Here is a 230,686-nt window from a genome sequence, read left to right as displayed (position 1 = left end):
ATAACTGATTGCAGGGGTGTTCAAATCACCGATCTGCGTGCCATCACAAGTTGTGATAGAGGTCATCGTTGGTGCGGTAACATTTACTACTTGAACAGGAACAGCTACGCGTACCGATTCACAATTGCCAATAACTTGCTGCACATAGTAAGTACCGTTTGATACTTGCGTAGTTCCTGACAATGGAATCATTGATTGTAATGAACTGTACCAGTTTAAACTTGCAGAAGGATCTTTTCCTACTACTAAATCATTTAATGTGCTGTTGCCACATACTGTTTGGGCGGTTGCCGTTGGTGCAGGTACTGCTGCCGCTACCGTTACTTGTACTGCTTGGCGTGGTGATTCACACGTTCCTGTTAACGAACTAATGTAATATGTGCCCGTTGCCAATAATTGACTTGCTGGTAACTGCGAAGTACTTGTTGGGCTGCTGTACCATTTTAATTGGGTGTAATTGAACCCGTCTATGGTCATGTTTTGTACACGGGTGTTGCTACACACATTTAACTGTGTGGTGGTTAACGGGGTTCCTTGGTTCAAAGTGATTTGAACTGCCGTACGTGTACTGCTTTCGCATGTTCCCACGGTTTGTGAAGCATAGTAAGTAGTACCATTTGTTAATACGGTTGTTGCAGGCAACAACATACCTCCTGTTGAAGCACTGTACCATTTGATAGTGCTTCCGGTGATTACAACATCTGCCAATGTTGCATTTTGGCCAATACAGAAACTTTGGTTTACTGCCACTGGAGGGTGAACAAACGCTGGCTCTACGATAGTATATGATTCTGTTTTAGAACATCCGTTCGCGTCGGTAATGGTTACCGTATAAGTTCCTGATGATAAATTACTTAAACTTGTACCACTTTGACCATTTGACCATGAATAGCTATAAGGTGCTACAGCACCACTTGCTGAAACGGTAATCGCTCCATCGTTTTGTCCGAAACAACTGATGTTTGTTGCTGTTCCAGTGATTGCCAATGCTGTTGGTTGTGCGATAGAAACACTTGCGGTTGCTTTACATCCGTTGGCATCGGTGATGCTTACCGTATAATTACCCACGTTTAAGTTGGTTGCCATATTGCTCATCATTCCGTTTGACCATAAGTACGTATATGGTGCGGTTCCCCCGGCTACGCTTACTGTAGCTGTTCCGTCGCTTGCCGCATTACATGTAATGTCGGTTGACTGCGAAATAGTAGCTATTAAAGCGTCAGGCTCGGTGATGGTAAAGTTCTCGGTGATGGTATTTCCTGTGTGGTCGGTTACTAACACACTATACATACCTGCCGAAAGTCCTGTTGCGGTAGCAGCAGTTCCTCCACTTGGTGACCATTGGTACGTGTAAGGTGCATTTCCACCTATTGCTACGATGCTTGCGCTTGCGTCTGATCCACCATTACAACTTACGTTGGTTTGAGAGACAGACTGAGCCATCAATGGGATAGGTTGGGTGATTACAAAATCTTCTGTTGCGGTACAACCATTTGCATCGGTTACTGTTGCAGTGTATGTTCCTGCAGTTAAGTTTGTGATTGCTGCGGTGGTTGCTCCATTGCTCCACATATAAGTATATGGTGCTGTTCCGCCACTTGCCGATACAGTTGCTGAACCGTCATTACCTCCAAACATTGAAACGTCGGTTTGTGCAGCGTTTGTTGCTACCAAAACAGTAGGCTCTGTGATAACAAAATCTTCTGTTGCGGTACAGTTGTTCAGATCGGTAATGGTCAACGTATAGGTACCGGGTGTTAAATTGCTTAAACTGGTTCCGGTATCGCCGGTACTCCATAAATAGGTATATGGGAATGTTCCTCCGGTTGGTGCAATGTCTATCGTTGCATCGTTTAAGCCATTACAACTAATGTTGTTTACAACTGCGTTTGAAACTAAAACATCAGGCTCGGTGATAGTAACTGTCTCGGTAGCCGTGCGGCTTAATCCATCGGTTACTGTTACGGTATAAGTACCTGCAGCCAATCCTGTTAAAGTTGGGGTGGTATCTCCAGTATTCCATAAATAGGTTAAAGGTGCTGCGCCTCCAGTTACTACAACTGATGCCATTCCATTGGTGTCTCCCGGACAAATATTATCACTTTGAGTAGTTGCCAAAGTAGGTGCAGGAATTTCTTCATAATATACATCGTCAATAGAAACTGCAGAGGCTGTTGTCACCCCATTATATGCAAGTCTAAAACCAAAATAATCATCCGTTCCTGCTGGTAATGGTATAATATATTCCTGATAAGTAGATGTAGAAGGGTTTATGGTTGCCAGAACTGTTGCATTAGCCGTAGATGTTGTACTATCCATTGCCAAAATCTCAAGTTGATTTACGTATGTAGTAGTAGAATAAGATCTAGCCGAAAAACGCAACTGCTTTGTTCCATTTCCTAAATTATCTGTTTCTGGTGAAATTAAAACCAACTCTTGCGATGCATTAGATGTTGAATTAGTCCTATACATTCTCACATAATTTGCACCTGATAAAGGACCACCACTTGCTAAATCATAAGTATAAAGGTAACCTGAAGAAACAACATCATCAATAAAGCTCCAACAATTTGGAAGAGATGGAATGGAACTTGAACCTGGTGTAGTTGAATCAAAATTTTCATATAAAACTGTTGATACTCCACAAAGTGTTGCAAAGTCAAAAGAATTTGGATTCCATCTTCCTGCTGAACCAGAACACACACTTCTAATATACACCGTATATGTTGTTGACGGGTTTAAGCCGGTGACATTAGCTGTGGTAGTAGAAGCACCTGTAACAGTTCCTGTTGCTGCTAAGCCCGTTGTTCCAGAACCAGGAGCTCCACTAGAACGTACTTCATACTCATATCCTGTTACGCTTGGATCTATAGAGGCTGTCCATGTAAGAGTTGCTGTTGTTTGGGCAATATTTGTTACTGATAAATTTGTAGCAAAGAAACATGTTTCTAAATTCTCATAATAAACATCGTCTATATAAGTAGTTGGATAATTTGATGTTGTTCCTCCATTATATAATACCCTAAAGGCAAAATAATCATCGGTAGTTGCTGGTAAAGGAACGACAAATTCTTTATAGGCAACATCAGTTAAATCAAAGGTAGCTAATACGGTTGCAGATGTAGTTGCGGCTGCCGGTGATGAAATATCATTCAAGCGTACCACTTGAAGCCTTCCAGGAGTAGAAGCAGAGCTCATTCTTGCATAAAAACGAACTTGTTTCGTTCCATTCCCTAAATTATCAGTAGTTGGCGATATTAAATACAAATACTGATCTGCATTTACAGAATTATTATACATATAGAAACGGAAAGAATTACTTCCTGATCTTGAATATGTAGTAGAATTATAAGTATATCCGTATCCTGTTCCAGTCATATCATCTAAATATGTCCAACAGCTAGGAGGAGAAGGATTTGAAGAAGAACCAGAGGTTGTGGTATCAAAATCTTCATATAAAATAGTTGCTACAGTTTGCGCTACTGAAACCACGTTAGATGTCACAGTATTTGTAGTATATGTACATGTAATCACAAAGCGATAGTCACTTGCCACTGTTTGGTTGGTAACAGTATAAGTAGCACTTGTTGCTCCTGGAATAGGTTGCCATACACCTGTACCTGCATCTGCACGCTCCCATTGATACGTAATACCACCGGCTTTTGTTGCACTAGTAACCGACAAAGTAAAAGGTTCGCTAGAACAATTTCTAGATGTTGCTGATGCTGTACCTACTACTGGCGTACCTGTACAAGGTGCCATTGACGTAATGATAACCGTACCATTTCCTGTAGTATCTGGGTTAGGCACAAAACCTGTATCCCCAAACATAAAAGTAACTCCCGTAGAAACTCCTCCTAAATAAGAAGAACCGCCGCCGCCGCCGCCTTGTGATGATGATGAGTTTCCTGTAGCACCGCCACCGCCGCCATAGTAGCCACCGCCGCCGCCGCCACCGCCGGATTTAGTAGTTGAAGTTCCTCCAGTACCTCCAATACCTAATGCACCGTCAGTTCCTGCTATGTTACCTGTACTTCCGTTTGCAGTTCCTCCAGCAGTCTGTGAACCACCATCTCCATGATAGGTGTTACCACCATCATCACCGGTGATTCCTCCACCGTTACCACCAACGTAAGTAGCAAGATAAACACCACCACCACCACCTCCGGCAACCATTATTCTGTTTGCATAGGTAGTATTTTGTGTTGTTCTAATATCTGTTCCGCCACCACCACCAGCTGCACGATATTGAGCAGCATTTGAATAGTTATTTTGACCAGAGTCACCTCCGCCATTCCAACCTCCTAAATAGACATCACCAACAGAACCATTGCTGGCATCTGTTCCTTTTCCACCCACATAAATATAATAGGTAGTTGGAGTAGTTACAGTAAGAGTACCTTTAGCGTACCCTCCTTTTCCTTCATTGTTTATTTGAGAAGTTTGAAATCCTTTACCCCCATCAGCTCCCCACATTTCAATTTCATAATCACCTGCAGGAAGGGTCACGCTTTGTACCGAACCTGTGTAATTAAAAGTTTGTGAAAAACTAATGGATGTAGAGAAAATTAACCCAAATAAAAAAAGTAAAGAGGTAGTGTTTAGCCACCGTACCTTAAACCATGTTTGTTGTGTAATTTTTTCCATTAATCAAATTTTTAACAATTAATAAATAAGTTAGTTAATCGTAAATATAGAAAAAATAAACAAAAAAACCACTAAAATCCTTCTTTAAATGATTTTTTAACAAAAAAAAGGTTTTTTCGCATTATTAAATACGAATTGTTTATTTTTTATAAAAACAAAAAAGCGGGGAAAAATCCCCGCTTTCTTTGCCTAAAACATAATGTTTTAACTTTTGCTATTATGGTGATAAAATTATCGTTTTACCACTTTTATGAATTGTGATGCTTTTACAGTTTCGACCTTCACTAAATACGTTCCTGAACTTAGGCGCGATAAATCGGTGGTTACTTCAATAGCATTGAACTCATTGCTCATCACTTTTTGCCCAGTTAGGGTAAACACTTCTACCTTGGTAATAGCTTCGTTGTAGCTTATATGCAACGCGCTATCAACCGGGTTTGGATAGTATTTCAAATGGGTTAAGTCTAACTCTTGCGTGCTTACGGTAACTTCTACCGTAACGGCTGTTGGATAACTACCACATCCATTATTACTTACCAAAATTCCGTAGTAAGTAGCCCCTGTTTGCAATAGTGTACTAGGTGATAACTGTCCTACTTGGTCTATCGCATCATCATAGCTTGCAAACCAGCGCACATTTGGTTGATTCATCACTAAATCAGACACTTTGGCTGCAAAAGAGAAACCTTGTGTGGTTTGACCCGTTGGGCTGTTTGGACGTGCGCCTACATTTACAGATACTTGTGTTCTTGCGGAAATACATCCCGAATTTTCTTGGGCAATGTAATATGTTCCTGAGGTAATCACAAAAGTGTCTGCCAAAGGCGTTGTACTTACATTGTCGGTGTACCATAAATAACTGATTGCAGGGGTGTTCAAATCACCGATCTGCGTGCCATCACAAGTTGTGATAGAGGTCATCGTTGGTGCGGTAACATTTACTACTTGAACAGGAACAGCTACGCGTACCGATTCACAATTTCCAATAACTTGCTGTACATAGTAAGTACCGTTTGATACTTGCGTAGTTCCTGACAATGGTATCATTGATTGTAATGAACTGTACCAGTTTAAACTTGCAGAAGGATCTTTTCCTACTACTAAATCATTCAATGTGCGGTTGCCACATACTGTTTGGGCGGTTGCCGTTGGTGCAGGTACTGCTGCCGCTACCGTTACTTGTACTGCTTGGCGTGGGGATTCACACGTTCCTGTTAACGAACTAATGTAATATGTGCCCGTTGCCAATAATTGACTTGCTGGTAACTGCAAAGTACTTGTTGGGCTGCTGTACCATTTTAATTGGGTGTAATTAAACCCGTCTATGGTCATGTTTTGTACACGGGTGTTGCTGCATACATTTAACTGTGTGGTGGTTAACGGGGTTCCTTGGTTCAAAGTGATTTGAACTGCCGTACGTGTACTGCTTTCGCATGTTCCTACGGTTTGTGAGGCATAATAAGTAGTACCATTTGTTAATACGGTTGTTGCAGGCAACAACATACCTCCTGTTGAAGCACTGTACCATTTGATAGTGCTTCCGGTGATTACAACATCTGCCAATGTTGCATTTTGGCCAATACAGAAACTTTGGTTTACTGCCACTGGAGGGTGAACAAACGCTGGCTCTACAATAGTATATGATTCTGTTTTAGAACATCCGTTTGCGTCGGTAATGGTTACCGTATAAGTTCCTGATGATAAATTACTTAAACTTGTACCACTTTGACCATTTGACCATGAATAGCTATAAGGTGCTACAGCACCACTTGCTGAAACGGTAATCGCTCCATCGTTTTGTCCGAAACAACTGATGTTTGTTGCTGTTCCAGTGATTGCCAATGCTGTTGGTTGTGCGATAGAAACACTTGCGGTTGCTTTACATCCGTTGGCATCGGTGATGCTTACCGTATAGTTACCCACGTTTAAGTTGGTTGCCATATTGCTCATCATTCCGTTTGACCATAAGTACGTATATGGTGCGGTTCCCCCGGCTACGCTTACTGTAGCTGTTCCGTCGCTTGCCGCATTACATGTAATGTCGGTTGACTGCGAAATAGTAGCTATTAAAGCGTCAGGCTCGGTGATGGTAAAGTTCTCGGTGATGGTATTTCCTGTGTGGTCGGTTACTAACACACTATACATACCTGCCGAAAGTCCTGTTGCGGTAGCAGCAGTTCCTCCACTTGGTGACCATTGGTACGTGTAAGGTGCATTTCCACCTATTGCTACGATGCTTGCGCTTGCGTCTGATCCGCCATTACAACTTACGTTGGTTTGAGATACAGACTGAGCCATCAATGGGATAGGTTGTGTGATAACAAAATCTTCTGTTGCGGTACAACCATTTGCATCGGTTACTATTGCAGTATATGTTCCTGCGGTTAAGTTTGTGATTGCTGCTGTGGTTGCTCCATTGCTCCACATATAAGTATATGGTGCCGTTCCGCCACTTGCCGCCACAGTTGCTGAACCGTCATTACCTCCAAACATTGAAACGTCGGTTTGTGCAGCGTTTGTTGCTACCAAAACAGTAGGCTCTGTGATAACAAAATCTTCTGTTGCGGTACAGTTGTTCAGATCGGTAATGGTCAACGTATAGGTACCGGGTGTTAAATTGCTTAAACTGGTTCCGGTATCGCCGGTACTCCATAAATAGGTATATGGGAATGTTCCTCCGGTTGGTGCAATGTCTATCGTTGCATCGTTTAAGCCATTACAACTAATGTTGTTTACAACTGCGTTTGAAACTAAAACATCAGGCTCGGTGATAGTAACTGTCTCGGTAGCCGTGCGGCTTAATCCATCGGTTACTGTTACGGTATAAGTACCTGCAGCCAATCCTGTTAAAGTTGGGGTGGTATCTCCAGTATTCCATAAATAGGTTAAAGGTGCTGCGCCACCAGTTACTACAACTGATGCCATTCCCGTAGTTCCACCAAAACAAACATTATTAGATTGTGTGGTAGTAACTGTTGGTGCCGGTATATCTTCATAATAGACATCGTCTATATAAAATTGTGCGTAGCCCGAACCAGAAACTTCTGGAAATGAAAAAGCAAAGTAATCATCTGTTGTAATAGGTAATGGAATTGTAAAAGTTTCCCATCCTGGACTTGCTGATGATAAAGTAATACTCTGTATCAATGTTTTAGTTGCTGTCGAAGTATTTCCATTGATTCTATAAACATCAATTTGTGGGGCATTCGGATAAAAATAATCAAGATAAGCAGAAAAGCGAATCTGTTTTGCACCATTTCCTAAGTTATCCGTTTCAGGAGAAATAATTAAGAAATCACCCGTACCAATATCTCTTGAAATACCGAAACTATTACTACCGGTTTTTGCAATATAAGAACTAGCTCCTGAATACGACCATGTATTTGATATGGTATAAACGCGAGACCAACACTCTGGTAGTGGTCCGGATGTCCAATTGGCAGTTGGCGTTGTTTCAAATCCTTCAAAAAAGTTACCTGTTATTCCGCATAAAGTTCTTGCACGTACTGGCCCATAAAAAGCTGCACTTGGTCCGGTTGCACAAACTTGTTTAATATAAATATCATATTCTGTATTAGCGGTTAAAGTAGATAACGCTTGTGTTAAATTAGTAGTCGTGATAGAAGTTCCTGTTCCTAGAACAAATCCTTTCAATCCATATTCAATTATGTAAGAAGCACCGGTTCCCGTCCACGACAAGTCTATTGCAGTGGAAGATGATGCAACTGCACTAAAATTACACACATAACCACAATTTGCGGTATTAGCTGTAAATCCAAATTGTGCGTTCGGACGGTCCATAGAAGTGCTTGGTCCGGATAAAGAACTACAAACGGTTGTAACATCATCTCTGAAATATCTAACAAATGTTTTTGTGCCAGTCATGCTTGTATAAGTAGATGATGCGTTTCCATTATTTGCCCAATTTGTATTTTGAGCACAAAATTCTACAACGATATTATCACAACCGTTCCACAAGATGGGTGTTGTAAAAGTAAAAGTATTCCAACCAGTTGTTGCCGTATAAGGGCCAAATGTTCCTGAAGCATTTGCTCCATCAAAAAAAGCATCGCTAGACAATGGGTCGGTTTTACTTGTAGTATAAACTTTCACGTTTACATTACTCAAGACAGGTACCGAATTTAAAGCAGTAACATTAAAGGCCACGCTATTTATGTAAGAGTTCGCTGTGGCTCCTGCTGATGAAATTTCAGCTGCCTCATATAAAATTTGAATTTTATTGCCATAATAATAATTGGCAAATACTGCCGGATAACCAGTTGATGAATTGCTACTTGTTCCTGATCCAATTGTCACTGTTTGTGAGTAACCGTTAAAGATCGAAAAAAATATAAGCAATGCAACGAACGCATCCGAAATACGTTTAAAAACGGGCAATAAAGTATTTTTTTGCATTTTTCACATTTTTAAAATTAATAATTATTTTAGGTTCTTAATATTTTGTTAAGAGTAAAAATATGAAAAAAAATTATGAAGAAAATATTTATTTAATGTTTTTTTTCTAAAAAAAATTAAAATTCCCCCTTTCAACTGAAAAAAAGGAGGAACATTCATTTAAAAATTCAAGGTTTTATCTTTTGCGTACTTCACTTCATAACCAAAACGTATCTTTTTTGTTTCGTTGGGTTTTAGGTTAACTTCCCAAGTAAGTTTACCTTTTTCGGCGTCGGTGGTTGCGTTGCCTTTATCGGTAAGGGTAATTTCAATATCGGTATTGCTGCTAATTGGTATTTGGTCTTCTACAACGATACTGATGCTTTCTTTTTTATTGTTTCGAACCGAAATTTCATAAACAAAATCTTGTACTTTACGCGATGACAATGTTTTGGTGCCCGATTTATCGTTGATCAACGTGCGAGTAACCGATATATTTTGATCTTTACCTAAACTCAGTCGCAATTCGTCATCGTTGGCATTTGCGTTTACATAAGTTTTGCCCACATACATTCCTTCAAAAACTACGTTGGCTTCACCTGGCAAAATATTGTAGTCGCCATAGTTTTTCACTTTTGCGATTAAATAGGCATTGGTGTCTAGTTTTGGTGTGGTGATGTAGCTGTAAGTTGCCGGCAACTTGGTGTCTTTTAAAGCTACGCTGTGCTGTTTGCCATTGCTTAAAATAGTGTATGGAATATCAATATCAAACGTGATGTTTAATTGTGATTCGCTGATTTGGGTGTAATCGCTCATTGTAGATTTTCCCACAGCAATATTTAACCCTGGAACTTGCCCTTGTAGGGTTTGAATCATATCTGCATTTGGTCTTCCCTCAATTCTTTTAGAGGTTACTGATGCTACCGAAGCTTCTGACATTTCCTTATTTCGATAAGCATTCGGATAATAATAATCTAAAAACCAAGGTTGCAGTTCGGGTGCAAAGGTGTTTTGATTGGCAGGTCCGCTGGTTAACGATAGTTTTACGTTTTTCCAATCAACGCCTGTGTTTTGTTGCACCTGTGCTTTGTACAGCATTTGTATAGGTTCGTTGATTTTATCAATTCGCATTTCGTAGCTTGGTTGCCACGTGGATTGGTTTGTTAAATACGAAACTTCTAAAGGAATCATACCGGCTGTATTGCTCATTACGTTTATAATGAGCTTGCCCTGACTGGTTTTTTCGGTGGTGGTTTCGTTAAAGGTTAATTTTCCTTTTAAAATATTCAACTCTTCGAACAAGGTTTTTTCTTGATTTTCTAATTTATTGATCGAATTAGCTAGTTCGTTGCGTTTGGTTTTATAAAAGTCTAACAGCTTTGTTAATTCAGCAACCGAAAAATTCTGTGCATTGCTCATTGACTGGTTTTTATCTAACAATTCCACAGATTTTCGCTCGGCAGTTAGTTGATTTTGCAAGGTTTTCAATTCCATTTCTTTCTTGGCAATTTCTTCTTTTACTGGCTTAACTAAGGGCGAATCTTGATTGTTGTCGTATTCTTCAACATAGGCATTGGTAAATTGAACCGACATGACCGTTACATTTTTTGGCACACCAATTTGCACCGTGCTTTCGTTTAGATAGTTGGCTACATTGGTAATTACAATTTCTGATGTACCCGCCGGAATTTGTGCCGATGCCTTATGCTTTAGCTCTGCAGCATTGTTGTAAACACGAGCCGATTGAATTTGCGCTTGTGTAAAAACAGGTTTTTGTGCGCTTGCGGTGATGCTAAAAACAACAGCAACCGGGAATAGGATATTTTTCATAAACAACATTAATTAATTAAAATAATTCTTTTCAAGGATGTTTCCTTTACATATTAAAGAGTATCAAAACACGCAAAAGGTTGGGACAAGGTAGCAAATATTTTTATTTTTTTTAATTGAATAAAAACTTGTATGTAGATAGAACTACAATAATACCTACAAGATTTCTAATTATTTTTTAAGACAAAATGATTTTTAAATTAAAAAATTAAGAGTTTACTAACATTTATAATATCTTTTTTAACAAAAACAGAGCATTTGATTAATTAGTTTCGCATCGAACATTTAAAACAATCTTTTCATGAAAAACTTAAAATTAAAAATGCTTACAGCAGCAATTACATTAACAGCAATTTCTGCTTCGGCACAAGAAGAAAAACCCGAACAAAAAAAATGGAACTTTGGTTTTCATTTAGGAAGCGATCAGTATTTTGCTTCAAAACCTAAGCCAAACCCTCATAATTACAAATTTGAAAATACAAATAGCTATAAACTAGGTGTTTTTACAGAACGCAACCTTAACGAAAAAGAATCTATTTTAATTGGTTTTAACTACAATGTATATTGGTTAAAAAGTTACAGTCAATATAACAATTACTATCCATCTTCTACCAGTAGCATAAATTGGTTTGCCGATTTAGATTTACAGTATAACAGAAACATCGGAAATAATTTTAGATATTTTGCAGGTGCTAATATTTCGTTTCAACGTGGACATAGCAATTATTCGGGTGGCGGATTAGGTAGAGAAGATATATTTAAAACCGAAGGAAAAGCAACCGATTTTAATTTGGGTTTAAACACAGGTATAAAATATGTACTGAACCCAAAGAGTAAATTTAAAATTGAACCTTATGCAATGATTGGTATTAATGCTTTTAAGAAAGACAAAGAAGAATCTATATTTTACCCTAACATTCAGCAAGAAAATTCGTTAAGTAACTTTCAAACCAGATTTGGTATAAACTTTAAATTCTAATAAACAAAAGAGGTCTTTTTTTGACCTCTTTTTCTATTAAAACAATGCCGAAACCAGCTCTTCTATTTTTGACACCAACACTATTTGTATGTTTTTTGATGAATAGGTGATTTTGTTATATTTTGATACAAATATTTTAGCAAAACCTAATTTTTCGGCTTCCTGAATGCGTTGATCTACCCGATTTACCGGACGAATTTCACCTGATAATCCCACTTCGCCCGCAAAACAAATATCTTTTGAAATGGCATCATCTTCGTTTGATGATAAAATCGAAGCTACAACCGCTAAATCAATCGCCGGGTCATCAACCGAAATACCACCGGTAATGTTTAAAAACACGTCTTTCATCCCTAAACGAAAACCCGCCCGCTTTTCCAATACTGCCAAAATCATGTTCAAGCGTTTTAAGTTGTAACCAGTGGCGCTGCGCTGTGGTGTGCCGTAAACCGCAGTGCTTACCAATGCCTGAATTTCAATCATTAACGGACGCATGCCTTCTAAAGTTGATGCAATCGCCGTCCCAGATAATTCTTCTTCTCTGTTCGATAATAATATTTCAGACGGATTGGAAACTTCGCGCAAACCCGACCCCAACATTTCATAAATTCCTAATTCGGCAGTTGATCCAAAACGATTTTTTAAGGCACGTAGAATTCGGTACACATGATTTCTATCGCCCTCAAACTGCAACACGGTATCCACCATGTGTTCTAAAATTTTGGGTCCGGCAATGTTTCCATCTTTTGTGATATGACCAATTAAAATGACTGGTGTTGCTGTTTCTTTTGCAAACTTAATGAGTTCGGCAGTGGTTTCTTTTATCTGAGAGATGCTTCCTGCCGAGGCCTCGATATAATCGGTATGCAAGGTTTGTATCGAATCGATAATCAATACATCGGGAGCAACAGTTTCAACCTGCTTAAAAATTTGTTGGGTGTTGGTTTCGGTTAAAATATAACACGAATTGTTGTTTGGATTGATGCGTTCGGCACGCATTTTTATTTGTTTTTGGCTTTCTTCGCCCGAAACATACAGCACTTTATAAGGCAATTTTAACGACAATTGCAGCAGCAAAGTACTTTTACCAATGCCGGGTTCGCCGCCCAATAAAATCATAGATCCGGGAACAATACCTCCGCCTAAAACTCGGTTTAATTCCTGATCCAACGTGTTTAAACGAATTTCTTGGGTGCTGTCTATTTCATTGATTAACAATGGTTTTGCTGCGCGTTTAATTCCTGCGGAAGATTTGGTTTGCCACGCCACTTTTTCTTCTTTCTGAATTATTTCTTCCACAATAGTATTCCATTGTTTGCAAGCAGTACATTGCCCTAACCATTTAGCGAATTGCGTACCACAAGATGAGCAGAAAAATGCTGTTTTTACTTTTGCCATTTTTTTAGCTTTAAGTTTTAAGCCGTAAGCTATAAGCACTAACTTAAAACTATTAAAAAACGAATTTACAAATTATTTGGGTTTGTTAACGACATATTTTGACATGAAAAATAAGGGAATTTCAAGTAAAAGTATTATTGCACCTTCAGCTGTTCAATATTTTCAAGTGCTTGATATTTCGTTTCTTCGTCACCGTACTTTGCTACTAATTCGTAATATTTAATAGCATTCAATTTTTCACCTTTCATTTTGTAGGCCTGAGCAATATTGTTTAAAACGATATAATCCTGTGGACTGATCTGCTCTGCATTTTTTAGATTATAGATAGCTTTATCATAATTTTTCATCAACAAAAACGCGATGGCTGTAGTTGATAAGATTTCCACATTTTTTGGATAATATTTAAGTGTAGTTTCTCCTATTGTAATCATATTTGGGAGTAAATTATCGTTTTCAGTATCATATAATTGTACTAAATATGATTGCACAGTTTCAAGCAAAACACGTTCTCCGTCTTCATTCTTTAAGTCTTCTGTCCACAACCATTCATTATTATTAATCACTGAATATTCAACGGTCTCAACAATTGTTTTCGTGAAGTTTGCATAGTCTTCTATTTTACCATATGCATAAATTTTACCAAATCTCATATCTAATCTATTGGGAAATTTGCGTATTCCTTCATCAATGGCTACAAATGCTTTGTCTAGCTTTTCTTTATTATACGATACGTTAGAAGTGAGATACCCAGCTACATTTCCTAAACTATCTATTATTTCATAAGAATTTTCATCTACAATATTTTGTTGCAAAGAGACAAATTCATTTTTACTCACAGAAAAGTAGTAATTAAATTCTGACGTATAAAGTTCTGGATCATTAGCATTCGATTTTCGCCAGTCTATCAGTAGTTTTTGTAACTCAATTGTATCATTTTGATTGAAAAGGAGTTTAAACTTATCATATTTATTTTGTCCCAAAGAAATCGAAGAAAAAAGTATTGAAGTAAACAGCATGAAGATGCAACGCATAAGTAATATTTTTATGTTTAAAGTTATCAAACATAGAAAGAAAACAAATAATTAAAAAAATTTGACTACAATTTCCCCTTATTAACAATCGGTAACAATAAAAAAGACAAGCCACCTAACACAATCACCAAAACGGTTTGTGTGGTCCATAAAATCCAGCCGAAAGCGGTTCCGGCGGTTAGTGAGATGCCGTAAAGTGCCAATATTTTTGCAATAAGCAAGGGGAATGCTCCAAAACCACCGTTGGTAAAACTAATGGTTAAACTGCCCACTACAAATGCAACCATTACAATCCCTAACGATATTTCGCTGGTTTCGGGCAAGGCTTTTGTTCCAAAATAAAACGTAAGTACAAAACCAATCCAAATAATGATTGTGTGTAGAAGAAACGGCACACGATGCGGCATTTTAAAAATACTTAAAACACCTTCTGCCAATCCGCTGATTTTTTTTCGGATAAAAACAAAGATTTTCCAGTTGGATGTATAAAGCAAATACAAACCAATAATTGCAACTATTGCAAGAACACCACCAATAACAACCAATTGCTTAACAGGAATTTGCTGTGCAATAAAACCGGTTAGCTGTTTGTATTGCAACAGCAATGCGGTGGCCACAAAAAGCAAGAGAAAAACCAAATCTATGATGCGCTCTGCAATGATGGTTCCAAAACCTTTATCGAACGGAATGTTATCGTATTTCTGCAAAACAGCTGCCCGAGATAGTTCGCCCGAACGAGGAATGGTTAAATTTAAAAGGTATCCAACAGAAATCGCCATGAAATTATTCCAAAAACCCGATTGATAACCCATGTACTGCAAACTATACTTCCACCGATAAGCACGCGATGCATGGCTTATCTTCATAAAAAGCAACGACAAACCAATGTAAAAGTAATCGGCAGCTGCAAAATAGCTTTTCATTTCGGTGATTTGTGCAGGCGTAAATTGGTTATAGGCGTAATAAACCAAAAAAACTCCCAGCAAAAGTGGGAGTGAAATATTTAGTATTTTTTTTAGCGATTTCAAGCGTTTATTTCAGTGAATTATTTTCTTCGTTTGGAAAAATAACCCAAGGTTTAAACGTTTTAGCGTCTTCAAAAGGCATCAAGGCATAGGTGATTACAATAATAATATCGTCTTTTTGTACCCGGCGCGCTGCAGGTCCGTTGAGTGTAATTTCGCCGCTGTTTCTTGGACCAGGAATGGCATAGGTTTCAAAACGTTCGCCATTATTGATGTTCACAATGGTTACTTTTTCACCTTCAATAATATTTGCAGCTTCCATTAAAGCAATATCAATCGTAATACTGCCAATATAATTCAAATCGGCACCTGTTACTTTAACACGGTGGATTTTAGATTTTAAAACTTCTATTTGCATGGCGCAAAGTTATAAATTTTTAATTTAATGCAATGTTATCAATTAACCGAATACCTTCAACGTGCACCACAATAAAAGCGCGGTATTTTGTATGGGCGGTTTTCTGGGTAGCGGTTTTTAGTGAAACTTCATCTGCTATCACAAAATATTCCAAGTCAAAATCAGCTTCGTTGGCAAAAGTTTCTTTTACAAATTGTTCGGCTTGCACAATATCTTTTTCAATAAAGAGGCTTTTTGCAGTGTGGAGTGTTTTATAAATCACCGCCGCTTTTTCTTTGGCTTGGGCAGACAATCGTTCGTTTCTTGAGCTCATTGCCAAACCATTTGCTTCGCGAAAGATGGGGCAACCAATCACGTTGATATTCATCTTATTTTTCTCAACCATTTTGCGGATAATTTGCAACTGCTGAAAATCTTTTTCGCCAAAGTAAGCATTGTTGGGCTGCACAATTTCAAACAATTTCTTCACGATGGTTCCCACGCCGTTAAAATGCCCCGGGCGGTTACTGCCTTCCATTTCATTGTCTAAACCATCATAATCAAAACTTTTGGCTACGGTATTTCCTTCATAAATATCATCAACACTAGGTGCGTAAACAATAATTTTATCCGACAATGTTTCTAAAAGCGCCACATCTCTGTCTAAAGTTCGGGGATATTTTGCCAAATCTTCGGCATTGTTGAATTGGGTGGGATTAACAAAAATACTTACCACTGCCACATCGTTTTCGGACAAAGCTTGTTGCAACAAAGACAAATGCCCATTGTGCAAAGCACCCATTGTGGGAACAAAACCAATTGTTTGCAACGCTTGTTTTAAGGGTTGCAAGTACTGTGATAACTGGCTTTGTGCATGAAATACCTTCATGGTTTAAAAAGTTTAGTGCTTGCAAAATTAGCACATTCCTTAACATCGTAACACATTTTTTCGTAATTTTGCTTTTTAAAAAGCATTTTAAATTTAATTAAAGAAGAATGAAAGACAAGAGGATATTATATGTATCATCTGAAGTAGTGCCTTATTTACCTGAAAATGAAGTTTCACAAGCTTCGTTCGACACTCCAAAAATGATTAATGATTTAGGCGGGCAAATCCGTATTTTTATGCCAAGATACGGTAGCATCAATGAAAGAAGACATCAATTGCACGAAGTGATTAGGCTTTCGGGTATGAATTTGGTTATTAATGACATGGATATGCCTTTAATTATTAAAGTTGCTTCGATACCAAAGGAACGCATTCAGGTTTATTTTATTGATAACGATGATTATTTTAAACGCAAAGGTACTTTTGGCGATGAAGAGGAAACATTGTATGAGGATAACGATGAACGCGCTATTTTCTTTGTGAAAGGTGTTGTTGAAACCATTAAAAAGTTAAATTGGGTACCCGATGTGATACATGTACAAGGGTGGATGGCATCTCTACTGCCGCTTTATATGAAAAAATATTATAACGATGAGGATATCTTCACCGATACAAAAATCATTACATCTGTTTTTTCATCTGGATTTGAAGGTAAATTATCAAAAAACATGTTTGAAAAAGTGGCTTTTGATGAATTTAACAAGAAAGATATTACTGCCTTAAAGGATGCAACTTACACCAATATCATGAAAAATGCTATTGATCACTCTGATGGTATTGTGATTTCTTCGGAAGACATTTCAGAAGATTTAACAAATTATATACAAAGTTCAAATAAACCTTTCTTACCTTTCAACGCAAAAGAAAAAATGAAGGATTTCTATCCCGAATTTTATCTTCAAAAGGTTTAATTTAGTGCATTTATGAGAAGAAAATCGATCGCGCAATTTGTAGTACTTTCGGTACTATCTGTTACGGCAATCTCGTGCGAGCAAGACTTTACCGAAATGGGAGCTGAAGTTATAGACAGCGACCAATTTGGTTTTGAAAAATACCTTGTTCAAAATATTGAAACCACAAACAGCGAAGCAGGTATTGCCAACACCCGCAATTTGCCTTTAAACAATTTAGGCGTTTACACTCACAGTGCATTTGGAAAAACAACAGCACACTTTGTAACGCAAATTGAAATGAAAAACAACAGCGATTTAACATCGTTTGGTGAAAATCCGGTGCTGGATTCGGTGTATGTATATATTCCGTTTACCAGTTCAGTTTCTGCAACCGATTCAGACGGAAATCGTTCGTTCAATGTTTCAGATGTGTATGGCAATGGTAAATTTACATTGAATGTTTACGAAAACGGATACTTTCTGCGAACAACCGACCCGAATAATAATTTTGAAACGCAATTTTATTATGCAGATGAAAAAAATATATTCGACCAAAATAAAAAAGGATTAGCTGGAAGCAATCGTTTGAACAATTCTACCAATACAGCACAAAATACCGAATTTGCTTTTAACAAAAACGAGATTAAACTATATGCTTATAATGCAGACGGAACCCCACAAATGGTTGATGGTAAGCAAAAAGTAAAAGAACGTTTGGCGCCAGGGGTTTGGTTAGATCTAGACAAGAATTATTTTCAAGAAAAATTCTTTGCAAACAATAAATACAAATCCTTATTAAATAACGGACTTTTAAAAGAATATTTCCGTGGGTTGTATTTTGAAGTGGAAGATAATTTCAGCCAAAATGCATTGGCACAATTGAACTTAAGCCGCGGAAAAGTAGTTTTCGTTTATAAACAAGACGGTGAAATAGACGCCAACACCAATCAGCCAAAACGCGAACGCAAAACGTATGAGTTTCGTATTGGTTATGATGATAAACAATCTGCTCCGATAACAGCAACCACCGTGAATTTATTAGAAAACAATTTCGATTTAGATAATAATTCGGTAGGAAATCTGTGGATAAAAGGCGGCGGAAACAGCACATTTGCAACTCTTTCGCTATTTGGAAACGACGCCGATGGCAGCGGAAAAGCAGATGAATTAGAAACTATTATCAACAATAAATGGTTGGTGAATCAGGCATTGCTCACCTTATATGTGGATCATTCTGCAATGGGATTAGATACCATCGCAGTGCCCAAACAACTGTATTTGTATGATTACAAAAACAACAAAGTAATTGCCGATTATTTAAGCGATACATCAACTACCGGAAAACCAATTTTTGGTGGATTCTTAAACAAAACAAACAAATCGGTACACAAATACCAATTTAGAATAACAGATCACATCAACAATTTAATAACAAAAGATTCTACCAATGTACCTTTAGGATTGGTTGTTGCAAGCGACATTTCGTTAACAGCAATGAATCCATTAAAAGCTACAACGAAAACAATACCCTTAACCGCTACTATGAATCCGTTTGGAACAATTATTCACGGGCCAAATGCATCAAACAGCGATTTAAAAATGAGATTGGAAATTTATTACACTAAAGAAAATTAATTATGTGTGGCATTGTAGGTTATATAGGCACAAAAGATGCTTATCCAATAATAATAAAAGGTTTAAAGCGATTGGAATACCGCGGATATGATAGTGCTGGAGTGGCATTGTTTAACGGCGAACAATTCATAGCAAGCAAAACCAAAGGCAAAGTTTCTGATTTGGAAGAAAGAGCCCAAGCAGAAAATACTCTAAAAGGGTCAATGGGAATTGGTCATACACGTTGGGCAACACACGGAGTGCCAAACGATGTAAACTCTCATCCTCACTTTTCAAACTCAGGCGAGTTGGTGATTATTCACAATGGTATCATTGAAAATTACGAGCCATTAAAACAAGAATTAATCAATCGTGGTTATACCTTTAAATCGGATACCGATACCGAAGTTTTGGTGAATCTTATCGAAGATATTCAAAGAAACAAAGGCTTAAAGTTAGGAAAAGCCGTGCAAGTAGCATTGAATCAAGTAATTGGTGCCTATGCAATTTGTGTGATGGATATTAAAAAACCCAATGAAATTGTAGCAGCTCGTTTGGGCAGTCCGTTGGCAATTGGTATTGGCGAAGGTGAATATTTTGTGGCATCTGATGCTTCTCCGTTTATTGAATACACCAACAATGCGATTTATTTGGAAGACGAAGAAATGGCAATTATTCGTTTACACAAACCTATCAAAATCCGAAAAATTAAGTCAGATAGCGAAGTAAGTCCTTATATTCAAGAGTTGCAATTGAACCTAGAGCAAATTGAAAAAGGAGGTTACGATCATTTCATGTTAAAAGAAATTTACGAACAACCACAAGTTATTCGTGACACGTTCCGCGGGCGTTTGCTAAGCGACCAAGGATTGATCAAAATGGCAGGAATTGAAGATAACTTAGCAAAATTCATCAACGCAAAACGCATTATTATTGTGGCTTGCGGCACATCATGGCACGCTGCACAAGTCGCAGAATACATGATTGAAGAATTTGCACGCATCCCTGTGGAAGTGGAATATGCATCAGAATTTAGATACCGAAATCCTATCATCCATACAGACGATGTGGTACTTGCCATTTCACAATCGGGTGAAACGGCTGATACCTTGGCTGCTATAAAATTAGCTAAAGAAAAAGGAGCGTTTGTATTTGGCGTTTGTAACGTAGTTGGATCGTCCATTTCTCGTGAAACACATGCAGGTGCTTACACACACGCCGGTCCTGAAATTGGTGTGGCGTCAACAAAAGCTTTCACTACACAAATTACCGTTTTGGCTTTAATTGCATTGCGTTTGGCAAAAGCAAAAGGAACCATGTCGCAACCCGATTATTTAAGAAACTTAATAGAATTAGAACTGATTCCTGAAAAAGTACAAGAAGCTTTATTGGAAAATGATCGTATTTTGGAAATTGCACATATTTATAAAGATGCAGCCAATTGCTTATTTTTAGGTCGCGGGTTTAATTTCCCCGTAGCTTTAGAAGGTGCTTTAAAATTAAAGGAAATTTCATACATTCATGCAGAAGGGTATCCGGCTGCCGAAATGAAACACGGCCCTATTGCTTTGATCGACGAAAACATGCCGGTTATTGTAATTGCGCCACAGCAAAACCACTATGATAAAGTGGTGAGCAATATACAAGAAATAAAAGCCCGCAGCGGAAAAATTATTGCATTGGTATCAAAAGGAGATCAACAAGTTCGCAATTTAGCAGATCACATCATTGAAATGCCTCATTCAACCGAGGCTTTAACTTCGATTATTGCGACTATACCTTTGCAATTACTATCGTATCACGTAGCTGTTTTACGCGGTACCAACGTAGATCAACCTAGAAATTTAGCCAAATCGGTTACTGTTGAATAAAGTAAAAAAAAACTTGTTTTTTTTAAAAAAACATTTTACCTTTACAAAAGAAGCTTATCTCTTCCCAAAAGAATAAGTTTTTTCATAAGTGTTTTTTTTGGTTAATATTAAGTGGATTTGTCTTTGGCAAATCCACTTTCTTATTTTGTTTGGGTGGGGGAATTTAGGAATTCATTATCTTTTTGCAGATGAAAGTTATAAACACCTTCGTTGACGCATAGCTTCACAACTCTAAATCATCATAGACCCACAAATTCCTAAGCCAATCAATAGGTATAGACCGGCCAAAATAAACAGCACTTTGGCTGCTTTGGCTGATTTGAATTTCACGATCACCCCAATAAGGGCAAGTACAATGGGCGGACCAAACATTACCAGGAATATTATGGCAACAAGTCCATCTAGGTTCACTTCTAAAAAGGTCATCTCTTATAATTTTGTTTCGTTTTGTAATGCTTTTAATCGTTCTATTTTATCATCTCTATAAAAAAGATTCATAGTTTCGAAAGGAATGATGGTATTATCCTTATTTACGATATGTACACATGATTTTTTTATGGCTCTCACATCAAAATTATGGGCGTCTATAAACTGCATAATAATGATTCTAAACAAATTGTCATAGCCAAGGTTGGGTGCTTCTACAAACGGCAAACAACAAAGCAATTGGTGCAACTTATCAGATGCTTTGTCGGTAGAAGTTCCAGTACTAAAAATTTCAAACATTTTTTGATGCAGCGCTTCATCTTGCTCATATACAATCGTGTTTTTACTATTGTCTAGCAAATCGGTTGGGTTGATGTAGCGGGTGAGCGGTAGGTTGTTTCCCTCTAGTTTCAGCACATATCCCATGGCCAAAGCATCTGGATTACACGGGACAGGAATGATATCATCTGGACTGAAAATGGTTGATTGTTCTAATATTTTCCTTCTGACCTCGGTGAGCGTAATTCGGTCGGTTTCATGGTTGAAATTATCCAATCTACCCGCAATTTGTGTGGGTTGAAATGTGACACCTCGCACACATTTTTGCTTTAGAGCATAGTCAATTATTTCGCCCATTTCATCATCGTTCAATCCTTTTTGCAGCGTGACAACCAAGGTGGTAGAAAGGTTGAGCTCATTGAGATGTTCCAAGGCTTTTTCTCGGATTTTCTTTAAATTGGCACCCCGCAATTGATACAAGGCTTCTTCTTTGAATGAGTCAAATTGCAAGTAAATTTCAAAGTCGGGTGCATAGGACTTTAGGCGTTTGGCAAAATCAAAATCTTTGGCAATTAAAAGTCCATTGGTGTTTACCATCAAGTGTTTAATGGGCAAGGATTTAGCATAATCCAAAATTTCAAAAAATTGAGGATGCAGTGTTGGTTCGCCTCCGCTTATTTGCACCACATCTGGCTCTTTTTCATTCGCAACAATGGTGTCTAACATGGTTTTAACTTCCGCTAGGGTTCTATGCCTTCCGTATGTGGGTGAAGAACCTGCATAGCAAGTGGGACAGGTTAAATTGCAACGATCCGTAATTTCAATAATCGTTAGACAAGAGTGCTGCTCATGGTCTGGGCAAAGACCACAATCATATGGGCAACCATAATGCGTTTTGGTATTGAATTTATATGGCGTTTCTGAAGGCTTGTTATAGTTTCTGATGTTTTTATAATAGGGGATATCGTCTGCAATGAGCACGCGCGAATTTCCATGTTCTGGACATCTTTTGAGCATATACACCTTTTCGTCTTCAAACACAATTTTGGCATCAATACGTTTTAAACATTCAGGACACAAACTGATGGTATAATCGTAATAAGTATATTTTCTAGTAGGCATTTTTAATTAATTTTTTTAAGGTTGGTGCATAATAAATCCAGCAAATGACACAAAGCCATTGAATGCTGCTGAGTCCAAATACATAGAACACATTTGGTTTCAGGAATTCAATCCCAAAGCGAAATCCAAAGTAGGCAATCATAAATAATTGGAATAATAATCCGTTTTTTCTTTTCGTAAAATTGGATATTTTTTGAAGGAAAAAGACCAAAAATAGCAAGAAAATAATTTCATACAAAGCAATTGGATGCCGAGACAAACCATCACCTAAATTCATCCCCAAAAAGAAATGAGTTTCTTTGCCATAGGTAAATTCGTTGGTTCCGCTCAAAAAACAACCGATTCGGCCAATGATAATTCCCAAAATGATGGGATAGGTAAATAAATCGCCCGATGATTTTTTTTCATGAATGATTTTCTTTGCCAATTCCACGCCCAAAAGTCCACCAAACAAACCGCCCATAATGGTTTTTGTATTCAGCAATTGCAATAGATTATCGGCACTGACGGCAATCATAGGATTTTCTAAAAACCCGAAAAATCTTGACCCCAAAAAAGCACCAAAAATTGCCCCTAAAATGATAGACAGTCGGTTTTTGCTAGAGATGCTATCCGGTTTGTGTTTGCGCAAATAAACATAAAACCTGAACGCAATAAAAAACGCCAGATACTCCAGGATTAGATGCACATTGAGTTTTATCCCAAAAACGGTGGGTTCAAACGGTAAGGTCAATAGGTTTTATTTGAATTATATTTTACTAAAGTAACATAAAAAATTGAATGGATAGGAAGTTTTTTTAGGCTTTATTTTTACAAAAACTCCATTTAATTTTAAAACAAAAAATCTGGAATACGCTGCTTTAGTAAAGCATTTGATTTTTTAAAAAAAAAGCAAATTAATTATTACTATTCCGAAAAGAGAATATTAGCTGACATATTTTTATAGTTTGGTTTTCTTTCCTTTTCCGTCAAGTTTATATTCAATTCCGTTTTCAATTAGTAATCCTTTTGTTTTTTCGGAGTTCTTTTCTTTTCCGTGTTTTAAATCAATATCAATGATTTTTCCATTAAAATCTTTTGTGATGTCGTCAACTACAGAATGACCGAAAACCATTTTTTTTGCTTGATAAAATGAAAGGATTTTGTCTAATTCGTTTTCCGTTATTTTATCGTAATATTTGTAGTCCATCGCTAATCCACGATACCAAAATATCCCTTCTCGTCCTATTAGAAAATTTGCTTTTTCATCTTTTTCGGGTTTGTTGTATAAATCTTTATCCCAGTTATTTCTTGCAATTTCATTGATTTGAGAAAAAGTAAGGTTAAAATCTAAAATTTTAGGACTTAATCCTGCGTGAACGAAAATATAATCTCCGATTTTCTCAATTCCGTTTTTGGAATGCAACCATTTTCCAAGTTCTGTTTTGTCAGAATACATAAAACTAACTGCATTTTTATTGTTTTCCTTCTCATAAATGAGTTTAGCAACTTTTACATACTTTCTGTCGTTGTATTTATACCTACCTTGAAAATTTAATAATTCGTGGTTTCCTAAAATATAATGAACTTTGCCACCTTGTTTTTCTGCCTGTTCTTCCAATTTGTAAATCAACCAGAGAACCGGAACAACATTGTTCCCTCTATCCACAAAATCGCCAACTAAAACCAAATGTCCATTTCCAAATATCCAATTGAAATTTTTGTCAATAACCTGATTGTTCTGTAGGAAACTTGAAAATCCGTCAAAATTTCCTTCTACATCAGAAATTGCAATTAATTTTTCGGGAGTTTCGTATAGAAACGGATTTCGTGTTATTGTATCTTTTTTGGTAAAATAGAATCTGTCTAAATCGTTATTATTTACTTGAACGAGAATAGAATCTGAATTTTTAAAAGTCTTTTTGATTAAATTATTAGTTGAATCAACCCGATAAATTGATGAGTTGACTAAATAAGGCCCATCTATTCCGTCAAGTTCATATTTTTCTTGTTGGTTAATAAATATTCCAAAATCTCTGTCTTTTTGAAAGAGAGCCCGTAGTCCAGACCAATTGTCATAGGTTCCATCTTGATGTTCCACACGAAAACCAATAATTAGAAGTAAAAGAAAAATTAAACCTATAAAAATTAGTATTCCGCGAAAGATGAATTTTAAAATTTTCTTTATTGACAGTTGTTTCATTAATATCCAAAGGTTTACAAATTGGCTTTTTCTAGAGCATTTGACTAGAAAATTAATCAAGAGTGGTCAGCTGGTTTTTTGGTTATGAGGGCGAAATTTTACTCTTTTGAGTTAAGTATTTCAAAGTCATACAACGCAATTAAGTCTATTTTGTGCGCCCAAATTTCTTGCGTGTCAGTTCCTGGGAAAGCTCCAACAATGCTTGTATTTTCAAATTCATTATTGAAATAATATTTTATATCAGCTTTATACGTTAATGGAATATCTAGGTTATTTCTTATCTTGAGAAGTGTTTTGTAATCACTATCTTCTTTTCCATTATTATAATATGCTCCAACAAACAGAATATCCACTGTATTTTTTTTAGGATTTTCAGAAAAAACTTTGTCATGTTTGTCAAAGGAATACATCTCTTCATAAGGTTCACTACTTATGATTCTATATTCAAATTTATTTTTAGAAGTTTCCTTTAATTCAAGCGTTAATTTAGTCCACAATGGAATGGTGTATGCACCATATTCGGTGGGCAATTCTTGAATTTTATTCTCTGTTTCTTGAGCAAAAACAAATTGAGTAGCCAAAAACAGTAGTAAATACAATTGCGTTTTCATGAGGTATTTTTTTTAACTTAAACTTAATTACAAAAATCTGTTATTTCTAAAAAAAGGGCAGTAACAATTAAAAAGTTAAATATAACGAAAATTTTTTACCCTTAAATTTAAACCAAAGTAACCCATTTGTCGTTATGGATTTCAGCTATGATTTGTATTCGTTCATTTTTTCTTTGAGTAAGTTGAATAGTTTGTTAAAATCTGTTTTTAAGGCGTTTGAGGAAATACTAATGGGCGAATCCGAGGTTTTATAATTCATTTTCATTGCATTTTTTTGGATTGGATTTGAAATCTTTTCCATAAACGCTTCAGGATTTTTAAGGACAATCGATATAAACTTTTGATTCATGACCTGAGTGCTCGAAATTTCTTGAATTTCACTCCATGGAATGAACCCAATTGACAAGCCACTTGTATTGTCAATAATTCCGTCTTGATTAATGATAAGTCCAGCTTTTTTGTCAAACAATTTGCGAAAAATCATTATTCCTATAAAACCAAAAAACACTATAGATAACAATCCAATAACATAAATTACTACTGAATTTCCTAAGATTGGATTGTTCAGCTCTGGTGGGTTTACTAAAAACCAAACACCAAGGATTACAAAAATTATGGAACCAATAAATGTGCGTGTCATTTTGGTTTTGCTAAGCGGAATTTCAATTTGTTGTTGGTTATTCATTGGTAGATTTTTAAAAATAGTTTAAATGATGGTTTTGTAGATAATTAGCAGTGAGGCAACTAGCATCAATGATTTTCATATTCGAGTATCAATTTTTTTAAATTTTTGTCAAAATATTTTTTTTGTTTAACAACGTCTGTTCACCAAGCCAATAAAAATCTCGTAATTGTTTGGAACGAATTTTTTCTTTGTCAGATTCAGAAACACAGCAAGGACAACCTTCAATTGTCGATTTAAAAGGGTAAATCGAAAAAGTAGTGTATAGGTTTTCAATAGCTATTTTCAGTTCTTCTGTCATTTTTTTGGGATCTTTGTTTAAGCTGACCGCTACGCTTTTCGGGCTTTGCTTTCGGGCGGCTAACTAGCACGAAACTGTAAATCTGTACTAAACTATATGAAGCACAAAATTTCATTTAACCACTGAGTCACCACTTTTGAGTAGGCTTTGTTAGCAAGCTTTTTTACTTTAATTTTTTTACAAATCCATAAGTTGGAACAGGCGTTTTTCCGTTTGGAATTTCACTAAATGCCTTGTAAATAACATAGTCCTTGTTCTTTTCAATTCCATTAAAAGCTTTGATAATCTCTGAATGAACTTTTTCATACTCTGCGTTGGTTTTCACCGTATCTTTTAAGTCTAAGTTGGTCACATACTCAATCATCGGGAAATATCCTTCTTCAGTTCCTTTTGGATAAATTGACAAGATTTGTGGTTTTGAGTCAATTGCTTCAAGTGTCATTGGAAATTTATATTTAGAGTTTATTTCTTTCATTACTTTTTCATAAAACCCTTTCATTTCCTCTTCTTTTTGATATTGCCAAAAATTATTGACGGGATTTGCCACTCTTGAGCTTAGAAACATATTGTTCGCAGCATTAATCAAATATCCATTTTCATGTTCCACTTTGGCTTCAGAGTACAATTCAGGGGCAGTTTTGTCATTGACTTTGTATTGTCCGAAATGAAGGATATTGAGCTTCCAACCATCTGGATAATTTCCATAAATGTTGGTAACAATAAATTCGTCAAGACCGCTTTTGGAAATTAAAAGGGAAATGAACATTTCTTCGTTCAAGGCTTGATAATTTACAGTATAGTCATTCAGTCCGCTAACTCCTGACACAATAGTATTTCCAATACCTGTTGTTGAATTCTTTGTATGAAATTGATTTAAAACTTTATAGTCAGTAGTAGTAATCACACTACTTGCTTGTTCAAGCAATTGACCAATGTTATCACCACTTTTTTCTAATAGCTTATCTGACATTATTGATTTCAAAAGTTCAATATTATTTGTAGTAACGGCCTCCAAAACTTTTATGTCCAACGTTTCAATTTCATTTTTTAGACTTTGTTCAATGTTCTCGTCTTTCCAAGTTCCTGTAGTTCCAACATTACAGCTTTGAAGTACAAAGACTGTTAGAATTGTCAAAACAATAGTTTTTATTCTTGTCATTTTGTTCTTTTAAATGGTGGCTAACTGCTTTCGGCTTTGCGATGTTGGGAAATTCAAAATGCAAATACCCAATAGAATTCAAATGCTTAAATTTAGCACTATTTTACAAAACCGCATGCATCTGTTTCATCACTCAAAAATAGAAAAAAAATGGAATCTTGCTTTATACAAGTACGAAAAAAATTCCCTTTCAAAATACTTTTCAAAAAATAAACCTCGCTTAAAAAAGCTTAAACGAGGTTGGATATTCTATTTGTTTTCTGAAAAATGAGAGTTGTGCAAGGTTTGCCGTTGTGGGCGGTATTTTTCAGCGTGTAGTTGTTTTATCGCCCATATTTTTCCTTTAGTTCGAGTTTTTTAATTCGAGAGGTTATTGCTCCTTCTTTTCTTTCGAAAATATGAGCAAGTTCTTTTACTTTTTTACCTTCACAAAATAACAATTCAAGTTTTTCATCATCTTCTTCTGTCCAAGGTTGATAGGCATTTTGGTGTGTTGCTCTAATTTTTTCTATTGAATATTTTTTTTCTTCAGTCTTTGGTTGTTGAAGTTCTTTAAACTTCAATAGTGCATTTCTAAACGTATCCACAAAATCCTTTAAATCTTCTTCAAAAATCATAACTCTATGATGTTCCGAAGTATTGTCAGTTTTTTTCTTCTCTGAAATAGTTAGATACAAATCTCCTTGTTCACTCTTTTTTATGTCAAAAAAGTAGGTTCGATTTCCTTTTACTATTTTATCTGTATGTAATTTATTTTTGTTCATTTTGATAAATCTTCAATACATTGCTCTCTGATTTTCCAAAGCTCATCAAGAGAGTAATTTATGTTGTTATTTTCATTGAGCCAATTTATTAAATAATCTTTATGTATTTGAATTTTGAAATTGTTAATCTCATTTGGCTGGATTTCTGTTTCAAAAAGTAAGTCATTTACGAAGCCTGCTGACGAAGAATTTTGTTTAGTATAATCGAAAATTTCATTTTCGTACTTCAAATAGTTGTGTGCTTCCGGTATATACTTCAGATTATTTTCTAATAAAGTCTTTTGAACTTTTGGCGTATTGTGAGGATTCATCTTGAAAATTCCGAGTATCAGTTGAATGTTTTTAAAATCATTTTCATTGGCTAACTGTTTTAATACAGCGTGTTTGGTGCTACAAGTTCCTTTTTTCTCTATGAAAATGCTTTTTAAATCCTCTTTGTTTGAATTTCTTCCGTAACTCAAATTTTGAATATATTCAGTGGCTCGGTGAAATGTTAAGATATTTTGTCTTAAAAATGCTCTTGAGATTTCCCCGTGTGGTTTTATGTCAAAATTCGGAAGTTTTTTCATAGATGTGTGTTGCTTTAAAATGGCAGTAACGTTTTGCATGTATGTGTAGTTGCGTGGTTTAGCACGTAACTTTGCAAGTACACACCAAACTGAAAATCCTCGCGGATTTTCAGAAGTAGGCGACAAGTAGCAATTACTTATAGCGATTGTTGGGTTATCGTTTTTTTTAACTCTTTTCTGGAAACATAATGTTCAATTCATTAAGTGAACAGGGTTTATTTCCAACATTTTTTCCAACAGCAAAGTTTTCAAATTTCAGTTCCTTACTATCAATAAGTTTCTGTAAATAATCAGTTTCGAAGCCTAGCTGTTGTAATTTGTCTTTTCCTATTTTGACATCCTCAATATTGTCTAAAAAATAGTTAGCATATATTTGTACTCTAATTAGTCTTTCGTTTTCGTAAATGTTCGGACTTTCTGGTAATATTGATTCAGAGAATTCAATAGCTTTCTCAAAATCTCCATTAAACAACAATGTTGAAGCAATATCAGCTTTTAAAATAAATGAATCAGGATAATTCTCTAAAATTCTTTTTTCGGTTTCTAAAGCTCCTTTAAAGTCTCCCATAAACATAAGACCTTGAGATTTTAAATAGAGAGCTTTAAAGTTTAGTGAATCTCTTTTTAAGCATTCTTCAAGAAGATTCATTATTTCAAAAAGATTTGGATTAGAAATGGTTTTGGAGTGAGCTAAACGAAAATATAATTCTGCATTATTTGGATTTTCGTTTATTAAGGTATTCAATAGCTTATTTGCACTTTGAAAGTCATTTAATTCTTGATAATTGGTTACTTCTTTCAATTGAGAATTCACATCCATACCCTGATTTTCATTTCCGTTTTTTCCTTTACAAGAAAAAAGTAAAAAGGTCAGAATTATAATTGTTATTTGTTTTGTCATTCGTTTTCTCAGAATGTCTTACGACGGATTGTGGTTTTGCGATGGTGGGGAAATCGAAGAACCAAACTTTCAACTTATCACCCAAAGTAGCCGAAGCCATTTTTTATTTGCTAATATATATAAAAAGCAAATACAAATGGCGAAGGCGATATAGAATTACCAAAAGTTCAAATATAGCAAAAATTTCATTAGAATTCCTTCAGCCCCGCTTTTGGCAATACCGTGTTAGGCGATTGTGCTATTATTCAGGTTTTATTTTAACAATTTTGTTGTCACGCAAAATAACCAGTTCGCTGTTTTTCATTTTCTTAAATTCTAAAAGTTTTTCATATACTTTTTCAAGTCCTTTTAGTATTTTATTTTTTTCGTCTATATGTTTTTCAGTTGTTGTCATAGTATTTTTTTAAAAGATTAAACTTGTCTATGTTTACAATATTAAGTGAAGTATCAAATTGTTTATCCGCTAAAAGTTCGTGTTTCACTTCCGAGTTATCAAAAATAAATGCTCCGTCAACGATTGGAAGATAGATGTCGAACAAATTTTTAATTCCTCTGATATATCTTCTTTCGATAACTTCTGGCTCGATGTTATGTCCACCTTCCGAAACCCTAATTTTCACACGTTCTTTAGCTAGTTCAATGTTTTGAAGCCAAAAGAATAACAATGTTACTCGATAACCTTTATCTTTTGCTTCGATGATTTTGTTCTTATAACTTTTGGTTGATAAAGTCGTTTCAAATGCGAAATTTTCGTTGTTAGAAAGTAGTTCGTTGATTCTGTTTAGCATTATTCTACCTGCTTCAAACGAAACTTTTTCAGGTTGAAAAGGGGAAAGTCCTTTTGCAATTTCGTCTGCATTCACAAATTCTTTACAATCTAAAATCTCAGGTAAAATCGTAAATGAGGCAGTCGTTTTTCCTGCTCCGTTGCAACCTGCGATTATGTAAAGTTTTTTGTCAGTCATAATCGCAAATTTACAAAATATTATGTTTGATATGGAAGTTTAGATGTGGTATTTTTAACCTACTAACACCAACCTAATTGTGTTTAAAATATATAGTAGAAAAAGTCCTGCTAAAATGTAGAGCGAGGATTTGTTCACTTTTTTAGTTCCGAATTTCTGTACACAAATTCGGTCAATAACAATAATTATCAATGCAGGAATCAATAGCATTGAGGCATACATTCCCGTCATTTGGTCGTTCATACCAGAACTTGACACAAATAAAATCAATCCGATAATACCGATAATAGTCAATACAATTCCAAAGACGTAATATATAGTTAGTTTTTGTGGAAAATTTCTCATTTTAGTGTTTTTGAAAATTTTAAATATTCTCTGATGATGAAAAGCCAAACAGGAAAATATGTTGCTATTGCTATTAGAATGGTTTCAGTGTAGGCTATGTCGTTTTGGAATATAGTTAACCAAAAAAAACTGCTCATCACAATTGGAAGTACTAAAAAGGATAAAGTAATTCTTGTTTTTGATTGGCGGAATTTCCAGTTTAAGTTTAAGAAAATACCAAGAGTCGAAAGCGAAATGAAAAGTGCAGATACAACCGCTAAGATTTCAGTAAAAAACGGCATATAACAATTGCGCATTTCTATTTCAGAGAATTTTGAATTTTGCCAGCTAAAAACCAAAATAAAAGCAAGTAAAAATGTTGTGAAAATGCTGAATATATTAATACGAAGAAATGTTTTCAAAAGTTGGTTTTTCATCTGTTTATATGTCGTTTCGGTTTGTGCAAAGTGTTGGTTTAGCATATCGCCTAACGGTTTTGTGTATGGCTCGTTGCGGGAGATCTGCGAGGATTTTCCGCCGTAACCGAAAGATAGCAAATTGCAATGAATTCCGATTAGGAATTCAGCCGCAATGAGCTATACACGGTGTTGTAGCACGTTTTTATTATTCAACTTTTCTTTTATTTCCACAATTCGCACACATTTTTGCTTTTGGTGTTCTATATGGTTTTCCGCAATTTTCACAATCAGGTCCGACTTGTTCAAGTGAGTGATGCATAATCGCATTCGGTTCAGTTTCTCCAAATCCAGTCAACTTATTATAGTATTCCAATAATTCTTTAAATCTCTCCTTTCTATCCACTTTTGCTATTTTAAATCCTTTTGAGTATAATTTAGAAGCGATAGCAAATTCTTCTTTGTCCAACATTGGAATTTCCATTTTGCATCTCCAGCAATATTTAATTTCCATTTTATTCGATTGTTTGATGTTTTAAAACAAATTCATCGAATAGTATTTGTTCAGTTTGTTTTTCAGTTGACATTTCAGATAGTTTTAAATCACTCATTCCTCTTGGTGAATAAAAAAACGTTTTCCAAATCGGTCTATGTTTAATAAAAACATTTTTTCCTCCAAATTCATCGTGAGTATAGATTCCAACCCAAAATTTTGAGACGATTAAAATTCCTATTGTGAATATTGTAATTCCTATTTTTCTTTTCAATTCGGGAATAGTTTTTTCAAATGTGCTACAACGGTTGGACTATGAACAGTTGGGGATTTTACGCCCTAACTTTTCGGTTTAGCACCGACCTTTGTTTTATGTTTATACTTTCGTTTTATCACTTAAGCCCCAATTACTTATAGCCATTGTTAGCAAACGTTTTATAGTTTTCAAATAGTTTGAGATAAAAATAAGCCATTTCTTTAGAATTAATTTGTCCATAGTTTTGCCGCCCACCTGTAAACATCAATATCTCTTTATTTTTGATGATTTCCTTCCTAAAAACCACATAATCTATTTTGTTTGAATAATCATAGACTTTCTTAATAATTAGTGTATTTTCATCTTTATACTCTAGCTGTACGAAGTTTTCAGCAGAGCGTAAAAAAGCAATTTGCTCAGATAGTTGCGTATCATATTTTTTTTGAAAATCTACTTTTTTATTTTTATCAATATTATTTATTGCGTTCCAGAGTTTTTCTGCTTCATTTCCAATTTTTATTATCGAAACCAAATCCCAATTCCCATCAATTTTTGGCGTGTAAACTTCATCCATACTTATTGTGTCTAAAGAATTTATAATGCCTTTATGTATATTTTTATAAACTTTTTTATCCAGTATAGATAACCCGTTTTTGTAATGATTCCAATCTAATAAGTTCTTATTAAAACTAGTATTATATAGGTTTTTAGCAACCCTTAATTGAGAAATAGCTAAATCTAACAACTCTTGTTCTGACGCATCAAAACCAAGTGTCTCATTTTCCTTATAGAATATAGAAAAGGTACTACTTTTATTGGAATACTTAAAATATAGTGTACATATGGCTCCTCTATTAGATTTGAATATAATACTTTCTTTATCAGAAAAATATATTTTACGGTAAAGTTCTGTATGTTGTTGTATAAATTTTTTGGTTGTTACACTAGAGGAGTCCGTCGTTTTAACAATATGTAACTTACCTTCAAAACCGATATACCCTTTGTATGGAATATTATTTTCAAAGTTATAATGAGAATAGTTTAACGAATCACTATCGATAACCAAATCACACAAATGCCACTTAAAAACATATGTACCATTACTGTAATCAATGGAATAGTTAAATGGTAGTGCTATATCATTATCAATGCCAGTTAGATGATATGGAATATTTGCTTGTGTTTTTCTAACAACACTTATAGAGTCTAAACCAATTGTGTCTTGAATAGGTTGACTTATTTCAATTTCTGCTACTTTATTTTCAATTAAACTTTTGTTTTTACAATTAAATAAAAGTAACAGAGAAAAAATTGCTATTATGGAGTGTTTCATTCAATGTTTGCTAACGGTTCGGGCTTTGCGTTCGGGCGGGTTTCGGAGAACAAAGCTTCAATTTATTACTAAAGTTCAATTGAAAAACTGCCGTTGAATTTTGCACTGCACCCGCCATTTCGCCAAACCGATGTTGTACGTAGTGTTTTTATTCAATTAGTAATTTTTCGGTGTATTCAGTAACGAAACTTCTTAAAAATCCATCTATATCTTTTTGTTTCCAACCATCTTTTTTTAGTTCTTTTTTACGTTCAAGATATTCGTTAGACTTTATGTAAGCTTCAAATTGTTTTTCTTTAAGATTCTCATACTCCTTGAAGTTTAAATCTTTGGACTTTATATATTTACCTTTTTCAATTTCAATTATTATATAATTTTCATAAGTTGAACCATATCCCATATGAACATAATTAATTAATTCTCCATATGGTAAAGTAAGTAGACCATTGAACCAATCAATTTTCCGATCTTCAGTTTTCGGAAAGACTTCATTTATCACACTTTTCCATTCTGTATCATCGGATTTTTCATTCCAAATTTGAATTTTTATGTCTTTTACGTAAAGTTGATTTTCAATTATTTCGAATGTTGCAACATAGCCTCTCCATAAAGCTGTTGACATTACACCACCTTTAGGTCGTTTATCTTCATTCTTTTCAAAATATTTTTCAAGTGGATTTGTGAGTAAAGAATATTCTTTGTTATTAAATACGATTCTGTCAGGATATTGTGCAGTTGCAAATACCTTAGCAAAACTAAAAACAGACAATAATATTACGAGTATAATTTTCACGAGATTTGTTTTAACATTACGTACAACGGTTTGGGTATTGCCGAAGGCGGGGATTTTTGCACCCAAGGTCAATAGAAATACCTCAAGCCAAATATATGCAAAAATTTCTAAATACGCACTTCAGCCCCGCTTTTGGCAATACCTTGTTAGCGGTTCGGGCTTTTGTTGTTATATTTTAAATACTTTTTCAATTATTTCGTCAATTTCTTTAACTGATATTGCACCCCGTATGCTACCGTCTTCAACTACGGTTTGTTTGTCTTCCGTTACTATAAGTGTTCCATTTTTTCCACCACCTTCGTCAAAAGGAAGTATTCCGTTTTCTTTATACCAAGTATATTTTTCTTCCCAACGTTGTTTGTATTCTTTGTCGTGTAACATTCCGCAATGTTCCCAATAATAAACTTCGCCTGTATCATCGTTTTCAATAGTAAAGTCGGGAAGTTTCTCTACTTCTTTAATGAAAAGTTTTTTCTCGTAAAGCGGATTTAGTTTCTTGTCGATTAAACGCTGATAAATCAATAATTCACTTTTAGAGCGTAACATTTTTCCGTCACTTGCTTGGTGAATTAAATTCTTCTCTAAATATTGACCTTCTATGTCAATTAGTTCGGGATTGTTGAATAAATTAGTTATTCTTTTTAGTGCGTCTGATTTTGCTGGCGAAGCAAATCCCTTTATGTCAAATGCATTCCCTTGAATGAGCAAAATTACTTTGTCCTTTTGTCGTGTTAGCGCTGTGTAAAGCATTTCTCTTGACAACAAGAAACAAGGATTAGGAATTACAATAAAAACTTTACCAAATTCACTTCCTTGTGCTTTGTGAACTGTCAACGCATAAGCCAATTCAAGAGGATTATTTGCTTCTTCGGAAAACTCCCAACCTTTAAAAGTGTATTTGTAGCCTTTCTGAGAAGTAAATTCTATCTCTGTGTTTTTGGGTCTTCCTTTAAAAGTCATTTTGGACGTTTTGAATTGTCCAATTACCATCCCGATTTCGCCATTTGCAACGTAATTCAATGAACCGTCTGGCCATACTTCATTTCTACGACTATTAAACAAATTGATGATTTTGTCGCCATATACAATTTCTTCTAACCCAATTGGTGCAGGGATTTTACCGTATTTGTTACGGGCATATTCAACTTTGTCTTTTCTGAATTGCTTATGTATTTTTCTATTTAATGCTCTAACGCCAAAAACTTTTTCTCTAACAGGCGATAAAATCTGCCAATGTTCTGCTGAATTAGCGGCTTCTCTGAAGTTAAAATATCTACCATCAGAAGAACCTAAAGTTTTATTAAAAGTTTCAACGTCTTCAATGGACGACATTCCTAATTCTGAAACTAAAACTTCTTCAAATTTCTTTTCAAATTCCGTTTCGTTTTCCCAATATTCTATTCGTAGATAATTTGAATTAGGTGTTGTAATTATGTGGTTTATGATACTGTCCGCTCCAGGTTCTAAAGATTCTCCGCTAAACCATTCTGCAAGTTGTAAATCTTCTCTTTTTGTTCCGCCTTGTCTGCGTTTTATAGTAAGCTCTGCATAACCTTTACCAATTCTTGGAAACGAAGTTTCAATTCCTTCAGGTTTCAAATAGTGAATTATGTCAAGAAATGGACGACCTGCACCTATTGGCGGTAATTGTCTATGGTCACCAACTAAAATGAAACGTTTTACTCCTTGTAAACAATCTAAGGTAGTGGCTAACATTTCTTCTGTAAGCATTGATGCCTCATCAAGAATAACTGTTGCATATTGGTCGCAATGTTCATTTGAAAAAACATATCGTTGCACTTCTCCGTTGTATCTTCCGTAGCCAGAAAGAAATTGTGCCAATGTTTTTGCGGTAACATTTATGTCTTTAGCAACTTCTTCCATTCGCACTCTTGCTTTACCTGTTGGGGCAAGCAAAAGAACTCCGTTGTCTTCCACTTCTTTTTGTCCTGCTAAAATGGTAAGCAACGTTGTTTTTCCTGTTCCAGCGGGACCAATCAATACAGAAAATCTACTTTCTGCAATTTCTTTCAATGCAGCGGCTTTCTCTTTTCTTGCCTTTAATTCTTGCTCATCGGGTTTACCTTTGGTAAATGCTTTTAAAGCATTATCTAATAAAGAACTCCAATCTGCATTTAATTCAAGTCGTTTTGCACTTACTCGTTGAGTGATTTTTTGGTTGATGATTTCCCTTGTTTCTGAAAAACGTTTTAATTGATACGCCCTTTCTCCGTTTTTCATTTCTTCCAATGTAATTGTGTCCGCGAATACAGTTTCGGCTAAATCAAAATAATCGCTATTAATATCACAAGCTGGCGAAATAGATAAACTTCGAATTTGTTTGATTATTTCTTTACGTGGCAATAAAGTGTGTCCAAGTATAGATGCAAATTCTAATTGTTGTATCGTTAATGCTCTTATGCGATTATTTTCAAAAGGGTCTGAATACAAAATGTCGTTTGGTAACAAATTATCAGTTCCCTTTTTTAAGTATAATCCTAAATCAATTGTTCCTAATGCTATTGGTGTAGCCGTTAATCGCAAATCCTCGTAAATCAAATATGGATTATTGATATATTCTTCGTCTTTTCTGCCAATTCCTAATTCTTCTCTTTCTTCGTGAACAAAAAGAAATTTCGCTTGCTCAATATTCAAGTCAAAACGACTTAGTAAGTGTAGAAACTGAATACGAGTTGGCGTTGCTCTGGTTTTTAATTGTTGATACAGTTTTTTGCTGTTAAATGGAATTAATGCAGCAACCGCATCTGATAAAATACCTTTTGCATTGTCCAATGCTTTTTCAAAAAGAAGCCAAGGATTTTCCTTATCGTCTTTCAGTTGGTTAATGATTTCCGCAGCAACAAAATGACCTTTTTCAATTCCAAAAGCACAAAGTGCTGAACCCATTCCGGGATAAGCACCTCTCAATTTTTCCAACTCGGCAATTTCGTTGTGAATCCATTGAATTTTTAAAGTGTTGTTGTCCCCAATTCCTAATTCTTCCGCTTTTTCTAATGATTTTACACACTCTAATAAGACTCTAATTGCACTATCATTACTTACGTGTTCGGCTGCATACGAAAATTCAAAACGTTTGTCGTTTGGGACAATAACCGCTATTTCTGCAATATCAAAGTCAATATTTTCTTCTTGATATGAAATCGCTTCGTGATAAGGCAGAAGGAAACCATTTTTACCGTCATTTCTAATGGAATGCAAAATCATATGTTCCCAATATGCCGCAGAAAAATTTTTGTTGCTTCCTTCATATGCATCGGAAGGAATGATATTGTTAATTTTTCCAACGCCTACTAAAACTCTTCCCGATTCTTCTACAAACGGAGTTTGTTTAGCGTAGAAAAAAACAAGAGAATGCTTTGGCGATAAATGTTCAAAAAAAGCATTTAGTAATGCTTTCTGATTATTTAGTTCTTGAACCCAATGGTCATTTCCGCTTGTTGCCCAATCAAGTTGTGGTTCTCGGCTTTCGTCAAAATTCAAGTCATATAAACTTGTTTTCTCTTTTGCATTTTCTTTTAGCATCCAATGATAGGGAACTGCTGCTGCTGAAAAAGCTGGGAATTGAATTTTTGTCGGCTTTAAATGTCCGTGTGTTGTTGGCGAACTTTCTGCGTATGGATGTCGCAAGGTTTTGTAAAAAGCGAATGACGACATAAATGTTGCTCGTTCGCCAACACAAACAGGATATTGCTCTTCGTCTAAGTCTTTTAGGAATTTTCCTTTTGTGCTGTCTTCCAACTCGTCATTTCTGTTTAACGCACAGTTTTTTAAAATAAGACAAGCACCATTGGCTTTCGGATTATTGCAAACAGAACCATTCCACGCATTGTCGTGCCAAGGCACACGAATTGAAAGGTGTTTTAAAATGTATCTTGGATTGTGTTTCACGTTTTTGTTAATTGTCTGTAATTTGTTTGTTGTAGGGTCGTTTTAGCCTGACCGCTAACGGTTTCGTATAACCGCAGTTACGGCCAAATTTAGTGAAAAATTTCAAACGAGGCACAAACTTTAGCAATTCCGAGTGGATTCGGACGTAGTCGAATCCGCAGTAATTGCGGTTATACATTGTTGTGTGCCGTTTTTTTTTCATTATTTTTCAATTCTTTTGATAAAAAATATCCGCCAACTATTCCGTGAATTATTCCAAATATTCCATAAATCCAAAGTTGATAAATCGAATATCCAGCAAGCGATTCCAATATTCGTATTCGCTCAAATTCAAACGAACTTATTATTCCGATAACTAATGCTTTAAAGTACAATATTAAAATCCACGAAACAAAAAGAGCAAAAAATGATATTCCGAAATATTTTTGTTTTTCTTTTCCAACATATTTGGTCAAATATTTAAAAGCTAATATTCCGATTAATGGTATCGAAATTATTGTCGTAATCCATTCAATCCAATCTCTTTCAATTGTGTACCAACTTGGGATTTCTCCAATAATAGCATAAAAAACGAAAAGAAAAATCAGTCCGAAAAAGTAATATTTGGTTATTAAAAATTTGATATTTTTCAATTCAGCGTTCAGTTTTTCTTAAATGGCACACAACACAAATATATACGAAAGTTTCTTAATTAACAAAAAATAAAATATGAACCCACAAATAGCTGTTAATAAACCATATAATCGACAACAAACATTTACAATCGACTACAAATGTTTAACAACCGAATAAAATTTGCAAGCTGTCGCAACTTTGTACCAAATCATTATTTAATCATAAATTTTATACGCCATGAGTACATTACGTAACAACGTTCGCTTAATCGGGAGAGTAGGCAACACACCAGAAACCAAAACTTTTGACAATGGTACAAAAGTAACCTTATCGCTTGCAACCAGTGATTATTATTACAACGATAAAAAAGAAAAAGTGGAAACCACCCAATGGCACAACATCGTTGCATGGGGCAAAACCGCTGAACTGATTCAAAAATATGTTGAAAAAGGTAAAGAAATTGCCGTGGAGGGTAAACTTACTTATCGCACCTACGAGGATAAAGAGGGCATCAAGCGCAGCATTACCGAAATTGTAATCAGCGAAGTGCTGTTTTTTTTAAATCAAAATCCGTAGCGCCTTATAGCATTTCCAAAGATGCACAGATGATTACGAATAAATGAGCGCAACTTATAAAGCGATGCATCTTATAGAATACATCGTATTCAAAATCTGTGAAAGTTTCATTGATAGTAACATTCATTTGTAAAACTAGATCAGTATATCTGTGGTAAAATCAAATCACTGCATATCATCGTGTTAAAAGTTATTTAGGTCATACCCTACGGGTAAAAACCAAAAGAAAATCCCTCTCACCGGGATTTTCTTTTTTTATGAAAATTAGCTTTAAACCTGTGATGCTGCTCGCAATCAATGCTTTAATTTATACACCACACTCCTCCCCTTTTTGTGGTGCAGAAATCATACTATTTTCTTGGAAAAACAAAACAAAAATTTCCTTTCAAAAAAAGATTATTTTTATTTGTTTTAAATAAAAACAATGGTACTTTTGCATCAAATTTTTTAAAGATGAAAAGATTACTACTCCTTATTCCTGCAGTTACAGTGGCTTTTGACGGGAATGCACAACAAACCGACTCTATCAAATCTGACAACTTAGAGGAATTAATCATTGAGGCATATATTCAAAAAAATGTTCATTCGGCAAACAAAATGCCTTTGAAAGACATTGAAAATCCACAGGTTTATAATGTAATCAACAAAAATATTTTAAAACAACAAGCGGCTACTACTTTTAGCGATGCTTTGAAAAATGCTACGGGTGTTTCGCGCCTTTGGGAATCTACCGGTCGTGGTACAGATGGTGCAGAGTTTTACACCATGCGTGGTTTTTCTACGCAGCCCCGCTTGCTAAACGGTATGCCGAGTTTTACCAATGGAAGTTTAGACCCCGCAAATGTGGAGAGCATCGAAGTAATCAAAGGTCCATCGGGAACCATGTATGGTGGCAATATTGTATCGTATGGTGGATTGATCAATATCACTACTAAAAAGCCTTACGAAACTTTTGGCGGCGAAATGGGGTATATCAATGGCTCCTACGGATTAAACCGCGTGACTGCTGATATTAACACGCCTTTGAACAAACAAACTTTCTTGCGTTTAAACACTGCGTACCAATACCGCAACTCGTTTCAAGATGCCGGTTTTAGCAAATCGCTGTTCTTTGCTCCATCGTTGAAATTTGTGGCAAATGACCGTTTAACTTTCTTTGTGAATACCGAAATTAAAAGTTCAGAAGCTGCCAATGCACCCATGATTTTTTTAAGCCGATACAGTCCGTTGTCGTTTCAATCGATCGATTTATTCGAACAAAACTATAAAAATTCCTACACCAGCAACGATTTGACCATTAAAAACCCTACGTTTAATTTTCAAGCATACGCGGTGTATCAATTGGCTGAAAACTGGACATCGACTACCATTTTTTCTAAAAATAATGCTAAAACCAGCGGTTACTACCAATATTTGTGGGATGCTGCCAACGGAGACGAATTCACTCGTTTCATAACAAAAGGGGAAGCGCAAACCAACACTACCGGTATTCAACAAAATTTTGTGGGAACTTATACTATTGGTTCGGTTAAAAACAAATTGGTTGCCGGTTTAGATTATTTTCAACGAAAATTCTCTGTAGGCGGTACTGGTTGGGCTTCGTTTGGAACGGTTTCTTTGGTAAATCAAACAGATACAATGATTGATGCCAACGATAATGCGCAACAAACCATGTTGACTACACCGCATGTTGATGCTGCTTTAGTAGGAACATCGGCAGCACTACAATCTGCAGAAACAAAAATTTACAGTGCCTACGCGTCCAACGTCATTGAATTTTTACCAAATTTATCGGCAATGTTGAGTTTACGTGTGGATCATTTTACAGGAAAACCAACTGCTTATTCCACAGATGAAATCGAAGGAAAAACCACCTTATCACCCAAATTAGGAATTGTTTACCAACCTATTAAAGACCAATTATCGGTATTTGGAAACTATATGAACGGTTTTCAATACTTAGATGCTGCTGCGGTTGATATCACAGATAATGAAGGAAATGTAACCGGAAGAGAAGTACGCTTTTTTGACCCAGAACAAGCCAATCAATGGGAAATTGGGGCAAAAGCAAGCTTAATAAAAGACCGTTTATCGGTTACAGCAAGTTACTACGACATTAAAGTAAAAAACAAATTAATGGGCAATGGTATTGATGCCACCCAAGCAGGCGAAGTGCAAAGCAAAGGTTTTGAAGTAAGCGTATTGGGAAGCCCGATTGATGGTTTAAACATCATTGCTGGTTACAGCCACAACAATAACGAAGTGATTAAAGATGCGGAAGATTCGGGTTATTTAGGTTTAAGAACCGAAGAAGCAGGTCCTGAAAATTTATTTAACTTTTGGGCAAACTATACCATTCAGCAAGGTGCCTTACAGCATTTTGGATTAGGTTTTGGTGCTAATTCTGCAAGTGAATTATTAACGCTTAATCGCACAAACATTGGCACATTTGCTTTGCCGGGCTATACGGTTTTCAATGCTGCTTTATCATACAACACTGAAAAATACAGCGCTGTTTTAAAAGTGGACAATCTTACCAATGAAAAATATTTTATAGGTTGGTCAACAATCAACCCACAATTGGCACGTTCTATTTCGTTAGGTTTAAACTATAAATTCTAATGACTAAAAAGAAAGACAAAAAGCCCAAAAGCAAATTCAAGAAATTAATAGGCAAGTTGCACCTTTGGTTCGGCTTGCTTATTGGTGCTATTGTATTTTTTATTTCTATCACTGGTGCATTATATGTTTTTAAAGATGAAATCGAAGGCTTACAACGCAAAGAATATGTACAGCATCATGAACCCAACCATGAAAATAAAGAAAAACTTCCACTAAAGCAATTAGAAAACTTGGTGCAACAACAAGTGCAGGAACAATACCCAATTCACTGGGTAAATATTCCGATAGATCGTGCGCTGTCGTATCAATTTTATTATTTTGAACGAAACGAGCACGCTTGGAACTATTTCGATGAATATCCTGTTTACAAAGTGGCGTATGTAAATCCATACAACGGAAAAGTTTTGCAGGTGTACGATGAAAAAAACAGTTTTTTCAACATTGTGAAAATGTTGCATTGGAGTTTTCTGTTGAATTCTGATTGGGGAAAATGGGTAACGGGAATTCCTGTATTGATTTTTGTTTTTATGCTGATTTCGGGCATCATTCTATGGTGGCCAAAAAACAAATCGGCTCGTAAACAACGCTTCTGGTTCAAATGGAAAAACGTGAAAAGCTGGAAACGAAAAAACTATGACCTGCACAATATTATTGGTTTTTATACTTCGTTTTTTGCGCTTATCTTTTCTATTACCGGCTTGTTTTACGCGTTCTTTTTCATTCAAGCAATGATTTATGTGGTTTTTTCGGGCGGAAAAACACAATATCCCGATTTTTCGCACATTACCACCACAGCACCTGCATCATTGAGAACCGATACCACTTTAGATAAAATCGCCCAAAAGGTAGAAGAACTATACCCCGATGCGTATATGTTTGCTTTAGATTTAGGTCATGAGCACATGGACGATCACGAACATCCCAACTTTGAAGTGTTTGTGCGCCACTTGTCCTATTCCTACCACAAAAACAGTAATTTAATTTTCGATGAAAACTCGGGCGAATTGCTACACACCCGCAACCCCGAAGACAAAGATTTTGGCGAAAAAATGGTAAATGCCAATTATGATATTCACGTAGGATCAATCTTTGGTTGGCCCACAAAAATCATTGCTTTTATTGTGAGTTTGCTTTGTGCCAGCTTGCCTGTTACGGGGTTTATGATTTGGTATGGCCGCAATAAAAAGAAAAACAACACTAAAAAAGTGCACAACAAAACCATCTAACCAAACCCTAATTAATCATTTAAAGCGATTTTTTCATTGTTATGTGAAGAATCGCTTTATTTTTGTAGTTCAATTTTTTGAGCTATGAAAAAAATACAATCTATACTTTTTTTGGTCTTTTTGCTGTTATCAATCCACAGTTTTGCACAAAACATTCAATTGAAAGGAAAGGTTACCAACGAAAAAAAAGAACCAATTACCGATTTAACGGTGTATCTATCCAAAGTAAAAGATTCTACATTAATCCAATATGCCACTACCGATGCTTTGGGCAGTTTTGCTATGGATTTAAAAGCGGTGGAAGAACCCTCTTTCCTCACTTTTTCAATCATTGGTTTTAAGGATAAAATCGAAAAATTTGACCAATTAAATCAATCAAAAGATTTAGGAGAAATCGTAATGACAACCGATTCGGATTTGCTTTCGGAAATTGTGATTGTGACCGATGCTCCGATTCGGGTGAAAAACGATACATTGGAATTCAACGCTTCATCGTTTAAAGTACGCCCGGATGCCAATGTGGAAGCATTGCTGAAAGAATTACCCGGAGTAGAAATTGATGCCAACAAAAAAATAACGGTAAACGGAAAAGAAGTAAGCCAAATTTTGGTAAACGGCAAACCATTTTTTAATACCGACGGAAGCATTGCCTTGCAAAATTTACCTGCCGATTTAATTAAAAAAGTTCAAGTTACCGACTTTAAAACCAAAAGTGAAGAATTTTCGGGCAGAAAAGCAAAAAGCGACAACGCCAGCATTAACCTTACCATAGACGATGATAAAAACAAAGGTTTAATGGCGAAATTAAGTGCAGGTATAGGAAGCATTATTGATGACAGCAACCGATACGAAAGCAGCGGTTTGATTAATTATTTTCAAGGAAATCGGAAAATTTCGGTTTTAGCATCGAGCAACAACATCAATTCTGAAGGTTTTTCTATGGATGAATTGTTTGATAATATGGGCGGCGGTCGCAGTCAGTTTTTAAGTTTCGGAAGTCGCTCAGGCGGTCCATTTGGCTTTGGAAGCGGCACCGGAATTACACGAACCCACATGGCTGGTTTTAACTATTCAGATCAATTTTTTGAAGATTTGGAAACCAATGCCAGTTATTATTTTAAAGATACCCAAAACAAAAACAACAACCGCTCACGCGTTATCAATTTGTTGCCCGATGGCGATTTTATCACCGAATCGGTATCACAACGTTTAAACAACAACACCAACCACAATGCAGATCTTCGGTTAGAATATAAACTAAACCCTAGTACTAAAATATTTGTGAGCCCAGTTATCACGGCAAACACCAATGAATTGGCATCAAACAGCACCTCAGCATCTACCGACGGAGAAGGAAATTTATTGAATGAAAACACCGAAAAATCGTTTTCAACAACCGATAGTTTCACTTTTAAAAACGCAATAGAATTCAACAAAAAGTTTAATGACAAAGGAAAAAACCTCAGCGTAACGCTCGAAAACGACCATTCTAAAACAACCGGCTTGGGCAATACCAACTCTGCAACGCTGTTTTATCAAGACGAACGCCCAAATGATATTCGTAACCAAGAAGAACAATCTAGAAGCACCGATGATATATATACTATCACCACAGAATATTCCCAACCTATTAGCGAAAAAGCGTTTATTGATTTTGGTTACACTTTTGAACACAACAACCAAACAGACCGCCTGAACACTTTTAATTTTAACGAAAGCACCAATACTTTTACCGATTTTAACGACCGATTGTCTAATGAAACCAACACCAATATTGTAACCAATACACCTTATGTGGGCATGAACTTTAATTCAGACAAAATAGATTGGTTTGTGAATTCTGGAGTGAATATCGCCAATTTCAACGCGTCTGCTTTTTATATGAACAACAATTATTCGGTAGATAGAAAATTTGTAGCACCTTACATTCGCAGTAATTTTAGATACAAATTAGACAAAAGCAAAAATTTTAATGTGGGATACAACTACAATGTAAACAACCCCAATGCAACCCAAATATTGCCTTACGAACGCTTAAACGATCCTTTGCAAACCTTTATTGGAAATGAAAATTTAGATCAGGTGCGCTACCACTCGTTGCGTTTAGGTTTTAGAAATTACAATTTTCAATTGCGCTCGGGATGGAGTGTTTTTCTAAACGGAAGTTATTACGACTCACAAATTGTTTCGTTTACGCTTTTCGATGAAAACCGCAAGCGTACCACTACTTATGAAAACGTTGCGGGTGCTTTTAACGCCAATTTGTTTTTTCATTGGAACAAATCGCACAAATTCAATGAACACACCATTCGCTACGGAACAGGCACGCGACTTTCGTTAGACAAACAAAAGGGATTTGCAAACGGCGTGTTGTATGATGCAAATGGTTTCACGTTTACGCCAAACATTTATGGTTCTTGGGACTATGGCGAACTGTTCACCCTAGCTCCTTCTTACAATGTATCGTTTAACAACACCAAATACACCAATTTTCAACTGCAAGAAACAAGTTTTGTGCGCCACAATTTAATGTTGCAAACAACGACCTATTGGCCTGAAAATTTCACTTGGGGAAATGATTTCAGCTACACCTACAACAGCAATATTGCACCAGGTTTTCAAAGAGATTTCTTTTTGTGGAACACCGCCATTTCATATGCCTTCTTAAACAAAGCGTTAACAGCCAAAGTAAAAGTATATGATGTGTTGAATCAAAACATTGGAACTTCCCGCACTATTAGCCCCACAGCAATTATCGACCAAGAAAATACGGTTTTAGAGCGCTATGTGATGTTTTCAGTAACATGGAAGTTTAATAAATTTGCTAATTCTCGAAACAATAAAAACAGAGGAAGTTCGCATATAATGCCAGGCAGAATGCGGGAATTGTAAAACAATCCGTATCTTTAAAAATGTTAAAAGTGTGTGAAAATATTTTGCACACTTTTTTTTACATACTTTTTTTAACACTTTTGCGTTAACTCTACATTTAATTGAAACATTTATGAAACATCTTTTAGCCATTTGCGCCCTCTTGTGCAGTACGTTTTTATATGCACAAAAAATAGAAGTAAAAGGAAAAATCACCACCAGCGAAAAAAAACCCATTGAAGCAGCAACGGTTTACCTATCCACCGTAAAAGATTCCACTTTAATTGATTATACCATTACCGATATTTCGGGCGATTTTTCGATTCCGATAAAAAAAACAAACGAACCTCTTTTCTTAACGGTTTCCTATTTGGGCTACGAAGATTATGCTAAAAAATTAGAAGATTTAAAAGAATCTTTGAATTTAGGAACCATTTCGTTGCAAACCGCCAGCGATGTGTTAGATGAATTGGTAATTACAACCGATGCCGCACCCATTCGGGTAAAAAAAGACACCTTAGAGTTCAATGCTGCTTCATTCAAAGTGCGACCAGATGCTACTGTAAAAGAGCTTTTGGAGCAGTTACCTGGTGTGGAGGTAGATGTGGACGGTAAAATAAAGGTAAACGGCAAGGAAGTGAACAATGTTCTAGTAAACGGAAAACCATTTTTTGGTGCCGATGGAAAAGTAGCTATTGAAAATTTACCGAAAGACATCATTAATAAAGTACAAATTACCGATACCAAAACCAAAGAAGAAAAAATTACAGGCTCTAAAGCCACAAGCGACTCCAAAACCATTAATCTTACCATCGATGAAGACAAAAACAAAGGTCTTTTTGGTAGATTTATTGCCGGATATGGAACAGATGACCGGTACGAATCATCGCTCTTATTCAATTATTTTAAAAATGATTTTAAGATAAGCGTTTTGGGTTCGTCGAACAATATCAATTCTCAAGGTTTTTCAACCAACGAAATCATGGATAATATGTCGGGTGGCAGAAACAGTTACTCTACATGGAGCGACGATGGATCGTTTTCTATCAACGGTTTCGATTTTGGTGGTCAGAGAGGAATCAGCCAAACCGATATGATTGGGGTGAACTACAGCGATAATTGGGGCAAAAAAAATAAAGTGAGCATGAACTATCTTTTTAACGAGGTAGAAAACAACAACGAAAACAAATCACGCATTGAAAATCTGCTTCCTAATAATAAATTTGTTACCGAATCTGCATCCGACCTTAAATCGAAATCGGCCAACCACACCTTCAATTACGATATTGAAATGGAATTGGATTCTCTAACAACACTTACCATTGTTCCTATTTTAAAAAGAGGCATCAGCACCACCCGAACCAATAGCGCAAGCGAAACTAGAAATGAATTGGGTACCCTTTTAAACCAATCAAATAGCAAAGATTTTTTAAACGTGGATACTTACAGTTTTGAAAACGAATTGCTAATTGCACGCCGATTTAAAAGAAAAGGAAGAAGCATTAGTTTAGGTTTAGAAAACAGAAACACGAACAACGAAACCTATCAGTTAAAGAATTCAGCGGCTCTTTTCTTTCAATCACAAGCTGAAGATGATATTCGAAACCAAGAAATACAGTCCACAAAACATACCGATGAATATACCATTAACGCCGTTTACCGAGAGCCTATTAACAACACTCAATCCTTAATATTCAGATATACATCAACTTGGACAAACGAATACCAAGGCAGAGGTACTTTTGATTTTAATAATATGAGCAATGATTTTTCTGTTTTTAACGATTTACTTTCGTTTTCGAATAGCTTAAAAGGCACACGAGTAGCTCCAAGTGTGGGCTATCAAATCAATATGGATAAAGTGTGGTTTAATTTATCGGCAGGAACTACTTTTAACAACTACGATGTATCTTCCTTTTATAACAACGTTCATTATTTAAACAACAGATTTGATATTTTGCCAAAAATCAATGCAAGTACCAGTATCGAAGTTGGAAAATCAAAACGAGTTTATGCCAATTATTCTTACAACGAAAGCAGCCCTTTTTTAAATCAATTGTTAGAATACGAAGATTTATCCAATCCGTTATTTATATCAAAAGGAAACAAAGATTTGCAAACTTCCCAAGAACACAGTATCTATCTTAATTTCAACAACTATGATTGGCAATCCAGATCGGGTTATTATGCATATGCCGGAGGTTCCTTTAACCCACGCTCAACGGGAACTACGCAATCGTTTGATGAAAACTTCGTGGCGAGATCAAGCTTCATAAATGTATATGACACCTATAATTATTGGTCGGGAATTAGTTATAACAAAAGTTATAATTTAACCGATAAAAACAAATTGTCTATAAGTGCGGGGTTCAATGTAGATGGCGATTTGAACAAAGGATCTTTAAACGAAGTGGCTTATACAGCAAATAGAACCAGCTTTGGTCCAAGAGTGAATGTTACTTTAGATTTTGATAAGAAATTAACCATTCAACCCAGCTATACCTATAGCATTGACAAAACCAATTATAAGAATTTCACCATTGATCAAGCCAATTTTTTCAGGCACAAAGCAGGTTTAATGATTACGTCATACATGCCTAAAAATGTTGTTTTTGGAAGCGATGTAATGTACCAATACAACTCTAACCTTTCCAGCGCTTTCAGAAAAGATTTCTTGCTTTGGAATGCCAGTTTAGGTTACAACTTTTTTAACGAACGTTTTTTGGCGAAAGTAAAAGTATATGATATTTTAAATCAAAACCAAAGCATTCGAAGAATTGTTTCACCAACAACTATTTCAGACACGCAAGACACCATTTTAAGACAATATGTAATGTTTTCTTTAACCTATAAATTGGAACGATTTGCAGGAAAAAAGAAAAGCAACCACTTCATGATTGAAGAGTGATAAAGCAAAATTGAAAAAGCCCCAAAGAGTAACTTACTTTTTGGGGCTTTTTTTATATTGTGGCTTCGTTGATTGCTTGTATGGTTTCGTCTAAATCTTCATACGATAACGCATCGGTAATAAACCAAGTTTCATAGCTTGATGGTGCAATATAAATACCGCGCTCTAGCAAATCGTGAAAGAATTTTTTAAACTCAGGTGTATCGGCTTTTGAAGCGTCTTCGTAATTTTCAACATTGTTTTCACAAAAGAAAACCGAAATCATTGACCCTACCCTATTTATAGTGAACGTTTTTTTGTTGGCAGTTAAAACTTTGCGAATACCCGCTTCTAAATACGCTGTTTTTGCTTCTAATCTGTTGAATAATTCGGCATCGTTATTAATTGCCTGCAACATCGCTAAACCAGCCGCCATTGCCAACGGATTTCCCGATAATGTTCCTGCTTGATAAACCGGCCCAACAGGTGCCAAATAATCCATAATTTCTGCGCGGGCAGCAAATGCACCAACAGGCAAACCGCCACCAATTACTTTTCCAAAGCAAACAATATCTGCTTGTACCTTAAACAACTCTTGTGCACCACCTTTTGCCAAGCGAAAACCCGTCATTACTTCATCAAAAATCAACAACGTTCCGTTTTTATCGCAAATCGCTCTTAATTCTTGAAGAAAATTATTCACAGGCGGCACACAGCCCATATTTCCTGCAACCGGTTCAATGATAATCGCTGCGATTTCCTCTTTATTGGCTTCAAACAATTCCTTTACAGAATTCAAATCGTTGAAATTTGCCAACAAAGTGTCTTGTGCAGTTCCTTTGGTAACTCCAGGGCTAGAAGGCACGCCAAATGTTGATAAACCACTGCCTGCCGCTATTAAAAACGAATCGGAATGTCCGTGGTAACAACCGCGAAATTTGATGATTTTTTCTCGTTTGGTATAGCCTCGTGCCAAGCGAACCGCACTCATACACGCTTCGGTTCCCGAGTTTACAAATCGAATTTTATCGATATTCGGCACCATCGAAACAGCCAGTTTTGCAATTTCGGTTTCAATGGCGGTAGGCGTTCCAAACGATGTGCCCAACTTGGTTTTTTCAATCACTGCATCAACAACTGGTTGGTATGCATGACCCAAAATCATTGGCCCCCACGAGTTGATGTAATCTATATAGCGTTTATCGTCTTCATCAAAAAGATACGCGCCAATGGCTTTTTTAATGAAAAGAGGTGTTCCTCCTACCGATTTAAACGCACGAACGGGAGAATTAACTCCTCCCGGTATATATTTTATTGCTTCAACGAACAATTCGCTGCTTCTTTGATAATTCATTATATTTTGTTTCAAGTTTTTTATTTACCAATAGTCAAATCAGCTAAGTAGTTTTCAAGGTCAATAGTTCTTTGTCTAATTAAATCAAGCTTTTTTTGAGCTGAAATAGGAATCCACATTGTTCCTTGCATATCAGAATAAATCTGGATTGAAAATTCAATTTCCTTATCTCTGTATTCAATCCATTCTCTTTGAGAAATTTTTAATTTTTCTTTTTGTTGAACTGTCAAAATGCTCAATAATTTTTTATATTTCATGTTCAATTCAGCATCCCATTTTGTAGTTGCAGAATTTATACAATCTACCATTCCTTTAGTTGTGTAATTTTCCTCTAAATCAAAACAATCTTTTAATTCTTTATCAATTTGATGAATATTGTTTGTCTGTCCATAAATCATTACAGAAAAAACAATCATTAATATTGTAAAGAATTTTTTCATCTCAAAAGCCGATTAATTCACTTTCAAAATCTGTCCAATAGACAGAGCATTGCTTGACAAATTATTGATACGTTTTATTTCATCTACAGACGAGTTGAACTTTTGGCAAATTGCAAACAACGTATCGCCTGCTTGCACAGTGTAAGTTTGTGCCTGACCTCCGAAATTTGTTGCTACAATTTCCTCTGCTTTTTTTACAGCAAACGCGTGGTTTACGCCTAAAACTTTTTGATCAAACTCATACAATTTGTAGCGTTCAATAATATCTATTAATTTTTGTGGATAACGAGGATCGGTTGCGTATCCGGCTTTTTTCAAACCATTTGCCCATGCATGATAGTCGCTTTTATCTAATGTGAACAAATTTTTGTAGTACACTCTATTGGCTAAAAATTCTGAATGGTCGTTGTACGAATCCATTGCCGAGGCATATTTTCTAAAACATTCATTGGCCTTATCGTCAGAGTGTGAAACGGTTTCGCCTGTCCATTCTTCTTTGCACTTAATTCCAAAATGGTTATTGGCAGTTCGGCACAATGTTCCATTTCCTGAACCCGATTCTAAAATACCTTGTGCCAGTTTTATACTTGCAGGAATTCCGTAAATTTTCATACTTTGCATAGCCGCATCGGCATACAAATTAATATAATCTTCGATGGTATTTTTTGAAACATGGGTCTTAGAAGTGGCAACTAATGTTTCGTTTTGCTGTTTCTCAAGTAATGGTTTTGCAGGTTTTGCAGGTTTGGTTTCTGCTATGGGTGCTTGTTCTTTTTTAACCTCTGATCGGGTTTTCACCACCACCTTTTTCTTTTTATCATCACCATTTCCGTATTCTTTGGCAATCTTTTCTCTTACTTTGGTTGAATGTGCTGCGTTGCAACTCATTAAAATCAATCCTGTAAATAGTACAGATAAAACTTTCTTCATATTTCAGCGATATTAGATTGAAGTCCTTGCAAACCTCCCGTATGAATTATTAATATTTTTGAATCAGATTTAAAATAACCTTTTGATATTAAATCGATTACACCAAAAAACACTTTCGATGTATAAACAGGATCCAAAGATATTAAATATTTTTTAAAAAATTGTTTCATAAACTGTTTCAATTCATCATTTATCTTTGCGTAACCTCCAAAATGATAATCAGTTACCAAATTCCACTGGCTGTTTTTGGCGTGTTTTTTTATATCTTCTTGTAAAAAATCACCTTTTAAAGCCGGAAAACCAATGGCTTTTTGATGCGGTTGTAAACTGTTGATGATGCCCGAAATGGTGCCGCCTGTTCCCACGGCACAACAAATAATATCGAACATTTTATCTTCTGAAGTTAAAATTTCTTCGCAGCCTTTTACCGCCAAATCATTGGTTCCGCCTTCGGGAATCAAGTAAAAATCTCCATATTTTTGCTTCAAATCTGCCAAAAAAGGCTCGTTATTTTTATCGCGATATTGTGTTCGGGTTACAAATTGAAACTGCATGCCATTTGTTGATGCCTTTTTCAAGGTGGGATTTTCCAGGTATTTTTCCTGCAATTCTTCACCTCGAATCACGCCAATGGTTTCAAATCCAAAATCACGCCCAGCCGCAGCAACTGCCGCAATATGGTTAGAATACGCGCCGCCAAAAGTCAATAATTTGGTATATCCCAAACGTTTTGCTTCTTCCAAATTATATTTCAGCTTGCGGAATTTATTGCCCGATATTTCAGTGTGCAATACATCTTCTCTTTTCACATATACTTCGATGCCATAACTATTCGGAACAATTATTTTTTGGTTGAAAGATGCTTGTTGTGGTGTAATCATAGGGTTGCGTTGATTACAACAAAAGTACAATAAATTTGAATTAATTAAGTTCCTGTAAGGTTTTCAAACCTTGTAGGTCTGATTAAAACTTAATAGTCGAACAAATTATATTCATAGGTATCGTAAAAAAGCAAAAAAACTTCGTTTGTTGAGGTAGTTCAATTGTTGTTCATTAGCATAAGCCTCGCGTTCAAAAGAAATATTTCTATAGGCTTTTTTTCGATTTTTATATTGAATCAATCTGATAAAAAATTCAAATCCATACCAGATAAAAAAAGGAAGAATCAATAATTCTATCTGCTGGCGCAAATGTATCTTTTCGTGATTTACAAAGGTTTTATGTGTACGAAGATATTTTTCGCGCGCAAAAATAAACGGATAAACAGTGATCCCTGAAAAACCCTTTGGTACCCAAAATTTAGAAATGATTAATCGCATGGAGCAAATTTATCATTTTTTATGAGATGATGCATGTTTGATGAATTGACAAACATAGTTGTTTTAGTTTCAATTGAAAACCGCTTTACTTCTCAACAACCAGACTAATTTATCAATCACCAAACATCCAGTATCAAACACGAAAAACAAAAAAATTCACTAATTTTGTAATCATGAAGAAAGAGTTAATTGAAGGTGAAGATTATTATCTTTCCCCACAAGGGTTTCGCGTGTTCACAGCAAAATATCTCTTAGACCGAGGTTTTTGTTGCATGAGCGGATGCAAGCATTGCCCTTATGGATTCAGCAAATTAATCGATCAAATAAAGAAAAAAACAAAACCAAGAACTATGACGTTTCAAGAAGAAATACTTCAGGGAATTCCGGCAACCTTGCCACCAAAAGCATTATACGACGCTACCATTAATCACGCACCAAAGCGTAAAGAAATATTAACAGCAGAAGAAAAAACATTAGCGTTGCGCAATGCGTTGCGTTATTTTGAGCCGCAACACCACGAGACGCTGATACCCGAATTTAAGGAAGAATTAGAAAATTACGGCCGCATTTACATGTACCGTTTTCGTCCGAAATACCGCATGTATGCGCGCGATATCAACGAATATCCCGGAAAATCGTTGCAGGCAAAAGCCATACAAATGATGATTCAGAACAATCTGGATTATGCCGTGGCACAACATCCGCACGAATTGATTACTTATGGCGGCAACGGAGGTGTTTTCAGCAATTGGGCACAATACCTGTTAACCATGAAATATTTAGCTGAAATGACTGATGAGCAAACCTTAGTGATGTATTCTGGGCATCCAATGGGCTTGTTTCCGTCGCACAAAAATGCGCCAAGGGTTGTTGTAACAAATGGTATGATGATTCCGAATTATTCCAAACCAGACGATTGGGAAAAATTCAACGCTTTGGGTGTAACACAATACGGACAAATGACTGCTGGATCGTACATGTACATTGGTCCTCAAGGAATTGTACACGGAACTACAATTACGGTTTTGAACGGTTTCAGAAAAATTGGTAAAGAACCAAAAGGCAACTTGTTTGTAACATCTGGATTGGGCGGAATGAGCGGTGCACAGCCAAAAGCGGGAACTATTGCCGGCTGTATCACGGTTTGTGCCGAAGTAAACCCAAAAATCACGAAAATTCGCCACAGTCAAGGTTGGATTCATGAAATTATCGAAGATTTAGATCAATTAGTCGATCGTGTTCGCAAAGCACAAGCGGCTAAAGAAGTTGTTTCTATCGCATATTTAGGAAATGTGGTGGATATCTGGGAAAAATTTGATCAAGAAAACATACATATCGATTTGGGATCGGATCAAACTTCATTGCATAATCCTTGGGCGGGTGGCTATTATCCCGTGGGAGTTTCGTTTGAAGAAGCCAATAAAATGATGGCCGAAGAACCTGATTTATTCAAAGGAAAAGTACAAGAAACTTTGCGCCGACACGCAGCAGCCATCAACAAACACACAGCAAAAGGCACCTACTTTTTCGATTACGGAAATGCCTTTTTACTGGAAGCTTCGCGTGCCGGAGCCGATGTGATGAATCCGAACGCAACTTTGGGTCGTGAGTTTAAATATCCATCGTATGTACAAGATATCATGGGTCCCATGTGTTTTGATTATGGTTTTGGCCCATTTCGTTGGGTGTGTGCAAGCAACAATCCCGAAGATTTGAAAAAAACCGACGATATTGCTTGTGAAGTTTTAGAAGAAATGATTAAAACCTCGCCTGCTGAAATCCAACAGCAAATGAAAGACAATATTCAATGGATTCGCGGTGCGCAAGAAAACAAATTGGTGGTGGGTTCGCAAGCACGTATTTTATATGCCGATGCCGAAGGACGTGCCAACATTGCCAAAGCGTTTAACGATGCCATTGCAGCAGGAAAAATAGGTCCGGTTGTGCTGGGTCGCGATCATCATGATGTATCAGGAACCGATTCGCCTTATCGCGAAACATCAAACATTTACGATGGTTCTCGATTTACCGCCGATATGGCAATTCACAACGTAATTGGCGACAGTTTCCGTGGGGCAACTTGGGTTTCTATCCACAACGGTGGCGGTGTTGGCTGGGGCGAAGTAATCAACGGAGGTTTTGGTATGCTTCTTGATGGTACTTTAGAAGCAGAACAACGCCTAAAATCGATGCTTTTCTGGGATGTAAACAACGGAATATCTCGCAGAAGCTGGGCACGCAACGAAGGTGCTGTTTTTGCAATTAAACGTGCAATGGAAGCGGAACCGTTATTAAAAGTTACATTGCCCAATTTAGTTGATGACAACCTATTAAATTAAGATATTATGAAACTATTTAAACTAATACCTTTATTATTGCTGTTTGTTGTGGCATCGTGCAGTTCGGTGCACGTTGCTACTGATTACGACAATACGGTAAATTTCAGTCAGTTTAAAACGTATGCTTTTATGAAAGACGGTGTTGCTAAAATGAATATTTCCGATTTAGACAAGAAGCGTATCTTGAAAGCAATTGATGAAGAAATGACCACCAAAGGATTCACCAAAAGTGAAAATCCCGATTTGCTGATTAATTTGTTTACTGATGCAAAAGAAATTGTAAATGTAAACACTTTTAATGGTGGTTGGGGCTGGAACAACCCTTGGTGGGGTTGGAACCCATGGATGATGGGTCCTGGTTTTCAATCGGTATCTACATCAACCCAAGGAATTTTATATATCGATGTTTTAAAAGCTGACAATAAAGAATTGGTTTGGCAAGGAAAAGGAACTGGTTATCTAACCCATAAACAAAGCAAAAAAGAAGAGCGCATCAAAGAATTTGTGTCAAAAGTTTTAGAAACGTTTCCGAGATAAAACCCATATAAAAAAAGCCTCGAAAAATAAAATTTCAAGGCTTTTTTTATACCGTTTGCTTACATTCCGCCGTCATAAGGAACTTCTTTTTCTTGAAAAATAATTCCAAAGGTTTCTAATTCTTTTAAAACAGGTTCGTAAACTTCTTTTGTAATAGGCATTTGCACACCCGGTGTGGTGATTTCGCCGTTCAATATTTTTAATGTTATGATTCCAACGGGCAAACCTACTGTTTTTGCCATTCCTGTTAATACCGCATCTTCGCCCAAACATACCATGGTAGCATCTATTTGAAGCGTTTCGGCAACATTAGGCATGGTATAGCCAAACTTGTGATACATCACAATCATGTCTTTATCATCGGGTTGCAAGGTCCATTTTTCTGCAAGAATTTTTTCCATAACCTGCGCCGGAGTGGCATTTTTCAAACCTACCTTCTTATCATTATTAAACAAATCCAATGCTACAAACTTGTCCCAAACCGTATCGTCTTGTTCCACATTTAACGTTAAACGAAATTTCACTTCAACCGAATCGGTAGGATGATAGTACAAAAATGAATTGATAAACTCGCGATACGACATGTTTTCTGAATCTTCAATCGTGTAGGTATCATCTGTCACGCCCAACTGCACCAACATATTCCACGCACGCGAAAAACCAACCCTGCGCATGGTTCCTCTATAAATGGTATGTGCTTTTTCTAAACCATAAGCTTCGCGATAACCTAAAGAGTCACGGTTTGCATAGGCTTCAAATCGGCCAAAACCTTCGATTTCTAAAAATTCGGTACGTTTAAAAATACGTTGATAGGGTATATATTTATAAGTGCCTTGTTGCAAAAACTTTGCAGCACCACCTTGTCCGGCAACCACCACATTACGAGGGTTCCACGAAAATTTGTATTTCCATACATTATCATCCGATTCTGGAGCAACCAAACCGCCGCAGAAACTTTCAAAATGTACCGGGTTGCCGCCTTTTTCACGAATCTCGTCTAAAACTTTCATAGCACTCATGTGATCAATCCCGGGATCTAATCCACATTCGTTCATAAAAATCAACCCTTTTGCTTTCACCTCGGCATCCATTTCCTTTAATTCATTTGAAATATAAGAAGCCGTTACCAAATGCTTCCCGTAAGTTAAGCAATCGGCTGCGATGATTGGGTGCAAAAAAGCAGGCATCATAGAAATAACCACGTCGGCTTTTTCGATTAATTTGGTACGTTCTGTATCGTTATTAAGATCTAAAGAAACGGCAAATGCATTGGGGTTGTCTGCAATTTTTGCTTGGATCGATACAATGCTTTGGTCGGCAATATAAAGTTTAAATTGATGGGTTTCTGTGCGTTCTAATAAATATTTAATTAAGGAAGATGTGGATCTACCCGAACCAAATAACAGTACATTTTTCATTTATTATGATTTTTATCGTGCTAAAAGTACTAAAAATATTGGAGTAGATTTATTAAAACAACAAAAACGTGAGATTTAAGTCTCACGTTTTTCTTATAAATGACTATTTTAATTCATTATTTTTTTATAAATTTTATAAACGAAATAGAACAAGATAATCCATAAAATCATTTGAATTATAGGCCATATTGATAAAATAAATTCCATAATTATAAAGTTTTTAATTAACAAGGTAATATAAGTTTATAGGTAGTTGCTTGAGACCATACACCAAAACCAAGTCCGGCAGTAAAAGTTCCGCTGACAAAAAACATTACTACCTCTTTGAGACCAACCACCTTGCCCCCATGAAACACCTAAATGCCAGCCCGATAGTCCACTACTTACACCTGTTACGGCACCGTCTTTGACTGTTATCCAAAAATTTAAACTATAAGTTGGCCCCAATTGAAATAGAAGCTGTATACATTCCATCTCCACAAGGTGTAGAAGATGTGGCTTTTTCGAGATTTATTGGTGTTGCTGAAGATTCGCAAATTCCGGAAATCGTTTGTTCAAATTCATCCAAAGAACTGAAATGATACTCTGCTTCAGGTGTACCTGCTTGATTATAATCAATTGTACCGCAATTATTGTTTATAATTTCAGTAATTTCACTTTCTGTACTACTACTACTTTTAGCTTGTAGCATTGTGTTTGTATCATGCTCTAGCAATAGTTCATTTTCAGCCTCACAAGCTGTAAATACTGTAGCTAAAATTATTGTTCCTAAAAAAGCTACAGAAAATTTCCCAAAATTTTTTAAATTATTTTTTTTCATTTTCTTGAAATTTAATTAGTTAAACAAAATTTGTACAAAATTAAAAAAAAAAAAACGTAATGCTATTCAATCAATTTATGTTAAAATAAGATTAATTTTAACATTAAGGTTTAAATTGTCACTTTAGAGATTGTTTTTGATAAAGTTTTGTACATTTGAAAAAAATACTAAAATGACTAAAAAATTAGTAACCTTAGCTGCTTTTTTTGGATTTGTAGCGATAATATTAGGAGCTTTTGGCGCTCATGGTTTAAAAAAAGTTTTATCGGCAGAACAGTTGGTAAGTTTTGAAACTGGTGTGCGCTACCAAATGTATCACGCTTTATTTTTGCTACTTATTGCACAATTAAACGTGCTAACCGAAAAAAACAAACGCACCATTGGCATTTTTACCACCATTGGCATTTTTTTGTTTTCAGGGTCGATATTTTTACTTGCCACACAGCAGTTATCGGGTATTAATTTTAGCTTTTTAGGTCCTATCACTCCCGTTGGTGGTTTATTTTTAATTGTAAGTTGGTTTCTTACTGCTTTTTATTCAATGAAACAAAAAAGCAATTAATAAAAAAAATTATAAATTTATTAGTAAGTTTGTATGCAAATTAAAACAACACAAGATTTAAACATGAAGGTTTCAAAATCAATCGATTTAGATAAGTACGGAATACAAAATGTAGCAGAAATAATTTACAACCCTTCGTATGACGAATTATTTAAAGCAGAAACAAACCCCAATTTAAAAGGTTTTGAACGCGGGCAGGTATCGGAACTTGGCGCTGTAAACGTAATGACTGGTGATTTTACAGGTCGTTCTCCTAAAGATAAATATATTGTAAAAGATGCGGTGACAGAAAACACTATTTGGTGGACTTCTGACAATGCTAAAAACGACAACAAACCTATTTCGCAAGATACTTGGGAAGCATTAAAACAAAATGCTGTGACTGAGTTATCAGGTAAAAAACTATATGTGGTTGATGCTTTTTGCGGTGCCAACGAAGACACTCGTTTAAAAGTACGTTTCATTATGGAAGTGGCTTGGCAAGCACATTTTGTTAAAAATATGTTTATTCGCCCAACAGAAGCTGAATTAGAAAACTTTGGCGAGCCCGATTTCGTGGTAATCAATGCATCTAAAACTTCGTTTAAAGATTACAAAGCACACAACCTTAATTCAGATGTATATATTGCGTTCAACTTAACCGAAAAAATGCAATTAATTGGTGGTACTTGGTACGGTGGTGAAATGAAAAAAGGTATGTTCTCTATGATGAACTACTACTTGCCATTACAAGGAATTGCTTCCATGCACTGCTCTGCAAACAAAGGAAAAGAGGGAGATGTGGCAGTTTTCTTTGGTTTATCAGGAACAGGAAAAACTACTTTATCAACAGATCCAAAGCGTGAATTGATTGGTGATGACGAGCACGGATGGGATAATGACGGTGTTTTTAACTTTGAAGGCGGATGTTATGCCAAAACAATCGATTTAAGCAAAGAACACGAGCCTGAAATATTTGCAGCAATAAAACGTGATGCATTATTAGAAAATGTAACACTTGATGCAGAAGGAAAAATTGATTTTAAAGACGGATCTGTAACACAAAACACGCGTGTTTCATACCCAATAGATCATATCGAAAATATTGTAAAACCGGTTTCTAAAGCAGGTCATGCTAAAAAAGTAATCTTCTTAACAGCAGATGCTTTTGGAGTGATGCCTCCGGTTTCAAAATTAACTCCCGAACAAACAAAATACTATTTCTTATCAGGGTTTACAGCAAAATTAGCAGGAACAGAGCGCGGTGTTACACAGCCAGAACCTACTTTTTCGGCTTGTTTCGGTAAAGCATTCTTAAGCTTGCACCCAACAAAATACGGTGAAGAATTAGTAAAGAAAATGGAAGAGCACAACGCTACCGCTTATATGGTAAACACTGGTTGGAACGGTACCGGAAAACGTATTTCTATTAAAGATACTCGTGCTATTATCGATCGTATTTTAGATGGATCTATCGAAAAGGCAGAAACTACCGTTGTTCCAATCTTTAATTTAGCAGTTCCAACAGGTTTAGAAGGGGTTGATACCAACATTTTAGACCCTCGAAACACGTATGCAGAAGCTTCTGAATGGGAAACAAAAGCTACCGATTTAGCGAAATTGTTCGTATCAAACTTCGAAAACTACACAGATAACGAAGAAGGAAAATCATTAGTTGCGGCGGGTCCACAATTATAAACTTCATTAAAATATTAAATAAAGCTCAACAACTGTTGGGCTTTTGTTTTTTAGGGTTCTTTTTATATATTTGTTCACACTTTTGAAAGAAAATGAATCAATCAGAAAAAAGCTTATACAATCCCGGATTACACAAACTGCTTACTTTGCAGGTTAAAAACCAAACGCTTTTAACTTCATTGGAAAACTTTCAGGAATTTTCAACAAATCTTATTAAAGATTTTAATCTGGAAATCGTAGGGATATCGCATCATTCCTTTGATTCAAGTGGTTTCACCATGGCTTTTTGCTTGAAAGAATCGCACATATGCATTCATACTTGGCCAGAATTTGAACAATTAACGCTTGATATCTATCTGTGTAATTATTTAAAAGACAACACCCAGAAAGTAGAAGCATTAAGCACTGCCTACAAAAAATTTTTTGATGCCAAAGTGTTAAACGAAACAAATGTGTACCGCTAATGAATGCAAAATATCAATGTGCGAACTGCCACAGTGTTACCGAAATTGCGTACACTAAATTAAAGCCGCAAACTTTTGCATGCCCGGTTTGTTCTTCAATATCACAGATCAACCAAACCACAACGGAATATGCCGGAAAAATAACGGGTTCTTTTAAAGATGTATATGCGTCACTAAACGAAATTGTGACCTACAACGGACGAACATATCACATCGTGGGTATATCAACCAAACAAGAAAAAGGAAGTTATGTTTCGTGGAATGAATATATTTTGGCTGATAAAAACGGTGATTTGATATTTTTATCGCACGGAAGCGATTTCAATTCGTATTTAACAGAAGTGCCACTTACCAAAGAAATGGAAGAGCAGGCAAAATTAGGCGGAACTCTGAAATACAAAGGTTCATCATTCGATTTTGATTTTGCGCAATATGCTGTACCTGTTGCTGCACATGGTGTTTTCTTCAATAATATTTTAGAAGAATCATACAATAGAACATTTCAGCACAGTTATAATCAAAGCCAATTTTTATCGGTTGAAAAATATGGCGATGTCACTGAAATTTTCTTTGGTGAATATTTAAACAAAATAAGTTTTAGAAAACTTTTTGTAAAAGAACGCGAAAGCATCTACAAAAATAATAATGTTTTAAAAAATTTGGTTTTGTTTGCTGCATTGATTGCGTTGGTTATTGGTGGCTTGCATTATGTTTTAAATTATAACAATATAAATTCAATTTCATACATCAATAGTATTGTTAAGACAAATTCCACAAGCAGCCAATTTATAAGTCCGCCATTTGAGGTGAAAGGAGATGACAAAAAGGTAAAGCTTTCATTTATATCAGAAGTTACCGATCCTGATATTACGTTAAATGTTTCATTGGTTAACGAAAAAACAAATGCCACGCATTTAACCGAGACATTTAAACACTTTAATAATTCACAAAACCATGCATCGGGTAACGAAGTTACTTTTTGTGGTATAGATAATGGTTCGTATCATTTGGCATTTCATTATAATTTTTATAAGTATAAAACAGAAAACTCTTACGATATTGACTATAAAATAACGATTGGCGGTGTTAGTCAGGTTTGGTTGTATATTTCTGTTATAATTACTTTCGCATTGGCATTTGCTTACTATTACACTGTGATCAACAGAAACCATGCGAACGAATTGCAAAATTTCAACAATGTTCACAAATATAAAAACTACGAAGTTTTAAAATATGCCGGAATAATTTTAGGATTATACATTTTTGGAAATTATATGTTCATATCAAACTTAACTTGTAATTCATCAAAAGTAAACACCGAATTAGAAAACGCCAATTACACAGGCAACAGAGTACATTATATAGCAAGAACCTATTCATCATCGGGAGCTTCCCACAAATAAACGATTATGCAACAAATTTTAAACGGAATAACCAATTCGGCAATCTACTCTATATTAGGGATAGTGATTTTATTAATTGCTTATTTAATTGTTGAAAAAATAACTCCAGAAAATTCGTGGAAAGAAATAGTAGAAAATAAAAACATTGCGCTTGCTATTGTTTTTGCAGGATTTATCATTGGAATGGCTATGATCATTAGCGCAGCCTTACATGGATAAAAACAAACGTTTTCAACTTTTTCTGCTGGTCGCGGTTTTTATTGTATCAACCTGCGGTTTGGTATATGAATTAGTAGCAGGCGCCTTAGCCAGCTATTTATTGGGCGATTCGGTAAAACAATTTTCTTTTATTATTGGCACCTATTTATTTTCAATGGGTGTTGGATCTTTTTTGGCAAAATACATCAAACGAAATTTAATTGATCGTTTTATAGAAATTGAACTTTTAATTGGCATCATCGGCGGGTTAAGTTCGGTTGTATTGTTTGTGCTTTTCCAAAGAATATCACATTTTCAGTTTATACTGTATTTCAGTGTGTTTTTAACCGGATGTTTGTCCGGAATGGAAATCCCCATTTTAATGAACATTCTAAAAAACCGTGTAACCTTTCGCGAATTGGTTTCAGATGTTTTTACGTTTGATTATATTGGTGCACTGATTGCTTCGGTTCTATTCCCCACTTTATTAATTCCTTATCTGGGTGTTATGGGAACATCATTGGTTTTTGGAATTGTGAATATCTTGGTAGGAATATCGCTTTGTATCTTTCTAAGAAAAGAAATTTTTAATCTGCGAAGCCTGCAAATTAAGGCTTTTTTTAGTTTAGCTTTATTGGTTACTGCTTTTGCTTATTCCAACGATTTATTGAAATATACCGAAAACAATTTGTATCAAAACAATATTATCTATAAACAAAGCACGCCGTACCAACGAATTATTTTAACCGAAAGTTCAGGCGAATATCAGCTGTTTTTAAACAACAATTTGCAGTTTAACACCAAAGATGAATACCGGTATCACGAAGTGTTGGTGCATCCGGCAATGGCTGCAGCTCCGGCAATATCAAACGTTTTGGTGTTGGGCGGTGGCGATGGGTTGGCTGTTCGCGAAATTTTAAAATACAAAAACGTAAAAAAAATAACGCTGATTGATTTAGACGAAGGAATGACCAATTTGTTTAAAACCAACGAAATATTGCGCAAACACAACCACAATTCGCTAAACAACCCAAAAGTTACCGTCTATAATGCCGATGCTTTTATCTGGTTGCAGCAAAACACCGAGAAATACGATGTGGTGATTATCGATTTCCCAGATCCTTCTAATTATAGCTTAGGCAAATTGTACACCACCTATTTCTACAAAACATTACACAAAAGCATGACACCAAACAGCGTGGTAACCGTTCAAACCACTTCACCATACTATGCACCAAAATCGTATTGGTGTGTGCACGAAACAATTGGTTCTGTGTATCCAAATATCAGTGCTTATCACACCTATGTACCTTCTTTTGGTGAATGGGGTTTTGCAATTTTTTCTCCTAATAATTTAGTTCGATTGAACAAGGTTTACCGAAAGTTAGACCATTTAAAGTTTTACAATTATAATCTTGACGAGTTTAGTAAGTTTTCTGAGGATATGAAGGCAGATAATATTGAAATCAACCGTTTAGACAACCAATCTTTAGTTCGATATTTTGATGAAGAGTGGAGCAAAATTTAATTGGACGCGTCGCCATTTTTTAAAGGCTGGCTTATTGGCATTGGTTGCCATTCCATTGGTACAATCGTGTAAAAAATCGATTGAAAAGCTCATTTTTAAAATAACAGGAACCAATCATATTCTAGGGCATCGTTTACGAACGGGAGATTTTCCAAAACCATCCAAAACAATCACTGAAAATATTGTGATTGTTGGCGGTGGAATCTCTGGATTATCTGCTGCACGTTGGCTTTCTAAAAACAATATTACCGATTTTAAACTTATTGAAATGGAAACCGAATTAGGCGGAAATTCATTAGGAAAACAAAATCAATACAGCAAATATCCAATTGCGGCACATTATCTTCCATTACCAAATCATTCCAACAAAAATTTGATCGATTTCTTGTATGAAAGCAACATCATTACTGGTTTTTCAAAAGATGGAATTCCCGTTTACGATGAATCGCAATTGTGTTTTACTCCGCACGATCGTTTGTTTATTCATAATTATTGGCAAGAAGGCATTATTCCAAATTACGGACTTTCTGAAAAAGATCAGCGTGCTTTTGAAATGTTCGATAAAAAAATGCAGTTTTATAAGGCTGCAAAAGGAAAAGATGAGGCATTTGCGTTTGATATTCCGCTGCATTTATCTTCAAAAGACGAAGAATTTACCAAATTAGATCAATTAACATTTAAAGATTGGTTGCTGGCGAACCATTTAAACAATGCGGAACTTTTTACTTATTTGAACTATTGTTGCAAAGACGATTACGGAATTGGTATTGACAAAGTTTCGGCTTGGGCAGGAATCCATTATTTTTGTTCACGAAAAAACGCACAAAACGAAGTATTAACCTGGCCAGAAGGCAACTATTTCATTGCAAAAAAGTTTCTACCTTACACAAAAAGCAAAACGCACAAAAATGTGTTGGTATATTCTGTAAAAAGCGCTGAAAACAAAGTAGAATTGCTTGTTTATGACGGTGAAGCAAAAACATCGACCAAAATCATTGCAAACAAAGTTATTTTGGCAACGCCGCAGTTTGTAAACAAATATATTTTAGAAAACAGAACCGGAATTTCTAAAAAGTTTGAATACGCCGCATGGATCACCGCAACATTGGCCCTAAAGAAATTTCCCATTGGAGAAGGCGCACCACTTTCGTGGGACAACGTAATACACAACGGTTTTGGATTGGGCTATATTTACAACCAGCATCAAATGCTTAACCAATATCAAACGCCTTTTTCAATTACTTATTATGCTGCTTTGTGTGCTGATGATTTAAAAACCGAACGAAAAAAATTACTCACAAACACCGATGATTACTGGAAAAAAGTTGTTTTAAACGATTTGGAAAAAGCACATTACAATATATCTGCCGAAGTAATTTCTTTGGAATTGCATAAAAAAGGGCACGGAATGATTAGTCCGTTTCCAAATTTTATTTTTTCCGAAGAAATAAAACAGGCAGCACAACCCATTGAAAACAAAATCTATTTTGCCCATTCTGATTTAAGTGGAATATCTATTTTTGAAGAAGCTTTTTACCAAGGCATTAAAGCCGCAAAAGAATTAATTAATGATGCAACCATGGATACATAAAAAACAAACCGACATTGTTTTTATTTTACTCCCGCCTTTTTTCATAGCACTAATGGTGTTGCTTTTTAATGAAAAATTGACAGTGATTCAAGATAATTATTCGTTTGTAACATGGTTAATATTTATTGTTTTTATAGATGTTGCGCACGTTTACGCATCGCTTTTTAAAACGTATCTCAACAAAACCGAAGTGTCCAAACACAAAAAGCTTTTTATAGTTGTTCCGTTTATTTGCCTCGTGTTAAGCATAGCTGCTTTTATGGTTAGTAGAGAATTTTTCTGGAGCATTTTGGCATATATCGCCGTATTTCATTTTATAAGGCAGCAATACGGTTTTATGCGATTGTACAGTAGAAACGAACCTAAAAATAGGCTGAAAGTATTGTTTGATAAAATTGTAATTTACAATGCAACCGTTTTTCCTATGCTGTTTTGGTTTTTAAATCCCGATCGAAATTTTAATTGGTTTGTAAGTAATGAATTTTTGCAAAGCAATCAACCGCAACTAACAAAAGTGCTTTTTATCTGTTTTGTGATTATTTTTACCGCTTATTTGGTTTCGGTGATATACGGTTTCGCTAAAACAAAACAATTGAATGTTCCTAAAAACCTACTTATTCTAGGCACTTATATTTCTTGGTATTTAGGAATTGTGCATTACAACAATGAACTTATTTTTACTGCCTTTAACGTGGTTTCGCACGGCATACCCTATATGGCGCTGGTATATTTTAGAGAAATCAAACACCATAAAAAAGGAAGTTTTTACCTGCCAACTTTTCAAACAAAATATTTACTAATTGTATTTCTATTGATTTTATTAGGATTGGCATTTTTAGAAGAATTAATCTGGGAACTAACCGTTTGGGAAGAACATTTTCACTTTCCAGAATTTTACTTATCAGACCATTTGCATGTTATATGGATCCCCCTTTTAACGTTACCACAATTAACCCATTATGTTTTAGATGGATTTATCTGGAAGTCTAAAAAATAATTTCTTAATCTACATTAACGGTTCTCTATATCTATTCATCTACATTTGTTTAAACAAAATTAAAAAGCAGATAATGAAAAAGATAGCCCTATTTTTTGTTGCAACTCTATTTTCGGCAGCATCATTTGCACAAACAAAATATAATGTTGATGCATACCATTCGTTCTTGAATTTTTCGGTTGGTCATTTAGGAATTTCGTTTGTAGATGGCAAAATGGATAAATACCAAGGTTCTTTAGAAATGAAGAATGAAGATATTACTTCTGCAAAATTCAATTTCACAATCGATGCAAGCTCAGTAAACACAGGTGTTGATGCTCGCGACAATCATTTACGTTCGGCAGATTTCTTCAATACCGCAAAATATAACGATATTAAATTTGTATCAACATCGGTTAAAAAAGATGGTAAAAACTACAAATTACACGGAAACTTAACCATTAAAGATGTTACAAAGCCCGTTACTTTCGATTTGGTTTACGGCGGTTTATTGAAAGATGACGGCCAAGGAAATCAAAAAGTAGGTTTTCAAGCAACCACAACTATAGACAGAACGACATTTAACATCAACTATGACCCTACTGGTATGGGTATTGCAAAAGAAGTAAAATTCATTGTTCATTTAGAATTCACAAAAGCAAAATAATTTTTTCATAGTAAGTAAATAAATAAGTAAACAACAAACAACCAGAAAACGCATCAAGCAATTGATGCGTTTTTTATTTGGATATCGTATTATATAATATTATACTTGTTAAAAATTAATTCAATAATCAAAAATATAAAAAATATTTTTAATTATGTGCAGTTTATTACTGTCTAATTTCTTTATTTCTTGTTCCAATGAAGAACAAACAACAAGTGTTGACCAAGCAAAAGTAGCGTTTGTAACGCAGTCAAAAAACAGTGGAGTTACAAAAGCTGCTTATCGATTATTAACCCCAGAAGAAAAGTATTTTATTTGGAATGAAAAGGATGATTATGTTATAACGAATGAACATTTAACAACAGAACAAACTGGTTTTATGAATGAATTGAAAGTTGATCTAAGCAGTAATGTCTTTTTACATAACTCAACAGATAATATTTCATTTAAAAGTAAATATGATAATAGTAAATTAGAAATTTTTCAACCTATACCGGGCTATTACTATTTTGTAACATTAGCTAGTATGGCAGATAATGGAGAATGGTCATCAATATCTGCACGAGGTGCAGCAAGTTTTTATGATAGTTTAGTTTTTCTCTTGGGGATACTAATGATGGAAACTATTGTACATGTAATCTAGGATCAATAGTTAACCCTATGAATGAAGATTTAATTATAAAAAAACATCATCAAATTGCGGTTGTACTTTAATGAATATTAAAGATAGCATAATTAAACTAAATAATAAAACACAGTTAAAAATGAAATTTATTCCAGGTTTAAATAGAAAAGGGAATGTGTCACAAGCAATTGTAGTAGAAACCAATACGGCGGAACCTTTCCATGAAATTATTATTAAAGCTAATGTAGAATGAAACAATTTTCAAAACCTCAATTTATACTATTAAGTATTGTTGTACTAATTGTAATGATTGGTTCAGGGCCTTTTTTAAATACATTGTATAGGTTGTTTTTAACAAGTATATTTTTCTTGTTATCATCGTTTTTTTTATTTACTAAATCGCCTTTTTCAAAAAAAACAACCTCAATAATTATTTTTCTACCTATATTATTGCTATTTACAGGTATGTATATTTATGACTTGTTTTATGACGAAGGTTTTACTGGAAAGCCATTTTTTTGGAATTATTTATTGGTTGCGGTTTTGGTGTATGTAAATAATGTTTATAAGATTTCTAAAACTAAAATAATTGCTTTTTTTATACCTTTCTGTCTAGTTTTAACAGCTTATGTATATTATTCAAGGACAGAAAACGAAAAAAGTAAAATTGAAACTTCACAATTAAAAAGGGTTACTTTTTTAGACGAAAAAGGGAATGAAGTTCCATTAAATTCTTTTCAAGGGAAATTAACTTTATTGGAATTTTGGACTACTTCATGTGCTCAATGCCCTGGCAGTATTGCAAACTTTCAGAATTTGGCAAATCAGTATAAATCAAACAAAAATATTGATTTTAAAGTAGTAAATATCAATTTAGGACAACGTCACAATCAAGATAGATTCAATAAAATAGATTCAACAATATATTTGAATAAATTATATACTGATAAACAAATTTATAAAAAGCTAAATTTTAATGTAGCGCCTACGCTATTAATTATGAATGCTAAAAATGAAGTTGTTTATTTTGGCTATCCCAATTTCACTAGGTTCACTCAAAATTATTTACCTAATATTATTGAAAAAGAGTTAACAAAAATGTAACAAAAAAAGCGCTTTCAAATCCGAAAGCGTTTTTCTATTATATAAGACCTATAAACTAAAAGTTTACAACTTCATTAATAATCTAATTTTAAATGGGGACTTGTTACAATATTTTGCATGTTTCGAATAAAATTCTCTAACTCTTCCATACGCGAAACGGTTTCTTTTACCCCATTTTCGGTAAGCTTATAGTATTTACGAACCCGACCATCTACACGATCCATTTCTACATCTAAAAAACCATCTGCCTCCATCTTGTGCAATGCCGGATATAAAGCGCCCTCGGTGATATTCATTTCACCTTGGGTGATTTCTTTCACCTTTTGAGTGATTTCGTAACCATACATCTTTCCATTTTGCTCTAGAAGTTTCATAATAATGGTGTTTAAACTTCCTTTGTACAATTGTTGTTGCTTTTTCATATACTTATGAATTTTAGGTATAACAAATATACATCATTTTTTTATGCATCCAAATATTAGGTATAATTTTATTTTGAAAATGATAAATATCATTAGTAAGCCATTGTAATTTTGTATTTTTGCAGAAATTCAATCAAAATGTCAAAATTCAATCCTTTAAAGGTTAAAGAAATACGAAGAGAAACACCATTGGCTGTTTCGATTGTTTTTGATGTTCCCGATCATTTAAAAGCAGATTACACATTCAAATCGGGACAATATGTAAACATCAAAACCCTTATAAACGGTGAAGAAGTTCGCAGGTCATACTCTATTAGTTCATCGCCAAAAAGCAACGAATTGCGAGTAGTGGTGAAAGCGGTAGCAAACGGTGTTTTTTCTACCTTTGTTACCACCCAATTGCAAGTGGGCGCTGTTTTAGAGGTGGCGCAACCAGAAGGCAAGTTTATATTAGAAAACCCAAATGCTAAAATAATTGCAGGGATTGCTGCCGGAAGCGGTATCACACCAATTATTTCGTTGGCCAAAGATGTATTAGAAAATGCTGCCGATACTACTTTTATATTGGTTTATGGCAACAAAACAGTAGAAGACACCATCTATTACAACGAAATCGAAGCTTTAAAGAACCACTATTTAGGACGATTCTTTGTACATTACACCTTTACAAAAACGCATCCAGAAGGTGCTTTATTTGGAAGAATTGAACGATCTACCATTAATTTTGTTTTTAAAAATAAGCACAATGAAAAGCATATTGATGAATATTTTTTGTGTGGTCCTGAAGACATGATCCAAAAGGTAACAAGTGTGCTAACCGAAAACGGCGCGCGCGATGAGCAAATTCACTACGAATTATTTACAACCAGCTCCACAAATGGCGAAATACCTGTTTCGGGTGAAGGTATGGTAAAAGTCACTGTTTTGGTTGACGATGTTGAAACAACATTCAACATGCCACGCACCGAAAATATTTTAAACGCTGCTCTCAAACACGGAATCGACGCTCCTTATTCGTGCCAAGGCGGAATTTGCAGTTCATGTATGTGTCGCACAGTGAAAGGATCGGCAGAGATGAAGACCAACCATATTTTAATGGATGATGAGGTGGAAGAAGGTTTGCTTTTAGCTTGCCAGGCTTATGTAACTTCAGACGAAATTTATGTTGATTTTGACGATGTTTAAAACATATTTCAATTAGATAAACCAAAAGCAGGATTTTTTAATCCTGCTTTTTTATTAAAATTTCACCTAACTAATAAATAAACAAATGTTGCTGATGTTGTTAATACAGTCAAGCCAATAAATCCACTTAAGTTTTGCTTTGATAATTGTTCTAAATTATAGTACCTGCTAACAAACGGAAATCTTATAAACGACTCTATAATTTTAATAATTTTACATAGGAAGTTGAAAAACTTATCAAACAATAATTCTTCAAGAACGTTCATCTAAAATTAACTATGTTAGGCTCTACAAATCAAAACCTAAATCGGTTCGATAGTATTTTTTATCAAAGTTTATTTTTTCAACATTTTGGTATGATTGTGCCAAAGCTTCTTTAAAATTATTTCCGTAAGAAGTGATAGCAAGCACACGTCCGCCGTTTGTAACTATATTTCCATCTTTTTCAGCCGTACCGGCATGAAATACAATTGAATTTTCTACCTGATCCAAACCTGTAATTAGTTTTCCTTTTTCATAATCTTCAGGATATCCGCCCGAAACCATCATTACGGTTGTTGCCGTGCGCTCATCGATTTCCAAAACAGCCTGGTCTAAAGTTTGAGAGGCTACAGCCTCAAATAATTCCACCAAATCAGATTTTATTCGGGGGATTACCACTTCCGTTTCTGGATCGCCCATACGCACATTGTATTCAATTACAAAAGGATCATTGCCTACTTTTATCAAGCCAATAAAAACAAAACCTTTGTATGCAATCTCATCGGTTTTTAAACCGCTAATTGTTGGTTTTACAATGCGTTCTTCTACCTTCTGCATAAAAGCATCATCTGCAAATGGAACCGGAGAAACAGCACCCATTCCACCTGTGTTTAAGCCAGTATCACCCTCGCCTATTCGTTTATAATCTTTTGCTGTGGGCAATATTTTGTACGACTTTCCATCGGTTAATACAAAGCAAGAGAGTTCTATTCCGTCTAAAAATTCTTCAATAACCACTTTCGATGATGCGTCACCAAACTTGGCATCTACCAACATATTGCTTAATTCTTGTTGAGCTTCGGTTAAATCGTTTATTATTAAAACACCTTTTCCGGCAGCTAAACCATCGGCCTTCAACACATAAGGTGGTTTTAATGTAGTTAAAAAGTCATGACCCGCATTAACCGTATCTTTTGTAAAAGACTGGTATCTGGCTGTGGGAATATTGTTCTTTACCAAAAATTGTTTTGCAAACTCTTTACTTCCTTCTAATTGTGCGCCCTGTTGTGATGGACCAATTACAGGGATATTTGCTAAATCCGAATCGTTTTTGAAATAATCATAAATACCTTTTACCAACGGATCTTCAGGCCCAACAACTACCATTTCAATAGTATTTGACAAAACAAATTGCTTAACCGCATTAAAATCTGTGGGGTTTATTGCTGCGTTTGTTGCAATTTTACCAATTCCAGCGTTTCCAGGTGCCACAAATAGTTTACTGCATTTTGCACTTTGAGTTATTTTCCAAGCCAAAGCATGTTCTCTACCGCCCGACCCTAATAGTAAGATATTCATAATAATAAAGATGTTTTGTTTTTTGAATTACAAAAATAAGATTTAAAATAGAACTAATATGCCTTTTTCTCGCCTTTCAATGCATTTTTAATGGTGAGATAAATTATTTTCAGGTCCAAAAGCAACGACCAACTTTCCATATAAAAAATATCATATTTAATACGGTTGATGATATCGGTATCGTTTTCAATTTCACCTCGGTAGCCATGAGTCTGTGCCATGCCTGTTATTCCTGGTTTGATAAAATGGCGTGCCTTGAATTTATTTACTTTTACAGCATATTTTTCAGTAAAGTTTAACATGTGCGGACGTGGTCCTACTACCGACATATTCCCAATAAACACATTAAAAAACTGAGGCATTTCGTCTAAACTCGTACGGCGAAGAAATGCTCCAACTTTTGTAATTCTGGGGTCGTTTTTTATAGCTTCTGCAATATCGGCATGATCGTTTACAAACATCGATCTAAATTTATAACAATTAAATTCTTCATAATCTAAACCGTGTCTTTTTTGCTTGAAGAAAATAGGCCCTTTGGATTCTAATCGTATTAAAATAGCGACTAATGGCGTTAACCACGACATGATTCCTATTATTACTAATGAAGAAAAAACAATATCAAAACCACGTTTTATAAAATAATTCAACGGATCATTTAGCGGAGTGGTTCGTGAAGGCATCACCGGAATTACACCGTAATAATCTACTTTTAAATTGGCTGATAGCAAGTCCTTTTTTGAAGGCAAGAACTTTAAAAGTTTTAAATTATTATCCACGTAATCAATAAAATAACCCACTTGTTTGGTTGTTGTTTTTTCTAAACTTAAATAAATTTCGTCTATTTTATTTTCTTCGCAGTAATTTATTATTTCTGATGGATGCGACTGAATCAGTGAAAATTGGCTGCTTAAGGCATATCCGTAATCGGGATTTGTGGTAACAAATTTTACAAAATTGCTTGTTAAATCATCATGACCAACAATTACAATTTTACGGAGATTTCCTTTATAATATTTTCGAAATAATTTTAACAACCAAAAAACCAAGTATTTTGTCGCAACAATAATAAAGCCCGAAAAAAGCAAATAGTAGCCTAAAACGCTGTAAGTTTCTGTTAAAGTAAACAAACCGTTGAGTGCGAATACGTTGAGCGCAAATAAAAAATATTGTTTAATTATCTTCTGCGCGATTTGTATAAGTTTTGTAAAGCGATAAACTTGATAGAATTTAGTGATAACAGCAGTTACAATCCAAGAAAAAGAAAGGTATAAATAGAAAAATACCGTTTGGAAAGAGATCGGCAACAGTAGCAATGCCAATGCAACCAAAACAAACAAATCGAATGTGATGGTAATGGGTCTTAAATACTTAGAATATCTACCTATTTTTCGTTGCACTAATAAATGTATTTAGAAAAATCTTTATGTTCTTCTTTTTTTAATTCTTCTGCCGAAAGCGTTCTAAAATAATCAAAAGTTCTTTGTAATCCTGTTTTTCGGTCTATTTTTGGTTGCCAATTTAATATTTTTTTGGCTAATGAGATATCGGGTTGGCGCTGTAACGGATCATTCTCCGGCAGCGGCTTATAGGAAATTTGCTGCTGTGTACCTGTTAATTGTATGATTTCCTGTGCAAATTCATTGATAGTTATCTCATGGGGGTTTCCAATATTTACGGGCAAATGGTAATCGCTGAGCAACAAGCGATAAATTCCTTCAATTTGATCATCTACATAACAAAATGAACGGGTTTGGTTGCCATCCCCAAAAATAGTTAAATCTTCTCCGCGCAATGCTTGCCCCATAAAAGCAGGTATCACTCTACCATCGTTCAAACGCATTCGGGGTCCATAGGTGTTAAAAATACGCACGATTCGGGTTTCTAAACCATGAAAGTTATGGTATGCCATGGTGAGCGATTCTTGAAACCTCTTAGCTTCGTCATACACGCCACGCGGGCCAATTGTATTAACATTTCCATAATAATCTTCGGTTTGCGGATGAATCAATGGGTCGCCATACACTTCAGAAGTAGATGCGATTAATATACGGGCGTTTTTGGCTTTTGCAAGGCCTAATAAGTTGTGTGTGCCTAACGAGCCTACTTTTAGTGTTTGAATTGGAATTTTTAAATAATCAATTGGACTGGCAGGCGATGCAAAATGCAGAATATAGTCTAAACTTCCGGGTACATGCACAAATTTTGTTACATCGTGATGATAAAACTCAAAATGTTCCTCTTTAAACAAATGCGCAATGTTTTTTAAATCGCCAGTAATTAAGTTATCCATCGCAATAACATGCATGCCTTCATTTAAAAAACGATCGCACAAATGCGAACCCAAAAAACCCGCGGCTCCTGTAATTAATACCCTTTTCATAGTTCAACTATTTTGTGTAAAATTAAACTTTTATGTACGAAAAAAAAATGGTTACACTTTATATATTAAATAGAGCACGCAATCCTTCAACAATTTGTACTCCAAAAAGAAACCGGTTTCTATTAATATTCTAAAAAACAAAAAGTTATCCTAAAAAAACTTGTTTTTTAAAACATTTTGAATACACTATTATTATTTTTTTTACTATAAGATCAATATCTGTTTCTAACTAAATATATTTATTTACAAACCATGATTAATCTACAAATACGTTAAAATGTTCAATAATAAGCAAAAAAAATATGGCAGATATTTTGCTACTGATAAAAGGATACTATTAAAAAAATGTACAGGTAGCGTATAAAATTTAAAAAAAAACGACTTCAAAATAAGGAAGTCGTTTTAATTATTAAAAGTCAAATTCTTCAGGAACACTTTGCGTTGGTGGTGCAAGGCTGTCTCGTTTACTGCTTCCGCCAATAACAGAGTCGGTAGCAGCGCGTTTCCAGCAATCAACCAACACACTTATGTTTGCTGGTCGTTCAAACTCTTCATCTGAAACATAAAGATCTTTATCGGCATAGCATTTCTTCATAAAAATACCCCAAATTGGCAACGCCATGGTGGCACCTTGCCCGTAAACTGTAGATTTAAAATGTGCAGCACGGTCTTCATTGCCCACCCATACACCTGTAACTAAGTTGGGCACCATACCAATAAACCATCCGTCAGAATTGTTTTGTGTGGTACCTGTTTTTCCAGCAATTGGATTTTTAAATGCATACGGATATCCAGTCATGGTGTGGTATCCGGCACCTCCTGATCCTGTATAACGCAATCTACCACCCGAACCACCTTCTGTTACGCCTTCTAATAATTTTATGATGGCATAAGCGATGTCTTTGTTCATTACATCGCGGGTTTCTGCTTTTGACTCGAACAAAACAACGCCGTTTTTATCGGTAATTTTATTCACAAATCGCGGTTTCACATACACACCTTGGTTGGCAAATGTGCTGTATGCAGCTACCATATCGCTCACTGTAATTTCTACCGCACCCAAAGCAATTGCCGGAGAGGCAGGAATATCTGATTTTACACCTAAATCTCGGCATAAATCAATGACCGCTTTCGGACCCACGCGATCCATTAATCGAGCTGTTACTGTATTTAGCGATTGTGCTAAAGCATATTTCATAGTCACTGAACCGTAGTATTTGCCGCCTGAATTTTTAGGCGACCACGGACGCTGAATTCCATAACGACCTTTTGCCATTGTGAAAGGACCGTCGTAAATGTAATCACAAGGGCTCATTCCCAGCTGGTCAATAGCTGTTGCATATACAAACGGCTTAAAAGTGGAACCTACTTGGCGGGCTCCTTGTGCCACGTGGTCATATTGAAAATGCTTATAATCAATTCCGCCCACCCATGCTTTTACGTTTCCGGTGATTGGATCCATTGACATCATTCCAGATTGTAGAAAATGTTTATAATAAACAATCGAATCACGAGGTGTCATGAGCGTGTCCTTTTCTCCTTTCCAAGTAAAGATGGCCATTTTGGTTTTCACGTCAAACGATTTAATGATATCGGCTTCATCTTTCCCTTGTGCGCTCATTTGTCTCCAACGCTCAGAATTGCGCATGGCACGGTCTATAATTCTTTTGGTTTCTGATTGATTAATTTGGATAAACGGAGCGTTTTTGTTACCCTTTTGTTGTTTAAAGAATTCTTTTTGAAGATTTGAAAGATGCATTTCCACCGCCTCTTCAGCATATTCTTGCATACGGGAATCGATAGTTGTATAGATTCGCAAACCATCACGGTAAATATCGTAGGTGGAACCGTCTTTTTTAGGGTTTTCTTTCACCCATTTACGCATATAATCCCGCAAATATTCTCTGAAATAGGTAGCATAACCTTTTGTATGGGTTTCAGGTGTGTATTTAATTTTTAAAGGCTTTGCTTGATATTTTTGCTTTTCGGCTTCGGTTAATTTACCATTTTTTGCCATTTGTGCCAAAACAATATTTCTACGTTTTTCTGCACGTTCTGGATTAAAACGAGGGTTGTATCGAGAAGGCGCTTGAAGCATACCTACTAAAACCGCAGCTTCTTCAACTGTTAGGTTTTTAGGTTCTTTGTTGAAATAAATGTTTGCCGCAGATCGAATTCCATAAGCATTACTTACAAAATCTACGGTATTTAGATAATAGGCGATGATTTCGTTTTTGGTGTATTGACGTTCTAATTTCACGGCAATTATCCATTCTTTTACCTTTTGAATGACACGAAAAAGTTTATTGCTTGATCCAGAGCTGCCATGAAACAAGTTTTTTGCAAGCTGCTGAGTAATGGTACTTGCTCCACCGCTTGATCCTGCAGTGAAAACAGCACGCATGGTTCCTTTGGCATCTATACCCGAGTGGGACCGAAAACGCTCGTCTTCGGTTGAAATTAATGCATCTACCAAATGTTCGGGTAATTCTTCGTATTTTACAGGCACACGGTTTTCTAAGTAGAACTTACCTAAGGTTTTTCCATCTGCAGAAATAATTTCGGTTGCAACGCTTGATTCCGGATTTTCTAACTCATCGAAACTAGGCATTGCCCCAAAAATCCCCCAATTTGCAAAAGCAAAAATTAGCACAATAAAGGCAATTCCTGCTCCAAATAATTTCCAAAATAATCGAAAGTATCTTTTATTGGTTGATATTTCTTTCTTTTTAGGGTCATCTATTTTTTCCATAATATCTTATGCAAATTATTGTAATTGTAAACCAATATCGGTGATTCCGTTTAACACAGCATCTCCTTTCACTTCATTTACTTTTCTAATTGCGTGTTGAATTTCCACTTTATACACGCCTTGTTTTTTAAACGATGTTTTTTCGCGCCAAATTAAACGATGTTCTTTCACATCGGTAAAACCACTTCCTAGCATGCTGCCATCTGCATTTGCCATTTGGTATTGCAAGGTATCAACAATTGCATCGCCTTCGGGAGGTGTGGTTTTTATAATCACATACAAATTGCTGTATGGATATTCGCTGGTGGTGCGAACATTAATATACGCATTTCTCTTAGCAACTGTATCTAATGATTCAAAACTAAATACCACCGGCTCACTTTTTTCCCAACCATTTGGCAACGATCTATATTCGTTAAAAAAATCGGCATTATTGCAACTTGTCACCGCCAAAACAGCTGATAAAGCAACAAATTTAAAGAGGTTTCTTTTATTGTTTATTATCATTGGAATTTCGGTTTTGTTTAGGCGCATTGTTTTTATTGGGTTTTCTATAATTTTTTTTCCTCGGCTGATTTTGATTATTTTTTACGCTTGTTTGATGAGCTGGTTGCTGATCGTTTTTAGTTTTTTCAGTCTGATTGTTTTGTGACGATCGGTTTGGTGCTTTTGAACCATTCGCGTTGCTATTGTTTTTGTTATTGCTATTTCTATTTCTATTATTATTGTTATTGCTATTGCTATTGCTATTGTTATTGTTATTGTTATTATTATTGCTATTGTTATTGTTATTGTTATTGCTATTGCTATTGTTATTGCTATTGCTACGAGTTGGTCTTTTTTGAGGCGCGTTTGAAGCAACTTTGTTATCTGTTTTCTTCTTGTTTCGCTGCGGTCTTTTTTTGCGTTTTGGCTCGTCGAATCGTGATAAACTATCTTCTGCAACAACACTTTGTAAAGATGCTGTAACGGCTTCTTCAAACACATATTCTTCGATGCTTTCAACCGTTTTTCCTTGCTTGTTTAAGGCAATGATTTCTTTTACTTGCTCTACTTCAATTTTGTACCAATTGGCACTGTTTGATGGGTATGCAAACCACATGACTTCCTTAAAAATATCAATTTTTTGACAAATAAGTTCACCGGTCTTAGTTTGAAGACGAGTTTCAGCATCGGGCATCCCTTTTAAAGCATCTAAATAAGTGTCTAATTCATAATTTAAACAACATTTTAGTTTACCACATTGTCCGGCCAACTTTTGCGGGTTAAGCGAAAGTTGTTGGTAACGTGCTGCTGCTGTGTTTACACTTCTAAAATCGGTTAGCCACGTGGAACAACACAATTCGCGCCCACAAGAACCAATTCCTCCTAAACGAGCAGCTTCTTGGCGGAAACCAACTTGCTTCATTTCGATTCGAATACTGAATTCGCGCGCAAATTCTTTGATGAGCTGACGAAAATCAACCCGGTCATTTGCTGTGTAATAAAAAGTAGCTTTTGAAGCATCGCCTTGAAATTCGATATCAGAAATTTTCATTTCTAATTTTAGTTCAATCGCTATTTCGCGTGCACGAACTTTCATAGGTTCTTCGCGTTTGCGAGCATCGCTCCAAATATCAATGTCTTTTTGACTGGCTTTGCGGTATATTTTTAAAGTATCTCCATAGGGATCTACTTTTTTCTTTTTCATTTGCACCTTAACTAGTTCACCTGTTAAAGTTACCACACCGATATCGTGTCCTGGGCTGGCTTCTGTTGCTACAATATCGCCAATTTGTAAGGGTAATTTATCCGTGTTTTTATAAAAATCTTTTCTACCATTTTTAAAACGGACTTCTACTACATCAAAAGGTTCAAAACCTGACGGGTAATGCATATTCGACAACCAATCGAACACGCTTAGTTTATTACAACTATCGGTTCCACAAGAACCATTACTACCACAACCTTTTGGAATGCCTGAATCGTTTGTTTTAGTAGAACAATTTGTACATGCCATATATATTGAGCAACTTTTGTTGCTGATTTTAATTAATAAAAATTTGTGTAAAGATACTAATTTTCGCTGTGTATTATATACTCTTAACGTTTTATAAACGAAACAGCAATCTAAGATATAAAAAAAATGTGATGACGAATGCATACAGAATAAAAAAAGCTGCCTTAAAAAAGACAGCCTATTTGTTTGCTACATTTCTTTTATAATATAAACATATACCGGAAAGTGATCGCTAAAACCTGGTTCTCCACTTAGTTGGTTTCGCAATGGATAACCTTTATACTGCCCCGATTTTTGTACGAGAAAAGGCTTGTTAAAAATTCCTGCTTTCCAATATTGATAGGTTGTATAATCTTTTCTTAATAATGGTTCGGTAAATATAATTTGGTCAAAAATATCCCATGCATCGCGATAAGCAATCGTTCCCTGCCCATCTTTATACATTTGATACATAGGGTTAAAAACCTCGCCTTTTTTCACATCTTCTTTCTTTCCTTTTGCATCTAAAACCTCTTTTACCGATTTGTTATAAGGTCCGTCGTTTAAATCGCCCATTGTAAACACTTTTGCATTTGGATTGATTTTGTATAACGAGTCGATGATTTTTTTGTTCAATGCAGCCGCAGCTTCGCGATTAGGGCTGCTTTTCTTTTCACCTCCTGAACGCGATGGCCAGTGGTTTACGATAAAGTGCATTTCTTCGCCATCAAACAAGCCCGAAACCAACAATTGATCGCGCGTGTATATACGCTTCCCTTTGCCATTGTTGCTGTCTTTGTATTTAGAATCGGTGCTGTCATAAATATATAATGGTATATTTTTAGAGCTTGTGGGTTTAAAATGTTTGGTTTGATACAGAAGTGCCACATCAATACCTCGGCGATCTGGTGAATCGTAATGAATAATGCCATACGAAGCACTCTTTAGTTTTGGCATGTTTACCAAATCTTCTAAAACCTTGCGGTTTTCTAACTCACTTACACCCAAAATGGTAGGCATATTTGGGTTTTCATCAGTCCCGATTTCAGAAATAGCCCTGCTTAGGTTTTCCAGTTTTTCTTGGTATTTTTTAGAACCCCAATTGCGTGTACCGGTTGGTGTCCATTCTTCGTCATAAATTTTTTCATCGCGTATAGTATCAAACAAGTTTTCTAAATTGTAGAAAGCTACCGTATGTACCATGTATGATTTTTGCTGAGCATGAATAAAGCTTGAAGTTCCCAGCAATGTTAATAAAAGTAAAAATCTAAATGTAGTGCCCATATTAAGTTTATATAAAGTTTTCAACAAACGTGCATGCAAAATTAGTTAATATTTATAAAATAACTACATTTGCAGCGTGTTAAGTTTAGTTTAAACTTACAATTTTTTAAATAGTTTATTTTTAGTTTTTTTATGAAAAAATTACTCTTTAGCACTTTTTTAGTGTTAATTACCCTAACAACTTGGGCACAAAGTACAGCGTTACGCGGGGTGGTGGTTGATGCAAAAACACAGCAACCTTTATTCAAAGTAACAGCAAGTTTATTCAACACCAATTTATCTGCCACAACCAATGAGCAAGGTGAATTTGTAATTGCCAACCCAACTCCGGGCAATCAGGTGCTCTACATTGAATTTACTGGTTATGTTCAAAAGCGATTTATTTTGGATATAACAAACGAATCAGACATTGATTTAGGTACCATTTATTTAGAAGAAGATGTAACTTCTGAACAACAATTAAGTTTAATTACCCTTACAGAAAATGATTTGGGCGATGACAACTCAGGTTCAGAAACCACATCGGGTCTTTTGCAAGCTTCGCGCGATCCATTTCAACAAGCAGCCGCTTTTAACTGGGGGCAAGCACGTTTCAGAATCAGAGGTTTAGACAATGAATACGGTAATATCTTTATCAATGGTATTACCATGAACAAGCTTTTTGATGGCCGTCCGCAATTTTCTAACTGGGGCGGATTGAATGACGCTACTCGTAACCAAGAGTTTATCAATGGATCAATGCCAAATGATTACACTTTCGGAGGAATTTTGGGTGTACAAGCAATCAATACCCGTGCGTCTTTTATGCGTCCAGGAGCGCGTGTATCTATTTCCGGTGCCAATACCAACTATAGCGGCCGCGGAATGATTACCTATGGTTCAGGAATGAATAGAAATGGCTGGGCTTATGCAGCATCGGCATCTTACCGTATGGCTAAAGAAGGCTTTTTTGAAGGAACAGATTATGATGCAAAATCATTTTTCTTAGCCATTGAAAAGAAAATTAACAGCAACCATAGTTTAAATTTATCGGCTATTTATGCACAAAACAGCCGTGGTAAAAACGGGCCTAACACACAAGAGGTGGTTGATTTAAAAGGATTCCAATACAATTCTTATTGGGGATGGCAAAACGGGAAAAAACGCAACTCACGCGATAAAGATGTGGAAGAGCCTATTTTTATTTTAAGCCATTACTGGGACATCAACGAAAAAACAAGTTTAAACACCAATGTGTCGTATCAATTTGGAAAGATTTCAAACAGCCGATTAGAAAATAATGGGGCAAACAATCCAGATCCTACATATTACAAAAACTTACCAAGTTATTATTTAAACTTTCACAATACCGATGGAAGCAGCCCAATCTGGACACCCGATTTTGCAAATGCAGAACGCAACAGAATTGATTTCTTAAACAATTCACAAATAAACTGGGATCGTTTATACCTTCAAAATGCTTCAAAAGGATACGCAGTAAATGCTTTGTATGCCGATGTGATGCAAGACAACCAATTTACAGCAAACACCTTGTTCAACACACAAATTTCAAATGCAATAGGGTTCAACGCTGGTTTAACATACCGTAACTTGCGTTCAGAAGGATACCAAGAAATGCTTGATTTGCTAGGTGGTGCTTATTTAATTGATAACGATTTGTTTCTAAAAGAAGAATTTTCGGCTTCTGATTTAAACAATCCAAACCGCAAAGTTTACGAAGGCGATAAATACGGTTACAACTTTATCATGCATGCAAATGTGGTTGATTTATTCACACAATTTAGATTCAACTATGGTAAATTAGGTTTTTATCTAAGTCAAAACGCATCGTACACAGAATACCAACGCGAAGGATTGTACAGAAACGGTTTATATGCAGATTCATCATTTGGAAAAGGTCAAAAAATTTCATTTGAAAACTATGGTTTCAAAGGGGGAGCAACGTATAAATTAACCGGTCAGCATATTTTTAATATCAACGCTAGTTATTACACACAAGCTCCGTCAATTCGCAACAGCTATTCAAATATTCGTATCAGCGATGCAACTGTAAACGGATTAACCAATGAAAAAGTATTTGGATCGGATATTAACTATATTATCCGTACACCAAAATTAAAAGGACGTGTTGGAGCATATTTCAACGAAATTAAAGATGCAACAAGAACTTCATTCTTTTATGCAGATGGTATCGATTTAGAACTAGACGATGAAACAAGTAGCGATTTCGTTGCAGAAATCACGCGTGGCATTGATAGACAAAGTATGGGTATGGAATTGGGAGCAGAATACCAAGCTACAAAAACCATTAAAGTATTAGCAGCTGCAAACTTTAGCCAATCAATCTATTCAGACAATGCAAACGTTTACCTAAATGTAGATGGTCGTCGTGAAAACGGTTTAAGTCCAATTGTGAACTACGGTACAAGTTATATTAAAAACTACCGCGTTGCAGGTACGCCACAGCAAGCTTATTCATTGGGAATTGAGTACCGCGATCCAAAATATTGGTGGATTGGTGCCAACGCAAACTTCCTAACGGATATTTATTTAGATATTTCGCCTTTGCTACGCACAAACAACTTTTTTAGCGAGCCCGGTCAAGGCGGTGCTGCTTTTAATGATGTAGATACCAACGTAGCAAAACGTTTGTTAAAACAAGAAAAATTAGACGATGTTTTCTTGGTAAACCTTCAAGGAGGAAAATCATGGAGAATCGGTGGTAAAACAATTGGTTTCTTTGCAACCATCAACAACGTGTTAGGTTTAGAATACAAAACAGGTGGTTTTGAACAAGCACGTAATGCCAACTACCGCGAATTATTAATGGACCACGCAAGCGGAACACGCACATTTGGACCTAAATATTTTTATGGTTTCGGCAGAACTTATTTCTTAAATTTATACATGAACTTTTAATGAAAAGTGATATGAAAAAAATAAAATTTTTATTCCCAGTAGCTGTAATTGCCTTGGTAAGTGTTTTTGCAGCTTGTTCCCCAGAAGACGAACAGGAATTACCCAAGCTAAACAAAGCTATATATTTTGAAGATTTCGAATGGTTTACTCAAGGAAATTTAGACCAAAACACATGGACCACCAATGTTGTAAAAGGAACAAAACCTTGGAAATTTGAAACTAGAAACAACGATTCCTATTTATTCTTTTCGGCTTTCGAATCTCCGAAAGAAACCGCAAACGACAGCTGGATTGTATCAAAAGACATTAATATTGATAATGCCAATGTGAAGCGACTTACGTTTATATCAACGCAAGGTTTTGTGACAGACAGCACCAATAATAAATTAGAACTTTATGCCATACATAACATAAGCGAAACGAGTGCAGACACCGTAATGCTTAAGTTTAACAAACCAGTTCTTAATCAAGGCAACTTTAAATGGGTAAATTCTGGAAACATAAGTCTTTCCTCTTTTAAAGGTCCTATTAAAATTGCATTTAGAGTTACTGGAAGCGGAACCGATACAAACGCAGATGGTACTTATGAAGTAGATAACATTAAAGTTTTTTAATTTTAAAAAAAGATGAAAGCAATTAAATATACCTTTGCAGCTCTTACAGTTGCTGCATTATTAACAACAGCCGGATGCGCGCACAGCGACGATGTTTCGGCTCCGGAAATAAAATACCACCAAGCTACGCCAACAATTACTTTAGAAGAATTGTATGCTAAAGCAAACACAACTGTGCAACAATATACCGAAAAAGATGTATTAGAAGCCTACGTATCATCAAGCGATGAAGGCGGAACATTCTACAAATCGGTATCATTACAAAATTTGGAAGGCACCAAAGGATTTTCAATTTCGGTGGATATGTACAACATTAGCAACGATATGGCTCCTGGACGTAAAGTATATATCTATTTAGAAGGTATGTATTTTTCAATTGTACACGGATCATTAGTTTTAGGCGATTTGTATGAAGAAACAAGCGTAGGCAGAATGCGCCCACAAGATTTCTACAAAAAAGTATTTCCTTCTGCAGAAGTGGTTGCCGAAGAAGATTTGTTAAAAAGCATTACATTGGCAGATCTTAAAAGCGATAACTATATCAATACCTTAGTAGAAATTGATCAAGTACAGTTTAGCGACGATGCTATTGGAACAACATTTTACGACCCAAGCAATGTGTTGGGTGGTGCAACAAATCATTTGATTGAGGACGCTTCTGGATCAATGATTTTTAGAACCAGCGAGTTCGCAAAATTTGCAAGCAAAGTTGTTCCTGAAAACAATGGAAAAATTCGTGGAGTGCTTACAAAATTCAATAGCGATTATCAATTTATGGCACGCACATTTAATGATATTCAGTTAAATAATCCACGTGTACGACCTGTAACAGCAATTGGCGGTACCAGCATGGTATTTACACCAACGGTTAACGAAACCTTTGAAAGTTTTGAAGTAGCTGCAACTGCCAGCACATTCCCGCAATATGGTAATGATTATGCTTTAGGCGGAAGATATTGGGCGGTGAAATCATTCCAAAATAATAAATACATCCAGTTAACCGCTTTTGGAAACAACGCTTCCACAACAAAAAGTTATTTCATTGTGCCTGTACAATTCAATGGCAATAATAGTTTATCGTTTGATACCAAAGATGGTTACTATAATGGAAATGTTTTAAATGTATATTATGTACCGGCAGCAAACTATACGTATGGCGACTATATAAACACAACAAACTTCACAAACATTACCACGCAGTTCACCTATTCAAGTGGAACAACAAATGGCTATGCAGCGAATTTCACGCCAAGTGGCAGCTACCAATTCCCAAGTTCTGTAACAGGTAATGGTTTCATAGTGTTTGAATATTCAGGTAACACATCGGTAACATCTACTATTCAAATAGATAATATTTTGTTTCAATAAGAAATCTATTCAATTTTTTTAAAACGCCTTCTAAATTCAGAAGGTGTTTTTTTTTATTTCATCCACAATTTTTCATAGCTTTACCACAACACATACATAAAGAAAATGACCATACAGCTTGCACAACCCAAAGATTTAAGCAGCATTATGCAAGTGATTGATGATGCCCGGAAAAATATGCGCGCCAACGGAAACCATACCCAATGGATCAATGGATATCCGTCAGCGGCAGTTATTCTGAATGATATCAACCAAAATATAGGATACATTTGTGTAAACGACACCAAAATGGTGGGTTATTTTTCTTTTTTAAAGGGCGATAATCCGGAACCGACTTACAACGTTATCGACAACGGAAAATGGCTGAATAATGAACCTTATGGGGTGATTCACAGATTGGCATCAAACGGAGTGGCTAAAGGAGTTGCCAAAGCTTGTTTTGATTATTGCTTAGCGCAGATTAACAACATTCGAGTTGACACCAACAACAATAACCTACCGATGCAAAATTTCTTAAAAAAATATGGTTTTGTGTATTGCGGCGTTATTTATGTGGCAGATGGTTCTCCAAGAGATGCTTTTCAGATAATTGTTTAGGGCACTATTTTTATCAAAAGCAAATTATTTAAATTAGATTAAATTCAAACTATGATTTTTTGTAACAATTGTTACAATATCGTTTCATAATTTTCGTTTATTTTACTAAAAATATCAACAAATGAAAAAACTAATTGCCCTATTATTCTTAATCTCTAATTTGGGATGGGCACAAACGAAAGTTTTCAATCAAAAATTAGAAAAAGCCAAAGCCGAACATAAAGAAATATTGCTCTATTTCTCTGGTTCTGATTGGTGTGCTCCTTGTGTAAAGTTTAAAAAATTTATGGTAAATACCGATGAATTTCAAGCTTTTGCCACGAAAAACCTGATACTTTACAATGCTGATTTTCCGAGACAATCTAAAAATAAATTAGCAAAGGATGTGGAAAATGAAAATAATGCATTGGCAGAAAAATACAATCCTAAGGGATTATTTCCTTTGATTTTATTGTTAGATGCAAATGGTAATGTTGTAAAAAAATGGGAAGGCTATCCTAAAGAATCCCTTACAAAATTTATTGAAAACCTAAAGAATTAATGCTTTACAAAAAGAATCTGAAGTTGATGGGAAATCGATTTGAGATTTCGGTGATTGGTCACGACGAAAAAATGGCCGACCACCAAATAGATTTGGCTGTAAGTGAAATTCAGCGTATTGAAAAACTACTCACCACTTTTTCTAACGAGAGTGTTACTTTCGAAATTAATGAAAATGCAGGCATAAAACCGGTAAAAGTGCCGCAAGAGGTATTTGATTTAATCAGCCGTTGCCAAACGATTTCAAAAATTACTCAAGGTGCTTTCGATATTAGTTATGGTGGAATTGATAAACGTTTTTGGAATTTCGACTTAAAAATGACGGAACTGCCCAATGCAAATGATGCAAAAAAAGCGGTATCACTAATTAATTACCAAAACATTTTGCTGAATCCGGCTGATAAAACCGTTTTTTTAAAGCAAAAAGGAATGCGAATTGGTTTTGGCGGAATTGGAAAAGGGTATGCGGCAGAACAAGCAAAAAAAGTACTCATAAAAGCAGGAATTAAAAGTGGTATTGTAAACGCTGCTGGCGACTTAACCACTTGGGGATTTCAGGAAAATGGCGAGCCCTGGACTATTGGCATTGCCGACCCTAATAAAAAAGAAGCGCTTTTTTCATCTTTTAAAATTACAAACACGTCTGTGGCAACTTCGGGTAATTATGAAAAATATGTAGTCATTGCCGGTAAAAGATATTCGCATACCATAAATCCTAAAACAGGTTTTCCGGTTTCGGGCATTAAAAGCGTAACAATTATAGCTGAAAACGCCGAGATTGCTGATGCACTTGCTACACCGGTTACGGTTTTAGGAATTGAAATTGGATTGGATTTTATCAATCAACTACCGAATATTGGCTGTATTATTATCGATGATTTTAACCAAATTTATCATTCAAACAATATTAATCTTTCTTAACAATGAAAAAAATAATAGTGGTATGTACTTTAATTGCTTTTGCCGGATGTGCCGAAGTAAAAGAATACCAAAAGGAAAAAATAAATGATTCAGATATGGAATTGGCTTCTAAAAAATCTGAAAAATTTGAGAATACCTTTATGCTCTATCGCGAAGGCAGTTCGGGAGCAAACGGAGGAAAAACAGGCGGCGGTTGTGGCTGTAATTAATAGTAATTTGCCTACAAAATGAAAAAACGATTAATAGCAGCTGCTTTTGTAACTTTAGTATCGGGAACCACTACTAAAGCACAAGAGCAAACATCCGATAGTACGGTGTATAAAAAAACAAAACTTAAAATAGAAGAGGTAAATTTTATTTCGAGTTATTATTCACAAAATGGCAATAATTCTGCAGTAACCGGAGGATTGGGTACTGAAAAATTAACCGATATTGCCACTACAATTGACGTAAAAGTCTCGAGAACAGATCGCAAAAACCGTAAGCAACTTATCGGTTTTGAATTGGGGGTAGATAGTTATACATCGGCATCGTCTGATAAAATTGATCCCAATACAGTGTCATCAGCTTCCTACCAAGACGTACGCGTATATCCGTCTTTGAATTTCAGTTCTGAAAACGAACAAAAACGTCAAATTATTGCGACTGGTATTTCAGCTTCTACCGAATATGATTATTTTTCGTTAGGTGCCAATGTGGGTTATACCAAATATTCTTCAAACAAAAACACAGAATTTAATGTGAAAGCAATGGCGTTTTTTGATACATGGAAAGTAATTTTACCAATTGAACTTCGGGATAATCCAGACCCTGAATTTAAAAACGGTGATCAAAAACCACGTACTTCATATAATTTAGGATTTACACTTTCGCAAGTAGTGAACCGAAACTTTCAGATGGCTTTTCTGTTAGATTTAGGTTATCAAGAAGGTTTGCTGGCTACGAAATTTAACCGGGTATATTTTAACGATCCTGGTGCAACTGTCAAATCAGAAAACTTGCCCAACACCCGGTTTAAAATTCCTCTGGGTCTTCGCGCCAATTATTTTATGGGTGATCAGTTCGTGCTACGTAGTTTTTATCGATATTATTGGGACAATTGGAATATTCAGTCGCACACTGTAAGTATTGAACCAACCCTGAAACTAACTGCGTTTTCATCGCTTTCTATTCCATACAGATTTTACACTCAAACCGCTGCCGATTATTTCCAACCAATTTATCAGCATCAGTTAGGTGATGAATATTTTACAAGTGATTATGATTTGTCTGCTTTCTCAAGCCACATGATAGGTTTAGGATATAAAATAGTAGATTCCAATAATGGTTTGTTTCATGTTAAACAAATCAATAGTTTAGAGGTTCGTTATGGATATTACAGTCGAAGCAATGGGCTAAATTCGCATATTATCACATTAGCAGTAAAGTTTAAGTAATTTTTAAACCGTTTTAAAAAATAGATTTTGAAACGGTTTTTTTACTTTTTTAAAATCTATTCCTAAAGGAGAAATCACTTACTATTTCGCACTTCAAGCGACCTAATTGGGAATGGAATATTGATGTTATGTTCTTTGAATTTTTTATGAATTAATTTAATGGCCAAACCTTTGAATTGTGCAATTTCGATAGCTCGTCCTGATTTTGATTGAAACCGGACTTCAAAATTTATAGACGAATCGGCAAATTCATAATAAAAAAAGGGCACTTTTGTTCCTGGCACATAACAAGGTAATTCGCTTTTAATGGTGTTTACCACCAAATCTTCCACAAATTGCAAATCTGAGTTGTAATCAATACCACACTGTAAACTAATAATACTGTTTTCGGTAAGCGAATAGTTTTTCAATGTGTTTTCTATTAAAAGTTTATTGGGAATTGTTAATATATTACCATCGGCCAGCAACAAAGTCGTTACTCGAAGGTTTATTTCTTGTACTTCACCGGCATATCCGTTTGTTTCAATCCAGTCGCCTATTTTAATCGTTTTGATAAAGGATAAAACAATGCCTGCAAATGTATTGCTTAAAGTGCTTTGCAAAGCCAAACTGACTGCCAAACCTATTAAACCTGCGGCTCCTAATAAAGCTTTAATGAAATCGCTTAAATTCATTATAGACAACATAAGATACAAACCACCTAAAATAGTTGCAAACGAGGTCATGTTTGCAATCACGTTTCGGGCAGAATGCTTAATATTGCGCTTTAGCAAGATTTTTTCTGTAGCTTTTTTTACTCGGTTTGAAAGATAAAACGACAGCAAACAAACCAATAATGCCAAAATAATATTTGGAGTATATTCAATAATATCCTTTACTAAATCTTCTATGGCAACAGTTGCTCTATTCAAATATTCGTTCACTTCTAAAATTAGTTTTTATAGTTTTATATAGTTTATGCAAGTTGCTTTTTCTGATTGTGCACAGCCATTTGATATGCCGCAATGACTTTATGCTTTTTTAATAATTCAAATATAAAATATCTTAGGGTAATTTTCCTAACTTTTTGTTTATTGGTTTTTTAAAATTATTTATCCACTTCATAGTAGCCAACAAAGGTTAATTCCATTGGCTCAATTGGTAACACTCCATTAATATGTTATATAACTTCCAATAAGGACTTGTTCTGTTTGTTGCACAAAAATTAATTGATTGAAAGGTAATTGCGATTTAAGAACAGTTATTTCCTCATAATATTCCGTTTCATAATCTCTACCAATTATAGAAATAGTAATAGTGTCTTTGATTGAATATTTTGGAATGTTAAGCTTGAATCGTCCTTCACCATCACTTAAAACACCATAACCGCCATCAAAAATTAAAGTTACTGAATAATTCTTCACAGGCTTCATGGTGGTTTTATCAACCACAATACCCCGAATCACATACTGCAAAGTATCACTGAAAAAAGGATCGGTTTGAAACAATTGTTCATATTCAGCAATCGATTTTTGAGGGGGTTTTTGCACCGAACACGAAACCACTAAGCCAGCAACCAACAATCCGTAAAAAGCATTTGAAATTTGTTTGTAATTGAAATGATTAGTGGAAGCAACCAATAATGGTCGGTTTAATTGTGATTGTTTGAACTTCATGCATTTTGGTCGCTCTTTTTGATTCACCAAATTATGTAATTCAGTATCAGAAAGATTTGTTGCATCAAAAACCTTTTCACTGCAAAGTAAGCACAATTGTTCTCTGTTTGAAATAAATTCTGAACTCCACTCCTGCTTTTCACAAGGTTTAGGAATAGTTATTTTAATTGATTTTTTCATAAAATCTATTATTTTTCAACTTCGTAATAACCAATATAAATAGGTTCAGGTTCTTTTAAAACAAAAACTTTATTTAAAGGAAACTCTTCTTTTCTTATCTCAAATGATCCTTCATAATGCTCTTTATAAACAAAAACATAAAATTGATTTCTACGTGCATCTATTTTTAAGTACATAATATCAGAAAGCTTTGATTTAGGTATTACCATTTTAAACCTTCCTAATGAATCTACTTTAGCAAATTGTTCATATTTATTTGTATAAATGGTTACATCAGCATTATCTATAACATCAAGGTATTTGTTATCAATAACGATTCCCCTTATCACATATTTCAACGTATCCTTAAAAAATGGATCTGTTATAAACAATTGTTCACATGCTGAAACAGCATTTTCAGTTCTTTTTTTAACACCGCATGATACTACCAAACCAGCAACCAACAATCCGTAAAAAGCATTTGAAATTTGTTTGTAATTAAAATGATTAGTGGAAGCAACCAATAAAGGTCGGTTTAATTGTGATTGTTTGAACTTCATGCATTTTGGTCGCTCTCTTTGATTCACCAAATTATGTAATTCAGTATCAGAAAGATTTGTTGCATCAAAAACCTTTTCGCTACAAAGTAAGCACAATTGTTCTCTGTTAGAAATAAATTCTGAACTCCACTCCTGCTTTTCACAAGGTTTAGGAATAGTTATTTTAATTGACTTTTTCATAAGCAAGTTATTTTACTCTCCAATTCTAAAATACGCGTAATGAATGGCGTAAAGTATTAAATATAACTCAATTTCTTCATCCGTTATAAAATTTAGAAAAGAAAAACTGATTTCATCTAAATATGATTTCCAAAAAGAGTTTTTTAATGAGTGCCCAATTAACTCATTATCTCTATAAAACTCGATTTTGTAAAAAAATGAAAAAGGCTGCTTTATATAATATGAAGTGATTTAAACTTATTTTGTAAATAATAAAGGGTTGACGAAATTTGTGTTGCAAAACATATTCATTTCAAAATCAACCCTTATGTACAGTGTACTGAACAAAGATATAATAAAAAAAGAAATAGTACCTTATTTGCCATTAGCAAAACGAGGTTTTCAGGCAACAGTTCCTTTGGAAGAAATAGTAAATGCTGTACTTTACAAACTTAAAACAGGAGTTCAATGGCATCAACTTCCAGTTAAGGCATTATTTGAAGAAAATGTATTAAGTTGGGAATCGGTTTATTATCATTATCGAAAATGGTGTAAGGCAGATATTTTAAAAAAAATCTGGACAAGCATTTTAGAAAAAAACAAATCAAAATTAGACCTTTCGAATGTAGATTTTGATGGTAGTCATACCTCTGCAATTAGGGGTGGTGAAGAAGTAGAATATCAAGGTAGAAAGAAACGTAAAACCACTAACTCATTGTATTTAAGTGATAAACAAGGAATTCCATTAGCCATTTCAGAACCTGTAGCTGGTAACCATAACGATCTTTTTAACATAGAAGTTCAGTTTGAAGTGATAACGGGAACTTTAGAGCAAGCAAAAATTCCAGTTGAAGGACTTTTTTTAAATGCTGATGCGGGCTTTGATTCTAAAGAATTTAGGTTGTGTTGTGAGAAAAAAGAAATACATGCAAATATTTGTTTCAATAAAAGAAATGGCGATACAGATAGAGATGAATATTTTGACCAAGAACTTTATAATGAGAGATATAAAATAGAAAGAACAAATGCTTGGATGGATAGTTTTAGATCCATATTAAATAGATTCGACACAACAGTTACAAGTTGGCTAGGCTTTAATTATTTAGCATTCATCGTAATTGCTCTAAGAAAATTTAATAAAATAAAAGTTTAAATCACTTCTATTTATGTCCATTATATATCCAACAAAAACTGTTCTTATTTTGAACAAATTCATAAGAACTTGAAAGGTTGTTTTCTATAAAGACAATTTTACTAAATCCAAAACCATGTTTTAGATAGAAAATCAACTGAGTGTTTCCAAATGCATCGATCAAATGGTAGCTTTCTTTACCCAAAATCCATTTACGAATTATATGGATTTTAAAAACCAATTGATTGGCAATATAAAATGCATTTCTCTTGTTTATAGCGATTGTTTCCATAAAAAAAAACCTTTATCAACTAAGATAAAGGTTTTTTTATTATATGTTAAACATTTTATTCCATATATAAGCGAACTGAGTAATAATACAGAATACAAGCATTACCTCTAATAAATACTTAAAAAGAATTAGTTGATTACGTTCTTTATTTAAATTCATTGCATCAAAAAATCTAGTAATTACCATACCTATACACAAAAATAATATCATAAAAATATCATTTAATTCAAATGTTTCAAGCATTAAACCTAAAACTAATAAACTCACTCCGAGTATAGATAACAAAATTTCATTCTTTTTAGAAAAAACTGTTAACGGCTTTAATCTTGTATACATAAAGTAATCAAGTATAAAAGCAAAAATTAATAATATTAAGAAGCCTATCATTTTAATCAATTTTAATATTTAGTATCTTATTTCTACACCCAAACTTTGGGTACCCTTTATTCCAAGAGATTCATAACCTTTATCAAATAAGATAAAGGTTTTTAAAATATGTTTTAAAACGTATCAACTATTACGTAAGTCTTACTAAATTTAAAGATACTCGTATCTAATTATCTTTCTGCTTTCAATGGAATAGAATAACTTATATCTCATTCCCGTATCTCCGAAATACATTACATAAGTAACAATAAAGATTTTATTTACATTCTTTGTGTCTTTAATTTCATAATCATCAATTGTGATCTTTTCAATCTGACCATATTTTTGAGTTACCTCTTCAAACACACCGAAAAAAGCTACGCTCATTTCTTTATTTAAAAATACGTTCTCTAAGTCTGATCTTTTTTCCTTGTCTAAAAAATCATTTCTTAATTCTAATAATGATTGTAATCTTATAAAAAAAGACTTTTTATAATCAAAAGACTTATCATCATTAATAATGATTAATTTATCAAAATCATTAGCTTCATTATACTTCAAGAAAAACTTAAATGCCAAATTATCATAAAAGACATTAGCATGATCTTTTACAGGCTTTTCTAATTTGAAATACAATGAAACACTGTCATTTATAATAGAATCCTTTTTAACAAAAGACACAGAAATTGAATCATTAACAGAAATAGATTCAACTGATTCTTTTTCACTTGAAATAGTATCAGTTTTCTTACAACTAATAATAGACAATGCGAAAAGGGCAATAAAAATTTTATGATAGATCATAATATAAAAATAAAAAAGAGGCATTTTATGCCTCTTATATAGTAATTAAAAACGTATTAATTATTCAATGCTTCGGCACCACCAACGATTTCTAAGATTTCGTTTGTAATAGCAGCCTGACGTGCTTTGTTATACGTTAATTTTAACTGATCGCGTAAATCTTTCGCATTATCGGTTGCTTTGTGCATAGCCGTCATACGTGCGCCATGTTCTGCTGCATTAGAATCTAAAACTGCTTTGTACAACTGTGTTTTTAACGATGTAGGAATTAAATTTAAAATGATTTCTTCTTTAGAAGGCTCATAAATATAATCTACGGTAGCGTTTGATTCTGCTTCAATTGGTTTTAAAGGCAAAAACTGTTCGGTTTGTACAATTTGTGTTGCTGCATTTTTAAATTGATTATAAACCAATTCTACTTTGTCATAGCTACCTTCAATAAAGGCATCCATAATTTGTTGGGCAACTGCTTCTACATTTACAAACGTTAACGCATCGAACAAATCACTGCGGTTTGCAAAAACGGTTTCGGTTTTTCCAACTAAATCATAACCTTTTTTACCAATTGTTAATACATCTACTTTTTTACCTGCATAGGTGGTATCAATTAACGTGCGCGTAGCTTTAATCACATTGGCATTAAATGCACCACACAATCCGCGGTTTGATGTAATCACAACTAATAACACATTATTCACCTCACGCTGCGCTGCATAAACGCCCGCAGCATCGCCTTCTAATGTAGAGCTGATGTTTTGAATTAACTCGGTTAACTTTTCTGCATACGGACGCATAGCGGTAATCGCATCTTGCGCCTTTTTTAATTTTGCTGCAGAAACCATCTTCATTGCAGAGGTAATCTGCATGGTTGATGACACCGAATTGATTCTGTTACGTATTTCTTTTAAGTTTGCCATTTTTTTAAAATGTATATGGTAAAATTGTATATTGTAAAGGCATCTATATGAGCTTGATACATTTTACAATATACAATATACTTTTAAAATTAGTATTTAGACGATACTTCTTTTGCTACTTTTTCTAATGTAGCTGTAGCTTCGTCAGACAAGTTACCTGCTTTTAACGCATTCAACGTATCGCGGTGCGATAAGTTTAATACTTGTAAGAATTCTTTTTCGAACTCTTTTACTTTTTCCACAGGAACGTTGCGCAATAAGTTTTTAGAACCTGCATAGATGATCGCAATTTGATCTTCTACCGTGTAAGGATCGTTTACTGTTTGTTTTAAGATTTCAACGTTGCGTTTACCTTTCTCAATTACGTTCATTGTAGCAGCATCTAAATCTGAACCAAATTTCGCGAAAGCTTCTAATTCACGGAATTGTGCTTGGTCTAATTTTAATGTACCAGCTACTTTTTTCATTGATTTAATTTGCGCGTTACCACCCACACGCGATACCGAAATACCTACGTTAATTGCCGGACGTACACCAGAGTTGAATAAATCAGACTCTAAGAAAATTTGTCCGTCAGTAATCGAAATTACGTTGGTTGGGATGTATGCAGAAACGTCACCAGCTTGTGTTTCGATAATTGGTAAAGCAGTTAATGACCCACCACCTTTAACGATTGGTTTTAATGATTCTGGTAAATCGTTCATGTTTTTAGCAATTTCATCGTCACCGATTACTTTTGCAGCACGCTCTAATAAACGAGAGTGAAGATAGAAAACGTCTCCAGGATACGCCTCACGACCTGGTGGACGACGTAAGATCAACGACATTTCACGGTAAGCTACCGCTTGTTTAGATAAATCATCATAAACGATTAATGCCGGACGACCTGTATCACGGAAATACTCACCAATTGCAGCACCTGCCATTGGCGCATATACTTGCATTGGAGCAGGATCTGATGCGTTTGCAGCCACAATGATTGAATAAGCCATTGCGCCTTTTTCTTCTAATGTTTTTGCAATGTTTGCTACTGTAGATGCTTTCTGCCCCACAGCAACATATATACAGAATACTGGTTTACCAGCATCGTAAAATTCTTTTTGATTTAAGATGGTATCGATACAAACAGTAGTTTTACCAGTTTGGCGGTCACCAATAACCAACTCACGTTGCCCACGACCCACTGGAATCATTGCATCGATTGCTTTGATACCTGTTTGCATTGGCTCAGTTACCGGCTGACGGAATACAACTCCTGGCGCTTTACGCTCAATTGGCATTTCGTATAAATCGCCTGTGATAGGTCCTTTACCATCAATTGGATTTCCTAAAGTGTCCACCACACGTCCTAACATACCTTCACCTACTTTGATAGATGCGATACGACCTGTTCTTTTTACAGTAGATCCTTCGCTTACACCTGTAGATGGACCAAATAAAACAACCCCAACGTTATCTTCTTCTAAGTTTTGAACCATTGCTTCTAAACCGTTCTCAAACTGAACCAACTCACCATATTGTGCGTTTGCCAATCCGTGAACACGTGCAATACCATCACCTATTGTTAAAACGGTACCAACTTCTTCTACAGATCCTTCTGCTGTAAAACCAGATAATTGTTTCTTTAATATTGCTGAAATCTCAGCAGGATTAATTGCTGCCATGCGTTTGATTATTTTATCACGTTAAACGTGTGTGATTTTAATTATTAAATTCTCTTTTCAATTGACTTAATTTGTTGGCAATAGATGCGTTGTATTGCATATCGCCCAAACGAATGATAAAGCCGCCAATTATGTCTTTATTTACTTCGTTTACAATGCTTACTTCTTTGGTAGAAAGCTCTTTTACTTTTGCCAATACTTGTGCTTCTAATGCTGGTGTTAAAGGCGTAGCTGTTGTTACATAAGCCACTTCAGTTCCTTTTAACTCATCAAATAACGTAGCATATTGTGCTGTAATTGCTTCTAAAATATCTAAACGCTTGTTTTGTGATAAAACCGAAAATAAGTTTTTAGTATCTGCGTTAGTCGAAGCAAAAATTTCGTTTAAGGCAGCTAATTTAGATGCTCCTTTAATTACCGGATTCTCTAAAAATAACTTTAACTCACTGCTTTGTGCAATAGCATCGGCTATGGTTTTCATATCGGCGCTAACCACTTCGGCATTTCCTTTTGCGTTAGACACGTCAAGAATTGCTTTAGCGTATCTTAAGGCTGCTCTTGTTCCCGTCATAACGTGTTATTAATTTAATTTAATATCGTTTAATAATGATCCAACCAATTGCTCTTGCGCTTGCTTGTCTGCTAATTGCCCTTTTAATAATTTTTCTGCGATATCGATTGATAAAGAAGAAACCTGATTTTTAATATCAGCCATTGCAGCATTTTTCTCGCTTTGGATAGATGCTTGTGCTTGTGCAATCATTTGTGCACCTGCAGTTTGAGCTTCTTCTTTCGCTTCTGCAATCATTTTGTCTTTCATTTCGCGTGCTTCTTTTAACATTGCATCGCGCTCTAAACGTGCTTCAGCCAATAATTTTTCGTTATCTGCTTTTAAGTTTGTTAACTCTCTTTTTGCGTTTTCTGCTGCTGCCAAAGCATCTGCAATTCCTTCTTCGCGAGCTTCTAAAGCATTAACGATTGGTTTCCAAGCAAATTTCCCTAATAAGAAAATAATAACTAATAAGATGATTGCTTGCCAAAAGAATAAACCTAAACTAAAATCGTTGATTAACTTTTCCATTATATCTTAAATGTAACTTTTAATTTTTTACTGTAATTTTTTGTTTAATTAAACAATATCTGCAACCAACCGTTACAGATATTGTTTTTTTTAATTAAGCTCCTAAGATTAAAGCACCGAATGCTAAACCTTCTAATAACGCTCCGATGATGATCATTGCAGTTTGGATTTTCCCAGCAGCTTCTGGCTGACGAGCGATTGCGTCCATTGCAGAACCACCAATTTTACCTAAACCGATACCTCCTCCGATAACGATTAAACCAGCACCTACTAAATTTGGAATTGTCATGATAAATGATTTATATATAATTAAACAAAATTTTAATACTCTTTAATATCTTTCTATTAATGATGATCGTGTTCTTCTACAGCCGAACCAATGAACAATGACGATAGCATGGTAAAGATAAACGCTTGTAAGAATGCTACCATTATTTCTAACACTGTTAAAAATGTAGTTAACAAGAACGATACACCTACTGCTCCCGGCGTTGTTAAAGTTTGTTTCATTACAAACGCCACTGCAATTAACCCCATTACTACTGAGTGACCTGCTGTGATATTTGCAAACAAACGAATCAATAACGAGAATGGTTTTGTGAACATACCTAACACCTCAATTGGTGCTAAAATAATTTTCATTGGCCACGGCACACCTGGCATCCAGAAAATGTGTTTCCAATAATCTGCATTTCCACTAAGGTTTACATATAAGAATGTAAACAATGCCAAACATACGGTGATAGAAATGTTTCCTGTAACGTTTAACCCTAGCGGTGTTAATCCCAATAAGTTCAACAAGAAGATTAAAAAGAAAACCGATAATAAATACGGCATGTATTTTTTGTATTTTTTGTCGCCAATATTAGGGCGAGCCATTTCATCGCGCACATAAATTACCAATGGTTCTAGCACACGTGCAAATCCTTTTGGCAAATTGTTTGGTGATGATTTGTATGTTTTTGCTAATGCGGTAAATCCTAAAAACAATAATACGGTAGCTAATAACAAACCTACAACGTTTTTAGTGATAGAAATATCGAATGGTTTTTCTACTGTTGGATGGTCGTGTGCATCTAATTTTAAATCACCTGAAGCATCTGTTTTATAAATTTTACCGTGGTGGTATTTATAATGTTGCCCGCCGTTTTCTACAACTGCACCTTTGTAAACAAAATCTTCGGTTGACATAAAAACTTTCAAACCATTATCAATTAAGATAACAGGCAACCCAAAACCATAATGTTTGTGCGCTTCTGCATTTCCAAAAAATGAATAATAATGATCATCCATTAAGTGATGCGCTGTATAGGCTTTTACAAATTCTTTGGAACTTGGATCCACCGCAGCATGTGTATCATGGGTATCATGAGCATCATGCGTTGCATGCGACGTTTCTGTAGCAGCAGCGTGCAAAGAATCGTTTGTAGTAAACACTGGTTTTTCGGCATTTGAAACCAATGGCATCAAAGCAAATAAAGCAGCTGTTAGTAAATGAAGTGATTTTTTAAGAGTCACCATACCGGAATTAAATTTTTTATGTTTCAAAAATTTTGTGCAAAAATACAATAATTATCTTTTCGGCACAGAAGTATTTCAACTTTTTTTTATTTATTATTTTTCGACGGATAAATTTGATTTAAAACGCGATATGTTACATATACATCAAAGAATACAAACAGAAAAAATACAGCTAAATAATTGTATTTAAAAAAGTTAGAAGTATCGCCCGATTGCAACGCCGGATTCAACACTAAATAGTTCACTAAAATTTTCAGGGTTAAAAATCCTAAAAAAACAAAGCCCAAATTGTTTGGCATTGCATTCCCTATACCAACTACACCCAAAACAATGATTGCTGAAAGCAAAAATTGCAACGCGTATATTTGCCAAAGGTGCATGTGGGCGGTATCCCAAAAAGGTAAATCTTTTGAAATGGAATTTATTAAAAAATGAAGACCCAAGGCGATTAATGCCAAAACTAAAAGCTGGCCAAGATACGGAAATGCTTTACCCATTTTTATTTAATTTGTTAACCTGACGAATCACTTGATACATTGCCAGAAAAATTCCGAGCAAAGTTACACTTTTTGTTCCCCAATCGTTATATATTAAGTACTTTTTATCTAACCAATCCCCAATTCTGTAAAACACATAAATGGTTGCACCCATTTGAAAGGGTATCGTTGTAAAAACCATCCATTTACTCGCTACACTTGGTTTCTTCATTTGGTGTTATTTTCCTGCATCTTTAATATATTCTTCCCAATTTTTCTTGATAAGCACCACGCCATAATCATCGGTACTTATCAAAACAGGATTTTGTTTGATGCCATAATCCGATTCTAATTCCAAATACATTTGTGCCGATTTGGCAATATTTCCAGATTTCACGCCGTGCAGTACAAAGAAAATAGTGTTGTCGTTATACATATCGGCACTAAAAACCAAACCGGTATGGCGGCGGTCATTGGCATATTTTTCCAATTTATCTTTCAACGCTTTCCCTTCTTCGGTGAGCGGATACGTGGCGGTATAAATCATTTTTATGTTTTTAGACAAATCGCGTTTAAACTGCAATCCTTGTAATTTTGGAAGATCTTTTGCAATAATGCGTTCTGCTTCTTTTCCTTCTTTTGTGGTTGGATATGTTAAAGCCACAAATTCTAATGCATCGCGGTAGTTGCTTAATCCGCGCAATTTACCAATGGTCATTGCTTTTAGCAATTCATATTTACTAACAATGTTATCGCCAATCACTGCCGGAATTTTCGCATCTAGTTCTTGCAAGGTTTCATAATAAGCACCATTGGCATATAGTCGGTAAATTTTATTGTATTCTTCTACCGGCGATCCATCGGCAGTAATTACTGCATTAGGGTTCAATGCCACTTGGGTGTAACGGGAATTTGGATGATTGGTTTTTAAATCTTCCAGCATTGCCTGTGCTTTTGCAGGATCAATTTTTAAATAAATTTTATATAAATGATATTTTGCTGGCTCAATTAAACCTACTTCCGGATTTATAGAAAGCAAGTGTTCTAATTTACCCGCTGCCACTTCATATTCTTCTAATCGGTCGCTGTACAAGAGTCCTAATTGATAATAGGCATTGTCGCGTTCGGTTTTAAGGCTGCTTAATTCTTTTTGATCGGTTGGAATTTGTTTTAGATAGAAATCAACGTTGTATCGAGCCACCGCAGGATCAAACGCACTTTCCTCATCGGGTGTTGCTCCGTTTTGGTTGGGTTGCTGTGTTTGCTGATTGGTTGATACCACACTAGGTCCACTACTCGATGCCACAGACGACCAGCGCCAATTATCGGTCAAAGCACGGTTGCCCCATTTTTGGGTAAAATTGCTTTTTCCTTGCTGCACGGTATTGGTATTATAGAAATAAAAGTTTGATGCAGTTCCGGTGCTTGGAGCCATTCCAGGTGTTTGCGGGGTGTTTTGCGAAGCCACTTGCTGGGCTTTGGCATCATCGGCTTTTAGTTTTTCGATTAATTTTTCGATTTCTTGGCGGCGTTGTGCATCATCTTTTCCAACCAAATTCAAGATACTATCGTTTGTTCTTGCGATTTTTTCATATCGAACAATATCAACCAAATTGTTTCTTTTGCGTTTTACTTGTACATATTCGCGCGACATGGGATTCATATAAACCATTGTGGAATCATAATACATACCGGCGGTTTCGAACTGCTTTTTTTGATAGTAGATATTTGCCAGTTTATTGTAGTTGGCCACTTTAACGTATTCATTGTTTTTGTTTACTTTCAAAGACATGTTATAGTCTTTTATTGCACGGTCGCTTTTGTCAAAGGCTTCATGCATCACTCCTAATTGATGAAAAATAATATCGGCATACGCCCTATTTTCCCGATCGTTTAATAGAGATAAATATTGACGAACAAAAGCAGTGGTATCAATAGTAGCAATATCTTGGTTGGCAAACTTCTCTGCATGAGCGTTTATTACCAATGCACGCGAAATTCTTCGGTTGTAATCAATTACATCCTGAAAGTTTTTAACAGCATCTGTTTTTTGACCGGTTTTGCTGTTCAATTGCCCTAATATATAAGTATATCGCGCTTTTTCATCGGTGTCATTAGTTAGTTCAATGGCTTTTTGTAAAGGAATTTTAGCAGAATCTAAGTGTTCTAAATGCATGTATCCTTGGGCTAAGGTGGCATAGGCATCTGCTTTGGTTTGCTTACTGAGTGCTTCTTCGCTGTCGCGGAAAATCTTTTTTAAATTTTCGATTGCCAAACCGTAGTATTCCAATTTTAAATTGGTTTTTTCTTTCCAAACCAATGCATCGTAAAACAAATCACTATCCGGATATTTTAAGATGATGTAATTAAAAGCTTCCACTGCAGGCACAAAGCGTAAATCTTGGTATCGTGCTTTTCCCAAAAGCATATACACCTCATCCATCTGTGGATTGTGTTCTTTGCCCGCCACATTTATAGCGTGTTTTTGTGCTGCTTTTACGGCTTTGTCTTCTGCGCGTTGAAAATGCGGATTTTTTTCTGCCGCACCTGTAATAATTAATGCTTTTTCATCTTTCTGAGCAGGTTCTACGGTTATGATATTTGAAAAATCATCTACATATTTCTTTTTCAGTTCCATAACTCCGCGGTCATATGCAACCGTTCCGTTATACAATACATTATATTTGGTGGTGGTGGCATGAAAGCGCTTATTTGCAAAACCTGCTTTTTCGGTAGAACACGCAATGGCTACCAAAATAAGCAGCAAAACAGGTACATATTTAAAGAAAATACTTTTCAATGGATCGATTTTTTTACAATAACTATAAAAACACAGCTTTTCGTATAAACAAACTGAATTTTGTTGTTATTTATATAGAAATTAAACTTAATGTTCTGTAATTTAATGTGTAAAAATACTAAAAACAGAATATATTTTTCGCAATAATGAAAATTTAAAAAAAATCGCCCCATTTGAAGGGGCGATTCTTCTTCATAGCAAATTTTTTGCTAATGACTTTAATCTAACCAAAAACCAATTTATTGCTAAATTTTATGAAAAAATTCTATCAAATATATTAATTAAAAATACATTCAACAAATTTTGACAAATCTTTTTAAAATAATATCCCTTATTCGGTTTCAAAAGATTTCGTTTACCTTTGTACTTTTAATTTTACAAAATGAAAAAAGATATTGATTTTCCTAAATCCGAAAATGTTTTTTTGGCTGCTATACCCGAATGGAACGAAGATTTTCAAGAAAAAAGTTGGTATGTTTATCTGGTAAACAATACCAACAAAACGTTAGAAATGGTTTTAGCTGTGTCGCGTGCGTATGGCACTATAAACAATGAGCTGCGAAAAACCGGAACGTTTCGTCATGCTTTTAAAGAAGTTGCCCCCCACACTTTAGTTAAAATTGAATTACTAGAAAACAATGTGCTGCAGTTAAACAACGAGTTTGCCGTAACCTATTTCTTAGACGATAAAATGTTTGATAAAACGTTTGTTTTTAAAACCAACACCATAAACGATAAAGCTTTAAGCGACATTCCCGGAACAGATTTACGAGGGGTTTTGTTGAAGTAAAAAAAGCCAGATTTTTAAAAATCGGGCGTTCCTTTATGCTTCTTTCTGTTTTCTGTTTGATATTAAAGACCATATAACCGAGATAGCCAATACCGAACCAATGATGGTTAACGATACAGAGGAATCGAAATGATAATAAGGCATAATAATCATTTTTACTCCGATGAATGCCAAAATAATTGCCAAACCATAATGCAGTTTAGAAAACATATCCATGGAATTGGCTAATAGGAAATACATAGAACGCAATCCTAAAATTGCAAAAATGTTCGATGTATAAAGTATAAATGGATCGTCTGGGGCGATGGCAAAAATAGCAGGAATGCTATCTACTGCAAATACCAAATCGGTGATTTCTATTACAGCTAAAGCTACAAACAGTGGCGTAACCATTTTTATGCCATTTTCTACCGTAAAAAATTTATCGCCGTGAAAATCTTTTGTTACTTTAAAAAACTTGTGCACAATACGCACACCGATGTTTCTTGACATATCTGCTCCTTCTTCCTCGCCATCATGATCATCTGAAGCCCATGATTTGATACCTGCAATAATCAAGAAAATACCAAAAACGAATAAGATCACGTTTAACTGGCGCGGTTCACCCGTTTCGGGATCTATTCCTAAAAATGGTAAGGTTACATAGGTTAATTTTATCAATTCAACTCCTGCAAAAATAAATATGGCTCTAAAAAACAAAGCGCCTAAAATGCCCCAAAATAGCACTTTATGTTGATAATCTTTGGGTATCTTAAAGAATTTGAAAACTAAGATAAACACAAACAAGTTATCTACCGAAAGTGCTTTTTCAATCCAATATGCTGCTTGGTATTTGGCAAAATTATCGGTGATGCCATAAGGTTTGTCTAACACCCAATAAACAACGCCGCTAAAAACCATGGAAAGAGCTATCCAAACAATGGTCCATGAAAGGGCTTCTTTGTTGGAAATGGTATGACTTTTTTTGTTGAAAACACCTAAGTCTAGCAAAAGCATAATTACCACAGCAATTGCAAAACCGCCTATTAACCACGGATGGTTTATTAAATGATCTTCTGGAATATTTTTCATAGAGTATTAATCTAATTTATCGGTCAGCTTTTTAAACACTTTTTTGGGTTCTTTATTGTTGTATAACACTTCATAAACGGCATCAATAATTGGTGTTTTTGCCTTTAGTTCTGCGTTCATTAAATAGGCACTTTTTGTAGCATAATATCCTTCGGCAACCATATTCATTTCCATTTTTGTGGAAATTACGGTATATCCTTTTCCAATCATGTTCCCAAACATACGGTTTCGTGAAAAAAGCGAATATCCAGTTACCAATAAATCCCCCAAATAAGCAGAATCGTTTATGTTGCGTTTTAATTTATGAACTTTTTTAATGAATTTTTTCATTTCGCGAATGGCGTTGCTCATCAACAATGCTTGAAAATTATCGCCATAACCCAAGCCGTGTGCCATACCTGCCGCAATTGCGTATATGTTTTTAAGCATAGCTGCATATTCGGTTCCCATTACATCGTCTGTGGTTTTGGCTTTAATGTAGTGGCTGCGCAAACTTTTGGCTATCACTTCGGCCTTTTGCAAATCGCCTCCAGCAATGGTAAGGTAAGATAAACGCTCTAAAGCCACTTCTTCTGCGTGACATGGACCTGCTAAAACCGCAATGTTTTCGATAGGAATATTGTAGGTTTCCATAAAATGCTGACCAACAATTAAGCCGGTTTCGGGAATGATTCCTTTAATGGCAGATACAATGATTTTACCTTCTAAAGAAACGGTTAATTTTTCCAACTCGCTGCCCAAAAAAGCCGACGGAATTGCGAAAACAATATAATCTGCATAATTAATTGCTTCGTTGATATCGGTTGTTAAAATTAATTGGTCGGTATCAAATTCAACCGAACTTAGATAATTAGGATTGTGCTTATTAACTTTTAGTTCTTCAATTGCAGCTTCATTGCGCATATACCAAGCAATTTCGCTTAGGTTATGACATAACATTTTAGCAATGGCTGTTGCCCAGCTTCCGCCACCAATTACTGCAAACTTAGGATCGTTAATCATTTCTATTTGTTTGATTTGCAAAAATAACCTTTTTTGCCCTTTTTGTTTATTTAATATTTTGTTAAGTATTTTTTTTGGTTGGATACAATAATAGAACGTTTTTCTGCGTTTTACTATTGATTTTTAATTTGATTTTAATAAACTTAAAAAGCGACGTCGGGTTTGATAGTCGCTTTTTTATCTTTTTAAAGATACACTTTTTAATTATTTCTTGTAAAATAAATTGTGGTCAATATATTCCCAAACTTTGTGATCAATCATTGGTTTGATATTTTTTTGTTCTTTGATGCTTTGACGAATAAATGTGGACGACAACTCGATTATAGGAGCATCTATTTTGTGGATATTCTCCAAATTCATCCATTCATCGGGCACCTTATCAGCTGAAATTCTTGGATATACATACAACTCATAATCGTTTAAAATCAATTCAAAATTTTTCCATTTTTTAAGCGACTTTAAATTATCCTCACCCATTATCAATGAAAAAACATGGTTGGGAAATTTTTCATGCAAATGTGCCAGCGTGTTTACGGTGTAATTAGGCTGTGGCAGCTTAAATTCTATATCGCTTGGAACTATTTTATCGTATCCTTCCGTAGCCAAATGCACCATTTGCAAACGATGATAATCAGGCAATAATCCGGCTTTTTTCTTTAATGGATTGTGCGGTGTTACAACCATCCACACCTGATCTAAATCGCTGTTTTCGGCCAGATGATTGGCAATGATTAAATGCCCCACGTGGATAGGGTTGAATGTGCCGAAATACAAACCTACTTTCATTTTTTACTTATTTATGAAGTTTAAAACCAACTGGCAAGCTTCTTTTTTTGCTGTTTCTAGGTCGTGATTTTTTAAAATAACGTCGAATTCGGGCGCACGAGAAATTTCTCGTTCGGCTTTTTCTAATCGCATGGCAATTTTTTCATCGGTTTCGGTTTGGCGAAAACGCAAACGGCGTTCCAATTCTTCGACTGATGGCGGACTTACAAAAACTGCTAATGTTTGGTTGGGGTATTGCTGTTTAATGTTTAAACCACCCACCACATCAATATCAAAAATAACGTGTTTGCCTTCTGCCCAAATACGTTCAATTTCTGTTTTTAGCGTGCCGTAATAGTTATCTTTATATACTTCTTCAAATTCAACAAAAGCATTTTCTTTGATTTTTTGTTGAAAATCTTCGGCCGAAATAAAGTAATAATCTTTACCGTTTATCTCGCCATTGCGCATATAACGAGAGGTTGCCGATATAGAAAAATCTAAATGCAATTGAGGTTGTGTAAGCAAATGTTTTACAATGGTTGTTTTACCAGAACCAGATGGTGCCGAAAAAACAATCAATTTTCCTTGTTGTGCAGTCATTTATACGTTTTTAAAGAATGTTTAAAACCTGTTCTTTGATTTTTTCTAATTCGTCTTTCATTTTCACTACCAATTTTTGCATTTCGGCATGATTTGATTTGGATCCCATGGTATTGATTTCGCGCCCCATTTCTTGAGCAATAAAGCCTAATTTTCGTCCGGCATGCTCTTTGGCATTCATGGTTTCTACAAAATAATCTAAATGATTGGTTAAACGCACTTTTTCTTCGTTAATATCTAACTTTTCAATATAATAGATGATTTCTTGTGCGTAACGGCTTTCATCAACAGCTACTTCTAATTCTTTTAAATTTTGTTGCAAACGTTCTTTCACGTTGGTGATGCGCTCTTCTTCATACGATGCCACCTCATGCATCGCAGTTCTAATATTTTCTATTCGTTGCGCAAAATCGTTTCCTAACTTTTCTCCTTCTTGTTGGCGAAATTCGTTGATGTTTTTTATGGCTTGGTGCAACACTTTTTCAATTTCTTTCCACTCTTGTTCATCCAATTCGCAGCGTTCTACTTTTAAGGCATCGGGCATACGAACGGCCATTTTCATTAATTCGGTTGCATCTGCATCAGGAATAATGCTTTTCATTTGGGCAATATATGCTTTTACAATAGGCGCATTTATAGTGGACGATGTTTCTTCACCGGTAACTTCGATATAAACCGAACATTCTACCTTGCCACGTTCTAATTGTTGTGCTATTTGATTGCGAATTTCTAACTCTTTTTCTCTATAAGGTTGAGGCAAACGCACGTTTAAATCTAAATTCTTGGAATTTAATGATTTAATTTCTACCGTAATTTTCTTTAATGGCAATTGCACCGATGCTTTACCAAAACCTGTCATTGAATAAATCATACCGAATTATAATAAAGGTGCAAATTTAGTAAATTGTATCATACATTGGTTAATTTATTGTAAAACAAAAAGCTGCCTTTAAAAAGACAGCTTGTGCATTGTATTAGTTATGCTTTTTTCACACTATCATGCGCATGTGTTTCAACGCCGTTGTTCCAGAGGGTTAGAATATCGGTTGCAACTGCGGCACCACTTCCGGCAGCAATTGCGAGTTGGCTGCGATGACCTGCCAAGGTGCCGGCAACATATACATTTTCCATTACTAAATGGTCGGTATTTTGCAATTGTAAACGGTTTTTTTGTGGTAAGGATTTTTGATGAGAAATCACATAATTTTGCAGAAATCCATCAATTGTGAAAGGATTGCTAGAGTTAATTGCTACCACTATAAGTTTGGTTTCATAGATATTTTCATTGGTAGTAACCAAAAAATGAGCGCCTTGTTTTATAATGGAAACCACTTTTTCATTGCCAATTTGCACAATTTCGGGGTACAAAAAGCTTAAGTTATTTAAAGTTTGGTGTAGTAAATCGCTCCCTAAAGTTCCTGGGGCAAGTCCATACGCATTGTTGAACAAAGCATCTTGCAACATTGATGATTTTTGATGTGCAATAATGCCTATTTTTTTATCGGCCACAAACGCTTTCTTACGGGCAGAACCTAAAACCAAGGCACACGAAACCCCCGAAACGCCGCCGCCAATTATTAAACAGTCAAACATTTTATTTGTTTTTGTTGTCGATTGCCTTCGAAGTATTAAAAATAAGCAGCAAAATTACCGCACACAAAATGGCAATAATACAAATTAATGCAACAACACTTTCGCCTTGAAACAAGTTGTTAAAATCTAATTTTGTAATGTTTAATACAATCAAAGCAATAGCAATAGCTATAACTATGTATGTAACGTATTTCATTATTGATTTATTTTGTTGAATAGAAAACGAAAGTACAAAATAATTAATTAGATAAACAAGCCTTTAACATTAGTAGCGAATAATTTAACAGCAATTGCCAATAAAACCACCCCAAATACTTTGCGAATTACTCCTAAACCATTTGCGCCAATCAACCGCTCTATTTGTCCGGAAAGCTTCAAAACCACATAGACCACAATTATGTTTAACACCACCGCAAATACAATGTTTATTGTTTGATATTCAGCACGCAACGCCAAAAGAGTGGTCATGATTCCTGGGCCGGCAATTAAAGGAAATGCCAATGGAACGATAGAGGCTGTTTTTGGCTCTTCATCGCGGTACAATCGTATGCCCAAAATCATTTCTAAGGCAAGAAAAAACAAAACAAAAGCACCGGCAACAGCAAACGAATTTACATCAATTCCTATTAATGTTAAAATGCTTTCTCCCACAAACAAAAAGGCAATCATGATACAAGCAGCCACAATAGATGCTTTTTCGGATTGAATCTTTCCTACACGCGAACGCAGATCCACAATAATCGGGATAGACCCCAAAATATCAATCACTGCAAAAATAATCATACCTGCAGTAAAAATCTCTTTAAAATTAATTTCCATAGCCTTTTCAATTTTTTGCAAAGGTATTTATTATCAACCAAAAACAACGAATGTTTCAAATGATAATTTTTACCTTTTTGGTAACATCTAGAAACTATTAAATAATTGTAACTTTGCACTTGCAAATGAATTGATTTATGTTTCAGATTGGAAAAACAATAGTATCAGACGATGTTCTTGAAAAAGAATTTGTTTGTAACCTAACAGCTTGTAAAGGACAATGTTGTGTGGATGGCGATGCAGGTGCCCCTTTAGATAAAGACGAAACAGCTATTTTAGAGGAAATATACCCTGTTATTAAACCTTATCTGCGTGCAAAAGGTATTGCAGTAATAGAGGAAAAAGGTACCTGGATAGTAGGCGAGGATGGCGATTTGGAAACCCCGCTCATTGACAATAAAGAGTGTGCTTATGTGATTTTTGATGGAAAAACCGCTTTGTGTGGCATTGAACAGGCTTATAACGAAGGATTGATTACATGGAAAAAACCCATTTCGTGTCATTTATACCCTATTCGTATTAAAGAATATTCACAGTTTTCAGCAGTAAATTACAATCGTTGGCATATTTGCGACGATGCTTGCGCATTGGGTAAAGAATTAGAGGTGCCTGTTTATAAATTTTTAAAAGAACCTCTAATCCGTAAATATGGCGAAAGCTGGTATGCCGAATTAGAAACCGTTGCTACCGAATGGCAAAAACAATCACTTAATAAAAAGTAATTGTTCGGGATAATGAATAATGGCTCCGGTGCTTTTAAGCAAATCGCTGCCAATAATTCCGTGCACTTTGGGCAATTTGTATTGGGTTAAAGCAAAATTTACATGCGTAAGATCCAGCAAAATTAAGTCGATGCCGTTTTTTTTCCATTTGCCTAATTGTATGGTGTTGTTGGTAGAAATTTCGGCATGCATATCGTTTGAGCCCGCACCCGAAGCCTTGGCTTTATGTGCTTTTGACAACAACTTAAAAAAATCTTTTTCGTTGGAATCGATACACGTGTTCGATGCACCTGTATCAATCAAAAACAAGCCTTTAATGCGGTTTATTTTTGCTTGAACATACAAGTGATTGGATTTGCGAATGCGAAACGGAATGCTAAAATAATTTTGCTGTTCTAATACAGTTACAAGATCGTTCATTAATTTAATATCTGTTGAAAAGCAAAAATAGGTAGATATAATTTAACCACATAGAATTTATCTAAAACAGTGATAGTTTAGTTAGAAAAATCTAGGCATTCTTTGTGGTAAGAAAGAAAATTAAAAAATACAAAATGATTTTAATTGATACACACACCCATTTGTATAGTGAAGAATTTGAAAACGACCGCACCGAAATGATGGAACGCGCACTTGCAGCTGGTGTAAAACATTTTTTTGTTCCGGCGATCGATGCTTCTTATTATAATGGTATGCAACAAATACAACAGCAATATCCGCAAAACGTTCATTTAATGATGGGCTTGCATCCCTGCTACGTAAAACCTGAAACTTTTGAAGAAGAATTGGCTTTTGTTGAACAAGAATTAGCAAAAGGAACCTATGTTGCCGTGGGCGAAATTGGTGTGGATCTATATTGGGATCAATCTACCCTAAAAATTCAGCAACAGGCTTTTCAAACCCAAATTCAGTGGGCAAAGAAGCTCAGTTTGCCAATAAATATCCATTGTCGTGATGCGTTTGATGAAGTTTTTGAAGTATTAGATCAAGAGAAAAGCAACGATTTATTTGGAATTTTCCATTGTTTTACGGGCGATTTTAAACAAGCAGAACGCGCCTTAAATTTGAACATGAAACTGGGAATTGGTGGCGTTGCAACTTTTAAAAACGGAAAAATAGATCAATATTTAAATCAAATTCCGCTAGAACATATCGTTTTAGAAACCGATTCGCCTTATTTAGCACCGGCACCCTATCGCGGCAAGCGCAACGAAAGCAGCTATGTGGCATTGGTTGCCCAAAAATTAGCAGCTATTTACAATCTATCAGTAGAAGAAATTGCAAATCAAACAACAAAAAACGCATTAAACATTTTTAAATTGTAAATTGGAAGTATATTTGTTTCAGTTACGAAAATAAATTCAAACTATGTCTAAATTCGATTCGATACGTTTTTACCACGATGAGGAAGTGCAAAAAGTGCTTCAAAATATCGCCCATCATCCGATGCTAAAATCGTTGATAGATTATACATTTCCAGAATATTCAGAAGAACAGGTTCAAAACCTGTTAAACAACATACACAGCATTCGCGATTTTCAGTCGAAAATCATTTATCATACCTTGCAGCAAGTTTTAAAAAACACCTCTGAAGGACTTTCAAGTTCGGGGTTTGATAAGCTAGACGACCACACATCGTATCTTTTTATATCCAACCACCGCGACATTTTGCTTGACACCAGTTTCTTAAATATTTTGTTAATGGAACACGGAAAAATCATGACAGGTTCGGCAGTTGGCGATAATTTGGTTCAGAAGCAGTTGTTTATGGATTTAGCAAAACTAAACCGCAATTTTATCGTAAAACGCGGACTTTCGCCTCGAGAACTGTTAGAAAGCAGCAAGTTGTTGTCGGAATATATGTATCATTTGCTCAAAGAAGACAACCGCTCGGTTTGGATTGCACAGCGCGAAGGCCGCACCAAAGACGGCAACGATGCCACCCATCAAGGCGTTTTAAAAATGATTGGAATGGCGTGTAATGAGGAATCGATGATGGATTACTTTAAAAAATTGCGTATTGTTCCCGTTTCTATTTCTTATGAATACGACCCTACCGATAAGCTAAAAATGCCGCAACTAATGGCAAAAATGGCAGACGAATTGTATATTAAAGACAAAAACGAAGATTTTTTAAATTTAATGAGTGGCGTTGTGGGGCAAAAAAAACGTATCCATCTGCATATTGGCGATGTGTTAGATACGGATTTAGACGTTATTAAAAACGAAACAACCAACGTGAACAAGCAAATCCAAATGTTATCGAAAGTAATCGACGAGCAAATTATTGCCAACTATAAATTGTGGCCCACTAATTATATTGCTTATGATTTATTGAACGATACCAACCGTTTTGCAAACGAATATACCGAAAAAGAAAAACAACTTTTTTTGCGTCGCCTAGAGCTTAAAGTTGATAAATGCAACGAACCAATGGTAGATACTTTTTTAGAAATGTATGCCAACCCTGTTGTAAACAAATTAAAACTAAGCCATGCATAAACAAGCCATTCTTTTAATTTATACGGGCGGAACCATTGGTATGGTAAAAGATTTTGAAACCGGTGCTTTAAAAGCTTTTAATTTTAACCAGCTTTTAGAACGCATTCCCGAATTACAGTTATTAGATTGCACCATTGATACCTATTCGTTTGAAGATCCGATTGATTCTTCAGACATGAACCCCGAGCATTGGATCACCATTGCTGAGGTTATTGAAAAAAACTACCAAGATTTTGATGGTTTTGTGGTTTTGCATGGATCAGATACCATGTCATATACCGCATCGGCATTGAGTTTTATGCTGAGAAACCTTTCAAAACCAGTGATATTAACTGGGTCGCAACTGCCCATTGGCGATTTGCGTACCGATGCCAAAGAGAATTTAATTACCGCCATACAAATTGCTTCGCTGCATCAAGATAAAATTCCTGTTATAAAAGAAGTTGGTTTGTATTTTGAATACAAGCTGTATCGCGGAAACAGAACCACCAAAATTTCAGCCGAACATTTCAATGCCTTTACATCGCCCAATTTACCGCATTTGGCAGAAAGTGGCGTTCATTTAAAAGTCAATGAACATTTATTAGACGATTTTTACGAATCGAACCAATTAACGATTCAAAAAGAATTAAATGACGATGTTTTTATCCTTAAAATTTTTCCAGGCATCACTCAAAGTGTTTTAGAAGCTGTTTTAAACATTCCTCATTTAAAAGCAATTGTGTTAGAAACCTTTGGTTCTGGAAATGCACCCACACCGTTTTGGTTTATTAATTGCTTGCAAAAAGCCATTCAGCGCGGCATTAAAATTGTAAATGTAACGCAATGTTGGGGTGGTAGTGTGGATATGGGCAAATACGAAACAGGAACGGCTTTAAAACAAATTGGTGTCATTTCGGGGTACGATATCACTACCGAAGCGGCTATTACAAAACTCATGGTGTTGCTGCCACAAAATTTATCGGCACCAGCATTTTCAAAAGCTTTTCAAACACCTATCTGTGGCGAATTAAGTTTAGAAGAATAACTTTCGCAAAAGAATTAAGCAACAAAAACAGTTGTGTTTTTTTCTGAAAAAAAGAATCTTTTTTTTATAGCACAAACATAGTAAATCGCTTTAAATCAACAGGTATTGAAATAAAAATATTTCTATATCTAAAAAATAAAAGTACTTTTGCCAAAATTTTAGAAAACATGAAAAAAACAATCTTAGCAGCTGTGTTTCTTTTTGCAGCACAGTTGGGCATGGCACAAGAACAGCCTGTAGAAGAGCAAAAGCCAGAAATTGAAAACAAAAACATGGTAAAGCTGAATCTTTTAGCGCTTACTGCCGGAAATATTTCCTTACAATACGAACGTTTAATTACTCCAAAAACCACAGTGGGTGCAACAGTAAATGTGATGCCTTCTAAAGGATTGCCTTTTTCAAGCTCTGTGGAATCGTTTGTAGATGACCAAACAACAAGTGCGCAATTAAAACAAATAAGCATCTCTAGTTTTTCTGTAACACCTGAAATTCGTTTTTATTTAGGCAAAGAAGGATACAAAGGTTTTTATATTGCACCTTTTGTTCGCTACGGAAAATATAACGTAGATTTACCTGTAAACTATGATTACGAAGGTAAAGAAGAAAATATTATGGTAAATGGAGAGGTTAAAGCTTTTTCAGGCGGATTTGCTATTGGCGCACAATGGCGCGTGTACAAAGATTTTTATTTAGATTGGATGATCATGGGACCACACTTTGGTTCGGCAAAAGGAACATTAGAAGGTAAAAGATCGTTGAATCAAAGTGAGCAAGATGCTATTCGCAAATCTTTAAGCGATTTAGATATTCCGGTGGTTGATTTTGATTACGAAGTAAACGATTCTGGTGCCAAAGCAAAACTAGACGGTCCTTGGGCTGGAATCCGCGCATCAATCGGTATCGGTTATCGTTTTTAACCGAATAAATACTATATAAAACCAAAAATCCCGGGCAATGCTCGGGATTTTTTGGTTTATGTTTTTAACTCTGTCAAAGTTCAAAACTTTGACAGAGTTGTTTAAGCTTTTACTCTACACGTTTGTACCAAGTGCCGTCTTCAAACAATATAAATTCGATACCGTTGGTTTTGGAGTAAACCAAATGACCGAAAGCTTCACCATCTAAAACACTTTGCTTTAGCAATGCGGCATTTTCGTATGCTTCTCCATTAAATTCTATGGTGGTAAAACTATCTAATTTTATACCACGTATAAAAGACCTTGTTATTGTATTATCAATATATTCTTGTATAACTAAGTTAATCTCTGTTGGGTTTCTCTTTTCAAATAAAATTTCATACTTAAAATTATTAAACTGTATATAAGAAATTAATCGGTTATACTGGACTCTGCTACAATCCTCGCCTCTGCCTCCTCCTTCATCGAAATTTTCTGTAATTTTTGATAATAATCCATTGTGGATATTATTGTTATGATCTATCCACTTTACAGTTTGGTTTAATTGGTAAGGTACTAAAGCTTTTTCGTCTTCAGTTAAAGAATAAACAGTTAATGTTTCTTCGCATTTGCAACCAACTGCAATCACGGTTAGTAATAGTAAAAATAATCCCTTTTTCATAATATCTACCAGTTATTAAATAATTCATCTAAATTAACAGATGTAGCATTAGTATGCTGATTTTTTATATTATCGCGCCAACCATTCCAATTGGTTGAACCATAAACGATGATTCTAATTGTATTTTTAAACTCTGTCAAAGTTCAAAACTTTGACAGAGTTGTTTAAGCTTTTACTCTACACGTTTGTACCAAGTGCCGTCTTCAAACAATATAAATTCGATACCGTTGGTTTTGCTATAGATTAATGTGCCAAGATAAACATCCTCATCTCCATAAGCTGTAAGTTTTATAGCATCATTGAATGTTTCGTTATTGAATTCAATAGTTGTGAAACCAAAATGACTCACATCAACTCCAAAACCGCGTTTAGGTATTCCATTTACGCTTTGCGAAATATTCAAATTTATATTATTTGGACCTCTCTTTTCGAATGAAATACTATAATGTTCATTATTAATAGTAACAAAAATATTTATTTCTTCACTTTCAAAGCTTTTACAGTCATAATCTGATATTTCTTTTACTGAAACCGTTTTATCAGAAGTAGTTCCGCTAAAAGTGTCTCCATTATTATTTTGCCATTTTATAACAGTTTGTGCTTGATAAGGAAGAAAAGCTTTTTCTTCAGTAGTAAAATTGTAAGTAATGGTATCTTTATTAGTACAACAACTACTAATTAAAGTAATTAATATTAAGAATAAAAAAAAATTTTTCATGACATTCTAATTAATTCCAATTAGCAAACAATTCATCTACATTGCCAGATGTAGCATTAGTGTGTTGGTTTTTTATATTATCGCGCCAACCATTCCAATTGGTTGAACCATAAACGATGATTCTAATTGTTTTATTGTATAGTCTAATACTCTGTCTATTGGTCTGTCAGGAAATGCTGTTGTTAGTACTAGTAACATAAAATGCCAACTAGATTTTTATAAATTTCATGCAAATAAACAAAAAAAAACAATATACTGACATTTTTTTTAAAAATATAAAAATATTTTATATACTATAGTAAAACGTTATAAAATCAACAATATCCCTGTTGCATTTTTTTAATAAGATATATTTTTTTGTATTGGTAACGTATATTGTATTGCTATTATTCGTCTTGTATGATAATAAATCAACTTATCACACTCGCTAACAATTTGTTAAATAGTAAAAAGCTGTTTTAATTGTAAAAACATTCTATATATTTATACCGAATAATTAATTAAAATATTTAGGAAAATGAAAAAAATTACTTTATTAGCAAGCTTGTTGTTAACCACATTAACGGTAAGTGCACAAAACTATTATACTTTTACAAAAAGCACTGCTACTTATACAGACCTTACAGGAGCTACAAGTTTAACAAATAATACTATCTGGGATTTTGATTTTTTTGGACCTATTGCAAGTCCTTTTAATATAGATATTTTCGGACAAACCTATAATACAATTAATTTTGAGGACGATTACTTTTATCTCGAAAGTTCAACAAATGCTAATTTATATAGCGAATTATTTCCAGCTTATGCCTATATAATGGATCGTAACGTATCTGGTATAGGTAACGGTGTATCGCCCATTTCATATAAAGTTGAAGGGACTTCAGGAAATCGTATTTTAAAAATGGAAGTGAAAAATGCCGGATTAGAGATGGAGTTTGATGCTACTGGCACCACTAATTTATTTTTAAATTATCAAATTTGGTTTTACGAAGCAGATAAAAGTATAGAATACCGCTATGGAAATCACAACGTAACAAATGTTGCCTCTTTAAACGATGAAGGCGTTTCTTATATATTTCTTTCGTATGAAGATAGTAATAATGTAAAAGGCGGTTTTATTGATGGAACTATCACAAGTCCAACTTACACTGAAGTTACAAACCCCACATCTAACCCTACAAACCTAAACGCTTTGCCCGCACCAAACACGGTCTATCGTTTTGCATTAAATCCTTTAGCTGTGAAAGACCAAGAGAAAATTGAATTTTCCATGTTTCCAAATCCAACAAACGATGTGTTAAACCTAACATTTCCTGAAGCAGTAAATAAACCCTATTCTGTTTACGATTTAATGGGGCGCGAAGTTTTAAAAGGATCTTTAAACAATATTACCCAAGCACAAATTAATGTGAGCACGTTACAAAAAGGTTCATACATATTACGCATTGCAGGGAGTACGCAGAAATTCGTAAAAAACTAAACAAACAAAATATATCTTTTAAAAGCAATTCAATAACTGGATTGCTTTTTTACTTGATTTAATTATCCAAAATCGCTTTGCCAAAGTTCCAAACTTTGGCAAAGCTTATAAATCGTAACTAAATTAAATACTACTATTTAACCTAAATTCCTTAAATTCGCACATTGAATTTAAAAACAGTATCATGAGCACCAAATTCACAGAGTATAAAGGATTAGATTTACCCACCGTAGCAAGCGAAATGTTGCAGTATTGGAAAGATCAATCCATCTTTGATAAATCGGTTACTTCTCGCGAAGGCAACCAGCCTTTTGTGTTTTTCGAAGGTCCGCCTTCTGCAAACGGAAAACCTGGTATTCACCACGTGATGGCTCGTGCTATTAAAGATATTTTTTGCCGATACAAAACTCAAAAAGGGTTTCAAGTTAAGCGTAAAGCGGGTTGGGATACACATGGTTTGCCTGTTGAATTAGGCACTGAAAAAGAATTGGGTATTACCAAAGAAGATATCGGAACAAAAATATCGGTTGAAGAGTATAACGAGGCGTGTAAACGTACCGTGATGCGCTACACCGATTTGTGGAACGATCTTACCGAAAAAATGGGTTACTGGGTAGATATGAACGATCCGTACATTACCTACAAACCCAAATATATGGAAACCGTTTGGTGGTTGTTAAAGCAAATTTACAACAAAGATTTGCTGTACAAAGGTTACACCATTCAACCTTATTCGCCAAAAGCAGGTACAGGCTTGTCGTCGCATGAGGTGAGTCAGCCGGGATCATACCGCGATGTGACCGATACTACTATTGTTGCACAGTTTAAAACCATCGAAAATTCATTGCCCGATTTCTTAAAAGGCTTTGGACCAATTGATATCATGGCTTGGACCACAACTCCGTGGACTTTGCCAAGTAACACTGCATTAACTGTGGGGCCAAAAATCGATTATGTGTTGGTAAAAACATTCAACCAATACACCAACCAGCCCATAAATGTGATTTTAGGAAAACCTTTAGTTACAAAGCAGTTTGCAGGAAAATTTGTAGCTGTTGAAACCGAAGCGGAATTAGCAGATTATAACGCAAACGATAAAAAAATCCCGTATTTCATTGTTAAAGAATTTAAAGGAATTGATTTAGTGGGTATTCGTTATGAGCAGTTATTGCCTTATACCTTGCCGTATCAAAACCCTGAAAATGCATTCCGAGTGATTGCAGGCGATTTCGTAACCACTGAAGACGGAACGGGTATTGTGCACACGGCACCTACTTTTGGTGCAGACGATGCCAAGGTTGCCAAAGAAGCAACTCCAGAAGTGCCGCCCATGTTGGTTTTAGACGATGCCGGAAACCCGGTGCCATTGGTAGATTTGCAAGGACGTTTTGTTCCTCAAATGGGCGATATGGCTGGCAAATATGTGAAAAACGAATATTACAACGACGGCGATGCACCTGAAAAATCGGTCGATGTGGAAATTGCCATCCGTTTAAAAGAAGAAAACAAAGCCTTTAAGGTAGAAAAATATGTGCACAGTTATCCACATTGTTGGAGAACCGATAAACCAATTTTGTATTATCCATTAGATTCTTGGTTTGTTAAGGTGACCGAAGTGAAAGATAAAATGTTCGATTTAAACGAAGAAATCAACTGGAAACCTAAAGCAACAGGCGAAGGGCGTTTTGGAAACTGGCTGAAAAATGCCAACGACTGGAATTTATCACGCTCGCGTTATTGGGGCATTCCGTTGCCAATTTGGCGAACCGAAGATAAAACCGAAGAGTTAATCATAGGTTCGGTAGAAGAATTGGTTGCCGAGATAGAAAAAGCAATCGCAGCGGGCGTTCAAACAGAAAATCCGTTCGATGGTTTTATGGTGGGCGATATGAGCGAAGAAAACTATGATAAAATCGACTTACATAAAAATGTGGTGGATGGCATCACGCTAATTTCTCCATCGGGCAAACCAATGAAGCGCGAAACAGATTTAATTGATGTTTGGTTCGATTCTGGTTCTATGCCTTATGCGCAATGGCATTATCCGTTTGAAAATAAAGAATACATCGACAATCACCAAAATTTCCCTGCCGATTTTATTGCAGAAGGGGTTGATCAAACGCGCGGTTGGTTTTACACCTTACACGCAATTGGCACCTTGGTTTTTGGTGAAAAAGCCTATAAAAATGTTGTATCGAACGGTTTGGTTTTAGATAAAAACGGTGTAAAAATGTCTAAAAGTAAAGGCAACACTATTGATCCTTTCCAAACCATTGAAGATCACGGACCAGATGCTACGCGCTGGTACATGATTATGAATGCCAATCCGTGGGACAATTTGAAGTTTGATTTAGACGGAATTACAGAAGTGCGTCGTAAATTCTTCGGAACGTTGTACAACACCTACTCGTTTTTTGCTTTGTATGCAAATATTGATGGATTTACTTATAGCGAAGATGAAGTTCCTTTGGCAGATCGACCAGAAATCGACCGTTGGATTTTATCGGAACTAAACAGCTTGATAAAAACCGTTGACGAAGCCTATGCCGATTACGAACCAACAAAAGCTGCACGCGCCATATCCGATTTTGTTCAAGAAAACTTGAGTAACTGGTATGTGCGTTTATGCCGCCGCCGCTTCTGGAAAGGCGAATATGCACAAGATAAAATTGCCGCTTATCAAACATTATATACGTGTTTAACTACAGTTGCAAAACTATCAGCACCAATCGCTCCGTTTTTTATGGACAGGCTTTACAAAGATTTAACACAAGCAACTGCAAAAGAATCATTTGAATCTGTACATTTGGCCGATTTTCCTTCGTTCGATGCATCGTTTGTTGATAAATCGTTAGAAAGTAAAATGGAAAAGGCACAAATTGTATCATCTTTAGTATTATCATTGCGAAAGAAAGAAATGATAAAAGTGCGCCAGCCGTTGCAAAAAGTAATGATTCCTGTTTTAGATGAAAATCAAAAGGCAGAAATAGAAGCAGTTGCCGATTTAATCATGGCAGAAGTAAACGTAAAAGAGATAGAATTGCTCAATGATGCATCAGGGATTTTGGTGAAACAAATCAAACCAAACTTCAAGGCATTGGGACCACGATTTGGAAAAGAAATGGGAAATGTAGCAAAAGCGATTCAGAATTTTACGCAAGAGCAAATTAATGACATAGAGAAAAACAACGAAATTTCTTTGGAAATATCAGGAAATGTTGTTAAATTAACAAACGAAGACGTAGAGATTTCTTCACAAGATATTGAAGGTTGGTTGGTAGCAAATGCAAACGGAATTACAGTGGCTTTGGATATTACCTTAACCGATGAATTGAAGAAAGAAGGAATTGCACGCGAATTGGTAAACAGAATTCAGAATATCCGTAAAGATTCTGGGTTTGAAGTAACCGATAAAGTAACAATAAAAATGCTGCCCAACGCAGCAGTACAAGAAGCCGTTCATGCAAATATAGCGTATATTAAAGCCGAAACCTTAACCGAAACGCTTGAATTTACTGATGATTTGATAAATGGTATAGAAATTGAATTTGATGATATAGTAACCAAAATTAGTGTTTCAAAATAAATGAATTAGTTATGGAAAAGGAAAACGTACAAGTTCGATACTCAGATGCTGAATTAGCAGAGTTCAAAGAAATCATCCTTAAAAAGATAGAAAAAGCACAAGCCGATTTAGATTTAATTAAAAGTGCTTATATGAACGATTTAAACAATGGTACCGATGATACATCGCCTACATTTAAAGCGTTTGAAGAAGGCAGCGAAACCTTGTCTAAAGAAGCAAATTCGCAATTGGCTACCCGCCAAGAAAAGTTTTTACGCGATTTGCGAAATGCTTTGGTGCGCATTGAAAACAAAACTTACGGAATTTGCCGTGTAACCGGTAAATTAATCGAAAAAGAGCGTCTTAAATTGGTTCCACATGCCACAATGAGCATGGAAGCTAAGTTGCAGCAACGATAGAAAAAAAGAGGCTGTCCAAAAAGTTTGGGCAGCCCTTTTTTAGTTGTGTTTTCTCTAAAAAATTCGTATTTTAGAGTTGAACAAAAAACCCAACTGTGGCTAAGGTAACATTTAAAAATCAAACAGGCAACTCTCCAGAACTTTTCCCTATCAATATTTTTGATTTGATTCCAGAAGACCACCCCGTTCGGTTGGTGGATTCGGTGGTTAATCAATTGGATATCAGCGATATTACAAATCTTTACTTAGGCGGAGGTTGCTCTGCATATCATCCGAGAATGATGATTAAAGTGTTGTTTTACAGCTATTTGTCCAACGTTTATTCGTGTAGAAAAATCGCCAAAGCCCTTACCGAAAACATCCATTTTATGTACATTTCGGGAAATTCTACCAAATTTTAGAACCATCAACGAATTTAGAGGGAAAATTTTGAAGGAGAAAATCAAAGATTTGTTTGCCGAAGTGGTGAAAATGCTGGTAGAATTGGGCTACATCAGCCTTGATGTTCAGTATATTGACGGCACAAAAATAGAGGCAAAATCCAATAAATACACCTTCGTTTGGCGGGGTTCTGTGGAAAAGTACAAAGAAAAATTAGAAGTTAAAATCAATACGATTCTTTCAGATATTGAAAACAGTATTCAATCAGATAATCAAGAACTTAACAAGGAAGAACTGCCCAAAAAAATCAATTCCGAAGAACTAAAAGAGAAGTTATCTGAATTGAACAAAAAACTAAAAAGAACCTACAAAAAACAGGCAAAAGAGCTACAAAAAACTTCAGATGAGCATCTTCCAAAATTAGAAAAATACGAAAAAGACCTAGAAACTTTAGGCGATAGGAATTCTTACAGCAAAACCGACCCCGACGCTACTTTTATGCGGATGAAGGAAGATCACATGAAAAACGGACAGCTTAAACCGGCTTATAATACGCAGATTTCAACTGAAAATCAGTTTATTACCCACGTTTCCATCCATCAAAAACCGGGGATACCACGACTTTGGAATCGCATCTCGATGGTTTTGAAAATCTCTACGGAAAACAAAGCAAAGAAGTGGTTGCCGATGCAGGATACGGAAGTGAGGAGAATTACGAAATGCTTGAAAATAAAACGTTACAGCGTAATGTGAAGTATAATTATTTTCATGCAGAACAGAAAAAGAAGATGGAAAACAATCCGTTTTTGGTTCAGAATTTATTCTATAACCAAGAACAAGATTTTTACGTTTGTCCGATGGGTCAACGAATGGAAAATGTTGGCAAAGGCAAACGAATATCGAGCAACGGGTACGAATCGCAAGTGTCTTATTATCAAGCTAAAAACTGCAACAATTGTCCGCTTCGAGGGAATGTTTCAATGCAAAAGTAATCGCAGAATAGAAGTCAATCCACCGTTTGAATGAGCTTAAAGAAAGAGCGAGAAATTTATTAACGAGCGAAGAAGGTTTAAAACACCGAAGCAAACGCCCGATAGAAGTAGAAGCTGTCTTTGGTCAACTCAAAAGCAATAATAAATTTAACAGATTTACATTCAAAGGCTTAGAAAAAGTAGAATTAGAGTTTCTACTGATGGCTCTTGGGCATAATTTTAGAAAAATGGTGGCCAAAGAAGCGACTTCTAAGAAAATTGTTGTAAAAACCGCAAAAAGAGGTTCAAAAATGATTTTTGAAATTGAAATTTTCATTTTTAAGCATCAAGAATTTTCTTCAACTAAAAATAATCACCACAATTTTCACTATCAAAAATTAGCCGCATAAAAAAAGACTGCCTTTTTGGACAGCCTCATCTATTTTTAAGCTTTACAAATCAAAAACAAAAAAGCTGTTTTTCATTGGAAAAACAGCTTTTTTTTTATCCATTTTCATTACTAAAATCGGTAACCAATATTGATACCTGCGTTCAATTCAACGCCCATAAACTCATCGGCAACTTCTTGCTTAAAGTTTCTACCAATGTTTACAAATGGTGCTACTGTAAAGGCATCGTTTTTAACCAATTTGTATCCGCCACCTACACCAATAATCAACGAATTCATGTCAACGGTTTGTCTTTGATAAACTCCTTGTGCAATTTCCACATCGTGTTCGTAATCACCAAAACGGTATTTTAAAAACGGTTGTGCATAAAAGCCCGATGCGTGCTCACCTTCTTTTCCACCAAAATAAAAACTATAATTTACAGCAATCGCATTGGTGTTGAATTGTTTAAACTTTCCTTCTTTTTTGTTTTGTCCGTAGTAAGAAAAACGATCGTTAATCAATAAATCGGCACCGATTGACTGATCTTGATCAATAAAATGTTCGTATCCAATTTCAACTGATTGATTTACAATGGTATTAAAAATGTTTAATTCTACTTCGTTTAAAGCTTGTGCTTGCACGCCTAGCGTACTACCCAAAGCACAAACTGCTAATGCTAATCTTTTCATAATCATAATATTTCTGGCAAAGATAACAAATTCGGCATTAATTTCTTCCTTTTTCATTGGGATATAAATCGGTCAGGGCATCGCTTTGCCAATATGCTTTGGTATCCACATTCAAAATAGACAGTTTTCCGGTAAATGCTGCGCCTGTATCCACGTTCCACACATTTGCAAAATTCATGGGAGCCGATGCCCCAAAGCGAATCACGGGTGTGTGCCCCACAAATATTTCTTTGTATAGCCTTAAACGTTGTGGATAGCGCAGATTGTTCGGGCTTAAATTACCATCAACTGCCATGGCTGTTTCCCAAAGCGTGCGATCCCACCAAAACATTCCTCTAAAGTATTCAAATGTAACGCCTTTCAAATGGGTAAAACCGGCATGTATAAACAGCCTGTTTTGGTCATCGATATAATATTCCTTTAATTGCTGCAAAAATGCGATGTGTTTTTCAATAACCCGCAACGAAATATTTTGATAGGCCTGAACGGTAGCTTCGCCACCATGAAAACGCCACAATTCGTTGTCGTCTTCTTTTTTTAACCATTTCAGCAGCATTTCCTCGTGATTTCCTTGCATAAAAACACACGAATACGTTGCCGATAAATCCATCAAAAAATCTAAAACAGCGGGTGTTTCGCTCCATCCATCCACATAATCGCCTAAAAAAATCAACTTATCATTGGTAGTGACATTTGCACGGTTTAAAACCTGTTGCAATGCTTTTAAGCCACCGTGTATATCGCCAATTACAAATGTGTTACTCATTTTGGGTTTCGTATTTTAGCTTACGCAAAATGCGCATTACTTCTTTAAAAGAGGCATACAAAAAAGAGTATTTACTGTTTTTAAATACGCTTTTGTGAGTGATAAGCACCTCTTTGGCATTATTAAAACCGTGAAGATAACACAACATAAACGAATAACAAAGATTTTGCAAATCGTTTTGCTCAATTGTATGTAAGCGTTTGTTGTTTTTTAATTTATTTAAGATGGATGTGTAATAATTGTATAGATGATACAAATGGCGTTTATCAATTTCGGGCGTTTTAAAGATGATTTCCGATGTAATTTGATAGGTCATTGAATCGCTAAAAATAATTTTCTGCACGCTAAAAGGAATGTAGCGGTTGTTTTTACGGAATCCAATTTTCACATATTCTGTTATCACAAATTCATTTTCAGTATAGCTAATGGAAACTTCATCCAATGCCGAATAAAAAATCTTAACCTGTTCATTAATTAATTCAATATCAACTCTAGAAAGATAGGTTTCGCCTTTCTTAACTTTTTCAACTCCCGCCCAGCACACCGTGAAATATTCTTTAAAAACTTGGTACTTTGGTTTCATATCCGGATGTGTTTGAGTCATAAAATACAACACGCTATCAATAGTATTTTTTAAATTGGTGACCGAAACTTTTAAGATACTATCAACAATTTCACTGTTGTTTATTTTAGGCGGAAGATATTCCGGATGCGATATACTGCCAATGCGCGAAAAAGACGCTTCTTCGTAGATCGTATAAATGCGCTTTTTAAAAAAACATTTTCCTTTTTTGGGAAAAATACTCACCAAGCCCACCACCATACCGTTTTCTAAATGTGGAAAAATTACATTTTCATATTGAATTTGCGGCGGATTTTCTAAATAAGCATTAATTAAATTCTGAATATGGCTGTCATCGTAAAAGTCGGTTCCCACAATAAGGCTTTTTTCATCTTCAATTCCAACCAAAATAAATGATAAATTGAACGGATTTGAATTAGAAAGTGAACAAACATTCTTTAAAAATTTGGCTTTTCCTTCTAAAGTGTGTAAGTTTAGCTGTTGCTTCTTATCAAAGAAGCTATTCTCGGCATGATGCGCTAACAAGTTTTTAATTAAAAGCCGTTTATTTATCACAATTGGTAGTTTTATCTTAAAATTATAAAAAGAAAATGATAATTGATACTTAAAACAAATGCCACATGATGTATTTTAACCATTTGTTAACAAGTTAAGCAAATAAATTTTAATCAATTTGTAACTGAAAAAATAATATACACAAAACTAAATAATGGAAGCAACAACAGCCACTACTGACATTCGCTCAATAAACGACAAAATAGAACGTGAAAGCGCGTTTATTGACTTGCTTATTGCCGAAATGAACAAAACAATTGTGGGGCAAAAACACATGATTGATCGCTTACTAATTGGTTTGTTAGGGCAAGGACATATTTTATTGGAAGGTGTTCCCGGATTAGCTAAAACATTAGCAATTAACACCCTTGCCAAGGCGGTTCACGGATCGTTTAGCCGCATTCAGTTTACCCCAGATTTGTTACCTGCCGATGTGGTAGGTACTATGATTTACAACGTAAAAGTTAATGACTTTAGTATAAAAAAAGGACCGGTTTTCGCTAATTTTATTTTGGCCGATGAAATCAACCGTGCGCCTGCAAAAGTGCAATCTGCTTTGTTAGAAGCCATGCAAGAAAAACAAGTTACCATTGGCGATACCACCCATAAACTGCAAAAACCATTTTTGGTAATGGCTACGCAAAACCCAGTGGAACAAGAAGGAACGTACCCGCTGCCAGAAGCACAAATGGACCGTTTTATGTTGAAAACCGTGATTGATTATCCAAAATTAGAAGAAGAACGTTTGGTAATCCGTCAAAATTTAGCAGGAACCGTTCCAACGATTAATCCGGTGGTTAGTTTAGAACAAATCATTCGTGCACAAGAAACGGTGAAAGAGGTTTATATGGATGAAAAAATAGAAAAGTATATTCTAGACATCATCTTTGCAACCCGCTATCCGGAACAATTCAAATTAGAAAGTTTAAAACCTTATATAAGCTACGGTGCATCGCCTCGTGGATCTATCAATTTGGCAACCGCAGCAAAATGTTATGCATTTATCCGCCGCCGCGGTTATGTAATCCCAGAAGATGTACGTGCGGTTGTTTTAGATGTACTGCGCCACAGAATCGGAATTACTTACGAAGCCGAAGCAGACAACATTACAAGTGTGGACATCATTAACAAAATTGTAAACGAAATCGAAGTGCCTTAATATTTTGTTCCAAGTTTAATGTTTCAAGTTAAAGCAACCTGAAACAAAGAAAACTTTAAACCTTAAACAAAGAAATGGAAACAAAAGAAATATTAAAAAAGGTTCGACGCATTGAAATAAAAACCCGAAGGTTAAGCGACCATATTTTTTCGGGCGAATACCACACGTCTTTCAAAGGCAAAGGAATGTCGTTTGCAGAAGTGCGCCAATACCAATATGGCGACGATATCCGTGCGATTGATTGGAATGTTACTGCGCGCTACAATGAACCTTTTGTAAAGGTTTTTGAAGAAGAACGCGAGTTAACACTAATGTTGATGGTGGATATCAGCGGTTCGCAAGACTTTGGTTCAACCGATGATTTTAAACGCGATGTTGTTACCGAAATTGCCGCAACATTAGCTTTTTCGGCAACTACAAATAATGATAAAATTGGTTTGATTTTGTTTTCGGATCAAATTGAACTATTCATTCCACCAAAAAAAGGAAAATCGCACATTTTAAGAATCATTCGCGAGCTGATTCAATTCCAACCCAAAAGCAACAAAACCAATATTTCGCAAGCGTTTGAATATCTTTCTAAAGTATTAAAGAAAAAAGCAATTGTATTTGTTTTGTCTGACTTTATGACGAAAGATTACGAAAAAATTTTGCGCATTGCTGCAAAACGCCACGATATTACAGGTATTAAAGTAACAGACCAGCGCGAAAACGATTTAAACAATGTGGGATATGTTTTAATGCAAGATGCCGAAACAGGCGAAAGTTTATATGTAAACACCGGCGATGCCCAGCTGCGCAAAGCATACCGCGACCATTACCAAGATTTAGAAGATTATTTCACAAAAACATTCACACGCAGTGGTGCCGGGATCATTAAAACGGGTACACACGAAAGTTATGTTAAAAAATTATTGGCTTATTTTAAAGCACGCTAGTATGAACAAAATAGTAGTTACGTTATTGTTTGGTTTTATTGCTTTTGCAGGATTTGCACAAGTAACGGCTAACGTAGATTCTACCCAAATAAAGATAGGTTCAGCGTTTCACCTAACTATTAAGGCAACTGCCAGCGAAAGCAGCAAAGTGGTTTTTCCAAACCAGCAAAATATTGGTCCGTTTGAAGTGTTGGAACAATCGAAAACCGACACGGTAACAAACGGAAATACAATCGAACTTACTAAAAAATACACCTTAACACAATTTGATGCTGGCGAATATGTGGTGCCTCGTTTATCGGTTTATATTGATGAAAAGAACCATCAAACCGATTTGTTCAACATTAAAGTGAACAATGTGCAGGTTGACACCTTGAAGCAACCAATGTACGACATTAAAGCCCAAGTTGGTGGCGAAACCGATACCGATAAGTTGTGGAAATACCTTATTGCGTTGCTGGCGTGTGTGCTTGCTGGCGTTGCCACCTATTTTCTGATTAAATATTTACAAAACAAAAATTTAACCGAAGAAGATCTGTACAGAACACCGCTTGAAAAAGTAAGCAAAAAATTGCAATTGTTAGATTCAAAACGCTTGGTGCTAAATGGTGATGTGAAATCGTATTATTCAGAAATGACCGATGTGATTAGGGATTATATCGAGGAAGTGTTTGAAATTCCTGCAAAAGAATCAACCACATCCGAAGTTATTCAAATGCTTTTTCAAATCATTAATTCCAAAAAAATACAATTGAGCAAAGAAACGGTTCACGATTTAAAACGCGTGTTGCAAACTGCCGATTTGGTGAAATTTGCAAAATCGGAACCTATGATGAGCGAAATTGAACAAGACCGCAAAACTTCCGAAGTGATTTCTGTTTCTATTGATAAAGCCATTCCACGCTTTTCTGAAGAGCAATCACAGCGTGTAAAACTGCGCGAACGCCGTTTCAAAAAACGCAAACAAATGCGTACACTAATTCCTATTGGTGTAACTGTGTTGTTGCTTTTAGTTACGGGAATTGTGTATGTGGCGCAAGCAATTCGCTCGGGTGTAGAATGGAGTGTTTTGGCATCCAACAAAAGTTTGTACAACCGCGAATGGGTCACCTCAGACTATGGTTTTCCAACAGTTATCATAAGTACGCCCGAAGCATTGACCCGCGTACAAATGCCGCAGTCCGATAAAGAAAAACAGCAATCACAAAGCAGCGTATTTGCATATTCAAACCTAAACACGCAACTCATAATTGCTGTAGGAACAACAGCTGTTCAAACCAATGATTCATTAAGTTTAGAACAATTGTTAAAATATAAATTAGAAATTGTTGGCAAACAATACGGCGCAAAAGATATCACCTACAATGCAGAGGAATTTACAGAAAAAGGTGTTCGTGGAATTAGAGGTACGGGAACATTAGTTGCTCAAAACTTTGTGTCGGGCGAAGCCATTAAAATGCAATACGATATGTATGTTTTTGTTCAACCAAATGGCATTCAGGAAGTGGGTATTTTATATAAAGAAGGTGATGAATACGGTGCAAAAATAGATCAACGAGTTATTGAATCCATTCAACTAAATGTAGCAAATCCAAATGAGTAATATAACCTTTTTAAATCCGCACTTTTTCTGGTTGTTATTACTTTTACTGCCATTGGGCTGGTATTGGTTCATCAACAGAAAAAACGAGAAAGTTCCTGTAAAAATCAGCAGTATTCAAGGTTTTAAAAACCAAAAAACACTGCTCACCAAGCTTTATCCGTTGCTTTTTGTATTGCGGGCAGTGGCTTTTGCAGCGCTTGTAGTGGCTTTGGCCCGACCACAAACCATTGACAAAAGCACCAAATCTAAAATTACAAACGGTGTGGATATTGTGTTGGCAACCGATGTTTCAGGGTCGATGCTTTCACGCGATTTAAAACCCAATCGTTTAGAAGCCCTAAAAACAGTAGCTGCCGATTTTATTAAAGACCGCATAGACGATCGTTTGGGAATTGTGGTTTACGCCGCCGAAGCATACACCAAAGCGCCAGTGACCAGCGATAAAAATTTGCTTCTAAATCAATTGGCCGATATTAAATACGACCGCATTATTCAAGACGGAACAGGCATTGGCGTTGGTTTGGCAACAGCCGTAAACAGGTTAAAAGAAAGCAAAGCAAAGAGCAAAGTAGTTATTTTGATGACCGATGGTGTGAACAATTCGGGCTTGATTGATCCGCAAATGGCTGCCGATATTGCCAAAGAATACAAAATTAAAGTTTATACAATTGGTATTGGCACCAACGGTATGGCAGAAACACCCGTGGCAATATTACCGAATGGCGATTTAAAATACGACCGCGTAAAGGTGGAAATTGATGAAGCTTTAATGAAAAGCATCGCTCAAAAAACCGGTGGGAAATATTTCCGGGCTACAGATACCAAACGATTAGAAAATATTTACGACGAAATTAACCAATTAGAAAAAACAAAAATCGATGAGCAAAAGTTTGTACAGCGCACCGAATTGTTTCGTTCGTTGGTGCTTTTAGCGTTGGGATTATTAGTAATAGAATATTTATCAAGAAAAACAATATTTAAAGGATTCGTGTAACATGTGGGGATTAGATACACCTTTTTATTTCTATTTACTGCTATTAATACCCGTATTGATAGCCGTATATGTATGGAATACCATTTGGAAGAAAAAGAAAATTGCCGAATTTGGTTCTGGTAACTATTTAAAACGTTTGGCACCCGAAGCATCAACCACCAGCAAACCGCTGATAAAAATGGTCTTGCTTGCCGTGACGGTATTTGCATTGATTATTGCTTTGGTAAACCCAAAATTTGGAACAAAAATAGAAACCGTGAAACGCCAAGGTGTTGATATTGTTTTTGCAATGGATATTTCAAAAAGCATGTTGGCAGAAGATCTTGCACCATCGCGTTTGGGAAAATCAAAGCAATTGGCATCGCAAATAATAAACAATTTAGCATCAGACCGGATTGGAATTGTAGGTTATGCCGGATCGGCTTTTCCAATGTTGCCCATCACTACCGATTACAGCATGGCAAAAATGTATATACAAGATATGAACACCGAAATGGTTTCAAGTATGGGAACTGCCTTGCGCGAAGCTATTGAAGTGGGAAGTAATTATTTTGATGATCCAAAAACCAGCAAAGTAATGATTTTGATTTCTGATGGAGAAGACCACGGCGAAGGAATCAGCGATGCTGTTGCGATGGCAAAAGATAGAGGTATTAAGATTATTACAATCGGAGTTGGAACACCAGATGGTGGACAAATTCCAATCAAACAAAACGGAAAAATCATTGATTATAAAAAAGATGTGGATGGATCTACCGTGGTTACAAAATTAAACGATGCCACTTTAAAAGAAATTGCTCAAAGCACTGGCGGCGTTTTTATTTATGGAACCAAAACAGATGAGGTGGTGGATTTGGTAGATCAAACCTTGCAAAAAATAGAAAAAACCGATTTTGAATCACAACAAATTGCCGATTTCCAATCACAGTTTCAATGGTTTGTTGGTTTGGCTTTATTGCTGTTGATTATAGATAGTTTGGTATTGGAACGCCGAACCGCATGGGCAAAGAAAATTAATTTATTTAATGAAAAATAACATGAAACACTTTTGGTATGTCATTATGATACAATTGGTTATGCTGAATGTTGTTCAAGCACAATCCTATAAATCGCAATTAGCAGCAGGCAATCAAAGTTTTGGTGTGAAAAATTATACCAAAGCAGAGCAAACCTACCGCAAAGCTTCGGCAAAAGAAAAACAAAACACCGCAGCTTTGTACAATAAAGCAAATAGCATTTACCGCCTACAATCAATGAACGAAGCAGTGGCATCATATCAAACCGCATTAAAATCGGCAAAAACCAAAGAAGAAAAACATCAGATTTTTCATAACATGGGCAATGCCTTTATGAAGTTGAAAGATTACGGAAGTGCGGTTGAAGCTTATAAAAATGCCTTGCGAAACAATCCAAACGACGAAAAAACACGATACAATTATGCGTTAGCGAAGAAAATGCAGAAAGAAAATCCTGATCAGAATAAAGATAATAAAGACAACAAACAAAATCAGGATCAAAACAAAGACAAAAACAAGCAGGATAAAAACGACGATTCAAACAAAGACCAGAAAGATCCAAACAAAAAAGACGATCAAAACAAGGATAAAAAAGACGATAAAGGCGATCAAGATAAAAAAGACCAACAAAACAAAGGCGGAAAAGGCGATCAAGACAAAGAGCAACCAAAGCCCAACCCGCAGCAGCAAAAGCAAAACCAGTCTAAACAGCAAATGGAAAACATTTTAAAGGCTTTAGACGAACATGAAAAAGGCGTTCGCGAACGCATTCAAGGTCGTGAACAAAAAGGCAAACCAGTTACAACACCCACTCAAAAAGATTGGTAAAAACTATGTACGCAAAACACTTCTTATATACGTTTTTAGCTTTATTCACAAGCATAGCTACTTGGGCACAGTTTCAGCTGAAAACCCAAGTGAGTAGTCAGTCTATTGGTATTAATCAAGTGATCGAGGTGCGTTTTGTGATGAACGGTGACGCAGACGATTTTAAACGCCCATCGTTTGAAAATTTCGATGTGGTGGGCGGCCCCATGCAGTCTGTAAGCCATACGTGGGTAAACGGAAAAAGCAGTATGGAGAAAAGCTTTTCGTTTTACGTGCAACCCCAAAAAAAGGGAACTTTAACAATTGGCGCTGCATCGATTGTTTTTGAGGGAAAATTATATAAATCGCAGCCTGTAACTATAAAAGTGGGCGATGCCGTGCAAGAACAACCGCGCCAGCAACAACGCCGCCGCGATCCGTTTGCCATGTTCGATGAAATGGAAGAAGAACTTTTTGGCAGACAACGACAAAGACAACCCCAGCTACCTAAAAACATGGGGCAAGGTATTCATTTAGTTGCAAAACTGTCTAAAAATAGTGCCTATGTAAACGAACCTATCACGGTGGAATACGGTTTATATGTAAGCGATCAAGCCGGATTTAATACCATGTTGGTAAAAGAAATGCCAAAGTATCAAAATTTCTGGAACCACATGATTGAACAAAAACAGCAGCCAATAACTCGGGCAGAATTAAACGGAAAAAGCTATCGCTACATGCCTTTGCAAAAAGCGGTTTTACTGCCTCAAAAAGACGGCACCTTAAAAATCGACCCATTAGTTGTGGAATTAGACGAACAATACTTAACCGGACGCGTTGATGTGTTTGGCACGCCCGAAATTGGTTTAAGAAAAAAAACCTATTCTTCCGGCACAAAAACCATCCAAGTGAAACCTTTGCCTTTAGACAGCCAACCAGCAGGCTTTACAGGTGCAGTAGGTGCTTATAACTTTTCGGTGACAGCCAATAAAACTGCTGTAAAAGCAAATGAACCTTTAGAGCTTACAGTAAGCGTGCAAGGAAAAGGAAATTTAGATTTATTAACCTTACCAAAACCCGTGGCGCCCAATGCGTTGGAATTATATGATCCCGAACAAATCAACCGTGTCAACAAAAGTATATCGGCAGGAATGGAAGGTACTAAAGCCGAAAAATATGTGATTGTGCCGCAATATAAAGGCACATACACCATTGAACCGATTACTTTTTCGTATTTTGATACCGCTTCAAAAACCTATAAAACCAGCACATCGCAACCTATCACCATTGAAGTAACCGAAGGACCCGAACTGCCTACAAACGCTTCACTGAACAACAAAGCAGAAGTGGTAAGCAGCAAAACAGAAATACAACCTTTGAACAAAAATATTGAATGGTTTAACGGACATTTTATTACTCAAGACAAATCGTTTTATGCGTGGTGGTTAGCGCCTTTATTGCTTTTGCCCATTGTGTTTTTAGCTAAAAATGTATCCGACAAAAAAGCAGGTGATGTGCGTGGAAACAAACTAAAAGCGAACAACAAATTGGCTAAAAAATACCTGTCGGCCGCTAAAACCCAAATCGGAAATAAAGAAGCTTTTTATGAAGCCTTGGAACGATGCCTGCACAATTATTTAAAAGCCAGATTGAAAATTGAAACCACCGAAATGAGCAACGATACCATTACTGAATTGTTGCAAAATCATCAAATCAATGCGCAAGATATATCAACCTTTTTATCGATAAAAACCACTTGCGAAATGGCTCGATACGCACAAATGGACATTCAAACCATGCAGAACGATTACGAAGTGGCAGTGCAATTGATCAATTCAATCGATAAACAAATAAAAAAGTGATATGAAACAGTTAATGATGCTTTTTTTTAGTTTTTGCTTTTCATTGGGTATTCACGCTCAAGAAAACAACGATGCGCTTTTGAAACAAGCACTCAATGCTTTTAATGAAAAAGAGTATGCTGCTTCGGCACAAATTTTTGAGAAGCTGGTAAAAATAGATTCTTTAAATGCTGCGTTGCATTACAATTTAGGAACATCTTATCTGCGTATGCAAAATACCGCATTAAGCATTTATCATTTAGAAAAAGCGTTGAAATTGCAACCAGATTACGAAGCCGCACGCATTAATTTGAACTTTGCCGAAAAGCTTAAAACCAAAGTCACAAAAGGCAATTTGCCCATACCGCAGCAACAAATGCTGTACAGCGTTTTTAATTTTTTAAAACCCAATGCGTGGGCTTACCTGGCAATTGCCAGTATGTTTTTAACGGTTATGGTACTTGTGATTTATCGTTTAAACAGCAATGCAACCGCAAAAAAAGCACTTTTTACGTTGAGTATTTTTACTTTGGCAATTAGTATCGGAAGTTATTTTATATCCAAAAACCAATCTGATTATTTGTTGATGCACCACTACGTGATTGTAAAAGATGCCGATGCCGTATTGATGAATGAACCCCGAACAGTTGCCAAGGTTTCAGCTACATTAATCGAAGGTGAAAAAGGATTTATACAAGAAGCCACCAATCAATGGATTAAAATTCAGCTACCAAACGATACCCTTGGATGGATAGAAAAAAATAAAGTTTTGCAGTATTAGCGTTTAATTATCAACCAACTAAAACATATTGTCATCAAAAATTACGCAGTATTTTATGCTTTTTCTTTGTATATTTATACCAATAAAATGGTATTTATGAACAAGAAATTACTTTTTGCCGCAACACTGGCAATGTGCAACAACTTCCTTACCGCACAAGTACTTTATTCTGAAAACTTTGACAACCTTACAGTTGGTGATGTAAGTACTGATCTCACTGGGCAAACACCCGGGCAAGGTAATTGGTACACAATATATGATAATTCTTCACCAAACGCTACCCCTAACTGGTTTCAAATACAAACAGAAGCTAGTAAAGGTAAAGTTATAACGCTTCAATCACCTGCACCACCTATTTTTGGTAACACCGCTTTACAGCAAAGAAATATTGACCAATTAATAAATAACCGTACACAAGGAAACGATGTAATTAAATTTGAAGTGGATTTTTATACAGGTTCACAAAATAATGAAACTATACATAAACGTGTAATGGTTTCTTTAACTAATAATAATAATAATAATATGGCAAGCTCTCGTCAAATTGCTAGTTTTACTTTTATTTCAAATACTGGAGAATTTTACGGTGGGATTAACAACGGAAATAGTGGCATGGCTTACACACAAAAAGTTGTCTTAGGTAAAAACAAACAAGATTTATTCTTATCTTTTAATACTTGGGTTAAATGTATTTTTTATGCTAATTATACAAACAAAAAAATTTATTTCGAAATACCTTCTTTAAATATAGTAGTTATGAACGATTTTTTAAATCTTGATAGTGATCCTAAGCCTCTTAATAAATTCATTCCTAAATCAATTATGATGTTTTCAGATAATAAACAAGTAACCACTACTAATAAATTTGATAACATTATAATAACAGCTTTAAACAGTGTACCTTTAGGTGTAAGCGAATTTTTAGATGATAAGTTTAACATTTTTCCAAACCCAGCTATCGACATTGTACATATTACAAACACGGATCACATTGCAATAGATAAAATTTCGGTTTATGATGTTAGCGGTCAGATTATAAAAGAAGAAAGCTACACTGCCGAAAGCGATATACAGTTAAACGTTGAAAGTTTACAAAGTGGTACTTATTTATTAAAGTTAAAAACCAAACATGGTACAGCTATTAAGAAAATGATAAAGCAATAAACACCAACCAACTAAAACATATTGTCATCAAAAATTACGCAGTATTTTATTGTATATTTATACCATTAACCTATAAAAATGGTATCATTATGAACAAGAAATTACTTTTAGCCGCAACATTTGCAATGTGCAGCAACTTCCTTACCGCACAAGTACTTTATTCTGAAAATTTTGACAACCTTACCATTGGTAATGTAAGTACTGATCTCACTGGACAAACACCTGGTAAAGGTAATTGGTACACAATTACAAGTGGTACAACTGCACCTGCTAACGCTGGTGATTGGTTTCAAATTCAAAACGAAACAAATAAAGGTAAAGTAATTACTATACAATCGGTTCCTTTAAATATAATTAGTGTTTCTTCTATTCAACAACGAAATATTGATGTTTTAATAAATAACAGAACTACTGGTAATAATGTTATAAAATTAGAATTAGATTTTTACACAGGATCTCTAGTCACTAATTCTCCTATACTTCCTAAAATTTTTTTCGGTTTCACTGATAGAAATGATGCTATTTATTCAATAACCAAACCTATAGGATCTCTAAGCTTTCTTGCTGATACAGGTGAATTAGAGGCAAGACATTTATCATCTAATTCATCTATAAAAATTAAAAAGTTAAAACCAAATAATCAACCACTGTTTCTGCCGTTTAATACTTGGGTGAAACTAGCTATTTACTTAGATTATCCTAATAAAAAAATATATTATGAAATACCTTCATTAAACACCATTTATAAAGATGATTTTTTAGAGTTAGATAATGATCCTAATTATTTTACAAAATATACACCTAAGTCAATTCAAGCCTTTAATAATGTAGAAGGAGCTGTAATTGCAACCTATAAATTTGACAATATCAAAATAACCGCATTAAATAATGTACCTTTAAACGTAAGCGAATTTTTAAATGATAAGTTTAACATCTTTCCAAACCCTGCTACCAACATTGTATATATTACAAATACTGATAACATTTTAATAGATAAAATTTTGGTTTATGATGTAAGCGGTAAGTTAGTAAAAGAAGAAATTTACACTACCGAAACCGATATACAGTTAAACGTTGAAAGTTTACATAGTGGTATTTATTTATTAAAATTAGAAACCAAACATGGTACAGCTATTAAGAAAATGATAAAGCAATAAACACCAACCAACTAAAACATATTGTTATCAAAAATTACGCAGTATTTTATTGTATATTTATACCATTAACCTATAAAAATGGTATTATTATGAACAAGAAATTACTTTTAGCCGCAACATTGGCAATGTGCAGCAACTTCCTTACCGCACAAGTACTTTATTCTCAAAACTTCGACAACCTTACGGTTGGTGATGTAAGTACCGATTTAACCGGACAAACACCTGGGCAAGGTAATTGGTACACAATATATGATAATTCTTCACCAAACGCTACCCCTAACTGGTTTCAAATACAAACAGAAGCTAATAAAGGTAAAGTTATAACGCTTCAATCACCTGCACCACCTGTTTTTGGCAACACCGCTTTGCAACAAAGAAACATTGACCAGTTAATAAACAACCGTACACAAGGAAATGATGTAATTAAATTTGAAGTGGATTTTTATACAGGTTCACAAAATAATGAAACTATACATAAACGTGTGATATTTGGAATTCGTAATAATAATGCAAATCCTGCAAATTCTTTTCCAATTGTTAATTTTACATTGGTTTCTAATACAGGAGAATTTCTCGCAGTAGTTAACAACGGCCACAGTAACATTTATACATCAACACAAGAAGTTAATCTAGGTAAAAACAAACAAGATTTATTCTTACCTTTTAATACTTGGGTTAAATGTATTTTTTATGCTGATTATACCAACAAAAAAGTTTATTTCGAAATACCTTCTTTAAATATAGTAGTTATGAACGATTTTTTAAATCTTGATAATAATCCTAACCCTCTTAATAAATTTATTCCTAAATCAATTATGATGTTTTCAGATAATAAACAACTAACCAGTACTAATAAATTTGACAACATTAAAATAACCGCTTTAAAAACCGTACCAGCACATTTGTTAAGCACGGATAACTTTTTTGCAGAAAAATTTAACATCTTTCCAAACCCAGCTACCGACATTGTACATATTACAAGCATGGATCACATTGTTATAGAAAACATTTCTATTTACGACTTGAATGGTAAGATTATAAAAGAAGAAAGCTACACTGCCGAAAGCGATATAAAGTTAAACGTTGAAAGTTTACAAAGTGGTACTTATTTATTAAAGTTAAAAACCAAACATGGTACAGCTATTAAGAAAATGATAAAGCAATAAACACCAACCAACTAAAACATATTGTCATCAAAAATTACGCAGTATTTTATGCTTTTTCTTTGTATATTTATACCATTAACCTATAAAAATGGTATTTATGAACAAGAAATTACTTTTTGCAGCAACATTTGCAATGTGTAGCAACTTCCTTACCGCACAAGTACTTTATTCTGAAAACTTTAACAACCTTACAGTTGGTGATGTAAGTACTGATCTCACTGGGCAAACACCCGGGCAAGGTAATTGGTACACAATATATGATAATTCTTCACCAAACGCTACCCCTAACTGGTTTCAAATACAAACAGAAGCTAGTAAAGGTAAAGTTATAACGCTTCAGTCACCTGCACCACCTATTTTTGGCAACACCGCTTTGCAACAAAGAAACATTGACCAGTTAATAAACAACCGTACACAAGGAAACGATGTAATTAAATTTGAAGTGGATTTTTACACCGGAGAGCAAAATAATGAAAATACGCATAAACGTGTAATGGTTTCTTTAACTGATAACAATAGCAATATCATGACAAACTCTCGTCTAATTGCAAATTTCACTTTTATTTCAAATACTGGAGATTTTTACGGTGCAGTTAATAACGGAAATAGCAGTATGAATTGGGCAGAAAAAGTTTCATTTGGTATAAATAATCAAGAATTAACACTTCCTTTTAATACTTGGATAAAATGTGTTTTTTATGCTGATTACACCAACAAAAAAGTTTATTTCGAAATACCTTCTTTAAATATAGTAGTTATGAACGATTTTTTAAATCTTGATAATAATCCTAACCCTCTTAATAAATTTATTCCTAAATCAATTATGATGTTTTCAGATAATAAACAACTAACCAGTACTAATAAATTTGACAACATTAAAATAACCGCTTTAAAAACCGTACCAGCACATTTGTTAAGCACGGATAACTTTTTTGCAGAAAAATTTAACATCTATCCAAACCCAGCTACCGACATTGTACATATTACAAACATGGATCACATTGCAATAGATAAAATTTCGGTTTATGATGTTAGCGGTAAGATTATAAAAGAAGAAATTTATACTACCGAAAGCGATATACAGTTAAACGTTGAAAGTTTACAAAGTGGTACTTATTTATTAAAGTTAAAAACCAAACATGGTACAGCTATTAAGAAAATGATAAAGCAATAAACACCAACCAACTAAAACATATTGTTATCAAAAATTACGCAGTATTTTATGCTTTTTCTTTGTATATTTATACCATTAACCTATAAAAATGGTATTATTATGAACAAGAAATTACTTTTTGCAGCAACATTTGCAATGTGTAGCAACTTCCTTACCGCGCAAGTATTGTACAGCGAAAATTTTGACAACCTTACCATTGGCAACCTTACCACCGACTTTACAGGGCAAACACCCGGGCAAGGAGGGTTGTATGGTATGTCACATACAACAATCCCTTATAGTGCCATACAAATTAAAACAGAACCCAATAAAGGGAATGTTTTATATATTGATACAGATAGTTACAACGGTAACGTTGGGCGTATGGTTGAAAAACGTGATTTAGATATAGTATTTAACCAACGTACGCAAGGAAATGATCTTTTAAAGTTTCAGTTTGACTTTTATACGGGTAAGGACATACCTACAGATTCTCCTCAAATAGTAGAGATCAATATTCACTCGGCAAAATACTTTTTAGGGGGTTTTCGTTTTTATGGTAATGAAAAAATTTTGAAGGGAAAAAGACCACAAAGTACCTATAATAATGGTTTCATGGAAAAATTTATTGGTAAAACTTACAATACCGATTTAGTATTACCTGCCAATCAGTGGGTCACCTTAGCAGTAACTATTGATTTTACTAACGCAAAAATATACTTTGAAATTCCTCATTTAGGCATTGTATATCAGTATGACAGCCTTCCTTTTACTTTTACAGACCCTACATCAACTGATGAACCCAATACCAATGGTACACCCGTACTTCTAAGAATCGGGCAATCATATATAAATACTAATGATCCAATATCCATGTATTATATGTACGATAATTTTAATTTTTCAGCTATAAACACCCCTCCTACCCCTACGGTTAGTGTAGCAGAGGTTTTAAGCAATAGTTTTAACTTATTTCCAAATCCAGCAAGTAACACTATAAATATTACAAATAGCGACAATTATTTTGTACAAAATGTAAAAATATACGATACAAGCGGTAAGCTGTTAAAAACACAACATTTTAACAACCAAAAAGAGGTTCAGCTGAATATAGAAAGTTTAACAAACGGTATCTATCTTTTGCACATACATACAGATAAAGGTGTAGCAGTTAAAAAAGTGGTGAAAAAGTAAGTTGCTCTCAATTATTATACCTATTATTATTGAATTCTTGCTCATGTAACGTTTTAAGCAATATTTCAAGTAAATCTAAAAATAATGCATCTCATTTATAATTTGTAAAAATTAAATCATTAGTACTTCTAATCTAAAAAATTTATAACGAGGATCTGGGGCAAAAAAACAATGATTATCATGTTGTTAAAACTAATTAGATAATGCACTACGGAAAGTATTAAAGCGCGGTAAGCTTCGGCTTACCATTTTTATTTTATAACTTTATAAAAACAAATTCCTATGACAGCAAACACCACCGCAGCACTCCTACATACTTTACAATCTAGCTTTTTAAAATGGCGCGATTTTTCTTTAAACGATCGTATTTCGGTTTTAAAAAACATCAAAGAAAAGTTGCTGCAAAACAAACACGAATATGCACATGCCATTACCACCGATATGAACAAACCCATAAAATTGGCCCTTGCGGAAGTGGAAAAATGTGCGTATTTATGCGATTATTACATAGAAAACGCGTCTGCTTTTCTAAAAGACCAAGAAGTAAAAACCAATTGGAGCAAAAGCTATATCACGTTTCGTCCGTTGGGCGTGCTGTTGGGTGTAATGCCTTGGAATTTTCCTTTTTGGCAGGTTTTTCGATTTGTGGTTCCTAGTTTGCTCACCGGAAACGTATTCCTTGTAAAACACGCCAGCAATGTGCCTTTAAGTGCCAAAGCTTTGGAAGATGTTTTTAATGTGGATACGATTAATTTCCCTGTTTATAAAAATCTTTCTGTAAAAAGCAGTGAAGTTGCCGCTGTAATTTCACATCCAATTGTAAAAGCGGTTTCGTTAACCGGTAGCGAACATGCGGGAAGATCGGTTGCCGAAACAGCTGGCAAACACCTTAAAAAGTGTGTGTTGGAATTAGGCGGAAGCAATGCATTTATTGTTTTGAACGATGCCGATTTGGAATATGCTGCTGAAAAGGCGGTTAGTGCACGCATGCAAAATGCCGGACAGAGTTGTATTGCATCCAAACGATTTTTAGTGCAAGAAGCCGTTTACGAACAGTTTGTTGATTTATTTCAAAAGAAATTAAGCACTTTAGTCACAGGTGATAAATATGATGAAACGGTAACATTCGGAGCAATGGCCCGAGAAGATTTGGCGGAAGAATTGGAAAAGCAGTTGCAAAAAAGCGTAGCAAAAGGAGCAACAATCATTGCAGGCGGCAACCGAAAAGGTGCGTTTTTTGAACCTACTTTGGTTACCAATGTTACGGTTGATATGCCCATATTTGCAGAAGAAACCTTTGGTCCGTTGGCCGCGCTCATTCCTTTTAAAACCATTGACGAAGCTATTGAGCTAAGCAATAATTCAAATTTTGGTTTGGGTGCAAGTATTTTTACTGATAATCCGGAGCAATTAAATCATTATTTGCATTTGTTTGATGAAGGTGCTTTATTTATCAACGAAATGGTAATTTCTGATCCGCATTTGCCGTTTGGAGGCATTAAAAATTCAGGTTACGGACGCGAATTATCGCATTTTGCTTTGTATGAATTTGCAAATATTCAAACAGTGGTTGTAAAATAATAATTTAATCTGTACTGCATTATCTAAATAAATTTCAAAACCTTACCATTCAAAGATTTTTTTTATTACCACAGATGCACAGATATAATTTTACAAATTAATGCTAACTAATTCAATTTTCACAGATTTTGAATGCGTTGCATTCAAAAAAGATGCATAACTTTTTAATTTGCTTGAAGTAATAGTTAATAATCTGTGCATCGGTGGGAATTCTATAATGCATTACGGATTAAATAATATTTTTTGCTAAAGTTCATTCAATCGTTTTCCCTCATCCTGTGCATAGCGCGCATGTTTAGCTTCGCCAATAATTTGTCGGCTATAAATACTGTTGTGTCCTGAAAGCAGATACGAAACCACGCAAGCTATCGCAACATATACGCCGCATTCAGCACCAAAAAGCTCCATCGCCATGATACTGCATGCAATAGGTGTGTTTGTGGCACCGGCAAAAACAGCAACAAACCCCATTCCGGTTAAAAGCTCTATGGGCATGGGAATAAAAAGGCTTAATGCATTTCCCAGCGTAGCTCCTATGAAAAAGAGCGGTGTAACTTCTCCGCCCTTAAAACCGGCTGAAAGCGTAATGACGGTTAATAGCATTTTTAAGGCAAAATCATAAGCAGGTACTTGTGATTCGAAAGCCTCCACAATGGTAGGAATACCTAAACCAATGTATTTTGTGGTTCCCAATGCGGCTACTAATAGCGCCACAATGATACCGCCCACAAACGGTCGCAAAGGTGGGTAGCCAATTTGTTGCTTAAAAACCCCACTTACTTTATGAATGGATTTGCTGAATATCCAAGCACATATACCAAAGGCAATTCCGGCAAGAATGGCATAGCACACATTTAAAAAAGAAATTTCGGGAATAGAAGAAATGTGGTAATGCGTGTGGGGTGTTTGCCAAAGTTTTGTAACTAAATCAGCCAAAATAGCCGTGAGGAAAGCTGGAAAAAGTGCATGATATCGAATACGGCCAATCAAATAAAACTCCATGGCAAATAAAGCACCGGCTAGCGGCGTGCCGAATACCGAACCAAATCCGCCAGCAACAGCTGCTATAATCAGTATTTTTCGATCAGATGGTGTTAATTGAAAAGGTTTGCTGAACTGGTCGGCGATGGCACCAGCCATTTGCAACGCAGTGCCTTCACGCCCGGCCGAACCACCGAAAAAGTGCGTAGCAATGGTTCCCAAATACACAAAAACCGCCATTTTAAACGGTATTTTTTCTTTGGGTTGATGTATGGTATCAATCAATAAATTGTTTCCTGCTTCTACATTTTTCCCATAATAATGATAGAGCATGCCAATGAGCAAACCGCCCAAAGGCAATAAAGCAATAAGCCATATATGGGTTTCCCGAAACTGGGTAGCCCATTCTAGCGATTGCAAAAATCCTGCAGAAGCCGAGCCTATAAAAACACTAATTACAGCGCAAATCATCATCCATTTTAAAATATAAAAAACGGATGGCTTTTTTCTGAAAAAAACTTTGGATTGAAAAACCCACTTTTGGCCAATTGACTTTTGCTTATTTCTAGACATATTTTTCCTGATTAAATGTTTTGTATTTAATTAATCAGGCGTCATCAGCTTCTGAAAGCGGTTGGGTAAGGAAGAGCACCATTTCCTTTTTTTATGCAACAAATATATACTTTCCTTTTTAATTATGCAATTTCGGTTTTGTAAACTACCCGAGTTCGATTAAAACCACATGGACACACAGATAAAAATTAGTAGTTTGTAGGTGATTATTAGTTTTATTTCTATTAAATTACTTTATTGTAATATATTGATTGGAACGCTGTAAGGTACTGAATTTTGTAGATCTTCTTTTTATTAATTACCTAAAGGTCTAAAAAAGTTCCGAGAGAATCTCGACCGATTTTACTTGTTTAAAACCTGCAATATGAATTTCGTAATAAGTAATTAACAGTTTCAAAGCCGTTCTTCGTTGGTCATTTGTAAAACTACTTTTATGATGAGAAAGTGTCATTTGCAACAAATTTCTAAACAAAGCCGTTTCGGTTTCATTGAAACAATTGGGGGTATAATGCATTGTGAAACTGCCTTCATGGGGGTTAAAGTAAATGGAACGTTTGTCTGAATCATCAGGAAAAAAACCTAAATATTTGGTGATATTCAACAGAAACCACAGATGGAAATCAGCAGTAAACGAATGTTCGTCAAACCAAATTAAAGCGGTTTTTAAAAATAGGAAAAGTTCGTTATTGGGCTGATCGTCTTTTATACTATGGCTTAAAACTTCTGCCAAAAAAATACTAACGCTGTTTTTATAAAACTCTACTGAGATGGTTTGGTAGGGATACATTAATTTTAATTCTTTAATGTATTCCAACGAAGCCTTGTTTTTGTGCACCGCATCAATATGCAACTGATTGAGTGGCTGAAAATAGGCACTGTTTAAATTTTTACTTTTTGCAGAAAAAGCATTGCGGATAAAATAGGTTTTAAGTCCAAAAAACTGAGTAAAACATTTTACCACCAAGCTTTTTTCTTGATACCGCAACGCATTTAAAACGATAGCTTCGGTTTTTACAAGCATTAACGAATAATCATTACTTTTTTAACAGCGTCTAAACTTCCGTCTTGCGATGAAATAAAAATCATATACACACCCGAAGGCACTTTGGCACCTGAAAAACTAAGTGTGTTCCAAGTAACGGTTCCTCCTAACGATTTGGTTTCATAGACTAAATTCCCTGCAACGTCGGTAATTTTTACATTTGCATCGCTTACCAATCCACTTATTTTTACATCGCCTGTAAAGCCCGGTTTCACGGGGTTTGGATACACTTTGATAGCATCTAAATCATCGGCTGGTGTGGTGGCAAAATTCTTTAAAGACACAATACCTTTGCGCGAAACAAAAAACACTTCGCCGGTTGCCCCATCAATACTAATGCTTGTGATATCATTACTTGGTAAAGGAGAATTTTCCGGAGTGAAATTATAAATGGTTTCGTAGGTATCTGAAATTAAAAACACTCCCGATTCTGCAATCGAAACCCATTTGTTATTAGAGCCATCTACGGTGATATGCAAAATGTTTTGCTCGTAAAACAATTCTTCTGCTTGTCCTTCTTGTTCAATTACAATATTGGTGGGCGAAAGTTGCGGACTGGTTAAAAACTGGTCCACGTTTTTAATAACTCTAAGCCCTCTTAAAGTACCTATCCACAATTCATTTTTATAATCTAAAGCCACTGCTTGCACGTTGATATCAGGCAAATTGTGTGTGGTGGTGATTTGCATGGCTTTGTTGTTTCGGGTTTCGTTAAAAGCGTATAAACCTCCTAACCTACTGCCAAACCATTTGGTGTTATTATTATCAATAACAGGCATTAAGAAGCTACTTCCAATGGGGCTTCCTCTTAACACATTGGATGCATATACATCTAATTGATTGTTTTTATCAATAGTAACCAATGTTGCAAAATCGGGTATGGTATTGGTCATCCATCCTGTTCCATTTCTGTCAAAAGCCACGCCAAACACCCGCACATCATTTTCGATTAATGATTGCAATGCATCGGTGTTTTGATTGTTGTAAACCGTTAATTGTTCTTGGTTAATGTCCCAAACACCCAAACCATCGTGAAAAGTACTAATGTATGCTAAGTTAGGTTTTTGCGGATTAAAACTGATATTGATAGTTGCTCTTAAACCGTTTAATTGTTCGTTGGTAATATGCTGCCATGTTTGCATATTTTTAAAGGTGCTGATGCCATATTTAGTTAAACCATTGGGTCTGTATGGATCCATATCAACCCCATATCCGCCAAAAGTAATCCACAAATCTTTGTTATTCACCACAGCCGACGACACATTGTTGCTCAACGGACCACTTGGTGAAATATTTTCGCTTTCTTTTGTATCTGCAGCTACTTTTAAACATCCGTTTTGGTTAGTTGCCACAAAATAATCGCCGTTTGAAAAGGTAGCATCTGCCACACCGCCTTTTTCAGATAGCGAATAGGTAAATTCATTATAAACAGCCAAATTGGTGGTTCTTAAACGTGCTGCTTCGTGTGTAACTTCAATTAAGACATCACCCGAAACAGAAAACTTTTTAAATCCGCCCCAAACCTCATCAACGCTTGTTATGACATTTGCCGCAGAAATGGTGTTCAACGACAAATCTTCTTTCACACCTATCAATTGATTGGTGTAAGTGGTAAGTTCCACCCAATTATCAAAATCGATTACTTGCCAATTATTATAATCGATTAAATTGGTATTCATCGATGCCTTTTTTAATCCTTCGTTTTCAACAGTTGCATACATTTGATTGTTGAAAATAGCAATGCCTTTCACGTTTGCCATTTCACCACCAACTGCCACATAATAAGTGTCGCCAAAATGATTGTCGTTTAACCGCACAGCAGTGATGCCATAACCTGTTGCCAAATATGCAAAACCGCCGTGGAATATAATTTTATTGATGATTTTTTGGTTGTCGGGAATATTGGTTTTAGAAAAGATATCGTTTAATTGATAAATTTTGTCGGCAGCCAAATCTATAATGGCTACTTTACCGTTTTTGCTACCCACGATAAGTTTTTTGTAATCTTTTGCGTATCCCAACGTGTTAATGCCATCGATTTTTAAACCATTAATGGTATTATAAATATCGGTTTCCTTTGTACTTTCATTGTATGCAAAGACCGCATTGTCTGTAGCAATATATATATTTTGGTTGTCTTTTTCAACAGCTGTGGTTTCTTGATAAGAGTAATAACCTTTCCACAATTGATTGGTTTGTGCAACTGAAACAAACGACACTAAAAAGAAAAAAAGTTGATAATAAAATTTCATATACATGTGATTTCAAAGATTGAAACGTTTTTTTTATAAAAATAGTATAATTTAGTATATGTATTGCAACGAAATAGAAAAAGCTTGCTTTGTTAAAGATGTTGTAATTTACTTAGTCTTGTATTAAAAACCACTCGTTATTGGTGGTTTTTACACAGAATAAATGAAAATATGCTTTGAAAAAATCTTTAAAATCAAAATATTATGTATTTAATTAGTTATATTTACATGTAAAAAAATAATAAACACATGAAAAAATTAATCTTATTTTTATGTATATCATTTGCAACACTTAGTTGCTCTGATGATGATACAAAAGAAGAAAATATACTTATTGGTAAGTGGAAACTTTCTAAAATCAGTTATTTTGATAGTAATGAATATATGCCAAAAAATGATGAATATGTTCATTATACTTTTACAAATACTAATAATTTAATTATTGAAAGCAATGTTAACCTACCACAAGAAGATTTATCTTTCCAATTTACAAATCCCACAACCATTCCTTATTCTTTTCATCAGGATAATGAATTTTTAATGGAAAAAGTAGTAAGATTGGGAAATCAGTCTAATAGCTATCAATTAGGAACTTATGGTTTTAGAAAAGAAGAAAATACTTTACGTTTGTATGAATACGATGGTAAAGTAATAAGGTTTGAAAAAATACAATAAGACTATGAAAAAACTACTTTTCCTCTTTATACTATCAATAGCAATAAGCAGATGCTCTGAGGATGACAACACTGCCAAAACAACTGCTTTAGAGGGGAAATGGTATTTATCGTACGTTTCTGCTATTTCTAAAATAAAGTCTATAAATTCATTACCTTTAAACTTAGATGAAAAAACAATATATCAATTTACAAACAATATTTATGTTACATCATCAAATCAATTTGTAGAAAAAGGTATTTTTACCTATAAAAGAACTAATGATTCTACTATTGTAGAATTAATACCAGACAATCCTGATTATCTAAAATCTACATATTCTTTAAAGTTTAGCAACAATAATTCTATCGTTGAATTTATATCACAAAATGAACCTTCAATATATTTTGAATTAACAAGAATACAATAAAAAAACTCCCGATTTATAAAGTCGGGAGTTTGTATTTTTACTTCAATGCCTGTTCTATATCGGCAAGTAAATCATCGATATCTTCCACGCCAACGCTTAAACGTACCATATCATCGGTAACGCCTATTTCTGCACGTTTTTCAGCAGGGATTGAAGCATGTGTCATCAACGCCGGATGATTGGCTAACGATTCTACGCCACCCAAAGATTCTGCCAACGTAAACACTTTTAGCTTTTCTAAAAACGAGATAGCATCGGCTTTTATACCTGATTTAAACGTAAACGAAACCATTCCGCCAAAGCCTTTCGGCATTTGTTTTTTAGCTAAATCATGTTGCGGATGTGATGCCAAACCAGGATACAACACTTTATCAATCAATGGGTGTTGTTCTAAAAACTCGGCTACTTTTTGTCCGTTAAAACAATGACGTTCCACGCGCAAATGCAAGGTTTTAATTCCACGCAAAACCAAAAAACATTCTTGCGGACCTAAAGTGGCTCCGGTTGCAAACTGCGTAAAATGCAATTGTTTTCCTAATTCTTCATCTTTGATAACCAAAGCGCCGGCAATCACATCGGAATGACCGCCTAAATATTTCGTAGCAGAGTGCATCACAATATCAGCACCCAAATCCAAAGGTTTTTGCAAATAAGGCGTTGCAAATGTATTGTCAACTGCAAAAAGCAATTGATGTTGCTTGGTGATTTTGGCAATTGCTTCGATATCAGCCAACTTCATTAACGGATTTGTAGGTGTTTCAATCCAAACTAATTTGGTTTTATCGTTGATTTTTGATTGAAACAACTCTAAATCATTCATATTTATAAAATGGAACTTTATGCCTAAATCTTGATAAAACCGCGTAAACAAACGATACGTTCCGCCGTATAAATCGTCCATCGCAATTACCTCATCATTGGGTTTCAACAAACGCATTACACAGTCTATCGCCGCCAAGCCCGATGAAAATGCCAAACCACGCGCGCCATTTTCAATACTTTCTAGGGCATGTTCCAAAGCAGTACGCGTTGGGTTATCGGCACGGCTGTATTCGTAACCGGTGTGAACACCCGGGCTAGTTTGAGCAAAGGTTGATGTGTGATAAACAGGCGGCATTACGGCTCCTGTACTTGGATCGTGGTGCTGCCCGCCGTGTATAACTTTTGTGTTAAACTTCATAATTTTGTACTTTTAAAAATAAGCGTAAAGATACCATTTAAAACCGACTAAAATTTATAGATTTGTCTTAAAAAAAGAAGAATTGTTCAGAATGAAAAAAATTATACTATTCATTTGTTTATCAATAGCTTTTGTGGCTTGCAAAAAGGCAAACCCTTTAAAAGTAACCCAAAAAACATATAGTTTAAAATCGGCTTTGAATTGTGTGCCCAACAATTGCACCTATGCCCATATAGAAGTCCCTTTTTTTTGGGGCAACAAAGTGGTGGCAAAACCAATAAACGATAGTATTTTTAAATTTGTTCAAGAAGAAATACGTTTTCAAGACGATAAAACAACCGCGTCTTATGACACTTTGGTTCTTAATTTTATCAATCATTACAATGAAATTTTTAGAACCTATCCCGAAAATGCCTTGGCATGGGAAGCAAGTTTTAAAGCAAGCCACCAAGCCGTTTCTCATAAACTGTACCAAGTGGTCTATGATTATTATATGTTTAAAGGTGGTGCACACGGATTGCAACAAACTAAAGTATTTGTGTTTGATACCAACACCGGAAAAATAGTGCCTCAAAAAGAGTTATTTGTTAATTTGGCAGGATTTAAAAAATTTGCCGAAACCGAGTTTAAAAAACAAATGAATATTTCCGGAAATTTGAACGATGCGGGTTTCACATTTGAAAACAATCAATTTCATTTACCCAATAATTTTTATCAAACCCAAAAAGAATGGATTTTACACTACAATCCTTATGAAATTGCACCGTATGTGCAAGGAGCAACTGTGATAAAACTCCCGAAAGAAAAAGTGAAGCGCTTTTTAAACCCTATTTACTTTAAAAATTAATTATTTTGAGTGTTTATAAAAACCTGTTTAAAACCACTTTAATCTACGGAATAGCAACTGTTGTTCCTAAAATGATTGGTTTTTTTATGGCACCACTGCATATTGATTGGTTGCCTAAAGATGCCTATGCCGATTACACTTTGATTTTTTCATGGATGATGTTTTTCAATGTAGTGCTTTCCTTTGGAATGGAAACGGCTTTTTTCCGATTTTACAACAAACAAGAGAACAAACAAGAGGTTATTAACAACACCATACTTTTTCTAATGGCGGTTTGCGCTGTATTCTTAATAGGTGTTTATAGCTTTAAAAGTTATATCGACACTTATTTTGGAATTTCACCAATTGTGGTCAGCTATTTAATCTGGATTTTAGTGTTAGACAGCCTGGCGGTGATTCCGTTTGCAATTTTACGTGCAGCACAACGCCCCATAAAATACAGCTTTATAAAAATCGTCAACGTTTTGGTGAATACTGCCTTAACCGTACTATTTTTATACATCATTCCCAAATCATTAGAAAATAATCAAGCACTGTGGATCAATGATTATTACCAAACAGATTTTCAGGTTGGGTATTTGTTTTTAGCCAACATTGTGGCTAGTTTGGTTACGCTTTTGCTGCTTTCTAATTATTATTTTAAGCTGCAGCTAAAGTTCAACAAATCACTTTGGAAAGAAATGGTTACATACAGTTTTCCTGTGATGATTGGTGGTTTGGCGTTTGTAATAAATGAAACATTTGACAAAGTTTTTTTAGAAGAATTACTGCCAAAAGATTTTGTAGATTTAGGATTGGCAAGTTACGGAGCCATTTATAAAATTGGTGTATTCATGGTATTGTTTCGTATGGCTTATTCGTTGGGTATTGAACCTTTCTTTTTCAGCTATGCCAAAAACGATGATGCACCTGTAAAATATGCAACCATCACCAAATATTTCATTATTTTTGGAAGCTTCGCTATGCTTATTATTGTTGTTTTTGCCGATTTAATCAAGCTGATTTATATACCCAAAAAAGAATATTGGTTTGCAATGGAAATTGTTCCATACATTATTCTGGCAAACCTGCTGTTGGGTATTTACACCAATTTATCTGTTTGGTACAAAATTCAGGACAAAACAAAAATGGGTGCGTATATTTCGGTTTTTGGAGCAATTGTAACTGTTCTTTTTAATTTTATTTTAATCCCAAAAATCGGCTTAATTGGATCTGCCATAACCACTTTAGTTGCTTATGCAATTATGATGATTATTTCGTTTGTATTGGGGCAAAAATCATACCCCATTCCTTATGATAAAAAAGCAATCGCACTTTATTTAGGAACCGCAATTTTGTTTTCTTTTGGATATTTTTACAATTTTCGAGAAAATTATTTTATAGGAATCACATTCATTCTTATATTCGTAGGATTGATTTATTATAACGAAAAAATAATGATTCAGCGTATATTAAAATCTGTTTTAAAAAAATGAAAATAAATATTATTAACAAATCGCAGCACGCCTTACCCAGTTATGAAACCATTGCTTCGGCTGGCATGGATTTGCGTGCAAACCTAACGCAGCCAATCGTTATCGAACCAATGGATCGTGCCCTGATACCAACAGGTTTGTTTATGGAATTGCCCATTGGCTACGAAGCACAAGTGCGACCGCGCAGTGGTTTGGCATTAAAAAAAGGAATTACCTGTTTAAATTCACCAGGAACAATCGATGCAGATTACCGTGGCGAAGTGGGTGTTATTCTTGCCAATTTATCAAAAGAAACTTTTGTAGTTGAAAACGGTGAACGCATTGCACAAATGGTGATTGCTAAGCACGAACGTGCCGAATGGGTAGAAACAGAAGAATTATCAACAACAGCACGCGGTGCAGGCGGATTTGGCAGCACTGGTGTAAAATAAAATGTTATCCTACAAGGTTTTAAAAACCTTGTAGGATTATTCAGAAATCAAATACCTATAAGGTCTGTGAGACCTTGCAGGAAACTAAAAAGAAATTTATAAAATGAAAATAATCGTACCAATGGCAGGTCGTGGTTCGCGCTTGCGTCCACATACCTTAACAACGCCAAAACCATTAATCCCAATTGCTGGCAAACCCATCGTTCACCGTTTGGTGGAAGATATTGCCAAAGTAATCAATCAACCAATCGATGAAATTGCGTTCATCATTCACGAAAGTTTTGGTAAAAACGTAGAAAAGGATTTAATTGCCATTGCAGAAAAATTAGGGTCAAAAGGAACTATTTATTATCAAAACGAAGCATTGGGAACGGCTCATGCCATTTTGTGTGCCAAAGAAAGTATGCAAGGACCGATTGTGGTTGCGTATGCTGATACCTTGTTCCGTGCCGATTTTACGTTAGATGCAGCTGCAGATTCGGTAATTTGGGTAAAGGCGGTGGAAGATCCATCGGCGTTTGGTGTGGTTCAGTTGAATGATAAAAATGAAATTGTAGATTTTGTTGAAAAACCAAAGGATTTTGTTTCTGATTTGGCAATTATTGGAATTTACTTCTTTAAATCGGCTGAAAATTTGCGAAGCGAATTGGAATATCTTTTAGATAATAACATTGAGAAAGGCGGCGAATATCAGTTAACCGATGCTTTGGAAAATATGAAACAAAAAGGTTTGCGTTTTGTTCCGGGTAAAGTTGATGAATGGATGGATTGCGGCAACAAAAATGTAACGGTTGATACCAACAACCGCATGCTGAACTTTTTGCATACCGATGGCGAAAACATGGTAGCTGCTTCGGCTACTGTTGAAAATTCAACCATTATTTCGCCTTGTTATATTGGCGAAAATGTTGTGCTTAAAAATGCAACAGTAGGTCCAAATGTTTCACTGGGCGATAACTCGAAAGTGGAAAATGCTACTATTAAAAACAGTTTGATACAAACCAACGCCACCGTGAAAAATGCCGACCTAGACAATGCCATGATTGGCAATTTTGCAAGCTTTAACGGTAAGTTTACCAACATAAGCATCGGCGATTACAGTGTGTTAGAATAATCATAAAAAAATCCGTTTTCGCGGATTTTTTTGTTTCTTTATCGTTTTAATTTCAAGAATGAAACAATTTTTAATCATATTAAGCATTGCGGCTTTTGCGGTTTCGTGTAAATCGTCTAAGAAAAACACACCAGCGCTGGAAAATCAAGCTGAAAATACTGCGGAAAAAATCATTGCAACTCCCGCACCTGAAAACACATCAAAAAAAGAAAACAAACGCGCTGTTCAAGAAATGGCTTTGGCACATTATGGCTTGTTTAACGATTTTAACACATTAAGCATCAATGCAGATGTGGATTACAAAGACAAAAACATGAGTCAATCGCCTAGAGCGGATATCAGAATAGAAAAAAACAAACAAATTCTAATTGCTATTAAAATGTATGGAATCACAGGTGCGAAAGTATATTTAACACCAGAGCGTGCCAGTTTTTACGAAATTGTAAACGGCACACATTACGATGGCGATTTTCAGTTTATTTCAAAGTTTTTAGGAACCGATGTAACCTACGAAAATGTAGAAAATATGTTATTGGGCAAAGCTTTTTACAATTTAAATACCTATGATTATTCCCAAACAAAGAGCAATGAGTTAGAATTAAAGTTGAATCAATTTTTAATGCGATTGGTGTTGGGTTCAAAAAACCAAATTTCATCAACGGAGGTGCAACAAAACAAAAGTGCCGATAAATTGGTTATTCAATATCCATCGTATCAATCAAGCGAAAACATCTATCTTCCAAAGGAAATAAAAATTCATGCCATGCGCAAAGACGATGTGCAGATAACAATTGATTACAAGAAAGTATCGGTAAATCCATCGATTGATTTTAAATATAAAATACCAAGTAATTCAAAAGCTATAAAAATTTAATTATTTTTGAACAAAATTCAAGCTAATGCGTCGCATTTTATCCATCATACTATTACTATTTTTATCATTCAACACGTTTGCCCAGCAAGATTATCAAGCAGAACAACGCAAGCTGGAAGAGCGTAAAGCAGCCATTTTAAAAGAAATTAAAGAATTTCAGAACTTGCTGAATACCAATAAAAAGCAGGAACGAAATATTTTGAGTGAACTAAATGAGCAAAAAAAGAAGATTAAACTCCAAACCGAGTTGATCAATAATTCGCAAAAGCAAATTCGAACTTTATCGAATGATATTTACGTTAACACACTGGAATCGAACAAATTAAAACGCGAATTAGCTGTTTTAAAGAAAGATTACGCAAAAACCATCGTAAAATCATACAAAGCACGTTCCGAGCAAAACCGCATCATGTTTATTTTATCGAGCAACAACTTTTTGCAAGCTTACAAACGCATGCAATACATTAAACAATATGCGAAATACCGCAAATCACAAGGCGATGAAATTCGAGAAAAATTTGAAGAATTAGAGCGTATTTCTGCCCATTTAGAATTGCAAAAAAGCAAACAGCAAAAGGTGGTCGCAGAACAAGAAGGGCAACGCAAAGAATTAGAGGTTGAAAAAGGCAAACAAACCGAATTAATGAATTTGGTGAAGAAAGACAGTAAAAAATACTCGGATCAAATTCGCAAAAAACAACAGGAAACCAAAAAAATAGATCAGCAAATAAAAGCGATTATTAAAAAGATTATTGAGGAAGAAAACCGTAAACGCCGAGAAGAAGAAGCACGAAGAAAACGAGAAGAGGAAGCACGAAACGCAAAATCGGGTACTAAAACAACATCAAAACCGACGGTTACCACAACAAGTGCTGCAGGAAAATTTGATATGACGCCGGAAGAAAAAGCGTTGGCAACAAGTTTTAGCAATAACCGCGGACGCTTGCCTTGGCCGGTAGAAAAAGGATATATTTCTACGCGTTATGGAACGGTTAAACATCCAGAATACGATATTGAATACGAAAGCCACGGAATTGAAATCACAACCGAAAAAGGAGCAGCTGTTCGCAGTGTTTTTGAAGGAGAAGTCACTCAAGTTCAAGTAATTGGAAATTCAAGAACGATATTTATTCGTCATGGAGAATATCTTACAGTTTACAATAATTTATCATCAGTAAGTGTTTCAGTTGGTCAAAAAGTATCCACCAAACAAAAAATTGGAACTGTATCAAGTAATCATGAAGGTGTTGCAATTCTTAAGTTTATGATAAGTAAAAATGAGACCATTAACAATCCACAATCGTGGTTAAGTGGAAAATAGTGAACAAAATGAAAAAACCTTTTAATCTGCAAAATTGGATCAATGAAAACCGTGGCTTACTAAAACCACCGGTTGGCAATAAGAATATTTATACAGAATCGGGCGATTTCATTGTGATGGTGGTGGGCGGACCAAATGCCCGCAAAGATTATCATTACAACGAATCCGACGAGTTCTTTTTTCAATTAGAAGGAACTATTTCCATTGCTGTTCAAACCGAAAATGGCAAAGAGGTAATGCAGTTGAATGCCGGCGATGTGTTTCTGCTGCCAGCTAAAACACCACACTCGCCTATTAGAACCGAAGGGTCTGTTGGGCTAGTAGTTGAAATGAAGCGGGTGGATCCAGATGCAAAAGACGGTTTGCTTTGGTATTGCGACCATTGCAATGAAAAATTGTATGAAGTGTATTTTCCGCTGGAAAATATAGAAACCGATTTTTTGCCTCATTTTAAACATTTTTATTCTTCCGAAGAACTGCGCACTTGTAAAAAATGCGGAACGGTAATGGAAACAGACCGTCGATTTATTGGTTAATCCATACCTTTTTAATATCTTACAAAAACTATAAAAACTAAAAATATTATCTAAAAGAACAATGAATACAATTTTATCACAATTAGGTTTAAACAACACCAACTTAGGATCGTCAACAGGTTCTCAATGGTTTGCAAATGGCGCTATAATTGCTTCACATACGCCAGTAAATGGCTCATTGATTGGGGAAGTGAAAACATCTTCTACAGACGATTACGAAAAAGTAATGAGCACTGCCGAAAAAGCTTTTAAAGAATGGCGATTAGTACCTGCACCAAAGCGTGGCGAAATAGTGCGCCAAGTGGGAGATGCTTTGCGCGAAAACAAAGATGCTTTGGGCAAATTGGTATCTTATGAAATGGGAAAAAGCTTGCAAGAAGGCTTAGGCGAAGTACAAGAAATGATTGATATTTGCGATTTTGCGGTAGGTTTATCTCGTCAATTATACGGATTAACCATGCATTCAGAACGCCCTATGCACCGCATGTATGAGCAGTATCATCCGCTGGGAATTGTAGGGATTATTTCTGCATTTAACTTTCCGGTAGCCGTTTGGGCTTGGAATGCCGCTTTGGCTTGGGTTTGTGGTGATGTGTGCGTTTGGAAACCAAGTTCAAAAACACCATTGTGTGCAATTGCTTGTCAAAACATTATTACTAAAGTATTCGAAAAAAATAACGTACCAGAAGGCGTTAGCTGTTTAGTTACTGGAAATGCTTCGGGCGATTTAATGAACAACGACAAACGCGTTCCGTTGGTTTCTTTTACAGGATCAACTCGTATTGGTCGTCACGTATCAAAAACAGTTGCAGAACGTTTTGGTAAAACGATTTTAGAATTAGGAGGAAACAACGCTGTGATTGTATCGGAACATTCCGATTTGAATATGGTGTTGGTAGGAGCTGTTTTCGGAGCAGTTGGAACCGCAGGTCAACGTTGTACATCAACCCGTCGTTTAATCGTTCACGAAAGTGTGTATGATAAAACCATCGAAACATTGAAAAATGCGTATGGACAGTTGAAGATTGGTGATCCTTTAGATGCTGCCAATCATGTGGGACCGCTTATCGATACAAAAGCAGTAGAAGATTATTTAAAAGCGATTGAAAAAGCAAAAACCGAAGGCGGTAAAATAGTTGTAGATGGCGGTGTGTTAGAAGGCAGTGGTTATGAAAGTGGTTGCTATGTAAAACCATGTATTATCGAAGCTAAAAACGATTTTGAAATTGTTCAGGAAGAAACGTTTGCACCGATTTTATATGTAATGAAATACAGCACCATTGAAGAAGCGATTGCAATGCAAAACAATGTTCCACAAGGATTGTCATCGGCAATTTTCACAAATAATTTACGCGAAGCAGAATTGTTCTTGTCACACGCAGGATCAGACTGTGGAATTGCAAACGTAAATATTGGAACATCGGGTGCAGAAATTGGAGGTGCTTTTGGTGGCGAAAAAGAAACAGGCGGCGGACGCGAATCGGGTTCAGATGCTTGGAAAGTGTATATGCGCCGACAAACAAACACCATTAATTACGGTACAGAATTGCCATTGGCACAAGGAATTAACTTTAATTTATAAAATAATACAGCACATGAAAAAATTATTTATAGCAGCAAGCATTTTGTTATCGGTACAATTTGCATCAGCGCAATCAGCAGATTTTAAGAAAGATGTAATTGATTATATTAAATTATCAGGTTCGGCATCACAAATGACGGCTGTTTTAGAACCTCTTTTAGATCAAATGTCTGCTGAAGATCGTACGGCATTTAATAAAGAACTTCAAGAAAAATTACCAAGTTTATATGATAAGATGGCAGAATCATTGATGAAATTCTACACGCATGAAGATATCAAAAAGATAAATGAATTTTACAATTCACCTGTTGGAAAGAAAATTCAAGAAACTACTCCTAAAATCACCCGAGAATTAATGGAGGTTGGTCAATCATGGGGAATGTCTGAATTACAACCAATCATAATGAAGTACATGCAGTAAAAATCAAAGCGAGGTTCTCAAACCTCGTTTTTTGTTGTAATAATGTTAAGTTTTTTCTTCGCTTTAAAAAAAATTGTACTTTAGTCTCTGTTTTTTAAAATATTATAAATAAAGATTATGAAAAAGATGATTTTTGGAACAGTAATGTTCTTCGCAATACAAGTAGGTTTTGCACAATCACAAGATGCACAAACATTTGTTAGCAACATGGGTGTTAAAGCACAAATTGAAGGTGCAAAACAACAAATTTTACCTGCTATAGACACAGCAAAAGTAGATGAATTTACAAAAGAGTTTGATGCAGTAGCAAGCAACTTTATTACCGATTTCACAAAATTAGTTGATGAAAATTACGACGCTACCGAAATAAAAGATGCCAACAAAAAATATGCGGAAACAAAAGAAATGACGCAAATTGCTCCAAAAGATGCAGCAGCTTTTGAACAAAAAATCAATGCTTTACAGGCAGAAGTAGGCATGACCATGCAAGGTTTGGTTATGAAATATGCAAGCGAAGAAGCAATGCAGCAAGCAGAAGAATAAGCAACAGCAAAAAAGATGAAAAGAGGCGTAAATGCCTCTTTTTTTATGTGTAATTTTGAAAAAACATGATTCGATGAAATGTCCGTGCTGTTCCTCTAAACTATATGCAGAATGCTGCGAACCTTATCACAGTAAAACTAAACACGCACCCACTGCCGAAGCCTTGATGCGCTCGCGTTTTTCTGCATTTGCCATTCCCAACGGCGATTATTTAATGAATACCACTTTACCCGCAAAACGAAAGTTTCATACCAAAGAAGAACTTCAAGAGTGGGGCGAAAGCAATCAGTGGGTCAAGTTGGAAATTGTAAACATTCCTAACATAAATCAGGTGGAGTTTAAGGCTTTTTATATAGATACAAAGGGAAACCATCAAGTGCATCACGAATTATCGGTGTTTCAAAAAATAAAGGAGCGATGGTTTTATGTTTCAGGCGTATTTCTAAACGACAATTAATGTCTTAAAACAAATGTATATTTGAAATGGGAAGAAGAAACGAAACCAATCGATTGGCTCATAAGAAAAAAGTTGACCAAAAGAAGCAAAAGGCCAGCAATGCCTCAACGCTTCGTAAAGAAAAATTGAAACAAATTCAACAACAATACAATCAAGCTAACCAAAAATTAAAAGAAGAATAATTATGAAAGTATTGCACACCGCCGATTGGCATTTAGGAAAGCGTTTAGATGGTTTTTCGCGATTTGAAGAACAAATTGAAGTAATGAACGAAATCGTGGAAATTGCTAATCGCGAAAAGGTGGATTTAGTTTTAATTGCTGGTGATTTGTTCGACGCTTTTAACCCAGCGGTTGATGCGGTTGATTTGTTCTACAAAACCCTGAAACAACTTACAAATAATGCAAAACGCCCAGTAATTGCCATTGCCGGCAATCACGATTCGCCCGACAGAATCAATGCTCCTGATCCATTGGCACGCGAATGTGGAATTATATTGCTGGGTTATCCAAACGAAAAGGTCAATTTGTTTGAATTGGATCATTTTAAAATCACAAAATCTGTAGAAGGATTTATTGAACTAAAAATAAATCATATCGAATTTCCCATTCGAATTATTCATACGCCGTATGCCAACGAAATGCGCTTAAAACAATATTTCGGGGAAGAAAAAGAAGCGCAATTAAACCTCGTTTTAAAAGAGCAATGGACAAAAATTGCCGATGAATTTTGTGATGAAAAAGGCGTAAACCTGCTGCTTTCGCATTTATACATGAACAAGCGCGGCACTGCCCTTTTGGAAGAACCTGAAGGCGAAAAACCCATAAAAATAGGCAATGCAGATATGGTGTTTTCTGATTGTGTTCCGCCTCAAATTCAATATACGGCTTTGGGTCATTTACACGCATTTAACAATATTGGCACTTCCGAAAAACCGATTGTGTATGCCTCATCCCCGCTTTGCTACAGTTTTAGCGAAGCTGGTCAAACCAAATATGTATCCATCATAAACGCAAAACCCAATCAAGATATAAATTTTACGAAAGTTACTCTTACAAAAGGAAAAGCATTGATTCGAAAGACTTTTCAATTGGTTGATGATGCTATAAATTGGCTATTGAAACACCCAGATACATTGGTAGAGTTGACCATGGAAACCGATACTTTTTTAACAACCGATGAACGAAAAGCGATATTTCAGGCACATTCGGGCATTGTACATTTAATTCCAAGGGTCAAAAATGTGGATATTGATGCAATTTCAGCAAAAGAAATCAACCTTAATCAAGATATAAAAGGGTTGTTTAAAGATTATTTTAAGTCGAAAAATGCCCAACAAGAACCCAACCAGGAATTAATGGATTTGTTTAACGAAATTTTAAATGAATAATTATGATCCCCATTAAACTGACCATAGAAGGCTTGTATTCGTATCAAAAAAGACAAACCATTGATTTTGAAAACCTGATAAACGCAGGTTTATTTGGGATTTTTGGTGCGGTGGGTTCGGGTAAATCGTCGCTTTTAGAAGCCATCACGTTTGCATTGTATGGCGAAACCGAACGCTTGAACAAGCAAGATAAACGCTCGTACAACATGATGAATTTAAAATCGGACACAGCGTTTATTGCGTTTGATTTTTATAATTATGAAAACAAAATATTTCGAGTAACGCGTGAATTTAAACGCAATTCCAAACGATTTGATGATATTAAATCGCCAACCGTTGTTTTTTATGAATGGATAAACGACCATTGGATTCCATTAAACCACAGCAACGCCCAAGAAATTGTAGGCTTGAGTTACGACAATTTTAAGCGAACCATTATTATTCCACAAGGCAAGTTTAAAGAGTTTATTGAATTGGGTGCAAAAGACCGAACCCAGATGATGAAAGAGATTTTTAAATTGCACCGATTTGATTTGCAGGACAAAGTATCGCTTTTAAACAGCAGAAATCTAACAGATTTGAATCAGTTGGAGGGAAAATTGTCGGGTTACGATGAGGTTTCCGAAGAACATATTACTGCTTTAAATGAAAAATGGCTTGCAGAAAACGCTCTTCAAACGCAAAAGCAAAATGTTTTTAAAACAATTAATGATAAGTTGCAACACTTAAAAAACATAAAAACCGATTTTGAATCGTTGCAAAACAAAAGAAAATTGTTTGCTGAGCTTAAAGTTCAAAAGCCCAAAATCGACCAAAAAAAGACTGCATTAGAATTGTATCAGCGCATTTACACTGCGTTTCACCAATTGCTTATTGACCGCAACAAAACCGAACAAGAAGCAAAAGAAAAATCGGATCGATTGGAAAACGGCAAAAATCTTTTGAAAAATTCGGAAGCGGAATTGCTTCAACTCGAAACCGCAATTTCTAAAATAAAACCATATATAAATGATTTGCCCAATAAACGTTTAGAAGAAACCGATTTAGATTTCATTGCAAAAATACTTCAGTTTACACAAGAGGTAAATCAATTGCAAAACCGTACAAAAAACGGCGAAGCAAAAGTAGCTGAAATGGAACAAGTTGTAAATCAACTAAAAGAAACGATAAAGCAAACGGAAAATGATATAACCCTTTTGGCGAAAAACCAAATAGAAACGGGTGTTTTGATCAATGTGGGTGATTGGTTCAGCAAAAAACATCAATTGGAAAAAGAACGGCTGTTGCAACAAGAAAAAAAACAGTTCTTAAAAAGCGAAATGCAACAAATTGAAACCGAATTACACAATGAAAAAATTGTGGTTGCAACGTTTGAAGAAGACATCAAGCATTTAAACGAAAATCTTTTGCAGCAAAAGAAAACACTTCAAGCAAAATTGCAATCGTTCCAAGTGCAGCATGAATTGGCGCAATTTGCCCACAATTTACACAATGGAGAAGCTTGCCCACTTTGCGGATCATTGGAACATCCTGAAATTTTGACTTTGAACGATGTCACTTTTCAAATCAACGAAATTCAAAAAGAAATAGATACGCTTGAAGAAAAGCAGAATAATGCCGTTGAATTTGCAAATAAAGCCCAACAAAAAATTCAAAAGTTAGCCATGATTCAAGAGCAATTTTCAAGAGAAAATCAGCAATTAGAGGCACTACAACTTCAAATGGATCAGCATCATGCCGCGTTTGATTGGGAAGATTTTAATGCAGATAATTATGAAGATTTTCAACAGAAAAAACAAGCCTCTTTAAGTGTTTCTAAACAAATTGATAGCAAAAATAAATTCATTGCAGATCAACGGTTAAATTTAGAAAGTCAACTGCAAACAGCGCAGAAATATCGAACCAAATTAGAAGAATTCAAACTAGAAGAAACAGCAAAAAAGGCACATATCAATCAGAATTTAAGCAATTTAAAAGTGCTTGTTTTTACCGATTTTGAAAGATGCTCTGTTGAAGAAATCGAACAAAAATTAAATGATTTAAAAACGTTCAATCAAAAAATTGAAAATGATTTCAATGCTTATAATAAACAATTCAATGAATGCCATACCCAAATTCAGGTTCAAAAAGCGGCTAATATATCGCTAGAGAAAGATGCAATAGCGCTTCATAAAAAGCTAGAAAATCTCAATGATCTTTTCAAAAAGCAACTAGTTGAACAACAGATTGAAAGCGAAGAAAAAGTTGTAAAAATCCTTGATTTGAATTGGAATGTGGAAGCTGTTCGTGCCGAAATAGAAGCGTTTACTGTGGCATATAAAACATTGAACAATCAAATTCAAGAATTAGAAACGAAGCTCAAAGATGAAGTTTTCAATGCAAACGACTATCTGCAACTCGAAAAAGCTTTTGAAACTGCCGAAATAGAATTAAAAACAGCGACCGAAAATGTTACCAAAACCAAAGCAGAAATCAATCGATTAACCAAAGCTTTTATCGAAAAAAAGGAATTGTTAAGCGCATTGGATCAATTGAAAAAACGAGCAGAAAACTTAAAAACAATGACTAATTTGTTTAAAGCGGCCGGTTTTGTTCAATATGTATCGTCGATTTATTTGAAACAATTATGTGAAAATGCCAATGTGCGTTTCCGAATAATGACGCGAAACCAATTGAGTTTGCAGGTAAACGAATCAAACGATTTCGAGGTAATTGATTATTTAAACGAAGGCAGAACCCGAAGTGTGAAAACGCTTTCGGGCGGACAAATGTTTCAGGTTTCGTTGAGTTTGGCCTTGGCTTTGGCAGAAAGTGTGCAAACAAACAGTGTTGCCAGCAAAAACTTTTTCTTTATCGATGAAGGTTTTGGAACGCAAGACGCAGAATCGGTGAATATTGTGTTTGAAACGTTGAACAATTTGCACAAAGAACATCGCATTGTGGGAATCATATCGCATGTTGAAGAACTGAAAGAACGCATTCCTATTGCTTTGCAAATCACAAAATCTGCTGAAAACGGCAGCGAGATTGCAGTTTTGTGAAAGCGGTAGGTTAAAAAAACACTAATCATTTGTAACATTTCAAAAAAAACCATACTCACTAACAAACAACACTTAAAAACAGCAGTATCATGATAGAAATTAAAGAGCTTCACAAATCCTACCAAATGGGTAAAAACGCATTACATGTTCTGAAAGGAATCAATTTTAATGTAAAAGAAGGTGAATTTGTTTCTATTATGGGAAGTTCGGGTTCGGGTAAATCAACATTGTTGAATATCATCGGAATTTTAGATGAAGCCGATGAAGGCTCTTACATCTTAGACGGTGTGCCCATTAAAAACCTCAACGAAACCATTGCATCGCAATACCGCAATCAATTTTTAGGTTTTGTTTTTCAATCATTTAATTTAATTAATTACAAAACGGCATTGGATAATGTGGCTCTTCCTTTGTATTATCAAGGTATGGCTCGAAAAGAACGCATGGAGCGCTCTATGCATTATTTAGAAAAAGTGGGCTTGGCAAATTGGGCAAAACATTTACCCAATGAATTATCGGGCGGACAAAAACAACGTGTGGCAATTGCCCGTGCGTTGGCTTCCAACCCAAAAGTGTTGCTTGCAGATGAGCCAACAGGGGCTTTAGACACCAAAACATCGTATGAAGTTATGGATTTAATCCAACAAATAAACGATGAAGGAAAAACCGTTTTGGTGGTAACCCACGAACCCGATATTGCAGACATGACCAAGCGAATTGTTTTTTTAAAAGACGGGCAAATAGAATCTGATAAAATTGTTAACCAAGTAAGAGCATCGCAATATGTTTAGTATTGAACGCTGGCAAGAAATATTCGAAGGATTAGCTAAAAACAAGCTGCGAACGGTGCTTACGGGCGTTTCTGTGGCTTCGGGTATTTTTATCCTCGTAATTTTGTTGGGTGCCGGAAACGGTATTCAAAACGGCATTCAAAAACAGTTTGAACAAGATGCTGTAAACCGAATCAGCGTTTGGGCAGGTGTAACTCAAAAAGAATACAAAGGTTTGGGCGTGGGCAGAAATGTGCAGCTTCGCAATTCCGATTATGAATATACCACCCGTTTATTTAAGGATTATATCGATAGAAAATCGGCTGTTTTTTCGGTTTGGAATGGAAACATTGTGTATAAAGAAGAAACCGGAAACTATCGGGTGGAAGGGGTGCACCCCGATTATCAGTTTATCGAAAATGCATCAATTACAAAAGGGCGATTCATCAATCAAAACGATATTTCCAACTTTGAAAAAAATATCATCATTGGCCAAAAAGTGGCATCAGATCTTTTTAAAAAAGGAGAAAATCCTTTGGGGAAAGAGCTCAATGTTTCGGGAATGATTTATAAAGTTGTTGGTGTTTATACCGATCCGGGCGGCGAACGAGAAGAAAGCCGCGTGTTTATCCCTATTGCTACTGCCCAAAAAGCTTATAGTGCCGGCGACAGTATTCGCAGCATGGCATTTACACTTAGAAAAGGTGCCGATTTTGATAACGCTGTAGCAGAATCACAAGCTTTTACCAATGAACTTAGCACGTTTTTAAAAGCGCGCCACAATATAGCACCCGACGATGAAGGTGCATTGGTGATAAACAATTCGTTAGAACAAGCCAAAAACATTTACATTGTTACCGGCGGGGTGAAAGCCTTTTTCTGGTTTGTGGGTATTTGTACCATCATCGCAGGCGTGGTTGGTGTGGGCAATATCATGCTGATTATTGTGAAGGAACGAACAAAAGAAATCGGAATTAGAAAAGCCTTGGGAGCTTCGCCATTTTCTATCATAACCATGATTTTGCACGAAGCAGTTTTTATTACCGTTATTGCCGGTTTTTCTGGATTAATAGCAGGTTTGTTGGTTTGGGAATTCATTGGCCCGTATGTGGAAGCCGACTTTTTTACCCGCCCCGAAGTGGATTTTAACGTAGCTATAACCACATTGATCATATTAATTGTTGCCGGAGCTTTCGCAGGATTTGTTCCTGCGTATAAAGCTGCAAAAATTAGACCTATTGTTGCATTAAGAGGAGAATAAATATGTTTAACCGAGATAAATGGAATGAAATCATTGAGGCGCTTTCAGCCAACCCTTTTAGAACACTCATCACGGCGTTTGGTGTGTTTTGGGGTATTTTTATTTTGGTAATTCTGCTTTCTGCAAGTCAGGGTTTGCAAAATGGAATCAAAAGGCAAATGGGTGGTTTATCTACCAACACCATGTTTATGTGGACACAAGCTACATCAAAACCTTTTAAAGGCTTGCCGCAAGGCAGAAATTTCAACTTTAAAAACGGTGATGTGGATGCTATTAAAAGAAATATCAATGGGCTGTTATATGTTTCTCCCCGTAACCAGTTAGGAGGATTTAGAGGAAGCAACAACGTGGTTCGCGGCACTAAAACAGGTGCTTATAACGTGTATGGTGATTACCCAGAGTTTATTTTGCAACAACCAATGGACATTCTTAAAGGGCGATTTATTAATTATGGAGATATTGCAAACAAACGAAAAGTAACCGTGATTGGGGAAGGCGTTATTCGGGAATTATATGAACCGGGCGAAGAAGTTTTAGGCTCGTACATAAAAGTACAAGGTGTAAATTTTTTAGTAGTAGGAGTATATAAAAGCATTTCGAATATGGGAGGCGATGCAGAAGAAAGTCAAAAACAACTTTTTATGCCTTTTACTACCTTTCAGCAAGCGTTTAATTATGGCGATGTAGTGGGATGGATGGCAATTACTGCCGATGATCAAACACCTATTACCGATATTAAAGCTAATATTTTTGATTTGTTGAAAAACCGCCACACCATTGATCCGGCCGATGAAAGAGCCATTGGACATTTTGATTTGTATCAAGAATTTAAAAAGATAAATGGGTTGTTTTCCATTTTAACAGCGGTTTCATACATTGTAGGAATTTTTATATTGGGTTCGGGTATCATTGGTATTGTAAACATTATGCTGATTATTGTAAAAGAACGCACCCAAGAAATTGGCATCCGCAGAGCATTAGGTGCCACACCCGCTGTAATTATCAAGCAAATTCTTACCGAATCGGTAGTTTTATCGCTCATTGCTGGTATGGCAGGAATCATTTTTGCATCGGTGGTGCTGGCATTGATCAATTTTGGATTGGAACAAGCACCCAATAAAGACCAAATACCAATTGTAAACCCAAGCGTACATTTAGGCGTAGTGGTAATTGCATTATTAATACTTGTTTTTGCCGGACTTTTAGCAGGATTAATTCCCGCAATTACAGCCATTAAAGTAAAACCAATTGATGCCTTAAGAACAGAATAAATCTATGGATCAAGCAAAAATGAACAATATTTTAAAAGGAGAAGAGCTGGCGCAGTTTGCACTTTCCATCTTCTTGTTTAGCCAGCTAGAATTTTCTTGGTGGTTATTTCCTGCTTGCCTTTTATTGCCAGATATTTCCATGTTTGGTTATTTGATAAACCCGAGAACAGGCGCATTTGTTTATAATTTGTTTCACCATAAATTGATTGCGATTACACTATTGATAATAGGATTTTGGTTTAATCAGCCAGCAGTATCATTAGCAGGAATTGTCCTATTTGGACATTCGGCAATGGATCGGATGTTTGGTTACGGGCTAAAATTCGATGATCATTTTAAGCATACACATCTTGGTTGGATAGGTAGTAAAAATAATTAAACACATAAACGATAAACGATTAAATAAAAAATAGATATGAAAAAAGGTTGTACCATTTCCATTTTAGTTTTTTTAGCAATAGCTTTTGCAGGTGCATTATTTTGGTTGTATCAAAAAAATGCACAACCGCCAGTGGTGTACGAAACCGAAAAAGCCGAAATACGCTCTATATCTAAAAGTACAGTTGCCACCGGAAACATCAACCCAAAAGAAGAAGTGCTGATTAAACCAAACATATCCGGAATTATAGAAGAAGTATATGTAGAAGCTGGCGACTATATTAAAAATGGCGATTTAATTGCAAAAATTAAAGTGGTACCCAATGTATCAAGCTTAAACTCGGCAAACAATCAAATTCAAACAGCAAAAATCGATTTAGAAAATCAAAAAAGAATCTACGAGCGCCAAAAAACCTTGTTTAATAAAGGGGTTATTTCTGCCAATGATTTCGATACTGCCGAAACAGCTTATAAACAAGCCCAACAATCGTATAGCGCTACTGTTCAAAATGCAGAAATCATTCGAACAGGAACTACCAAAGGCATGAGCAATATCGCACAAACCTTAATTAGATCAACTGTTTCGGGTATGGTGCTTGATGTGCCTGTTAAAAAGGGAAATCAAGTAATTGAAGCAAACAATTTCAACGAAGGAACCACCATTGCAAGTTTGGCAGATGTGAGCAACATGATTTTTGAAGGAAAATTAGACGAATCGGAAGTAGGTAAAATCAAATTAGGGCTTCCACTAGAAATTACGGTGGGTGCCATTGAAAATAAAAAGTTTGATGCTGTTTTAGATTATATTGCTCCAAAAGGCGTGAATGAAAACGGGGCAATGCAGTTTCCCATAAAAGGTACTTTGGTTAATAAAGACACTACTTTTATTCGTTCTGGATTAAGTGCAAATGCTTCGATTATCCTATCAAAGGCAGATGATGTTTTGGCAATAAAAGAAGGTTTGGTGCAATACGACGAGAAAACCAAAAAATCATTTGTGGAAGTTATGGTTGCAGATCAAAAATTTGAACGTAGAAATGTAGAATTAGGAGTGAGCGATGGCATTTATGTGCAAATTAAGAAAGGAATCACCAAAAACGATAAAATAAAAGTCTGGAACCAGGTTAAAAAGTAGTTGAATCGTTGATTTGTTATATTAATTAATCGGTTAAACAAATCACAGTTAAACAACTAAACAATATTAAAGCATGAAAATACTATCAAAAATAATTATTGCAATTTGTGTATTTTGGACAGGAAATTCGTTTGCCCAAAAAAAATGGACGTTAGACGAATGTGTGAGGCACGCCATGGAAAACAACGTATCTATTAAACAAATTGAATTAGACAACCAGCTGGCAAATATTGATGAAAAAGATGCTTATGGAAGTTTTTTGCCCACCTTAAACGCCTCAGCATCTCATTCATGGAACATTGGTTTAAACACAAACATCACAACGGGTTTGCTAGAAAACCAAACTACCCAGTTTACGTCGGTTGGTGCCACAGCGGGCATTGATCTTTTTCGCGGATTGCAAAATCAAAACCGCTTTCGCAGATCAAAATTGGCAGTGATTTCCTCGCAATACCAACATTTAAAAATGGAAGAAGATGTGGCTTTAAATGTGGTAAATGCCTATTTGCAGATATTGTTTAACAAAGAAAACATTAAAGTTCAAAAGCAACAATTCAGTGCCGATAGTTTGCAATTGGTGCGTTCGCAAGCTTTGGTTGATGCTGGAATGATTCCCAGTGGCGATTTATATGATATGAAAGCAACCTTAGCCACCGGAAAACAGCGAATCATCCAAGCAGAATATGCGTTATTGGTTTCTAAAATGAGTTTGGCACAACTGCTACAAATGGAAGATTTTAAAGCGTTTGATATTGCCGATGTCGAATACGAATTTCAACCCAATTCTATTTTCTTTGAAACGCCCGAATCGATTTATCAACAGGCAAAACAAGAACGTACCGAACTAAAAATTGCCGAAAACAATGTGAAAATTGCCGAAAAAGATGTTGACATTGCCAAAGGTGCTCGCTTGCCTTCATTGGTTGGTTTCTATAGCTTTAGTTCGCGTGTTTCCTATGCCAATGTGCCCAATGGATTAGGCGGCGTGATGGCACCACCTCCATTTTTTGAACAATTAGATATGTTTAAAGGTCATAATTTTGGTCTGCAACTGAATATTCCAATTTTCAATGGATTTTCTGCACGAAACAATATAGAACGAACAAAAGTAAACTTAGAAAAATCGCGTTTGGCTTTAGAACAAACTGAATTAGACTTAGAGCGAAACATTTATACTGCTTATGCCGATGCAAAAGGTGCGTTAGAAACCTATCTAGCAACCCGAGAAATGCTTAAATCGCGCGAGGAAGCATTTCGCTATACAAAAGAACGCTACGAAAATGGTATGGCAACAGCTTTTGATTACAACCAATCGCAAACGCTTTTGGTGAACACACAATCTGATTTATTACGCACCAAATACGACTATTTATTCCGCACTCGTATATTAGAATTCTACTTTGGAATTCCAATCATACCAAATGAAACAGAATAATGAAGAATAAATTAGGAGCATTAACTTTGTTTTTTCTTTTGCTTCTTTTTAGTAATAAATCGTATGCTGAAGGTCAAAATGGAATCACACAAATAATGAATTTAGCTGATTTTCTTTTAGTTGTTGTTCAGCTTATAGTTTATACTTTTTTTGGTGGTATTCTTATACGTTTTATACTACATCATTTTAAAGCTAATATTCATAACAAAAGTTTAATAGCATTTTCTTTATCTTTTTTAATGGCTGCGTTGGTTCTGGCTATTTTAAATTAAGAAAAAAACCTACAAGGTCATGCAGACCTTGCAGGTTCTAATATCAAATTGCTAACAAACTACAACGGAATGTTTCCGTGTTTGCGGTCTTTATCTAATATACATTTCCAATCGATTAATAAAGTCTTGAAACGCCACAGCTTCTTCCTGCGGAACTCGTTTAGCTAACTCAACAGCTCTTTCTTGATAATCATTTAGCTTTGGTCCCAGTTTTTCTAGCGCTTGTGAATCATTATTTGCGGTTGCAGTGCGATAATCTTGTACAAAATTACTGTATTCTTTTGCAAATTGATCTGCTTCTACATACTGAAACGATGGTACATTTATTGGCTCATCCGTTGGTGGTTCTGGCACATTATTTACACTTTCTACCGGCGGATCAACCATTGGTTCTTGCACTTTATTCTCTTCTTTTTTACAAGCAGTAAAAACAGCTACTGCTAATAATGGATAAATTAACTTTTTCATGATTTTCCAATTTTTTATGATTTAATAAATGTACTAAAAAAATACATGCATTGAAAAAAAAAAAAGACACAGCGTTGAAGCCATGTCTTTTAAAATAATTTGTTTTGAGGGTATATTACATTCCTTTAGCTAATTGCTCGCTTAATTTAGTAACATACTCTTGCCATAATTTAACATCCTCAGCTGTTAATTTTCCAGCTAATTCAGCTTGTTTTTTACTCCACTCAGTAGCTTTCGCTTGTAATTCTGTGATTTTAGCTGCGTCTCCAGATTTAGCTGCATCCATTTGCTCTTTTATAAATGCAGTATATTCTTCTGCCATTTTTTGAGCTTCAGGAGAACTAAATTTAGGCACTTCTAAAGTTGTTTCAGTAGTAGTTGTTGTAGTTTGCGTTTCTGTTGCAGGATCTACAGTTGTTTCTGTTTCTGTTGTTGTTGTTTCTTCAACTGCAGCTTTTTTTTCATCACAAGATACTACTAACATAGCTGATGCGAACACTGCTGATAACACTAGTTTTTTCATATACGAAATTTTAATTGTTTAATCAAATGTAATTTTTTTTTTTGAAAAGCAGGTAGCTTTTTAATGCTATTTTTCAAGAAATATTCTAAAACCCTTTAAAAACTACTCTTCTACATACAAAACAAGTCCTTTGAGATAAGATCCTTCGGGGTGAAACATGTTTACAGGATGGTCTGGTCCTTGCGAAAGCTTGTGCAGAACTCGTACCTTTCTGCCCGACTCTATAGCAGCAGCAGCAACCGTATGGTAGAAAAGTACATCATCTATTACTTGCGAACATGAAAAGGTGAATAAGAAGCCTCCTTTAGCAATTGTTTTTAAACCTGCACTATTTAATCGTTTGTAAGCTTGTGTGGCGGTGTGTTTGCTTTTAATGTTTTTTGCAAATGCGGGCGGATCTAACACAATAACTTCATATTGGTGTTTGTTTTCTTTCAAGAATTCAAAAACATCTGATGCAATTGCTTGGTGGTTGCTCGCTGGAAAGTTTAATTCCATATTTTGTGCTGCCAGTTTCACAGCTTTTTCTGAAATATCTACCGATGTAACTAATTGTGCGCCTGCATGCATGGCATAAATAGAGAATCCGCCGGTATAACAAAAAGTGTTTAAAACTTTCTTACCTTTAGAATAACGTTGTAATAATTTTCTGTTTTCGCGTTGATCTAAAAAGAACCCCGTTTTTTGACCTTCTACCCAATTTACATGAAATTGTATGCTGTTTTCTTTGGCTATTGTTTGGTCGTTGGTTCCAAACAAATGAAAATCGGTTCCGGTTTGTGGCAATGTTTGCGCACTTTTGCAATAAATGGTTTCGCAAAAACCAGGAAAACACTTTTGAATGGCTTCAGAAATTTTTTGCATATTTAGATAAATTCCTGTGGAGTGTGCTTGTACCACGAAATTTTTATTGTAATAATCGATGATTAAACCCGGAATGCCATCGCCTTCGCCATGAATCAATCGAAAGGCGTTTGTTTGCTCTATATCTAGAAGTTTTAAGCGCAATTCCCAAGCTGCTTGGAAGCGAATTTGCCAAAAATCATCAGAAAAATACTCATCGGCAAACGTTAATATTCGAATTGCTATGCTGCCTTTATCGCTATAAAACCCTGTTGCTAAATGTTTACCATCGTAAGTGGTTACATCAACTGTTTGTCCGTCTTCCAATTCATCACTTACCCCAAAAACGGCTCCGCTAAAAACCCACGGATGCTTGCGCAAAACCGATTTTTCTTTTCCTTGTTTTAATATAACTTTTGCAAATTCCATTGAATTATTTTTTGCAAAAATACTAAATACATTGCTTGCTTGGGGACAATGTATATTTATTAAAGCAAAAAATCCCGGAATTTCCGAGATTTGTTTCTATTTTTCAGGTTCATTTGTTGCATCATTTTCAGAAGCTGCGTCACTGCCTTCTTCATGATTTTGCTGTTCGGTTTGCAATTCTTTCGGCAACTCACTATCTTTTGGTTTCTTTCGATAAAGGTATCTGTTGTAATATTTTTCAAACAGAGGTGTTGAAGCGTTGTCTTCGCCTAAAACAAATCCATAGGGGCGTAATCCTTCCACATTATCAAAAATAATTTTTAATATAGCCAAAATAGGAATCGCTAAAAACATACCCGCAATTCCCCAAATTGATTCGGCAATTACGATCCCAAATAAAACCACAAAAGAGTTTAGTGCTACTTTTGAACCGATTATTTTAGGTGTAATGATGTTTCCATCGATCGAATTCACCACAATTACCGCCACAATCACCCACAAAGCTTGAATGGGTTCGCCAGTTGCCAAGGTGACAATAGCTGCTAGGACTGTTGCTGTAAAAATCCCGATATAAGGTATCAAGTTCAAAACTCCACACAAAACGGCAAATAGCAAAGCATATTTAATACCAATAATACTGTAAGCAATAAACATGAGCGCCGACACGGCAAACACTTGTATCAACAACCCAAAAATGTATTGTTTAATGATTAATTGAATTTCGGTGACTACTTCTTTTACTTTTTTATTGTATTTGGGTGGAAAACTCCAGATTAAAAACTTCACCAAATGGCTTCGGTACAATAAAAAGAAGAAAATTGCCAAAAACACAAATGTGGAGGAAGCCAGCATTGATGTTACCGATGTTACTGCTGTGCCCACCACTCCTGATCCGCGTTTTAAAACTTCTTCGGCATTTTTTTCGATATAATTGATTTGTTCTTCTTCTGAAACTCCAAAGCGATCATATACAAACGTTTGTGCTTTATGAAACAAATCGGTAATTTGTTCTTGAAATTCTGGTAAATCTTCGGTGAATTGTGCCATTTGCGTGCCTATAAAATAGAACACGCCCAAAACTGCTAAGCTAAACAGTATAGGTGCTACTAACGAGGATACAATTCGTGGAAATTTTAATTTCCGCTCTTGAAAATTGGCCAAGGGCAATAGCAGCATAGATACCAAAAAACCAATTACCAAAGGCACCAAAACCGATTTTCCCAGAATGCAAATGTACACAATAGCGATTAAACTAAACAAAACACAAGCCAACCGAATTACAAAAGCAACTTTTTGTTTGGGTGGTTCGTTTGTATAGGCAAAATGGTCGTTTTCTTCGTGATTTTCTTTTTTCATAGCTTTTATTAAATAACCATTTCAGGAATTGTTCCTTCAATAATCAAGTTGGCTTCGGTTGCTTTCACGATATCTTCTACCGAAACACCCGGAGCACGCTCTAATAGTTTAAAACCGTTTGGTGTTACTTCTAAAACAGCCAATTCGGTTACAACTTTTTTCACACAACCAACACCTGTGAGTGGTAGTGTGCATTTTTTTAATATTTTTGATTCACCGGCTTTGTTCACGTGCATCATGGCTACGATGATGTTTTCTGCTGAAGCAACCAAATCCATAGCTCCGCCCATACCTTTTACCATTTTTCCGGGTATTTTCCAATTGGCAATATCTCCGTTTTCAGAAACTTCCATTGCTCCTAAAATGGTTAAATCTACATGTTGCGAGCGAATCATACCAAAACTTGTAGCTGAATCAAAAAAAACAGCTCCTGGCAAAGTAGTGATTGTTTGTTTACCTGCGTTGATGATGTCTGCGTCTTCTTCTCCTTCAAAAGGAAAAGGCCCCATGCCCAACACACCATTTTCTGATTGAAATTCTACATTCATGCCATCAGGAACATAATTTGCAACCAATGTGGGAATTCCGATTCCTAAATTCACGTAATATCCGTCTTGCAATTCTTTAGCAATTCGCTTTGCAATTCCAATTTTATCTAATGCCATAATTAATCTCTTTTGCGTACAGTTCGTTGTTCAATTCTTTTTTCGTAGTTCGCTCCTTGAAAAATGCGTTTTACATAAATCCCCGGAATGTGTATTTGGTTTGGATCCAATTCGCCAGCGGGTACTAATTCTTCCACTTCGGCAATGGTAATTTTGCCAGCACCTGCCATACAGGCATTGAAGTTACGGGCTGTGCCTCTGAAAATTAAATTGCCGGCTTCATCGCCTTTCCATGCTTTTACGATGGCAAAATCGGCTTGATAAGCTTCTTCCATTACATACATTTTTCCATTGAATTCACGTGTTTCTTTACCCTGAGCCACTTCTGTTCCGTAACCAGCTGGCGTAAAAAATGCGGGAATACCTGCTTGAGCAGCTCGGCATTTTTCAGCCAATGTGCCTTGAGGTGTGAGTTCAACGTCTAACTCGCCACTTAGCATTTGACGTTCAAATTCGGCATTTTCGCCTACGTATGATGCAATCATTTTTTTCACCTGACGTTTTTGCAACAGCAAGCCTAATCCAAAATCGTCAACACCTGCATTATTTGAAATACAAGTTAAACCTGTAACGTTCTTGCGAACCAGTTCAGCAATGGAATTTTCCGGGATTCCACTTAAGCCAAATCCACCAACCATAATGGTTTGATTATCTTGCACATCGTGTAACGCTTCTTGTGCATTTGCAACCTTTTTATTAATCATAATTTTTTAGATTGTTTGTGGTATAAAAATAGGGAAAAAGATGCCGTTTCGCAACAACTGAACATCTTTTTTGAAATTTTATTAATTGTTGGTTCTATTTCTATTTTAGAAGAAATTTTATTGGTTTGTTTATGACCGCAAAGAATGTTTCAAACATCTTCTAGATACTGAATCTTCTGAAATAAAAGCAATTTTCTTTTTCTTGAATCTGTCGTTTAATCTGTAAAGCAAAATCATTTAGTACTGCTTATTACTGGTGTGCTTCTCTACGAATGTAATAATTTGTTTTTCAAATTGTTGTGCAGAAAATTGTTGTGCATGTTCATGTATGGCTTGGTAGTTCCAATTTTTTGCTTCGAATATTGCAATGCATGCGTTTAAAGCTTGTGCACTTTGCTCTTTAAAAAACAACCCGGTTTGATGGTTGATTACTGTTTCTGTAATCCCGCCTTTTTCATAGCAAATAACTGGCGTGCCGCAGGAGTTGGCTTCAATGGCTGCAATGCCAAATCCTTCTACACCCATTTGTATGAGTGCTTTGGCATTTTGCAAATAGTATGATAAAACGGCTGCGTTTTGAAATCCCAAAAATTCTATCTGTGAAGAAACAGCTTTACTTTTTAAATGATTCAACTGATCGCCATCGCCAATTACGATTAGCTTTTTTCCATTTGTATTGAATGCTTCAATCACTAAGTCAAAGCGTTTTATCGTTGCTATTCTGCCTGCAATCACGTAAAAATCTTGCTTAATAGTTTTAAGAGGAAAAGCACTTAGGTTTACGGGCGGGTAAATTACCGTGGCTTTGCGTTGATAATTTAGCTGAACCCAATTTTGCACAAATTTAGAATTGCAAATAATAAAATCGGGGTTTTGCGCTTGTTTAAAGTCCCATTTTCTAAATAGGGGTAAGAGCCATTTTATTAAAGGATAGGCTTTTTTAAAATACAAAGGTGCATCTTGCCAAATATAATTAGAATTAGGAGCCTGAAAATAGCTGATATGAATTTGCTTTTTATTGGTTTTTTGAACACCTTTTGCTACGGAATGTGAGCTGGAAATAATTAAATCTACATCATTTGAAATCATTATTTTCTTTATTCCGAAAAAAAAGAAAGGGTAAGAGAAGCGAAATTTTTTGCCTAAAACCTGCAAGAAGGTAGTTCTTATTTTTTGCTGTTTTGGAAACATTTGTTTTAATGCATCTGCTTGCATTACATTTACTAATGCATGTATTTCATAGAAATGCAACGCTTGTTCTAATGCTTGAATTACTTTTTCGGCACCTCCATATTTATCTAACCAATCTACTACTAATGCTTTTTTCAAGAGTATTTATTTTATAGATTACAAAAATAGTATTTAATAAGGAAATAAATACAACGCCTATTTGTCGGTCTAAAATATTCTCGGTTAAAAAACTTATGGCTACAATTAGCAAAAAAGTTTGATACATAACCGAAGAATTGGGGTAAAAATAGAGCAACATCCAAACGAATAAGATCAATCCTAGAATTCCGAATTTAAGCATTTGGTCAAAATACTGATTGTGGGTATTGTAGGTAACTTTTTTAAAATCTTCATAGGATGTGTACGAAAAACCATCATAGCATTTGTTTAATTGTTCTTGCACCTTATCTGCACCAACACCCAACAGCCAATTACTTGCGATTAAATGCGTGGCACAATGCCAAATTCCGTATCTGTAATTTACCTCATGGGGCTTTTGCTTATGATTTGGCAGTATCCATTCTTTTTCAACCACTTTTATATAGCGCTCTTTTATGGGAGAAAACCAGAACAAAGCCCATGCAACCAAGGGTAAAATCATCAAAATACTCCACTTTACTCGTGCTTTTTTTATGGATTTAAAAAGGGTGAACAACAAGCCCAATATATAACAAACTAATGCCATTCGTGCTGAATAGATATAAACCGAAAATAACAAAAAACTCACTCCAAAAAGGTTTAAAACGCTTATTTTTTTTGCATCAACCATTTTATGAGTAAGCCACAAAGCCGCAAAAACAGTTAGTAACCCTAAATATGGTAAATGCAAAGTTGTTGCTTCCTGAAACATATTTCTAAAAATAGGGTGGTAAAAATCGTTTTGTTCCCAAGCTTTGTTCCAGCCAAAATTAAACAATTGAACCCATCCTAAACCATTCAAAATAAAAACCGACAGGCTATAAAGCAGTCCAAAAGTCTGTATAAACTTTTTAGTAATAAGTTGCTTATTTACAAGAAAACCCAAAGGAAAGATTAGAAAAGGTAAACTTTTTATGATTGATTTGCTAAGTTCTTTAAAATCAGTAGTAAATGGGATGTATAAAAAATACATTATACAGAAAAAAGAAAGAATAATAAAGGTGGATGTGTGTAGCTTTAAAAATGTAAACGTGTTGTTTTTCCATGCATTAGCCATTGCCAAAACAAACCAAATGATCATTAACAAAGAAAAATGATTCAGTTTAAGCAAAGGAAACAGTCCCAAGGCGCAAGTACATGCATAAAAAATTTTAGCTAAACGCATCTAATTCATTTTTTAAAATATGAAGATAGTTTGTTTCTTTTAAATAAGCTTGTGCACAAAGTGTTTTGTTTAAAGCTTGTTCGGGGTTTTGAAGTACGCTTATGATTTGTTGCTTAAACGCGGCGGCTGTTTCTGCATGAAAAAACATTTTATCTGTTAAACCAATACCCTCTGCACCAATGGATGTACTTACCAGTGGAATTCCGTTTACCAACGCGTTTACCGATTTTACCTTTACGCCGCTGCCATGAAACATTGGGTTTACAAATACATTCGCTTTTTGGTAATACTCTTTTAAACAAGGTGTATTCACAATAAACGATACGTTTGCCAAGTTACTGTATTTTCTGTGCACTTCTTGATGATTTTCTTTTAATGAACCAACGATATAAAAATGATAATCGGGTAGTGCATTTTGCAATAATGGATGTACGTTTTTTAAAAACCAATCCAATCCAAAAATATTATTTTGCATAAAAAGCGATCCCATAAAAACCACATTGTTTCCTGTCTTTTTAGTTGGAAGTATGAAGTTTTCATTGATAGGAAACGGCATAAACGTACTTTTTTGGAGTAAATTTACTTGTGTTAAATCGTCTTTTGAAATAAACCACAGTTTATTTACTTTACTAAAAACCAAATTGGACAGTTGCTTTATTTTCGATGCTTCGATTTTGTAATAACATTTTTCTTTAAGGCTACTTGCGCTTTCCCCAAGTACCTTAAAATAATGATGCTCGATATTATGAACTCGAACCACACTGTTTTTATATGATACAGACCGATTCACTAAAAATGGCCAGCAAAATTCGCTCTCTAAGATAATTAAATCGTATGATTGATGAACTTGAATATTTTTTAATGCCTTACGACTAAGCATTTGCAAGGGTTGGTTGCTGAATAGTTGGTACAGTTTATTTTGCCTGCGCGCAAAAAAGAATCGTTTGGTGTACAATGCCATTTCATCTATTTGCTCTTTTGTAGGGTTGATCTTGTCGGTGGCAATTAAATCAACTTCATGCCCCAATGCGTGCAACCCTTTTATTCGCTCCCAAATATCAATAGCTCCTCCAAAAATGGGCGGGTAAGGTATAAATCCACTAACTACTGCTATCTTCATTTTTGTTTGAATTGTATTTGTACTCAAAAACATTGGTCAATGCCAAAAAAATCCATACATCATATTTCACGTGATAAGTGATATAAATTACACCGGCCATAATGGTGAATGCTAATGGAATCTTTAAAAAGTAAAAATCAATGTTTTTAATTTTATTCAGGTTAAAATAACGCTTTATAAAGAATTGGTAAAAGAAAATTAAGAAAAATATTCCTCCGTACATCAATTCATCAAAAAAAGCAGTCTTGGTTGATAGCGCTTTTGTAGTTGATAAATAACCGCGAACTTCTTGTAAATTAAATTCATCAACTATACTCGATTCTAAAATGTATTCTAAAACCTGCGGAAAATAGGTAACAAAACCACTCCACCCTACTCCAATCGGGCATAGCACAAATACCAACAACGAAGCCGTTATTGAGGAAAAACGGGTGCCGAAAGTACCACTTGTTGTAATTTGCTCTACAATAATTTCCCGCAGAACAAAGCCTAAGAACCCGCCTACTGCAACGGTGATTATTAAAGTTACGATAAAAATATTTCGCAAATATTTATTGCGTTTTAAATAGGCCAATGTTAATGGAAGTACAGAAATTAACACTAAAAGCAGAAATCCTTTGGATTGACTTACGAATGCATAAGAAAAAAACAAAAAAGCACTTTGAAAATAAACCAACCAGCGCCAAACCCCTTTTATTTTTAAATAGTGAATTAAAAAAACGGGTAAAAACATAAAAATTACCAGAATGGTTCCTGTCCAGCTTTCTTCGGGAGTTAATAACCGCACGCGCCAATATTTTTCAGGCAATGTATGAAACAGCGGAAAAAAGGGTTTTGGATTACCTAGGTAATAGATTTCTAAAGCAATAAACGCCACCAAAAAAAGTTGTGTGAGATAAACCGCAGAAAATAAATTATTTAACGAATGAAAGTTATTGCTTAAGTACGAATAAAAAAACTGATAAGTAATGAGTATTACAATAGGATAAACACTCATTTTCAATGTTTTTAGGATAATATTTTCTTCTAAAATAACAAATGTTTCATAATGAATGTAAGTAACTGCTATAAAAACAACCGATATAAGGAAGCAATAGAGCAAAAACTTGATAAAGGCTTCTACATATTTGCTTACAATAATATGTTTGTTTGAAAGGATATAAGCAAGCATAAAAGGCGATAGCAACACAATGGGCGATCTACCAATTTCGCCCACATAGTTGTATAAAGGGAAATCTTGGTAAATAGCTGCAAAAAACACTATTAAATATATAATTACTTGCTTATTTAAGGTCATTTATGGTTATTTTTAATAAAGCATTCGCTAATTTAAACTTTCCTTTTCGCAATCGATTCAAAATAAGTAAAATACTTGAAAAATAAAATCGCATATTTAACCGATAGTGGTTTGCCACAAATTTCTTTCTGCTTTTAAACAATTCTATTTCAGAAAAATAGCTCTTTTCATTCTTGTATGATGATCCAATAGAAGCACCTTCTTTATGATATACCACGCTTTCTTCACACCAATCAGCAATGAAGCCGAATTTTTTGGCGCTCTTCACCCAATCCAATTCTTCGTAGTATAAAAAATATGTTTCGTTTAGCAATCCCACTTTTTCAATAAACAAACGGCTCACAAAGATTGCTGCCCCAATGGGATAATCAATCTTTGGCAATGATTTTTTCTGTGTATTTTTTGGTAAACCTTCCCCAACATGCTCACTGATATAATAGCGCTCATTGAATTTTCCGCCTACCGCCTGAATGGTATCCGGCTGGTTAAAATACAATAATTTTGAACCTAAGATAGCGGTGGGATGTGTTTTATGATAATTGAGCAATGCTTCTAAACTATTTGGTGTTACAACAGTGTCATTGTTTAAAATCCAAAGATAGGCACAATTTGTCTGCTGCAAACTAAACCTAATCCCCATGTTATTCCCCGCAGCAAAACCCTGATTTTTTTTACTTTTTATAAGGATTAATTCTTCGTTTTGATACGTACTTTGGTTTTCATCAATAAAAGAGATGCTGCGCAAATTGTTTTCGAAAGCAAATTGTTGCAATAATTCAAAGTTGTTCATTGTTTCGGAATTATCCACAACAACAATTTTAAAACTGCTGGCTGTTTGTAGCTGCAATAATGAATGGATACATGCTATAGTATCTGAAGCACCGTTGTAATTTAGCAAAACAATATATACTTCTTCTTTCATTATTTTAAATATTTTGATCCTCTAGCAAACAAACACAATGTAATAAAAAGCTCTACTATATAAAGCGCTGCAAATGATCCACTTAAATTAAAAAAATAAGTCAACAAACTGACTGAAAACAATGTTAATAAAAGTCCGCCTATTGATATGAATGCGATGCTTTTATTTTGTGAATTATAAATCAACGCTTGATAAAAGGGGATGTTTAATGCAATAATTACAGGCAAAAAAAGTAAAAATCTACTTAAATGCAACCCTTTTTGTACGTTCTCTGGCACATTGAAATATTGGGTTACATAAGGCATTGCGATAAAAATAAAAAAAGCTGATAGTGTTAATAAAAATACATTTAGAAAAAGCATTTTACTAACATAAGTCTTTGCTGCTTTCAAGTTTTGTTGAGCTTCAAAGCAAAATCTTGGAAAAGTAACATTAAAAAAAACTCCCAAGTAGCTGCGGTAAGCGGTTAGAAACAAATCAATCACTTTGTAAATACCCGAAGCGGTATTTCCTAAAAGGGCATCAATAATAAATATTGGTGCTTGTGTGTACGCCGTAATGCTAAAGTTCGACAGTACAATTGCTTTATTCTGGTTCACAAACAGCCATACGCGTTTAATATTTGTGATTGTTTTCGGTATTCTAAAATAAAAAAAAGCATAAAACAAAGCGTTGCAAAAACCCAATAAGCCAACAATGTATATGTAATGCTGTGGTTGCTTTATAAATAAATAAACCACCCCTATGTAAATGATTTTTGTGGCTATGGTGATAAAGTTGATTATTTTAAAATTTTCATTTGCCTGATACACCCACAAAGGATTAAAATACCAAGCCAGCATCCATGTTAATCCCCAATAAAAAGCGGTATCTGCTTTAAATAACAGAAAACATATTATTAACAAAAGAGTTATAAAAACAGTGCAATACAGTCTAAATGTATAATTTAAACCAATATATCTTTTTTTATAATGGTATTTCAATCGATGCGCACTCAACTCTTTTACGCCAACTAAATTAGCACCAAACTCAATCAAAATACCAATTAGGATGTATAAAGAAGTTGCAACCCCAATGACACCCCATTTAGCAATTCCAAAAATCGGAATCACATAAAAGCCAACTAAAAACGGTGCCAGCAAACTTATAATTTGACTCGCACCATAGGTAAAAAGATTTTGTATTGATTTGGTTTTATTCAAAAATCAGGCTTTAAAACTTTTAATTTTTGAATTAAAATAAGCAATTAAAATATAACAAACCACAAACAAAAATGGCAGTGTTATAAAATACGGCAAAAACGGACGAACGGGAATGTTCATCATTTTTGTTGCCAGATACACTACTTGCTCTTGTTCAATCAGTTGCACATCCACAGCGTTTAATTGCTTTAGCAATGCTTCTTTTGCTGTTAACATATCTGCCAATTCAGGATATGCATTCATTGTTATATCATTCACTTTATTTTCACTACCTAAACGTTCAAACAATCCATTTACTTGTTCAATAGACCTTGAGATTTCGGTGCGTTTTGCTAACGTATTTGCTTTTTCAATATTTTTTCTTTGATTAAAATAGGTATCGCTATTCAAATCTTCCAGAACTTTATCAATTGTTAAATCGGTATTTCCTAAACCATCGGTATAAACCGTTAATACATGGTATTTATAATTTTTAGAAGCCAATTTACTTTTAGAGTACTTCTCCATGTCAATTGCGCGGTCGCTTAACACTTTAAAAGCTTCAAAATGAACCGGGTCTGTTAAAATGTAGTTATATGCATCGTAGATAGGCTCTATTTTAAGATCATATACCTCATTGCCAGCATTCAACGAAATAAGTTCTTTATTTAATTTTAAGCGGTCATAATCTTTAATCTTTTGGTTTAGGTAGTCAATACTTCCAAAATTAGGAACCACTATCAATTCATGTCGCAATCTGCTTGATTTGGATGCGTTCATATAAATACCTAACCCCACTCCCACAGCAATAAGCACTAAAAAAACGTACCATCTTTTCTTAACAAAACGCAGTAAGCGGTAAATGCTATATAGCATTTTATTGTAGAAATTACCCGCTCTGTTTGCCATATATTTTACATCTACCTCTTGTTCTTCAAAAGATGCGTCTTTATTAGCTTGTTGATTCATATATTAACAATTAAAAATTTGTTCTAATATTTTTAGGGTTATCAAGTATGTTGGTTTAACACCCGATGCGCCTAATCCGCCCGATGCCAAGGTGCTGCCTGTTTCCAACGGATTATCAGAAGCATAATACGCATAACGTACCTTTACATTTGGGTGGATGCTTTTTCGTATTTTTGATGCCGATTGTATGGCTTTTTGATAATGTGCTCCTTCCATTTCCAAACCAATCACGCGCCATGTGGAATCGTGAAAAAACTTTAATAAATCTTTGTTTTGCAACGATGTTCCCAAAACGGTAATCATTGATCCTCCGAAAACTGGAATATCGTTTCCTTCAAACATTTCTACGGTCAATTCGTTTTCAAACGGGTAATTATCGCCTGTTCCTTCGTTGATATGCGCTGTAGGAATCATAATATCGCCTTTATCGCCTACCAAAATTCCGGCTTTGCCCATTATAGAAACCGATTCCACGTTCAAATGTACATCTTTTTGAAAAGGTTTCAGTAATTCGTCTATGGTTTCATAAGCTTGCTCGCCAAATGCATAATCCATTACAATCAAAACGGGCTTTTCATCATTGCTTTCCGGAACCTTATATTTTTGAAACGCTGTTTGTTCAAACTTTATTTTAGCGGTATCAAAAATCTGCACGTCTATGTTGGTTCCCGAAGTGTCTGGTAAAAAAAGCATTCCTTGATTCGTGGCACGTTCGGCTACTAAAGCGCGCAAATCACTGTTTCCTTTCTTACTTAATTCTTCAAAAATTTCGTTTTGGTTTTTACCTTTCAACTTTTGTTGCAGCACATTTTCGGCAAAAATCGAATTCATTACACTGTGCATATTCGCGCTAATGATGTGCAACGGACGGTTTAATAACTGTAAACGTTGCAATTCGGTTTTTATTTTGGTTGCCCAAATTTCTCCGTAAATATGATGCCCCAAACGCTCTCGCAAAATTGGGCTAAAAGTAATGGTTCTTTTGTTGTTATCCAACACTTCTTCCAAAGCAATTTTCCCTAACCAATAAATTACGTGTAAAAACCGATCCGGATTTTCATCGGTGGCAAATGCATCATAAATAGCGTTTATTTCGGCAAAAGTTCTTCCTAAAATTATAGAGGTATGCGAAATGGCAATTTCGCGTTCGTTGCGCTCTAATGGCTCGGCTTTTAGCACAGCCTCTTGTAGTTTTAACCAATCGCGCGAAACATTGTCGTCATCGTCTATTAAAATACGGTCTTTAATTTTGTGCGATTCCACAAACATAAAGGTAAGGTGCGTTAACACATCATAAATATCCGATCGTCCACGGGTGATTTCGATATTCATCTGTTCGTAGTCGATCCGGTAGCAATTTCGGCGGCGTTTTGGCGGCACAATGGCTTTAAAGTGCGATTGTGAATAGCCTTCGTCTGATGTGAGGTTGATGTATCTACACTCTTCAATTCCCACAGGTAAACGCTCTATTACATAAAGCAAACCGTTTAGTTCTACTTTTTCATCGGCGATTGATCCATAAATTTCCGGACGTAAAAGCAATAAAGCCTCGCGCAAGGTTTCGCCCGAAACACCCATTGGCTTATAAAAACCGCGGTTAAACAAATGGCGCATGGTGATGTACAAACGCTCTACCGCTGCCGATGATTCTTGTGCCCGTGTTCTTGTTATGTATTTTATTTCTGTCATTTTTTTGTTTCAGGTTTAAAGTTCAATGTTTATAGTTTCTTATAAAATTGAGTTTATTTTAATTGTGAGCTTGATGCTTATTAATCTTAGAATTTGTAATAGCATCTATCTCTTCCTTCTCAATATATATATAATGAGAATTACCATAATAACCAATGAAGCTATAATCGAAATGTAATTCCAATCATATCCTATAAATTCAATTTTCTCGTTCATTCAATCACAAAAAATATTCGATAGCTTTTAACCGTTCAATTTTTTTAGAATTAATTCCACAATATACATTTCTACAATATACATTACTACAATCATACAACAACATTCTAATTTGATAAAATCAACCCAATTGCCGGATCTACTATTTCTTTTGGTGCATTTGGATTTCTTGGCTGAAAATGATCGTTTGGAAACCATTCGCCGTGCATGTATCGAAACGAAGCCGTTTTTTCTACTTTATTGTTCATCACATCGGGCTGGTAACGAAAATCTTCAAACAATTGGTCGCCTTTTACAAAATTTGCTGCTCTAAATTGATTATTTTCGGTCATTAACCATTCTACTGCAACAAAAATACCATTTTTTGGAATTTTAATATTGTGTTTTAAAACGTTGATTAAATTTTTCTTGGTGCCGCGTTTCACCTCAGCAATTATGGGCGCTACCAACAGGTCATCGCTTGGGCAACCGTATTCATTCATTCGTAAAAATCGAATTTTGATGGTGGCTGCCGCAACGGCACTTTTGGTATAAACAATTACTTTATCAATATATTGAACCGATTTTATTTCGGCATTGTTTTCAAAAAACCGACCATACATATAAGGAACGTTGCCTGGCGTGAAATACATGTTTTCATAATGTGCATTGCCAATGGTGTGATGAAACGATTTTTCGGGCAAAACCAGCAATGCAGGTTGTGGAATTTCGTAAGCTTCTAATATTACATTTGTGGTTTTTGATGCTTCTTCTTTAAAAATTGCATGTCCCGAAGCATTGAAAATCAACGTGTCTGTTGCCAATGCCGTTGGAATATAGAACATGCCCAACGAATCGGTTGTAGCGCCGTCGCTTCCATCTAAAACTCAAATGTTTGTCAGTGGCAACGGTTTGTTTTCGGTGTTCACCACCTTGCCGCTGATTTGTGCAAACACACACATTGGAGTTATTAATAAAAGAAACAGCAACTTTTTCATACGCTATTTTAGTTTGTGAATAAAATCGGCAATTTTACGGTCGTTTGCCAAACGCGGCAATTTGTTTTGTCCGCCCAATTTTCCTTCTGATTTCATGTATTCGTTGAAACCTCCATTTGGAACTTTGGTAATTACTAAAGTACGCAAAATACTACCAACAATTAAATCGTCGTAATAAACATTTTGTTTTCTTAACGCAGCATCGATCTTTAAAGCGAAATCCTCTAAATTGCTTGGCTCTTTTTCAAATTCAACCAACCATTCGTGATAAGGCAATCCGCTTTCGGGGTTAATTTGAGGCGCAACGGTAAATTCGGTAACAGTGGCATCGCTTTCGTTTAAAGCTTGCTGCATTGCTTCCTCTACTTCTTTGCCAATTACGTGTTCGCCAAAAGCCGAAATGTAATGTTTTATGCGTCCCGTGACCACAATTCTATACGGTTTTAAATTTGTAAACATCACCGTATCGCCAATATTATAGGCCCACAAACCGGCATTTGTACTAATAATGATTACATAATTAACGTTTAATTCCACTTCGCCTATTGTGTATCGTTTGGGATTTTCGGTATAAAATTCGTCGGCTTTGATAAACTCATAAAAAATACCTGCGTTTAAAAGCAACAACATTCCTTTTGCTTTTTGCGAATCTTGATAGGCAAAAAAACCTTCGGATGCCGGATACAGTTCAATACTATCTACTTTTCTGCCTATTAATTGTTCGAATTTTTTGCGATATGGTTCATAGTTCACGCCACCATAAATAAACAAGTTGAAATTTTTAAACAAATCGCCTACTTTTTTATTTGAAACCTGAATCAATCGATCAAAATACATCTGCACCCAAGAAGGAATTCCCGAAATAACTGTCATGTTTTGATTTTTGGTTTCTTGAACAATCGCATCCACCTTTGTTTCCCAATCATCGATACAATTTGTTTCCCAACTTGGCAAGCGGTTTTTTTGAAGATATTTTGGAACGTAATGCGCGGCAATACCTGACAATCGTCCGACTTTCACTCCGTTTTTCTCCGTCATTTCAGGACTTCCTTGCAAAAAAATCATTTTTCCATCAACAAAAGCGGCTTTTTTGGTTTCTTGGATATAAAATAAAATGGCGTTTCGAGCCGCTTCGATATGATAAGGCATGGATTCTTTAGTAATAGGGATATATTTTGCACCGGATGTGGTACCCGATGTTTTTGCAAAATAAAGCGGTTTGCCCTTCCATAGAACGTTTTTTTCACCGGCAACTACTTTATCCACATACGGTTTTAAGGCTTCGTAATCGCGTACTGGAACATATTTCGCAAAATCTTCGTACGATTTTATGGCATAAAACAAATGGTCTTTTCCAAACTGTGTGTGTTTTGCTTGCTGAATGAGTGAATGAAAAATTTTCTGCTGGGTTTCAACAGGTTTTATCATCCATTTTTGCTGTTGCATAACAACAATGTTGGCGAATATCTTGGCAAAAAATGATTTTAAAGACATGGTTTGTTTTTTTTATTACAAAAATCGCATTTACTGCTTGAATAAAACAATAAACTGTGCAAAAAAAGTTTCAATTGAAAATATTAACAGTATTCGGTGTTAAAAATTACAAAATAAAAAAATAAGTTCGGTTTAAAAAGTTATATCTTTGCTTATAATTAATTATAATTAAATATAATGAATTTTTTAGCAGTGTTTTTAGGAATGGTTAGTCCGTGGCAAATAATTTTAATTGTCGCTGTGATTTTATTAATGTTTGGTGGACGAAAAATTCCGGAATTGATGCGTGGTTTAGGTTCGGGGATTAAAGAGTTTAAAGACGCTACGAAAGATGACGAAAACAAAGATCAATCTAAAAAAGAATAATACACAATGGGAAGATTTGGTGCAACAGAAATAATATTAATAGTAGCTGTTTTATTATTACTTTTCGGAGGAAAAAAGATACCAGAATTGATGAAAGGATTAGGTTCGGGGATTAAAGAATTTAAAAACGCTACCAAAGACAATAGTGGAGCAACTGTAAATCCGAATAAAAAGAACGATTCAGAAACAAAATCAGAATAAATGTAAAGATGCTTTTAGCATCTTTTTTTATTTAGCAAATAATTCCAAATGGTTTTGAACTAACGAGTTTTTGCTTATCGTTACAGTTTAGCCATTCGCCCAAATTAAATACCCGCCTGAAAAGCTTCAGACGGGTATCCCTTATAAAACATAATAAAAACACTACTTTCTTTTAATTCTGCAACCGTATAGAGCGATTGCTCTCTTTTTCATAACAATTCTTTTTTTGAACAATTTTTGTTTATAAGGTTATTTTCTTTTTCATAAAGTATATTACAAATGAAAGACCAAAACCACATTTATAATCAAAAAAAACAAACAATTAATTCAAATAATTGACATTCAATGAATTAAAAAATAATAAATAAAATTATTTATTATTCAAATATAACATAAATATGTTACAAAACTGTGTTTTTTTTCCCGAATTGAGTAATATTTCCACTATTTTCTCATTTCTATCGTTTTTAAAGAATCATGCTAAGCTGCAAACGCTTTTTTTGATGATCCACCTCGAGCACTTTTACCTGCACATGTTCGTGTAGTTTCACCACCTCGTTTACATCCGAAACAAAACCTTCTTTCAACTGTGAGATATGCACCAAACCGCTTTCTTTAATACCAATATCTACAAAACAACCAAAATTGGTGATATTGTTAATAATGCCGTTGTACACTTTGCCCACCTCAACATCGTTTATCGATTTTAGAGAAACATCAAATTCCAAAACTTTTGCTTTTTTGCGCGGATCTAATCCCGGTTTCTCCAATTCTTTCAACAAATCGGTTATATAAAGCATTCCAAATTGTTCTGAAATATAGTTTGATGGATTGATTTTTTCGATAGCCGATTTATTTCCGATTAAGTCATTGGCATTCATTTTTAAATCTTTTGCCATTTTTTCAACTAAATTATAAGCTTCTGGATGCACCGCGGAATTATCCAGCACAAAATCGCCTTGAACAATTCTAACAAAAGCAGCCGCTTGCTGAAAAGCCTTTTCGCCCAATCGCGGTACGTTTTTCAACTCTTTTCTATTGGTAAAAGCGCCGTTTGCTGCTCGGTAATTTACAATATTTTCTGCCATCTTCTCGCCTATTCCCGAAACATAACTCAATAGCGATTTGCTTGCCGTGTTTAAATTAATGCCCACTTTGTTCACACTGCGAACCACCACTTGATCCAATTCTTCTTTCAATAAGGTTTGATCCACATCGTGTTGATACTGCCCTACTCCTATTGATTTTGGATCGATTTTCACCAATTCTGCCAACGGATCTTGCAATCTACGCCCAATTGAAACAGCGCCGCGAACAGTAACATCATAATTTGGAAATTCCTCTCGTGCAATTTTCGATGCCGAATAAACCGATGCGCCTGCTTCGCTTACCACAAAAACCTGCAAAGGTTTGTCAAACGCAACCTTTTTGATAAAAAATTCGGTTTCGCGACTTGCCGTTCCGTTGCCAATGGCAATGGCATCAATTTTATAGGAGTTTGCCATTGAACGTACTTTTTTGGTAGCCATGGCAATATCTTTTTGAGGGGCATGCGGAAAAATGGTTTCATTGTAAAGTAAATTTCCGTTTTCATCGATACAAACCACTTTACAGCCGGTTTTAAACCCAGGATCGATTCCCATAACACGCTTTTCGCCCAATGGTGCCGACAATAACAACTGCGATAAATTTTCAGAAAAAACTCCGATTGATTGTAAATCAGCTTTTAATTTGTATTCTTGCAACACCTCGTTTGACAAAGTCGGCTCTAACAAACGTTTGTATGCATCGGCAACCGCTTTGGATATTTCTGTTGCCGTTTCGTGATTTTTGTTTTTAATTACGGTATCTTCTATAAATGTAAGAGCTTCGGATTTATCAATGCTTACATTAAGCTTTACAAAACCTTCATTATTTGCACGCAACATAGCCAGCAATCGGTGAGCTGGCGCTTTAAACAAGGGTTCGTTCCAATCAAAATAGTGTTCAAATTTCTTTGCCGCATCTTCGTCTTGTTTTGCTTTTACAACTTTAGTCGAAATTTCTGCATGGCGCTGAAATTTGCGTCGAAGCGCTTTTCGAACATAAATATTTTCGTTGATCCATTCGGCAATAATATCGCGAGCGCCTTGTAAAGCATCTTCAGAAGAAAAAACTTTGCTGTTTAGATATTTTTCAGCGGTATATTCTAAATCATCTACATTTTGCGACATAATCATTTTTGCCAAAGGTTCTAATCCGGCTTCTCGGGCTGTATCGGCTTTGGTTTTTCGCTTCTTTTTAAAGGGAAGATACAAATCTTCGATTTCAACCAAATCAAAAGAATTCTGAATTTTATCCTTTAAAAAATCGGTTAACTGACCTTGCTCTTCTATCGATGCCAAAACAGCTTCTTTCCGTTTGATAATTGTTTCAAATTGATTGTTCAATTTAGCAATTTGTTCAATTTGAACTTCATCTAAATTGCCCGTAGCATCTTTTCTGTACCTTGCAATAAATGGAATGGTGCAATCTTGTGCTAATAATTCTAAGGTATTTTTAATGGATTTCTCGGAAACGGCAATTTTTTCCTTTATATATTGAATGGTTTGCATGGCATGAATTTTATAGTGCAAAAATACTATGTTTCGATCAATCTATTAAAATAAATAAAATTTTGTTTTACAAAATAAATTATTGTTATTCAAAATTTATAACTTTGTATCAAAATTAAAATACAAAGATGCGCATAGTAACATTTTCTAAAATAAAACTATTTATTGAAAAACATGCAGATGCAGATGTTGCCCTACGCGATTGGTATTTTAAAACCAAAAGAAGTGATTGGAATAATTTAAACGAACTAAAACAAACCTTTGCAACTGCAGATTATATTGGCAATAACAGATTTGTTTTTAATATTAAGGGAAATGATTACCGCTTGGTTGCCATTGTAATTTTTGCATCGAAAAAAGTTTATATACGTTTTATTGGAACGCATGCAAACTACGATAAAACAAATTGTTTAAACATTTAAGTATGAGAAGTATTGAAACACAAAAAGAATACAAGGCTGTTTGTATGCGTGTGGAAGAATTATTAAAAAAGGTGGGGAACGAAACATTACCCGACGATCCTAATTTTATAGAGTTAGATTTACTTTCGGATTTAATAGCCGATTACGAAGAACAACACGAGCCTCTATCACAACCTACGTTGGTTGATGTGATAAAATTAAGAATGTACGAAAAAGGTTTAAACCAAAAACGCTTATCTGAATTGTTGGGTGTTAGTACTTCGCGCATTAGTGAATATCTTAACGGGAAAAGCGAACCGCCTTTAAACGTGGCGCGCGATATTAGTGTAAAATTAGATATAGATCCGGCTATTGTTTTAGGAGTATAAAAATGACAAAAATTCTATTTATTTATCTGATAATTGTGAATTACATTGCTTTTAGCTTGTATCATTTAGACAAGCAGCGGGCAATTAAGGGCAAGCAGCGTATTTCTGAAAAAAACCTATTAACAATTGCAGCTTTAGGAGGAACTTTAGGTGCTTATCTGGGTATGCAGAAGTATCGACATAAAACCAAAAAACTGAGTTTTCAATTGTGGTTTTACGGTATTTTAATTTTACAGATTATTTTCTTTTTTGCTTTTTATAAGAAGAGGTTTTTTGTTTGATTTAAGGATGGCGCTTTTTTAATCTTCAAAAATATTAAAGTCTTTCTTTATAATATCTAAAAATTCATTAACCGAAATCAACTCGTCAATTGTAGGATACAATTCTAAATATCTTTCTGGATTACTATAATGTATTTCATTAAAATCTTTGTCATCTTTTACTTGAATATAATAACTTACACCGTCAACTGTAGTACTTGATGTTTGGGAAATATAAAATTTACCCATTTCTAAAATTATTTCAGATTTAGATTTCATCTTGTAACTAACAGCAGAAGCTGTTGGTATATATTGAATATTTGTATTTAAAAGCTTTAAAACAACATACTCCAAATTATAGAAAGATTTTAATTCAAATTGTTTAATTACAATTTCATGGGAATCTTTTGAAGTTTTTTTAGCAACAGTGTAATAAAAATCTGCTTTAAAATCTTTCTTATGTTCATCATAATAAATTCTGAATAATTCTAAACCTGTAGAAATCTCATGTTTTTTATAAACACGAATTTCACTTTTAGAAAATGGTATTGTATCAACTTTTAAAATTCTTTCTAATTTAGAAAGATATGATCTTTCACTTTCAGAAAATTTCTGACAGAAACCTGAAAAAGAATAAAACAAGAAAATTAATACAATACAATTTTTCATTAACTACAAGCAATTTTATTTACACGGGTTTCATGACGACCGCCTTCAAATTCGGTGGTTAAAAAAGCATCAACCATTTCTAAAACTTGCGGAATAGCTGTAAAGCGAGCCGGAATAGAAATAACGTTTGCATTGTTGTGTTGGCGTGCTAAAACAGCAATTTCTTTTGTCCAACACAAAGCACAACGAACCCCTTGATGCTTGTTGGCACTCATGGCAATCCCATTGCCCGAACCACAGATTACAATTCCAAAATCAACATTATTATCTTCTACATCTTGGGCTACTTTGTGTCCGAAATCTGGGTAATCAACAGAATCAAACGTGTCGGTTCCGTAATTTACTACTTCAATTCCTTTGTCCCGAAGCATTTGCACAATGGCTTTTTTGTATTCCGGACCTGCATGATCGTTTCCTATTGCTATTTTCATATCGTTTAGTTGTATTGTTTGTGCAAAGATACTTATTTTGAATGATTGGAAGAACATCTTTATTAAGATAGATCGTGAAACGAAAATCATCATTTAATACAAATTTCACACTTCATCACCAATATTTTTTATATCTTTAATAAGTATTTTAAGCCCATTGTGCTTAATAAAAATAATATATGACAAAGAAAATTAAAAAATTCCATAAAAAACCAGGCAAAGACTTCTCTGGAAAAATTTTAAAATTGTTGGCTCAAAACAGTTCTAAAATATTCAACTATAAACAGATAGCTGCTGTTTTTGAAGTGACTGATACCAAAGGCCGAAACGAAATTATTAAAGAGTTAAAATATTTGGTCTCTAAACAAAAAATAGAGGAAGTAGATCGAGGCAAATACCGCATTGTGGAACAATCGAGCTATTTTGAAGGAACTATTGATATGACGGCTCGAAAAGCGGCTTATTTTGTTTGTGACGAATTCGATGAAGATCCATTTATTCCAACAAACAACCTCAACAAAGCGCTTCATGGCGACAAGGTGAAGGCTTATGTTTACAACAAACGCAAGGGCAAAAAACCCGAAGCCGAAGTTATTGAAATCCTTGAACGCAAACGCGAAGAATTTGTGGGTGTGATTCAAATCAATGGTACTTTTGCCTTCGTGGTTACTGCAAACCCGAAAATGTATGTGGATTTGTTTATTCCCAAAGAAAAATTTGGCGATGCCGAAAACGGTGACGTGGTTTTGGTTAAGATGAACGATTGGCCCGAAAAAGCAAACAATCCGTATGGTGAAGTGGTTAAAGTTTTAGGAAAACCGGGCGAACACAACACTGAAATGCACGCTATTTTGGCAGAATATGGTTTGCCAACAGAATTTCCGGTTGATGTGGAAGCTTTTGCGCAGAAATTAGACACATCAATCACCGAAGAAGAAATTGCCAAACGCCGCGATATGCGCGATGTGTTAACGTTTACGATTGATCCACGCGATGCAAAAGATTTTGATGACGCCTTATCGTTTCAGATTTTAGAAAACGGGAATTACGAAATTGGCGTTCATATTGCCGATGTTTCGCATTATGTGCAAGAAGGAACCATTCTAGATGAAGAAGCTTATAACCGTGCCACATCGATTTATTTAGTGGATCGTGTGGTACCGATGCTTCCTGAAGTATTATCAAATTTTGCGTGTTCCTTACGACCAAATGAAGAAAAATATACCTTTTCAGCCGTTTTTGAATTGAACAAAAAAGCCGAAATTGTAAATTCATGGTTTGGCAGAACGGTTACGTATTCCGACAAACGTTTTGCGTATGAAGAAGCGCAAGTGATTATTGAAACCAAAGCGAATACAATTCCTGCAGAAATATCATTGACCAACGAAACTCAGACCATCGAACAACCAATTGTTGATGCGATTCTTACAATGGATGATTTGGCTAAAAAACTCCGTGCTAAACGAATGGCTGCAGGTGCTATTTCGTTTGATAAGGTTGAAGTGAAATTTCATTTAGATGAAAACGATGAACCAACAGGCGTATATTTCAAGGTTTCAAAAGATGCCAATCATTTAATTGAAGAATTCATGCTTTTGGCAAACCGCAAAGTATCCGAATTTGTGGGCAAACAGAAAAAAACCTTTATTTACCGTATTCACGATGAACCCGATCAAGATAAATTGTTCAATTTGCAATCGGTGATTTCTAAATTTGGTTACGGCATCAATTTTAAATCGAAAAAAGATATTTCGCAATCGCTAAATAAACTGTTAAGCGATGTGCAAGGTAAAAAAGAACAAAATTTGGTAGATACACTGGCAATTCGCAGTATGAGCAAAGCCGCCTATTCCACTGAAAATATTGGGCATTATGGTTTGGCATTTGATTATTATTCGCACTTTACCTCGCCTATTCGCCGTTATCCAGATGTTATGGTGCACCGATTGTTGCAAAGTTATTTAGACGGAGCCAAATCGGCAGACGAAGAAGTGTATGAAGAAAAATCGGTACATTGTTCGCAAATGGAAAATTTGGCTGCAAATGCGGAACGCGACAGCATTAAATACATGCAGGTAAAATACATGCAAGACCATAAAGACCAAGAGTTTTTGGGTGTGATTTCGGGCGTTACCGAATGGGGAATTTATGTAGAAATCGTAGAGAACAAATGCGAAGGAATGGTGCGTATTCGTGAAATTAAAGAAGATTATTATACATTTGATGAACAGCAATATGCCTTGGTGGGCGAAGTGACCAAAAACCTGTTGCAATTGGGCGACGAAGTGATTGTGAAAGTAAAAAATGCCGATTTGGTTAAAAAACAATTAGATTTTACGTTCATTAAAAAGGTACATGCAGAATAAGTTTCAAACCAGCATTATTGCTTGTAAGTTTCATTTGCAATTCAGCCAAAATCGCAACCTTTACAGCCAATTCGCATCTTATTAAATAATTTTATTGTAAATTTGCCTTAACAGCTACTTAAAATGCCAATACCTTAATTGGCATTTTTTTATAACTAAATGGACAATTTTTTAACAGGAATATCGCTTGGTTTTTTTCTCAGTTTCATGATTGGGCCTGTTTTTTTTATTTTGATTGAAACCAGCATCACCAAAGGATTTAAAGCGGCGCTAACGTTTGATGCCGGCGTGATTATTGCCGATATTTGTTTTATTTTAATCGCTTATTTCAGTAGTTTTCAGTTAATTAACCGAATAAAAGACGATCCGGCACTTTTTCTTTTCGGTGGAATGATTATGATTACTTATGGAATAATCTCTTTTGTTCGATTGCAAAAATTAAAAAAAGCCGAAATTCATATCGAAGCTACTAACTACAAAAACAATTACTTTTCGTTGTTTGCAAAAGGGTTTTTATTGAATTTCATAAACGTTGGTGTGTTGGGCTTTTGGTTGGCAATTATTATCACCATTGGACCGCAATTGGAAATGAACCATGGAAAAATGATTAATTTCTTTGCTTTTGTAATTGGTGCATATTTACTTACAGACATATTTAAAATGCTTTTAGCCAAACAGTTAAAAAACAAACTAACCCCAAAAAACATTTTAAAAGTTAAAAAAATCAGTTGTATTATTTTAATTGTTTTCGGAACAGTCATCATGTCTAAATCGTTCATAAAAAACGAACCCGATTTTATTAAAAACAACATTCCTATCGCTACTCCTTAATTTTTTTCCTTATTATTCCAACCTTTTCTCCTAAATTTACGTCTTACTTATAAAATATATTCTCAATGAAAAAAAGTGTAGCAAAATTATGCCTTGCAGGTATTTTATTTTTTGGAGCTATTTCGTGCAGCTCAAATGACGACAATCATGTGCATCAGGAAAGCCAATTAGAAAAATTTAAAGGAACATGGACCGGAACATTCACGGGGGAAGACGAAGGTACTTGGAATGCAACTATCGACGAAACCGGAAAAGCAACCGGAAAGTTATTTTCAGGTAACCTTACTTTTGATTTAATCGGGCAGGTGGATAAAGAAGGAGAAATAAATGCAACATATACCAGCGGTAGCACCCAAGTGGGAACTATGGAAGGCATGATGAATGAATCAACTGCAGCGGGTAAATGGGAAAGTCAATTAGATGATATAGAAGGCACCTGGACAGGTACTAAAAACTAAAAAGTCAGCTTTTAAGCTGATTTTTTTATGCTGTCACTTTGAGTAACTTTTTTTGTGATGAGTTCTCGAAGCCGAACCGACGAGCTTTTCACTTTTTACCACATAGGCACAATAGAATAAAATAGGTTTAAGGTTTACATAGTTTGCGCCAACGGCGAAACACATAGCTATGTATTCAACTGCTCTCCGAAGTTTTCAACTTCGGAGCATAAAATATAATAATTAAAGTGATCAAATGATTTGCCCAAAGGCGGGAAACTTTGAGCAGCAGCGCTTTTTACTTTTTACATAACAAATGCCAATTCCTCTTCTTTATCCAAATTTTCAATAAACAAAGCAGGCGTTTTACCTGAAATTACCTTAAACAAACTGGCAAATGTTTTGGGGTGCAAATTACCATAGATAACCGACAGTTCTTTAACCGTTTTTTTTCGTAGTTCTTTATCTACTTTTAAATCGGTAATTGCTTGTTGTATGCGCAAGCTGTTTATATAAGCATTAAAACCGCTTTTATGCCCATTTAAAAGAGGCGAAAGCGTGCTGCGGGTGGTGTTCAGTTCTTTCGCCAAGCCGTCTAAATTTATTGCTTTTAAAAAACCTTTTTCCTTTTCAAAACGCTCTAAGCCTTCTAGCAATCGCTGCTCGGTTGGCGATAAAACAATAGGTGGTTTTGCGATTGGTGGTGCTTCGGTTATTTCTGGTGTAGCTTCATCGAAAACTGGTATTTCTTCTATTGGATGTGTGGCTTCGCTATTGGCAGCAGCTGCTTCTTTTTCTATTGCTTCAACAAATTGTTGCTCGGGCAGTGCCTTGTCATCAACTTCCACAATATCTTCAGCAGTCATTGCTTCACGCTCTTTTGCGGGCATTGGGCTTTCATTTGGTTGCTGTTTTTTTCTATTTCTTCTTTTCCAAAACAAATAAACAGCGATTAGTATTAAAACACCACCTAAAACACTGATCCATAAATTATATTTATTTACAAGCTTTTTCCATTGCGAGCTTATTTTTTTGTTTTCTAAATCTTGGTGTAAAACACTTGTAATGCTTTGCTGTTCTTTTTCAAACTGTTGGTTTAAAACCGTAAGGCTATTTGTAGCATTTAATTGCAACTGCGGTTGATTGGTTTCATTGTAATAGGCAATTAAATAATCATACGTTTCACGCAACTCATAGTTTAAAAAGTTTTTCTCCTGAAAAAGGGTATCTATTTTTGTGAAATACACCATGGCTTCTGCTTTCTGGTTTTGTTCCCACAACATTTTTCCCAAATACAAATATATAACGTGTTCGTTGGTAAAATCGCCGTTTTGTTTAATAACGGTTAGTGCGTTTGTAAAATGCTCATTGGCAACCACATTATTTTTCTGCAAAAAAGCCAAACCGCCTTTTACATATTCTAAATAAGCGTTTTCTAATTGTTGGTGTTTCGGTTTTAAAAGTTGAATAGCTTGTTCACTTTCTTGTATTGTAGCACTTAGTTTGTTTATATCTTTTAATTGCCAATAGGTTTTACCTAAACAATATAAGGTAAGAACGTAACTTCTTTGATGATTGTACTCTTTTTTAGTTTGGTAATAGTCTTTTGCTTGTGTAAAATAAGTAACCGCTTTGGCGTAATGTCGTGTATGGTTATAAATATTTCCAATATCTATACGCACCGCATTCAAATTATACAAATTATTTATTTCTTCGTTAAAAGCTTCCGACTCTATGGCATAGTACAACGCATTTTTAAAATCGCGTTGTTTATAGTAAAACACCGTACTTAAATTTAAATAATCTCCTTTAATGCTGTCGTTGTTTATTTTTTGCACCAGAGGGTGCATTTGGTGCAACAATATAGTGGCTTCGGCAAACGAAACCAAATACGTCTTTTTATTTAATGCACGGTATTGTTCTAAACGGTTGTTTTCATTTCGGGCTTTTTGATAATACACCTCTAAATAATCTATTTTTTTTTCGTTGGAAGTGCTATCGTTTTGAATTACTTCCCAAAGATTTTTATAGGAATCGGCGGTTGTTTGCCCCAATGAGCAAAACGGCAACAGAAAAATAATCCAGAAAGGGAATAAATTATCCAATTGAGGGAATAAATTATCCAATTGAGGGAATAAATTGTCCAATTTTTTTAAAAACATGTGTGCTTTTTTTCTAACCGAACAAAAATACAAAAAAATACAGCTATCATCCAAAAAAACACACAATACATTGATTATCTAATATATAAAACAGCAAAACAATCTTTTAAAAGATGGAAAAATAATCCAACGAGGGAATAAATCGTCCAAAAAAGGGAATAAATTATCCAATTGGGCAAATCTGGACTATTTACTCCCTTGTTGTTTGAAAATCGTTTCATATTTGTAACCGAAACAAAAGCTACCCGGGCAGCGTTATTAAAAAACTCCGAAAACAATGAAACGATTTTTTTTATATGCTGTAGCAATTACTGCTTTATGCAGCTCGTGCGAAACAGAAGACGAAACATTCGCAACAGAAACAAACAACCAACCGAATGCCTTGCATCACGCAAAAGGTGTTGAGACAAACGATTACCAAATCTATCAAAGCATTTTAAACAGCTTTGTATATAACAATGAACAAACCTATCAGAACAATCTGCTGCTGTTTGAAGCACATGTGAATAGGCTAATGCTTCAATACATGCCCCAAGAAACAGATGGGTATAAAAAAATAAACACTGAGCAATTGTTTGTATTAGAACAAGCCGATGCCCATTTTATAGAACAACTGGCTTATACCAAAGCAACCAAGCAGGCAATTCACGACATAGTGGGTAACAATTTTAACAGCGAAACCGCACGGTTAATAACCAACCAAAAAGAACGCCGCTTAGTAGAAACTTTAGTCGCTTTGCACAGCAACGGTAATGGGGATGATAATGATGATAAATTAAATGGCAAAAGGACAATTGCTTTTGCCTATGGCGCGCAATACAGTTTTACCCAAGCGGTGTTGTATGCGGGGGCAATAGAGCTTAAAGAAAGATAATGAAAAACTCCGCCAGAGTTTAAAACGCTGACGGAGTTAAAAAACTGAAAAAGAATTATTTACCTATTTGTTTCGGAGAGCCGGTAGTCGCGAATACCGGTTTTATGAAACAAATTAAAACCCCGATTGCAGCGGGATACCTGCAAAAAATTATTTTTAACCTGCAGTTTATAAAACAATAAAAACAAAACTGCTTAAATTTAAACAGAAGATATGAAAAATATCAAATTATCAGTAGTCGCTCTTTTTGGAGCTGCAATTTTATCATTAGGTTTGTATGCGTGTAGCAACGACGATGCTACTACAACAAGTAACACAACAGAGCAGACAATGGCTGAGAAACCTTTTGCTGATTTAAAAATTATTCCTAGCTTACCTGGTTTTGGTTTAGTATCCTCTTATGCAGGCCCTTGTGTATCTGCACCTGGTTTTTGCATTGAAAGAGTTACTCCAGGTACAGGTCCTGTATTTGGAATAGGAAAATTGGATAATAATATGCTAAGATTAACTATGAGCATGGAAACATACCAAACAAATAAAGAATATTTATCGGGAGATATTTACGAAGTTGGTGTTGACTTTGCTTTAAATGAAGAAATATCAAAAGAATTGGGTTTTGATATAGAAGTAATTATACCAAAACAAAAAGTAAATGTAGTACAGGAAAATAGCGATATGTTTTATATTGATCTAAGTATAAAACATAATTATGATGCTGAAGTAATCATGAATGATTTTATGCTATATAAAGCTGTTGTAGAATTCCCAAGAGTAACTTCATTAAACGAAAATGAAAAACTTACAGCGAAAAGCTTTGCTTTGATATCTTATTCTGATTTAATTAATCCAACCTATATTTATGATGGAGATGAATATAACGATTTAGGATTAGGAAATGATATTGAAGCTGGTGATGGTATATACACATCTAATAGTTTATACGAAGTTGAAGAAACTAATTTTGATTATCAAAAATTAAATATCAACGTTTCTTCAAAATTTACAGCTTTAAATTTATTGAAAGAAGAGTTTGAAAATAAGACCCTTTCAGAAAGAAAACCAAAACCAAAAAGAGGTGGCGGATGGAGAGGTGCTATAATCGGTGGTGCAATAGATTATCTTTTAGGGTGTGATTTTAAAACTACTACTGAAGGAAAAAGTCTTTTAGGTTTTTCTTGCGAAAGTGGTTGTATCGAAATCGATTGTTAACTCCTGACTTTAGAATAATAGTAATAACCAACAGATAGATTATATTTGTTGGTTATATTTTAATTACTATATATATGGTAAAATTCACATTAATAGATTTATGGATATTTTTAAAAAAACCTAATGACAAACAAATTCAACTGGGTATAAGAGAAAAGGTTTATTTTATATTCATTTTATTTACTATTAAAATCATTGTTGTATTTTTTTTTATTTTGCCTATCTTATATCAAATTAATAAATTGCTAAATATAGCAGATAATAATACAATTGATATCGAGTCATACTCCACACTAAGAACATTTTTTGGATATGTTCTAATTGTGCCTTTTATTGAAGAAGTAATCTTTAGATATTTTTTACGTTACAAAGGAATTATTACTTCATTAACTAGTCAACAAAAATGGCAAAAAAACTTTCCCTGGATAGTATATTTTTCTATTATCTTATTTGCTTATATACACATTGGTAATTACACAAACAATAATCTGTTATTTTACATTCTTTCCCCATTAATAGTATCTTCTCAATTAATAATGGGTATATTGGTTACTTTTATAAGAGTTCGATTGAGCTTTTTTTGGGGAATATTGTATCACAGTATGTGGAATTTTTTAATTTTATCAATTCCAGAAAGTATTTTGTCTTAGATAAATCTATTCTTAAATTTTTTTTTAAATAAATATCTTTTCAGAACTCTCTTACATTATAATATTTTAACCTTTCCTAATGAAAAAATTAACAACATTAGCATTATTGCTAACTGCAACCCTACAAGGCTTTGCAGGCGAAATAAAAATAACAGCAAACCTTACAGGCTTTACAGATACTGCTGTAGTATATTTACTTAGTGGGCAAACACCTATTGCCTACCAAACATTGACACAAGGCAAAGTAGAACTTACAGCCGAAGTTTCCGAAACTCCTGATACATATGCTATATATGTAGTAGAAAACAATCAACCATATTACACCATGTTATTTGTAGCTAATGAGACCATAGAAATAAACGCAAATAAGAATGATTTTCCCTATGCCGTAAAAGTAACTGGTTCTAAACATCATGCTATAAAAGCAAAATTAGACGAGCTGCAAATGCCAATTCACAAAAAAGGAGAAGCTTTAAAACAGGAAATAACTGCTTTACAACAAACTACCGAATGGCAAAAGCCCGAAATACAAGAAAAATATGTTGGTTCTCATGGGTTGGCAAACCAACTTACAAAAGAGTTAAAACAAGTAGAAGCTGATTTTATTTTAAATAACTTTAATAACGCCTATACGTGGACATTACTGCCTTACAACACCACTGCTTTCGATAAAACATTTTACCAAGCAGTCTATGATAAAATGACTACCGAACAAAAACAAACCCCATTAGGCAAACAATATTTATTAGCATCACAAAGCCAGCGCTTAACAAAAGGAGATACCTATATTGATATTAATTTGTTAGACAAAGATTTAAAAACAGTAAAATTAAGCGATTATTTTAATAAAGATAAAGAATATGTTTTGGTTGATTTGTCATCGGTAAGCTGTCCTGATAGTAATAAAGCTTTCTATATTACTAAAACCTTTGCGGATAGAATAAGTGAAAAACTACAAGTAGTGAGTGTATTGCAAAGTAACGATGCAGAAACTTACAGTCATTTTGGTAAATTAAGTACTGATAATTGGTCAATGCTTTATGCAGAAGATTTCACAAGAACCGATACTTATATTCAATACCAAGAAAATGTTACTCCCACTTTTTTATTATTCAATAGAAACGGTAAATTAATTGATCGTTGGGTTGGTAGTGCTGTTCATCAGCAAAAGTTAGAAAAGTATTTGGGTAAATAACTTGGGGAAGGTGTATTGCTAAAAAAGCAGGCGTGCATTTGTATTAAAACACGTTAGGTTTTATGTAAAACCACGTGTGCTATCTTATAAAACCATACGTGGTTTTTGTATAAACTACATATCCCACACTACCGCAAGACCCGAGCGAAGCGAACTGATGAAGTAATCTTTCGTGTGGTGGTAAGCAATAATCCCGCTAGCGTTGATTTAAAGTTGCAATCTATGCGTTAAATAAATAAAATAGAGGTATGTCAACAAAGTGTAAATTAACAAACCCTAATAGTGTATATTTCACAAACATAACAACAGTAGGTTGGGTAGATAAAGTCACAGATTGCACTCGAGGCTTTAGCCGACTGAACGAAGTTAAATCCGCGACATCGAGGTTAATATTTATACCTTAAACAGTTTTTCTACTGGAACCATTGACTTTAGTTTAGCACCGAAACGTGTACAAAATTAATTATTTACAATTAAAACATTCTGCATTACATTTGCAGAATGTTTCTTTAAATTTATAAAATATGAAAAAGATATTTATCCTTTTAATGAGTAGCCTTTGGTTAATAAGCTGTACATCTGACGATTTTGAGCCTAAAGAAGAAGTGAACCGTGGTACTGTTGAAGTTGATTTTAAAGGCGAAAAATTAAATTTTGGTTATAAGTCATACAATGGTATCGTTACAAACCAAACAAATGATACAGTTGCATACACCTATTTTGCTAGATTAGATAAAGACGATATGAATTATTATGATATTAAAGTATATGCGTTTTTGACTAAAGATAAAGAATTAGACCATTTAGAAATGAAATTTATTCCTGTTGAAAACGGCTCGGGATCGGGGTATCACTATTCGTACGAGGAAAACCCAATGGTTTATAGTAATGTAACTTATAATCCGGAAACCAATTGGTTAACTGCCAATTTTGAAGGGTATTTATATTATGGTAGAATGGATGATTCTACTCCCATACATTTAACCAATGGTAAAATAAATGTACCTGTTAAGGGCTTAGGTATAGAATATGATAAATGGTAAGTAATACAAGTAGCGTTTTTATAAATTAGAAAATAATAATAAAGCTCCCTTGATAAATATGATTATTAAAAATTAAAAAATATGTATAGATTATTGTTTATACTAGTTAGTATAGTATTCGTTAGCTGCGAGAAAGATGATTAAGTAGAAGAAGTAAACCGTGGTACCATCGAAGTAGAAATCGAAGGTGAAAAGTTTAAATTTGGCGAAAAATCGTATACCGCTCATCAAATAAACATAGATAATAATACACGAGATACTACTGCTTACTTCTATGAAACACGAATTTCTAAGGGCTATCAACATTATGATCAACTTGAAGTATATGGTTATTTAAGAGAAAACGGTGCTATTGATAGTTTAAAGATTGTTTATACGGCGTTACGCAATGGTATAGGAACAACTTATAACTACAATTATCCAGGAAATCCATTAGTGATTAGTAATGTTAACTATAATCAACAAACAGGATGGTTAACAGCCAATTTTGAAGGGTATTTATACCGTGCCAACACTTTGAACGATATTAAGGTTTTTTTAAAAGACGGTAAAATAAGTGTGCCTTTGAAAGGGTTGGATATACCGCAAAACTATACACACGCTCGCGCTTCACAGCCTACAATTTCAGAATTGAAAAGAGAATGATATACTCATTTTTCTCAAAGTAGGAAGATAGTAAGAAACAAAAAAATAGCTACAAATAGCACATGCTGTATTACTTTTGCAGCATGTTTCTTTAAATTTATAAAATATGAAAAAGATATTTATCCTTTTAATGAGTAGCCTTGGGCTAATAAGCTGTACTTCTGACGATTTTGAGCCTAAAGAAGAAGTGAACCGTGGTACTATTGAAGTTGATTTTAAAGGCGAAAAATTAAATTTTGGTTATAAGTCATACAATGGTATCGTTACAAACCAAACAAATGATACAGTTGCATACACCTATTTTGCTAGATTAGATAAAGACGATATGAATTATTATGATATTAAAGTATATGCGTTTTTGACTAAAGATAAAAAATTAGACCATTTAGAAATGAAATTTATTCCTGTTGAAAACAGTTCAGGCTGGCATTATTCTTATACATACGAGGAAAACCCAATGGTTTATAGTAATGTAACTTATAATCCGGAAACCAATTGGTTAACTGCCAATTTTGAAGGGTATTTATATTATGGATGGGAAGAAACCGAACCTGTACATTTAACCAATGGTAAAATAAATGTACCTGTTAAGGGCTTAAATATAGAATATGATAAATGGTAAGTAATACAAGAAGCTTTCAATAACGATAAACTTTTCACAACATCAAAATGAAAAAAATCCTACCTTATGTATTAGCCATTTTAGGCATCTTTTTAATTGTAATTAGCATTGTTTACAGTTAATTAAAATGCCTGTTTTCTTTTTTGAAAACAGGCATTTTTAAATTGTTAAACATATTGTTAGGTGCTACTGCTATTCAGTTTACTGTGTTTTTTACTGTATGCAAAATAGATGATTAGCCCTAAGCCTAACCAAATGGCTAAACGTTCCCAGCTTTCAATAGGCAACGAAGCCATCATTACCAAACACACAATAATTCCTAAAATAGGCACTACGGGCACAAATGGTGTTTTGAAAGGACGTTCAATATTGGGTTGAGTTTTGCGCAGAACCAAAATTCCAATACAAACCAAAGTAAATGCAAACAAGGTTCCGATACTTACCATGTGGCCTAAATCGGAAACGGGTACAAAACCTGCAAAAATGCTTACAAATACCATAAAAATTAAATTGGTTTTCCAAGGAGTTTGTCTTTTTGATAATTCTGAAAACATTTTTGGCAATAAACCGTCTTTACTCATTGAATAAAACACGCGGCTTTGTCCTAACAACATTACTAAAATCACCGATGTGTATCCGGCAATAATGGTTACAATTAATGCAGTGTTTAAAAAGTGATACCCCGTTTTTGCAAAAGCTGTTGCTACGGGTTTTGCATCGTTTTTAAATAGTAAATAGTTCTCTAAACCTGTTAAAACATACGCAAACAAAACGTATAACAACGTACAAATTACCAAAGAACCAATGATTCCAAATGGCATTCCTTTTTTAGGATTTTTAGCTTCTTGCGCCGCAGTACTTACAGCATCAAATCCAATAAAAGCAAAAAACACTACACCTGCTGCACGCATGATACCACTCCAGCCGTATTGCCCAAAATATTCGCTCGACAAAAATTCCGAAAACGAAAGTTGCCCGCTTTTAACCATTTCTTCGCCCACATTTGTAGGAATGAAAGGTTGGTGATTGGCTGGATCTATAAATTGCCAACCCAATGCGATAAAAATAATAACCACAGATACTTTTAAGATAACTAAAATATTGTTTACCCTTGCCGATTCTTGCGTTCCACGCATAAGCAAAAGCGATAGCAAACACACAATTACTATAGCAGGTACATTGATCATTCCGCCTTCAAAAGGTCCTTTGAGAAACTGCATGGGCAATTCTAAATGAAATATTTTGAGCAATTCATTAAAATATTGCGACCAGCTCACAGCAACGGTGGCACTTGCCAAGGCATATTCCAACACCAAATCCCAGCCAATAATCCAAGCAATGAACTCGCCCATTGTGGCATATGAATAGGTGTATGCACTACCCGCCACTGGCAACATCGATGCAAACTCGGCATAACACAAGCCTGCAAATGCACAACCTAAAGCAGCAATAACAAATGAAATAGCAACGGCAGGACCGGCATTATCGGCAGCGGCAATCCCCGTTAAAGAAAACAAACCGGCACCAATAATAGCACCCACGCCCAATGCCACCAACCCCCAAGAACCTAAAGTTTTTTTCAGCGTTCCTTCGCCTTGTTCGTTGGCTTCTGCGGTTAATAATGCAATTGATTTTTTTGAAAACATTCCCATATATCGGTATTTTTTTATTTGTTAAAATTTACTTAAAATCAAATATAAATATTTTTTGTGGAATTGCAGAATGGCTCAACTGTTTAATTAAGTTTACCTGTCGTTTTTGAATTACTTTACCACATACCAACCGGTATCTTTTGCATATTTTAAAGTGAATTTTTTGGTAATAAATGCAGCATTCGGGTTGCTGTCTGTTTGAGCTGTTGCAAATGGCGTCGCAGTTTTTATAAGCTTTGCCGTAGCAGTTGCTTTTGTTTTGTTGTTCAATTCCAGTTGCACATCCGAATCTTCTTGAATGGTAAAAAGATAGCTTTTCACCTCTGCCCTATTCTTTTTTTGCTCCACTACATATGGCGATGCTTCTGCGGTTAATGCAATATTTACAACCGAAACCGAGTCTTTAGAAAGCCATTTTTTAGTGGTTTTCACGGTGTTCAATGTAATTAAATTTTGGGCGGCTAGGCTTTTTAGTTGCGATAGTTCGGCAGCATCTTTCCGAATATTGAATTTATGTTCACCAAGCTGAAAGTTTGTTGTTTCAAAATAGGGATATTTTTCGGTATGACTTTCAATTAAGTTGGTAGCTTTCTTCACCGATAACGATTCTGAAGAACAAGCAGCAATAGCTATCAGTAAAAAGAATAATGCAATTTTTTTCATGGTATGATTTTTAAAGATAAATATAGCAATTTGGAAATTATTTGTAATGAGTTAAATGCAATACTCTTGCATTTGTTTCATCAATAATAATTACAAATGTTCCTCCTATAGATCCAAACGGCAAAGTTCCTGATATTATATAATATTGTTCTATTTTATGAACTTTATAAGGTTTTTGCAATTCAATTCTCTCTTTACCATATTTTCCAACTACTATTGGCTCTATTACTTGAATTGCCATCTCTTCATTCTTAATTAAAGGTTTCACACCAACGTAATTAGGATTCTCTTTTTCGATAGCCAATGCTAAATCAAGCTCTTTTTGTGCAAACTTTTTCCCTGTATCCACACGATTTTCTTGTGCCTTAACTATGCAGTTGTTCAATAGGACGAAAGAAAATATAATAACTAACTTTCTCATCGGATAAATTTTAAAGATAAATATAGCAATTTGAAAAACACAAAATATACTAAAACAAAAAAACCTTCAAAATTGAAGGTTTTTTAAAGAGGCATCTAGCGGATTCGAACCGCTGTACACGGTTTTGCAGACCGTTGCCTAGCCACTCGGCCAAGATGCCATTGTGTAATGTGTTTGCAAATCTACTACAAAAAATTAAATATCAAAACCTAAAGCACAAAATTATGCCCGGTATTCTTCCATAACAATAGTAACTTGCTGTACATCACCACCAATAGGCGGATTTATTTTTGAAACTTCTAGCAAAATTCGCGAAACCATGGGCAATTCATCAAAAATACGCACAATGATGCGCTTGGCAACATGTTCTAACAATTTAGAGCGTATGGCCATTTCTTCCTTTACAATTTGGTTTAAATGCACATAATCTACCGTATCGACCAATTCATCTGTCGCTGCAGATTTTCGCAAATCGGCTTTAATTTCTAAATCTACACGGTAATCCGAACCTATTTTGGCTTCTTCAACCAAACAGCCATGGTTGGTGAAAACACGTATGTTTGTTAAGCGAATAATTCCCATATCTTTTGTTTAAGGTTCAAAGTTACTAACTTTTCATCTGTTTTTTTATGAACTTTAAACTTTAAACTTTAAACATTTTCTATCTTTGCATATAAAGTTAGAAAAACAATGTCAACAAAAGAAAAATCACTGAATTTTATAGAGCAAATTATTGAAGAAGATTTAAAAAATGGTTTGCCACCAAATAAATTACGTTTTCGTTTTCCGCCCGAGCCTAACGGATATTTGCACATTGGGCACGCATCATCGATCTGTTTAAACTTTGGTTTGGGATTGGATTACAACGCACCTGTTAATTTGCGTTTCGATGATACCAACCCTGCAAAAGAAGAACAAGAGTTTGTTGATGCCATTAAGCGCGATGTGGAATGGTTGGGTTTTAAATGGGATAAAGAACTATACGCTTCTGATTATTTTCAGGAATTGTATGATTGGGCGGTTCTTTTAATCAAAAAAGGAAAAGCGTATGTTGATAATTTATCGGCAGACGAAATCGCAAAACAAAAAGGAACACCCACGCAGCCCGGAGTGCATTCACCAAACCGCGACCGTTCGGTGGAAGAAAACTTGGATTTGTTCGAGCGCATGAAAAACGGCGAGTTTGCCGAAGGCGAATATATTTTGCGAGCAAAGATAGATATGGCATCACCTAATATGCTAATGCGTGACCCAATTATGTACCGCATCATCAATGCATCGCACCACAGAACAGGCGCTAATTGGAAAATTTATCCAATGTATGACTGGGCTCATGGAGAAAGCGATTATATCGAACAAATTTCCCATTCGTTCTGTACCTTAGAATTTTTACCGCACCGCGAATTGTATGATTGGTTTTTAGATCAGATTTATGATAACGAAAAAGTTCGACCAAAACAGCGCGAATTTGCCCGTAGAAATTTATCGCACACAGTGGTTTCCAAACGTAAATTATTACAATTGGTAAACGAAAAACACGTAACCGGTTGGGACGATCCGCGCATGAGCACCATTTCTGGTATGCGTCGCCGTGGATACACACCTGCTGCCATTCGCAACTTTGCCGATACCATTGGAATTGCAAAACGCACCAATTTAATCGATGTGTCGCTGTTAGAATTTTGTGTGCGCGAAGATTTAAACAAGATCACCGATCGCGTAATGGCTGTTTTAGATCCAGTGAAATTAGTAATCACCAATTATCCGGAAGGACAAGAAGAATGGTTAGATGCTGAAAACAATCCGGAAGCAGAAGAATTAACCTATAGAAAAGTTCCTTTTTCAAAAGAATTATATATTGAACGTGAAGATTTTAAGGAAGATGCCGACAAGAAATTTTTCCGTTTAACCTTAGGAAAGGAAGTACGTTTAAAGAATGCTTACATTATTCAAGGAGAAAGCGTTGTGAAAGATGCAAACGGAAACATTACCGAAATTCATGTAACCTATGATGCAGATTCTAGATCGGGAAGCGGAACAGAAGCATCTAAACGCAAGGTGAAAGGAACCATTCATTGGGTTTCGATTCCGCATGCTGTGGAAGCCGAAGTGCGTATTTACGACCGTTTGTTTACACACGAAAATCCTGATGGAAACAAAGAAGTTGATTTTAAAGAATACATCAATCCAGATTCTTTAAAAGTGATTACAGGCTATGTAGAACCTAGCTTAAAGACGGCTGTAAGCGGCGATAAATTCCAGTTTCAACGTTTGGGTTATTTTGCTGTTGATAAAGATTCAACAACAGAAAAATTGGTGTTTAACAAAACCGTAGGATTGCGTGATACGTGGGCAAAAATTGAAAGTAAAGAGTAAGTTTTTTTATAAATGAATGAAAATCCCAGCTATAAGTTGGGATTTTTTGTTTGTAAATATAATTTTACTCATTTCTAATTAAGCCTGCAAGGTGCTATTTGACCTTGTAGGTATGAATTATTGAAAATATAGAGCTACAAGGTTTATAAAACCTTGCAGCATTAAAAAAAACAATTATAAAAATACAGTTATAAAAGCACGGATTGCAAATCCGCGCTATCGGACTATATTCCAGAGCTGTTGCTCTAATATTTTCTTCTGTTCTTCCGACATTGAAATAAGCTTTATTTGATTAGGGATTTTTAGTCCTTAAGAATCCACTAAAATAGTAAACTTTTAGATTTTAAACATTATGCTTGATGTAAAAATGAGTGCAGAAAATAAAATAATCTGAAAGGAACTATTCGTAGAATTAAAAAATAACCTATCTGCTTTCAATACCCAGACGTATCTTGTCAAGTTTACCGTTTACCTCTTGGGCTTCTCGACTTTTGCCTAAAACCCTGCCGTACTTCAAATCCCAATTTATTGTGGAAATATCCAGCTTGGTGCTGAATGCAGACTGCTTGCCGTTTACGGTAATCCTGCACATAACCGTAACTTTTCCGTTTTTCTTCGGGGGCATTCTTTTTAAGGTAGAAAAGAACCTTAAACGTTGTTTTTTTTGTCGTTTCCATACTCACAATTCTTAATGATAAAATTAAACCTATGTGAACTACGGAACAATATGAAAAACTATGCAAAAAGTTGAAATACAGATTTTTATAACGATTATTTCGGATATTTAAAAGTAACGTTTTAGTAACCTTACTTTTGCCTAACCTCGCTTTTTTCTGCTTTTTACCTCATTACCAAAAAATCAAAAAACGATTGTAAAGCCTTTATTTACAATCGTTTTCCCTGTTATTAATCTTTGATGTATTTTTACTGAAAATTTATTTTAAAAAAATCTGTGAGGTATTCATAATAATGAAAGATTTTTCTAAACCTCATCTAACACTTCATCTGTCAATCGGTATGGAGCTTCTTCGTCAAATTCTTTTTCCCATTTGGCCACCACCACTGTTGCCAAACAGTTACCGATAACGTTTACCGATGTTCGTGCCATATCCATTAATTCATCAATCCCTAAAATAGCGGCAATGATGAACACCGGCAATCCAAATTGCTCGGCAGTGGCAATTAACACAATCAATGAAGCACGCGGAACAGCCGCCACCCCTTTTGATGTAATCATTAAAGTAAAGGCAATTCCTATTTGCTGTCCAATATCTAAATTCATACCTGCGGCTTGTGCCACAAATATTGATGCCAGTGACAGATACAACGATGTGCCATCTAAGTTAAAACTGTAACCCGTAGGTATTACAAACGATACAATTTTTCGTGGCACACCAAACTTTTCCATAGCACTCATGGCTTTTGGCAAAGCAGCATCGGAACTTGTGGTGGCAAAAGCAATAGAAACAGGTTCTTTTACTGCCTCGATAAACTTTTTTATAGGTATTTTTAAATAGAGCATGACCGGCACAAAAACAAGCAACATAAAAAGAAGCAGTGCCAAATAAAGAGAACCTAAAAGCATGAATAGGTTTTTAAGAATATCTACGCCTAAATGCCCAACTGTGTATGCCATTGCTGCTCCTACACCTATTGGTGCAAAATACATAATGAGGTTGGTGAATTTAAACATGGTTTCCGACAAGCTTTCAGTGAAATCAACCAAAGGTTTACGTTTTTTTTCTTCAACCATTGCTAAGCCAATTCCAAAAATAACCGAAAAAACAACTACTTGCAGCACTTGGTTTTCATACATAGATTTCACGATGTTTTCTGGAAACAAATCGTAAATAAAATGCGCAAATTTGTATATACCATGCACATTTTCTGGTAAATGTTCTAAAGCTGCATCGGGTGCTTTTGTTGCCGGAAGTTCTTCTTGAGGCATGCTTTGCAAATCGATCCCCTCACCTGCTTTGGTAATATTAATCACTGCCAACCCAATAAAAATGGCGCATGATGTGGCACAAAAGAAATAAAGCATTGATTTCCATGCCATTCTTCCCACTTGTTTTAAATCTGAATGTCCTGCTATTCCATACACCAATGTTGCAAAAATAATAGGAGCTACGATTGTTTTTACCAATTTTATAAATCCTTTGCTCAATGGCTGCAAGGCTACTGCTGCATTGGGAAAATCGATTCCAATAAAAACCCCTAAAATCATACATGTTATAATCCATGTGGTGAGGTTTTTTCTTGCAAAACCATTTAATATCAGCATAAGAGCTACTATCCAACGAACAGCAATCATAAAGCTGGGCGAAATGGCTAAAACATCAAATTCGTATAAAAAAGTAATAATTATTGCTAGTGTTACAAAAACTGTAGTTAATATTCCTAATTTGCTTTTAAACATGTGTGTTTGGTAAAATGTTGAAAAGCAAATATAAATAGATTTTTTGGGGTTATTAATCTACAAGCAATTAAATTTTAACCGGTTGTTAACAGCTTTTTAAAAAAAATTGCGTAACTTTAATTCTAAATAAATCATTAATTAAAAAAATAAAATTTGTTATGGGAAAAACAGGAAACACATTAGTAGCGATTTTAGCAGGTGCAGCAGTTGGTGCTGTTGCTGGCGTTTTATTGGCACCTGAGCAAGGTGAAAAAACGAGAAAGAAAATCTCTGACGGATTCAAATCAGGAACAGACGATTTGAATTGCAAAATGGATGAATTGAAAAATCAAGTGAAGAGTTTAATTTCTTCTAGAAAAGGAGATTTTGAGTCGTCGTTCAATTCCTTATTAAACAAGGCTGATGACAAAAAAGAAGATGTCATTGCTAGTTTAGAGCGCAAGTTGGCTGAATTAAAAGGACAAGCTTCTAATGCAGTTGATAAGGCAAAAGATATGACTAACAAGGCTGCAGACAATATCAAGTCTGAATTAAAGTAATTTATGGGTTTGAGTGAAGAACTAAAAAATAATCTTCATGAAATAAAGTCTGAAGCCAAAGCTTACTTAGAAACCAATATCGATTATTATTCGTTGTTAGGTTTCAAAGTATCAGCAAAAGCTACAGGCTTTATTTTAAAAATTTTTGCTTTAAGTTTATTTGCTGTTTTATCACTGTTTTTCTTGTCATTTGCTGCAGCATTTGCCATTGGAAAAGCTTTAGACAGCAACACATTTGGTTTTTTAATAGTAGGAGGATTCTATATTTTGGTTGCAATTATAATTTATAATCTTCGCAAATCAATTATTGATATTCCTGTTCTTAAAAAATTTTCTAAAATCTTTTTTGACTAGTGCTTATGAAAACAAAATACACCTCATACGAAGAAGTTAACAAAGAACTAGAGATTCTTAAACTTGAACGCGAAATCAGCATTCGGAAGATAGGAGTTAATGCAGAAAATACTTTAGAACTTTTTTCGCCTAATCGATTAATTACGCAAGGTTTAACTTCGCTTGGCAATTCGGTTAAGCATTCTAAAGGCATTAAATCCTTAGTTTTATCAACAGTTTTTAAATTTATATTTAATAAGATATTTAAAAAATAACACCGCTGATTAGCGGTGTTATTTTTTTTATTCTTCGGTGGTGCTTTGTGAAGGAAAATCGGATTGCGGAGGGATATTTCGTTTGGGTTTATAACCTTTCTCTTTCATCGACGATTTCTTCATTGCCTCGCCTACTTGATTACTTGCCGTGAACGATGCCACCATATTGTTGAGCATATCGCTACCCGCTTGTGGTGAATTAGGCAATAAGATAAGGTTTGAATTGTTTTCTGCACCAATTGATTGTAAGGTATCATAATGCTGCGTTACCACAATTAAAGCCGATGCTTCTTGCGAATTGATTCCTACTCTGTTCAATACATCAACCGACTCTACCAAACCACGGGCAATTTCGCGGCGCTGATCTGCAATACCTTGTCCTTGCAAACGTTTCGATTCTGCTTCTGCTTTTGCTTTTGCAACAATTCTAATACGCTCTGCTTCTCCTTCATATTCGGCAGCTGTTTTCTCACGATCGGCAGCATTAATGCGGTTCATTGCATGTTTCACTTGCACATCTGGATCAATATCGGTGATCAACGTATTAATAATATCATAACCATAAGTTACCATGGCATCGTTCAATTCGCGTTTCACAGCTATTGCGATATCATCCTTACGCTCAAAAACATCGTCTAATTTTAATTTTGGAACTTCAGCACGTACCACATCAAAAACATATGAGGTGATTTGATCATGTGGATATTCTAATTTATAAAAAGCTTCGTACACGCGTTCCTGTACCACTTTAAACTGTACCGAAACCTTCATTTTCACAAACACATTGTCTTTTGTTTTGGTTTCAATAATCACGTCTAATTGTTGAATGCGCAAATTTAGCCGACCTGCAACGCGGTCAACAACCGGGATTTTCATTTGTAAACCCGAATTTCGGATAGATTGGTATTTTCCGAAACGTTCTATAATCACAGCTGTTTGCTGTTTTACAGTAAATAAGGAAGATGCAATTATAAAAATAATTACAGCAGCAATAATGTAAAGTGTAAAATCCATTTTGAATTGTTTTTTTGGGAAGATATAAAAAAAACCTCTTTTTTCAAAGAGGTATAATTGCTATTTTTTAACAAAAGATAATTTAACGGTTCCCCCTTCTAAAAGGCTTAAATATTGTTCATATTCTGGAAATTGAGCTTTTATAATCGGTATATAAGCCGAAATATCACTTTGTATTTCCATCGATGTCTCGGTTTGCGCGGTAATTGTTCCGTTTATTTGATAGCCCAAAACGTTTAGTGAAACATTGTTTCCGCTTTGTTGAAAAGCATTTGCATATTCGGTAACTGTACAATTTGCTGTTTCGTGTCTAAAAAACACCGCACTGCTGGCTGCAGTAAACTCTAAATAGTCTTTTGGGCAGCTTTCTGTGTGTGGGTAATCTAAGGTATATAAAGGAGCTATTTTTACCAATTGAATGGTTGTTGGTTCCCATTTACCTTGAGTACTGCTCACTGGTGGGTCTTCTTTTTTATCATCGGATCCGCAAGAAGCAAAAAGAATGGCCGAAGCAGCTATAAAAAGAAAAAGGATTTTTTTCATAATTTACTGATTTATATTGAAGTAACTAAGGTAACAAAAAAAATCCCATTTTTAGGGAATGGGATTTAGAAAAATTTAGAAAAAAATTGTTGTTGTTGATATGAAAAAAATATCATAATGTAATTAACACTTGGGCATTAGTTAATCACATTTCAAAGATAGAACTAATATTTTAATTACAAAATACAAAAGTGTTAAAATTATTATTTTTTAAAATTATTAATTGCATTGTGCAATCTTTGAACAGCTTCATCTTTACCTAATAAGGCAATAATTTCAAACAAATCAGGACCTTTCATGGCTCCAACCATCGCTATACGAAGAGGTTGCATAATTTTGCCCATTCCTAATTCGTTTTCCTGAATCCAATTTTTTACAGCCGTTTCAATTTCTTTTGCTTCAAAAACTTTAACATTTTCTATCACAGAAATAATTTGTTGCATGAAGTCAGAAGTATCTTCTTTCCAATTCTTAGCTGCTTTTTCTTCGTATTCTTTAGGTGTAACAAAGAAAAAATCGCTTAAATGAAACAAATCGGTAGTTAAATTTGCACGATCCTTAATTAATCCAATGATTTTTTCGATTTTATGATCGTCAACTATAATTTGTTTTTCGTTTAAAACCGTTTTTAAATAAGGCAACAAGTCTGCGTTTTCTTTTTCAATGAGGTATTGATGGTTGAACCATTTGTTTTTTTCAGGATCAAACTTTGCACCCGATTTATTTACACGCGATAAATCAAACAATTTGATTAATTCATCCATTGAAAATAATTCTTTGTCGGTGCCATCGTTCCAACCTAAAAGTGCTAAAAAGTTCACAACCGCTTCAGGAAAGAAGCCTTGTTCCCGATATCCCATTGATTTTTCGCCAGATGCTGTTTCCCAATCTAACGGAAAAACAGGGAATCCTAATTTATCGCCATCTCGCTTAGATAATTTGCCGTTTCCAACGGGCTTTAATATCAATGGTAAATGTGCAAATTCGGGTGCGTCCCATCCAAAAGAGCGATACAATAAGTAATGCAATGGCAAAGAAGGCAACCATTCTTCTCCTCGAATCACATGTGATGTTTGTTGCAAATGATCATCTACAATATTGGCCAAATGGTAAGTGGGCATACCGTCAGATTTATAAAGCACTTTATCGTCTAGCAAACCGGTATCAAAAGTAACTTCTCCCCGAATCATATCGTTTAAAGTTAATTTTTCTTCGATGGGCATTTTAAAACGAATCACATACGGATCGTTGTTAAACAATCGTGCTTCTAATTCTTCATTGGTCATATTCAGCGAAGTGTTTAAAGTTTCGCGAACCGAATGATTATAAATGAATGTGTTACCGTTTGTTTCGGCATTTTTTCTAAGGGCGTCCAATTCCTCAGAAGTATCAAAAGCATAATAAGCAAAACCTTTATGAACTAAATCAAGTGCATATTGTTGGTATAAATCTTTGCGATCGCTTTGGCGATAAGGTCCAAATTGTTCGTTTACGCCTACGGTTTCATCGGGTTCAATTCCCAACCATTTTAAAGCTTCAAAAATATATGCTTCCGCACCCGGCACAAACCTGCTTTGATCGGTATCTTCTATCCGCACATAAAAAACACCTTGGTTTTTCTTGGCAAATAAATAATTAAATAGCGCAGTTCGCACACCGCCTATATGCAGCGGACCGGTGGGGCTTGGGGCAAATCGAACACGTACTGGTTTTGTCATCTTCTTCGTAATTTTTTCCAAAGATAAAAAGTTGTCGGCGTTTATTGGTACATGTTTTTTGTTTTTATTCGCAGCTTTAAGAAAAATTTTTAATTTTCAGCCTTCCTTCTCGGCTCCAAAACCTGTTCAATTCCCCATTGACTTAGCATGTTGAAAAGCGGTCGCAAACTTTCGCCCTTATCGGTTAAGGTATAAATGACTTTGGGCGGCACTTGTGCAAACACTTCTCTATGAACCAAGCCGTCGCTTTCCAATTCGCGCAATTGTACGGTCATCATGCGTTTGCTACAATCGGGCATCATGCGTTGCAATTGCCCAAACCGATTCACATCAACAGAAATAAAATACAAAATCAAAGGTTTCCATTTGCCTCCAATGAGTTTTAGCGTTGCACTCACAGGACAACCACCATATTTTTTGATGTTTTCGACCATATTGGCAAAGCGTTCAGATTTTTTTTCTTCTTCTTTCATTTTTTATGTATTGATTTTCAGTAATAGTTACTTTTTTTAAACTATCTATCAAAAATGTAACTACTTGATTTAATTGATATTAGTATGCAAATTTGCAAAATAATTTTTAAATCAAGATACCCATGTTCAAAAAAAGAATTTCTGTTAAAAAAATAATGTTCACCGCCATTTCGGCAATGGCATTAGTCAGTTGTTCCACATCAAAAATGAATAATCATTCTAAAAATCAAAAAAGTATGAAACCAGTGTATGAAATCGCCATTAATCAGGCAAAAGACGGAAATGTTGAAAATTTCCTTAACACAAGAGCCAAATTTGTAGACGTTTTGGGTAAAGAAGAAAACACCTTAAACGAAGGCAAATGGCAACCGTTTTTTACGGTGGATGAAAGTTTGAAATTGGATGAAATTTTAGTCGGAATGACCCATTGGAACTCGATGCAAGGATTTGGCGAAACGGCTATGAAATTGTTGCCACAACAGGTTTCTAAAGATTATTTTGCAAGCTTCAATCCGTTGGCTTATGGTTTGTTAGAAACGGTTGATGGCGAACCATTTGATATGGAAACCATTAAAAAACAAGGCAATGTGATTGAATTTGCTATCAGAAAAGGAAAAACTGCCGATGCTTTTGGAGCCAAAAGAGAAGCGTTTTTCAAATCGCTTGAAAAGTATGAGGGCTACAAATTTGCACGTGAATTCAAGTTTTATGAATTGGGTGAAAACGGAATCCCCAAATTAGCCGAAAACACGCAAGCGGTGATTATTGTTTGGGAAAATTCAGAGCAATTTCAAGCAGCCGCAAATCCGATATTTGGCTCTCAAGAATATGCAGATTTTGCCAATTTAATCGAGGTGCAGTCCTATTTCGCAACCTTCGCAACAAAGTAATTAATTCGTAATCAAATTTTTAAACTAAAAATACGAGCCTGTTATTGGGCTCGTATTTGTGTTGAAAGACTTAAAATTTAAATCAACTGAATTGATGATTTTTGAATGATGAATTTTGAGTTATGAATTATGAGTGTTGAATTAATTCCAATCATAAATCCCAAATCCGAATTCGGCAATTATTTTTAACAGAGCGCTCCTCTGGAGCTTTTTCACATATATATAATTTGTTTCACCACCCAAGATTCATTATTACCCATTCATCAATACGAAATCATAAATCAAAATTCATCAATCGCCATTCCAGCTCCGTAGGAGCCTAACTGTTAATAACAAACACAGATAGCATGGGAAAGCTCCGTAGGAGCGACCTGATAATCAATTCTTCAAAATAATTCCGAATTCATCAATCCGCAATCAAGATTCTGCCATCATCAATCTGCAAACTACAATTATATTTAACAGACCGCTCCTACGGAGCTAGGAAATATTCGCCTCTTTGAGGCTATTAACAGGGCGCTCCTCTGGAGCTATGCTTCATACTAACTTTCGATTCTATGAACAGAGCGCTCCTCTGGAGCTATCCTAAATTTATATAATTTGTTTCACCACCCAAGATTCATTATTACCCTTTCATCAATCCGAAATCATAAATCAAAATTCATCTATCCGAAATCCTCAATCGCCATTCCAGCTCCGTTAGGAGCCTAACTGTTAATAATAAACACAGATAATACGGAAAAAAGCTCCGTAGGAGCGACCTGATAATCAATTCTTCAAAATAATTCCAAAATCATCAATCTGCAATCAAGATTCCATCATCATCAATCCGAAATCCACAATTATATTTAACAGACCGCTCCTACGGAGCTAGGAAATATTCGCCTCGATGAGGCTATTAGCAGGGCGCTCCTCTGGAGCTATGAAATTTTCGCCTTATTTAAGGCTATGAAAAGACCGCTCCTCTGGAGCTATGTTTGCATACTAACTTTCGATTCTATGAACAGAGCGCTCCTTTGGAGCTATGCTGCATTTATATAATTTGTTTCACCACCCAAAAATCATAAATCAAAATTTACTAATCCGCATTCATCATTCCTCAATCCGAAATCCTCAATCGCCATTCCAGCTCCGTAGGAGCCTAACTGTTAATAACAAACATGAATGTCACAGAAAAAGGAAGCTCCGTAGGAGCGACCTGATAATCAATTCTTCAAAATAATTCCGAATTCATCAATGCGCAATCAAGATTCTGCCATCATCAATCTGCAAACTACAATTATATTTAAAAGACCGCCCCTTTGAAGCAATGCTTGTGATGAATTTCCAACTCAAAACTCACTACTCAAAACTCCCTACTCATCAATCCTAATTCCGAATTCATCAATCTAAGTTCCGCAGTCGCTATTTCAACTTCGTAGGAGCTACCTGCTCAACCGTAAAAACAAAAAGCAACAGCGTTTCCACCATTGCTTTTATTCATTATAATTTCAATTCAAATGATTACTTCAAATTTCCCTTGAAAAAGTGCTCCAATTTTTCAAACGGAATCATATCCAATTTGTCATACAAGTCGGTGTGCACGCCATTCGGAATAATCATCAATTCTTTCGGTTCAGAAGCGGCTTTATACGCATCTTCACTAAAGTATTTGGAATGAGCATTTTCACCTGCAATAATGAGCATTGGCCGTGGCGAAATCTCTTTGATGTATGTCAAAATTGGCATATTCATAAACGATAAACTGTTGGTCGCTGTCCACGCACCATTGGAATTGATAGAACGCGCGTGAAAACCTCGTTCGGTTTTGTAGTAATCATAATATTCTTTGACAAATTGTGGCGAATCATCGTTGGTTTGTCCTAATCCGTTTTCGGGATACGTTGGCGTGCCATTGGTGGCATCTTCCCAGCGTTGCAAACTCATTTGTGTTAACATTTTGGTACGTTGTTCGGGCGTTGTACTTCCAAAATAACCTTCGGCATTTACCCGCGACATATCGTACATACTGGTTGTTGCCACTGCTTTTACACGTTTGTCAACCGCTGTAGCGTTCAAGGCAAAACCACCAAATCCGCAGATGCCGATAATCCCCAACTTGTCTCTATCTACATTTTCTTGTAAACCAAGAAAATCGATAGCAGCACTAAAATCTTCCGTATTAATATCTGGCGAAGCCACATTACGAGGTTCACCTCCACTTTCGCCGGTATAGGATGGGTCAAATGCCATCGCCACAAAGCCACGTGCAGCCATTTGATTGGCGTACAAGCCAGATGACTGCTCTTTCACTGCACCAAATGGACCACTGATGGCCAAGGCCGGTAAATTGTTTCCGCCGTTTTTGGGCAGGTATAAATCGCCTGTTAGTTCAATGCCGTAACGATTTTTAAAGTGTACTTTGGTGCGGGTGACATTTTCATTGAGTTCGAAGGTATAATTTTCTGTGTGGTTCATTTTATCTGAAGTTTTATTGATTGTTGATTGTGCATAGCCCAAGCCTGAAAACAGCAGTGCTAACACCGTGATAACGCTTAATTTTTTCATTTTTTAAATAGGTTATTGTGGAGAAATTTTCACTGTTGCCGCTTTAGCCTCTTCGCGAATCATTGAGCCGAGATATGGGCTATTGCTGTATTTTTCGCGATAGGCGGCATCTATTTTCGATTGAAGTTCTTCCTTGTTATTAGCCGCCTCAAAGACAACATCTTTCACCATTCCTGCAGCGTGAATTTGTCCTGCTTTTTGCTGAATGGCAGATTGGTACCAGCGACCCATTGTACCGTTGTAGGCACGCACATACAATTCGCCTTCAACCACCACTTCCCAAATCCACGTAGGTGTGCCATAGGTTTTTCCATCGGCTCTTAAAGGCGATATTTTCAAATCGTCGGCGGTATTGATTTTGTGTAATATTTCAGTTTTAAATTGTTTCATTTTGAATTATTTTTTTGGTTGATATTGTGCATCCGTAACGGCTTCTTGCCAATCTACAATGCCTTTTTCTGTATTGGGCACGATATAAATTTGTTGCAAACCTACTTTTGCACTGGCTCCATGCCAATGCCTTACGTTGGGCGGACATTGCACCACATCGCCTTTTTTGATGGTTTCAACAGGCTGTCCTTCAATTTGATGATAACCCACACCATCTGTGATGATGAGGATTTGTCCCGATGGATGGCTGTGCCAATTGCTGCGTGCACCTGGCATAAAATATACGTTTCCTGCGGCAGTGGTAAATACTGAATCCAGCTCAAATCCAAAATTGTGGGCATTTCCTGTAAACAATTCAGATGGCCCTTTTTGTCCTTTTGGAAAAATGGCGTTGGTGGTCATTTCGTCTGTTTTCATTTCTTGTTCTTTTGTTGTTTGCTGGCAGGCGAAAATTCCCATAACGGCGATAATCGCTACCAAAAATTTTGTGATACGTTTCATATTAATCCTCATTTATAAGGTCTATTTGTTTGATAATTTTTGCTGGTGTTCCGCCGACAATCACATTATCGGGCACATCTTTAGAAACCACTGCACCAGCTGCCACGATTGAGTTTTCGCCAATTGTTACGCCTTGTAAAATGGTGGCATTGGCACCAATCCACACACCTTTTTTAATATGGATAGGTTGTGATTGTAATCCTTGTCGTTGGCTAGGTTGTATGGAATGCCCTTCGGTGAGCAAATTCACATTGGGGGCAATAAACACATCGTCTTCAATAGTGATGCCCCCCCAAGCCAACATTGTGCAGTTAAAATTGATAAACACATTGTTGCCCAATAGGAGGTGTTTACCATAATTGGTATGAAATGGTGGAAAAATAGCGACTGTTTCATCTACTTTTTGACCAACCAATTCACTTAACAAGCTATTAATTTCTTCAGGATTTGCCGTTTGATTGATTTGTTGACATAAGGCGATGGATTTGTAGGATTCTTCCCGCAATACATGCCTTTCTGGATGGTTGGGTGCAATGTGTGCACCTGCTCTTAATTCTTTAAATATGTTATGTTCTGACATTTGCTTTGAATTTATATTACAAAATTACACCAAGCAAATAGGTTTTATGTTACATAAATATCGCCATACATGTCAAATATTACGTATTTTAGCAATGAGAATGAATGATATAATAGATAAATGAAATTTTTTTATGGTAAACAGGTCGCTCCTCTGGAGCTATGCTGCATACAAACTTTCGATTCTATGAACAGGTCGCTCCTCTGGAGCTCACGACTCCCAACTCAAAACTCAAAATTCAGCAATCCTCAATCGCCATTCCAGCTCCGTAGGAGCCTAACTGTTAATAACAAACATGAATAGAAAGGGGAAAAGCTCCGTAGGAGCGACCTGTTAATCCCAGCTTCGTAATTTGTAATCGAACAGAAATCTTCCATTGATTTGCTAATCATTACATTAAAAAAATATTATACATTTATATTTACCAAAATAGAAAGCTATGGCAAATACCTATTCGCAAATTTATATTCAAATTGTTTTCGCTGTTAAAGGTCGTGAAAATCTCATTTCACCAAAAAATAGGGAAGAATTACAACAATACATTACCGGAATTGTTACAAAACGTAATCAAAAACTGTTCGCTATTTATGCGATGCCTGACCATGTGCATATTCTTGTAAGTATTGCACCTGACATTTCTGTTTCAGATTTAGTAAGGGACATCAAGGCAGGTTCATCGAAATTTATCAATGATAGTAAATGGATGAATGGAAAATTTAATTGGCAGCATGGATTTGGAGCGTTTTCCTATTCTAAAAGTAGCGTTGATAATGTTGTGAAATATATTTTAAACCAAGAAGAGCATCATAAAAAGAAAAATTTTAAAGAAGAATATTTAGATTTTTTACAAAAATTTGAAATTGATTACAACGAAAAATATTTGTTTAATTGGGTGACTGATGAAAAAAATGAGAATTAGGTATTGTCAAGACGCACCTGCAGCGCTAGGAACTGTTCGCCTCTATGAGGCTATGAACAGGACGCTTCTACGGAGCTATTTCAGATTTAATTAATTTGTTTCGCCACCAAAGATTCATCATTCTACATTTATCAATCAACAATCAAAACGCATGTTTTCAAACAAAGGACAATTTTATGGAGATACAGACCATTCAACATATTGAAATAAGACAAGAATCTGATTTCCCCACACAATTTTTCCGTTTGTACCACACCCATTTGTTGTGCGAAAAAGGGAAGATTTCATTTTTATTCAATGACCAAAAAATGGAATGCATAGAAGGTGAATTTTTATTCTGGTTTGCCGAAAGTCGCTTATCTGGATTAGAATTTTCACCCGATTTTAAAGCCCAAGTCTTGTTGGTAGAAAAAGCCTATTTAATGGACAATGTCCCTGACCAAAGTTGGAGCATCGACGCCCAATTACATTCGCGTACCTATCCTGTGAAAACGGCCCTAACCGAAGTAGACAGAACCCGCATTCGCACTAATTTCCAGCAGCTATACCACCAATTTACACAAGAAAATCATCGGTTTTACGAAGAGATGCTACGCCTACAAACACGACAATTTATCCTAGAAATGTGGCATACATTTGCCAACGAATACGAACGCCGAAAACACAGTTTGCAAACAGGGAATCTGTACGAACGTTTTATGAAATTAATTCCAGAACACTGTATGACACAGCGACAAGTGCAATTTTATGCCGACCAGCTGCACATCACACCAAAACACCTTAACTATTTATGCAAAACACATTCTGGCGTAACAGCATCGGCGTGGATACAGCGGTTCGTAAAGGAACGCATCATTATTTTATTGCAAAATAAACACCTCAATAGCACAGAAATAGCTCACCAAATGGATTTTAGCAGCAATTCATTTTTTACCCGATATGTGAAAAAACTTTTGGGCGTTACACCCACAGAATTTCGAGAACGAATGGAAAGATGAAAAATTGTAGATGTATGATTTAACTCCGAAATCTGAATTCCTCAATCCGAAATCCAAAATCCGCAATCATCAATCAAGATTCTTCAATCCCAATTATTGACTTTTTAATTTCTTCATAAACGCCGCCATTTGCGGTCCCAATTCCTCAAAAAGCGGATGCTTTCTATTCTTCAAAAGCACTTCCGTAAACAGCTTCAGCCCAATGACAAATTCCGTAGCCGTCTTTTCCTCTTCAAAAACCGACTTCGATTTTATGCGATCCACAATGTCAAAAATATCATCGTGATTCTCAAAATCAAACTGTAATTCCTCTTTCCGTTTCACCCCCGATTTATCCTCCAACGCACTTAAAATCAGACTATATGTGTAATTTTTTTTATTCATTTTTTAATTTTTTTGGGCGTGTCCCCGGCGCAAATAATCCGATGATAACTTCAAAATTCACGTCGCCGCCGGGGTCGGGCTATCCGCTCTATCTTTTGCTCCGCTACGCTCCACAAAAGGATGCCGCTTCTATCCCTCACGCAAATTCCTTTAACAATATTCAATTATTAAATGTTAAATTAGATAGAATCATATCCCAATTCGTCATTCAAAAATCATCAATCCGAAATCCACAATTATTTTTAACAGAACGCTCCTACGGAGCTCAGAAATGTTCGCCTTATTTGAGGCTATTAACAGGGCGCTCCTCTGGAGCTATGCTTCATACTAACTTTCGATTCTATGAACAGAGCGCTCCTTTGGAGCTATGCTGCATTTATATAATTTGTTTCACCACCCAAAAATCATAAATCAAAATTTACTAATCCGCATTCGTCATTCCTCAATCCGAAATCCTCAATCGCCATTCCAGCAGCGTAGGAGCCTAACTGTTAATAACAAAAACAGATAATACGGAAGGAAGCTTCGTAGGAGCGACCTGATAATCAATTCTTCAAAATAATTCCAAAATCATCAATCTGCAATCAAGATTCCATCATCATCAATCCGAAATCCACAATTATTTTTAACAGACCGCTCCTATGGAGCTCGGAAATGTTCGCCTCTTTGAGGCTATGAACAGGTCGCTCCGCTGGAGCTATGTTTGCATTTTCGATTCTATGAACAGAGCACTCCTCTGGAGCTATCCTAAATTTATTTAATTTGTTTCACCACCTAAAATTCAACAATCTGCATTCATCCATCCTAAATCCTCAATCGCCATTCCAGCACCGTAGGAGCCTAACTGTTAATAACAAAAACAGATAATACGGAAGGAAGCTTTGTAGGAGCGACCTGATAATCAATTCATCAGAATAATTTCAAATTCATAAATCCGCAATCTATATTCCATAATCATCAATCCGAAATCCACAATTATTTTTAACAGAACGCTCCTACGGAGCTCAGAAATGTTCGCCTCTTTGAGGCTATTAACAGGGCGCTCCTCTGGAGCTATGCTTCATAATAACTTTCGATTCTATGAACAGAGCGCTCCTCTGGAGCTATCCTAAATTTATATAATTTGTTTCACCACCCAAGATTCATTATTACCCATTCATCAATCCGAAATCATAAATTAAAATTCATCAATCCGAAATCCTCAATCGCCATTCCAGCTCCGTAGGAGCCTAACTGTTAATAACAAACATGAATGTCACAGAAAAAGGAAGCTCCGTAGGAGCGACCTGATAATTTATTCTTCAAAATAATTCCAAAATCATCAATCTGCAATCAAGATTCCATCATCATCAATCCGAAATCCACAATTATTTTTAACAGAACGCTCCTACGGAGCTCAGAATTGTTCGCCTCTTTGAGGCTATTAACAGGGCGCTCCTCTGGAGCTATGTCACATACTAACTTTCGATTCTATAAACAGGGCGCTCCTCTGGAGCTATGCTGCATTTATGTAATCTGAATCCCAACTCAAAACTAAAAACTCCCAACTCAAAACTAAAAACTAAAAACTCACCACTAAATTGCATCAATCTTAAACGAGGTCATTGTCAACGAGCCCGCCACAGGTTTGTCATTGAATAAGGTAATGCTATCATTTTCTTCTTTCAAAGCCAAAGCATACAACATCGGCAAATAATGTTCGGGCGTAGGAATCGCCAAGTCAAAAGCCGTTCCTTGCGATTTAAAATCTATTAATGGTTGGTGGTTGCCATTCAAAATGTATTTTTTCATCGTTTCGTTGGCTTCCGTAGCCCAATCGAAGGCAAATTCTTCATTCAATTTATTCCAAGCTACTTTTCGCAAATTATGCACCATATTACCACTGCCTATAATCAATACGCCTTTATCACGTAAACGATTGATTTGTTTTGCCAAAGCATAATGGTACGATGCAGGCTGCGTATAATCTATACTCATCTGGATTACCGGAATATCGGCATCGGGATACATATGTTTTATTACGCTCCACGCACCGTGGTCCAATCCCCATTTATCATCCAAACCTACTTCGGTAGTAGTAATCAGCTGTTGGGTTTCTCGGGCAAGTTCTGGATTTCCGGGTGCGGGATATTGCACATCGAACAAAGCCTGCGGAAAACCCCCAAAATCGTGAATGGTTCTGGGGTTTTGCATGGCTGTTACAAACGTACCGCGGGTTTCCCAATGTGCCGAAATACACAAAATGGCATTGGGTTTTTGAATTTCTCTACCCACTTTTCGGAATCCTTGTACAAATTCGTTTTCTTCGATGGCATTCATCGGACTGCCGTGACCCAAGAATAATACAGGCATTTTGGCTGTATTATTCATAGGTGCGGTCATTTTTTCTAAATCTTTTAATTTCATCGTTGCTCCAATTATAGGTAATATGGCCATAGATTTCAAAAAATCACTCCGTTTCATCGATTAATGAAGTGCTTTTGTGAGTGCTTCTTGCAAAGTCGTTGTCGGTCTGCCAATCAAGTCGCGTAATGTATTTCCTTCGTCAGATAAATCGCCATTTGCAGTTGCGGTATGCGTTCCGGCATAAAAAGCGGCAACAGGTTGAGGCATTCCGGCTTGTTCCAGTGCATTGGCAAATTCATTTTCGGGTAAATTCACGTACGGAATTTCCTTTTTGCTCACCACTGAAAGTGCGTTAGCATATTCCTGCATTGTAAACGATTCTTCGCCCGAAAGTTCATATGTTTTTTGCGTATGGGCATCTTCTGAAAGTACTACAGCTGCAGCTTCGGCATAATCTTCTCGCGAAGCTGAATTGATGCTTCCATTGCCTGAAGCTCCATACAAGGTGCCTTGTTTTACAGTGTCTTGGGCGGTTTCAGTATAGTTTTCGGTGTACCAGCCATTGCGTAAAATGGTGTAATCAATACCCGAAGATTTCAAGGCTTCTTCTGTTTGCAAATGTTCTGGTGCCAATGCCAAAGTAGATTGGTCTGCCTTTAACAAACTGGTGTACACAAGGTGTTTTACGCCGGCTTCTTTGGCTGCATTGATAACGGCTGAATGTTGCTCAAATCGTTTGCCAATTTCATTGCCCGAAATCAATAATAATTTGTCGATACCTTGTAAGGCTGTGGCCAAATTTTCAGGTTGATTGTAGTCGAATGCTCTCGCTTCAACGCCTAAGTTGGCTACTTTTTCTGGTGTTCTAACCAAAGCGACGATATTTTCTGCCGCTGTTTTTTCTTTTAACTTTAGTATGGCCCAATTGCCTAATTTTCCTGATGCTCCGGTGATTGCTATTTTCATTTTGATTAATTTTTATTGTTTAACAAATTGTACTTCTGCATTAATTTTAACTTCATTGCCTACCATAACGCCTCCAGCTTCAAGTGCGGCATTCCAGTTTAAGCCAAAATCCTTACGGTTTAATGACCCATTGATTGAAAATCCTGCTTTTTCATTGCCATATGGATCTTTCATAAAACCTCCAAATTCGGCTTCCAGACTTACTTCTTTTGTGATGCCTTTCATCGTGAGATTTCCCTTTATTTGATAGGCATCTTCAGCCAATTTTTTGACAGCTGTGCTTACAAATGAGATTTCTGGGAATGCTTCTACTTCAAAGAAATCAGCACTTTTTAAATGTGTGTCTCTATCCTTATTATTTGTAGAAATAGAACCTGCATCAATAGTAACTGTGATGGTCGATTGTGTGAAGTCTTCTCCATCGATTGTGGCATTGAACGTTGTAAATTCACCTTTTACATTTGAAATCATTAAGTGTTTTACTTTAAAGTTGATTTCGCTATGTGCTGGGTCTAAAACCCAAGTATTTTGTGACATAATTTTTAATTTTAGTATTGATTAAATAGTTAATAGTTGACGTATTATTGGGCTAGACCAATTTGTTTCATAAATGATTGGTTGTCGTAGAATAAGTATTCTTCGGTCATTTTTGAACCATCCCAATGTGCAATGGTCGCCATACGCAGTTTAAATTTTTTACCAGTTGGAGGAATGGTTTTGCCATCGCCTATGGGCATTGGTTCTGTAAACGTACCTTCCAGCTCTCCTATAACGGCTGTCCAATCGCCAGTGCCAAATTTTACAGGATGCTTTTCTATCCGTGTGTCTGGGGCGAATACAAACATTGGTTTTAAATCGTTGATATGATTGGGGAATAATCCCTCTGAAATGCTCCCATCTGCATTGTAAACTACGATGTCGTCTTTATGACTATGACTGAAATTTTCCCAATCTTGATTGGTATAATAGTTAAAGTCTAAGGTGTCAAACGCTACCAATCGTTTTTGTGTTATGGCTTCAGCATCTTTATATGCTTGTAGCTCGGTTTCTAATGCCTCAATTTTTGTTTGAAGCTCTGATGCATTGTTTGAACAACTTGTAAACAGTGTCACTGCAGAGGTGAAAACAATGGCTGCTAATCCTAATTTTACATTCATTTTCTTCATTTTTTTCTTTGTTTTAATTTGATAATACAAAGATGAGAAGATGACAGAAGAGAAAATTATACTATTCGGTAGTTGAATGGTAAGATTCGGAAATGGCGTGGTTTTGTTGTACAAAATTCACCCTAAACTCTTCGATTATAGGATTTAATCAAGATGAAATTTTAACAGACCGCTCCGCTGGAGCTTGGAAATGTTCGCCTCTACGAGGCTATTAACAGGTCGCTCCTCTGGAGCTATGCTTCATACTAACTTTCGATGTTATGAACAGGTCGCTCCTCTGGAGCTATGTCGGATTTAATTAATTTGTTTCACCACCCAAGATTCACCACCCAAGATTCATCATTCAAGATTCATCAATCGCCATTCCAGCTCCGTAGGAGCCTAACTGTTAATAACAAACACAAATAGTACGGAAGGAAGCTCCGTGGGAGCGACCTGATAATCAATTCATCAGAATAATTCCAAATTCATAAATCCGCAATCAAGATTCCGCCATCATCAATCTGCAATTATATTTAACAGACCGCTCCTACGGAGCTCGGAAATGTTCGCCTCTACGAGGCTATTAACAGGGCGCTCCGCTGGAGCTCGGAACTGTTCGCCTCTTTGAGGCTATGAACAGGGCGCTCCTATGGAGCTATTTCATATATATAATTTGTTTTACCACCCAAGATTCACCACCCAAGATTCACCACCCAAGATTCACCACCCAAGATTCATCATTCAAGATTCACCACCCAAGATTCATCATTCAAGATTCATCAATCGCCATTCCAGCTCCGTAGGAGCCTAACTGTTAATAACAAACACAAATAGTACGGAAGGAAGCTCCGTGGGAGCGACCTGATAATCAATTCATCAGAATAATTCCAAATTCATAAATCCGCAATCAAGATTCCGAAATTATCAATCCCGATTATTTTTAACAGACCGCTCCTACGGAGCTCGGAAATGTTCGCCTCTACGAGGCTATTAACAGGGCGCTCCTATGGAGCTATTTCAGATTTAAATAATTTGTTTCACAACCCATGATTCATAATTCCGCATTCTTCATTCATTATTCCACATTCATCATTCCGAAATCATCATTCATCAATCGCCATTCCAGCTCCGTAGGAGCCTAACTGTTAATAACAAACACAAATAGTACGGAAGGAAGCTCCGTGGGAGCGACCTGATAATCAATTCATCAGAATAATTCCAAATTCATAAATCCGCAATCAAGATTCCGCCATCATCAATCTGCAATTATATTTAACAGACCGCTCCTACGGAGCTCGGAAATGTTCGCCTCTACGAGGCTATTAACAGGGCGCTCCTATGGAGCTATGCTGCATACTAACTTTCGATTCTATGAACAGAGCGCTCCTATGGAGCTTTTTCACATGTATATAATTTGTTTCACCACCCAAGATTCATCATTCCTCAATCATTCCTCATTCATAATTCATCAATCCGAAATCATCAATCTACAATTCTTCAATCTAGGAAATGAGCGTATTACGCATTTCGTCACGGAAAGAACTGGGTGATTGTCCCGATTTCTTTTTGAAGACCTTTGAGAAGTATGAATTTTCGCTATAACCCAGCTCATAGGCAATTTCAGAAATGGTTTTATCGGTAGAAATGAGGAGGTTTTTAGCTTCGATGAGCTTACGCGTCTCGATGATTTCAGAAACGCTTTGTTCTACTATTTCTTGACAAATTAAATTCAGGTTTCGACTGGTCATAAACAATTTTTCGGCATAAAATTCTACGCCCACCGGTCGGCGATAGTTTTCTTCTAAAATGCTTAAAAAGTTGCCAAATGAAAGGTGTTGCGTTTTGTGATTGTCGTTTTCTGTTGGCAGCATTTTCTTGCGTTCTGCCTCAATCATACTCAAGAGAACACTCAACAATTGTCTTATAATGGCAAAATCGGGTTGTTTTTGCTGGTTTTCTTCAAA

The 230,686-nt window shown here is 35.4% G+C and carries 215 protein-coding genes, 1 tRNA gene, 3 pseudogenes and 1 riboswitch (2 of these 220 running past the window's edge); of the genes and pseudogenes, 102 read left to right on the top strand and 117 right to left on the bottom strand.

Going from position 1 to position 230,686, the window contains the following annotated elements; translation table 11 throughout:
• The 3 genes from NPX36_RS05995 to NPX36_RS05985 form a co-directional block, all read right to left on the bottom strand.
• Positions 1 to 4,647: the 5' portion of a glycine-rich protein gene (locus tag NPX36_RS05995; RefSeq protein WP_257500507.1), read on the bottom strand. It extends 624 nt beyond the left edge of the window; the window shows 4,647 of its 5,271 coding nt (coding positions 1–4,647); its start codon is at positions 4,645 to 4,647; its stop codon lies off the left edge, out of view.
• Between the two features lie 231 nt (positions 4,648 to 4,878).
• A complete protein-coding gene (locus tag NPX36_RS05990; protein WP_257500506.1) occupies positions 4,879 to 9,063 on the bottom strand; it encodes an Ig-like domain-containing protein in 4,185 nt (1,394 codons plus the stop codon).
• 159 nt (positions 9,064 to 9,222) lie between these two features.
• A complete protein-coding gene (locus NPX36_RS05985) occupies positions 9,223 to 10,872 on the bottom strand; it encodes a DUF4139 domain-containing protein (RefSeq protein ID WP_257500505.1) in 1,650 nt (549 codons plus the stop codon).
• A 301-nt stretch (positions 10,873 to 11,173) separates the two neighbouring features.
• On the opposite strand from NPX36_RS05985, the gene NPX36_RS05980 reads away from it, so the two are divergent.
• Positions 11,174 to 11,851 (top strand): porin family protein, encoded by a 678-nt coding sequence (locus NPX36_RS05980; RefSeq protein ID WP_257500504.1) that lies wholly within the window; start codon positions 11,174 to 11,176, stop codon positions 11,849 to 11,851.
• A 36-nt stretch (positions 11,852 to 11,887) separates the two neighbouring features.
• Here NPX36_RS05980 and radA read toward each other — a convergent pair whose 3' ends face one another.
• The 5 genes from radA to panC form a co-directional block, all read right to left on the bottom strand.
• A complete protein-coding gene (gene radA, locus NPX36_RS05975) occupies positions 11,888 to 13,249 on the bottom strand; it encodes a DNA repair protein RadA (RefSeq protein ID WP_257500503.1) in 1,362 nt (453 codons plus the stop codon).
• 134 nt (positions 13,250 to 13,383) lie between these two features.
• Positions 13,384 to 14,280, bottom strand: a complete 897-nt coding sequence (locus NPX36_RS05970; protein WP_257500502.1) for a tetratricopeptide repeat protein — start codon at positions 14,278 to 14,280, stop codon at positions 13,384 to 13,386.
• 65 nt (positions 14,281 to 14,345) lie between these two features.
• The gene (locus NPX36_RS05965; protein ID WP_397376465.1) at positions 14,346 to 15,266 is read right to left on the bottom strand and encodes a YbhN family protein; all 921 of its coding nucleotides are present in this window, start codon (positions 15,264 to 15,266) and stop codon (positions 14,346 to 14,348) included.
• Between the two features lie 46 nt (positions 15,267 to 15,312).
• Positions 15,313 to 15,663 (bottom strand): aspartate 1-decarboxylase, encoded by a 351-nt coding sequence (gene panD, locus NPX36_RS05960; RefSeq protein WP_257500500.1) that lies wholly within the window; start codon positions 15,661 to 15,663, stop codon positions 15,313 to 15,315.
• Between the two features lie 19 nt (positions 15,664 to 15,682).
• Positions 15,683 to 16,531 carry a pantoate--beta-alanine ligase gene (gene panC / locus NPX36_RS05955; RefSeq protein WP_257500499.1) on the bottom strand — a complete coding sequence of 283 codons (849 nt, stop codon included), beginning with the start codon at positions 16,529 to 16,531 and terminating at the stop codon, positions 15,683 to 15,685.
• Positions 16,532 to 16,638: 107 nt separating this feature from the next.
• Here panC and NPX36_RS05950 point away from each other — a divergent pair, with 107 nt between their 5' ends.
• From NPX36_RS05950 to glmS, 3 genes are read left to right on the top strand one after another with little or no spacing between them, the layout of a single operon-like run.
• The gene (locus NPX36_RS05950; protein ID WP_257500498.1) at positions 16,639 to 17,442 is read left to right on the top strand and encodes a glycogen/starch synthase; all 804 of its coding nucleotides are present in this window, start codon (positions 16,639 to 16,641) and stop codon (positions 17,440 to 17,442) included.
• A gap of 12 nt (positions 17,443 to 17,454) precedes the next feature.
• A complete protein-coding gene (locus NPX36_RS05945) occupies positions 17,455 to 19,059 on the top strand; it encodes a DUF4270 domain-containing protein (RefSeq protein ID WP_257500497.1) in 1,605 nt (534 codons plus the stop codon).
• Between the two features lie 2 nt (positions 19,060 to 19,061).
• Positions 19,062 to 20,909, top strand: a complete 1,848-nt coding sequence (gene glmS / locus NPX36_RS05940; protein ID WP_257500496.1) for a glutamine--fructose-6-phosphate transaminase (isomerizing) — start codon at positions 19,062 to 19,064, stop codon at positions 20,907 to 20,909.
• Between the two features lie 231 nt (positions 20,910 to 21,140).
• Here the strand turns inward: glmS and NPX36_RS05935 are convergent, their stop codons facing one another.
• From NPX36_RS05935 to NPX36_RS05840, 20 genes are all read right to left on the bottom strand, one after another.
• A complete protein-coding gene (locus NPX36_RS05935) occupies positions 21,141 to 21,335 on the bottom strand; it encodes a hypothetical protein (RefSeq protein WP_257500495.1) in 195 nt (64 codons plus the stop codon).
• A gap of 3 nt (positions 21,336 to 21,338) precedes the next feature.
• Entirely contained in the window at positions 21,339 to 22,736 is a 1,398-nt protein-coding gene (locus tag NPX36_RS05930; protein ID WP_257500494.1) for a radical SAM protein, read from the bottom strand.
• Positions 22,726 to 23,424 carry a prolipoprotein diacylglyceryl transferase gene (locus NPX36_RS05925; RefSeq protein WP_257500493.1) on the bottom strand — a complete coding sequence of 233 codons (699 nt, stop codon included), beginning with the start codon at positions 23,422 to 23,424 and terminating at the stop codon, positions 22,726 to 22,728. Before NPX36_RS05925 ends, NPX36_RS05930 begins: the two co-directional genes overlap by 11 nt.
• Before the next feature lie 252 nt (positions 23,425 to 23,676).
• Positions 23,677 to 24,918 (bottom strand): metallophosphoesterase, encoded by a 1,242-nt coding sequence (locus tag NPX36_RS05920; RefSeq protein ID WP_257500492.1) that lies wholly within the window; start codon positions 24,916 to 24,918, stop codon positions 23,677 to 23,679.
• Positions 24,919 to 25,016: 98 nt separating this feature from the next.
• Positions 25,017 to 25,529 (bottom strand): hypothetical protein, encoded by a 513-nt coding sequence (locus NPX36_RS05915; RefSeq protein ID WP_257500491.1) that lies wholly within the window; start codon positions 25,527 to 25,529, stop codon positions 25,017 to 25,019.
• A 145-nt stretch (positions 25,530 to 25,674) separates the two neighbouring features.
• Positions 25,675 to 26,214: an STM3941 family protein gene (locus tag NPX36_RS05910; protein WP_257500490.1), complete on the bottom strand. Its 540-nt coding sequence runs from the start codon at positions 26,212 to 26,214 to the stop codon at positions 25,675 to 25,677.
• Between the two features lie 97 nt (positions 26,215 to 26,311).
• A complete protein-coding gene (locus NPX36_RS05905; RefSeq protein ID WP_257500489.1) occupies positions 26,312 to 26,512 on the bottom strand; it encodes a hypothetical protein in 201 nt (66 codons plus the stop codon).
• Positions 26,513 to 26,675: 163 nt separating this feature from the next.
• Positions 26,676 to 27,671, bottom strand: coding sequence for a hypothetical protein (locus tag NPX36_RS05900; RefSeq protein ID WP_257500488.1), 996 nt, complete (start codon positions 27,669 to 27,671; stop codon positions 26,676 to 26,678).
• 323 nt (positions 27,672 to 27,994) lie between these two features.
• The gene (locus tag NPX36_RS05895; protein ID WP_257500487.1) at positions 27,995 to 28,435 is read right to left on the bottom strand and encodes a DUF3276 family protein; all 441 of its coding nucleotides are present in this window, start codon (positions 28,433 to 28,435) and stop codon (positions 27,995 to 27,997) included.
• On the bottom strand, positions 28,432 to 29,043 hold the full coding sequence (locus tag NPX36_RS05890; protein ID WP_257500486.1) for a hypothetical protein: 612 nt from the start codon (positions 29,041 to 29,043) through the stop codon (positions 28,432 to 28,434). Before NPX36_RS05890 ends, NPX36_RS05895 begins: the two co-directional genes overlap by 4 nt.
• A 127-nt stretch (positions 29,044 to 29,170) precedes the next feature.
• A complete protein-coding gene (locus NPX36_RS05885) occupies positions 29,171 to 29,905 on the bottom strand; it encodes a tetratricopeptide repeat protein (RefSeq protein ID WP_257500485.1) in 735 nt (244 codons plus the stop codon).
• Between the two features lie 241 nt (positions 29,906 to 30,146).
• Positions 30,147 to 30,299 carry a hypothetical protein gene (locus tag NPX36_RS05880; protein WP_257500484.1) on the bottom strand — a complete coding sequence of 51 codons (153 nt, stop codon included), beginning with the start codon at positions 30,297 to 30,299 and terminating at the stop codon, positions 30,147 to 30,149.
• Positions 30,286 to 30,870: a zeta toxin family protein gene (locus tag NPX36_RS05875; protein WP_257500483.1), complete on the bottom strand. Its 585-nt coding sequence runs from the start codon at positions 30,868 to 30,870 to the stop codon at positions 30,286 to 30,288. Before NPX36_RS05875 ends, NPX36_RS05880 begins: the two co-directional genes overlap by 14 nt.
• A 54-nt stretch (positions 30,871 to 30,924) precedes the next feature.
• Positions 30,925 to 31,215: a hypothetical protein gene (locus NPX36_RS05870; RefSeq protein WP_257500482.1), complete on the bottom strand. Its 291-nt coding sequence runs from the start codon at positions 31,213 to 31,215 to the stop codon at positions 30,925 to 30,927.
• A 603-nt stretch (positions 31,216 to 31,818) separates the two neighbouring features.
• The gene (locus NPX36_RS05865) at positions 31,819 to 32,124 is read right to left on the bottom strand and encodes a hypothetical protein (RefSeq protein WP_257500481.1); all 306 of its coding nucleotides are present in this window, start codon (positions 32,122 to 32,124) and stop codon (positions 31,819 to 31,821) included.
• 1 nt (position 32,125) lies between these two features.
• Positions 32,126 to 32,377 (bottom strand): hypothetical protein, encoded by a 252-nt coding sequence (locus NPX36_RS05860; RefSeq protein ID WP_257500480.1) that lies wholly within the window; start codon positions 32,375 to 32,377, stop codon positions 32,126 to 32,128.
• Positions 32,378 to 32,510: 133 nt separating this feature from the next.
• The gene (locus NPX36_RS05855; protein WP_257500479.1) at positions 32,511 to 33,692 is read right to left on the bottom strand and encodes a hypothetical protein; all 1,182 of its coding nucleotides are present in this window, start codon (positions 33,690 to 33,692) and stop codon (positions 32,511 to 32,513) included.
• Positions 33,693 to 33,840: 148 nt separating this feature from the next.
• Entirely contained in the window at positions 33,841 to 34,485 is a 645-nt protein-coding gene (locus NPX36_RS05850; RefSeq protein ID WP_257500478.1) for a hypothetical protein, read from the bottom strand.
• A gap of 168 nt (positions 34,486 to 34,653) precedes the next feature.
• Positions 34,654 to 38,394 carry an AAA family ATPase gene (locus tag NPX36_RS05845; RefSeq protein ID WP_257500477.1) on the bottom strand — a complete coding sequence of 1,247 codons (3,741 nt, stop codon included), beginning with the start codon at positions 38,392 to 38,394 and terminating at the stop codon, positions 34,654 to 34,656.
• Between the two features lie 170 nt (positions 38,395 to 38,564).
• Positions 38,565 to 39,026, bottom strand: coding sequence for a hypothetical protein (locus NPX36_RS05840; RefSeq protein ID WP_257500476.1), 462 nt, complete (start codon positions 39,024 to 39,026; stop codon positions 38,565 to 38,567).
• A 220-nt stretch (positions 39,027 to 39,246) separates the two neighbouring features.
• On the opposite strand from NPX36_RS05840, the gene NPX36_RS05835 reads away from it, so the two are divergent.
• The 5 genes from NPX36_RS05835 (at position 39,247) to NPX36_RS05815 (ending at position 49,212) form a co-directional block, all read left to right on the top strand.
• The gene (locus NPX36_RS05835; RefSeq protein WP_257500475.1) at positions 39,247 to 39,585 is read left to right on the top strand and encodes a single-stranded DNA-binding protein; all 339 of its coding nucleotides are present in this window, start codon (positions 39,247 to 39,249) and stop codon (positions 39,583 to 39,585) included.
• A 453-nt stretch (positions 39,586 to 40,038) separates the two neighbouring features.
• Positions 40,039 to 42,207: a TonB-dependent siderophore receptor gene (locus NPX36_RS05830; RefSeq protein ID WP_257500474.1), complete on the top strand. Its 2,169-nt coding sequence runs from the start codon at positions 40,039 to 40,041 to the stop codon at positions 42,205 to 42,207.
• Positions 42,207 to 43,433, top strand: coding sequence for a PepSY-associated TM helix domain-containing protein (locus tag NPX36_RS05825; protein WP_257500473.1), 1,227 nt, complete (start codon positions 42,207 to 42,209; stop codon positions 43,431 to 43,433). Before NPX36_RS05830 ends, NPX36_RS05825 begins: the two co-directional genes overlap by 1 nt.
• Positions 43,434 to 43,517: 84 nt before the next feature.
• A complete protein-coding gene (locus NPX36_RS05820; RefSeq protein WP_257500472.1) occupies positions 43,518 to 46,325 on the top strand; it encodes an outer membrane beta-barrel family protein in 2,808 nt (935 codons plus the stop codon).
• Positions 46,326 to 46,437: 112 nt separating this feature from the next.
• Positions 46,438 to 49,212, top strand: a complete 2,775-nt coding sequence (locus NPX36_RS05815) for an outer membrane beta-barrel protein (RefSeq protein WP_257500471.1) — start codon at positions 46,438 to 46,440, stop codon at positions 49,210 to 49,212.
• 52 nt (positions 49,213 to 49,264) lie between these two features.
• Here the strand turns inward: NPX36_RS05815 and hemL are convergent, their stop codons facing one another.
• Genes hemL through NPX36_RS05795 form a run of 4 tightly spaced genes read right to left on the bottom strand, consistent with a single transcriptional unit; the run spans position 49,265 to position 52,796 of the window.
• Positions 49,265 to 50,545 carry a glutamate-1-semialdehyde 2,1-aminomutase gene (gene hemL, locus NPX36_RS05810; protein WP_257500470.1) on the bottom strand — a complete coding sequence of 427 codons (1,281 nt, stop codon included), beginning with the start codon at positions 50,543 to 50,545 and terminating at the stop codon, positions 49,265 to 49,267.
• A 20-nt stretch (positions 50,546 to 50,565) separates the two neighbouring features.
• The gene (locus NPX36_RS05805; protein WP_257500469.1) at positions 50,566 to 50,985 is read right to left on the bottom strand and encodes a lysozyme inhibitor LprI family protein; all 420 of its coding nucleotides are present in this window, start codon (positions 50,983 to 50,985) and stop codon (positions 50,566 to 50,568) included.
• A 12-nt stretch (positions 50,986 to 50,997) separates the two neighbouring features.
• Positions 50,998 to 51,915, bottom strand: a complete 918-nt coding sequence (locus NPX36_RS05800) for a glucosaminidase domain-containing protein (protein ID WP_257500468.1) — start codon at positions 51,913 to 51,915, stop codon at positions 50,998 to 51,000.
• A complete protein-coding gene (locus NPX36_RS05795; protein WP_257500467.1) occupies positions 51,912 to 52,796 on the bottom strand; it encodes a 1-aminocyclopropane-1-carboxylate deaminase/D-cysteine desulfhydrase in 885 nt (294 codons plus the stop codon). The genes NPX36_RS05800 and NPX36_RS05795 overlap by 4 nt, the downstream gene beginning before the upstream one ends.
• 611 nt (positions 52,797 to 53,407) lie before the next feature.
• Between NPX36_RS05795 and NPX36_RS05785 the strand changes: the two genes are divergently transcribed.
• On the top strand, positions 53,408 to 55,573 hold the full coding sequence (locus NPX36_RS05785) for a urocanate hydratase (RefSeq protein ID WP_257500465.1): 2,166 nt from the start codon (positions 53,408 to 53,410) through the stop codon (positions 55,571 to 55,573).
• A gap of 6 nt (positions 55,574 to 55,579) precedes the next feature.
• On the top strand, positions 55,580 to 56,110 hold the full coding sequence (locus NPX36_RS05780; protein WP_257500464.1) for a DUF4136 domain-containing protein: 531 nt from the start codon (positions 55,580 to 55,582) through the stop codon (positions 56,108 to 56,110).
• Between the two features lie 59 nt (positions 56,111 to 56,169).
• On the opposite strand, the gene NPX36_RS05775 is transcribed toward NPX36_RS05780, so the two are convergent.
• Both NPX36_RS05775 and NPX36_RS05770 read right to left on the bottom strand, forming a co-directional pair.
• Positions 56,170 to 57,528: a saccharopine dehydrogenase family protein gene (locus NPX36_RS05775; RefSeq protein ID WP_257500463.1), complete on the bottom strand. Its 1,359-nt coding sequence runs from the start codon at positions 57,526 to 57,528 to the stop codon at positions 56,170 to 56,172.
• A 430-nt stretch (positions 57,529 to 57,958) separates the two neighbouring features.
• Positions 57,959 to 58,348 carry a hypothetical protein gene (locus NPX36_RS05770; protein WP_257500462.1) on the bottom strand — a complete coding sequence of 130 codons (390 nt, stop codon included), beginning with the start codon at positions 58,346 to 58,348 and terminating at the stop codon, positions 57,959 to 57,961.
• 172 nt (positions 58,349 to 58,520) lie between these two features.
• Between NPX36_RS05770 and NPX36_RS05765 the strand changes: the two genes are divergently transcribed.
• From NPX36_RS05765 to NPX36_RS05710, 12 genes and pseudogenes are all read left to right on the top strand, one after another.
• Positions 58,521 to 58,910 carry a DUF423 domain-containing protein gene (locus NPX36_RS05765; RefSeq protein ID WP_257500461.1) on the top strand — a complete coding sequence of 130 codons (390 nt, stop codon included), beginning with the start codon at positions 58,521 to 58,523 and terminating at the stop codon, positions 58,908 to 58,910.
• A gap of 63 nt (positions 58,911 to 58,973) precedes the next feature.
• Positions 58,974 to 60,587, top strand: coding sequence for a phosphoenolpyruvate carboxykinase (ATP) (gene pckA / locus NPX36_RS05760; RefSeq protein ID WP_257500728.1), 1,614 nt, complete (start codon positions 58,974 to 58,976; stop codon positions 60,585 to 60,587).
• 92 nt (positions 60,588 to 60,679) lie between these two features.
• Positions 60,680 to 61,051 (top strand): S-adenosylmethionine decarboxylase family protein, encoded by a 372-nt coding sequence (locus NPX36_RS05755; RefSeq protein ID WP_257500460.1) that lies wholly within the window; start codon positions 60,680 to 60,682, stop codon positions 61,049 to 61,051.
• Positions 61,051 to 62,454 carry a DUF4178 domain-containing protein gene (locus NPX36_RS05750; protein ID WP_257500459.1) on the top strand — a complete coding sequence of 468 codons (1,404 nt, stop codon included), beginning with the start codon at positions 61,051 to 61,053 and terminating at the stop codon, positions 62,452 to 62,454. The genes NPX36_RS05755 and NPX36_RS05750 overlap by 1 nt, the downstream gene beginning before the upstream one ends.
• Positions 62,455 to 62,460: 6 nt before the next feature.
• Positions 62,461 to 62,673: a DUF350 domain-containing protein gene (locus NPX36_RS05745; RefSeq protein WP_257500458.1), complete on the top strand. Its 213-nt coding sequence runs from the start codon at positions 62,461 to 62,463 to the stop codon at positions 62,671 to 62,673.
• Positions 62,666 to 64,180: a polyamine aminopropyltransferase gene (locus NPX36_RS05740; protein WP_257500457.1), complete on the top strand. Its 1,515-nt coding sequence runs from the start codon at positions 62,666 to 62,668 to the stop codon at positions 64,178 to 64,180. The genes NPX36_RS05745 and NPX36_RS05740 overlap by 8 nt, the downstream gene beginning before the upstream one ends.
• Positions 64,158 to 65,771: an NAD(P)-binding protein gene (locus tag NPX36_RS05735; RefSeq protein ID WP_257500456.1), complete on the top strand. Its 1,614-nt coding sequence runs from the start codon at positions 64,158 to 64,160 to the stop codon at positions 65,769 to 65,771. The genes NPX36_RS05740 and NPX36_RS05735 overlap by 23 nt, the downstream gene beginning before the upstream one ends.
• A complete protein-coding gene (locus NPX36_RS05730) occupies positions 65,749 to 66,768 on the top strand; it encodes a hypothetical protein (protein ID WP_257500455.1) in 1,020 nt (339 codons plus the stop codon). Before NPX36_RS05735 ends, NPX36_RS05730 begins: the two co-directional genes overlap by 23 nt.
• 73 nt (positions 66,769 to 66,841) lie before the next feature.
• Positions 66,842 to 67,414 carry a YceI family protein gene (locus tag NPX36_RS05725; RefSeq protein WP_257500454.1) on the top strand — a complete coding sequence of 191 codons (573 nt, stop codon included), beginning with the start codon at positions 66,842 to 66,844 and terminating at the stop codon, positions 67,412 to 67,414.
• Positions 67,415 to 67,568: 154 nt separating this feature from the next.
• The gene (locus NPX36_RS05720; protein WP_257500453.1) at positions 67,569 to 68,057 is read left to right on the top strand and encodes a hypothetical protein; all 489 of its coding nucleotides are present in this window, start codon (positions 67,569 to 67,571) and stop codon (positions 68,055 to 68,057) included.
• A gap of 40 nt (positions 68,058 to 68,097) precedes the next feature.
• Positions 68,098 to 68,292, top strand: a pseudogene (locus NPX36_RS05715) (DUF1573 domain-containing protein); the annotation flags it as partial.
• A complete protein-coding gene (locus tag NPX36_RS05710; RefSeq protein WP_257500452.1) occupies positions 68,289 to 69,143 on the top strand; it encodes a TlpA family protein disulfide reductase in 855 nt (284 codons plus the stop codon). The pseudogene NPX36_RS05715 and the gene NPX36_RS05710, both read left to right, overlap by 4 nt.
• Before the next feature lie 74 nt (positions 69,144 to 69,217).
• On the opposite strand, the gene NPX36_RS05705 is transcribed toward NPX36_RS05710, so the two are convergent.
• Positions 69,218 to 69,565, bottom strand: coding sequence for a PadR family transcriptional regulator (locus NPX36_RS05705; protein ID WP_257500451.1), 348 nt, complete (start codon positions 69,563 to 69,565; stop codon positions 69,218 to 69,220).
• Between the two features lie 138 nt (positions 69,566 to 69,703).
• Between NPX36_RS05705 and NPX36_RS05700 the strand changes: the two genes are divergently transcribed.
• A complete protein-coding gene (locus NPX36_RS05700) occupies positions 69,704 to 70,750 on the top strand; it encodes a ferredoxin--NADP reductase (protein ID WP_257500450.1) in 1,047 nt (348 codons plus the stop codon).
• A 288-nt stretch (positions 70,751 to 71,038) separates the two neighbouring features.
• Here NPX36_RS05700 and purD read toward each other — a convergent pair whose 3' ends face one another.
• From purD to NPX36_RS05665, 7 genes are all read right to left on the bottom strand, one after another.
• Complete coding sequence (gene purD / locus NPX36_RS05695) at positions 71,039 to 72,310, bottom strand: phosphoribosylamine--glycine ligase (RefSeq protein WP_257500449.1); 1,272 nt, start codon at positions 72,308 to 72,310, stop codon at positions 71,039 to 71,041.
• A gap of 53 nt (positions 72,311 to 72,363) precedes the next feature.
• The gene (locus tag NPX36_RS05690; RefSeq protein ID WP_257500448.1) at positions 72,364 to 73,707 is read right to left on the bottom strand and encodes an exopolysaccharide biosynthesis polyprenyl glycosylphosphotransferase; all 1,344 of its coding nucleotides are present in this window, start codon (positions 73,705 to 73,707) and stop codon (positions 72,364 to 72,366) included.
• Entirely contained in the window at positions 73,707 to 74,690 is a 984-nt protein-coding gene (locus tag NPX36_RS05685) for a UDP-glucuronic acid decarboxylase family protein (protein ID WP_257500447.1), read from the bottom strand. The genes NPX36_RS05690 and NPX36_RS05685 overlap by 1 nt, the downstream gene beginning before the upstream one ends.
• 409 nt (positions 74,691 to 75,099) lie before the next feature.
• Positions 75,100 to 77,442 carry a penicillin-binding protein 1A gene (locus tag NPX36_RS05680; protein ID WP_257500446.1) on the bottom strand — a complete coding sequence of 781 codons (2,343 nt, stop codon included), beginning with the start codon at positions 77,440 to 77,442 and terminating at the stop codon, positions 75,100 to 75,102.
• Positions 77,443 to 77,457: 15 nt separating this feature from the next.
• Complete coding sequence (locus NPX36_RS05675) at positions 77,458 to 77,949, bottom strand: gliding motility lipoprotein GldH (protein WP_257500445.1); 492 nt, start codon at positions 77,947 to 77,949, stop codon at positions 77,458 to 77,460.
• Positions 77,933 to 79,441, bottom strand: a complete 1,509-nt coding sequence (locus NPX36_RS05670) for a PSP1 domain-containing protein (protein ID WP_257500444.1) — start codon at positions 79,439 to 79,441, stop codon at positions 77,933 to 77,935. Before NPX36_RS05670 ends, NPX36_RS05675 begins: the two co-directional genes overlap by 17 nt.
• Before the next feature lie 189 nt (positions 79,442 to 79,630).
• Positions 79,631 to 80,704, bottom strand: coding sequence for an endonuclease/exonuclease/phosphatase family protein (locus NPX36_RS05665; RefSeq protein ID WP_257500443.1), 1,074 nt, complete (start codon positions 80,702 to 80,704; stop codon positions 79,631 to 79,633).
• A 132-nt stretch (positions 80,705 to 80,836) separates the two neighbouring features.
• On the opposite strand from NPX36_RS05665, the gene NPX36_RS05660 reads away from it, so the two are divergent.
• From NPX36_RS05660 to NPX36_RS05625, 8 genes are all read left to right on the top strand, one after another.
• Complete coding sequence (locus NPX36_RS05660; RefSeq protein ID WP_257500442.1) at positions 80,837 to 83,623, top strand: TonB-dependent receptor; 2,787 nt, start codon at positions 80,837 to 80,839, stop codon at positions 83,621 to 83,623.
• 11 nt (positions 83,624 to 83,634) lie between these two features.
• Positions 83,635 to 84,237, top strand: coding sequence for a choice-of-anchor J domain-containing protein (locus NPX36_RS05655; protein WP_257500441.1), 603 nt, complete (start codon positions 83,635 to 83,637; stop codon positions 84,235 to 84,237).
• A gap of 12 nt (positions 84,238 to 84,249) precedes the next feature.
• Complete coding sequence (locus tag NPX36_RS05650) at positions 84,250 to 85,605, top strand: DUF5689 domain-containing protein (RefSeq protein ID WP_257500440.1); 1,356 nt, start codon at positions 84,250 to 84,252, stop codon at positions 85,603 to 85,605.
• Between the two features lie 105 nt (positions 85,606 to 85,710).
• A complete protein-coding gene (locus NPX36_RS05645) occupies positions 85,711 to 86,202 on the top strand; it encodes a GNAT family N-acetyltransferase (RefSeq protein ID WP_257500439.1) in 492 nt (163 codons plus the stop codon).
• 121 nt (positions 86,203 to 86,323) lie between these two features.
• On the top strand, positions 86,324 to 86,743 hold the full coding sequence (locus NPX36_RS05640) for a thioredoxin family protein (protein ID WP_257500438.1): 420 nt from the start codon (positions 86,324 to 86,326) through the stop codon (positions 86,741 to 86,743).
• A gap of 26 nt (positions 86,744 to 86,769) precedes the next feature.
• Positions 86,770 to 87,663, top strand: coding sequence for an FAD:protein FMN transferase (locus NPX36_RS05635; protein ID WP_257500437.1), 894 nt, complete (start codon positions 86,770 to 86,772; stop codon positions 87,661 to 87,663).
• A gap of 2 nt (positions 87,664 to 87,665) precedes the next feature.
• Positions 87,666 to 87,872 carry a DUF4266 domain-containing protein gene (locus NPX36_RS05630; protein WP_257500436.1) on the top strand — a complete coding sequence of 69 codons (207 nt, stop codon included), beginning with the start codon at positions 87,666 to 87,668 and terminating at the stop codon, positions 87,870 to 87,872.
• A gap of 18 nt (positions 87,873 to 87,890) precedes the next feature.
• Positions 87,891 to 89,099, top strand: coding sequence for a DUF3570 domain-containing protein (locus tag NPX36_RS05625; protein ID WP_257500435.1), 1,209 nt, complete (start codon positions 87,891 to 87,893; stop codon positions 89,097 to 89,099).
• Positions 89,100 to 89,173: 74 nt separating this feature from the next.
• On the opposite strand, the gene NPX36_RS05620 is transcribed toward NPX36_RS05625, so the two are convergent.
• The 3 genes from NPX36_RS05620 to NPX36_RS05610 form a co-directional block, all read right to left on the bottom strand.
• Positions 89,174 to 90,022: a mechanosensitive ion channel family protein gene (locus NPX36_RS05620; protein ID WP_257500434.1), complete on the bottom strand. Its 849-nt coding sequence runs from the start codon at positions 90,020 to 90,022 to the stop codon at positions 89,174 to 89,176.
• Between the two features lie 228 nt (positions 90,023 to 90,250).
• Positions 90,251 to 90,934 carry a carboxypeptidase-like regulatory domain-containing protein gene (locus NPX36_RS05615; protein ID WP_257500433.1) on the bottom strand — a complete coding sequence of 228 codons (684 nt, stop codon included), beginning with the start codon at positions 90,932 to 90,934 and terminating at the stop codon, positions 90,251 to 90,253.
• Positions 90,935 to 90,942: 8 nt separating this feature from the next.
• Positions 90,943 to 91,653 carry a hypothetical protein gene (locus NPX36_RS05610; protein ID WP_257500432.1) on the bottom strand — a complete coding sequence of 237 codons (711 nt, stop codon included), beginning with the start codon at positions 91,651 to 91,653 and terminating at the stop codon, positions 90,943 to 90,945.
• A 307-nt stretch (positions 91,654 to 91,960) separates the two neighbouring features.
• Between NPX36_RS05610 and NPX36_RS05605 the strand changes: the two genes are divergently transcribed.
• Complete coding sequence (locus tag NPX36_RS05605) at positions 91,961 to 92,785, top strand: IS5 family transposase (protein WP_257498440.1); 825 nt, start codon at positions 91,961 to 91,963, stop codon at positions 92,783 to 92,785.
• Positions 92,786 to 92,792: 7 nt separating this feature from the next.
• On the opposite strand, the gene NPX36_RS05600 is transcribed toward NPX36_RS05605, so the two are convergent.
• The 12 genes from NPX36_RS05600 to porW all read right to left on the bottom strand — a co-directional run bounded on the left by NPX36_RS05600 (position 92,793) and on the right by porW (position 102,685).
• Positions 92,793 to 93,056: a hypothetical protein gene (locus NPX36_RS05600; RefSeq protein ID WP_257500431.1), complete on the bottom strand. Its 264-nt coding sequence runs from the start codon at positions 93,054 to 93,056 to the stop codon at positions 92,793 to 92,795.
• A 39-nt stretch (positions 93,057 to 93,095) separates the two neighbouring features.
• A complete protein-coding gene (locus tag NPX36_RS05595; protein WP_257500430.1) occupies positions 93,096 to 93,443 on the bottom strand; it encodes a hypothetical protein in 348 nt (115 codons plus the stop codon).
• A gap of 150 nt (positions 93,444 to 93,593) precedes the next feature.
• Entirely contained in the window at positions 93,594 to 94,226 is a 633-nt protein-coding gene (locus NPX36_RS05590) for a hypothetical protein (RefSeq protein ID WP_257500429.1), read from the bottom strand.
• Between the two features lie 56 nt (positions 94,227 to 94,282).
• Positions 94,283 to 95,143 (bottom strand): ATP synthase F1 subunit gamma, encoded by an 861-nt coding sequence (atpG, locus tag NPX36_RS05585; protein ID WP_257500428.1) that lies wholly within the window; start codon positions 95,141 to 95,143, stop codon positions 94,283 to 94,285.
• Between the two features lie 89 nt (positions 95,144 to 95,232).
• Complete coding sequence (gene atpA / locus NPX36_RS05580) at positions 95,233 to 96,807, bottom strand: F0F1 ATP synthase subunit alpha (protein ID WP_257500427.1); 1,575 nt, start codon at positions 96,805 to 96,807, stop codon at positions 95,233 to 95,235.
• A gap of 37 nt (positions 96,808 to 96,844) precedes the next feature.
• Complete coding sequence (gene atpH, locus NPX36_RS05575; protein ID WP_257500426.1) at positions 96,845 to 97,378, bottom strand: ATP synthase F1 subunit delta; 534 nt, start codon at positions 97,376 to 97,378, stop codon at positions 96,845 to 96,847.
• 9 nt (positions 97,379 to 97,387) lie between these two features.
• Positions 97,388 to 97,888 carry a F0F1 ATP synthase subunit B gene (locus tag NPX36_RS05570; protein WP_257500425.1) on the bottom strand — a complete coding sequence of 167 codons (501 nt, stop codon included), beginning with the start codon at positions 97,886 to 97,888 and terminating at the stop codon, positions 97,388 to 97,390.
• Positions 97,889 to 97,982: 94 nt separating this feature from the next.
• Positions 97,983 to 98,177 carry a hypothetical protein gene (locus NPX36_RS05565; RefSeq protein WP_257500424.1) on the bottom strand — a complete coding sequence of 65 codons (195 nt, stop codon included), beginning with the start codon at positions 98,175 to 98,177 and terminating at the stop codon, positions 97,983 to 97,985.
• Positions 98,178 to 98,233: 56 nt separating this feature from the next.
• Positions 98,234 to 99,409, bottom strand: coding sequence for a F0F1 ATP synthase subunit A (atpB, locus tag NPX36_RS05560; protein WP_257500423.1), 1,176 nt, complete (start codon positions 99,407 to 99,409; stop codon positions 98,234 to 98,236).
• An 86-nt stretch (positions 99,410 to 99,495) separates the two neighbouring features.
• Complete coding sequence (locus tag NPX36_RS05555) at positions 99,496 to 99,906, bottom strand: hypothetical protein (RefSeq protein WP_257500422.1); 411 nt, start codon at positions 99,904 to 99,906, stop codon at positions 99,496 to 99,498.
• A complete protein-coding gene (locus NPX36_RS05550) occupies positions 99,899 to 100,117 on the bottom strand; it encodes an AtpZ/AtpI family protein (RefSeq protein WP_257500421.1) in 219 nt (72 codons plus the stop codon). The genes NPX36_RS05555 and NPX36_RS05550 overlap by 8 nt, the downstream gene beginning before the upstream one ends.
• A 6-nt stretch (positions 100,118 to 100,123) precedes the next feature.
• On the bottom strand, positions 100,124 to 102,685 hold the full coding sequence (gene porW / locus NPX36_RS05545; protein WP_257500420.1) for a type IX secretion system periplasmic lipoprotein PorW/SprE: 2,562 nt from the start codon (positions 102,683 to 102,685) through the stop codon (positions 100,124 to 100,126).
• 382 nt (positions 102,686 to 103,067) lie between these two features.
• On the opposite strand from porW, the gene NPX36_RS05540 reads away from it, so the two are divergent.
• Positions 103,068 to 103,475: a hypothetical protein gene (locus NPX36_RS05540; RefSeq protein ID WP_257500419.1), complete on the top strand. Its 408-nt coding sequence runs from the start codon at positions 103,068 to 103,070 to the stop codon at positions 103,473 to 103,475.
• A gap of 33 nt (positions 103,476 to 103,508) precedes the next feature.
• Here NPX36_RS05540 and NPX36_RS05535 read toward each other — a convergent pair whose 3' ends face one another.
• The 8 genes from NPX36_RS05535 to NPX36_RS05500 form a co-directional block, all read right to left on the bottom strand.
• Positions 103,509 to 104,546, bottom strand: a complete 1,038-nt coding sequence (locus NPX36_RS05535; RefSeq protein ID WP_257500418.1) for a TerC family protein — start codon at positions 104,544 to 104,546, stop codon at positions 103,509 to 103,511.
• Between the two features lie 6 nt (positions 104,547 to 104,552).
• Entirely contained in the window at positions 104,553 to 105,548 is a 996-nt protein-coding gene (locus NPX36_RS05530) for an NAD(P)H-dependent glycerol-3-phosphate dehydrogenase (protein ID WP_257500417.1), read from the bottom strand.
• 204 nt (positions 105,549 to 105,752) lie between these two features.
• Complete coding sequence (gene nadD / locus NPX36_RS05525; protein ID WP_257500416.1) at positions 105,753 to 106,334, bottom strand: nicotinate (nicotinamide) nucleotide adenylyltransferase; 582 nt, start codon at positions 106,332 to 106,334, stop codon at positions 105,753 to 105,755.
• A gap of 3 nt (positions 106,335 to 106,337) precedes the next feature.
• Positions 106,338 to 106,916 carry a guanylate kinase gene (gene gmk / locus NPX36_RS05520; protein WP_257500415.1) on the bottom strand — a complete coding sequence of 193 codons (579 nt, stop codon included), beginning with the start codon at positions 106,914 to 106,916 and terminating at the stop codon, positions 106,338 to 106,340.
• Positions 106,917 to 106,926: 10 nt separating this feature from the next.
• Positions 106,927 to 107,775 (bottom strand): YicC/YloC family endoribonuclease, encoded by an 849-nt coding sequence (locus NPX36_RS05515; RefSeq protein WP_257500727.1) that lies wholly within the window; start codon positions 107,773 to 107,775, stop codon positions 106,927 to 106,929.
• A gap of 119 nt (positions 107,776 to 107,894) precedes the next feature.
• On the bottom strand, positions 107,895 to 108,509 hold the full coding sequence (locus tag NPX36_RS05510; RefSeq protein ID WP_257500414.1) for an NAD(P)/FAD-dependent oxidoreductase: 615 nt from the start codon (positions 108,507 to 108,509) through the stop codon (positions 107,895 to 107,897).
• A gap of 1 nt (position 108,510) precedes the next feature.
• Entirely contained in the window at positions 108,511 to 108,705 is a 195-nt protein-coding gene (locus NPX36_RS05505; RefSeq protein ID WP_091520752.1) for a hypothetical protein, read from the bottom strand.
• 47 nt (positions 108,706 to 108,752) lie between these two features.
• Positions 108,753 to 109,328, bottom strand: coding sequence for a MarC family protein (locus NPX36_RS05500; RefSeq protein WP_257500413.1), 576 nt, complete (start codon positions 109,326 to 109,328; stop codon positions 108,753 to 108,755).
• A 137-nt stretch (positions 109,329 to 109,465) separates the two neighbouring features.
• Between NPX36_RS05500 and NPX36_RS05495 the strand changes: the two genes are divergently transcribed.
• Positions 109,466 to 110,050 (top strand): DUF3109 family protein, encoded by a 585-nt coding sequence (locus tag NPX36_RS05495; protein WP_257500412.1) that lies wholly within the window; start codon positions 109,466 to 109,468, stop codon positions 110,048 to 110,050.
• On the opposite strand, the gene NPX36_RS05490 is transcribed toward NPX36_RS05495, so the two are convergent.
• On the bottom strand, positions 110,033 to 110,470 hold the full coding sequence (locus NPX36_RS05490) for a retropepsin-like aspartic protease (RefSeq protein ID WP_257500411.1): 438 nt from the start codon (positions 110,468 to 110,470) through the stop codon (positions 110,033 to 110,035). The two genes, NPX36_RS05495 and NPX36_RS05490, sit on opposite strands and share 18 nt — an antisense overlap.
• Before the next feature lie 134 nt (positions 110,471 to 110,604).
• On the opposite strand from NPX36_RS05490, the gene NPX36_RS05485 reads away from it, so the two are divergent.
• The 4 genes from NPX36_RS05485 to NPX36_RS05470 all read left to right on the top strand — a co-directional run bounded on the left by NPX36_RS05485 (position 110,605) and on the right by NPX36_RS05470 (position 114,496).
• Complete coding sequence (locus tag NPX36_RS05485) at positions 110,605 to 111,375, top strand: TatD family hydrolase (protein ID WP_257500410.1); 771 nt, start codon at positions 110,605 to 110,607, stop codon at positions 111,373 to 111,375.
• Positions 111,376 to 111,418: 43 nt separating this feature from the next.
• Positions 111,419 to 112,552 carry a lysophospholipid acyltransferase family protein gene (locus NPX36_RS05480; RefSeq protein ID WP_257500409.1) on the top strand — a complete coding sequence of 378 codons (1,134 nt, stop codon included), beginning with the start codon at positions 111,419 to 111,421 and terminating at the stop codon, positions 112,550 to 112,552.
• Complete coding sequence (locus NPX36_RS05475) at positions 112,545 to 113,579, top strand: asparaginase (RefSeq protein WP_257500408.1); 1,035 nt, start codon at positions 112,545 to 112,547, stop codon at positions 113,577 to 113,579. The genes NPX36_RS05480 and NPX36_RS05475 overlap by 8 nt, the downstream gene beginning before the upstream one ends.
• A 167-nt stretch (positions 113,580 to 113,746) precedes the next feature.
• Entirely contained in the window at positions 113,747 to 114,496 is a 750-nt protein-coding gene (locus NPX36_RS05470; protein WP_257500407.1) for a DUF3575 domain-containing protein, read from the top strand.
• A 109-nt stretch (positions 114,497 to 114,605) separates the two neighbouring features.
• Here the strand turns inward: NPX36_RS05470 and NPX36_RS05465 are convergent, their stop codons facing one another.
• The 3 genes from NPX36_RS05465 to NPX36_RS05455 form a co-directional block, all read right to left on the bottom strand.
• Positions 114,606 to 115,157, bottom strand: a complete 552-nt coding sequence (locus tag NPX36_RS05465; protein ID WP_257500406.1) for a hypothetical protein — start codon at positions 115,155 to 115,157, stop codon at positions 114,606 to 114,608.
• A gap of 172 nt (positions 115,158 to 115,329) precedes the next feature.
• Complete coding sequence (locus NPX36_RS05460; RefSeq protein ID WP_257500405.1) at positions 115,330 to 115,875, bottom strand: hypothetical protein; 546 nt, start codon at positions 115,873 to 115,875, stop codon at positions 115,330 to 115,332.
• 72 nt (positions 115,876 to 115,947) lie between these two features.
• On the bottom strand, positions 115,948 to 116,073 hold the full coding sequence (locus tag NPX36_RS05455; protein ID WP_257500404.1) for a hypothetical protein: 126 nt from the start codon (positions 116,071 to 116,073) through the stop codon (positions 115,948 to 115,950).
• A 319-nt stretch (positions 116,074 to 116,392) separates the two neighbouring features.
• Here NPX36_RS05455 and NPX36_RS05450 point away from each other — a divergent pair, with 319 nt between their 5' ends.
• The 4 genes and pseudogenes from NPX36_RS05450 to NPX36_RS05435 all read left to right on the top strand — a co-directional run.
• Positions 116,393 to 117,355 (top strand): T9SS type A sorting domain-containing protein, encoded by a 963-nt coding sequence (locus NPX36_RS05450; RefSeq protein WP_257500403.1) that lies wholly within the window; start codon positions 116,393 to 116,395, stop codon positions 117,353 to 117,355.
• A gap of 184 nt (positions 117,356 to 117,539) precedes the next feature.
• Positions 117,540 to 120,941, top strand: coding sequence for an isoleucine--tRNA ligase (gene ileS, locus NPX36_RS05445; RefSeq protein WP_257500402.1), 3,402 nt, complete (start codon positions 117,540 to 117,542; stop codon positions 120,939 to 120,941).
• 11 nt (positions 120,942 to 120,952) lie between these two features.
• The gene (locus NPX36_RS05440; protein ID WP_257500401.1) at positions 120,953 to 121,339 is read left to right on the top strand and encodes a TraR/DksA family transcriptional regulator; all 387 of its coding nucleotides are present in this window, start codon (positions 120,953 to 120,955) and stop codon (positions 121,337 to 121,339) included.
• Positions 121,340 to 121,434: 95 nt separating this feature from the next.
• Positions 121,435 to 123,005: pseudogene (locus NPX36_RS05435) on the top strand (IS1182 family transposase); the annotation flags it as partial.
• Positions 123,006 to 123,211: 206 nt separating this feature from the next.
• Here NPX36_RS05435 and NPX36_RS05430 read toward each other — a convergent pair.
• Genes NPX36_RS05430 through NPX36_RS05420 form a run of 3 tightly spaced genes read right to left on the bottom strand, consistent with a single transcriptional unit; the run spans position 123,212 to position 125,676 of the window.
• Entirely contained in the window at positions 123,212 to 123,772 is a 561-nt protein-coding gene (locus NPX36_RS05430) for an autotransporter outer membrane beta-barrel domain-containing protein (protein WP_257500400.1), read from the bottom strand.
• A 37-nt stretch (positions 123,773 to 123,809) separates the two neighbouring features.
• On the bottom strand, positions 123,810 to 124,538 hold the full coding sequence (locus tag NPX36_RS05425) for a metallophosphoesterase (protein WP_257500399.1): 729 nt from the start codon (positions 124,536 to 124,538) through the stop codon (positions 123,810 to 123,812).
• Complete coding sequence (locus tag NPX36_RS05420; protein ID WP_257500398.1) at positions 124,531 to 125,676, bottom strand: DUF5929 domain-containing protein; 1,146 nt, start codon at positions 125,674 to 125,676, stop codon at positions 124,531 to 124,533. The genes NPX36_RS05425 and NPX36_RS05420 overlap by 8 nt, the downstream gene beginning before the upstream one ends.
• Positions 125,677 to 125,830: 154 nt before the next feature.
• Between NPX36_RS05420 and NPX36_RS05415 the strand changes: the two genes are divergently transcribed.
• From NPX36_RS05415 to NPX36_RS05350, 14 genes are all read left to right on the top strand, one after another.
• Positions 125,831 to 126,835, top strand: coding sequence for an AAA family ATPase (locus NPX36_RS05415; RefSeq protein ID WP_257500397.1), 1,005 nt, complete (start codon positions 125,831 to 125,833; stop codon positions 126,833 to 126,835).
• A 74-nt stretch (positions 126,836 to 126,909) separates the two neighbouring features.
• Positions 126,910 to 127,773 carry a DUF58 domain-containing protein gene (locus NPX36_RS05410; protein ID WP_257500396.1) on the top strand — a complete coding sequence of 288 codons (864 nt, stop codon included), beginning with the start codon at positions 126,910 to 126,912 and terminating at the stop codon, positions 127,771 to 127,773.
• A gap of 1 nt (position 127,774) precedes the next feature.
• On the top strand, positions 127,775 to 129,376 hold the full coding sequence (locus NPX36_RS05405) for a BatD family protein (RefSeq protein ID WP_257500395.1): 1,602 nt from the start codon (positions 127,775 to 127,777) through the stop codon (positions 129,374 to 129,376).
• Positions 129,369 to 130,370 carry a VWA domain-containing protein gene (locus NPX36_RS05400; protein WP_257500394.1) on the top strand — a complete coding sequence of 334 codons (1,002 nt, stop codon included), beginning with the start codon at positions 129,369 to 129,371 and terminating at the stop codon, positions 130,368 to 130,370. Before NPX36_RS05405 ends, NPX36_RS05400 begins: the two co-directional genes overlap by 8 nt.
• A 1-nt stretch (position 130,371) precedes the next feature.
• Positions 130,372 to 131,406 (top strand): vWA domain-containing protein, encoded by a 1,035-nt coding sequence (locus NPX36_RS05395; protein WP_257500393.1) that lies wholly within the window; start codon positions 130,372 to 130,374, stop codon positions 131,404 to 131,406.
• Positions 131,396 to 132,214 (top strand): tetratricopeptide repeat protein, encoded by an 819-nt coding sequence (locus tag NPX36_RS05390; RefSeq protein WP_257500392.1) that lies wholly within the window; start codon positions 131,396 to 131,398, stop codon positions 132,212 to 132,214. Before NPX36_RS05395 ends, NPX36_RS05390 begins: the two co-directional genes overlap by 11 nt.
• Positions 132,215 to 132,219: 5 nt before the next feature.
• The gene (locus tag NPX36_RS05385; protein WP_257500391.1) at positions 132,220 to 134,055 is read left to right on the top strand and encodes a BatD family protein; all 1,836 of its coding nucleotides are present in this window, start codon (positions 132,220 to 132,222) and stop codon (positions 134,053 to 134,055) included.
• A gap of 1 nt (position 134,056) precedes the next feature.
• Positions 134,057 to 134,815 carry a tetratricopeptide repeat protein gene (locus tag NPX36_RS05380; protein ID WP_257500390.1) on the top strand — a complete coding sequence of 253 codons (759 nt, stop codon included), beginning with the start codon at positions 134,057 to 134,059 and terminating at the stop codon, positions 134,813 to 134,815.
• A 96-nt stretch (positions 134,816 to 134,911) separates the two neighbouring features.
• Positions 134,912 to 135,979, top strand: coding sequence for a T9SS type A sorting domain-containing protein (locus NPX36_RS05375; RefSeq protein WP_257500389.1), 1,068 nt, complete (start codon positions 134,912 to 134,914; stop codon positions 135,977 to 135,979).
• Positions 135,980 to 136,068: 89 nt separating this feature from the next.
• Positions 136,069 to 137,136 carry a T9SS type A sorting domain-containing protein gene (locus NPX36_RS05370; RefSeq protein WP_257500388.1) on the top strand — a complete coding sequence of 356 codons (1,068 nt, stop codon included), beginning with the start codon at positions 136,069 to 136,071 and terminating at the stop codon, positions 137,134 to 137,136.
• An 89-nt stretch (positions 137,137 to 137,225) separates the two neighbouring features.
• Entirely contained in the window at positions 137,226 to 138,302 is a 1,077-nt protein-coding gene (locus NPX36_RS05365) for a T9SS type A sorting domain-containing protein (RefSeq protein WP_257500387.1), read from the top strand.
• Between the two features lie 97 nt (positions 138,303 to 138,399).
• On the top strand, positions 138,400 to 139,476 hold the full coding sequence (locus NPX36_RS05360) for a T9SS type A sorting domain-containing protein (RefSeq protein ID WP_257500386.1): 1,077 nt from the start codon (positions 138,400 to 138,402) through the stop codon (positions 139,474 to 139,476).
• A 99-nt stretch (positions 139,477 to 139,575) separates the two neighbouring features.
• Positions 139,576 to 140,649, top strand: coding sequence for a T9SS type A sorting domain-containing protein (locus NPX36_RS05355; RefSeq protein WP_257500385.1), 1,074 nt, complete (start codon positions 139,576 to 139,578; stop codon positions 140,647 to 140,649).
• 282 nt (positions 140,650 to 140,931) lie between these two features.
• Positions 140,932 to 142,230 carry an NAD-dependent succinate-semialdehyde dehydrogenase gene (locus NPX36_RS05350; protein WP_257500384.1) on the top strand — a complete coding sequence of 433 codons (1,299 nt, stop codon included), beginning with the start codon at positions 140,932 to 140,934 and terminating at the stop codon, positions 142,228 to 142,230.
• 246 nt (positions 142,231 to 142,476) lie between these two features.
• Here the strand turns inward: NPX36_RS05350 and NPX36_RS05345 are convergent, their stop codons facing one another.
• From NPX36_RS05345 to porZ, 3 genes are all read right to left on the bottom strand, one after another.
• Positions 142,477 to 143,784 (bottom strand): voltage-gated chloride channel family protein, encoded by a 1,308-nt coding sequence (locus tag NPX36_RS05345; RefSeq protein ID WP_257500383.1) that lies wholly within the window; start codon positions 143,782 to 143,784, stop codon positions 142,477 to 142,479.
• A 28-nt stretch (positions 143,785 to 143,812) separates the two neighbouring features.
• A riboswitch (Fluoride riboswitch) is annotated at positions 143,813 to 143,879 on the bottom strand.
• A 215-nt stretch (positions 143,880 to 144,094) separates the two neighbouring features.
• The gene (gene recO / locus NPX36_RS05340; RefSeq protein ID WP_257500382.1) at positions 144,095 to 144,805 is read right to left on the bottom strand and encodes a DNA repair protein RecO; all 711 of its coding nucleotides are present in this window, start codon (positions 144,803 to 144,805) and stop codon (positions 144,095 to 144,097) included.
• Entirely contained in the window at positions 144,805 to 147,078 is a 2,274-nt protein-coding gene (porZ, locus tag NPX36_RS05335; protein WP_257500381.1) for a type IX secretion system anionic LPS delivery protein PorZ, read from the bottom strand. The genes recO and porZ overlap by 1 nt, the downstream gene beginning before the upstream one ends.
• Before the next feature lie 249 nt (positions 147,079 to 147,327).
• On the opposite strand from porZ, the gene NPX36_RS05330 reads away from it, so the two are divergent.
• Together NPX36_RS05330 and NPX36_RS05325 are read left to right on the top strand one after the other, a co-directional pair.
• The gene (locus tag NPX36_RS05330; protein ID WP_257500380.1) at positions 147,328 to 147,753 is read left to right on the top strand and encodes a hypothetical protein; all 426 of its coding nucleotides are present in this window, start codon (positions 147,328 to 147,330) and stop codon (positions 147,751 to 147,753) included.
• Between the two features lie 4 nt (positions 147,754 to 147,757).
• Positions 147,758 to 148,162: a hypothetical protein gene (locus tag NPX36_RS05325; RefSeq protein WP_257500379.1), complete on the top strand. Its 405-nt coding sequence runs from the start codon at positions 147,758 to 147,760 to the stop codon at positions 148,160 to 148,162.
• A gap of 37 nt (positions 148,163 to 148,199) precedes the next feature.
• Here the strand turns inward: NPX36_RS05325 and NPX36_RS05320 are convergent, their stop codons facing one another.
• Positions 148,200 to 149,342 (bottom strand): cystathionine gamma-synthase, encoded by a 1,143-nt coding sequence (locus tag NPX36_RS05320; protein WP_257500378.1) that lies wholly within the window; start codon positions 149,340 to 149,342, stop codon positions 148,200 to 148,202.
• 91 nt (positions 149,343 to 149,433) lie between these two features.
• Here NPX36_RS05320 and NPX36_RS05315 point away from each other — a divergent pair, with 91 nt between their 5' ends.
• The 21 genes from NPX36_RS05315 (at position 149,434) to NPX36_RS05215 (ending at position 169,896) form a co-directional block, all read left to right on the top strand.
• Positions 149,434 to 150,189 (top strand): RsiV family protein, encoded by a 756-nt coding sequence (locus NPX36_RS05315; RefSeq protein WP_257500377.1) that lies wholly within the window; start codon positions 149,434 to 149,436, stop codon positions 150,187 to 150,189.
• Positions 150,190 to 150,194: 5 nt separating this feature from the next.
• Complete coding sequence (locus NPX36_RS05310; RefSeq protein WP_257500376.1) at positions 150,195 to 151,664, top strand: oligosaccharide flippase family protein; 1,470 nt, start codon at positions 150,195 to 150,197, stop codon at positions 151,662 to 151,664.
• Entirely contained in the window at positions 151,661 to 152,095 is a 435-nt protein-coding gene (gene dut, locus NPX36_RS05305) for a dUTP diphosphatase (protein WP_257500375.1), read from the top strand. The genes NPX36_RS05310 and dut overlap by 4 nt, the downstream gene beginning before the upstream one ends.
• A 103-nt stretch (positions 152,096 to 152,198) precedes the next feature.
• The gene (locus NPX36_RS05300) at positions 152,199 to 153,209 is read left to right on the top strand and encodes a sugar phosphate nucleotidyltransferase (RefSeq protein ID WP_257500374.1); all 1,011 of its coding nucleotides are present in this window, start codon (positions 152,199 to 152,201) and stop codon (positions 153,207 to 153,209) included.
• Between the two features lie 58 nt (positions 153,210 to 153,267).
• The gene (locus NPX36_RS05295; protein ID WP_257500373.1) at positions 153,268 to 154,083 is read left to right on the top strand and encodes a DUF4292 domain-containing protein; all 816 of its coding nucleotides are present in this window, start codon (positions 153,268 to 153,270) and stop codon (positions 154,081 to 154,083) included.
• Positions 154,084 to 154,108: 25 nt separating this feature from the next.
• Positions 154,109 to 155,404 (top strand): murein hydrolase activator EnvC family protein, encoded by a 1,296-nt coding sequence (locus tag NPX36_RS05290; protein ID WP_257500372.1) that lies wholly within the window; start codon positions 154,109 to 154,111, stop codon positions 155,402 to 155,404.
• A gap of 8 nt (positions 155,405 to 155,412) precedes the next feature.
• A complete protein-coding gene (locus NPX36_RS05285) occupies positions 155,413 to 155,940 on the top strand; it encodes a 3-hydroxyanthranilate 3,4-dioxygenase (protein WP_257500371.1) in 528 nt (175 codons plus the stop codon).
• Between the two features lie 61 nt (positions 155,941 to 156,001).
• Complete coding sequence (gene amaB / locus NPX36_RS05280; RefSeq protein ID WP_257500370.1) at positions 156,002 to 157,522, top strand: L-piperidine-6-carboxylate dehydrogenase; 1,521 nt, start codon at positions 156,002 to 156,004, stop codon at positions 157,520 to 157,522.
• 13 nt (positions 157,523 to 157,535) lie between these two features.
• Positions 157,536 to 157,943 carry a DUF2059 domain-containing protein gene (locus tag NPX36_RS05275; RefSeq protein ID WP_257500369.1) on the top strand — a complete coding sequence of 136 codons (408 nt, stop codon included), beginning with the start codon at positions 157,536 to 157,538 and terminating at the stop codon, positions 157,941 to 157,943.
• Positions 157,944 to 158,060: 117 nt separating this feature from the next.
• Positions 158,061 to 158,486 (top strand): hypothetical protein, encoded by a 426-nt coding sequence (locus NPX36_RS05270; RefSeq protein WP_257500368.1) that lies wholly within the window; start codon positions 158,061 to 158,063, stop codon positions 158,484 to 158,486.
• A 73-nt stretch (positions 158,487 to 158,559) separates the two neighbouring features.
• Positions 158,560 to 158,943, top strand: a complete 384-nt coding sequence (locus NPX36_RS05265; protein WP_257500367.1) for a YchJ family protein — start codon at positions 158,560 to 158,562, stop codon at positions 158,941 to 158,943.
• Between the two features lie 26 nt (positions 158,944 to 158,969).
• On the top strand, positions 158,970 to 159,125 hold the full coding sequence (locus NPX36_RS05260; protein WP_257500366.1) for a hypothetical protein: 156 nt from the start codon (positions 158,970 to 158,972) through the stop codon (positions 159,123 to 159,125).
• 2 nt (positions 159,126 to 159,127) lie between these two features.
• A complete protein-coding gene (locus NPX36_RS05255; RefSeq protein WP_257500365.1) occupies positions 159,128 to 160,333 on the top strand; it encodes a metallophosphoesterase family protein in 1,206 nt (401 codons plus the stop codon).
• A gap of 2 nt (positions 160,334 to 160,335) precedes the next feature.
• The gene (locus tag NPX36_RS05250; protein ID WP_257500364.1) at positions 160,336 to 163,374 is read left to right on the top strand and encodes an SbcC/MukB-like Walker B domain-containing protein; all 3,039 of its coding nucleotides are present in this window, start codon (positions 160,336 to 160,338) and stop codon (positions 163,372 to 163,374) included.
• 89 nt (positions 163,375 to 163,463) lie between these two features.
• Positions 163,464 to 164,165 carry an ABC transporter ATP-binding protein gene (locus NPX36_RS05245; protein WP_257500363.1) on the top strand — a complete coding sequence of 234 codons (702 nt, stop codon included), beginning with the start codon at positions 163,464 to 163,466 and terminating at the stop codon, positions 164,163 to 164,165.
• Complete coding sequence (locus tag NPX36_RS05240) at positions 164,158 to 165,405, top strand: ABC transporter permease (RefSeq protein WP_257500362.1); 1,248 nt, start codon at positions 164,158 to 164,160, stop codon at positions 165,403 to 165,405. Before NPX36_RS05245 ends, NPX36_RS05240 begins: the two co-directional genes overlap by 8 nt.
• Positions 165,406 to 165,407: 2 nt before the next feature.
• On the top strand, positions 165,408 to 166,676 hold the full coding sequence (locus tag NPX36_RS05235; RefSeq protein ID WP_257500361.1) for an ABC transporter permease: 1,269 nt from the start codon (positions 165,408 to 165,410) through the stop codon (positions 166,674 to 166,676).
• 4 nt (positions 166,677 to 166,680) lie between these two features.
• Entirely contained in the window at positions 166,681 to 167,055 is a 375-nt protein-coding gene (locus NPX36_RS05230; RefSeq protein WP_257500360.1) for a DUF4260 domain-containing protein, read from the top strand.
• A 36-nt stretch (positions 167,056 to 167,091) separates the two neighbouring features.
• Positions 167,092 to 168,189: an efflux RND transporter periplasmic adaptor subunit gene (locus tag NPX36_RS05225; RefSeq protein WP_257500359.1), complete on the top strand. Its 1,098-nt coding sequence runs from the start codon at positions 167,092 to 167,094 to the stop codon at positions 168,187 to 168,189.
• Between the two features lie 73 nt (positions 168,190 to 168,262).
• Positions 168,263 to 169,624, top strand: coding sequence for a TolC family protein (locus tag NPX36_RS05220; RefSeq protein WP_257500358.1), 1,362 nt, complete (start codon positions 168,263 to 168,265; stop codon positions 169,622 to 169,624).
• Positions 169,624 to 169,896 carry a super-infection exclusion protein B gene (locus tag NPX36_RS05215; RefSeq protein WP_257500357.1) on the top strand — a complete coding sequence of 91 codons (273 nt, stop codon included), beginning with the start codon at positions 169,624 to 169,626 and terminating at the stop codon, positions 169,894 to 169,896. The genes NPX36_RS05220 and NPX36_RS05215 overlap by 1 nt, the downstream gene beginning before the upstream one ends.
• Before the next feature lie 90 nt (positions 169,897 to 169,986).
• Here the strand turns inward: NPX36_RS05215 and NPX36_RS05210 are convergent, their stop codons facing one another.
• The 16 genes from NPX36_RS05210 to NPX36_RS05135 form a co-directional block, all read right to left on the bottom strand.
• Positions 169,987 to 170,364, bottom strand: a complete 378-nt coding sequence (locus NPX36_RS05210) for a hypothetical protein (protein ID WP_257500356.1) — start codon at positions 170,362 to 170,364, stop codon at positions 169,987 to 169,989.
• Between the two features lie 115 nt (positions 170,365 to 170,479).
• Positions 170,480 to 170,887 carry a hypothetical protein gene (locus tag NPX36_RS05205; RefSeq protein WP_257500355.1) on the bottom strand — a complete coding sequence of 136 codons (408 nt, stop codon included), beginning with the start codon at positions 170,885 to 170,887 and terminating at the stop codon, positions 170,480 to 170,482.
• A 102-nt stretch (positions 170,888 to 170,989) separates the two neighbouring features.
• Complete coding sequence (locus tag NPX36_RS05200; RefSeq protein ID WP_257500354.1) at positions 170,990 to 172,159, bottom strand: class I SAM-dependent rRNA methyltransferase; 1,170 nt, start codon at positions 172,157 to 172,159, stop codon at positions 170,990 to 170,992.
• A gap of 96 nt (positions 172,160 to 172,255) precedes the next feature.
• Positions 172,256 to 173,515, bottom strand: coding sequence for an AI-2E family transporter (locus tag NPX36_RS05195; protein WP_257500353.1), 1,260 nt, complete (start codon positions 173,513 to 173,515; stop codon positions 172,256 to 172,258).
• An 8-nt stretch (positions 173,516 to 173,523) separates the two neighbouring features.
• A complete protein-coding gene (locus NPX36_RS05190; protein WP_257500352.1) occupies positions 173,524 to 174,180 on the bottom strand; it encodes a CoA transferase subunit B in 657 nt (218 codons plus the stop codon).
• Between the two features lie 2 nt (positions 174,181 to 174,182).
• Positions 174,183 to 174,884, bottom strand: a complete 702-nt coding sequence (locus NPX36_RS05185) for a CoA transferase subunit A (RefSeq protein ID WP_257500351.1) — start codon at positions 174,882 to 174,884, stop codon at positions 174,183 to 174,185.
• Positions 174,885 to 175,121: 237 nt separating this feature from the next.
• Entirely contained in the window at positions 175,122 to 176,213 is a 1,092-nt protein-coding gene (locus NPX36_RS05180; RefSeq protein WP_257500350.1) for a glycosyltransferase, read from the bottom strand.
• Positions 176,179 to 177,417, bottom strand: coding sequence for an O-antigen ligase family protein (locus tag NPX36_RS05175; protein ID WP_257500349.1), 1,239 nt, complete (start codon positions 177,415 to 177,417; stop codon positions 176,179 to 176,181). Before NPX36_RS05175 ends, NPX36_RS05180 begins: the two co-directional genes overlap by 35 nt.
• Positions 177,404 to 178,537 carry a glycosyltransferase family 4 protein gene (locus tag NPX36_RS05170; RefSeq protein WP_257500348.1) on the bottom strand — a complete coding sequence of 378 codons (1,134 nt, stop codon included), beginning with the start codon at positions 178,535 to 178,537 and terminating at the stop codon, positions 177,404 to 177,406. The genes NPX36_RS05175 and NPX36_RS05170 overlap by 14 nt, the downstream gene beginning before the upstream one ends.
• Positions 178,518 to 179,834: a hypothetical protein gene (locus tag NPX36_RS05165; RefSeq protein ID WP_257500347.1), complete on the bottom strand. Its 1,317-nt coding sequence runs from the start codon at positions 179,832 to 179,834 to the stop codon at positions 178,518 to 178,520. Before NPX36_RS05165 ends, NPX36_RS05170 begins: the two co-directional genes overlap by 20 nt.
• Complete coding sequence (locus NPX36_RS05160) at positions 179,821 to 180,756, bottom strand: glycosyltransferase family 2 protein (protein ID WP_257500346.1); 936 nt, start codon at positions 180,754 to 180,756, stop codon at positions 179,821 to 179,823. Before NPX36_RS05160 ends, NPX36_RS05165 begins: the two co-directional genes overlap by 14 nt.
• Positions 180,756 to 181,958: a lipopolysaccharide biosynthesis protein gene (locus NPX36_RS05155; RefSeq protein WP_257500345.1), complete on the bottom strand. Its 1,203-nt coding sequence runs from the start codon at positions 181,956 to 181,958 to the stop codon at positions 180,756 to 180,758. Before NPX36_RS05155 ends, NPX36_RS05160 begins: the two co-directional genes overlap by 1 nt.
• Positions 181,959 to 181,961: 3 nt before the next feature.
• Entirely contained in the window at positions 181,962 to 182,906 is a 945-nt protein-coding gene (locus tag NPX36_RS05150) for a hypothetical protein (RefSeq protein ID WP_257500344.1), read from the bottom strand.
• Between the two features lie 3 nt (positions 182,907 to 182,909).
• Positions 182,910 to 184,595: a DUF6909 family protein gene (locus NPX36_RS05145; protein WP_257500343.1), complete on the bottom strand. Its 1,686-nt coding sequence runs from the start codon at positions 184,593 to 184,595 to the stop codon at positions 182,910 to 182,912.
• A 323-nt stretch (positions 184,596 to 184,918) separates the two neighbouring features.
• Complete coding sequence (locus tag NPX36_RS05140; RefSeq protein ID WP_257500342.1) at positions 184,919 to 185,635, bottom strand: hypothetical protein; 717 nt, start codon at positions 185,633 to 185,635, stop codon at positions 184,919 to 184,921.
• Between the two features lie 156 nt (positions 185,636 to 185,791).
• Entirely contained in the window at positions 185,792 to 187,282 is a 1,491-nt protein-coding gene (locus NPX36_RS05135) for a GH3 auxin-responsive promoter family protein (RefSeq protein WP_257500341.1), read from the bottom strand.
• Between the two features lie 177 nt (positions 187,283 to 187,459).
• Here NPX36_RS05135 and NPX36_RS05130 point away from each other — a divergent pair, with 177 nt between their 5' ends.
• Positions 187,460 to 187,648 carry a twin-arginine translocase TatA/TatE family subunit gene (locus NPX36_RS05130; RefSeq protein ID WP_257500340.1) on the top strand — a complete coding sequence of 63 codons (189 nt, stop codon included), beginning with the start codon at positions 187,460 to 187,462 and terminating at the stop codon, positions 187,646 to 187,648.
• A gap of 6 nt (positions 187,649 to 187,654) precedes the next feature.
• On the top strand, positions 187,655 to 187,849 hold the full coding sequence (locus tag NPX36_RS05125) for a twin-arginine translocase TatA/TatE family subunit (protein WP_257500339.1): 195 nt from the start codon (positions 187,655 to 187,657) through the stop codon (positions 187,847 to 187,849).
• Positions 187,850 to 188,316: 467 nt separating this feature from the next.
• On the opposite strand, the gene NPX36_RS05120 is transcribed toward NPX36_RS05125, so the two are convergent.
• On the bottom strand, positions 188,317 to 190,443 hold the full coding sequence (locus NPX36_RS05120) for a Tex family protein (RefSeq protein WP_257500726.1): 2,127 nt from the start codon (positions 190,441 to 190,443) through the stop codon (positions 188,317 to 188,319).
• Between the two features lie 128 nt (positions 190,444 to 190,571).
• Between NPX36_RS05120 and NPX36_RS05115 the strand changes: the two genes are divergently transcribed.
• Genes NPX36_RS05115 through NPX36_RS05105 form a run of 3 tightly spaced genes read left to right on the top strand, consistent with a single transcriptional unit; the run spans position 190,572 to position 191,514 of the window.
• On the top strand, positions 190,572 to 190,865 hold the full coding sequence (locus NPX36_RS05115; RefSeq protein ID WP_257500338.1) for a type II toxin-antitoxin system HigB family toxin: 294 nt from the start codon (positions 190,572 to 190,574) through the stop codon (positions 190,863 to 190,865).
• A 2-nt stretch (positions 190,866 to 190,867) separates the two neighbouring features.
• Positions 190,868 to 191,233 carry a helix-turn-helix domain-containing protein gene (locus tag NPX36_RS05110; protein WP_257500337.1) on the top strand — a complete coding sequence of 122 codons (366 nt, stop codon included), beginning with the start codon at positions 190,868 to 190,870 and terminating at the stop codon, positions 191,231 to 191,233.
• 2 nt (positions 191,234 to 191,235) lie between these two features.
• Positions 191,236 to 191,514, top strand: coding sequence for a DUF1294 domain-containing protein (locus tag NPX36_RS05105; protein ID WP_257500336.1), 279 nt, complete (start codon positions 191,236 to 191,238; stop codon positions 191,512 to 191,514).
• An 18-nt stretch (positions 191,515 to 191,532) separates the two neighbouring features.
• Here NPX36_RS05105 and NPX36_RS05100 read toward each other — a convergent pair whose 3' ends face one another.
• Positions 191,533 to 192,162 (bottom strand): hypothetical protein, encoded by a 630-nt coding sequence (locus NPX36_RS05100; protein ID WP_257500335.1) that lies wholly within the window; start codon positions 192,160 to 192,162, stop codon positions 191,533 to 191,535.
• Positions 192,162 to 192,593 carry a ribose 5-phosphate isomerase B gene (gene rpiB / locus NPX36_RS05095; RefSeq protein WP_257500334.1) on the bottom strand — a complete coding sequence of 144 codons (432 nt, stop codon included), beginning with the start codon at positions 192,591 to 192,593 and terminating at the stop codon, positions 192,162 to 192,164. Before rpiB ends, NPX36_RS05100 begins: the two co-directional genes overlap by 1 nt.
• A 179-nt stretch (positions 192,594 to 192,772) precedes the next feature.
• Here rpiB and rnr point away from each other — a divergent pair, with 179 nt between their 5' ends.
• From rnr to NPX36_RS05080, 3 genes are all read left to right on the top strand, one after another.
• Positions 192,773 to 194,959: a ribonuclease R gene (gene rnr / locus NPX36_RS05090; RefSeq protein WP_257500333.1), complete on the top strand. Its 2,187-nt coding sequence runs from the start codon at positions 192,773 to 192,775 to the stop codon at positions 194,957 to 194,959.
• A gap of 159 nt (positions 194,960 to 195,118) precedes the next feature.
• The gene (locus NPX36_RS05085; RefSeq protein WP_257500332.1) at positions 195,119 to 195,790 is read left to right on the top strand and encodes a LysE family translocator; all 672 of its coding nucleotides are present in this window, start codon (positions 195,119 to 195,121) and stop codon (positions 195,788 to 195,790) included.
• Positions 195,791 to 195,855: 65 nt separating this feature from the next.
• A complete protein-coding gene (locus NPX36_RS05080; protein WP_257500331.1) occupies positions 195,856 to 196,248 on the top strand; it encodes a VCBS domain-containing protein in 393 nt (130 codons plus the stop codon).
• Between the two features lie 284 nt (positions 196,249 to 196,532).
• On the opposite strand, the gene NPX36_RS05075 is transcribed toward NPX36_RS05080, so the two are convergent.
• Positions 196,533 to 198,389 (bottom strand): helix-turn-helix transcriptional regulator, encoded by a 1,857-nt coding sequence (locus NPX36_RS05075; protein WP_257500330.1) that lies wholly within the window; start codon positions 198,387 to 198,389, stop codon positions 196,533 to 196,535.
• A gap of 277 nt (positions 198,390 to 198,666) precedes the next feature.
• Between NPX36_RS05075 and NPX36_RS05070 the strand changes: the two genes are divergently transcribed.
• The 7 genes from NPX36_RS05070 to NPX36_RS05045 all read left to right on the top strand — a co-directional run bounded on the left by NPX36_RS05070 (position 198,667) and on the right by NPX36_RS05045 (position 204,627).
• Positions 198,667 to 199,263, top strand: coding sequence for a hypothetical protein (locus tag NPX36_RS05070; protein WP_257500329.1), 597 nt, complete (start codon positions 198,667 to 198,669; stop codon positions 199,261 to 199,263).
• 213 nt (positions 199,264 to 199,476) lie between these two features.
• Positions 199,477 to 200,472 (top strand): hypothetical protein, encoded by a 996-nt coding sequence (locus NPX36_RS05065; RefSeq protein WP_257500328.1) that lies wholly within the window; start codon positions 199,477 to 199,479, stop codon positions 200,470 to 200,472.
• 74 nt (positions 200,473 to 200,546) lie between these two features.
• Positions 200,547 to 201,122: a CPBP family glutamic-type intramembrane protease gene (locus NPX36_RS14385; protein ID WP_397376458.1), complete on the top strand. Its 576-nt coding sequence runs from the start codon at positions 200,547 to 200,549 to the stop codon at positions 201,120 to 201,122.
• Between the two features lie 79 nt (positions 201,123 to 201,201).
• Positions 201,202 to 202,317, top strand: a complete 1,116-nt coding sequence (locus NPX36_RS05060; protein WP_257500327.1) for a DUF4369 domain-containing protein — start codon at positions 201,202 to 201,204, stop codon at positions 202,315 to 202,317.
• A gap of 524 nt (positions 202,318 to 202,841) precedes the next feature.
• Positions 202,842 to 203,360 (top strand): hypothetical protein, encoded by a 519-nt coding sequence (locus NPX36_RS05055; protein ID WP_257500326.1) that lies wholly within the window; start codon positions 202,842 to 202,844, stop codon positions 203,358 to 203,360.
• 435 nt (positions 203,361 to 203,795) lie between these two features.
• Positions 203,796 to 204,005, top strand: coding sequence for a hypothetical protein (locus NPX36_RS05050; RefSeq protein ID WP_257500325.1), 210 nt, complete (start codon positions 203,796 to 203,798; stop codon positions 204,003 to 204,005).
• A 106-nt stretch (positions 204,006 to 204,111) separates the two neighbouring features.
• A complete protein-coding gene (locus NPX36_RS05045) occupies positions 204,112 to 204,627 on the top strand; it encodes a hypothetical protein (RefSeq protein WP_257500324.1) in 516 nt (171 codons plus the stop codon).
• A 179-nt stretch (positions 204,628 to 204,806) separates the two neighbouring features.
• On the opposite strand, the gene NPX36_RS05040 is transcribed toward NPX36_RS05045, so the two are convergent.
• The 5 genes from NPX36_RS05040 to folB all read right to left on the bottom strand — a co-directional run bounded on the left by NPX36_RS05040 (position 204,807) and on the right by folB (position 207,945).
• A complete protein-coding gene (locus NPX36_RS05040; RefSeq protein ID WP_257500323.1) occupies positions 204,807 to 206,279 on the bottom strand; it encodes an amino acid permease in 1,473 nt (490 codons plus the stop codon).
• Between the two features lie 111 nt (positions 206,280 to 206,390).
• Positions 206,391 to 206,942: a hypothetical protein gene (locus NPX36_RS05035; RefSeq protein ID WP_257500322.1), complete on the bottom strand. Its 552-nt coding sequence runs from the start codon at positions 206,940 to 206,942 to the stop codon at positions 206,391 to 206,393.
• A gap of 37 nt (positions 206,943 to 206,979) precedes the next feature.
• Positions 206,980 to 207,363 carry a YbbC/YhhH family protein gene (locus tag NPX36_RS05030; protein WP_257500321.1) on the bottom strand — a complete coding sequence of 128 codons (384 nt, stop codon included), beginning with the start codon at positions 207,361 to 207,363 and terminating at the stop codon, positions 206,980 to 206,982.
• A gap of 89 nt (positions 207,364 to 207,452) precedes the next feature.
• A tRNA-Cys gene (locus tag NPX36_RS05025) sits at positions 207,453 to 207,523 on the bottom strand.
• 62 nt (positions 207,524 to 207,585) lie between these two features.
• Positions 207,586 to 207,945, bottom strand: coding sequence for a dihydroneopterin aldolase (gene folB / locus NPX36_RS05020; RefSeq protein WP_257500320.1), 360 nt, complete (start codon positions 207,943 to 207,945; stop codon positions 207,586 to 207,588).
• Between the two features lie 108 nt (positions 207,946 to 208,053).
• On the opposite strand from folB, the gene NPX36_RS05015 reads away from it, so the two are divergent.
• Positions 208,054 to 209,739, top strand: coding sequence for a glutamine--tRNA ligase/YqeY domain fusion protein (locus NPX36_RS05015; RefSeq protein WP_257500319.1), 1,686 nt, complete (start codon positions 208,054 to 208,056; stop codon positions 209,737 to 209,739).
• Between the two features lie 445 nt (positions 209,740 to 210,184).
• Here NPX36_RS05015 and NPX36_RS05010 read toward each other — a convergent pair.
• Positions 210,185 to 210,416: pseudogene (locus NPX36_RS05010) on the bottom strand (Arm DNA-binding domain-containing protein); the annotation flags it as partial.
• A 305-nt stretch (positions 210,417 to 210,721) separates the two neighbouring features.
• Positions 210,722 to 212,158, bottom strand: coding sequence for a dicarboxylate/amino acid:cation symporter (locus tag NPX36_RS05005; protein WP_257500318.1), 1,437 nt, complete (start codon positions 212,156 to 212,158; stop codon positions 210,722 to 210,724).
• Between the two features lie 158 nt (positions 212,159 to 212,316).
• Between NPX36_RS05005 and NPX36_RS05000 the strand changes: the two genes are divergently transcribed.
• Genes NPX36_RS05000 through NPX36_RS04990 form a run of 3 tightly spaced genes read left to right on the top strand, consistent with a single transcriptional unit; the run spans position 212,317 to position 213,305 of the window.
• Positions 212,317 to 212,697: a YtxH domain-containing protein gene (locus tag NPX36_RS05000; protein WP_257500317.1), complete on the top strand. Its 381-nt coding sequence runs from the start codon at positions 212,317 to 212,319 to the stop codon at positions 212,695 to 212,697.
• Positions 212,698 to 212,706: 9 nt separating this feature from the next.
• Positions 212,707 to 213,051, top strand: coding sequence for a hypothetical protein (locus tag NPX36_RS04995; protein ID WP_257500316.1), 345 nt, complete (start codon positions 212,707 to 212,709; stop codon positions 213,049 to 213,051).
• 5 nt (positions 213,052 to 213,056) lie between these two features.
• Positions 213,057 to 213,305, top strand: coding sequence for a DUF6327 family protein (locus NPX36_RS04990; protein WP_257500315.1), 249 nt, complete (start codon positions 213,057 to 213,059; stop codon positions 213,303 to 213,305).
• A 27-nt stretch (positions 213,306 to 213,332) separates the two neighbouring features.
• On the opposite strand, the gene NPX36_RS04985 is transcribed toward NPX36_RS04990, so the two are convergent.
• The 4 genes from NPX36_RS04985 to NPX36_RS04970 all read right to left on the bottom strand — a co-directional run bounded on the left by NPX36_RS04985 (position 213,333) and on the right by NPX36_RS04970 (position 217,053).
• The gene (locus NPX36_RS04985; RefSeq protein ID WP_257500314.1) at positions 213,333 to 214,319 is read right to left on the bottom strand and encodes an SPFH domain-containing protein; all 987 of its coding nucleotides are present in this window, start codon (positions 214,317 to 214,319) and stop codon (positions 213,333 to 213,335) included.
• 60 nt (positions 214,320 to 214,379) lie between these two features.
• Positions 214,380 to 214,862, bottom strand: a complete 483-nt coding sequence (locus NPX36_RS04980) for a hypothetical protein (RefSeq protein ID WP_257500313.1) — start codon at positions 214,860 to 214,862, stop codon at positions 214,380 to 214,382.
• Between the two features lie 203 nt (positions 214,863 to 215,065).
• The gene (gene gltX / locus NPX36_RS04975; protein WP_257500312.1) at positions 215,066 to 216,580 is read right to left on the bottom strand and encodes a glutamate--tRNA ligase; all 1,515 of its coding nucleotides are present in this window, start codon (positions 216,578 to 216,580) and stop codon (positions 215,066 to 215,068) included.
• An 89-nt stretch (positions 216,581 to 216,669) separates the two neighbouring features.
• On the bottom strand, positions 216,670 to 217,053 hold the full coding sequence (locus tag NPX36_RS04970) for a winged helix-turn-helix transcriptional regulator (RefSeq protein WP_257500311.1): 384 nt from the start codon (positions 217,051 to 217,053) through the stop codon (positions 216,670 to 216,672).
• Between the two features lie 122 nt (positions 217,054 to 217,175).
• Between NPX36_RS04970 and NPX36_RS04965 the strand changes: the two genes are divergently transcribed.
• Positions 217,176 to 217,943 carry a hypothetical protein gene (locus NPX36_RS04965; protein ID WP_257500310.1) on the top strand — a complete coding sequence of 256 codons (768 nt, stop codon included), beginning with the start codon at positions 217,176 to 217,178 and terminating at the stop codon, positions 217,941 to 217,943.
• Positions 217,944 to 219,446: 1,503 nt separating this feature from the next.
• Here NPX36_RS04965 and NPX36_RS04960 read toward each other — a convergent pair.
• Genes NPX36_RS04960 through NPX36_RS04945 form a run of 4 tightly spaced genes read right to left on the bottom strand, consistent with a single transcriptional unit; the run spans position 219,447 to position 221,961 of the window.
• On the bottom strand, positions 219,447 to 220,490 hold the full coding sequence (locus NPX36_RS04960) for an alpha/beta hydrolase (RefSeq protein ID WP_257500309.1): 1,044 nt from the start codon (positions 220,488 to 220,490) through the stop codon (positions 219,447 to 219,449).
• 12 nt (positions 220,491 to 220,502) lie between these two features.
• Positions 220,503 to 220,880, bottom strand: a complete 378-nt coding sequence (locus NPX36_RS04955) for a DUF2255 family protein (protein ID WP_257500308.1) — start codon at positions 220,878 to 220,880, stop codon at positions 220,503 to 220,505.
• 6 nt (positions 220,881 to 220,886) lie between these two features.
• Entirely contained in the window at positions 220,887 to 221,381 is a 495-nt protein-coding gene (locus NPX36_RS04950; RefSeq protein ID WP_257500307.1) for a cupin domain-containing protein, read from the bottom strand.
• A 1-nt stretch (position 221,382) separates the two neighbouring features.
• Complete coding sequence (locus NPX36_RS04945; protein ID WP_257500306.1) at positions 221,383 to 221,961, bottom strand: sugar O-acetyltransferase; 579 nt, start codon at positions 221,959 to 221,961, stop codon at positions 221,383 to 221,385.
• Positions 221,962 to 222,400: 439 nt separating this feature from the next.
• Here NPX36_RS04945 and tnpA point away from each other — a divergent pair, with 439 nt between their 5' ends.
• Positions 222,401 to 222,880 carry an IS200/IS605 family transposase gene (tnpA, locus tag NPX36_RS04940; RefSeq protein WP_257500305.1) on the top strand — a complete coding sequence of 160 codons (480 nt, stop codon included), beginning with the start codon at positions 222,401 to 222,403 and terminating at the stop codon, positions 222,878 to 222,880.
• A 176-nt stretch (positions 222,881 to 223,056) separates the two neighbouring features.
• Positions 223,057 to 223,878, top strand: a complete 822-nt coding sequence (locus tag NPX36_RS04935) for a helix-turn-helix domain-containing protein (RefSeq protein WP_257500304.1) — start codon at positions 223,057 to 223,059, stop codon at positions 223,876 to 223,878.
• 93 nt (positions 223,879 to 223,971) lie between these two features.
• Here NPX36_RS04935 and NPX36_RS04930 read toward each other — a convergent pair whose 3' ends face one another.
• The 6 genes from NPX36_RS04930 to NPX36_RS04905 form a co-directional block, all read right to left on the bottom strand.
• Positions 223,972 to 224,262 carry a DUF3861 domain-containing protein gene (locus NPX36_RS04930; RefSeq protein ID WP_257500303.1) on the bottom strand — a complete coding sequence of 97 codons (291 nt, stop codon included), beginning with the start codon at positions 224,260 to 224,262 and terminating at the stop codon, positions 223,972 to 223,974.
• A gap of 1,575 nt (positions 224,263 to 225,837) precedes the next feature.
• Complete coding sequence (gene ygiD / locus NPX36_RS04925) at positions 225,838 to 226,668, bottom strand: 4,5-DOPA-extradiol-dioxygenase (RefSeq protein ID WP_257500725.1); 831 nt, start codon at positions 226,666 to 226,668, stop codon at positions 225,838 to 225,840.
• A 60-nt stretch (positions 226,669 to 226,728) separates the two neighbouring features.
• Positions 226,729 to 227,574, bottom strand: a complete 846-nt coding sequence (locus NPX36_RS04920) for an SDR family oxidoreductase (protein ID WP_257500302.1) — start codon at positions 227,572 to 227,574, stop codon at positions 226,729 to 226,731.
• A 12-nt stretch (positions 227,575 to 227,586) separates the two neighbouring features.
• The gene (locus NPX36_RS04915; RefSeq protein ID WP_257500301.1) at positions 227,587 to 228,111 is read right to left on the bottom strand and encodes a YceI family protein; all 525 of its coding nucleotides are present in this window, start codon (positions 228,109 to 228,111) and stop codon (positions 227,587 to 227,589) included.
• A gap of 44 nt (positions 228,112 to 228,155) precedes the next feature.
• Positions 228,156 to 228,731 (bottom strand): ester cyclase, encoded by a 576-nt coding sequence (locus NPX36_RS04910; RefSeq protein WP_257500300.1) that lies wholly within the window; start codon positions 228,729 to 228,731, stop codon positions 228,156 to 228,158.
• Positions 228,732 to 230,224: 1,493 nt separating this feature from the next.
• Positions 230,225 to 230,686, bottom strand: the 3' portion of a protein-coding gene (locus tag NPX36_RS04905; protein WP_257500299.1) for a helix-turn-helix transcriptional regulator. The gene runs 372 nt beyond the window's last position; 462 of the gene's 834 nt are visible here — the last part of the coding sequence; its start codon lies off the right edge, out of view; it ends in the stop codon at positions 230,225 to 230,227.

The organism is Paenimyroides aestuarii (assembly GCF_024628805.1).
Lineage (GTDB): Bacteria > Bacteroidota > Bacteroidia > Flavobacteriales > Flavobacteriaceae > Flavobacterium > Flavobacterium aestuarii_A.
Note: the sequence above shows the minus strand (reverse complement) of the source record. Positions and strands in the feature narration are given on the sequence as shown.

Coding starts and splice junctions, on each gene's coding strand:
- NPX36_RS05990 (WP_257500506.1), bottom strand. CDS start 9,063: ATGCAAAAAAATACTTTATTGCCCGTTTTTAAACGTATTTCGGATGCG.
- NPX36_RS05985 (WP_257500505.1), bottom strand. CDS start 10,872: ATGAAAAATATCCTATTCCCGGTTGCTGTTGTTTTTAGCATCACCGCA.
- NPX36_RS05980 (WP_257500504.1), top strand. CDS start 11,174: ATGAAAAACTTAAAATTAAAAATGCTTACAGCAGCAATTACATTAACA.
- radA (WP_257500503.1), bottom strand. CDS start 13,249: ATGGCAAAAGTAAAAACAGCATTTTTCTGCTCATCTTGTGGTACGCAA.
- NPX36_RS05970 (WP_257500502.1), bottom strand. CDS start 14,280: ATGCGTTGCATCTTCATGCTGTTTACTTCAATACTTTTTTCTTCGATT.
- panD (WP_257500500.1), bottom strand. CDS start 15,663: ATGCAAATAGAAGTTTTAAAATCTAAAATCCACCGTGTTAAAGTAACA.
- panC (WP_257500499.1), bottom strand. CDS start 16,531: ATGAAGGTATTTCATGCACAAAGCCAGTTATCACAGTACTTGCAACCC.
- NPX36_RS05950 (WP_257500498.1), top strand. CDS start 16,639: ATGAAAGACAAGAGGATATTATATGTATCATCTGAAGTAGTGCCTTAT.
- NPX36_RS05945 (WP_257500497.1), top strand. CDS start 17,455: ATGAGAAGAAAATCGATCGCGCAATTTGTAGTACTTTCGGTACTATCT.
- glmS (WP_257500496.1), top strand. CDS start 19,062: ATGTGTGGCATTGTAGGTTATATAGGCACAAAAGATGCTTATCCAATA.
- NPX36_RS05935 (WP_257500495.1), bottom strand. CDS start 21,335: ATGACCTTTTTAGAAGTGAACCTAGATGGACTTGTTGCCATAATATTC.
- NPX36_RS05930 (WP_257500494.1), bottom strand. CDS start 22,736: ATGCCTACTAGAAAATATACTTATTACGATTATACCATCAGTTTGTGT.
- NPX36_RS05920 (WP_257500492.1), bottom strand. CDS start 24,918: ATGAAACAACTGTCAATAAAGAAAATTTTAAAATTCATCTTTCGCGGA.
- NPX36_RS05915 (WP_257500491.1), bottom strand. CDS start 25,529: ATGAAAACGCAATTGTATTTACTACTGTTTTTGGCTACTCAATTTGTT.
- NPX36_RS05910 (WP_257500490.1), bottom strand. CDS start 26,214: ATGAATAACCAACAACAAATTGAAATTCCGCTTAGCAAAACCAAAATG.
- NPX36_RS05905 (WP_257500489.1), bottom strand. CDS start 26,512: ATGACAGAAGAACTGAAAATAGCTATTGAAAACCTATACACTACTTTT.
- NPX36_RS05900 (WP_257500488.1), bottom strand. CDS start 27,671: ATGACAAGAATAAAAACTATTGTTTTGACAATTCTAACAGTCTTTGTA.
- NPX36_RS05895 (WP_257500487.1), bottom strand. CDS start 28,435: ATGAACAAAAATAAATTACATACAGATAAAATAGTAAAAGGAAATCGA.
- NPX36_RS05890 (WP_257500486.1), bottom strand. CDS start 29,043: ATGCAAAACGTTACTGCCATTTTAAAGCAACACACATCTATGAAAAAA.
- NPX36_RS05885 (WP_257500485.1), bottom strand. CDS start 29,905: ATGACAAAACAAATAACAATTATAATTCTGACCTTTTTACTTTTTTCT.
- NPX36_RS05880 (WP_257500484.1), bottom strand. CDS start 30,299: ATGACAACAACTGAAAAACATATAGACGAAAAAAATAAAATACTAAAA.
- NPX36_RS05875 (WP_257500483.1), bottom strand. CDS start 30,870: ATGACTGACAAAAAACTTTACATAATCGCAGGTTGCAACGGAGCAGGA.
- NPX36_RS05870 (WP_257500482.1), bottom strand. CDS start 31,215: ATGAGAAATTTTCCACAAAAACTAACTATATATTACGTCTTTGGAATT.
- NPX36_RS05865 (WP_257500481.1), bottom strand. CDS start 32,124: ATGGAAATTAAATATTGCTGGAGATGCAAAATGGAAATTCCAATGTTG.
- NPX36_RS05855 (WP_257500479.1), bottom strand. CDS start 33,692: ATGAAACACTCCATAATAGCAATTTTTTCTCTGTTACTTTTATTTAAT.
- NPX36_RS05835 (WP_257500475.1), top strand. CDS start 39,247: ATGAGTACATTACGTAACAACGTTCGCTTAATCGGGAGAGTAGGCAAC.
- NPX36_RS05830 (WP_257500474.1), top strand. CDS start 40,039: ATGAAAAGATTACTACTCCTTATTCCTGCAGTTACAGTGGCTTTTGAC.
- NPX36_RS05825 (WP_257500473.1), top strand. CDS start 42,207: ATGACTAAAAAGAAAGACAAAAAGCCCAAAAGCAAATTCAAGAAATTA.
- NPX36_RS05820 (WP_257500472.1), top strand. CDS start 43,518: ATGAAAAAAATACAATCTATACTTTTTTTGGTCTTTTTGCTGTTATCA.
- NPX36_RS05815 (WP_257500471.1), top strand. CDS start 46,438: ATGAAACATCTTTTAGCCATTTGCGCCCTCTTGTGCAGTACGTTTTTA.
- hemL (WP_257500470.1), bottom strand. CDS start 50,545: ATGAATTATCAAAGAAGCAGCGAATTGTTCGTTGAAGCAATAAAATAT.
- NPX36_RS05805 (WP_257500469.1), bottom strand. CDS start 50,985: ATGAAAAAATTCTTTACAATATTAATGATTGTTTTTTCTGTAATGATT.
- NPX36_RS05800 (WP_257500468.1), bottom strand. CDS start 51,915: ATGAAGAAAGTTTTATCTGTACTATTTACAGGATTGATTTTAATGAGT.
- NPX36_RS05795 (WP_257500467.1), bottom strand. CDS start 52,796: ATGATTACACCACAACAAGCATCTTTCAACCAAAAAATAATTGTTCCG.
- NPX36_RS05785 (WP_257500465.1), top strand. CDS start 53,408: ATGAAGAAAGAGTTAATTGAAGGTGAAGATTATTATCTTTCCCCACAA.
- NPX36_RS05780 (WP_257500464.1), top strand. CDS start 55,580: ATGAAACTATTTAAACTAATACCTTTATTATTGCTGTTTGTTGTGGCA.
- NPX36_RS05775 (WP_257500463.1), bottom strand. CDS start 57,528: ATGAAAAATGTACTGTTATTTGGTTCGGGTAGATCCACATCTTCCTTA.
- NPX36_RS05770 (WP_257500462.1), bottom strand. CDS start 58,348: ATGAAAAAAAATAATTTAAAAAATTTTGGGAAATTTTCTGTAGCTTTT.
- NPX36_RS05765 (WP_257500461.1), top strand. CDS start 58,521: ATGACTAAAAAATTAGTAACCTTAGCTGCTTTTTTTGGATTTGTAGCG.
- pckA (WP_257500728.1), top strand. CDS start 58,974: ATGAAGGTTTCAAAATCAATCGATTTAGATAAGTACGGAATACAAAAT.
- NPX36_RS05755 (WP_257500460.1), top strand. CDS start 60,680: ATGAATCAATCAGAAAAAAGCTTATACAATCCCGGATTACACAAACTG.
- NPX36_RS05750 (WP_257500459.1), top strand. CDS start 61,051: ATGAATGCAAAATATCAATGTGCGAACTGCCACAGTGTTACCGAAATT.
- NPX36_RS05745 (WP_257500458.1), top strand. CDS start 62,461: ATGCAACAAATTTTAAACGGAATAACCAATTCGGCAATCTACTCTATA.
- NPX36_RS05740 (WP_257500457.1), top strand. CDS start 62,666: ATGGATAAAAACAAACGTTTTCAACTTTTTCTGCTGGTCGCGGTTTTT.
- NPX36_RS05735 (WP_257500456.1), top strand. CDS start 64,158: ATGAAGAGTGGAGCAAAATTTAATTGGACGCGTCGCCATTTTTTAAAG.
- NPX36_RS05730 (WP_257500455.1), top strand. CDS start 65,749: ATGATGCAACCATGGATACATAAAAAACAAACCGACATTGTTTTTATT.
- NPX36_RS05725 (WP_257500454.1), top strand. CDS start 66,842: ATGAAAAAGATAGCCCTATTTTTTGTTGCAACTCTATTTTCGGCAGCA.
- NPX36_RS05720 (WP_257500453.1), top strand. CDS start 67,569: ATGTGCAGTTTATTACTGTCTAATTTCTTTATTTCTTGTTCCAATGAA.
- NPX36_RS05710 (WP_257500452.1), top strand. CDS start 68,289: ATGAAACAATTTTCAAAACCTCAATTTATACTATTAAGTATTGTTGTA.
- NPX36_RS05705 (WP_257500451.1), bottom strand. CDS start 69,565: ATGAAAAAGCAACAACAATTGTACAAAGGAAGTTTAAACACCATTATT.
- NPX36_RS05700 (WP_257500450.1), top strand. CDS start 69,704: ATGTCAAAATTCAATCCTTTAAAGGTTAAAGAAATACGAAGAGAAACA.
- purD (WP_257500449.1), bottom strand. CDS start 72,310: ATGAATATCTTACTATTAGGGTCGGGCGGTAGAGAACATGCTTTGGCT.
- NPX36_RS05685 (WP_257500447.1), bottom strand. CDS start 74,690: ATGAAAAGGGTATTAATTACAGGAGCCGCGGGTTTTTTGGGTTCGCAT.
- NPX36_RS05680 (WP_257500446.1), bottom strand. CDS start 77,442: ATGGAAAAAATAGATGACCCTAAAAAGAAAGAAATATCAACCAATAAA.
- NPX36_RS05675 (WP_257500445.1), bottom strand. CDS start 77,949: ATGATAATAAACAATAAAAGAAACCTCTTTAAATTTGTTGCTTTATCA.
- NPX36_RS05670 (WP_257500444.1), bottom strand. CDS start 79,441: ATGGCATGTACAAATTGTTCTACTAAAACAAACGATTCAGGCATTCCA.
- NPX36_RS05665 (WP_257500443.1), bottom strand. CDS start 80,704: ATGGGCACTACATTTAGATTTTTACTTTTATTAACATTGCTGGGAACT.
- NPX36_RS05660 (WP_257500442.1), top strand. CDS start 80,837: ATGAAAAAATTACTCTTTAGCACTTTTTTAGTGTTAATTACCCTAACA.
- NPX36_RS05655 (WP_257500441.1), top strand. CDS start 83,635: ATGAAAAAAATAAAATTTTTATTCCCAGTAGCTGTAATTGCCTTGGTA.
- NPX36_RS05650 (WP_257500440.1), top strand. CDS start 84,250: ATGAAAGCAATTAAATATACCTTTGCAGCTCTTACAGTTGCTGCATTA.
- NPX36_RS05645 (WP_257500439.1), top strand. CDS start 85,711: ATGACCATACAGCTTGCACAACCCAAAGATTTAAGCAGCATTATGCAA.
- NPX36_RS05640 (WP_257500438.1), top strand. CDS start 86,324: ATGAAAAAACTAATTGCCCTATTATTCTTAATCTCTAATTTGGGATGG.
- NPX36_RS05635 (WP_257500437.1), top strand. CDS start 86,770: ATGGGAAATCGATTTGAGATTTCGGTGATTGGTCACGACGAAAAAATG.
- NPX36_RS05630 (WP_257500436.1), top strand. CDS start 87,666: ATGAAAAAAATAATAGTGGTATGTACTTTAATTGCTTTTGCCGGATGT.
- NPX36_RS05625 (WP_257500435.1), top strand. CDS start 87,891: ATGAAAAAACGATTAATAGCAGCTGCTTTTGTAACTTTAGTATCGGGA.
- NPX36_RS05615 (WP_257500433.1), bottom strand. CDS start 90,934: ATGAAAAAATCAATTAAAATAACTATTCCTAAACCTTGTGAAAAGCAG.
- NPX36_RS05610 (WP_257500432.1), bottom strand. CDS start 91,653: ATGAAAAAGTCAATTAAAATAACTATTCCTAAACCTTGTGAAAAGCAG.
- NPX36_RS05605 (WP_257498440.1), top strand. CDS start 91,961: ATGTACAGTGTACTGAACAAAGATATAATAAAAAAAGAAATAGTACCT.
- NPX36_RS05600 (WP_257500431.1), bottom strand. CDS start 93,056: ATGGAAACAATCGCTATAAACAAGAGAAATGCATTTTATATTGCCAAT.
- NPX36_RS05595 (WP_257500430.1), bottom strand. CDS start 93,443: ATGATAGGCTTCTTAATATTATTAATTTTTGCTTTTATACTTGATTAC.
- NPX36_RS05590 (WP_257500429.1), bottom strand. CDS start 94,226: ATGATCTATCATAAAATTTTTATTGCCCTTTTCGCATTGTCTATTATT.
- atpG (WP_257500428.1), bottom strand. CDS start 95,143: ATGGCAAACTTAAAAGAAATACGTAACAGAATCAATTCGGTGTCATCA.
- atpA (WP_257500427.1), bottom strand. CDS start 96,807: ATGGCAGCAATTAATCCTGCTGAGATTTCAGCAATATTAAAGAAACAA.
- atpH (WP_257500426.1), bottom strand. CDS start 97,378: ATGACGGGAACAAGAGCAGCCTTAAGATACGCTAAAGCAATTCTTGAC.
- NPX36_RS05570 (WP_257500425.1), bottom strand. CDS start 97,888: ATGGAAAAGTTAATCAACGATTTTAGTTTAGGTTTATTCTTTTGGCAA.
- NPX36_RS05565 (WP_257500424.1), bottom strand. CDS start 98,177: ATGACAATTCCAAATTTAGTAGGTGCTGGTTTAATCGTTATCGGAGGA.
- atpB (WP_257500423.1), bottom strand. CDS start 99,409: ATGGTGACTCTTAAAAAATCACTTCATTTACTAACAGCTGCTTTATTT.
- NPX36_RS05555 (WP_257500422.1), bottom strand. CDS start 99,906: ATGGGTAAAGCATTTCCGTATCTTGGCCAGCTTTTAGTTTTGGCATTA.
- NPX36_RS05550 (WP_257500421.1), bottom strand. CDS start 100,117: ATGAAGAAACCAAGTGTAGCGAGTAAATGGATGGTTTTTACAACGATA.
- NPX36_RS05540 (WP_257500419.1), top strand. CDS start 103,068: ATGAAAAAAGATATTGATTTTCCTAAATCCGAAAATGTTTTTTTGGCT.
- NPX36_RS05535 (WP_257500418.1), bottom strand. CDS start 104,546: ATGAAAAATATTCCAGAAGATCATTTAATAAACCATCCGTGGTTAATA.
- NPX36_RS05530 (WP_257500417.1), bottom strand. CDS start 105,548: ATGATTAACGATCCTAAGTTTGCAGTAATTGGTGGCGGAAGCTGGGCA.
- nadD (WP_257500416.1), bottom strand. CDS start 106,334: ATGAAAGTAGGTTTGTATTTCGGCACATTCAACCCTATCCACGTGGGG.
- gmk (WP_257500415.1), bottom strand. CDS start 106,916: ATGACTGCACAACAAGGAAAATTGATTGTTTTTTCGGCACCATCTGGT.
- NPX36_RS05515 (WP_257500727.1), bottom strand. CDS start 107,775: ATGACAGGTTTTGGTAAAGCATCGGTGCAATTGCCATTAAAGAAAATT.
- NPX36_RS05510 (WP_257500414.1), bottom strand. CDS start 108,509: ATGTTTGACTGTTTAATAATTGGCGGCGGCGTTTCGGGGGTTTCGTGT.
- NPX36_RS05505 (WP_091520752.1), bottom strand. CDS start 108,705: ATGAAATACGTTACATACATAGTTATAGCTATTGCTATTGCTTTGATT.
- NPX36_RS05500 (WP_257500413.1), bottom strand. CDS start 109,328: ATGGAAATTAATTTTAAAGAGATTTTTACTGCAGGTATGATTATTTTT.
- NPX36_RS05495 (WP_257500412.1), top strand. CDS start 109,466: ATGTTTCAGATTGGAAAAACAATAGTATCAGACGATGTTCTTGAAAAA.
- NPX36_RS05490 (WP_257500411.1), bottom strand. CDS start 110,470: ATGAACGATCTTGTAACTGTATTAGAACAGCAAAATTATTTTAGCATT.
- NPX36_RS05485 (WP_257500410.1), top strand. CDS start 110,605: ATGATTTTAATTGATACACACACCCATTTGTATAGTGAAGAATTTGAA.
- NPX36_RS05480 (WP_257500409.1), top strand. CDS start 111,419: ATGTCTAAATTCGATTCGATACGTTTTTACCACGATGAGGAAGTGCAA.
- NPX36_RS05475 (WP_257500408.1), top strand. CDS start 112,545: ATGCATAAACAAGCCATTCTTTTAATTTATACGGGCGGAACCATTGGT.
- NPX36_RS05470 (WP_257500407.1), top strand. CDS start 113,747: ATGAAAAAAACAATCTTAGCAGCTGTGTTTCTTTTTGCAGCACAGTTG.
- NPX36_RS05465 (WP_257500406.1), bottom strand. CDS start 115,157: ATGAAAAAGGGATTATTTTTACTATTACTAACCGTGATTGCAGTTGGT.
- NPX36_RS05460 (WP_257500405.1), bottom strand. CDS start 115,875: ATGAAAAATTTTTTTTTATTCTTAATATTAATTACTTTAATTAGTAGT.
- NPX36_RS05455 (WP_257500404.1), bottom strand. CDS start 116,073: ATGTTACTAGTACTAACAACAGCATTTCCTGACAGACCAATAGACAGA.
- NPX36_RS05450 (WP_257500403.1), top strand. CDS start 116,393: ATGAAAAAAATTACTTTATTAGCAAGCTTGTTGTTAACCACATTAACG.
- ileS (WP_257500402.1), top strand. CDS start 117,540: ATGAGCACCAAATTCACAGAGTATAAAGGATTAGATTTACCCACCGTA.
- NPX36_RS05440 (WP_257500401.1), top strand. CDS start 120,953: ATGGAAAAGGAAAACGTACAAGTTCGATACTCAGATGCTGAATTAGCA.
- NPX36_RS05430 (WP_257500400.1), bottom strand. CDS start 123,772: ATGAAAAGATTAGCATTAGCAGTTTGTGCTTTGGGTAGTACGCTAGGC.
- NPX36_RS05425 (WP_257500399.1), bottom strand. CDS start 124,538: ATGAGTAACACATTTGTAATTGGCGATATACACGGTGGCTTAAAAGCA.
- NPX36_RS05415 (WP_257500397.1), top strand. CDS start 125,831: ATGGAAGCAACAACAGCCACTACTGACATTCGCTCAATAAACGACAAA.
- NPX36_RS05410 (WP_257500396.1), top strand. CDS start 126,910: ATGGAAACAAAAGAAATATTAAAAAAGGTTCGACGCATTGAAATAAAA.
- NPX36_RS05405 (WP_257500395.1), top strand. CDS start 127,775: ATGAACAAAATAGTAGTTACGTTATTGTTTGGTTTTATTGCTTTTGCA.
- NPX36_RS05400 (WP_257500394.1), top strand. CDS start 129,369: ATGAGTAATATAACCTTTTTAAATCCGCACTTTTTCTGGTTGTTATTA.
- NPX36_RS05395 (WP_257500393.1), top strand. CDS start 130,372: ATGTGGGGATTAGATACACCTTTTTATTTCTATTTACTGCTATTAATA.
- NPX36_RS05390 (WP_257500392.1), top strand. CDS start 131,396: ATGAAAAATAACATGAAACACTTTTGGTATGTCATTATGATACAATTG.
- NPX36_RS05385 (WP_257500391.1), top strand. CDS start 132,220: ATGTACGCAAAACACTTCTTATATACGTTTTTAGCTTTATTCACAAGC.
- NPX36_RS05380 (WP_257500390.1), top strand. CDS start 134,057: ATGAAACAGTTAATGATGCTTTTTTTTAGTTTTTGCTTTTCATTGGGT.
- NPX36_RS05375 (WP_257500389.1), top strand. CDS start 134,912: ATGAACAAGAAATTACTTTTTGCCGCAACACTGGCAATGTGCAACAAC.
- NPX36_RS05370 (WP_257500388.1), top strand. CDS start 136,069: ATGAACAAGAAATTACTTTTAGCCGCAACATTTGCAATGTGCAGCAAC.
- NPX36_RS05365 (WP_257500387.1), top strand. CDS start 137,226: ATGAACAAGAAATTACTTTTAGCCGCAACATTGGCAATGTGCAGCAAC.
- NPX36_RS05360 (WP_257500386.1), top strand. CDS start 138,400: ATGAACAAGAAATTACTTTTTGCAGCAACATTTGCAATGTGTAGCAAC.
- NPX36_RS05355 (WP_257500385.1), top strand. CDS start 139,576: ATGAACAAGAAATTACTTTTTGCAGCAACATTTGCAATGTGTAGCAAC.
- NPX36_RS05350 (WP_257500384.1), top strand. CDS start 140,932: ATGACAGCAAACACCACCGCAGCACTCCTACATACTTTACAATCTAGC.
- NPX36_RS05345 (WP_257500383.1), bottom strand. CDS start 143,784: ATGTCTAGAAATAAGCAAAAGTCAATTGGCCAAAAGTGGGTTTTTCAA.
- recO (WP_257500382.1), bottom strand. CDS start 144,805: ATGCTTGTAAAAACCGAAGCTATCGTTTTAAATGCGTTGCGGTATCAA.
- porZ (WP_257500381.1), bottom strand. CDS start 147,078: ATGAAATTTTATTATCAACTTTTTTTCTTTTTAGTGTCGTTTGTTTCA.
- NPX36_RS05330 (WP_257500380.1), top strand. CDS start 147,328: ATGAAAAAATTAATCTTATTTTTATGTATATCATTTGCAACACTTAGT.
- NPX36_RS05325 (WP_257500379.1), top strand. CDS start 147,758: ATGAAAAAACTACTTTTCCTCTTTATACTATCAATAGCAATAAGCAGA.
- NPX36_RS05320 (WP_257500378.1), bottom strand. CDS start 149,342: ATGAAGTTTAACACAAAAGTTATACACGGCGGGCAGCACCACGATCCA.
- NPX36_RS05315 (WP_257500377.1), top strand. CDS start 149,434: ATGAAAAAAATTATACTATTCATTTGTTTATCAATAGCTTTTGTGGCT.
- dut (WP_257500375.1), top strand. CDS start 151,661: ATGAAAATAAATATTATTAACAAATCGCAGCACGCCTTACCCAGTTAT.
- NPX36_RS05300 (WP_257500374.1), top strand. CDS start 152,199: ATGAAAATAATCGTACCAATGGCAGGTCGTGGTTCGCGCTTGCGTCCA.
- NPX36_RS05295 (WP_257500373.1), top strand. CDS start 153,268: ATGAAACAATTTTTAATCATATTAAGCATTGCGGCTTTTGCGGTTTCG.
- NPX36_RS05290 (WP_257500372.1), top strand. CDS start 154,109: ATGCGTCGCATTTTATCCATCATACTATTACTATTTTTATCATTCAAC.
- NPX36_RS05285 (WP_257500371.1), top strand. CDS start 155,413: ATGAAAAAACCTTTTAATCTGCAAAATTGGATCAATGAAAACCGTGGC.
- amaB (WP_257500370.1), top strand. CDS start 156,002: ATGAATACAATTTTATCACAATTAGGTTTAAACAACACCAACTTAGGA.
- NPX36_RS05275 (WP_257500369.1), top strand. CDS start 157,536: ATGAAAAAATTATTTATAGCAGCAAGCATTTTGTTATCGGTACAATTT.
- NPX36_RS05270 (WP_257500368.1), top strand. CDS start 158,061: ATGAAAAAGATGATTTTTGGAACAGTAATGTTCTTCGCAATACAAGTA.
- NPX36_RS05265 (WP_257500367.1), top strand. CDS start 158,560: ATGAAATGTCCGTGCTGTTCCTCTAAACTATATGCAGAATGCTGCGAA.
- NPX36_RS05260 (WP_257500366.1), top strand. CDS start 158,970: ATGGGAAGAAGAAACGAAACCAATCGATTGGCTCATAAGAAAAAAGTT.
- NPX36_RS05255 (WP_257500365.1), top strand. CDS start 159,128: ATGAAAGTATTGCACACCGCCGATTGGCATTTAGGAAAGCGTTTAGAT.
- NPX36_RS05250 (WP_257500364.1), top strand. CDS start 160,336: ATGATCCCCATTAAACTGACCATAGAAGGCTTGTATTCGTATCAAAAA.
- NPX36_RS05245 (WP_257500363.1), top strand. CDS start 163,464: ATGATAGAAATTAAAGAGCTTCACAAATCCTACCAAATGGGTAAAAAC.
- NPX36_RS05240 (WP_257500362.1), top strand. CDS start 164,158: ATGTTTAGTATTGAACGCTGGCAAGAAATATTCGAAGGATTAGCTAAA.
- NPX36_RS05235 (WP_257500361.1), top strand. CDS start 165,408: ATGTTTAACCGAGATAAATGGAATGAAATCATTGAGGCGCTTTCAGCC.
- NPX36_RS05230 (WP_257500360.1), top strand. CDS start 166,681: ATGGATCAAGCAAAAATGAACAATATTTTAAAAGGAGAAGAGCTGGCG.
- NPX36_RS05225 (WP_257500359.1), top strand. CDS start 167,092: ATGAAAAAAGGTTGTACCATTTCCATTTTAGTTTTTTTAGCAATAGCT.
- NPX36_RS05220 (WP_257500358.1), top strand. CDS start 168,263: ATGAAAATACTATCAAAAATAATTATTGCAATTTGTGTATTTTGGACA.
- NPX36_RS05215 (WP_257500357.1), top strand. CDS start 169,624: ATGAAGAATAAATTAGGAGCATTAACTTTGTTTTTTCTTTTGCTTCTT.
- NPX36_RS05210 (WP_257500356.1), bottom strand. CDS start 170,364: ATGAAAAAGTTAATTTATCCATTATTAGCAGTAGCTGTTTTTACTGCT.
- NPX36_RS05205 (WP_257500355.1), bottom strand. CDS start 170,887: ATGAAAAAACTAGTGTTATCAGCAGTGTTCGCATCAGCTATGTTAGTA.
- NPX36_RS05200 (WP_257500354.1), bottom strand. CDS start 172,159: ATGGAATTTGCAAAAGTTATATTAAAACAAGGAAAAGAAAAATCGGTT.
- NPX36_RS05195 (WP_257500353.1), bottom strand. CDS start 173,515: ATGAAAAAAGAAAATCACGAAGAAAACGACCATTTTGCCTATACAAAC.
- NPX36_RS05190 (WP_257500352.1), bottom strand. CDS start 174,180: ATGGCATTAGATAAAATTGGAATTGCAAAGCGAATTGCTAAAGAATTG.
- NPX36_RS05185 (WP_257500351.1), bottom strand. CDS start 174,884: ATGATTAATAAAAAGGTTGCAAATGCACAAGAAGCGTTACACGATGTG.
- NPX36_RS05175 (WP_257500349.1), bottom strand. CDS start 177,417: ATGCGTTTAGCTAAAATTTTTTATGCATGTACTTGCGCCTTGGGACTG.
- NPX36_RS05170 (WP_257500348.1), bottom strand. CDS start 178,537: ATGAAGATAGCAGTAGTTAGTGGATTTATACCTTACCCGCCCATTTTT.
- NPX36_RS05165 (WP_257500347.1), bottom strand. CDS start 179,834: ATGACCTTAAATAAGCAAGTAATTATATATTTAATAGTGTTTTTTGCA.
- NPX36_RS05160 (WP_257500346.1), bottom strand. CDS start 180,756: ATGAAAGAAGAAGTATATATTGTTTTGCTAAATTACAACGGTGCTTCA.
- NPX36_RS05150 (WP_257500344.1), bottom strand. CDS start 182,906: ATGAATCAACAAGCTAATAAAGACGCATCTTTTGAAGAACAAGAGGTA.
- NPX36_RS05145 (WP_257500343.1), bottom strand. CDS start 184,595: ATGACAGAAATAAAATACATAACAAGAACACGGGCACAAGAATCATCG.
- NPX36_RS05140 (WP_257500342.1), bottom strand. CDS start 185,635: ATGTTCTATATTCCAACGGCATTGGCAACAGACACGTTGATTTTCAAT.
- NPX36_RS05135 (WP_257500341.1), bottom strand. CDS start 187,282: ATGTCTTTAAAATCATTTTTTGCCAAGATATTCGCCAACATTGTTGTT.
- NPX36_RS05130 (WP_257500340.1), top strand. CDS start 187,460: ATGAATTTTTTAGCAGTGTTTTTAGGAATGGTTAGTCCGTGGCAAATA.
- NPX36_RS05125 (WP_257500339.1), top strand. CDS start 187,655: ATGGGAAGATTTGGTGCAACAGAAATAATATTAATAGTAGCTGTTTTA.
- NPX36_RS05120 (WP_257500726.1), bottom strand. CDS start 190,443: ATGCAAACCATTCAATATATAAAGGAAAAAATTGCCGTTTCCGAGAAA.
- NPX36_RS05115 (WP_257500338.1), top strand. CDS start 190,572: ATGCGCATAGTAACATTTTCTAAAATAAAACTATTTATTGAAAAACAT.
- NPX36_RS05110 (WP_257500337.1), top strand. CDS start 190,868: ATGAGAAGTATTGAAACACAAAAAGAATACAAGGCTGTTTGTATGCGT.
- NPX36_RS05105 (WP_257500336.1), top strand. CDS start 191,236: ATGACAAAAATTCTATTTATTTATCTGATAATTGTGAATTACATTGCT.
- NPX36_RS05100 (WP_257500335.1), bottom strand. CDS start 192,162: ATGAAAAATTGTATTGTATTAATTTTCTTGTTTTATTCTTTTTCAGGT.
- rpiB (WP_257500334.1), bottom strand. CDS start 192,593: ATGAAAATAGCAATAGGAAACGATCATGCAGGTCCGGAATACAAAAAA.
- rnr (WP_257500333.1), top strand. CDS start 192,773: ATGACAAAGAAAATTAAAAAATTCCATAAAAAACCAGGCAAAGACTTC.
- NPX36_RS05085 (WP_257500332.1), top strand. CDS start 195,119: ATGGACAATTTTTTAACAGGAATATCGCTTGGTTTTTTTCTCAGTTTC.
- NPX36_RS05080 (WP_257500331.1), top strand. CDS start 195,856: ATGAAAAAAAGTGTAGCAAAATTATGCCTTGCAGGTATTTTATTTTTT.
- NPX36_RS05075 (WP_257500330.1), bottom strand. CDS start 198,389: ATGTTTTTAAAAAAATTGGACAATTTATTCCCTCAATTGGATAATTTA.
- NPX36_RS05070 (WP_257500329.1), top strand. CDS start 198,667: ATGAAACGATTTTTTTTATATGCTGTAGCAATTACTGCTTTATGCAGC.
- NPX36_RS05065 (WP_257500328.1), top strand. CDS start 199,477: ATGAAAAATATCAAATTATCAGTAGTCGCTCTTTTTGGAGCTGCAATT.
- NPX36_RS14385 (WP_397376458.1), top strand. CDS start 200,547: ATGGTAAAATTCACATTAATAGATTTATGGATATTTTTAAAAAAACCT.
- NPX36_RS05060 (WP_257500327.1), top strand. CDS start 201,202: ATGAAAAAATTAACAACATTAGCATTATTGCTAACTGCAACCCTACAA.
- NPX36_RS05055 (WP_257500326.1), top strand. CDS start 202,842: ATGAAAAAGATATTTATCCTTTTAATGAGTAGCCTTTGGTTAATAAGC.
- NPX36_RS05045 (WP_257500324.1), top strand. CDS start 204,112: ATGAAAAAGATATTTATCCTTTTAATGAGTAGCCTTGGGCTAATAAGC.
- NPX36_RS05040 (WP_257500323.1), bottom strand. CDS start 206,279: ATGGGAATGTTTTCAAAAAAATCAATTGCATTATTAACCGCAGAAGCC.
- NPX36_RS05035 (WP_257500322.1), bottom strand. CDS start 206,942: ATGAAAAAAATTGCATTATTCTTTTTACTGATAGCTATTGCTGCTTGT.
- NPX36_RS05030 (WP_257500321.1), bottom strand. CDS start 207,363: ATGAGAAAGTTAGTTATTATATTTTCTTTCGTCCTATTGAACAACTGC.
- folB (WP_257500320.1), bottom strand. CDS start 207,945: ATGGGAATTATTCGCTTAACAAACATACGTGTTTTCACCAACCATGGC.
- NPX36_RS05015 (WP_257500319.1), top strand. CDS start 208,054: ATGTCAACAAAAGAAAAATCACTGAATTTTATAGAGCAAATTATTGAA.
- NPX36_RS05005 (WP_257500318.1), bottom strand. CDS start 212,158: ATGTTTAAAAGCAAATTAGGAATATTAACTACAGTTTTTGTAACACTA.
- NPX36_RS05000 (WP_257500317.1), top strand. CDS start 212,317: ATGGGAAAAACAGGAAACACATTAGTAGCGATTTTAGCAGGTGCAGCA.
- NPX36_RS04990 (WP_257500315.1), top strand. CDS start 213,057: ATGAAAACAAAATACACCTCATACGAAGAAGTTAACAAAGAACTAGAG.
- NPX36_RS04985 (WP_257500314.1), bottom strand. CDS start 214,319: ATGGATTTTACACTTTACATTATTGCTGCTGTAATTATTTTTATAATT.
- NPX36_RS04980 (WP_257500313.1), bottom strand. CDS start 214,862: ATGAAAAAAATCCTTTTTCTTTTTATAGCTGCTTCGGCCATTCTTTTT.
- gltX (WP_257500312.1), bottom strand. CDS start 216,580: ATGACAAAACCAGTACGTGTTCGATTTGCCCCAAGCCCCACCGGTCCG.
- NPX36_RS04970 (WP_257500311.1), bottom strand. CDS start 217,053: ATGAAAGAAGAAGAAAAAAAATCTGAACGCTTTGCCAATATGGTCGAA.
- NPX36_RS04965 (WP_257500310.1), top strand. CDS start 217,176: ATGTTCAAAAAAAGAATTTCTGTTAAAAAAATAATGTTCACCGCCATT.
- NPX36_RS04960 (WP_257500309.1), bottom strand. CDS start 220,490: ATGAAAAAATTAAGCGTTATCACGGTGTTAGCACTGCTGTTTTCAGGC.
- NPX36_RS04955 (WP_257500308.1), bottom strand. CDS start 220,880: ATGAAACAATTTAAAACTGAAATATTACACAAAATCAATACCGCCGAC.
- NPX36_RS04950 (WP_257500307.1), bottom strand. CDS start 221,381: ATGAAACGTATCACAAAATTTTTGGTAGCGATTATCGCCGTTATGGGA.
- NPX36_RS04945 (WP_257500306.1), bottom strand. CDS start 221,961: ATGTCAGAACATAACATATTTAAAGAATTAAGAGCAGGTGCACACATT.
- tnpA (WP_257500305.1), top strand. CDS start 222,401: ATGGCAAATACCTATTCGCAAATTTATATTCAAATTGTTTTCGCTGTT.
- NPX36_RS04935 (WP_257500304.1), top strand. CDS start 223,057: ATGGAGATACAGACCATTCAACATATTGAAATAAGACAAGAATCTGAT.
- NPX36_RS04930 (WP_257500303.1), bottom strand. CDS start 224,262: ATGAATAAAAAAAATTACACATATAGTCTGATTTTAAGTGCGTTGGAG.
- ygiD (WP_257500725.1), bottom strand. CDS start 226,668: ATGAAATTAAAAGATTTAGAAAAAATGACCGCACCTATGAATAATACA.
- NPX36_RS04920 (WP_257500302.1), bottom strand. CDS start 227,574: ATGAAAATAGCAATCACCGGAGCATCAGGAAAATTAGGCAATTGGGCC.
- NPX36_RS04915 (WP_257500301.1), bottom strand. CDS start 228,111: ATGTCACAAAATACTTGGGTTTTAGACCCAGCACATAGCGAAATCAAC.
- NPX36_RS04910 (WP_257500300.1), bottom strand. CDS start 228,731: ATGAATGTAAAATTAGGATTAGCAGCCATTGTTTTCACCTCTGCAGTG.